The following is a 230686-nucleotide window of genomic DNA, read 5'->3' on the forward strand; positions in this document are numbered from 1 at the left end:
TCGCCCATCAGGCTTTCGATGCGCGCGGCCAAGAGTTGCTCCGGGTGACCGTCGCCATAGGCACCGCGCGCGATATTCGACCGGACGATCTCGTCGAGCCCGACGCCGACCCGCATGAGATAGGGGGGCAGGTTATAGATGTCGCAGAACGCCCGGTTCCACCCCATCAGGCGCAGGTCCTTGTCGAAGATCGTGATGCCCTGGCTCGCGTGATCGAGCCCATGCTGCAGCAGGTCGCGATTGTACTGGATGGCCGCCGAGGCGTCGTCCAGAAGCTTGAGCGCGGCCGAGGCCGACACATTGCGGCGCAGCAGCAGCGAGAGCACGAGGCGCGACGATGCCGCACCGATGGCCGATGCGAGCAGATGCTCTGTCTGGCGCAGGAGGTGCAGGTCGGCTTCACTGTCGTCGGAAAGCGGTGCGCCACGCGCTGTCGTGAAACTGGCAAAGGCGCGCTCGGCCCGCTCCGTCCCGAGATAGCGCGCCACGGTTGCGCGCAACTCCGCGACGCTGACGGCCGAACGGCGCAAGCGCAGGTTCTGCGTGAGCGCTGGCGTGCTGAGATGGTTCTTGCTGGTGAACACCTGCGCCTGCAATGTCTCCATCACAGAGGCGGGGCGCATGAAGGAAAAGCCGATATAGGCGGCGATATTGATGGCGAGGCTCCACAGCACGCCATGGGTAAGCTGGGGCAGGTCGGTGCCGAAGAGGGCCGTGGGTTTGAGGGCCGCTATGCCGAAGGGCCCCTCGGCGATCAGCGCCGCGGCAAGGCCCCCCGTTGGCGCCAGGCTTGGCAGAAGCAGCGTGTAAAGCCAGACGCCGAAACCCGCGACGAGGCCGGCACCGGCGCCGCGCGCCGTGCCGCGTCGCCAGAACAGGCCGCCGAAGAAGGCCGGGGCGATCTGCGCCACGGCCGCGAAGGACAGGAAGCCGATGGCTGCGAGCTGAGCCTCGCCCGCCATCCGGAAATAGGCGTAGCCGAAGAAGATGATGGTCACGATGGCGATACGCCGTGTCGTCAGCACGAATGTGCCGAGATCGCCCATCGTCCCTGCCGAATCCCGCATGGCGTTTTGCAGAAGGGAGCCGCGGTCCGCCCCGCGCTGGCGCAGCCAGCCGCGGCGGCGCAGCACGAAGGGCATGACGAGGTCGTTCGAGATCATGATGGCGAGCGCCACGGAATCGACGATCACCATGGCCGTTGCCGCCGACAGGCCGCCGATGAAGGCGATGAGGGCGATGCCGCCCGCGTTGACCGACAGGGGCAAGGCCAGCACGGTCATGTCGTGGTCGATGGTGCCGGGCTGGAACAGGAGCTGGCCGGCGGCGGCAAGCGGCACCACGAACAGGTTGATGAGAACGAGATAGAGCGGAAACAGCCAGGAGGCCGTGCGCACATCGCGCAGGTTGCGGTTTTCCACGATGGTCATGTGGAATTGGCGGGGCAGAAGCAGGGCGGCTATGCTCGACAGCAGAACCATGGTCAGGAATGGCAGGGGCGGCGAGGTGCCTTCCGTCACGCTGTGGGCGTGCTGCAGGCTGCCGATCCGGTTGAAGATGTCGGCCACCCCATCGAACATCCAATAGGAGACGAACAGCCCGACGGTGAGGAATGCGATGAGCTTGACCACCGATTCCGCAGCGATCGCCAGGACGAGACCGTTCTGCGGCCGGGTTGCGTCGATATGACGTGTGCCGAAGGCGACCGAGAAGGTCGCGAGCACGCAGGCGACGACGAAGGCGAGATCGCCGAAGATCATCGTTGAGGTCGACAGGCCGGTGATCCGGCTCGCTTCCAGAAAGGCCGTCAGCGAATTCGAGACGGCTTTCAGCTGCAGAGCGATATAGGGCACGGTGCCGACGACAGCGATCAGCGTCACGAAGGCCGCGATCCGATCATCCTTGCCGTAACGCGCCGCCACGAAATCGGCGATCGTGGTGATGTTCTGCGCCTTTGCCAGCCGCACGATATGCATGACCAGGCGGCTGCCGAGGCCGATGACGAGAATCGGACCGATGTAGATGGTGAGAAAGTCGAGCCCCGAACGCTCCGCCAGCCCAACCCCGCCGAAGAAGGTCCAGGAGGTGCAGTAGACCGCGAGCGCCAAGGCGTAGATGAGGGCGCCGGGGCGGCCGACCATAAGGCCTTTGCCGAACAGCGTGCCGGCACGCGCCACCGCGAAGAGGCCGCTGAGATAGACCAGCGCGGAGAGGACGACGGCCCAATCGGCAATCATGGGGCACCTTGCCGCCGACAGCCATCTGGCCGCCGACAGCCATCTGGCTGGCGAGAGCCATCTGGCTGGAAAGACGTCACGCCCGCAACGAGGGCGAGCGCTTGCCCGCCGACCGGGCGGCCGTCGTCATCTCCGCGCGTGACGCGGGCAGCATGAAGCTCAATCGGCATAGGATGCCTGCCGTCCTCCCCCAGACATCAAGGCACTCCACCATCCAGTTCCTGAAGTCCATGGACCGCGGCGGGGGCGAGGGCGTTTCGCGACCAAACGCCATCGCACACGGCTCTTTTCTGAAAGGAGAGTAGCGTCCGCTGTGAAAAACGGCAAATATCGGGCGATTCGTACGGTCCGTGAGCCGGAAACGCTCGCGAGGGCTATCCGGACAGGGGCAACCTGCCGCTGTTAAGGGGTGCGAAGAGATCGTGATGGCTCGCCATAACGGTGGCGCGTGTTCCGATCGAAACCATCGCCTCCGTCGTGAGGTTTCACCCGCAGGCAAGCATCGCCGGAACAGCTTTAAATCGACCAAACCAGGAAGGGTCTCGTTATGTCCATGATCAAGGAGTTTCGGGAATTTGCCCTCAAGGGCAACGTCATGGATCTCGCCATCGGTGTTATCATCGGCGCTGCGTTCAGCCGCATCGTCGAATCCCTCGTGAATGACCTCTTCAACCCTATCCTCGGTGCCATCACCGGTGGCGGCATCGATTTCGCAAACTACTTCATTCCGCTCAGCAGCAACGTCACAGCCACCTCCCTTGCTCAGGCGCGCGAACAGGGCGCGGTCCTGGCATGGGGCAATTTCGTGACCGTCGCCATCAACTTCCTGATCGTGGCCTGGATTCTCTTCCTCGTCGTCAAGGGCATCAACAGGCTGCGCCGCGAGGAGAAGGTGGAGCAGAAGGCGCCGGAAGCCCCGGCCGATGTGAAGCTCTTGACGGAAATCCGCGATCTTCTTGCCGCACAACGCCGATAGTCCGCCGCCCGACCCTTCCTTTCACGCCCTATCAATTGCGGCGCAGGGCCTCCAGCAGGTCCTGGGAGGGGTAGGAGTCTGCAGGCAGGCCAAACCGGCCCTGGGCCTCGCGAACCGCCGTGCGGGTCGCGGTGCCCAGTTTGCCGTCGATGGGGCCGGGATCCCAGCCTTTGGCCGAGAGCAACCTCTGAAGGTCATATGTGTCCTGGGCGTTGAGAGGCGTGACGCGTCCGCGGCCCCTGCTGATCGGCGGTGCGCCCGCGAGACGGTCGGCGAGATAGGCCGCTGTCGTCGCATAGACCAGCGACTGGTTCCATTTCAGGAACACCTGGAAATTGTCGTAGGCGAGGAAGGCCGGGCCGAGGCGTCCCATCGGCAGGTGGAGCGATGCCTCGCGCTCCTCTGCCGGGAGGGCGCTGCCGTTGGGCAGGGTCACGCCCCAGTTGGCCCACACGGATACAGGATGCTTGATGGCGAGGTCCGCCTGTTTCCAGTCCAGGGTGTCGGGGACGCGGACCTCGCGCAGCCAGGCCTCGCCGCGTCGCCAGCCCAGCGACGCCAGGAAATTGCCGGCCGAGGCGAGTGCATCCGCGCGGCTGCGCAAGAGGTCGCGCCGGCCATCCCCGTCCTCGTCCACCGCATATTTCAGATAATATGACGGCATGAACTGGAACTGGCCGAGTTCGCCTGCCCAGGCCCCGCGCATGTCGGCGGCCTTGAGATCACCGCGATCGATGATTTTCAGCGCGTCGATCAGCTCCGCACGGAACATCGCGGGGCGCCGGCAATCATAGGCGAGGGTCGCCAGCGAACGCAGCGTCGACATATTGCCCATTACCGCACCAAAGTCGGTCTCGAGGCCCCAGAACGCGACGATCACCGGCCCGGGCACGCCATAGGTTCTCGCGATATGATCGAAGGTGGCGGCTTCGCTTTTCAGGAAGCGCCCTCCGCGCAGGAGGCGGTCGGCCGATACCATGCGATCCGAGAACTGCAGGAAGCTTTGCTGGAACACGCCCTGCCCGCGGTCGCGGGCCACGATCTGGGGGTCGTAGGTGAGACCGTCGAGAGCTGCCAGTCCGCGCGGCGTGACGCCGGCCGCATGAGCCTCCGACTTCACGTCCGCAAGCCAGGCCTCGAAGGGCTGGCGCGTGGAGCACGGCGCCGCCCATGCGGAAGACAGGGTGGCTGCGGCCAGAAGCAGTGCTGTTGCAGTTGCCCGAAACATGGTCTTCATCCGTCCTCGACGCCTGGCGCGCATGGTGATGCACCGCGACAAAGGGATCCGCCGAGAGTGAGCACCCGCCGGCCCCGGGTCAAGCCGAGCCTCCGGTCACGGTGAACAGCAGTTGAGCGGGACGTTTCGGAAGCCTGCTTTGCTTTTAGGTGTCAAATACGACCGTCTTGCGGCCGTTGAGGATGACGCGGTCCTCCAGATGATAGCTCAGCGCGCGCGCCAGCACGCGGCGTTCGATATCGCGTCCCTTGCGAATGAGATCCTCGGGGAAATCCGCGTGAGTCACCCGCTCCACGTCTTGCGCGATGATCGGCCCTTCGTCGAGGTCGCCCGTGACGTAATGCGCCGTCGCGCCAATGACTTTGACGCCCCGTGCGTGGGCCTGGTGATAGGGCTTGGCGCCCTTGAAGCCCGGAAGGAAGGAATGGTGGATGTTGATGCAACGTCCGGCGAGCTTGGCCGCGAGGCCTTCCGACAGCACTTGCATGTAGCGGGCCAGCACGACAACGTCGCTCTCAGTCGACTGCACGAGCTCCCACAGGGCGTGCTCCTGCTCCAGCTTGGTGTCCCGCGTCACGGGAAGATAGTGAAAGGGGATCCCGTCGAAATCGTGGTGCGCGTAAGTGTCCCGCGGATGGTTGGCGACGATCGCCGCGATATCCATTGGCAACTCCTCGATGCGCCAGCGATAGAGGAGATCGGCGAGGCAATGGTCGAATTTCGAGACGAGGATCATGACGCGCCGCCTGGCCGCGGGGTCGCTCATGCGCCAATCCATGCCGAAGCGGTTGGCGATGGTCTGGAAGCCGTCTTCCAGCGCGGTGTGGCTTGGCTCGGAGGCTACGCGATCGAAAACCACACGCATGAAGAAGCGGCCGGTCTCGGTGTCATCGAACTGGTGGGCCTGGTTGATGTTGCATCCTGTTTCGAACAGGTAGGTCGAAACGGCCGAGACAATGCCGGGGCGGTTGATGCACGACAGGGTCAGCACATGATTGGCACGAGACATCGGGAGCTCCGGCGGCCTTGACGACTATGGTTCCGTGGCAGGGCGGCCCTGTGACAGGCCCCGCCGGCTTCATGCCGCCGGTCGCCCGAGAACGCAAGGGCCGGGAGCGAACGCAAGGGCAGGGAGCGCAGGAGCCGGGAGCCTTGGAGCCGGGAGCCTTGGAGCCGGGAGCCCTGCCGCGTCGCGACAGGGGGCGCCTGTGTCGTAATTGTGGCGATTGCTTGTCGCAGGCTGCCATCAAGTGCTACACCCAGCGCAGCTTTTCGACCCGAAAGGGCCGGGCCGGCGGAAGCTGGCCTTGCGGCTTGCCTGGTCGGATATTACCTGAAGTCCATGCCAAGGTGCTGAATGGCCATTCGTCTCAATCGCGGAGATCTTCCGCCAGGTCTTGATTTCGGCGCGTCCGTCGCGGTGGATACAGAGACGCTTGGGCTCAATCCGCATCGCGATCGGCTGTGTGTGGTCCAGCTCTCGCGTGGCGACGGGTCCGCCGAGGTGGTGCAGATTCTGCGCGACGGGCCGCCGCCGGAGAACCTGATCAAGCTTCTCGCGGATCCCCAGGTGCTGAAGATCTTTCATTTCGCCCGTTTCGATCTGGCGGTGCTGTTCCATCGGCTCGGCGTGATGCCGACGCCGGTCTATTGCACAAAGATCGCCTCGAAGCTCACGCGCACCTACACGGACCGCCACGGCCTCAAGGATCTTCTCAAGGAGCTCCTTTCCGTCGACATCTCGAAGCACCAGCAATCCTCGGATTGGGGTGCCGATACATTGACCGAGGCGCAGATCGCCTATGCCGCATCGGATGTCCTGCATCTCCACGCCGTCAAGGAGAAGCTGGATGCGTCGCTCGCCCGCGAGGGGCGGACCGATATTGCGGCTGCCTGTTTCGATTTTCTGCCGGCCCGCGCCCGGCTCGATCTTCTCGGCTGGGCGGAGGCTGATATTTTCGCGCATAGTTGAGCGGTCGGCTGGTTCTTGAACGCTGGCCGAGCCACAACTTTGCCACGGGTTTCCCTGATTGACTGGTTTCCCTGATCGAGGAGCACGATCCGGGGTAGGGGCCGTACGGGTTCAGGACACGATGGATCAACCGACTTTGAGGATGAAACCTGCTGCAGGCGCATCGCCCGGCGCCACCCTGAGGGGATCCAGCCGTGGTGGCTATGCCGCTGCGCTGCGCCATTCCGCGCGGGTGCGCTTCTTCAAGAAAGCCATTCCTCTCGGCGCGGCCGTGGCCGTGATCCTCGTACTCATCATTGGTATCTTTGATCCGTTCGGTCGTCTGCGTGGCCTGACGCTCGGCCCGATCAGCCTGTCCGGCACGAAGATCACGATGGATGCGCCGAAGCTCCGGGGGTATCGGGCGGGGTCGCGGCCCTACGAGATGACGGCAGCCTCCGCATCCCAGGATGCGCGCAAGCCCAATCTCGTGGAACTCAACGAAATCGTCGGGAAGGTGACGCTGGAGAACAACGGCCAGGCCCATATCGAGGCGACGACCGGCGTCTATGATTCCCAGACGGAGCTGCTGGAGCTCGCCGGACGGGTCAATGTGCGCACGGACACCGGCTACAGTGCCCATCTCACGACGGCCTCCGTCGATTTCAAAGGCGGTAAGGTTTCATCGGCCGAGCCGGTGAGGGTTGATATCGATGGAGGCTCGATTAAAGCGGACAAGCTTGATATCGATGACAATGGCAAGCATATCGTCTTCCAGGGGCGGGTGCAGGCCATCATGGAATCTGATAAGGCCCGATCGACCCCTCCTGCCCCAACGAACGATTGAGAGACGAGCCATGAAGTGTCGCTTCCTTTCGCATGTCGGCTTCGCCTTGGCTTTGCCGATCGCGATTGCGGCAGTTCAGCCCGCGGCCCTCGCCCAGAAAGCCACGCAGCAGCAGGGCCCGAAGAATTCGCCGCTCGGGGGTATCGGCTCCAACAACAAGGAGCCGATCAAGATCGATGCCGATCGTCTTGACATCTTCGATCGCGAGCAGCGCGCGACCTTCTCCGGCAATGTGGTGGCCGTTCAGGGCGACACGACGATGCGATGCTCGCTCCTCAACGTCTATTACGAGCAGAGCGCGATGGGTGGGGCAACCGGTGCGCAACGGCCTGCGCAACCCGCCGCGCAACCCGGTGGGGAGAACAGTAATATCCGCCGGCTCGACTGCAAGGGACCGGTGACGGTCGTCTCCAAGGAGCAGACGGCGACCGGTGAGAATGCCACCTATGACCGGGGGGATAACAAGGTCATCCTGACCGGGCGTGTGGCCTTGAGCCAGGGCCCGAACGTGCAGCAGTGCGATCGCGTCGTCTACAACCTGGACACCAGCATCGCCAATTGTGAATCCCGGCCGGGTGGCCGTGTACAGGGCGTCTTCGTGCCCGGGAGCGCTCAGCCTGGACAGCAACAGCCAGGTCAGCCGCGCTCCGGCCGCTGAATGGCGGCTGCGCCGCCCGGCGCCATAATGGATCAGGTCATGGATCAGCCAGTCGGCTCTCGCTACGCCGCTTCTTCACAGGCCTCATTCGGCGCCCCGCCATCCGTGGAGAGCGGCGAAGCCGTGCCGCGCCGCATCATGGGCAGCGGCATTCTCTCCGTGCATGGACTCGAGAAGAGCTATCGTGGCCGCACCGTCGTGCAGGATGCGACGCTCCATCTCAGCAATGGCGAGGCGGTTGGGTTGCTCGGGCCGAACGGCGCAGGCAAGACAACGATCTTCTACATGATTACCGGGCTGGTGGGCGCCGATCGGGGTATGATCAGCCTCGACGGTCACGATATCACGCACCTGCCGATGTACCGGCGGGCCCGTCTCGGCATCGGCTATCTCCCGCAGGAGGCTTCGATTTTCCGCGGCCTGAGCGTCGAGGACAACATCCGGGCCGTTCTCGAAGTGGTGGAGCCGGACCGCAAGGCGCGTGAATACAAGCTCGACGAACTGCTCGAGGAGTTCGATATCGCGCGGCTGCGCAAGTCGCCCTCGATCGCACTGTCGGGCGGCGAGCGGCGGCGCTGCGAGATCGCGCGCGCTCTCGCCGGCAATCCGTCGTTCATGCTTCTCGATGAGCCCTTTGCGGGCATCGATCCCATCGCAGTCGGCGACATTCAGAATCTCGTGCGTCACCTGACCCGGCGTGGCATCGGGGTGCTCATCACCGACCATAACGTGCGCGAGACACTCGGGCTGATCGACCGAGCCTATATCATCCATTCCGGCCGCGTGCTCACCGAGGGTACGCCAAACGAGATCATCGCGGATCAGGACGTCCGCCGGTTGTATCTCGGGGAAGATTTTCACCTGTAATTATTTCGGGCTACGCATCGCGTTCGCGAGCAGGCGGGCCAAGCTGCTCAATCCATGAGCATTTTGCTGTTTTACCATCACGCCGGATTGCCGCGTGACCGCATTCAGCACGCGCATTGCGCCTTTGACGCCACGCCCACAACCAGATAGAGATTGAACGCAAGAATTGTGCCGAATGCCGCCTTATGCTGTCTCTCCGTGCGCGCGAAGCCATCCGGGATGCAGGAAAAGACGGCATGGATGGCAAGCCGGAGGCATGTGCGCGACGCCGAGGTGGGGGCACTTTAGCGTGGCGTGTTCCGGCCATCGGCTGAGGGTGGGCGTCGGCAATGGCTCTATCTCACAGACTGGAACTGCGCCAGGGTCAGTCCTTGGTCATGACACCGCAGCTGCTGCAAGCGATCAAGCTGCTGCAGCTGTCGCATTTCGAGCTCATGGCCCATGTGGAGGCGGAACTCGAGACCAATCCTCTTCTGGAGCGGGGTGGTGACGGGGCCGAGGACGGTTTCGAAGGGGCGGATGAGAGGCCCGACGACCTGCGCGAACCGGCGCCCCTCTCAGCCGACACTCCGGTCGATCCCGCCGACTGGGGCCAGCCTGACAGCGGGCTGCAGCGCGAGACGATCGAGGCGGATTTCGGCACGACCCTCGACAATGTCTTTCAGGATGAACCGCCGTCGCGCGTCGTAGAAGCGCAAGGCGGGGACGAGTTGCCGGTGTCGTCGTCGCTCTGGAGCGGCGTCGGGGGCGGCGGCTTCGACGATGACACGGATTTCATGGCGACGCTTGTCGCCGACGAAACCCTCCATGGCCACCTCGAAGCCCAACTCGATCTTGCAACGACGGATCCCGTCACGCAGTTGATCGGCCGCTTCCTGATCGATGCCATCGACGAGGCAGGCTATCTGTCCGAGGATCTGGGCGCGATCGCCGAGCGCCTTGACGTCAGTGTCGCACGGGTCGAACTTGTCCTGAAGCTCGTCCAGGGGTTCGAGCCGTCCGGCGTGGGCGCGCGCAACCTTGCGGAATGCCTCGCGATCCAGCTCCGGGAGCTCGACCGCTTCGATCCGGCGATGGAGGCGCTCGTCGCCCATCTGCCGCTCGTCGCGCGCCGCGATTTCCCAGCCCTCAAGCGCATCTGCGGGGTGGATGACGAGGATCTCGCCGACATGCTGGCGGAAATCCGTCAGCTCGACCCGAAACCCGGGCGCGCCTTCGGGTCTACGCCGGTTCAGTCGCTGGTGCCGGATGTCTTCGTGCGGACTGCGCCTGACGGCAGTTGGCTCATCGACCTCAACCCGGAGACACTGCCGCGGGTGCTCGTCAACCAGAGCTACCATGCCAAGGTGGCCCGCCACGCGCGGAATGAAACGGAAAAGGCCTATATCGCCGATTGTCTGCAGAATGCGACATGGCTGCAGCGCAGCCTCGAGCAGCGCGCCAAGACCATTCTGAAGGTCGCCTCAGAGATCGTGCGCCAGCAGGACGGCTTTTTCGCCTACGGCGCCGAGCACCTCAGGCCGCTGAATCTGAAGACGGTGGCGGATGCCATCGGCCTGCACGAATCCACGGTATCCCGCGTGACATCGAACAAGGCGATCGGCACGAGCCGGGGCGTCTTCGCGATGAAATATTTCTTCTCGGCGGCCATCGCGGGGGTGACAGGTGCCGAGAGCCACTCGGCGGAAGCCGTTCGCCATCGGATCAAGCAGATGATCGATCAGGAAACGCTGCGCGACATTCTGTCCGATGATGCTATCGTACAGAAGTTGCGTGACAGTGGCATCGATATTGCTCGGAGGACGGTCGCCAAATATCGCGAATCGCTGCGCATCCCATCCTCCGTCGAACGCCGCAGAATGAATCAGCGAGCCTGACCACGGGAACCGGCGCATCTATACCTTTGGGCGCCTTGACAGATCCGAGGGAGTTTTCAAGGTGTCGTCCGCACGCCCGTTGCAATGGATAACAAAGGCCCACGACGCGATCGCCCCCGGCCAGGCAGGGAGGAACAGATGGATTTGCGGCTTTTCCACGATCAGCATTCCGCCTTCTTGTGCTGCATTTCCAACGTTCTTGCTGATCGGGTAGGCAGCGCTGGCCCCTATCCAGCGATCGACTGCTCCCATCCCCCCTAGCGGCGGACCTCGCAACATCGTATATCGTCGTGACGAGGAGCTCCGGGGATACCCGCCCGGGCCATGTTTCGAGGGGCAAGCCTGACGTCGTATCGGCCTTGACGGCCGCTTCATAACGATCTCGCGGGGGCGGCCTTTGCCGCACGTACTCAAGACGATGGCTCTGATCGATATCATCTCTCCTAACGCTGTTTTGCCCTCTCTCAAGGTCAACGGCAAAAAGCAGGCGCTCCAGGAGGTGGCCAGCCAGGCTGCCCGCCTTCTCAAACTCGATGATCGCGAGATCTTCGAGGCGCTGCTGCAGCGCGAGCGGCTGGGGTCCACCGGCATCGGCGACGGCATCGCCATCCCGCACGGAAAGCTCGCCCATGTCGACCGGCTGTTCGGGCTGATGGCGAGGCTGGAGCGGCCGATCGATTTCGAGGCGCTCGACGGCCAGCCCGTCGATATCATCTTCCTGCTGCTGGCGCCCGAGACCGCGGGTGCGGATCACCTGAAGGCGCTGGCCCGTATTGCCCGCCTGTTGCGCGAGCCGGGCCTCGTTGACAGCATACGCGCCACGCGGGACGCGTCGGCGCTCTACGCCCTGATCACCCAGAGCGCGGTGTCCCATCCGGCCTAAAGCAAGTCCGTCTGCTGCGGACTTGGCAACGCTTAAAAATTGACGAGCAAATTCACCGGCGTAGATGGTGCCAGACGATTCCATCCAAACCTGAAATGCTCCAGGTCTTTGTTTCTACGCATTGTCTTCGCGCGAACCGGTGTCCACTTCGCGCGAAAATGCTCTAGCGTCAAGGCGAAGAGGATTGCATGTATTTCTACCAGCCATCCAAGGGGCACGGTCTGCCGCATGATCCCTTCAACGCCATCATCGGCCCCCGTCCCATTGGCTGGATTTCATCCCGCGCACCGGACGGCGTGCTGAACCTCGCTCCCTACAGCTTCTTCAACGCCTTCAACTACCGGCCGCCGATCATCGGCTTCGCCAGCACGGGCTGGAAGGACAGCGTGCGCAATATCGCCGAGACGGGCGAATTCGTCTGGAACCTCGCCACGCGCCCCTTGGCGGAGGCCATGAATATCACGTCGACGACTTTGCCGCCGTCGGTGGATGAATTCGCGCTGGCCGGGCTGACCCCGGAGCCAAGCACGGTGGTCGGCGTGCCGCGGGTCGCGGAAAGCCCTGTCGCCATGGAATGCATCAAGATCGACATCATCCGCTTGAAATCCGCCGCCGGCGACCCCGTCGACAGCTGGCTGACCCTCGGGGAAGTCGTTGGTGTCCATATCGACGAGGCGCTCCTCAAGGACGGCGTCTATGATACGGCCGCCGCCTTCCCCATCCTGCGGGCCGGCGGGGTGGGTGGCTATGCGCAGATCTCCCCCGAAGTCATGTTCGAGATGGTGCGGCCTGACGCGCGCCGATAAATCTCCCTGATGTTTCCGGCGATCGCATTGAGCCCGATTTATATTCAGGTCATCTGCTGTTACAGATTTCAGGGCTCCCAGCGCATCTGAGGCGGCGGGCCATTGTCCAAGCTGCCACGGGGCCGCGCATGCTCACTGATCAGGTGCTGTTCATCACCCAGCTCGTCACGCTGTGGGCTGTGCTCGACCCCATCAGCCATTTGCCGCTGTTCATGGGCGCAACGACAAGCCTGACCGAGGGGGAAAGGCGCCGCGCGGCGGTGATCGCCGTGCTGCTGGCCTTTGTCATTCTCGCAATCTTCGGCTTCTGCGGACAGTTTCTGCTCCATGCCATGGGCATCTCGCTGCTCTCCTTCCAGATTGCCGGCGGCATTGTCCTTTTCCTGTTCGCTGTTTCCATGGTGCTCGGCGAGACAAAGCATATGCCACCCTCCGTGCCGACCGGGGAGAGGGTCATGGAGGTTGCCGTCTATCCCCTGGCCACGCCGATCATCGCCGGCCCGGGCGCGATGCTCACCATCGTTCTCCTCATGGACAACAACCGTTACTCGCGGGCCGAACAGCTCGTCACGTTCTCGGCCTTGGCGACCGTTCTCGTGGGGCTTCTCGCCATCTTCCTGCTGGGGGGCATCCTGATGCGCGTGCTCGGCACCGGCTTGACCCATCTGCTCAGGCGGACGATGGGGCTTGTTCTGGCGGCGCTTGCCGTCAATCTCGTTCTGAGTGCCGCGGCAACCTGGCTGAAACTGCCGGAGATATAGGGTATAGGGGCCGTTGTTCCGCCCGCTTGCCGCCCGATAGATCGCCGCCCATGTTGCCCTGGATCACCCTTGATACCGCCAAAATTCCCGACGCCGGCGTTGCCGGTGGCGAAGGAGAACTGCGCCTCAAGCAGCGTGGCCAGGAATTCTCCATCATGCTCGGCACGAACGAGCTGATGAACAGCCGGCTCAGCGGCTCCGAGGAGGCCCTCGCAAACCTCGGTTGCGTGCGCATCGCCGGTCGCGCGCGGCCGGATGTCCTCATCGGCGGGCTCGGCATGGGCTTCACCTTGCGGGCTGCCCTCGCGGCGCTGGGCGCGGACGCACGGGTCACCGTCGCGGAGCTCGTTCCGGCCGTCGTTGCCTGGGCGCGGGGACCCATGGCCGGTCTCTTCGCCGGCTCGCTGGAAGACCCGCGTGTGACCATACGCGAGGCGGATGTCGGGCGTGTCATGGGAGAGCGAGCAGCATCCTTCGACGCCATCCTGCTCGATGTGGACAATGGCCCGGAGGGATTGACCGCGGAGGCCAACGACAGCCTCTATTCGACGGCCGGCCTTGGGATGGCCCGGGCGGCGCTGCGCCCGGGTGGCGTCTTCGCGGTGTGGTCCGCGGCGCCCGATGCCGCTTTTGCCAAGCGGCTGAAGGGGGTGGGCTTTTCTGTCGAGGAGGTCCGGGTGCGCGCCAATCGCGGGCGCTCCGGGACGCGGCACGTCATCTGGCTCGCCGTCAAGGGCGGCGGCGGTGATGCGCCGCTACCCCGATCGCGCTGAGGCGGTCCGTTGGAGACTGCACTCTACCTGCCGGTCAAACGGTTCCTCGAGGGGCTGGGCTTCGCTGTCAAAGGTGAAATCGGCGGCTGTGACATCGTCGCGCTCAAGGAGGGCGAGCCGCCGCTCGTCGTCATCGGCGAAATGAAGCTGAGCTTCAATCTCGAGCTCGTCCTGCAGGCCGTCGATCGCGCCGCGGCCTGCGACGAGGTGTGGCTCGCAGCCCCGCTCTCGGTGCGCGGCAGGGGGCGCGAAAGCGATGCCCGCTTCCGCCAGCTCTGCCGCCGGTTGGGCTTCGGCATGCTGGGCGTGTCTGCCGGTGGGGACGTTTCTGTGCTCGTGAGCCCTGAGGCACCGATGCCGCGCAGGGACCCGCGCCGGCGTTCGCGCCTCGTGGCCGAACATCGCAAGCGTCTTGGCGACCCGGCATCAGGAGGTGGCTCGCGCGCGCCGATCATGACGGCCTACCGGCAGCAGGCCCTCCTCTGCGCGGGTGCGCTCGCCGCGGGCCCGCGCAGGCCGCGTGATCTGCGGCCGCTTGCCCCCGACGCGGCCAAAATCCTGCGGCGCAATGTCTATGGCTGGTTCGTCCGCGCCGAACGTGGCATCTATGCGCTCACCGAGGCTGGCCATGCAGCGCTTGCGCGCTGGCCGCAGGCGGACGACGCCGGTTCACGCCACGGGTTGGATGTGATTGCCACCGCTGCCGATCATTCCACGACCACCTTGTAGCTTTCACCCGTGGCCAAAGGGGTCGATGGATCTAGCCCGTTCAGGATGCGGAAGCGTTCCACGCGGGCATTGGCGATCGCCATGCGGGCTGCCAGCATATCGGGCGTGTCACCGGGGCCCGCCTTGACAAGAGCAAGCCGCAGCGGCCGCACCGCGTGGATCTCGCTGTCGGAGAGACGACGCAGGCTGTTCAGGGTTTCGGTGAAGGCCGGGCCACTGGCGTTGTCCCGGTCACGCGAGGCCAGCACCAGGCGGTAGATCGAGTTGCCGACCCGCACCACGGCCAGATGAAAGCGCCAATCATTGCTGGCTGCCGTCGCCGTGGCCGCGGGAAGGCCATTCACCGTCAAAGGCTGGATGCTGGCGGGATCGACCTTCTCGATCCAGCCCGAGCGCAGGAAATCCTCGAGTGAATCGATGCCGCCGGCTTCGACGGCATCGAGCCGAAAGGCGGATTCGCCGTTGCGGGAGACACCGAGCACGGCCTGGGCCGTATTGTCGATGGAGTAGCCCTCGGGCGCGACAAAGGTGATGCCGAGCCGGGGATGAATAAAGGCGCGGCCGCGCACCACCCCGTCGGCCGGGTCATCGCCATAGGCAATGCCGTCGATGGCTGCGAGATATTCAGCACGGTTACGTTCGCCCAGACCGGGTGCCGCGATGCTGCGGGCGGTGGCGAGCGCCTGGGATATACGTTCCGGCGTGCTGGGATGCGTTGCCAGGAAGTTGGACGCCTGCGGCTGACGGCCTGCTGAATTGCGGCCGAGCGATGCGAGGAACCGCGAAGAGCCGTAGGGATCATAGCCGGCGCGCGCCATGGTCCGGATACCGATGCGGTCGGCCTCCAGTTCCTGCCCGCGCGAAAAGCCGGCGATCGTGCGCTGCGACTGGTTGGTGACGGTCTCGCTGTCGGCGGGATTGTTGAGCACTTCGGAAACGACGCGGCTGACCAGGGCCGATTTCTCGGCTAGCTCTGCGCGGGCGCTGGCGTGTTTGGCCGTGACATGGGCGATCTCATGCGCCAGAACGCCGGCGAGCTCCGAATCGTCGTTGGCGAGCGCGAGGAGACCGCGCGTGACATAGATATTGCCTGTCGGCAGCGCGAAGGCATTGACCGTCGGCGAGTTCAAGAGGGTGACCCGGTATCCCTCGGTCGGGGTGTCCGTCGCTGCCACGAGCTTCGCGACGATGGTTTTCAGCCGCGCCTCGGCGGCAGGCCAGCGGTAGCTGCCGCCAAGCGATGCGACAAGGCGCTGATGTTCGCGATCGGCCGCGCGCTCGACCCCCGTGACCCTCGGGGCTGCCGGCGGCAGGGGCGCGGATGCCGGCAGCTTGCTGGTCTCGGTGGCGCAGCTTGCGAGCAAAAAGGCGCTCGCCAAGACGCCGATAGAGCGCACCGCCACGCGGCGCGGGGTATCCCGCTCCGCCTGGGCATGCGGCGATCGCCCGTCAGCCACTTCAGCCCGCATCTTTCGTTTCGTCACGCCACACGCGCTCATTCAGTCCCGATGACCTCGATTTGTTCCGGCGTCAACACGTCGATCAAAGGCCCTCGGCCTGCCTCCACCATACCGCGCACCCGCACATGCCGCCCCTCGAGTTCGACGGCCCGCAATCCGGCAGCGGCCAATTTTGCCCGATTCTTCTTCCAAATGGTGACAGTGAAATCACGCGTCCACTGCGATCCGAAATTCAAATAGGTAACCCGCTCCCTTTCCCTTACGCTGACAATTATGCCCTCAACCACGGCAAAATCACCAGCCTTTGCGAGAATCGCATCCGGTTCGTCGGCCGCGAGCACGGCCTGATCCCGCCATTGCCCGCGGCGGCCCGCCCGCGCCTTCTCCTCACGTGCGAGCAATGCCGTCATGCAAGTTCGCGACAGGGACATGGCGGAAGCGTCGGGCGCCGCGCGGGCCATACCATGATCGACCAGCCATTGCGCGAGGGTGTAAGCGGGTTCGGCGCCTGAGTCCACGCCCATCTCGACGTCCTTCCGCGCCACCGGCGCCGGCAGCAGGATGTCGGCGGACAGGCGCCCCCAGCGGTCCGGGGCGGGCTGGAGGACATGAAACCGCAGCTCCATGCCGAGAAGCGTGCCAAGCTGCGCGTGCGGAGCGGAAAGCGGGGCATGTGGCGTTGCAAGCAGGATGCCGGCCTGGGTGATAAGGCGCCCGTCGGCGAGGTGCAGGTCGCCCGTTTCTCCGATGGACACCACAACGCCGGCATCCGTCGCCTCAGGCTGCAGGCAGGCCGCGTTTGCGCGCGCAGATTTCCTCTCGCGTCCCACCGTTTCAGGCACGGCCAGCGTGATCGTGGCGAAGAGGGCGAGAGCTGCGGGGGCGAAGAGCGGCGCAAGGGTTCGGGCAGCGACCATCGGCGGAGCGAGATTGAAGAGCGACCCCGAAGTTTACGCAGGGCCAAGACATAAACCAAGCGACAAACCAAGACGTAGCAGGAGGCTGTTTTCGTGGGCTCCCCTCTTGAACATGAAGGGCGGCTTGGGTCATATGGACCACGTGGACGCTTCCGCTCGGGGGTGATCGCGCAGGCATCTCGACCGTCGAGACTGTCCCGGTAGCTCAGCAGGATAGAGCAACGGTTTCCTAAACCGTAGGTCAGGGGTTCGAATCCCTTCCGGGACGCCATGCCTTCATCCGCCGCCGTCCGGCGTCGTTCAGAACCCTGTTGCGAGGCAATGGATTTTTGCAGGCCGCGCGTCCGGATGCGTCCGCCTATGTGTGTTGGTATCCAGCAAAATCGTTGGTGTTTTCAGTGGTCGTTCCAAAGCCACGTCCTAGTGGAGTGAATTTGACATTTGAGTCCCGCCTGACATGAAGCTCCCGATCAAATGTCAAATTCAAAAGCTCCACTAGAACCAATAACTTGCTAGTGGTTCTCGTGGCTCCGACATTTGCTCCGAGGCTCGTATCAGGCGGATGCAAATGTCGAAGCCGAACCACTAGCGATACCAACAGCCATGCCACTTACAGACGTTGCCATCTGCCGAATCAAGCCATCCCAACAGCCGAAAAAGATCTCAGACGGTGAGGGGCTGCACCTATTTGTTGCAGCATCAGGCGCTAAGTTGTGGCGAATGTCCTATCGCTATATGGGCAAACAGAACCTGCTGAGTTTCGGAGCATATCCGACTGTGAGCTTGGCCGATGCGCGGCGGGCACGCGACGCGGCAAAGCAGGTTCTGGCAAAAGGCGATGATCCAGGTGGGCCGCCTTGACCGAGCCAAAAGCCTTGCGCGGCGCTCTTGCGGGCAATCGATGGCTTCGAGGGGCAGGCCACGACGACAGCCGCGTTGAAGCTCTTGGCGCTGCTCTTTCCTCGGCCCGGTGAGTTGAGAGCGGCCCATTGGTCCGCGTTCAATCTGGACGAGGGGCTGTGGACCGTTCTGGAAGCGCGGATGAAGATGCGCCGTCCCCATCGGGTACCGCTGCCCAAGCAGGCGGTCGCTATTCTCAAAGACGTGCAGCAACTCACGGGTCATGGCACTCTTGTCTTTCCCTCGATCCGCTCGGTCCTCTCTCCCATGTCGGAAAACACATTGAATGCGGCGCTACGCCGTTTGGGCTTCACCAAGGATGAGATGACCTCGCACGGGTTCCGCGCGAGTGCCAGTTCCATGCTCAACGAGAGCGGCTTCTGGCATCCGGACGCCATTGAGCGGCAGCCGGCCCATGTGGAGGAAAACAGCGTCCGGCGCGCCTATGCGCGCGGTGAGCATTGGGACGAGCGCGTTCGGATGATGGCTTGGTGGGCCGACCGTCTGGATGAGCTGCGCGCGGGTAACCTGAAGTGATCGTGCTCTGCTCCAGGTGCAACTGAACGTGACTCTGAAAGCCGCTTCTAAATGGCAGAGATGGGGCCGACAGCAGTCTGGCAGCTTTCGGCTGCAGCCGTGTTCATAGCTGCCATTCCGCAGCCGACCCCTTCCCGGTCGTTCAGGTCGGGTTTGTCCGCGGCCTGAAACCCGCCATTCGAGAGGCATCCGGATTTCTGCTCAAACGGGGCCGATTCCTGACAGTCCGCTTCATGGTAGTATCCGGCGATAGCTGCCATCCAGCAGCTAACGCAAAAGGACATTACCTGCCTAGTTGCCGCGGCCTGATTGTCTCTAGTATCTTAGTTGGCATACTCGGTAGATTTAGTTTTTCTCCGCGGTCTCGAAAAGCTAGTGGAGCGAATTTGACATTTGAGTCCCGTCTCACATCAAGCTCCAGATCAAATGTCAAATTCAAAAGCTCCACTAGAACCAATAACTTGCTAGTGGTTCTCTTGACTCCGACATTTGCTCCGAGGCCCGTATCAGGCGGATGCAAATGTCGGAGTCGAACCACTAGCGACCAACAAAGACCGGCGCGCGTTTTTCGAGGAAGGCATTTTCCCCCTCCTTCTTGTCCGCGCTTTGCCAGATGGCTGCGATTTCGATCTGCGCAGCCAACATCAGCTCCGAAGGGCTTTTCGGAAGCGTGCGTGACACGAAGCGCTTGATGGTGCGCAGAACCATCGGCGCCATCTGGGAAAGCTCCTGACCCATTTCCAGGGCGGTGTCGATATGCTTGCCCTTTTCGACGACCTGGTTGATCAGGCCCGCTTCCAGGGCGCGGTCGGCCGATATCGGCTTGCCCATCATCAGCAGTTCCATCGCGATCTTGTGTGGAATTCGTGCCGCCAACGCCGCTGCGACGCCGCCGGTGACACCGATCCGCGCTTCCGGATAGGAGAAGCGCGCGGTGCTGTCGGCCACGCAGAGGTCGCTCATGACCATCGTCATCAGGGCACCGCCGATGCACCAGCCGTGAACCGCGCAGATGATCGGCTTCTCGGATTCGAAGCCGACCGTCGGCATGATCCGCCATATCTCCGGCGGATCTGAGATGTCGGCGCCGGCGGAGAACGCCTTCTCCCCTGCCCCGGCCAGCACGGCGACCCGCATGTCGGACGCCTCGAAATCCTTGAACGCCGCCTGGAGATCAAGCGCCGCTTGCCGATCGACGGCATTGGACCGCTCGGGACGATTGATGGTGATGAGCCTGACCTTGCCGTGGTCGGTGATTTCGATCTTGGACATGTTCTCGATCCTTGGGATTTGCGATGCTGCGCCGCAAGTCGTGCTTAAGTCAGCCGATCTGCAGGATGCGGCGGGCCTCGTCGGGCGTGGCGGGCAACAGGTCGAGGCTCTCCAGGATCGCCACGGCGCGACGCACCAGCGGCGCATTGCCAACGGAAAGCTCGCCCTTGCGAAGGTAGAGATTGTCCTCGAGGCCCACGCGGACATGCCCGCCCAGCAGCGCCGTCTGCGCAACCATCGGAAACTGGTTGCGGCCGATTGCGAAGGCCGACCAGGTGCTGCCCACCGGCAGCATCGACTTCATCTGCAAAAGGGCCTCGACGGTCGCCGGCGCGCCCCACGGAATGCCCATGCAGAGCTGGAACAGCGGATTGGCCGGCAGTTCGCCGCGGCTCACCATGTCCGCGGCCTGCCAGACATGGCCGAGGTCGAACGCCTCGATCTCCGGCTTTACGCCGGCCTGGCGGATCGCGGCAGCCATCGGACGCAGATGCGAGCCCAGATTGACGATGGCCGCCTCGCCGAAATTCATCGTCGCGACGTCGAGGCTGCAGATGTCGGGCTTCAGCTCGACGATATGCTGGGTGCGGAACTCCGGCGTGCGGGGGATCGATCCGTCCTGGCTCTTGGTCGGGTCGTCCACGCGCGGGAAGCTTCGCGCGCCCGGGCCGGTGGTCAGATTGATCAGCATATCGACCTTGCTGGCACGGATGCGTTCGACGACCTCGCGGTAGAGGCCAAGCTCCATTGCCGGCTCGCCGGTCTTGGGATCGCGGACGTGGATGTGCACCACCGCCGCGCCGGCCTCGGCCGCCTGGATCGCATCCGCCGCGATCTGCTCCGGCGTGATCGGCACGTGCTTGTGTCCGCTCTCGTTCAGGCGCGCGCCACCAGTCAGCGCGCAGGTAATGATTACGCTGCGTGTCATCTCGTATCCATTGATTGTGGAGGGTGCTGATGCCTCAGTTGCGGTTTTGACTCGTGGGCATTCGGGTCATGTTACCGTAGTTCTCCGCGATTTCCGCCTCGATGGCGCGCGCGGTGACCTGCAACGGCTCGGCCAGCCGCTGCGCAACTTCGCTTTCCGGCACGGCGCTGCGAAAATATCCGAGCGCCAGGCAGCCGAGGACGAGACCGTCATTGCGGATCGCGACGGAGATCGTCTCCGTGCTGGAGTGTTCGCGCGATCTCACCTTTCGCGCATATCCCTGGTTGCGTATGTCATCGATCACACGCCCGATCTGCCGCTTGCTTTCGGCGCGCTTCGACGGGGTGATGCGCGCGAGCTGGGCGTCGATCAGCGCCTCACGCTCGTAGTCGGGGCAGAATGCGAGATAGGCACGGCCCATCGCGCTGGTGAACAGATCCAGCCGCATGCGCAGATGGGTCATCGGCATCGCCCACGGGCTGTAGCGTGCCGTGGTGAACTGCAAGCGCATGAACTGGCCCTCGAGCATGCCGACCCCGACGCCCCACTTGATCCGCTGGGTCAGTTCCAATGCGTAGGGATGGGCAGCCTCGATGACCATGGGCGCGCCGAAGTATCCGTCGCTCAAATTCTGTACGTTCGCCGTAATGCGGTAGCCGCCGAACGCTTTGTCGCGGGTCACGTAGCCGGCCGTGATAAGGGTCTCGAGCATGCGCACCACCGTCGGCTTCGCGATACCCGTGATCTTGTGCAACTCGGTGACCGTGGCGACACGCAGCATGTTGAGATGCTTAAGCACCTCCAGCGCCCGCAGAACGGATTCGACCGGCGCGTAGGAATGTGCCCCGTCGGCGACGAGGGTGGCACCGCTCGACGGCGTCGGACAATCCTTTACGGGAAATATAGCGTTCATTGCCGTCTTCTCCCTCCGTCGCGCCGCAGCTTCTTCTTACCGGGTCCGCATTGTGGAAACGCGGCACGGACGTCAGCGACCGCCTGCTCCAGCTTCGCCCGGTGTCCTCTGTCGGACGGAGCGTCTTCTGTCGGGCGGCACACCTCCATCCCGGAGCTGCGGCGACCCTATATCTCCGCATCTCAGCGATAAACCTTTAAGCCCGCTGATTTCAACTGTTGAAATGCCCCCTCTCAAAGCCTGAGCTGCCCGTCTCAACAAGCAGCTCGGGAAATCCTTCCCTTCCCCAGTCCGCCCAGGATCCATCATAGACCGCCACCTCGGCAATGCCGGCCAGTTCGGCCGCAAGCGCGACGATGCACGCCGTCACACCCGATCCGCAGGTGGCGATAACCGGTCGGGCGAGATCGACGCCCGCGGCACCAAATTCAGCGCGTAGGTCTTCGACCGGCCGGTAGCGTCCGTCGGCGAGAAGCCGTCCGAAAGGCAGGTTCCTCGCGCCCGGCATGTGGCCGGGGCGCAGGCCGGGGCGCGGTTCGGGATCGCGCCCTTCAAAACGGCCGGCCGAACGGGCATCCACGATCTGCGGGTTGGCGGCCCTCACCGCTGCAAGGACATCGTCGGCGCCGGCGATCCGGGAACGGTCCGGCTGTGCGGTGAAGTTGCCGCGAAACAGGGGCAGATCGGCTCCCGATTCCAAGGGGTACCCGGCGCCGACCCATGCATCAAGCCCTCCGTCGAGCACGGCTACGTCGGCGTGCCCCATCGCCTTGAACATCCACCACGCCCGCGGCGCGGCGAATATGCCGGCCGTGTCGTAGATCACGACGCGACTGTCGTCATTGATGCCGCAGCGGCGAACATGCGACTGAAACTCCGCGCGCGGCGGCATCATGTGCGGCAGATCGCTGCTGCGATCGGTAACGACCTCGTCGAAATCGAAACGGCGCGCCCCGGGAATGCGCGAGGCATGGAAGTCATCCTGTGTCGAGCGCTTCTCCGAGGGCAAGTACCAGCTAGCGTCGAGGATGACGTCCCGGGCCGAGCGGCTCGCATGCAGCGCGGCCGCGTCGATGAGAGGCCAGGTCTTGTCGGTCGATGACATGCCGGAATCCATGATGTCAGAGGCCCGTGAAGGCGGGCGAGCGCTTCTCGAGGAAATGCCGGACGCCTTCCTGGAAATCCTCGCTTCGTAGGCTCGCGATCATTTCGCGGTTCGCCTGCGTCACGACATCCTGAAGGTTCTGGAAGCGTGCATCCCAGAGCTGGCGCTTCATGACCCTGACCGAGCGGGGCGACGCCAGCGAAGCCAGTTCGCGCGCATAGTCGAGGGTTCGGGCCATCAACTCGTCCGGCGGATAGAGCCTGTCGACCAGACCCGCCGCCTTCGCCTCGCCAGCATCGAACCGCCGCGCCGAAAACAGAAGGTCGGCCGTCACGCCCGGCCCTGCGGTTTGCAGCATGAGCCACGCGATGCCGTGTTCGGCAATCAGCCCGCGTCGCGAGAAGGCGGTGGAGAACACTGCCTTTTCCGAAGCGAACCGCATGTCCGATGCCAGCGCGAACACGATACCGAGCCCAGCGGCAGCTCCGTTGATGGCGGAAATCACCGGATTCGCCAAAGCCGGGAAATAGATGTAGCGGCTTTGGAAATCCGCCCGGATCGCCGTATCGAAGGGGCGCATCTTGGCCGGTTCGTAGATGTCCTCCGGCGCGAGGCCCTCGAGCTCGGCCATGTCCATGCCGGCGCAGAACGCCCGTCCCTCGCCAGTCAGGACGATCACGCGCACCTGCGGCTGTGCGTCGGCCTGCCTCATGGCTGCGTAGAGCTCGCGCTCCATGACGGCGGTAACGCCGTTCATCCTGTCCGGGCGATCCAGTGAGATCGTTGCAACGCCAGCCTCGACCTGCAGCTTTACCTGTGTGAATTCCATCGCGCTCATCCCTTGCGCTGCGGCTGCTGCAGCGACCGATATTCGAGAAAATCATCAAGGCCGAAACGGCCGTTCTCGCGGCCCACTCCGGACATTCCGAAGCCACCAAAAGGCGCGTCGAGGTTGAAAGGACCGCCATTGATGTCGACCTGGCCGGCGCGTATCCGCCGCGCCACGGAGAGCGATAACGCGTCGTCGGGGCCCCATACTGCGCCGGCAAGGCCGTAGGGCGTCCCGTTGGCGATCGCGACGGCTTCGTCGATGTCCCGATAGGGGATGACGCAGAGCACGGGCCCGAAGATTTCTTCCTGCGCGATGGCCGAAGCGGGGTCAACGTCGGCGAAAACGGTCGGCGAGACGAAATAGCCGGCCTCGTTTCCGCCTGGCTGCTCGGCGCCACCGCAGACGAGCCGCGCACCCGATTCGATCCCCTTGCTGATGTAGCGGCGCACCCGCTCCTGCTGATCCTTCGATACCAGGGGACCCATGCGGCTGTTCGGGTCCAGAGGATCGCCGACCGTTATTCGCTGCACGGCCTCCGAGATCAGCGCCAAGACCTCTTCCTGCTGCGCGGCGGGAACGACGAACCGGGTCAGCGCGGAACAGGTCTGGCCGGAATTCAGGAAACAGCTCCCCACCGTGGACCTCACGGCGGCGGCCATATCAGCTCCGGGCAACAGAACGGAGGCCGACTTTCCACCGAGTTCGAGCGTGACCCTCTTCACGGCCGACAGCGCCTGCGCACCGATCTGGCGCCCGACCGCGGTGGAGCCGGTGAACGAGATCACATCCGCTTCGGGCGATGCGACAAGGGCTGCGCCGACATCGGCACCGGCGCCGATCACCATGTTGAACACACCGGCCGGCAACTGCGCCGCCTCGATCGCCTCGGCCAGGAGGATTGCGGCGGATGGAGCCATTTCCGAAGGCTTCAGGACGACCGTGCATCCGGCGAGCAACGCGGGCGCGACCTTGCCGGTGATCTGATGCAGCGGGTAGTTCCACGGTGTGATGCAAATCGCGACGCCTGCCGCGACCCGTTCGACGAGCGAGTTGCCGATCGTCTCGGTCCACTGATAGTCCGCCGCCGCCTTTGCGAGCCGCCGCCATGCCAGTATCGGCGCGGCGACCTGGATCCGCTCGGACAGTTTCAGCGGCATGCCGACCTCACGGCTGACGGCGGCCGCGATTTCCGCTTGCCGCGCCTCGAGCTCATCGGCGATCCGGCCGAGGTAGCCGGCGCGGACCGCAGGATCGAGGTCCGACCAGCCGGCGAAGGCGGCGCGCCCTGCCATGCACGCACGATCGGCTTCGGGAACGCCGGCAAGTGGCACTTCCAGCCACGGCACGCCGGTCGCGGAGTTGGTCACGGTAAACGAGGTCGGCTTATCGGGCGCCACCCATTGTCCGTTGATGAAGCAGGAACGTGCGATCTGCATGGCAAGCCTTCGGCATTGAGTGTCACGGGCTAGAGGACCGCGACCTTCGTGTCCTGGAAGGCGAAGCCGGCCGTCTGAGCGTCCAAACTATCGTGAGGCAGCATCGAGCGGCCATGCTCTATGTGCCGGGGTTTCACGACCTGAAACCCGCAGCAGGCCAGCCGGCTCGTGCCTCCGTGTTACGAAGCCCGGGCCTGAATCTCGGGAAGATCGAAGGCCGTTACGGCGGAGCCGCCCTCGAAACGCTCCACCTCGACCAGACAGGTCTGGGCCGAAGATCCCTGCGCAAGGCTGGATGTTCCGCGATCGAGCGTCAGTACGTTGGGGTTCCCATGCTTTTCCAGCGGCACTTCCAGGGAGCGATCCGGATCGTACCACGCGCCCGTCGGGAGAACGACGACACCCGGCATGACGCCGTCATCGATGGCTGCTGCGGCAAGGCAGCTCCCGCGATCGTTCCAGAGCCGGATGACGTCTCCGCCAGAAATGCCACGACGCGCCGCATCGGCCGGGTTGATGCGGGCAACCTCCCTGCCCGCCACCTTGCCGTCGACGCTGTAGGCGGCATGATCGAGCTGGCTGTGCAGGCGACGCGACGGCTGGTTTGAGATCAGGTGAAGCGGGAAACGTGCCGCCTGCGCGGCGCCCAGCCACTCGTCCGGTTCGAGCCAGACGGCGTGCCCCGGGCAGTCCTGATATCCGAACCCCGCCACGGTGGCCGAGAAGAGTTCGATTTTGCCCGACGGTGTGGGCAGCGCGTGGGCCTTGGGATCGGCCCTGAATTCGCCGAGCATCACCGGAGGTTCCGGCATGTCGCCCAGATCGATGAGGCCGGCATCCCAGAACTCCTCGAAAGATGGCAACGCCATGCCGAGCTTGCGAGCCTGCGCGACGGCCTCGGCATAGAGCCATTGCAGCCAGCCGGTCTCGTCCCGCCCCTCTGTGAAGGCGGGGCCGACATTCATGCGCGCGGCAAGTTGAGCAAAGATGTCGTAGTCGTCCCGCGCCTGGGCATGCGGCTCCGCCACCTTCTTCATGGCAACCAGATGCCCCTCGCGCCCGGCATAGCCCAGGTCGTTGCGCTCCAGCGTGGTCGTCGCCGGCAGCACGATGTCGGCCATCCGCGCGACCGGATTCCAGTACTGCTCATGCACGATCACCGCTTCCGGCATGGCCCATGCGGCGGCCAGCGTGTTCAGATCCTGATGATGATGGAAGGGATTGCCACCTGCCCAGTAGACCAGCTTGATGTCGGGATAGCGGTAGACGTTGCCGTTATAGCTGAACGACTGGCCGGGCTTCGAGAGAAGGTCGGCGATGCGCGCCACCGGAATGAAATCGCTGACCGCGTTCGCGAGCTGGGGGAAGGTTGGCCCCGTCATGCGCAGCTTCGAGGTGCCGACCGAGTTCACAGCGCCGTAGCCGACGCCAAAGCCGCCGCCCGGTGTGCCGATCTGGCCAATCATCGCGGCAAGGGTGATCAGCGCCCAATATGGCTGTTCGCCGTGTCTTGCGCGCTGCAGCGACCAGGCGACGTTCATCATCGTCCGGGACGAGACGATCTCCGTCGCGAGCGTCTCGATCCTGTCGGCTGCAACCCCGGTGATCCCCGCGGCCCACTCCGCATCCTTGACGACACCGTCGGCGCGGCCGGTCAGATAGGTGCTCACCGTGTCGAAGCCGACGCAATAGCGGTCGAGAAACCCGGAGTCGTGACGTCCGGACTTGAGCATACAGTGCATCAGGCCGAGCATGAGCGCGGTGTCGGTGTTCGGTCGGATCTGAATCCATTCGAACGGTCCGCCGACATCGAGATCGGCACGCAGTGGTCCGATCAGGATGAAGCGCGTTCCCGCTCGCCGCATGGCCTCCAACCCCTCGCGCACATGATGGCGCATGGCGCCGCCTGCGGTGACCTGCGCGTTTTTCAGGGGCACGCCGCCGAACCCGACGAATAGCTCGCAATGTTCAGCCAGCTGGTCCCAACTCGTATGCTGGGCCATCAGCGTGTCGAGCGGCGCTACGATGTGCGGCAGCACGACATTGGCCGCCGCGTGGCTGTAGGAGTCCCGGTGGCGGACATACCCGCCGATACAGTTCAAGAACCGATGGATCTGCCCCTGCGCATGGTGGAAACGTCCCGCGCTCGACCATCCGTATGATCCGCCGAAGATGGCACTGTTGCCGTGGCGGCCGATGACGCGCTCCAGCTCCGAAGCGACGAGCGCGATGGCTTCGTCCCACTCAACCTCCACGAACGGCTCCTTGCCGCGCAGGTGGCCTTCGGTCCGCCGGCCTTCCAGGAAGCTGCGCCGCACCGCGGGGCGCTTCACGCGCAGCCGGGTGACCGTCGGCGACAGTTGGTCGAGGCCGATCGGCGACGGGTCGGGATCCTTCGCCGATGCGACAAGCCGGGGGCCGTCCACGTCCTGCACGACTTCATAGAGGCCCCAGTGGCTCAGCGTATGATGCATTGATCCGCCCTCTGTTGGATCCGTCGCGTCGAAGATGCCGCCCAGCGCACCGGCGCGCTCCGGGTGTCAACGCGAAATCGATGTGACGCGGCGCTTTGTGCCCTATTCGTCCTCGACGAAGACTTCCTTGCGGCGCTTACGGATGAACGGAAGAAGGATCACCACGAGCAAGGCCGCCGCCACGGCGAGCAGCGTCGCACTGAGCGGTCGCTGGATCAGCACGGTCGCATCACCATCGGCGAGGATCATCGCCCGGCGCAGATACTCCTCCAGAAGCGGCCCGAGCACGAAACCCAGCAGCATCGGAGCGGGTTCGCAGTCCAGCTTGCCAAGCACGTACCCAGCCGCGCCGAAGATCGCCATCAGATACAGGTCGAACGCCGAGTTGCCGACGCTGTAGACGCCGATCATGGAGAACCCGAGGATGGTCGGGAAAAGGAAGTGTGGCCGAATCTTGAGGAGCTTCAGCCAGAGGCCGATGAGCGGCAGGTTCAGGATGACCAGTATCAGGTTTCCGACCCACATCGAGGCGATGACGCCCCAGAACAGTTTCGGCTGCTCGGTGATCAGATTTGGGCCCGGGATGATGCCCTGGAGAATGAGCGCGCCCACCATCAACGCCATAATCGGGTTGGACGGAATGCCCAGCGTCAGCATGGGAATGAACGACGTCTGCGCCCCCGCATTGTTGGCCGATTCCGGTCCGGCGACGCCGGCCATCGCGCCATGGCCGAAGCGCTCGGGAGTGCGCGACAGCTTCTTTTCCATGGCATACGACGTGAACGCGGACAGGAGAGCCCCACCACCTGGAAGCACGCCGAGCACCGAGCCAAGCAGCGTGCCGCGAACGACCGGCGCGGTCGCCTCCTTCAGGTCGGCGAGGCTGGGCAGGCGATTGTTGACCGGGATCACCGACACCGGCGCATCGCTTTCGTTCTCGATCCCGCGCAGAATCTCGCCCAAGGCGTAAATGCCCGCGCCGAACGCGACGATGGGGATGCCGTCCGCCAGGTCCAGCGTGCCGAGCGTGAAGCGCATGGCACCCGTATAGGAATCGGTACCCACGCAGCCCAGAAGGAGACCCAGCAGGATCATGGCCAGCCCCTTGAGCACCGAGCCGTGCGCCAGTGCGATAGAGGCGACGAGGCCGAGAACCATCAGCGCGAAATAGTCGGCCGGGCTGAAGCTGAGCGCCAGCGAGGTGAGCGGCTTGGCAAAGATGGCGATCGCTAAGGTCGCCACAGTCCCCGCAAAAAATGATCCGAGCGCGGCGACGGCGAGCGCTGTGCCTGCACGTCCCTGACGCGCCATCTGGTAGCCATCGATTGCGGTGACGGCGGAGGTCGCCTCACCTGGAAGATTGATCAGGATCGCGGTGGTGGAGCCGCCGTACTGCGCTCCGTAATAGATGCCGGCCAGCATGATCAGCGCCGCTTCCGGCGATACGCCGAAGGTTACGGGCAGTAGGATGGCGATGGTGCCGAGCGGCCCGATCCCCGGAAGCACGCCGATGGCGGTGCCAAGGAAGCAGCCGATGAAGCAGAACAGAAGATTGTAGGGCAGCAGGGCGACGGAAAAGCCGAGCCCCAGGTTCTGGATGAAGTCCATGATACAGCCCTAACCGGCTATGAGCCAGCCCCACAGAGGAAGCGGCAGATTGAGGAGATAGATGAAAACCAGCACGCAGAAGGCGCTGAAGCCTGCGCTGAGCAGAATGGATTCACCGATCTTGGACCGGATGCTGGCCTGCGTCGAAAACAGGACCGACAGAAAGACGGCGAAGAACAACCCCAGTGGATCGATGCTGAGGGAAAAGACGATGGGTGCGCCGAGGACCAGCGCCACCGCCCTGAAGGGCGCCACTTTGAGGGGCTCCTCTTGCGCGCTCGACTGGCCAAAAACGACAGCCAGAATGCTGATCGCGCCCAGGCTGATCGACAGCAAGAGCGGAAAGAAGCCTGGACCCATATTGGCAGGCGTACCAATCGGCAGCTTCCTCAACGTCTCGAAGGCCATCAACGCGCTGAAGCTGACAAACACTATTCCGAAGACCATGTTTCTGCGGCTTGGCCAGTAGGTAGCGAACATATTCTCTTCCTCGCCTTTCGATCGCCACGTGAGTTGATCCCGCGACGCTTGGCAACGCCGTCGCGTATTGGGATGGAAGGGGCGGCCCAGGAGCCCGCGGTCGTTTGCCGGACTTCGGCGAATGACCCTCCCGAGAGGACCGTCACCGCGTGACGCCTACTCCGACAACGCGCCGGGCAGGCGCCGCATGATGCTTGGGATCACTGGTTCTTGATCTCGTATTTGGCGATCAGGTCGCGCCACTTGACCTCTTCGGAGACCACGACGTCGCGGAACTCCTTGGGGGTGGTCGGATTGACCTGCTGACCGATCTTGGCAAAGGCCTGCTTGGCTTCGTCGGTATTCAGGTAGTTCACGACGGCCTTGTTCATGCGCTCGATCACCGACGGCGGCGTGCCCTTGGGCGCCATCAGGCCGGCCCAGGGCTGGGCGACGAGATCGATGCCGCTTTCCTTGAAGGTCGGCACGTTCGGCAGGTCCGCGGCCCGTTCGGCCGAGACGATAGCGAGCGGACGTATGGTTCCCGCTTCGATCTGCTTCATGTAGTTGTTGTTCAGGAAGTCCATCGACATGTCGAGGCTGCCCGACAGCATGTCGGTCACCACTTCGGAATTGCCCTTGTATGGCACCATCTTCATTTTGATGCCGGCCAGGTCGGAGAATGCAAGCTCCACCATGTGGCCGTAGGTTCCGATGCCGCTGTTGGACACGCTGAGCTTGCCAGGGTTGGCCTTGGCGTACTCGATCATGCCCTTGAAATCCGTGAAAGGCAGGCCGGTACGAGCAACGATGACCATCGTGGCCTTGGAGATGCCGGAGACGTACTCGAAATCCTCGAGCGGCTTGTACGGAAGGCCGGCAAAGGTATTCGTGAAGTTCGCCGCCGGGCCAGGATAGGCGAACACGAAGGTGTAGCCGTCCGCAGGCTGCCGCGCGGCGTAACCGGTGCCGATCGCGCCGCCGGCGCCAGGGCGGTTGTCGATCAGGATCCTCTGACCGATCTCCTTCTCCACAGCGCCCATCACAATTCGCGCGATATAGTCGGAACCGGCTGCAAACGGGAAGACCGCAGTGATCGTCTTGCGGTTCGGCCAGTCTTCGGCGGAGGCCTTACCAGCCAGGCCAATCGTGCCGGCAAGCAGCAAGGCGCCTAGAGAGAGCGTTGAAACAAGTTTGCGCATGAATTTCCTCCCAATCGAGGCGGCGGGCAACGTTGCCGCATTTTTTAATGCCACCGCCGCAAGCGAGCTTACAGGCGGAAGGGGTGCATCAATACGGCAACGTCAGTCCCGTTCCAGCCCGTGAAATCGATCGCCCGGCCGGAACGGCATACGGCAGGTTGGTTTCAATCTGAGAAACCCGCCCGCAAATCCTGTTCACCCCGCCGCGCATTCGCGAATATCTTGTGCTGCCGCATGGAGGAGAAGAGAACTTGGCGAAATCTGATAGATCGGAAGGGTTTCGGTCGCGATTGCTGGGCGGCGACCGGCTGATCGGCGCGTTCATCAAGACCCCGACCAGCCACGCGACGGAAATTCTTGGCCTCGTCGGCTTCGACTTCGTCGTCATCGACGCCGAACACGCCCCGTTCGACCGCTTGACCACGGATCAGGTTCTGCTTGCGTGCAGGGCCTTCGACATCGCGGGCGTGGTGCGGGTCTCCGAGGCGACGCCAGCGCAGATCCTGTCGGCGCTCGACTGTGGTGCGGAAGCGGTGCTGGTGCCGCATGTCGACAGCGCGGCGAAGGCCGCTGCGGTCGTTTCTGCCGGGCGCTATCGGCAGGGCGCCCGCGGCTTCTCCAACAGCCCGCGCGCCGGCGCGTATGGCGGGCGCACCATGGCCGATCACATCCAGCGGTCGGACGCCGACGTCGCACTTATCGCGATGATCGAGGACATGGCCGCGATCGACGTCTTGGACGAGATCATGGCGGTCGACGGCATCGACGGCATCTTCATCGGGCGTGGCGATCTTGCCGTCGCCATGCGCGCCGCCTCCCCGAACACGGACGAGGTCAGCGCCGCGGTGGAGAAGATCACCGCCGCCGCTCGCCGCGCCGGAAAGCCGATCATGGTGATGGTTGGCGCGGCCGCCGACGCCACGCGTTTCGCAGCCCAGGGCGCAACCGCCTTCATCGTCTCTTCCGACCAGGGGCTGATGCGCCAGGCTGCAGCGAAGGTCCTCAAGGACTTCGCCGAACTCTAGTGGTTCTGCTCCGACATTTGCATCCGCCTGACACCGGCCTCGGAGCAAATGTCGGAGTCAAGAAAACCACTAGCAAGTTATTGGTTCTATTGGAGCTTTCGAATTTGGCATTTGATCTGGAGCTTGATGTCAGGCGGGACTCAAATGTCAAATTCGCTCCTCTAGAGATTCCGACGCCGCGCAGGCAGGAGACAGACATGTACGCAAAAGACGATCCCCGATCGGCGCTGGCCACCGCCGCGCCCGCACCAACTGCGAAGGCTGTCACCGCCTATGCGCGCGCCGAATACGCAAAATTCTACGAGACCGCCCCGCAGGAAATCCGTGACGGCGCGCGCACATGGTATGCGCGCGGCCAGAACTTCCTCGTCGCCTACACGGACGTCGATGGCGAGGTCACCTGGGAGCGGGCTGACCAGCCTGATGAATACGTTGTCCTGCTGCCGGAGGACGGACTGACGGTGGAGCTGTCAGATCCCGGCACTTCGGTCATCACCGACAAGGCGTCCGTGATCGTCATGCCTCCGGGGAAAAGCTCGGTCACCGCTCGGGGCAAGGGCAGGCTCGTGCGCCTGTTCACGACACAGTCTTGCGATCTGGCGGCACTGTGCTCCAACGCGGGCGCATACGCTCAGCCGCACCCAAACCTGCCGCCTTTCCAGCCTTGGCCGGAACCGCCGGCCGGGTGGGCCATCCGTTGCTATCCGCTTGACGTGCCGCCTGTGCCGGGTCGCTTCGGCACGATCTACAGATGTACGACGTTCATGGTGAACGCGTTCGAGATCAAGCCGCCGCGCGACGCCAAGAACCTGTCGCCGCATTTCCACGATGACTTCGAACAGTGTTCGCTGGCGCTTGACGGCTCGTACATCCACCACATCCGCTTTCCCTGGATCACCGACTCAACACAATGGTTGCCTGACGATCACGAGATTTGCGCAGCACCCTCGGTGGCTATCATCCCGCCGCCCAGCCTGCACACCTCCCAGGGTATCGACCCCGCCGGAAACCGTCTCGTCGACATCTTCTCGCCGCCGCGCGTGGATTTCTCGCAGAAGCCGGGATGGGTGATCAACGAAGACGAATACCCGATGGGCTGAGCCGGGGCTCAACCTGCCAGCATGGGATACAGGATATGACGACCGATCAGAGCGACATCGACATCAAGAAGAGCTTCGGCGCCGAGCGCGACGCCAAGATCGCTGGCTTGCTGAAGGGCGCGGTGGATCTGCACTGCCACAGCGGCCCCGCGGCGATGCCACGCATCCTCGACCATCACGAGGCGACCATGGACGCCGAGGAGGCCGGCTTCCGTGCACTGGTGTTCAAGGACCATTACTATGTCGGCATGTCGCATAGCGCCATGATCGAGAAGCTGATGCCAGGCTTGCAGGTGAAGCTCTATTCCGGCGTCGCGTTGAACAATCCGAGCGGTGGCATCAACCCGCACGCGGTCGACCATGCCATCAAGACCGGCGGCCAGATCGTCTGGATGCCGACGCTGGCGGCGAAGAACCACATCGAGCAGAGCGCCAAGGCGACCAAGAACTTCCCCGCCTCCAAGAAGCCGATGCTGAAGGCAGAGCCCCTCACCGTTCTGGACGAAGCGGGCAAGCTCACCGATGCGACCCTGAAGATTCTCGACCTCATCGCCGAGGCCGACATCATCCTCGCCGGCGGGCATCTCCACGTCAGCGAGCAGGGCATCCTGTTCGATGAGGCCATCCGGCGGGGCGTCAAGAAAATGCTCGTCAACCACCCCACCTATGTCGTGGAATATTCCGACGAAGACATCCGCAGCTTCGCGGCGTTGGGCGTGCACATGGAACACTCCATCTGCATGTTCGTCGAGGGGCGCGGCTACAAGCATGACGGCGCGCGGCTCAAGCAGCTGATCGAGCTGGCCGGCATCGAGAAGACGCTGCTTTGCTCCGATCTTGGCCTGACCGGATCGCCCCGTCCTGTCGAGGGTTATCGCCGCATCGTGAACACCCTGATCGAGCAGGGATTTGATGACGGCCAGATACGCGCGCTGACCGGCGGTAACGCCATCAAGCTGCTGCCCGTCGATGGCTGACACCTCTGCCCAAGTGACGCCCTTCGAGGCCAGCGGCGGAACCCGTCTGATCGAACGGCTGGCCGCGATCGTCGGGGCCCGTCATGTGGTGACGGGCGAGACGGATCTGTCAGCGCAGACGGCCAATGTTCTGCACGGCGTCAAGGGACTTCCGCTCTGTCTCGTCTACCCTGCCGATGTGGGTGAAGTTTCTGCGGTTGTCAGGGCCTGCGCGGACGCCGGCATGCCCATGGTGCCGATGGGCGGCAACACCGGCCTGGCCGGCGGTACCCGGCCCTGGCCGGCTGGGCAGTGCGTCATGATCGGGCTCAAGCGCATGAACCGCATCCTCGACGTCTCGTCCGAGGGCGGGACAATGACGGTCCAGGCGGGCTGCATTCTCGCCGATGTGCAGGCCGAGGCGCTCCGCCACGACAGGCTGTTCCCGCTGAGCCTCGGAGCCGAGGGCAGTTGCCAGATCGGCGGCAATATCGCGACCAATGCGGGCGGGGTGAACGCATTGCGCTACGGCGTGATGCGCGACCTCGTCTTCGGCTTGCAGATCGTGCTGCCCGACGGCAGCGTGCTCGACCTCAACCGCAGCCTCCGCAAGGACAATGCCGGCTACGATCTGAAGCACCTCTTCATCGGGTCCGGCGGCACGCTCGGCATCATCACTGCCGCTGTCCTCCGGCTCTTTCCCAAGCCGCGCGCGCATATGACTGCCATGACCGCGCTTCGCGACGCCGATGCCGCGATCGAGATGCTCGGGCGGCTGTCGTCGCGTTTTGGCGAGTCGCTGACCAGCCTCGAACTCATCGATGCCCTGACCATCCAACTGGTGGGGCGGCATTTGCCAAGCATTGCCATGCCGTATGCGACGGAGGGCGACTGGCACCTGTTGATCGAGCTCTCCGGCAGGGATGAAACTGAGCTGGCCGCAGGGCTGGAGGAGCTCCTCGGCGGAGCGTTCGAGGACGGCGTCATCGCCGACGCGTCGATCGCGACCAGTATCGCACAGTCAAGAAACATTTGGGCCCTGCGACACGCCACGGCCGAGGTCGCCAAGCATTTGGGCCCCCGGTTCGCAAACGACGCATCGGTTCCCGTAGGAGCGCAGCCCGCCTTCCTTGCAGAAGTGCGCCGACGCGTCGCGGCATGGCCCGAAGCAATGCTGACTGTCTACGGCCACGTGGGTGACGGCAACCTGCATTTGCTGGTCGGATTCCCGGGCCGGTCCGCTGACGATCCGGCGATTCCGGAACTGCGCCGCGCGGTTGAGGCGGCCGTAACCGCCACGATCGTCGCCTTTAACGGCAGCGTGACCGCGGAGCACGGTATTGGCTTCAACTATTTGCAGAAGCTGATCGACAGCCGTAACGCAGCAGAGATCGCGGTAATGCAACAACTTCGCCGCAGCATTGATCCGCGAAACCTGATGAACCCTGGCAAAGTCGTTCCGACATAGCGGGTCCGAAGCAGGTTTCCGAGAGCGACGATGAGGGAAAGCGGGATAACTGCTGCAGCGATGAGCGCCGTCCGGACCCCGTCGAAGCCCGGCAAAGTCTGGCGCCGACCGGACCTTTGCCCGTGAGCAAGTCCACCTTCTGGGCGAAGGTGAAGACGGGTGAGTTCCCTCAGCCCGTGCGTCTGGGAGGAACAACAGCCTGGCGTGCGGAAGAGATCTGGGAACTCGTCAACAAGCGGAACCCGCCCGCGAAGACAAAACGCTGACACCAGCTTGGCAAAACCGGCTTCAAAGCCCGTGCATGACACCGGGCCGCTATTGAATATGGCCTGCGCAATGGGCGAAGATATCTCGCTTCGGTGTATTTCACGTAAAATGCACTATCGCGCGGCTCGATTTCGGCCGCCCACGCAAGAACCATGTGCCCGACGCGAAGTCGGTCTCGGCGGAGAAGACGCTGGCGGCGGCCTGGCGCAGGCTGAGCTGGCGGCGCGGCACCAAGGGGCCGCTGAAAGCCCGCTTCGCCGCCAGGGGATTTCTACCGTCGGCATCGACCTTGCTAAGTCGCTGTATCAGATTCATGCGATTGACGACGCCGACAATGTTACCGTTCGGCGACAGTTGGGACACCGGCAGACGTTGAATTTCTTTGAGCAGCAGGCGCCTTGTTTCGCTTTATCCCGGCTGTGCGATTTCCGCATGAGGCCTCGATCCCAAGACGACCACCTTCCGCCTGCAATTGCCCTCGGCTATGATCGTCTCATGATCGGAAACGGAAAAGAGCAGCCTTCGCTGGACCTCACGCTGGATGGCATCGGCCCGAGGCATCAGCAGATCGAACGGGCCATTAGGGGTAAGATTCAGACCGGCGCGTGGCCACCCGGCTATCGGATTCCACCAGAGGAGGAACTGGCGGTTTTTCTGGGTGTGTCCCGCGCACCTTTGAACAAGGTCCTGAACAACCTCGCGAACGCGAAAGTCATCATACGCCGCCGACGCCACGGAACCTTTGTCAGTGAGCGGACGGACAACCACGCCGTTATTGGCATCATCGACATCCGCGACAAGATCGAAAGTACGGGCAAGGCATATAGCTTCCAGCTTCTAAAACGCGACCTCATTAATGGCGACAATGCCTATGTCTGGTCGGATGCACCCCGGAGCGAGCGCTTGCTCCGACTGGAGCTGGTTCACAAGGCCAATGGCGCCAGCGAAGTCTATGAAGAGCGGTTGATTCGAATCTCTGCGATTCCGGAGGTCGAGTTCGAGCCGTTCGACAATGTTCTGCCGAACGAATGGCTGTTGGCTCGGCTGCCCTGCACGCGGCTTGTCAACACGATTCGCGCTGCTATGGCCGAGCGCCGGATCGCACAGGCGCTTGGTCTGGCTGCCAATGAGCCGGTTTTGATCTCCGAGCGCAAAACCTGGGCGCACACAGAAGCGGTGACATGGGTGAAGTTGTCCTTCCCCGGTCATCGCAACGAGTTTGTCGGCGAATTCAACCCGCTCGAACCTCTTTCGAAATTGGGCTGACGCATGTGGGGGAAAGCTTTCTCACCAGACCGTAGAGGCGGCGCGGACGTATTGCAGCCTGGCTATTCTGCGAAAGCGAATGGGTCAGGTGAGCTTGTCGCCGCCATCGCGAGGCCCCACCACCAAATCGCGCCAATATCCTCAGCCCCGTCGCATCTATACGTATACACCCCAAGGTCAGGACCGGCATGATGAGCTGGAAAGGCGAGCGCCCGACCATGCGGCAATTGGCGGGTGAGCTTCAGGAGAAGTTCTTTCGTGAAGTGTCCGACGATATAGCCCTGGTCGTTTCCTCGGATACAGCTAACAAGGCCTATCTCTCCGGCTATGTGAGCATGGCCCATGACTTGGCGCCGTCTTATCGCTCCGCGGCGCTGGTGTCCCGCGATCGGACTTCGCTTGTCGTGAGCGCCGCAGATGCCGGCCCCGCCTCCGAATTCCTGAGGAAAGCAGGCCAGATCCACCGCTATGGCGAGTTTTATTTCGAGACGGTCGAGGATTGGTCAAAAGATTTTCTCAAGCCTGCAAGAAGCGATTTTACGGCGGCCTTCAAGGAGGCGATTAACGCTGTTCGGCCAACTGACGGTCTGATCGGGGTGGATCGCACGAATGACGATCTCCTTTGGGATCTGTGCCGCGAGATTCTGGGCGAGCACCGCATTGCGGACGTCACTCGTTGCCTCGGCGCAGCGCGTGCAACCAAGAGCCCTGGCGAAATAGCGCGCCTGCGTGAGGCGACCAGGTTGGTCGAGGATGGCTTTCGTAGGATCATCAAGCAGGCCCATCCCGGTATGACCGAGATCGATCTCGCTGCCATGATTACGGAAGGGATGGTCGCTGGCGGCGGCATCCCCCGGTTCGTTTCAGTGACATCCGGACCTCGATCGGCGCTGGCCGATACCTATTCAACGCGGCGGGTGATCGCGAAAGGCGAGACGATCAGGATCGATGCTGGCTGCACGGTGGATGGCTACTGGTCCGACATGGCGCGGACCTTCCTTTTTGGGGAACCCGATACACGACAAAAGACGACTTATGCTGCCTTGCTGGCGGGGCTGGAGGAGCAGCTCGCGACAGTCCGCGCAGGTGTGCCCGCAAATGTCCTATTCGATGTCGCGATGAAAGCTGTCCGATCGAACGGTCTGCCGCATTACAAGCGCCAGCATTGTGGACATGGAATCGGCTTGCGATCCTATGATTCCCCAACTGTCAATGCCACCGACACCACGGTGTTACTCGAAGGGATGTGCCTCTGTCTTGAGACACCTTACTATAAGCTCGGCCTCGATGGGATGATGGTCGAGGACACAATCCGCGTTACGGCCGATGGCTTCGAACCGATCACGACCTTGTCACGCGAGCTCTTCGTGCTGTCCTAACTGCATGGACCCAGTCAACGTTCGCTTTCGGCGGCCAGCCCGTAGAGTGCATCCCCGAGCGTTGTCAGAGTCGGATAGCGTCGATAGATCACAATCCCATCCGCCTTGAACCGCAATTCGATCGGGTCGGCCAGCGGCTGGCTCAGCAGGTGAAGATAGCCGGCGGCCTGGCCTGCTCGCGCGGGCGCTCCGACCTCGACGAGAGGTTCAAAAAGGCCATCGGCGGGCGCGTAGATCGCGGTTTCCGGTGGCAGGATCTTGAGTTTGCGCGTTGGCCCGGACGCGGGAGCGACGAGATCAGGAACGATGCCAAAGTGATGCAGGACGCGTCGAACGCCGTCCTCCGCAAGTCTGACGCCAGCTTGCGATAAGCCTTGTCCGCCGCCCAGTTCGGTCGTCAGTGCTGCCACCCCATGCGCCACCGCTGCGGCATAAAGCGTGGTTGCGCCGCCTCCGCCGCGGCCATCGGTTAAGATGCTATTCGGGGCGGCGAAGCAATCGAGCAGATCGCCGATGCGGTGGTCCTGTTCGGGCGTATGGCCGCGATGCGCGTAGGCAACCTGCATGTAGTCCAGCGAACTGCCCCCCGAATGCAGGTCGAGGACGTAGTCGGCGAGCGGAAAGAGCACCTCCGTCACATACTCCGCGATCATAGCTGTAGGCCCGCTAACCGCACTGCCCGGGAACAGGCGGTTCAGGTTGCCGCCGTCGAGCGGAGAGTTCCGACGCCCAGCGATAACGGCCGGGCGGTTCAGCTCCGGCAGGATGATGATGCGGCCTTTGACTTCAGTCTGGCAGAGAGCGCGGGCGATCCTGCGCAAGGCGATTTGCCCCTCGTATTCGTCGCCATGCGTACCGGCCGTCAGAAGGGCCGTTGGGCCGTCGCCGCCATTGAAGCAAATCATCGGCACCGGAATCCAGCCATAGGCGGAAGTGTCTGAAGAGTAGGGAACGCGTGCATAGTCACTCTGCACGCCGCATTTATGGAAATCGATGGTGGTCCAGACGGGGCTAACCAAAGTGTGCTCCTCTCACAGCAAGAGCTCGAATAGAATCCAGATTTCGCGCGCCGGTCGTGCGTCCGATCGGCCTTTCTTCTGTCACGGGCTGCCCGTTCTGAATTCCGAGGTCGTCGGGATAGCTGTTGCGGCCAATGCAGCTCCGAAGCAGACGACGGCGGTAGCGATAAGCACGGTCGTGATACCGAGAACACCGGTGACAGGTGCTATGGCTAAAAGGCCCAGGGGAGCGAGACCATAGGAAACGATAAAGTCGAGCGCCGAGACGCGGGCCAATTTGGTCCGCGCGACCTCGTCCTGGATGGCCGTGAACCAGACGATGTTGAACAGCTCCATCCCGAGGCCCGCCAGAAAATAGGCCGCGATCGGGATCCAAAAGTGTTCAGGCACTAAGAGACTGAGAGGCACGAGACCATAAGCGCCGAGGCCCAGAAGCGCCCACCAGCCGCGTTTTACCGGCCGCCATCGCGATGCGGCGATCGCGCCCAGAAGAGCGCCCGTCATATAGGCGGTGACACTGCCCGTGAGCAGGCTGGCGTTGCCATGGATGGTGCGACTGATCAGCGGCACGAGTACGGCGGTCACCGAATATCCGGTCGCAATTACCGTCGACAGGGCCACCAGCGCGGCAAAGAACCAGGGATGCCGCCGCGCCTCGCGGTATCCGTCGACTAGGTCGTGAACGAAACGACCAAGGCGTGGAACACGGCGAGCGCCTGATCCAACATCTGCTACAGCCTCGCGAGGCCAGGAAGGGACCAGCGCACTGGCAATCCAGAAACACGCGATGACGAGGATTGCGGTCCCCGGGCCCCAACTGGAGGCGATCAAGGTCGCAGTCGCCGGGCCGACGAGAACTGTCGCGCGAACGGAGAGGCTGAGTGCCGCGTTCGCAGGCTGGAGCGCGTCGCGGGGCACGACGGATGGCACGATCGATTGGTAGGCTGGCCTGCAGGCACCTTGCCCCATCCCGGACAGGATGGCGCCCAGAGTGGCGAGGCTCAAACCAAAGGGCAGCTTCGTGAAGATGCCGAGAAAGAGTAGCAGCGTCCCGCATGCCGCGGCCAGGCTAGCGATCATGATTATACGCCTGCTGCCCGTTCGGTCCGCCATCACCCCGCCGATCGGAACAGCCGCCAGGAAGCCGGCGGAGCGAAGCGCCAGGAAAATGCCCAGTTCAAGCGCGCTGAGTTTGCCGCTTGAAACCATGAACCCCAAAACGAAAGGTAGCGCCCAGGTCGCGATGCCGGAGCCAGCGTTTCCTGCCCATAGCCGGCAAAAGGGAACTGAACGGATACTGGAGGGCGGAGTGGGCATGGTTTCCGAGGTGCTTGTCCGCCTTGACGGCGGATGCTGTTAGCGCAGGGAAGCCCCTGCCACTGGGCTCACGGTGCAATTCGAGCAAAAGATCACCGCTTCATGTGCTGGACCTCGTCCAAGATCCGCACCCAGCTTCGTATGCCCTTGTGGAGACGCTCGGTGTCGTAGCGCTCGTCGGGGCCATGGATCGCGTCGTCCGGGAGAATGAAGCCGATCGCGATGCAGTCGAGCCCGACCGTATCCTTGAGCTGCTGGGCCAGCGGGATAGAGCCGCCGCTACCCTTGAGAACGGTCGGGACGCCCCATTCCTTCTCCAGTCCGCGGGCCGCCGCCTTCACGAAGGGATTGTCGCGAGGCATGGTCACAGCCGAGCTGCCGTTCGCTCCCTCGAACTCCGCCGAGCAGCCCTCCGGCAAGCGGGAGCGCACGAATCGCCGGAAGCATTCGCGGATCTTTTCGGGATCCTGTCCTTCCACGAGACGGAACGAGAGGCGTGCCGTCGCGTAGCCGGGAATGACCGAGCGTTCGCCAGGCCCCTGATTGCCGCTTGTGATGCCGTTCATGTCGACAGTCGGACGGCCCCAGATCGCTTCGAGCGGCGAATGGCCCGCTTCGATGACGCCGCCCCTCAGATCGATTTTTTCGAGGGGATCGGCCTGCCGCGACAATGCGGCCCATTGCTCGCGCGCATGGCTCGGTATCGGATCGACGCCGTCGTAGAACCCCTCGATAGCGATGCGTCCGTCTTCATCGTGGATGGCGGCGAGGATCCCGCTCAAGATCCGGATGGGATTGGCGGCGACCGCACCGAAGGCGCCGGAATGGAGGTCTCCATTTGACGCGAAGACTGTCAGCTTCTCATGGACGAGGCCTTTGAGCTGAATGGTGAGCGCCGGCTGGTGTGGCAGCCACATGTCGCTGTCGCAGATGAAGGCGATGTCACAGGCGAGCTCCTCGCGGCAGGCCTCGATGAACGCGGGCAGATTCTGGGATCCGGATTCCTCCTCGCCTTCGAGCAGCACGATAATCCTGGCTGGAAAGCCGCCGTGAACAGCCTTCCAGGCCCGAAGGCCCTCGATGAATGTCCAGAGCTGACTTTTGCTGTCGGAGGCTCCCCGGCCATAGAAGCGATGACGCCCATCTTCCTCGAGGATCTGCGGACCGAACGGATCATGCGTCCAATCCTCGGCCACGCCGACGGGCTGCACGTCGTAATGGCCGTAGAAGAGCAAGCCCGCTGTATCGGCCATGGTCGTGCCGCCGGCATGTGCCAGTATCAGCGGATGGCCTGGGGTTGTGACAATCCGCGCCTCGAAGCCTATCGCCGAGAGTTCGTCCTGCAGCCATCGGGCGGCCTGCTCGATACCCGGTTTTCCGATCGGGTCGCTGGAGATCGAAGGGATCGAAATCAGATCGAGCAGCTTCTCGATTGTTGTCGGCATATTGCGGTCGACTTCCTTGAGCACGTCTTCGACGTCAGGCATTTTCCTGTTCCTCTTTCCGTTTTATCCGGGATGGCTCATGCCCGCCGGCCGATACCGGCCCGAGCGCTGCCGACGCCCGCGCCCCGGCTAGATGTCGAAGCCGAATTCCGTTTTCAGATAGTGGCGCAGGGAGGCGAGATCGGGCTTCGTAGCCGCCGCCGGCCTCGGTTCGGCGGGTTCCTTCAGCCCCGTCGAACAGCCGATCACGACGACGGGGCCATCTGCATCGAAAGCCATGATGTCATCCAGCGCCGCGAATGCCGCGCTTGACGAATATTCCTGCCAAAGTCCCTGCCGGGCGAGGACGGCGTGCGCGGCCCGCGCCGCATCGTCCGTTACCAGCAGGGGGATGCCATTGCTGTCTCGGATCGCAATCACCGCGCGATAGCCGTTGACGGTGACGGCGGTTCCCGACTGGATCGTCGGACCGGCCTCGACTGTCGTGGCCGGCGTGTTGGCCCTCAGGGCATGATGGAGCGGGCCGCGCGCGGCGGGCTCGACCGAGACGAGCTGGGGGATCCGGTCGATGCGCCCAAGCAGCCTAGCCTCGTTGAAGCCTTTGTAGATTCCATAGAGCATCTCGCCATAGCCTGTCGGCACGACGACTGCGGCGGGTGTCGCGCCGTCGAGATCGGCGAGGATTTCGTACGCCATGGTCTTGTAGCCCTCCGGCCCCCATGGGTGGCCGGTATGGACCGGCGTGAGATTGCTGACCGGATAGGTTCCGGGGAGTTCTTTCAACGCGCGCATCGCGGGCCAGCGCGCATCGGCCGGTAGAAAGACCGGATAGGCTCCATAGCCGAGGATCATGTCGCGAACGACCGGGCTGACCTCGGGCATGGTCAGGACGATGCAGTCCAGCCCGGCGCGGCTCGCCATCGCTGCCGCGGAGATTCCATGATTTCCAGAGGAGGCGACGATGATCGTGGTTGCGCCCTCATACAGGGCCGCGCTGATCGTGAAGGTATTCAGCCGGTCCTTGTGGCTCCAGGTCGGATTACGGCTCTCGTCCTTGATGAAGACCTTTTGCTCACGGAAGCGCGGAGGCGCCACGCTGGAGACGTCGACCAGCGGCGTGCCGCCGACAGGCATGGTGGCACGAGGGTGGCGCGGAGGAAGAATTGCCTGCCAATCCTGCCAATGCGTTCCCCGCGCGAAAGAAACGTCGGTGGCGGACGCGTAGTCATAGGCGACCTCAAGCGGAAACTGCATGGTCTCGCTTGAGGTCTTCGGGCAACCTGAGAGCTGTGCCGGCAGAAGCGGATAGGTGGGGTTTCCAGGGCCAAGTGAACGCTGGGCCGTCGCCAGCGATGGCGTTTGGATATCGAAAGTCATAATTGCGTTGTCTTCCAACTCGCCGGGCTCGCTCCAGGTTGACCTGGGCGCTCCCTGGCATTTCGAAGTTCGGACACATCCGCAGCGCGGATGGGGTGACGCCGATCGGATGATCGGAGCGGCTGGTCGCTAATGCAGGACCTGCTCCAGGAACCGCCTGGTCCGCGCTTCCCGCGGGTTTTCGAAGAAGATGGACGGCGGCGCTTCTTCGATGATCCGCCCCTGGTCCATGAAGATGACGCGGTCGGCAATCCGGCGCGCAAAGCCCATCTCGTGCGTCACGCAGATGATGGTCATGCCGTCCTGCGCCAGGTCGGCCATCGTATCGAGCACCTCCTTGACCATCTCAGGATCCAGCGAGGAGGTCGGCTCGTCGAACAGCATGACGCTCGGGCGCAGACAGAGAGAGCGAGCAATGGCGACGCGCTGCTGCTGGCCGCCGGAGAGCTGGCCCGGGTATTTGCCCGCCTGTTCCGGAATCCTGACTTTTTCCAGATAGCGGCGGGCGATCCGTTCGGCCTCTGCGCGCGGCGTCTTGTGAACCCATGTCAGCGCCAGGGTGCAGTTCTGCAGAACCGTGAGATGCGGGAACAGGTTGAACTGCTGGAACACCATGCCGACGTTCTTACGGACTGCCTCAAGGACCCGTGACTTCTGTGCGAGTTCGACGCCATTCACAGTGATCTTGCCGTTCTGAAATGCTTCCAGGCCATTGATGCAGCGGATCATCGTCGACTTGCCCGAGCCGGAAGGGCCGCACACGACGATGCGTTCGCCCTGTTTCACGCTTAGATCGATGTCGCTCAGGACCTGGAAATCCCCGAACCACTTGCTCATCTTTTCAATCTCGACAGATCTCGCGACCGGGCTGTCGGGCATGGGTGTGTCCTTTTTCAATGAACCATTATCTGGCGCCGTCACTACAGCGCCTCCGCACGGGCGCTTCCCGCGACCGAGATCAATGAGAAGATCCAGCTGAGGGCGAGGCGCGTGGTGATCGTGATGCAGAGATAGATGAAGCCGGCGATGAGAAGTGGCTCGTAGATGTCGAGCGTTCGTGACCTGATCTCGTTGGCAAAACCCATCACGTCCATGACGGTGACCGTGAAGGCAAGAGCCGTGCTCTTGCAAAGCAGGATCACTTCGGTCGTGTAGGCAGCGAAACCGTTCCGGATCATCGCCGGGAAGATCGCTGCCCTGAAGGTCTGGAAACCATTCAATCCGAGCGATCGCGCGGCTTCGATCTGTTCCTTGGGTGTCTGGAAATAGGCGCCGCGCATGATCTCGGACGTGAAAGCCATCTCGACGATGGCCAGGCAGATGATCGTGCACCAGAACGGGCTGGAGAACACAGCCCACAGGAAGGTCTCGCGGACAATCGGCAGCAGCGGCAAGCCGTAGTAGATGATGTAAAGCACCAGCAGCATCGGCACGCCGCGGATGCAGAACATCAAATTCCACACGCTCTTCGAGATGTGTCCAGGAAAGCGGATCTGGATGAACGCCATCGCTGCAGCGAGGATGAAGCCAATCACGAGGGAAACCAGAAACAGGCTCAGGGTCGTGGACAGGCCGCCGAGGATCTCCCGAGTATAGGCGATCATAAGTTCCATCAGATCGCCCCCATCGATCGGCGGGAGCGACCTTCGAGATAGGAGAAGACTCTTGAAGACGCGAAGGCGAAGGCGATGAAGATCGCGATCGCGATGCCATAGAAGGTGAACGGGGCGCCAGTCGAACGCGCGCCGAGAGAGGCGATGCGTACGATATCGGGAATGCCGATAATGCTGAGCAACGCGGTTTCCTTCATGCTGATCAGCCAAAGCGACCCGAGATGCGGCAGCACCTTTCTGTAGATCTGCGGCAGGATGATCAGCGCGAGCGACTGAAAGCGGGTGAATCCGAGAGCGCGGCCCGCCTCATGTTGCCCGGCCGAGATATCGGCCCAGCCGGCCTTGAACAATTCGGTGGCATAGGCACCGAGCACGATCGATGTCGAAAGCACTGCCGGAACGACCGGGCTCACACTCGCGTCGGACGTTCCCGTCAGAAATTTCACCAAGGACTGGATCAGGCTGTCGGCGGTATAGAAGATCAACAGAAGCAGAAGAATGCCGGGCAGGCTCCTGAACAGATATGTGTAGAATTTGACGATAGCAGCGGCGAACCTGATGCGCGACGACGCTAGGAGCGTGGCGCCGATCCCAATGATGATACTTAAGACGAAGCTGATGATTGCGATGGAAAAGCTCATTCCAAACGCTTTGACGAACTGATGTCCCCATCCTTGCTCGAGGTAATTCAGCATTCCCGACACCTGTTTATTAATCTATGAAGAAGCCGATTACCGCTCCAGAGGCGGAGGCGAGCGATATCGGCGCGCTCGCCTTGCTCGGCATCATTCCGTCGAGACACCGCGCGAGGTAGGCGGCAGCGCCGCGAAGCGTTGCCGTCGCCCGCGCGACAGCAGCGCCGGCGCTTGTTGTTTTTCATCGGCGGTTCGACGGATGTCTCGATCTTCCCGAAATCAGCGATCAGCGTTTACGCCGAGTCTCATTTGATTTTCGGGCCCCATTTCTTCTGAAGCTCGGCCCAGGTGCCATTGGCTCGCAATGTCTTCAGGGCCGCGTTGAATTCGTCTCGCAGAGCGGTGTCCTGAGGGCGGAAGGCGATGCCGATCCCTTCGGAGACCTGAACGCCCTCTCCGATGGTGACGAGTTTGGGGCCGTCGCCTTCTTTTGCGAATTTTTCTTCCAGCCCCAGGACAATATCGACACGGCCGGCCTTGAGATCGGAAATCAGCGCGTCGATCGACGGATAGCGCCTGATCTGGGCGCCCGGATACGTCTTCTCGATATAGGCGGCGTTGGTTGTGCCCTGCTGAATGCCGATGATCTTGGTCGCCATCGTTTGCGGGGTTATTGGGAACTCCTTGCCTGCGACGACCCCGTATTCCGAATAGGTGATGCCGTAGGGGTCGCTGAAAATGACCCGCTTCTTGCGCTCTTCGGTGATTCCCATGGCGCCGAGGATGACGTCGAACTTCTTCGCGAGAAGGGCGGGGATGATGCCGCTCCATTCATTCGTGACGAAGCTGCATTGGGCTTTGATCAGCTTGCAGATCGCATTGCCGATATCGACGTCGAAGCCCTGAACCGTGCCGTCGGCGGCGGTCATGTTGTATGGCGGGAAGCCGCCCTCGTTCGCGATGACGAGCTTGCGCGGCGCTTGGGCTTGCGCGGTTGACAATGACGCGATGAAGGCCACCGCCATAAGGGCCTTTACGAATTGAAGTGCCATGAGGGTGTCCCCATCTCCATTTGTAATTACAAATGAAGCTAGCGAGGATGCAGCATTTGTCAACTGCCCGATGCTCGTCCATGACGGGATGGGTATCTCGGACCACCAAACCTGGGACGAGAAGTGGGGGCCTTGGTGCAGGCACGATATCCATGGAAGGCAGCTGCACGCCTTCGACGTGTAGATCGACTATGTGGCCTGCTGGCGAGTCTGCCGTCGTACAGGTCGCGACCCGATTAGCACATGCAGGCGGCCAATGCTCGCTTTGCATTTTTTGTAAATAGAATTTACTATTCACGGCCACGTAGACGCAAAGCTAAGACGATCGCTCTGTCCACAGAGATTGTATTAGGACAGGCCTTTAGCAAGAGATAGCCAATAAGCTGATCCTGCCCCTGCTTTGCCCGCAAGCCAGCCCGTTTCCTCGCAATCACCCTAGCCCGGCTGACAACAGCCTTCTCAGCCCCTGAGGCGGTCATCAGGTCGTACTTGCGCAACTCCCCCAACAGCCGAAGCAGAACGATACGGTGTCGACGTGACTGCCGATCCCGGAAAATTTCGCGAATAGCTCGCGAGTGTCTATCTCAACCCCTCGTTGCAAAATTCATCCATGCCCTTGACGACCCAAGGGTGGGGCACTCGCGTCAGTGTGTTTGTCGCAAAATGCACTATTGCAACAGGCAAGGAGCCGCGCTCTTGAGATGATTTGATTAGTCCCAAACGGTGCCCGAATCAATATTTAAGGATTGCCCTGTAATGTTACAGGCCTCATCTGATGCAAGGAATGCGACCGCAAGCGCTATATCGGACGGAGCGGTCGCTCGGGCAAGCGCACTGGTTCCAACCAGCTTGCGCAACGTTTGAGATTTCGAAGTTCCTGCGTCGCGTGACTGCCGCTCAAGCCATTCTCGCATCATCGGCGTCTCTGTGATTCCAGGGCACACACAATTCACCGTGATACCGAACTGTCCGAGCTCGGAGGCGGCAATTCTTGTCATGGCAATAATGGCGCCCTTCGTGCCAGCATAGGCAATGTTCGAGGTCTGTCGAAATCCTTTGCCTGCGATCGAGGAAATGTTCACGATCCGCCCGCTTCGCGCTGTCCGCATGAGCCGCCCGGCATGCTGCATCATCAGTAGCGTGCCGCGGAAGTTGACCATCGTGATCTCGTCAATCGCGTCCGGCGTAAGATTTGCGAAGGAAACCTGGCGGGAAACTGCGGCGTTGTTCACAAGAACCTGAACGCCTCCATAATCCGCCTCGACCCGGTTGAAGAATTCCACGATCGCGGCCGGATCGCGCAGATCAAGATCAAGGCTTCGGCTCTCGGGGGCGAGCGCGCGAAGATCGGCATCGGCGGCGCGAAACTCGCCAGACGGCAGATCCACAGCCAGGATGACGGCGCCTTCCGACGCAAATTGCAGCGCGATGGCCTTGCCGATCCCGCGAGCGGCCCCGGTCACGACGACCGTCTTGTGCTTGAAGCGCATGGATGTTGTCTTCGTTGATGGCGGGGGAACATGGCAGGACGCTGCGGGCCGCCCCCGGGGATGTGGCCTCGCTCATGCGCAATGACCTATTTGGTCGGGTCAAAAACCAGGTGAAAGCGGACGTTGCAATGGCCGCGCCATTGATGTGAGAGCTCTCGACGTTCGTTTCCTCATGCGGCTACGGATCGGTCGGGCGGCCTGCGCGAAACGGACGCTAAGCGGGACTTCGCAGCCATGACTTGACCGAGACCCGACACGGGCCGCGAGTATTCTGCCTCTTGCGTGGAGCGGTCAGAGTAGAAGCAGCGAAAACAGCGAAGAAGATCGGTCGATCTCATCGTTCCAATTATTAATATAAAGCGACCAATTGTCCCTGCTTGCTATCCTCCAGCGTGAAAATCATCTTAGAACTCACATCAAAACATTGAAGCTAAGCCATTACGATGTATATTCAGTGCAGCGGAACTCCGAAGTCGGGCCATCTTGTTGAATTGAAAAGCAGGGCATTCACTTATCGGGAATGATAACATCGTAGCCGAGAGGGCGTCAATATTTATGGGCAAAATGTTATGACAAAGCTGCATGTCAGGCAGGTCGAGGCTTTCCGCGCGGTTGTGACGCTCCGGAGCATGACGAGAGCGGCTGAGTTCTTGGGAATTTCGCAGCCGGCCGTCAGCCGCCTGATCTCGGATTTCCAGGACCAGGTTGGTTTCCGGCTTTTTCGCCGGTCTCGCACCAGCGCGGAACCTACGCCGGACGCGCTGCTGCTCTTTGAACAGGTTGACAAGCTGTTTAACGGGCTTGAAGAGCTCGGCCATTACATCGGTGCCATCAACAACACCCAGGTCGGCCGCTTGACTGTAGCGGCGACGAATTCGCATGCGTCCGGCTTCCTGCCGCAGATGCTATCGGACTTCAAGCGGGAGCACCCCGGCGTCTCGATCAGCTATCACATCCAAGCCCATGAGCAGGTCATTGATTGGGTTGCGTCGGGCCGCGCCGACGCAGGATTCGTCATACAGCCTGTGGCGAAATCGGACCTCACATCGGTCGTCCTGGGGTCGGCGGATGCCCACTGTGTCATGCCGGCAGATCATCCGCTCGCGCGCAAATCGATCCTTGAGCTCAAGGATTTCGTCGGGGTTCCATTTGTGAGCTTCCCTCGCGGCACGGCGCTCCGCTTCCTGATCGACGGGCTGTTCGACCGCGCCGGAATCGACCGCAACTTGCATATCGAGGCGACGTCCCACCACGCTGTCTGTTCATTTGTCGCCTATGGGATGGGTGTCGGTCTGGTCAATCCGTTTGCCCCTCTGGATGTCTCAGGGAATCCGCTCGTGAGCCGGCCGGTCAAGCCGAGCGTGACCCTTGATGTGCAAATGATTGCGAACGAAAGCGCTCTGTCGATCACAGCCGACATGTTCCGCGCATACGTGCTTCGGGAAGCGCCCCAGCGACTCGGGGAGCGTCTGAGCGCCCGATCGCATTCGGCGATCTCTCCCAGGACAAAGAGGCAGTCTGTCTGAAGCGCGTGTCGCCGCGATCGGGCTGACTGAGGGACGCGAAAGGTGTCAATGCGCCGCCTTCAGGCGGCGGCTATCCACCGTCCCGGGGCAGATGGGCCCGGTGACCGAACGCGGGCTGGCGCGGATCAAGAAATAATATCTATGAAAAATTATCTTGAAAAATTCGGCAATCTGTTATTTCTAAAACGATAATAATTCGGACTCCGGCGAGGCTCCCGGAGATCTGACGATGTGGATTTTTGGGGGCCGGAGTGCGCCCGGGGATCCGAGCGAGACGTGTGTTGGGAGGATCGTTGCCTGGATGATCGCACAGCAAATCCTTAATGGCCTGATCACGGGTTCGGTATACGCGCTGTTTGCGCTCGGCTTCACGCTCGTGTTCAGCGTCAATCGCGTGCTTAATCTCGCCCATGGCGCAGTCTTCATGTCGGCAGCGCTTCTCTCCTATTATCTCGTTATGATTGGCACGCCGTTCGTCATTGCGGCGGCAGTGGCCACCGTTGTCGCGGGCGGCATCTCGATGGTCGTGGAGTTCGTGGCCTTGCGACGACTGCGACGGTTTTCTCCGCATGTCATGGAGTTCGCGGCGCTCGTGACGACCCTCGGTGCAGACATCGTGCTCGTCAGTCTGGCTCACAAGCTGACGGCTGCACAGACTGTCCGCTTCCCCTTCGGGACTTTCCCAAATCAGTTCTTCCTCCTGTTCGGGCTGCGGATATCGCTCCTGCAGATCATCATCGTCTTGAGTGTGGCCTGCATGCTGTCGTTTCTCGTGTTCTACCTCTATCGGACATCGGCGGGTCTGCGGCTGCGCGCGGTCGCCTCGAGCGACAGGGCGTCCCTGCTGCTGGGGATCAATCCGAATGCGGTCTATGCGCAAACTTTTTTCATTTCCGGCATCATGGCCGGCATCGCCGGTGTGCTGATCGCGCTTTCGTTCAATTCGATCAATGCGCATATGGGTGAGAGCTATATGCTCAAGACCTTCGTCATCATCGTTCTCGGGGGATTGGGAAGCGTGCCGGGGTGCGTTCTGGCAGCGCTGTTCTTCGGTGTCGCACAGACTCTCTGCGTCGCGTACCTCCCGCCGGGATCGGCCGACATCATCCTCTATGCCTTACTCTTTGGAATGCTGTTGGTTCGGCCGGCAGGGCTCATGGGAAATGCGGCCAATATCAGCGTCGTGGGACGAAACGCATGAGCTTCCTCGGTCAATATATTCCCCTGCTTGATACTGTTCTGCTCGCCGTAGGCTTTGCGTTCAGCCAGCAGGTGGTGCTGCGGGCCGGCGTTTTCTCCGTCGCGACAGCCGGATTTGCCGCTATCGGATCTTATTGTGCGGCGATCTTGGTCACCAGGCTGGAGTGGCATCCGCTGTTCGCGATGGCGGCGGCGTGCCTCTTCGGCGCCCTGACGGGTTTTCTCCTGGCCCAGCCCCTGGCGCGTCTTCGCGGCATCTACCAAGCGATCGCCACGCTAGCCTTCGTGCAGATCGTCATCGCGGTAACCCTCTTCGCGGAGCCGATTACCGGCGGAGGGCTCGGGATCAACAATATACCGAAATCCGTCGGCACGGGGACACTCGCTGTCGCTGTTCTTGTCACGGCATACATTCTTCATTCCGTGAAGCAGTCCGGCGTTGGCCGCGCTTTTGATGCGATCCACCAGGATGAGACCGTGGCCGCGGTCCTCGGTATTTCAATCCGCAAGTATCAGACGCTCGCCTTCCTGATCTCTGGCTGCATCGCGGGCGCGTTCGGGGGCTTGCAGGCCCTCAACACTTACTCGATCGCGCCGACGACCTTTTCCTTCGCCTTCGTCATCATGGTCCTGGGCTATATCGTGGTCGGTGGCCGACGGTCGGTCCTGGGCCCCGTTGTGGGCGTGGCGGTGCTGACCCTGCTGCCGGAGCTGTCGCGTTTCATGGCCGAATGGCGCCCGATCCTGACCGGGGCCACGATGATTCTTATCTCCACATACTTGCCGCTGGGCCTCGCCGACACCCTGATCGCGCGGCTTCGCATGAGGCGCTTGAGCCATGCCCAACCGGAAGGAGGTCACAGTGTCCGAACTCCGTCTTGACGCGGTTTCGAAGTCGTTCGGCGGCCTTCATGCGGTCTCGAACATCGACCTTGTCGCACCGCAGGGATCGATCACCGGATTGATCGGCCCGAACGGTGCCGGCAAGACTACCATCATCAACCTGATCACCGGCACCCTCCGGATCAGCTCGGGCCGTGTCTTTCTGGATGACGTCGAGCTCACCACGGCAGAGCCGGATGTGATCGCCCGTCGCGGAGTGTCGCGCACCTTCCAGAACATCCGTCTTCTGCCCGAGGCGAGCGTGCTCGATAACGTCATCATCGGCTTTCATCGCCACGAGCGTTCCTCTGTTGTGGCGGGTCTTCTCGGTTTGCCGTCCTCGCTCCGCGAGACACGCGCGCTTCGGCAACGCGGCATGGAGATTCTCAAGCGTTTTCGCATTGAGCGGTTTGCCGACGCGGCGGCGGGTAGTTTGGCTTATGGCCATCAACGGCGTGTCGAAATGGCGAGAGCCGTGGCGGCGCAGCCCCGTATCCTGCTCCTGGACGAACCTGTCGCGGGAATGAATGATGTGGAGGCCGACGAATTGGGCGACCTCTATGAGGAACTGGCTGCGTCCGGGATCGGCCTTCTGATGATCGAGCACAATGTTCGCTTCGTGACGCGGATGTGCACGCGCATCTATGCGATGGCATCCGGCAAGATGATCGCAGCTGGTCCGCCCGGCGAAGTATTGAAGGATCCCAACGTCATCGCCGCCTACCTCGGAGACCGCTATGCTAAGGGTTGAAAATCTCGTCGCTGCCTATGACGGGATCAAGGCGCTTCGCGGCGTTAGCATAGAGCTGGGCCCCGGCGAGTTCGCCGCGGTGATCGGGGCCAACGGTGCGGGAAAGTCGACGCTCCTCAATACTGTGTCCGGTCTTGTACGCCCGGTCTCTGGCAAAGTGCTGCTCGATGGCAAGATGGTGGCCGGGTTGCCCGCGTACCAGATTGCCCGGAGGGGGCTGCTGCAGGTGCCGGAAGGGCGCATGATCATGGGCAACCTTACCGTGCGTGAGAACATCCTGCTCGGATCGCTCACGCGCAACGGACGAACGCCCGCACATGATCTGGATGGCATTCTTGATTTGTTTCCGCGCTTGAGGGAGCGGATGCAGCAGGTTGCCGGCACGATGTCAGGTGGTGAGCAGCAGATGCTGGCGATTGCGCGCGCCCTGATGGGCGCCCCCAAGGTGCTGCTGCTGGACGAGCCAAGCCTTGGGCTCTCTCCATTGATGGCCGACCTGGTCTTCACTGCCCTCAGCAAGCTTCACGCCTCGGGTCTCGCGATCCTGCTGATCGAGCAGAACGTCCATCGCGCACTGGAGGTGGCGCAACGCGCCTATGTCATGGAGCAGGGCCGCATCGTTCAGGAGGGCAGCAGCCGTGAACTGATCAATGATGCACGCCTTATCGAACACTATCTGGGCGGTGCTGTTGCGGCGGCATGACCGAAGTGGAAGCGATATCTTGTTCGCAATCGATGATCTCAAGGATCGCGTTTAAAAAAATCGGGAGGACGACCAATGAAACTCGGAGCTGGTATTCTCGCATTTGCGGCGTTCGCAGCGCTCGCGGGCACCGCGCAGGCCCGTGAATTTCTTATAACATCCATCACTGAAAAAACGGGTAATCTCGCCTCGCAGGGTATTCCGCTGGCGCGCGGGATGGAGATCGCCGTCGATGAGATCAATGCGTCGCGTTATCTGGGCGACAATACGATCAAACTGGTGCAGGAGGACAACGCCAGCGACAGGGGGCAAGCCGCGCTCTTGATGAGCAAGGCCAATGCAGCCGGCAGCATTGCCGTTATCGGCACGGCAACCGGCTACGTTTCGCATTCAATCGCACCTATTGCGAATGAATTGAAACTGCCCCTAATGGGCATGGTCTATTCGCCCGACCTTCTGACCCCGGGACCCTATTCGGTAAAGATCACATCATCCGATGACAGCCACACCCTGTCCTTGGCGCGCTATGTCGTCGATGTTGCGAAGCCTAAGACCTGCCTCATCATCTATGCGAACGACAACCCCGGTTTTATCGCCCAATATAAGACGTTCCGCGCCTATGCAGAGGAGCGCGGCGTCAAGTTCATCGGCCAGGAGGCTGTTTCGCTGCAGGACACCGACTTCTCGGCGCTCGCGACGAAGATCGTGTCGCTTCAGCCGGACTGCTTGAACATCTCGACCACCGCTCCCATTGGCGCCAATATCATCATTCAGGCCTTGCAGGCGGGGATGGACCCCGCTACGCAGATCTTCGCCGGCGCCGGTTTCGCCAACGAGCAGCTCATGAAGGTTGGCGGAAAGGCCGTTGAGAATGTCGTCGTCGTCGCTGATTTCGTTCCGCCGGGTGTCAATGACGCGGGCAAGGCCTTCAGCGCAGCTTACACCAAAAAATTCGGTGTCCCACCCGAGAACTGGTCGGCGGTCGGTTACACCCAGGTCATGCTCCTGGCTTACGGCCTGAAGCAGGCGGGAAGCTCGGCAACCCGGGAGACGTTGCTTGACGCGATCCGGAACGTCGACAACTTTCCAAATATTCTTGGTGGAACAGGTGTTATGAGCATCAAGGACCGGCTGCCTGAATACGAGGCCGCCATCATGAAGGTGAAAGACGGAAAATTTGTAAATGCCAAGTAAAGAAAGCCGTTCAGAGCAGAACGCATTCTTTGTTATTCACATGAGCCCGTGATGCGCAATTTTTCGGAATACTCCGGACACTATCCGGAATTCGAACTGAGCCGCGACAATGGCGTGGCTCACCTTCGGTTCAATACGAACGGCGGACCGTGGATATGGTCCGCCCGCGCGCATCGCGAACTCGTTGCGGTCATGCGCGACCTGGATGACGACAGGGAAAATCGGGTTCTGGTTCTCAGTTCCGCCGGGCCGAACTGGGTCGAAGGGATTGACCTTGCCAGTTTCCGGGGGATCGCCTGGGACGAGATGACGTGGGAGGCGAAGCGCTACTTCCGCGCAATGCTCGATTTGGAGATTCCGGTCATTGCCGCCGTTCGCGGGCGCTGCACCATCCATGCCGAAATCCCCTTGATGAGCGATATTGTCCTGGCGACGCCGGACGCCATCTTCGGCGACTCCGCGCATCTGCCGCGAAACGTTGTGCCTGGAGACGGTACGCATATCATCTGGTCTGCCCTGCTTGGGCCCAATCGCAGCCGCTCGCTGCTGTTCGGAGAGAGCTTTATCGGTGCTGAAGAAGCACGCTCTGTGGGGATGATTGCGGAAATCGTCCCCGCCGAGAGTATCCTGGAGCGTGCCTTCGAACACGCGCATCGCATCGCGAGCAAGCCCTCGGTTGTGGCGCGCAACACGCGCACCGCCCTGATCCGGCCACTGCGCCAGGCGATCGAGGACGGCCTGGCGATGGGACTGGCGCTGCAGGGCGCTGCCTATAGTAATCAGCCTCATCGTGGTGAGGTACCCGTTGATCCTGATCGCAAATAGTCCTGTTCAGCCTTGAATATCTTGGCGCGGCGAGAAGTTTACGATGAAGCAAACAATTACGGTAACTTGGCTTTGCGCGGATGGCGCCTCCGTCACGGCAGAGGTTCCCCTAGGGCACAGCCTTATGGAAGCGGCCGTTGCGCACAATGTTCCAGGCGTTATCGGCGATTGTGGCGGCGCTCTAGCCTGCGCGACATGTCACGTTGTCGTCGAGAGCGCGCCCATACCGTTGCCGATGCCGAGCGCGACCGAAGGGGAGATGCTGGAATTCACGGAGGCGCCGGCTGAGCCGAGCTCGCGCTTGTCGTGCCAGATCAAGGCAGTTCCGGAGCTCAACGGTCTCATTCTGCGCGTTCCGGGCCCGTGACTTTTGCGACGAGATCACAGCTGTTGGGAGGTCAAAAAGCCATGGCTGAAGCAACGACACAAGGTGATGGGCGAGCCATGCAGGCCGGCTCTTCCTCTATTCCGGTCCTCAATCTTGATCCCTATGCGCCGGAGACGATCGATAATCCCTATGGGTTTGACGAGGCGCTGCGCGAAGCGGGGCCGGTCGTGTGGTTGTCTCGCTATCAGTGTTATGCGACGGGCCGTTTCGACGAGGCGCAGACCGCGTTCTCCGATGACAGCCGGTTTCTCTGCACCGCTGGCGTGGGGTTGACCGATATTCGCAAGCCAGAGTCGCTTCGCGACAAGAACCCGTTGATGGAGGTGGAGCCGGCAGTGCACCGGCGCGTCCGGGGCAACATGATGAAAATCCTGTCGCCTACGCTGATGCGCAGCTATCGCGCGCGGTTTGAGGAAAAAGCGGATGCCATCGTGGCCCAAATGGTCAAGAAAGGCCGGTTCGATGGTCTCCATGATCTGGTCGAGCCGTTTATCCTGGATGTATTCCCTGAGACCGTTGGAATTCGGATCAATCCAGAGACAGTGCTGTTGTTCGGGGATCTGAATTTCAATGCAAATGGCCCCATGAACCAGTTCTACAAAGAAGCGCTGGAACGGGTGTCACCGCATTTGCCGGACTTCGAACGTTCCTTCCGAAAGGAGAACATGCAGCCTGGCGGGATGGGTGCGCGACTCTACGAGGAAGAGGAAGCCGGCGTCTTTGAACCGGGGACCGCCTTTGGTTTCGTTCGGGTCCTGTTCCGCGGTGGGTTTGATACCACGATTGCCGGGATCAGCGGTGCGCTGCTCGCGCTATCCCGCGACCCGGCGGCGTGGGCCTATATGAAGGATAATCCCGACAAAGTGCTCAACGCCTTCGACGAGGCGCTGCGTCATGTCTCACCTTTCCGGGTTTCGCACCGTGTCACGGTCCCTGAAGGCTGTGAGTTTGCAGGGGCTCGGCTTGAGGGTGACCGGAAGATCGCCATCTTCATGGAAGCAGCTAACCGCGATCCGCGGAAATGGCCACAGGCTGATCGTTACGATCCATCGCGCGCAGCGGTCACGGAGCATCTCGCGTTCGGTCATGGCGCTCACAAGTGCATCGGTTTGCTGGTGGCTCGCTATGAGGCCGAGGCGCTGCTGCGTGCCGTGATCCGTCAAGTCGATCAACTGACCTTTGCTGGTGAGAGTGAGCCGGCCTATCGACGGATCAATACGCTGCGAAGCCTTGTAGACCTCCCGTTGGAGGCTCACTGACTCCGGCTACCGGCCGATATGGCATGGATTTTGGGTGGCGAGGTTGCACCATGAACGAAGTGCGTTTGGAAGTTCCCGAGATCAGCCGCGATGGACGGCTGAGGGGCAAGGTCGCTGTCGTTACAGGGGCCGGCTCTGCAGGGACGATGGGCGGAACCGGGGCGAATATCGCCGTCCTCTTCGCCGCCAAAGGTGCCAAGCTCGTGCTGGTCGACATTGATCAGGCGCGTGCCGAGCATACGCTGAGTGCCGTAAGAGCTCTCGGCGGTGAGGCGGTCGTCGCCATTGGCGACATAACCAGAGCAGATCATTGTCGTCGTATGATCGAGACGGCTCAATCCGCGTTCGGGGCGATCGATATTCTTGTAAACAACGCCGCGATCGCACCAGGGGAACAAGCGAATACCGAGGAACTGTGGGACCGCATTATCGACATCAACTTGAAGGGCGCCAAGCTGATGTCAGACGCGGTACTCGACCCTATGAAAGCACAGGGGCGTGGCTCCATTGTCCATATATCCTCGATCGCCGCGCTCGCCGCAGGCGGCGGCATCGCCTATTCCGCGTCAAAGGGCGGCATGGTCGCGATGACCAAGGCGCAGGCATACGAATACGGCCCCCACGGTATCCGGGTGAACAACGTAGCACCCGGGCATGTGGCCATTCCAATGGGCCTGAATTTCAAAGGCTGGAACGGGGCGGGAACCGACGCAATCCGTAGAAAGCGTGCCAGGGCAAGTCTTCTCGGCACCGAGGGAACCGGGTGGGACGTGGCCTATGCCGTCCTTTTCCTCGTGAGCGATGAAGCCGCTTATATCACGGGACACACGCTACCGGTGGATGGCGGCACCACTGCGGTGATGCCGATCGTGATGGCTGAACGCATTCTGACGGATTGATCGCCGTGTCAAAAGCCGATGGGCGGGCGTAGGCCCGCCCTTTCCGCTGTTGGGATCTCAACCGTCGATATCTTTTCCCTCGAGGGCGAAAACCCGATTGCGGACAGCGCGAAATTCGTCCGTCATCGCATGCATGGGGTCCTCGCCGTTCTCAGCCATGATCTCATCGATATGGGCGCTGACGTCATCGGGGCTGATTCCGCCGACGTCGGAGGCGAGCCATCCCTGATTGAGGCTGCGGCGGACCCGTGCAAAGCGGCCTCCAACCGCGGAGATAAGCTCGCCCGTAATCGCGCACGCTTCGCTCGCCAGGTACAAGGTTGCGGCGGAGACCGTTTCGGGTGGCGAGCGGTGATGGATATCCCGCTGATATCGGACATTTGCCGCTGCATCTCTAGCCGGGATCGCGAGTGCGGGATTCTCAAGCGCCATCGGTGAGACGGCGAAGGGTAAGATGCCGTTGACCTTGATGCCGAGGGGCTCGCCTTCCATCGCCAGGCACGGGACCAGACCCAGCATCGCGGCCTTCGCTGCGCTGTAGGCACTGTTGCCTTCCATGCCGAAATTCGCGGCGGATGAGGTCAAGACGATGCGTCCGTAGCCGGCTTTTGCCATCTCGCGCCAGATAGGTTGAGTCACGCCGAACACGGCGGTCAGGTGGACATCGATCGTCCATCGGGCCAGATCCAGGTCAAGCTCACCGAACATGCCGCGGCGGAGCACACCTGCATTGTTGATCAGCACGTCAATCCGTCCGAAATGCCCCAGGGCTAGGGCACATATGTCCGAGCCTGCAGACTTGTGCGTGAGATCATGGTGCGAGGCAATCGCTTCACCCCCCCGAGCGACAATTTCGGCGACAACCTCGTCGGCCCGAAAACTGCCGCTCGTCTCGCCGGCACCGACGTCATTCACCACCACCCGCGCGCCACGGGCGGCCAAGCCCAGCGCATAGTCGCGCCCGATACCGCGGCCAGCCCCGGTCACGATCGCTACCCGGTCCTTGAAGGATACGGTCATCTTTGAAGGTCCTCTCAGTATCCCGCCGCGGCATAGGGCCCTTGTCCGCGGCGATAAAGCAGCAGATTGCGCCTGTAGCTGCAAACAAGCCGGTCACCGCTATAGGCCTGCGTATCGACCGTTGCGATACCTTGGTCCGGTCGCGACCGGGACGCACGGAGGCCGACAACCGTCGATTCAGCCCTTATCGTTTCATCCGGTGCAACAGGCGCTGGCAGCTCGATGTCTGTCCACCCGAGATTGGCGACAACCCGGCCGAATGTACGCGTGGTCAAGGCGGTCACGGCACCAAGTACGAAAGGCTCCCAGATCTCGTCGGCTATTCCGGTTCGCTCCCGATAGTCGGCGTCCTGCCAGCGCGGATTGATCTCCAGGGACCGCAGGGCAGCCTGCCTGCTTTCGTAGGCCATGAGGCTGCGTGGAGGCCAATGCTCGTAGGTTTCGTCGAGAGCCAGATCCTCGTACCAGAGCCCCGTCTGTTCGGTTCGCACGCCGTCGACGTCCTTGTGGTAAAGGCAGAAGCGCTCATCGGTGCAAACGGGCAGACCGTGCTGATCCTCAGGATGTCGGCCGGCGCGATAGAGCTCGATATGACAGTCGATCCGGGCAACGATGGCACCGGAGCGGTTGATCCCGTTGATGCGCAGTTGCACCTGGCCGACATCTCGATCGCCCAGATCGGTCACGCCGATGACTTCCGATTCCGAGCGCAAGGTGTCATCCCCGCGGACCGGAGCGGTCAACGCCAGGTTATCGATCCGGAGAATGCGACGCCTGCGATACCAACTGCGAGAGATCATGCCCATGAAGCGCTGGACAGTCATGGTGCTGACGGTCAGGGGCGTTCCCCATTCGGTCCGGGCGGCGTATTGGCTGTCATAATGCAGATGCGCATTGTTGATGAGGTCAACGGAATCCAGTTGGTTGTCTCGCTGCGTCACGTCGATGGCCGGGCGGTGACGAATGCGCATGCCCGGCGACAGATCTTCGTAGCTCAGCCCAAAACGTTCACGATAGCGATGAGGCCCGACACGCAGATATCCGTAGCAGCTCATGCCATCGCTCCGAATTCATGCCCGGTTGCCCGTGCGAGGGTCCGTCTCGCCGCCAAAGCGATGGGCCGATCGATGAGACGGCCGTCGAGGCTGCACGCCCCGTTACCTGCCGCAGCGAACGCGGTGAGGATCCGCTTGGCCGTGCTGATTGCTTCGGCCGACGGCGTCAGGGTCTGATTGATCACGCCGACTTGTTTGGGATGGATGGCAAGTTTGCCTGACATCCCGAGCCGGGACGCGGCTGCCGTTTCCGCCGCCAGTGCTGCGTCGTCGCTGAGCGAAAGGCACGGTACGTCCCACGCCGGACAGCAGCCGATTGCCGCGGCTTGAACGAGACGCGAACGCGCCATGACGAGCGGTTCCCAGGCCAATTCGACACCAAGGTTCGCCGCGAGATCAGCGCCGCCCAGGGCAAGACATTCAACGGCCGCGTGGGCCGCCGTCTGCACCGCCCTTTCCAGCCCGAGCGCGGTTTCAACCAGGGCAATGATCGGTGGGATCGCGCTCGCGGTCGCTGACAGATGGGCCGCGGCAATGGTAACTTCGTCCGGCCCCTCGACTTTCGGGAGCATCAAGGCGGCCCAGGGCGTTGAACAGCTTCGCAGCATCAGGAAGTCGCGAAGACCATCCTCAGTCGCGATGTGGTTCACGCGCAGGGCGATGCGCTCGCGGTCGCCTTCCGGCAGGCGGGCAACGGCGCTCCGCGCGCTTTCGCGGGCCTCCGGTGCAACACCGTCTTCCAGATCGACGACGACAAGATCGGCGTCCGAGGCGAGAACCTTGGCCAAGCTGGCGAGTTTCGTGGCGGGCATGAACAGCGCACTTCGGATGGGAAAGAGGCGATCCGACATGGCTCAGACTGCCCATTCGCCGGTTGGGCTCAGCTCGAGGCACCGTGTCACATCCCGCACTTTGCGGCCGTCGGCGAGTGAGAGGATGGCATCGCGGATTTCGACGGCGGCAGGCTCGCCCAGAACCCTTGAAGTCCGCGCATCGAAGCGCGCAATGACCTCGTCAAGGGACGGGTGCAGCAGGTCGGCGTTCGTGCCGTCCAGGACGAGTTCTGAACCGTCACGCAGTGTGATCTCGATGCGTACACCGGAATCCGTGGTCGGGACCAGCTCGATGCGCTTTGTCAGGGCCGTGATCTCGGGATCGTCGAAGTGACTTGCGAAAAAATCCGGGTTGTCGACTTCATGGCCCAGAATGGCAGCGGCTGCGGTGAAGCGCGCCGCCATCTGCGCCGCGAGCATATTCGGGAAGGGATCCCGCCGCGAAACGCCGGGGCTGTTCAGCCCATTTGTTCCGGTGGCCGAGCGCTTGATGATCACTTTCGTCACATCAGAAAGCGCCAGGGGCGATGCAAGTCCTTGCACAAGCAGGGAGATCGTCTGCTGGTTCTGCAAGCACGCCGCGAAGCGCTTTACACCGACATGCTCGATGCCGTAGCTGTCCTGACGGGCCGTAATGGCCTCGAGATTGCCTTGGACCCCGCCATAGGTCTGGAAGAAGCCGAACTCCCCCTCAAGCGCCTCCACGGGCGTGCTGGCTCCCGCAAGACCAAGCCTCGCAGCGGCGATGCCATTGCGCGCAGCGAAAGCCGCCTCGAAATAGGCATCCATCGTGCCTTCGAAGATGCCTTGGGTGGTTCCACCGGCCAAAGTTGCGGCGATGGCCAAAGCGGCTGCCATTTGCTCCGGTGTGGCGTTGAGAAGCCGGACACTGGCTGCTGCCGCGCCAAGCGTACCCATGATGCCAAGTGGACGGAAGCGACGCTGCACGATCTCCGCAGGTGCCGCTGCTCCCAATCGATGCATGGTCTCGTAGCCCGCGACGATCGCCTCCAAAAGCGCGGGGCCGTCTGCGTCGATTTCTTCAGCAAGGGCGAGCGCCGCCGGTATGATGAAAGTTCCGGGGTGGCTGCCTCCGCGCAGCCCGCCCGGTCCGCAATCCTCGAGCAGGCTACCGTGACCGATGGTCCCGTTGATGAACGCGGCATCCTCCGTGGCGACCCGCCGCCGTTGCCCAAAGCCGATACTCTCCCCTCGGCTCGCGCCGAAGGCGGTCCAGGCGGTCCGTGACGCGGGCAGATCACCGTGCGCAAGGCTTACCCCCATAGCATGGACAAGCTTCTGCAGCGCCGCCTGCCTGGGCTGCTGAGGTAAGTTCGACCAGGTCACCTGGCAGAGCTCGCGTGCCAGTGCCAGCGCCCAGCCCTCATTCCCTTGTTCCCGCACGTTCACCCTCCCGATGGCTCGCTGATGTCAGACTTTGCCGGCTCGGGCCAGCAGAAGGCTGGCCACGCGGTAGTCCGGATTTGTGATGACCTTGCCGTTCAATACAGCCGCGGGCGCGCCTGCCGCGACAGCCTGCTCGTAGGCGGCACAGAGTTCCGATGCGGCGGCCACCTCCGCGTCGTTCGGACTCATGACGCGGTTGATGATATCGAGATGCGCGGGCGAGAGGCCGATGCAAGCTGTATAGCCGACGTCCGCCCAGCCCTTGATGAAGGATTCGACCTTCGCCAGATCACGATAGTCCGGAATCATCGATCCGCCGGTGCAGAACAAGCCATAGGCCGCCGCTGCGACGGCGATTTTGGTGCGCGCATAGCCCGCGGACGCGGGGTGCAGGTCGTCGCCCGCATCGTTGAAAGGACGGGATCCGACATCAGCCGCGTAATCGACGTAACCGAAATGCAGGCCGACGACACCCTCAAAATTGGCGATCTGATCCAGCTCGATAACGGCGCGCGCCGTCTCGATCATCGGGTAAAGACCACGGTTCGGGCGCCCGGCCAACAGAATGCGGGCGACCTCGCGGATCTCGTCGCCACTGCTCACCTTTGGATAGCAGATGACGATGTCATCGTCGGCGTCAGCCAGGGCTGCAAGATCGTCGCGCCCCCAAGGGGTGGCGAGATTATTCACGCGCACCACGATACCGCGGCCGCCAAAATAGCTGCGGTCCTTCAAGACGTCGATGATCTTGGCGCGCACGGCTTCCTTGTTGTCAGGTGTGGCGGAGTCCTCAAGATCGAGCATGATCGTGCTTGCATTCGCAGTTGGCACTTTCGACCAGAATTTTTCATTGAGGACCGGAACTTCGAGCAAGCTCCTCATTCCGGCAAAACGGGTCCGCGCCGTATTCATGCTGCTTCGTGCTCCGATAGAAAAGCGCTCAGACACGAGAGAAACTCATCTGGCCTCTCGCGGAGGAAGTAGTGCCCGCTGTCGAACCATGTGGCCTTGGCGTTGGGCATCGTGGCGAGCATCTTGTCGACGACCTCGGCGTCAATGACGTTGCTGGTGCGGCCGGCCATCACGAGCGTCGGCATGCTCAAGCGCTTCGCCATGCTCCAGAGATATGTCACATCCGGCAGGCTGATAGAGCCGGTGATCCATTGCAGATCCGGATCCTGCTTGGGGACCAGCTTGCCAGCCCAATTTTTGCGGAGCTGATACTTTACATGAAGATTGATGAACTCCGGCTGCCACTCGGGATGATGTCCCAGGTAGAATGCACGCGCGTCCGCCTCATCACGAAACCCGCGCAGATTGGTGGTGGCGGTCAGGAAGTCGCGCATTGCGACCGCACCCGACGGTGAATTTTGCGGGCCGGCGTCGGAGAGCGCGAGCGTTCTGACCATCTCAGGCCGCTCGCCGGCAACCGCAATCCCGACGCGCACACCGTTCGAATGACCGACGAGATGCACCGGACCCGTGCCGAGCGCGTCGATGAACCGATGGATATCGTTGGCGAACTGACGCACCCGATAGCCTTCACGGGCCCAATCACTGTCGCCATGCCCGCGCAGGTCCGGGCAAATGACGTGATAGTTTTTTTGCAGCTCTCGCGCGAAGGGATCCCACGTGTGGCAGGTGACATTTAAGCCATGCAACATAAGCAGGGTCGGCTTTGCAGGAGAGCCCCATTCCGTATAATGCAGGCGCAGGCCGTTTATCTCGACCCAGCCGTCCTGATACGCGTCGTGCATAAAGCTTTCCTCCTTTTATTTTCAATTGGACTTCGGATTTGCCCAGGCTCACCCACTCGCCGCACATATGTGCTGAGACCGGAGCGCATCGCGGTGGTCTGGATGGGCGATCGCAATGAGTTTCTCGCGACGTTCCGCCGCTGTACAACCGCGCAGGTCGGCTGAGCCGTTTTCCGTGACGACAAAATCGACGTCTTGCGGAGCAGTCGTCTCGCGCTGCCCCGCGGCCAGCGACGGGACGATGCGGCTTTGTCCCTTTGCTGTGGCCGACGGCAACATGATGACCGATGCGCCGCCCCTGCTGAGGTGAGCAGCCCTCGCGAAATCACTCTGCCCGCCACCGCTGCTCACGCGACGTCCGCTGATATATTCAGCGTTGATCCGGCAAGACAGATCGATTTCAAGACAGGAGTTCAGCGCCCAAAGGCGATCCTGGCGCGCGAGCGACCGCGCGTCATGGGTTTCGCTGACCGGGCGAAGCGCCACACGCTCAGCCAAATCCTCAGCCTCGTCCGACTGGAGGCCGATAACCCCCGTCGCAACGATGAGGCCTTGATCCGCGGATTTGCGGCGTCCGCTCAGGGTCCCGGAGCGGACTAGCCTCGCCAATGCCCCCGAAATGATGCCGGAGTGCACTCCGAGATCCGACTTTCCGTCAAGAGAACCGGCGAGGGCTTGTGCCATAGCGCCGATCCCGAGCTGAAGCGTCGCTCCATCAGGAACAAGCTCCGCGACATGGGCGGCGATACGCATTTGTATCGCCGAAGGAGGGGCGACGACCGTCGCGGTGGGATGCTGTGGCGGCGCCGTTATCAGCGCGTCAAATCGGTCTCGCGGGACCCGTGGGGCGTTTGCAAATCGGGCTGTCTCCGGGCGCAGGATTGCTGCGGCCGATGCTCCCGATGCCAAGGCGGAGGCTGTGTATCCAACCATCGCGCCGAACCCGAAACTCCCGTCGTTCGGGTCCCCCGTCATTTCTGCGATGACAAGGTCGATCGGGATGTTGCCGGTCGCAAGACCCTGGTCGATGTCCCAGAACCCGATGGGAAAATGATCGATGTGCGCGTGCCAGACGGCTGGAATGCCCCCGGCGAGCGCGACCAGTCTGAGCTGGCCTCTCTCGACGGCCCCGCGATGGCCGGGGTCGAGGAAGCCGTAAAGCCCGTCCAGGTCCGCGACGAACAGCGTGATACGAACGTCGCGCTCCAGCGCAACGTCGATGAGCGCGCCGATGAGCTCTGTGGGCTGCTGCGGCGACATCGCCGACAGAACACGGACCTCTCGCCTGCCGGCAAGCAACCTTCCAGCGACGGTGATCAGTTCTGACTCTGTGGCGGCCTGGAAAATCATTGGCAGTCCGGGATCTGAAGGGTGCCTAGAAATAACCTTTGTGAAAATTGTTGTAAAGATAATATGCATGATGTTATGTCTGAGACAAGAACGACGCGGCTCGGTTCCGCGCTTTGGAGGAAAAAGCCGATGCATGAGACAGGTGGGACGGAGACGCGAAAGATCGTGGACTGCGATGTCCACCCGCTCATCAAGAGCGTCGACGCGCTTTCCCCTTATCTCTCGAGCCGGTGGCGCGAGCGCTTTGTTCCCCGGAGCATTGGGCAGAGTAGTTCTAACGGTTTCGTCTTCGCCCGCGCCCGGGATCGCTACCCTCATCCCAACACGACTTACCGGCTTGATGCGCTGCCACCCAATGGAGGGCCGGCCGGCTCGGATCCCGAATTCGTTCTGAGCGATCTGATCGAACCGCACGGAATCACGACCGCGCTTCTGTTGCCCCAAGAGCACTACGGGGTCGTTCGGTTTTCAAGCGCTGAGGCGGCCGCGGTCTTCGAGCGCGCGAACAACGAATATCTGATCGACCAGTGGCTGGCCGTAGACAACCGCTTTGCTTTGGCGCTGACCGTCTCTGAGCATGATCCGGTTGCGGCTGCGCAGTCGATCCGAGATCTCGGTCGGCGGGAGGGAGTGGTCGGCGTACAGTTGCTCATCAACAAGACGATGCTCGGCTCGCGATTGTTCGATCCCATCTATGCAGCCGCCCAGGACATGGGTCTGGCTATCGTCAGTCATCAGAACGGTTCCGAGGGCTGCTATTCCTTCGCACAGGGGCCGGCCGGAGGGGCGCCCAGGTTCTACGGCGAGCGGCATTCCGTCCTTCCTCAGGTCGGTGCCGCCAACGTGGTCGACATGATCATGTCCGGCGTATTCGAGCGCTTTCCGGAGCTCCGCGTCGTCATGGTGGAATGGGGCTTCTCCTGGCTAGGCGCGCTGATGTCCCGCGCGGATCACCTCTGGATGAAGAATCGATCGGCGGCGCCCCATCTCAAGCATGCGCCGTCTGAGTATGTGGTCAAGCACTTCAAATTCGCCACCCAGCCGCTTGATGAAGCTTCGGGCAGCAAGGAATTCGAGGCGATGTTCGGTATTCCTGAGCTGAACAAGATGTTGGTCTTCAGCTCCGACTATCCGCATTACGATACAGACGCGCCGGACGTCATACTTGGGAAGATACCGGAGCCCATGAAAGACGCCGTATACTGGCAAAACGCTTTGGATGCTTTCGGCTCCAAGATATTCCGCAACTGAGGCAAATCTTATGCTCCGTGATTTTTGCCGCTTCGCCGGCGTGACACGATTTGAGACGCTTTTTCCCCGGATGCCGGAGGGGTGGGCGCGGCATTTCGATCGCTATGAGTGGACCGGAGCCGTCGACCTTGCGTCCAACCATATCCGCGTGTCCGACCGCTTCAGCCATCCGCCTCTCGAGGCGTTCGAACCGGAAAGGCTCACGGTGCCGTCGATCGTCATTCCCTATCAGGGATTGATCGTGAACGGGTGGGCCGATCCGGTGGCCGCCGCGGTCTTCGTCGATGCCTTGAATGCCCATGCCCTGGATCAGTGGGCCGGAGACAACGCGCGTATCGCGCTCGTCATCAACCCGCATGACCCCAACGGTTCGGCTGAGACATTAAAGGCGCATCGCGGTGATTCACGGGTTGGTGCCATAACGATCCCCCTCACGACCGCGATGCTGGGCCAGGGAATTTGGGATCCGGTGTACCGCGTCGTCGAGGAAGCGAATTGGCCGGTCATCATTCATTTCTCAGGTGTCGAGGGAGCCTATCTCGGCGCCCCGCCGCTCGCCGGAGCCCCCCATACCAATGCCCTGTCGCGGCATATCCTGATGCCCCATCTGGCGGAATCAAATCTCGCGAGCCTCGTTTTTGAAGGCACCTTCTATCGCTTCCCGCGTCTCCAGGTGGTGCTGGCTGGATTTGGCTTCAAATGGCTGCCCTCGCTGTTGCGACGCATGGATCAGGAATGGCGCAATTTCCGTTCGGATATGCCGTGGGTCAAAGACAAGCCGTCAGCGATGGTGATGCGGAATGTCTGGGTGACGACTTACCCGGCAGGCGAAGCAACGCGTCCCGATACATGGGAAGGGGAATTTTCGGATGAACTGTCGCGGCGGCTCGTCTTTTCATCGAACGCGCCCTTCGATTCCGACGACGAGCAAGCTGTCGAAGCGGCGCTCGGAGGAAAATGGCTGGACCGGATTGCCAGCAACTCCTTGGAACTGAGCGGCATCGTCGCTGCGGGGAGATAGTCGCATGACAACCGAAGCCTCTTCGATGCAGGTCCGTCAGGCGCAGGAATTCAATCTCGGCCGGGTCGATACGTTCCCCGAACGCAAGGTCGTCGCGCGGGATGTCGGCGGCAGGACCATCGGTGTGCTGCGGCGAGGCGATACGGTCCACGCCTTTGCCAACCATTGTCCCCATCATGGGGCACCCATGTGCCGGGCCCAGGTGGCAGGCACCATGCGACCGTCGGCGCCAAACCAATACGACTACGCGCTGGATGGCCTCGTCGTGAAATGCCCGTGGCATGCCTATGAGTTCGATGTGCGCAGCGGCGAGGCCATGGGCGGCATCATCCGCGGGCGCCTTTTCATCTACCACAGTGAGGTGCGGGACGGAGAGGCATTCGTGCAATTCCGGCGCGCCGCGCTTCCGGCGCGCTGACGCGGCCAAAGCTTATCGGAGGACGTATGGAACTTACCGAAGATCAGGCCGCGATCCTGCGCGCGGTGCGAGAATTCGTCGATCGCGACGTGTTACCTGCCGTGGCCAAATATGACAAAGCGGACGAGTTTCCTCAGCCGCTGTACGAGCAGATGGTCGAGATGGGACTGTTCGGCCTGACGATTCCGGAAGAGTACGGCGGGCTTGGCCTCGACCTGACCACATATGCCCATGTCGTGGCTGAACTCTCGCGTGGGTGGATATCGCTGACCGGCATTCTGAATACGCACTTCATGGCTGCCTGGATGATCCAATCATTCGGCACAGCGTCGCAGAAGAGTGAGTTGCTGCCGCGCATGGCCACTGCCGAGATGAGGGCGGCCTACTCTATGACGGAACCCGGCGCGGGATCGGATGTTCAGGCGATCCGCACGCGGGCGATCCGTGACGAGAACGGCTGGAGAATGTCCGGCCAGAAGATGTGGAGCACGAACGGTCTGCGATCCAGTATCGTGATGCTCCTGGCCGTGACAGATCCGGATGCAGAGCCGCGCCACAAAGGTATGACCGCATTCATCGCGCGGAAGCAACCATCTGTGAACGAGCAACCCGGCCTCACGATCCCCCCCAATCTCAAGAAGCTTGGGTACAAGGGCGTTGAGACGACGGAGCTGATATTCGATAACTTTCGGCTCAGCGATGATGACGTGCTCGGCGGCTCGGCGGGAATCGGCCAAGGGTTCAAGTACTTCATGGCTGCGGTCGAACTTGGCCGCGTCAATGTCGCGGCGCGCGGCGTCGGTGTCGCGCGCTGCGCCCTCGAACAGGCTGTCCGCTACGCGCAGGAGCGGTCGGCCTTCGGGAAGAAAATCGCTCAGCACCAAGCGATCCAGATCAAGATCGCCGAAATGGGAACGCGCTTGCGAGCGGCCGAACTGCTGACTTTCGATGCTGCACGGCGCAAGGCCTCGGGGGAGCGAGCCGATCTCGAAGCCGGCATGGCGAAGCTGTACGCGACGGAAGCCGCCGCGTTCTGCGCGCTCGAGGCGATGCGGATACACGGCGGATACGGGTATTCGCAGGAATTCATGGTGGAGCGCCTGTACCGCGATGCGCCCTTACTCATCCTGGGTGAGGGTACCAATGAAATCCAGCAATTGCTGATTGCGCGTCGGCTCATCGAGCTTCATCCGGCCTGAGCCACGTAACGCTCGCCGCTATCACCCAAAGGATCAGAAGATGTTGAAGCAGGATGGGGCTCTAAAGGGCCTGAAGATCGTAGAATTCGCGCACGTGATCGCCGGACCGCTTGCAGGAACCCTCATGGCGGACCTTGGCGCAACAGTCGTTCATGTCGAGGATCCCGGCGCGGGCGATCCGCAGCGCACCGCGGGACCGGACAAGGACGGCGTCCATCTGTGGTGGCAGATGGCGGGGCGTAACAAGCACTCCGTGACGTTGAACCTGCGCAGCGACGCGGGGCGCAAAGTCGCCGAGGAATTAGCGGCCTGGGCCGACGTGGTGATCACCAATTTCCGCGTGGAAACCCTTGAGAAATGGGGGTTGGATTTCGCTTCGCTCAACAGGATCAACCCAAAGATCATCATGCTGCAGGTGACGGGCTTCGGTGCGACGTCGTCGCGCCGCAACGAACCGGGCTTTGGCAAGGTGGGCGAGGCGATGAGCGGTGTCGTCAACCTGACCGGCTTTCCCGACGGTCCGCCTGTCCACACCGGGTTTTCGCACGGCGATTCAGTCACGGGTCTGATGGGCGCCTATGCTGTCCAGGCCGCCCTTTATCGCAAGCATACCGATCCCGATTTCCGCGGCGAATGGATTGACCTGGCACTCTACGACGGCTTGTTCCGGCTGATCGAATGGCAGGTCGTATTTCACGATCAATTGGGCGAGCCGCCGCAGCGGATGGGAAACAAGCTGGCAGCTGCCCCTGCCGCCGTTATCAACATGTACAAGACCGCCGATGACCGCTGGCTGACTGTTACCTCCGGCACCCCGCGTGCCGTCCTGAACACCGCGAAGCTGGTGGGCGAGCCCGAAGATATGTATTCGAACCGCGCCGACCAGGCCCGCAATGCGGACAGGCTCGACAAGCTCCTGGCGGAGTGGATCGCATCCCGAGGCATGGATGAATGTATGGCGGCCATGAAGGCCATCGGCGTGGTCGCGTCTCCGATCTATACCGTCGCCGATATTCTTGAGGACGAGACATTCAAGGAGCGTGAGAGTGTCATTGAATTGGACGTTCCCCGTCTTGGAAAAGTAAAAATGCAGAACGTCTTTCCGCGCATGATGAATTATACCGGGGCGGTCTGGCGGGCGGCGCCGCCGCTGGGAGCCGACAACGAGCTCGTCTACAAGTCATTTCTCGGGAAATCGGACGAGCAACTGGCCGCCTTGCGGGATGGCGCGGACATCTGATCCTCGCGGTCAGATGGTGCATTCGTTGAAGTCAAGGGTTGCAGAAGTCGGGATGACCACGATGGAAAAGCAGCGACATATTGTCATCGTGGGCGCGGGACAGGCCGGATACTCGGTCGCAACTTCACTTCGGCGTAAAGGCTTCGGCGGGCGGATTAGTCTATTTGGAAACGAAGATCTTCCGCCCTATCAGCGACCGGCGCTCTCAAAAGCCTTTCTTCTTGGCAAGATCGACCGAGAACGCCTGTTGCTCAAGCCGGCGACCTCCTACGCGGAGGAGCAGGTCGCGCTTGTCCTGGGCGAAACGGTGGAGGCGCTCCACCCGGCACGTCGCGAGATCATCGTCAGCGGGGAGGTCGTCACGTATGACGATCTCGTCTTGGCGACGGGCGCAGAACCTCGACGTTTGCCGGATGTGGACGCCAATGCGCTCCATGTGCTGCGTGGTTTCGCGGATGCCGAACGGCTGGGTGCGGCCTTGCATCCGGGCCGGAGGCTCCTGATCATTGGCGGGGGTTACATCGGCCTGGAAACCGCAGCAGTTGCGCGCGCCAAGGGGCTTGACGTCACCGTGCTCGAGGCGGCGCCGCGTATCTTGCAACGCGTCGCGGCACCCGAAACGTCAGACTATTTTCGCGCCCTGCATGTCGAACGCGGCGTGACGATTATCGAGGGCGTATCGATGAAGTCGTTGACCGTTGCCGACGAAGTGAGAACCGTCACCCTGTCCGATGGCCGCCGGCTTGATGCCGACATCGTCGTTCTCGGGATCGGGGTCAGCCCGCGAACCGAGTTGGCGGAACGCGCGGGTATAACCGTCGACAACGGTATTGTTGTCGACGCGCAGGGCCGCACGTCGGAGCCGAATGTCTGGGCAGTGGGTGATTGTTGTTCGTTCCCCTATCAGGGGCGCAGGATCCGGTTGGAAAGTATACCGAATGCGATTGATCAGGCCGGAGTGGTGGCAGGAGCCTTGCTCGGCGCCGACGAGCGCTACGAAGCTCAGCCCTGGTTCTGGTCGGATCAGTATGAGGTCAAATTGCAGACGGCTGGCCTGAATATTGGATACGACAGGACGATCGTCGCGACGCGCGGTGGCGACAGTCGGTCGTGCGCCGTCTGGTACTTCCGCGGGGCAACGGCAATCGCGGTGGATGCGATCAACGACGCGAGAACCTACATGGCCGCGCGACGGGCGTTTCAACTGGATAAGGCGCCAACCTACGACGAGATCGCGCGCGCAACTGCCGAACCCAATTTAAGGCCCGCAGGCTGATGCGTTCACCGGCTGCCTCGGAATGGCAGAAACCCATAGCGTGTCCGTAGCTTGAATAGGCCGGACATTTCAATAACAACCGAGGGAGGGGTCTATGTCTGTCAAATTTAGTGCTACGCGTCGCGGCGTGATATGCGGAGGAGCGTCCGCTGGGCTCCTCTCACTGGCGTTGCCTGCGCTCGGTCAGACTGCGTGGCCAGAGCGCGAGGTGAAGGTCATCGTGCCGTTTGCGGCCGGTGGCGGAACAGATCTTGTCAGCCGTCTCTTCGCCCAGAAGCTTAGCGACAGGCTCGGAAAGCCCTTTTTTGTAGAGAATATGGCCGGCGGGACGGGTGGATCGATCGGAAGCCGGGAGCTCGCACGCTCGACTCCTAATGGATATACGATTGGAAGCGGGACCTCATCCGGGATCGTCGCGGCCGCGATAGACCCGGGCCCCTACAATCCTTTGCGGGATCTCGAGCCTATTTCCCGTTACGGCGCGACGACGATTGTTCTCGTCGTCAGTCCGTCGATGCCTGTCCGCACGTTCGCCGAGTTCGTGGCATATGCGAAAACGAAGCCGGGCCTCACATATGCGTCGTCGGGCATCGGCAGTGCCAATCATCTGACTGGCGTCATGCTGGCAAAGCAGGCCGGACTTGAGTTGACGCATGTGCCCTATAAGGGCGAAGGAGCGGCAATTACCGACGTGTTGTCGGGAACTGTCGACATGATCTTCGTCAGCCTCCCTCTTGGGAGGGTGCATATGGAATCGGCCGCCTTGCGCCCGCTGGCGATAACTTCGGCGCAGCGGTTCCCGATGTTCCCCGATCTGCCGACCTTCGTCGAACTGGGTTTCGCCGATTTGATCGTTGAGGCTTGGTATGGGCTATATGTGCCGAAGGGAACGCCCGACGCCATCCGTGACAAGCTGGTCGCTGAAATTTCGGCGATACGCCGCGATGAGGCTGTTCTGAAGCAACTGATCGAACAGTTCACCTTCGACGCGCGCGGGCAGGACGATCCTGAGAAATTCCGCGCTTATATGGAGGCGGAACTTGCACGCTTCCGCGCTGCAGCCCTGGCTGCCGGGCTGGCCAAAAGCTAAGCTCGCCAGGAGATACCGCATGCACCGACACGATATTGGCGATCTTGCCGGCGGCGTGGCTCTTGTGCTGTTTGGGCTCGCTGGCACAGCTTATACTTTGCTTCACTACGAAGTCGGCACCATCCGGATGATGGGTCCTGGGATGGTGCCCAGTTGCGTTGGGATATTAATCGCGATCCTCGGTGCATGCGTGGCGTTGCCGGCGTGGTCGCGATCGCAAAGCGCGCCGAAGATTGCTTGGCGCGCCGTCATCTACGTGTCGGCCGGTGTGGCCGCTTTCACGGCCACGGTGAGGTCATTCGGCATCGGCCCTGCAATCTTCCTGCTGACGGTGATCTCGGCGAGGGCCGACAGGGAGGCGAGCCTGACGGCCGTGCTGATGCTGGGGGTCGGTTTGGCGCTGGGTGGGTTCGCGCTGTTTCGCTATGCTCTGAACATCCCGCTGCCATTCCTGTTGGTGCCAGAATGAGCGGCGACCTCACTTCAAATATCCTCCTCGGACTGCAAACGGCTCTTCAGCCTGACAATTTGTGGTTCTGTTTCCTCGGCGTCCTGCTCGGCACGATCATCGGCGTCGTTCCCGGGATTGGGGCGCTGACCGCAATCGCCATGCTGTTTCCGATCACTCTGCACCTTCAGCCGACGTCCGCAATCATCATGCTGGCGGGCATCTTCTACGGGTCGAGCTATGGTGGTTCCACCGCCTCGATCCTGCTCAACGTGCCGGGCGACCCGAACGCGGCAGCGACCTGTCTGGACGGTTACCCCATGGCCCGGCAGGGACGCGCGGGTGTCGCGCTCACACTTGTTGCGGGCGGCTCCTTCATTGGGGGATCCGTTGGCATCCTGCTGATGATGGCCTTCTCCCCGCTGCTCGCCAGCCTCGCGCTGAAATTCGGGCCACCGGAGTATTTTGCGCTGATGACCTTGGGTCTTCTTGCGGCCGCCATCATCAGCGAGGGGTCGATGGTGAAAGGGCTTGCCATGGTGCTCCTGGGCATCTTCCTGGGGACCATCGGGACGGATGTCTATACCGGAATCGAGCGCTTCACCTTCGGTAGCCCCAGTTTGACCGACGGCATTTCGATGGTCGCCGTGACGATGGGTCTGTTCGGCATCTCGGAAGTTTATGCCACTGCGACGGATCGAGCCGAGAATGTGGCGAGGCAATCGAAGATTACGTTCCGTTCGATGCTCCCGACTTGGGATGACATCCGTCGGGCGGCTCCTGCCGCACTGCGTGGAACTGGAGTTGGCGCGATCCTGGGCATTTTGCCTGGCGCAGGCAGTACAATCGCTGCCTTCATGTCGTATTCATTGGAAAAGCGGCTTAGCAAAGATCCCTCGCGATTTGGCCGTGGCGCAGTCGAGGGTGTGACGGCGCCGGAAGCGGCGAACAATGCCGCAGACCAAACGGCGTTCATTCCGACCCTCACTCTCGGTATCCCGGGCAAACCCACGATGGCGATTATCATGGGGGCCTTGATGATCCACGGGATCCAGCCTGGACCGCTCATGTTGACGCAGAAGCCCGATCTGTTCTGGGGCCTGGTGATGAGCTTCTGGGTTGGAAACTTGTTGCTCCTCGTCCTGAATCTTCCCCTCATCGGAATATGGATCAGGCTCCTCACGATTCCATACAAGCTTCTATTTCCCGCCATTCTCGTTTTCATTTGCCTCGGTGTTTACAGCGTAAACCGAAATCCGTTCGAGGTTTGGACAGTTCTGGCGTTCGGCGGACTTGGCTATGTCATGCGGTTGTACGGCTTTCCGATCGCCGCGCTCCTGTTGGGGTTCGTTCTCGGTCCGATGGTGGAAGAGAACTTCCGTCGCACGATGATTATCGCTCGCGGAAGCCCTGCGATATTCATTGAACGTCCGTTGAGCGCGGCGATTCTCGTTCTCGCGGTGCTGGCGGTGGGTATTGCGGTGTTTTCAGGGCTGAAGCGAAGGCGAGCGGCTTTTCCTGTCGCGGAATGAATCCCTGATTGTTCGCAGAAGCCTAATGGTTTGGAATGTTCCCTCATATGGAGAAGCGGAAAACGCAACGCCTTGAGTTTGTGCCAAGGGCCAATATGCGGGTGCTCTTCGTGAGTTATGGGGGATTAGAGTCTGCGAGGGTGACGCGGGCGATCGGGCCGTCGGCGAAGACGCTGGCGACCGTCTGGGCGGAGGCGGGGCCGAGTTCGGCGCCATTGTGGACGAAGCCGATGGCAGCGAAGAGCGTCCGGATGACGAGGACGAGCCGCTCACTCGAGAGATCGCTCACATTCGTGCGATGCGTTAACGCTTCGGGCGCGTTCTGCATAGGCTCACCATCTCGCTTCCGACGGCCGCTCCCGGGAGGGGTTCCGTCGCGAAACTTCCAACTGCGGCGCGTAAGGCCGGCGGACATCGGGCCGGAGGAGGAAGTTCAGTTATATTCGCACCAGTGATAGAGTTTATATCCCCTTTGAATTCGCGGATATCCGTAAGTGTGCCATTGTGATGCAGTTGGCTTCACTGCGTGGGCCGACAAAAAGGGGGAAATGTTTGAGGAGGTTCGGCGCGCTCCCAACTCGCAAGCCGAGGGAATTGATACCGGCGCAGGCCACATGGAATTTGCCTATCCCGGAACGCATTGCCGCGTTGAACTCCCCCAGAAAACAACTCCAGCAGAATGCGGATCAAACAACCGCCAGAGGGCTAAATGTCTGATAGTACTCCGCCTATGACCACGCCAAATTCCGCTGACTTGCAGGCGTTGCGAAGCCGGGCGCACTACGCGGTGCTCAAGGCGAACAAAGTGCTGGTGTTAAGGGGGTGGGACGATCCCGTCTATGTTGCCTGCCGGCAGGCGCTGGATTCAGTCATGATATTACTGAACTAGGCGAAGTGGGAGTTGGGCCGCACGGACGGGACTTACGCCGATTTCCAGTCGGAAGGCGACAAGGCCTGGAATGCGCTCGATATCGCGGGGCAATTCGAGAGTGTTCGCGCCCATGCGGAAAGAATCGCTGCCGATTGTCTAGAAGGTCGCGCACCGAACGTTCTGCCAGTTTGCGAGCTTGAAGCACGCGGGACCGAGATTCAGTTCGCAGCTGACGTCCCTCTTGTTCCTTCCATCTGCCCGGTCGTGATACTTGCCGGTTCCAACTACGACATGGGACGCCAGTACGCCCGACAGGTCATCGAGATCTATGGCGGATGGATTTTTCGCCGTCAGGCACAGCGGAGCTTCTCTGAGGACGAGAGGCGCGAAATGGCTCGGTGGGAAGAGCAACTCGCGACCTATATGCCCGAGATTCTGGACTTCGTCCGCGGTTGGGCAGAAGGCGCAGGCGATGCGGGCGTTCCGATGAGCTACGAACAGGTTCTCGCGATCTGGACCGGCACGCTTCCCCCGTCACGCAGTGTGCGCCCGATGGCTCTTGCGCTGACCGACACCCATAATAAGATCACCACTGCCGCCTATCTTGGGGTCAGCACCGCCACCCTTGACCATGATGATATGTGCAGCGGCGCCTGTGCATGGGGAGAAGCGACGCCAGACGGCAAACTGGTGGCCGGCGCGACCACCGATCACGATTGCACCTTTCAGGCGACCATCGTCGCCTATCCAGAACGCGGCAACAGCTTCATTTACACCCCGTTCTCGGTGAACGGTTCCATTCCGGTGCTTGGGCGCTTCTTCATGGCCGGCCATCCGGGAATGAACAGCAAGGGTTTGGCCTATGTGCACCATGGCGGCGCCAATACCGGCGAGCCCCGTGAGCAATGGGGATACGGGGTGCGTCGCGGCCCGGCGACGTTTCACCTGATGCAGTTCGCAGCGAGCGCGGTCGAAGCGCGGGATATCCAGATCGGCTGGCCAGTCGGCGATACTGCAATCTCGCTTGGTACCGCTGGAGGGCTTTTCGCGGATGCACGATATGGTTGCTCGATCGAGGCTCGGGCCGGCAGCCCTGATAATCCCGACCCGATCATTCGTGAAGGGACCTATGACGCGTTGGGCCGGAGCTATTCCTTTCTCTACGCGACTAACAACGCTCTTGATCCCCGCTCACGATGGCTGAACGCCGCTCCCGCGCAGGGATGCCGATATAGTCTCGCTGGAGGGTGGCATACCTTTGACCCCAGCGCGATCTTCTCAGGCGATGCTGGCGAAGCTTTTCGCCGGCTCAGTTCGAAGAACAGCGAGGGCCGCAATCGCCAATTCTATGCATCGCTGATGCTTGGCTATGGCCGGATCGACGCCAGCTACATGACGACGGTCTATCGTCAGACCGGCTCTATTCCCGCCGGAGATTATGACGAGGTCTGCGCCGCCTGGCACAAGGGTGCGCAATGGGATTGTTCCGCTGCTCATCGCGCCAATGCCTTTACCGTGGTGATGGAACCCGCCGCTGATGGTACCGGACGGTACCACGCCTGTGTGGGACCGGCGGATCGCGCGCTGGCCTGTCGCGACCCAGGACATGGGTACTATTACTACGACGAGACAAATGCCTTCTGGACTTTGACCCTGGCGGACACGCCAGAACAACTGGTTGCCGATGCGGGGAATACCGCCCGGAGAGAGATCCTGCGGGCTGGCCGCATGCTGGACCATCTTGCGGTCGGCTTCGCAGGCAAGGCGCTGCTGAGCCGGTATCTTGATCTCGCGCATATCTCGCTACAAAAGGCTGACGATTTATGCACTGGCGCTGATCTGCCTGACCGTGACTCGAAGCTGGCGCATCTCGCGAAGATTACGCGATATTTCACGCGCGCACAGGTCCGCGCCAGACAAGTCATCGAGGCGATTGAGCCGCCGCCCACGGACCCGAAAACATTGATCACGCCTCCTGTTGCCGGGGCCGCGATATACAATCGGGAGGCAGTGTGATGCGCGTAGCCAAGTTTTCCTTACATACAATTCGAGCTATATTCCTGTTGTTGATCCTCGGCTGCCCCATACAGGGATTTTCGCAGGAGCTTCGCGTCGGGGTGCAGGTCGGGCCAACCACGCTTGATCCTCACTTCTTTAACTACTTTGCCAATATTGGAAATCTCGGCAATATATACGAGGCGCTCGTCACTGAAGACAGAGAGGGCAAGATCCAGCCGCAACTCGCGACCTCGTGGGAGACCGTCACGCCGACCGAATGGCTGTTCCATCTGCGCGAGGGCGTAAAATTCCACAATGGCGCGGCTTTTGGCGCGCAGGATGTCGCGTTCTCGATCGCTCGGACAAAGACCGTCCAGGGATCTCCCGGCTCGTTCGTGACTTTTACGGCGCAAATCAAGGCTGTGGAAGTCATCGGCCCGCTAACCCTCAAGATTACTACTTTTTCCCCAGCGCCATATTTTCTGTTCGACCTGGCACGGGTATTTATCGTCAGTGCCGGATCGTCTGCCGCCAGTACTGCGGAATACAACCAGGGCACTGCGGCGATCGGCACCGGCCCCTTCCGCTCCGCAAGCTGGTCACAGAATGCGGAATGGATGCTTCAGCGCAATGATGCCTGGTGGGGGGCAGCGCCGCCTTGGGCGTCTGTTCGCGTTCGCATCATACCCAATGATGCCGCGCGTGTGGCCGCCCTGCTGGCCAAGGACGTCGACTTGATCGATCGTGTGCCATCATCGGACATGGCACGGCTGGAAGCCAGCAAGCAGTTCGCGGTTTCATCTCGCCCCGGGCTGGAAGTATTTGTGCTCAACATCGATACCCAGCGAGAAACGTCGCCCTTCGCTCGGGCCCCGACATCGGGGCAGACAAAAAACCCGCTGCGCGAGCCCGCGATACGCCGTGCACTCTCGTTGGCGATCAACCGGAAACTTCTCGTCGATCGCGTTTTCGAGCAGAGTGCGGTGCCCGCGTTCGAACTGTCCGATGTCGGTGATCAGGAGAGGACGGGACTTGCACCGCAGGATTATGATCCGGTTCAGGCAAAGGCTTTGCTCGCCGAAGGCGGATTTCCCGATGGCTTCGAGCTGACCCTTCATGGCTTTTCGGGTGTGATTGCCGGTGATGTGCAGCTTATTCAGGGCGTGGCGCAGTTCTTTTCGCGCGTCGGCGTGAAGACACGCGTTGAGACCATGCCCCCAACCGTTCTTTTTCCTGGCGCCAGCCGTGGTGAATGGAGCATTTATCTGACCGGTTCAACCACGCCATATGCTATTGCGCCCTATAAGTTCTTCGTGATGACCCCTAATCCAGACAAAGGATATGGTTCAGGCAATCGGCTTCGCTTTTCCAATGATCGTCTGGATGACGTGTTGAGCAAGGCTCTCGTGACGATGGATGCCACCGAACGTCTAGGGCTGATCAAGCAGGCCGCGACATTGGTTCGGGAACTCGCTCCGGTCATACCCTTGTTCCATCCTGTCTATAGCTGGGCATCGAACCGCGAGGTTGCCGACTACGAGGCCTGGGCCCTTCCCTTTACGCGGGTCATGTACGCGCGCCCGACTGCGAGATAGTTGCTACCCGCGCTTGTTGAAGCCGCGGCCACCGCTTTGGGACAGTCCGAGGTCCCAACAACACAGTTGCGGATTGAGATAATCAATTAAATATCCGCGTGTTCAGGCAGGCGTGTACATGATGACTTGGCTTCTGCGGCGCCTCGTCCAGGCGCTGTTTATTGTCCTGGCGATGACGATTATCGTCTTCGTCGGTGTGAACGTGATCGGCGATCCCGTCGATGTCCTGATCCCCCCGGATGCCGACCAAGCGGAACGGGCTCGCGCAATGGTCGCTCTCGGCCTCGACAAGCCGCTATGGGAGCAATATCTGCGCTTCCTGCTCGGCGTGTTGCAAGGCGATCTCGGCCGCAGCTTCGTCTATAATGAGCCGGCGCTCCAGTTGATCGGAAGTCGTCTGCCGGCGACCATGGAATTGGCAGTTACGGCCGTTCTGCTCTCCATCGTTGTCGGTATTCCGCTCGGAATGTTTGCCGGGCTGAAGCCGGATTCTTGGCTCGCGCGCGCTATCATGGCGGGTTCCATTCTCGGCTTTTCGCTACCGACATTCTGGGTCGGGCTGATGCTGATCATGGTTTTTGCTGTGCAATTGGGCTGGCTGCCGAGCACCGGACGAGGAGAGACCGCGGCGCTATTTGGGGTGCAATGGTCCTTCCTCACCCGCGACGGACTGGCCCATATGATCCTGCCGGCACTCAATCTCGCGCTTGGCAATATAGCGCTGGTGCTGCGGCTGACGCGCGCCGGTGTACGCGAGCATCTGCAGCTGGAATATGTGAAGTTCGCGCGTGCAAAAGGGCTGTCTCCGGCGCGGGTGCTGTTCGTTCATGTCATGAAGAACATCATGATCCCGATCGTAACGGTGATCGGACTGGAGTTCGGCAGTGTCATCGCTTTTGCGGTTGTCACGGAGACCGTGTTTGCCTGGCCCGGCATGGGTAAACTCATCATCGACAGCATCAACGTGCTCGATAGACCGGTCATTGTCGCCTACCTGATGGTGATTGTGTTCCTTTTCGTGGCCATCAACCTGCTGGTTGACCTGCTTTACACAGTATTGGATCCCCGCGTGCGGCTGGAGACGAGGGAATGAGCGCGACAGTTCCTTTGAAGGAAGAGACGCCCTTCCGGCGATTCGTGTGGGAGTTTTCCTCCAGCAGCCTGGCGGTGGCCGGGTTCCTGACGGCTGTCGTGATCACTCTGATGGCGCTTCTGGCTCCCATCCTTGCACCACAGAACCCTTATGACCTCGTTCACCTCGACATCATGGATGGACGGCTGCCGCCCGGTTCGGAGTCGATGAGCGGCATGACGTTCTGGCTGGGCACCGACGATCAGGGGCGAGACATGCTGTCCGGCATCATGTACGGTCTCCGCATCTCGCTGGGCGTCGGCGTGGGCTCGGCGGTTATTGCTGGCCTCATCGGCTCCGCATTGGGGCTGATCGCTGCTTACCTGGGTGGCAAGACCGAGACGGCGATCATGCGGCTGGTCGACCTGCAGCTTTCCTTTCCGTCGATACTTGTGGCGCTGATGATCCTCGCCTTTCTGGGCAAGGGCGTGATGAATGTGATGCTGGCGCTCGTGATCGTAGAATGGGCGCGCTATGCGCGTACCGCGCGCAGTGCTGCCCTGGTGGAACGCCGGCGGGAATATATGGAGGCCGCCGCCTGTCTCGCGCTGCCGCGCTGGCGGCTGCTGTTTCGCCATCTGCTGCCGAATTGTCTGCCTCCGCTGATCGTTATCGGCACCATCCAGATCGCCCGCGCGATTACGCTGGAGGCCACCTTGTCCTTTCTTGGATTGGGTGTGCCTATCACCGAGCCTTCACTCGGTCTGCTCATTGCGAACGGCTATCAATACATGCTCTCGGGAAAATATTGGATCAGTTTCTATCCGGGCATTGCTCTGCTGGTTACTATCGTGGCGATAAACCTGATGGGCGACCAGTTGCGCGATGTACTCAATCCCCGGCTGCAAAAGTGAAAGCACGGCGATGAGCGAGATTACGCTGGAGGTTCAGGGCCTCTCGACGCATTTCGAGACACGCGCGGGTACCATCCGTGCTGTTGACGATGTCAGCTTCTCCGTGCGGCGCGGGCGCGTGTTGGGGCTCGTGGGCGAGTCCGGCTCGGGCAAGTCGGTGACAGGCTTCTCCGTCCTTGGCTTGGTCGATCCGCCCGGGCGGATCGCCGCCGGGCGCATCCTGTTCAAGGGACGGGACCTCACGAAGCTCGGCGAGGCCGAGCTTCGTGGGCTGCGCGGCAACCGCATCGCGATGATCTTCCAGGATCCGATGATGACGTTGAATCCGGTGTTGCGCATCGATACGCAGATGATGGAGACGGTATTCGCCCATGCGGAGGTGTCCCGTCGGGAGGCGTGGGTTCGCTCGCGCGATGCTTTGGGAATGGTGGGCATTCCGAGCCCTGAAGAGCGTCTGTCTGCCTATCCGCATCAGTTCTCCGGGGGTATGCGCCAGCGCGTTGCCATCGCCATTGCCCTGTTGCATCAGCCCGATCTCATCCTGGCCGACGAACCCACAACGGCCTTGGATGTCACTATCCAGGCCCAGATTCTCGCTGAGGTGCAAAGGCTTGCGCGTGATCATGGAACAGCGCTGATCTGGATCACCCACGACCTTTCGGTGGTCGCCGGCCTCGCCGACGAGGTGGCGGTGATGTATGCCGGCCGCATCGTCGAGAATGGGCAGGTGAGCCAAGTGCTGAAGCGGCCGATGCATCCCTACACTCATGGGCTCATCGGCAGCGTACCGAGCCGCAACAAGCGAGGCAGCAAGCTCCGGCAAATTCCGGGTATGACGCCTTCTCTCCTGAACTTGCCGACCGGCTGCGCCTTCCGCACCCGCTGTCAGCAGGCGGATGAGAAGTGCGAACTGGACCCACCTATCACCGCGCCGGCCGAGGGACGCATGCTGCGCTGCTTCAATCCGCAGTTGGAGGCGATCGTATGAGCATCGTAAGAAATCCATCGGGCGCAGGCACGCCTGTCATCGAGCTCAAAGGCGTCTCCAAGCGCTTCGGCCGGACGCATCACGATGTGGCGGCGCGTGCCGGCAGATCGCTGAAACGTGCGTTCGGGGGCGAGGTGAAGGAGGCGGTTGTACGTGCCGTGAACGATGTCGACCTCACAATCAACAGAGGTGAGGTCGTTGGCCTTGTCGGCGAATCCGGCTGCGGCAAGTCGACCGTTGGGCGGATGGTCGCCGGAATAATGCCGCCGTCGGACGGCCGTGTGCTGTTCCATGGACGCGATGTCGCCACTCTGGCAGCTGCCGAGGCAAAGCAGGCCGCGTTGCAGATACAGATGATTTTTCAGGACCCCTACGCTAGTCTGAATCCACGCTTGCGGGTGGCTGAGATCGTCGGCGAGGCACCGTGGGTCCATGGGCTGGTGCAGCGCGATGCTTGGGAAGGCTATGTGGATGATCAGCTACGTCGCGCAGGTCTCGATCCAGCCTACAAGCGTCGCTATCCCCATCAGTTCTCCGGCGGTCAGCGTCAACGGATAGGTATTGCCCGGGCACTCGCCGTGCAGCCCGAATTTCTGGTCTGCGATGAGGCGGTGGCGGCGCTGGATGTATCGATCCAGGCGCAGATCCTGAATCTGTTCATGGATCTGCGCGCTGAGCTAGACCTGACCTATCTGTTCATCAGCCATGACCTCGGCGTGGTCGAGCATCTTTCCGATCGCGTGGTGGTCATGTATCTCGGGCGGATTGTGGAGGAGGCTCCGACAGACGCGATCTTCCGCAACGCCAATCACCCCTACACCAAGGCCTTGCTGGAAGAAGTGCCGCGCATCGATACGCGCAAGCGGCAGTTCGCCGCGATCAAGGGCGAGATTCCGAGCCCGCTGAATCCGCCGCCAGGTTGCCATTTCCACCCGCGCTGTCCGCATGTCATGCCGGTTTGCCGGGAAGTCGTCCCGGCGCTGCGCGAGGTCGCGTCTGCGCATCGCAGTGCTTGCCATCTGAATGGGCGGCAGCCTGCTCGCATGTCCGGAGGCGAATACTCTGCGTGTCAGCGATGAGTCGGCAGCCGCGCGATAGGTGCTGCAAAGCCATCGCCATCCTACCCTGCAAGCGTGATCCCGGTTCGAGCCAGCCTCTGAGCCGGGCGCGCTTGGCTCCACCTAATGAAAAGGTGATGGGGAAAAGCGGCATTCACTTTTCCCCGTCACGTTCAGGCTCACGGCGTTTCATATCGGGATATGATTATGGTGTCTTCAAGCGAAATTGACTCGGATTTTCGTATCCAGTGCCATGACGCATTGTTGGACAAACGCGCGCGCCTCTTCAGCGTCGACCGCGTCGATGAGCTCAGCCATGACGAGGGCATCGGCTACTGGCTTTCCATTGACGACTACGGTCCGCTGGAGGCTCGGCACTCGCGTGCGGATGTGGGCGGAAAAACCGTGAAAATCGAAGTTCTCCGAGGAGGTGTCGATAAAATGCGCTTTGGCCGCGGCGTGATTGCCGAGGCCCGCGATTTCCACCTCTCGGTGAGCATGCAGCGTGCAGAGAGGGATCAGCCCTGCCTTGAGGCATCCCAGAACCGCGACGACGAGATTGGGGCTGTTGCCGACCTGGAAGATGATCCGGTCGAGCGGCTGCAGGCCCAGCTTTGCGAAGGCCAATGCCGCGCGGTCAGACAGAATGTCCAACGCGTCGTAGGTCAGGCTCCAGCCGTCTCCGATCAGCGCGATGCGGCCCTTGTTCCGGTCAAAGGATTCGCGAAAGGCGGCGGCAAGCGAGCGTGCTTCCAGCGCGCCAGAGGCGAGATAGCGTTCCAGATCAGCGATGGGAGGATAAGTCACGCCCGGCATGGGCCGGCGAACGCCGATCGGCAGGCAACGGATGTCCATCAGCGCGCTACCGTCGTGAAGTTGTTCGACAGGAGCCATTGACGAACGATCTCTCCGGCACGCTGCTGCCCGCCTAGCTCTCCTTTGGCAACCGGCTTGCCGTGGTGGTTGCCCGGAAGATCGTGGCGCGCGACCTCGGCATTGCCCAGCAGACTCTCCAGCTTGTCGGCCTCGCTATCGAACACGCTGTTGTCACCGCTGTAGCGAACCATGCAGACCGGCTGGCGGATGTGCGGAGCGCAGTTTTCCATCGTGGCGTTCGACGAAATAGCTGACCAGTTCGAGAGCCAACTCTCAGGCGTGCAGATCCGGCCAAAGCCAACGCTACCCCAGTTCGAGCTGATTGGGTTTCCTCCCCAGAGACTGCCGTAGGCCCGCGCCGACGGTTCAATCGACAAGTCCCAGCAGCGCAGGTCCGCGTCGGTCCGCCAGATCGTCATGATCGGCGACCAGGTGGCAGAAAGGCGTTCCGTCATCGTCGCCGTTCCGTCCTTGACTGCACGCCGGGCGGCTGCTTTCCGCGCCAATAGCGAACGGGCCCGTTCGTCCAGCCGCATGACCCGCCTAGCTTGTGCGGCTCGATATCGTTCGATGAAATCGGCATCATATCGGCTCGATGAGGGGGGCGCCTGAAAGCCGTTGGCGGGATCGAACGGGTTGAGCGCCGCATCCGTTGCGAACGGATCATCCTCATCGATGACCGAGGGGTCGAGGCAAGCCTGCATGAGGAGGCCTTGGCCCAGATGCGAAGAAATGAGGACGAGCCCGTCCGCTTCCGGCATTTCGGCTCCAGTCAGATCGACCGGCCGGCCCGCTGGGGTTTGCGCGATACGCTCTTGCGGTGGCCGGGCTGCCTGCTGGCAATAGAAGGCCGCCAAGGGTCCGCCACCTGATGTTCCCTGGAGAACAGTGCTTCGAAAACCTTGCAATCGTAGAAAGACCTGACCTGCGGCCAGATCGGGCAGCGCCGTCTCATGTTCAAGCCGAAGGTTGTTGTTGGGCGACCGTGAGCCTTGGACCCAGAAAGCGCATCCGCCCTGGAGTATTTCCGGTGCCATATATTGGGGAACGGTCATCTCGCGTGGATGCATGGCGCAAACAACGGTACGTTCTCCACCGCGTTGCATCAGAAAGCCGACGACCGAGGCGCCGTCGTGAGCGCGAATTGAATGGGCGGTTATCCTTACATCCGCGGGCAGTTTGGAGGCATCCCAGTGTGCTCCTCTCAGCCCCGCCGTCGTCGTAGCGACCGGCGTTGCGCATCTGTCGGCCGCAAGCGTACCCATTTTTCCTCCCCACGCAGATCCGAGGTCCAGCGCTCGCGAGGAGTTAACAAGGGAGCCGAGAGGCACGGAACTTCATAATATGGATAGTCGAGATCACCACGGTGAATAGAACGATCAGACCCCTTTTCGTTCCTTCGAGCCGCATGTGGAGACGGCGACGATGACATTGGAGCGATGTAATGAAAAAAGGACGTGACAAGGTATGCCGGGTTACACTGGAGCCGATCAGTTTTTGATGTCGGACTGGCCGACGTCGAGTCCAGGTTGAGCGTGGGTCCTCATGGGGGACCGAGCTTCTCGGCGATGATGTTACGGCAGGTCGATTAACGAGCGGGACCTCTTTATAGCCTCGGAGTTCAACAGACGAAAATGGACGTCCTCGGCCGCGCGGACGTTATCGTGCTCGCAATTTACCCTCATCCAAAATCCTGCGGCGTTTGGACATGAGTTCAATAATCTGTTGCCGGAGCCACCGGCTCCCCTGGTCCTTCTGCTGACGGATATGCCACCCTAAGCGAATCGTTATTGCTGGGCAGTCAAATGGAATCTTAAGTATGACGAGATCGGATCTCTGAGCCAACTCATCGGCCACCAGACTGGGCACGATCGCAATCATGTCAGTCTGGTCCAGAATGCCGGCCAGGACCATGAAATGCGGCACCTCCAGCGCAACCCGTATTTTCCAGTGGTGAGTTTGAACCAGGGTGTCGAGCGCCGCACTGACCGAATTGGGAGGTCGCACAACAACATGATCGCTCGCGACGACTTGCTCAATCCTGGCAATGCGATCAGGACCGGCGCCAAGCTCAAGCGAATGTCCTCTTTTGCATACGATGACATTGTGCTCGTCGAACAGCCTGCGTAGAACGAAGGTGCCGGCCGTCGGTTGTAGATTGCCGATCGCAAGATCGGCCTCGTCGGTCTCGAGCAGTTCCAGATATCGGGCGATGGGACACTGCAGAACCCGTATGTCCAGCATCGGGGCCTTGGTCCGAAGCAGTGGCATCAAGCGCGGCAGGAACACCATTTCCCCGGCGTCGGTCATGAGCACGCGGAACCGACGTCTGGTGCCTGTGGGATCGAACGGCGCTGCCCGCTCAAGGCCCTGTCGAATGAGCCGCAAGCCTTCAGATAGTGAGGGGCCTGCGGCGAGTGCGAATGGTGTGGGCTCCATCCCGCGTCGCGTGCGAACAAAGAGGTCATCATCGGTCAATGCACGCAGGCGTCGCAAGGCATTCGACACCGCAGGCTGCGTCATATGCAGCGCATCGGCGGCATCTGATACGCTTTGGTGAACCATTAAGGCATCGAAGATGCGGACGAGATTGAGATCGAAAGCTGTCATATCTACACACCGGACATGGAATTTATAGATAGATAGTGTACGTTCGCCAATTTGACCATAACCTCCGTGGGAAACAAGACCAGCGAGATTGCAGGGAGACGATAGGAAGCGCTGCATTCAACCAAGCAACTAACCAATCTCCTAGTTCAACAGAGGCTGCAGTTTGGGTTGGGAGAGTAAAGAGCATCCGCTACAGCCGGAGCTATTGGGCAGCGGCAACGATGAACGCTTCAAGGAAGCGCTAGTCGTGCGATATACTGCGCGTCTTCATTGTTCGCACCACAGGAGTAGCGCGTCTCCGCGCGCTCGACCTCTACGGGGCAGCATCTCAGGCTTTGCAACAGAGCCTCGTATCGACGTGGCATCATTGCCAGGTCCCGCGATCAGCTGTGCTTTATCATGAGAGCGATATCGGCCTGCCCTGCACCGGGACCGCTGCAGTATAATAGGTATGCTCCACCGCTGCTGATGTGCGTACAACGCTGTCGCGGCGTCGTCATGAGGGCAGCAAGGGTTACTTGGGAGATGTGAGATATCGAGGCGTTGCGACCTATCGGCACGATACTGAATCCTGGGGTTGCCAGGGCATGGCGATGTCTAGCCAAATGTAACCGCCGGCTTTATCGCTTCTGTCTCATGCGAATCCAGTGCCCGGCACAGTCCTCGTAGATAGCCGGTAGAAAAAGCTCGGCCACGATGCCCCCATGGCGTGTCATGTGTCATCTGAGGGACATGATCGTCGATCACGAAGCCTCCGAAGCTGTTGCGCTGGAGTATTTTCAGGATGCGAACGATATCGATATCACCCTCATCGACAAAGCACTCCGCAAAATTGGGAACCGCGCCCTTAATGTTGCGGACATGAAGGTACTTGACCCGATCCTGACCGACGAATTCCACTGGATGCACGGGAGGGCTCATCTGGCGCTCTATGTGCCCGTGCCATGCAGCGCTTTGCGGAGGCGCCGCCTCGTCATGGTTCGTTCAGGTCGAACGGCCCATGACGTTTGCCGGCTATCGTGTCTTACGACACGATGACGATGGAAGATTTCAGGCCGGTGCGTGGGCTTGCTTTGGCGTGCTGACTTTGTCGCCGTCACGCGCAAAAACCTGCTCACCACCGATCCATGTCTGGTTCGGCATCATGTCGCGCAGCTTTTCGGAGCTGACCGTGAGCGGGTTGTCGTCGAACACGACGAAATCCGCGAACTTGCCGGGTTCGAGCGAGCCGATCTCGTGCTCACGCCCGATCGAGCGCGCGGCAAAGCGGGTGTACATCCGCAGCGAGGTCATGACGTCAAGGTTCTCACCATCGGTCAGCGTCTCGCCATTGTTCATCTCACGCGCGACCATCGCCCAGATGCCGAACATCGGGACATGCTGCTTCGGGTGAATGCCGATCGCGTCCGAATTGCCGGGGACGGCGAACTTCTGCTCCAGCACCATCCGGCGCATCGGGAAGATGTCGGCGCCGCGCACAGGGCCGAGGTTCTTACGATAGCCCGCTGCCGTGGTGTAAATGAACGGGGGCTGTGGTACCGGCAGAACGCCGAGATCGGCGAATCGCTTCGCGCGCTCGTCAGTCCAGAGGCAGTTGCCGGCGTGCTCGATCCGGTGAGCCGCACCGTTGAATGCCTTGCGCTCCGGCAGAGCGGCAAAGGCATCCAGGACAACATCCTGCGCCAGATCGCCGATCGCGTGGACGCAGATCTGATAGCCCGCACCATGCAGCTTGCCGACGATCTCCGAGAATTCCTCGGGCTTGAACGAGAGGTGGCCCTTCAGGTCACTATCCCAATAGGGCTCGTACATCGCCGCGGCGCGGGAGGTCAGGCCCCCATCGATGAACATCTTCATTCCACCAAGCTTCAACCGGCTCGGATCCGCATCGGCGAAGCGCGCACTCATCTTTCCGGACAGGGCATCGTCCAGCGGGCAGACAGACGGCACCTTGGGATAGAGAGCGACGCGGATCTTCAGATCCTTGCGCCGCTCCATTTCCAGATAGGCGTCGACGCCGCCACGGAACAAGGTGAACTCGGTAATCGCCGTGACGCCGTTCTCGAGAAAGCTGGCCTGAGCATTGGCGAGGGCCGGGCCGACTTCCTCATAAGGCCAGTCCGGCGCGTTCAGAGCATGCCACATGTCGTTGGATACGCCGTTCGGAACGCCGTCAGCATCACGTTCCAGATAGCCGCCGTCGGAGTCGGGCGTGTTCTTGTCGACGCCTAAAACCTCGAGGGCCTTTGAATTGAAGACATTAATGTGGAAGCTGAACCGGACCACCACGGGATGCTCGGTGCTGACGCGGTCGAGATCCCAGCGATTGGGATAACGGCCCTCAGCGATGTGCTGGTTCTGATAATGCATGCCCTGGCCGAGGATCCATTGTCCGGCCGGCAGGGTCGCCGCCTTTTCGGAGAGGCGCTCGACCATGTCGTCGATGGACCGCACCAGCGGCGGCTTCACGTTGACGGCGATGTTCCAGCCATAGGCGATCATCTCCATATGGGTGTGGGCATCGATCAGGCCGGGAACGACAGTCTTACCGCCCATATCAACGATCGCGGCGCCCTCCGCCTGTTCCGGGGACGGATCGATTGCGACCACCCTGCCGCGGTCGATCAGCAGTGAACGGGCTGTAGTCCCGGCATCGTCCATGGTCAGGATGGTGGCGTTGGTGACGAGAAGCTTCCCGGTCGGCATGCCACGCGCCTTCGTAGCGTTCTGATTGGCGACATCTCGGTTGCTCATAGGTCAGTTCTCCCTGGACCAAAAACTGCCGGAGTTGATCCGAAGCAGTGGCCTGATTTGGATTGGTGATGCGCGGGCACTGATGCGCCCGTAGGTGATCGTGTCAGCCTTTGCTGAGGACGGTCCGGATGCCGATGAACCGCTCAACCAGCAGGACGAGGGTGAGAGCGACAAGCGAGCCGAGGCTTGCCACGGCATAGAGGCCGGGGGTGTTTGAGACTTCGGCACTGCCGAACAGATAAACGGGGAAGGTCGTCATCTTCGAACCGGCGAGGAACATCGTCACCGCCACATCCTCGAAGGACATGATGAAGCTCATGAACATTCCGGCGACGATGCCGGGTCGCATTAGCGGAATGATCACCCGGACCAGCGTCGTCAGCGAGCCTGCCCCAAGTCCGGCCGCCGCCTCGTCATACTGATCGCTCAGAGCCGAAAGGCGGGCGATGGTCGGCACCAGCACGAAGGGGAAGGTGTAGACCGTGTGCGCGATCAACAATCCCATGAAGGTGCCGACCAGCGGAACGGCAAGTGCGCCCTGCCAGAAGTAGAAATACTGAAGGATGGCGACGCCGAGAATGATCGCTGGAAACTGCAGCGGGCTGCGCAGAGCTGCCTCGATGAACGCCTTGCCGCGAAGATTGCTCTTCACCATAGCAATGGCGGCCGGGATACAGAACAACGCCGACAGTGTCGCACAGCAGAGGCCGAGCAAAAGGCTTCGCAGAAACGTGTCGACGGCGACCTGCGGGATCTGCAGGTAGGAGGCCAGCGACCAGTCCCGCGGCGGAAAGATCACTGTCGTCGAATTGAACGAGACGATCACGACCACGAAAAGCGGCATCACCAGAAAAGCCACGGCCAGCACGGTCAGCGCATGCATCGCACCGCAAAGCACCGTGTCCACACCACGTGAGATGATGGTCTTCATGACGAGCCCCTCGCTCGCACGCTACGGCGCCAATGGGTGAGGAGAAGGATGAAGATCGCGACGGCGCTGATCATCACCACCAACATCACCGACAGCGCCGCGGCGTAGCCGAATTCGAAGAGAACCTGCGACGCCTGCTGGATCTGGATCGCGATGACATTCACGCGCCCACCGCCGAGCAGGACCGGCGTCGTGAAATAGGCCGCCGTCGCCATGATCGCGATAAGGCCGACAGGGACGGCGTTCATCCAGGTCATGGGCAGGTGAATGGTCAGAAAGGTGTTCCAGCGGGAGGCGCCAAGCCCGATGGCCGCGCGTTCATAATCACGCGGCAAGGCTTCGATCACGGGGATGAGCCCGACCATCACCACCGGAACCTGGATATGGATCATACCGATCGCGACCGCGGTGAAATTATTGATGAGTTGCAGCGGCTCCGAGACAAGGCCCAAGCCGATGAGCATCTTGTTTATCGGCCCTTCGAAGCCCAGTAGAACGCGCCAGCCGAGAGCTCGGGCGATGGTGCTGGTAAACAGCGAGGCAATGGCCGCCACGAAGATGATCTTGCCGATGATGGGGGGTCTACGCACAACCTGGAAGGCCAGCAGATAGCCGAGCAGCAGTGAGACGACGCCGGTCAGAATGCTCAGCAGAAGCGTCGTCGACAGCGAGCGGAGCACCGAGGCCGACCGCAAGGCGTCGGTAAAGTTGCGAAGCGAAAGGAATGAAGCCCCGCCAGCATCGACCACCACGCTGCCCCAGAGAAAATGCAGCACCGGGTAAGCGAAGAAAACAATGAAGAACAGCGCAAGCGGGATGATGCCAAATCTATACAAAGAGGATGACGAGGAACTCATCGTCCTTCCCCCGGTAAATCAGCCGGCAGCAGTCGCGCGTCCTGCGGCTGGAAGACAACAAAGACGTCGGCGCCTTCCTCGAACACGCCATGTCGATGCTGAACCGCAAGAAGGGAGCCCAGGCCGGGAGTTTCCAGCCGCAGATGGGTGTTCACGCCGTAGAACATGCGCTTCATCACCTTCGCCGGCAGCGCGCCCGGCTCGGCGCGGGACGTGCAGGTGATATCTTCGGGCCGCAGCGACACATAGCCGGCACTCGCGTCGGCCAGACTGCCCTCCGCCTCGAACTCATGGCCGGTTTTCGTCATCCGCACCCGCGCCCGGTTGCCGTCACGCGTCAGAACCTCGACCGGCAGCAGGTTGGTGGCGCCGAGGAACTCGGCGGTGAAGGCGGTCTTCGGCGCGTGGTAGAGCCGCCAGGGATCGCCGGCATCGACAATCTTCCCGCCACGCATGACGATGATCCGGTCGGACATCGCCATGGCCTCTCGCTGATCATGGGTCACGAGGATCATCGTGAGCTGCAACTCCTGCTGCAGAGAACGGATCTCTTCCTGCGCCCGCTCGCGCAGCTTGGTGTCGAGCGCGCCCATCGGTTCGTCGAGCAGCAGCAGGGTCGGGCGAATAACGATGGCGCGCGCCAGAGCCACGCGCTGCTGCTGACCGCCGCTGAGCTCGAACGGATATCGATCGAGATAGGTGTCCATCTGCACCATCGCGAGGGCCTCGATGGCGCGCCTGCGGCGCTCGGCCTTGGCGACACCCCGGGTCCGCAGTCCGAACTCGACGTTCTCGACGGTGCTGAGATGGGGAAAGAGCACGAAGTTCTGGAACACCATGCCGATGTCCCGGAACTGGGGAGGGACCGACGTGATATCCTTGCCATCGATCCGCATCGACCCGCCTGCCGGCTTCAGATAGCCGCCAATGGCGCGGAGCAGAGACGTCTTGCCGGATCCCGAAGGGCCGAGCAGGGATACCAGTTCGCCCTTCTCAATCGTCAGATTAAGGTCATCGATCGCAGTCCAACCGCCATAGACGATCTTCAGCGAGTCGATCTCAAGTCTGCTCATTGCCACGCCCTTGTCAGATGCGCTTGTTGGGAGGTTCGCCAAAAGGTTCGGGTGGCGTGCGTCTAAAAGTCTTCAGGCTCGGATACGGCAACGGACAGCGACCTGAGCCGCCCGTTGCCGCGCAGTGGGTCGTCAGCGAAGGATGCCCGCCCACTGTGTGGTCCACTCGCGCAGGTTCGCGAGGAAGGCCGGATAGTCGGGCAGGAACAACTTCGAGGGCTCCTTGATGATCCACTCGGCGGCCGACGCATCGGCGGCCATCACGGCATCGATCGCGGCTGCGGTCGGCGGCGTGCCGGCGATGAATATGAACAGCGGAACCGACGCCTTGGCCGCTTCATCCGACAGGAACTCGTTCATCATGAGCTCGACCAACTCCTTCTTGGGCGAGTTGGCAACGAGGACGAGGTTGTCCGGGTTGATCAGGTCGGAATATGTCTTGCCATTGGCGTCAATATTCCAGGTGGCATAGGCAACCGGGACGCCCTGCTTCTTCAGCGCGAGGCAGCGACCTTGATTATTGCCGACCGTCAGCCACACGTCGCCAGCGGACATCGCTGCGTCCATGTCGCCCGACGAGTTGAAGAAGCCATAGGCCTTCACCTTCGACGACAGGTTCTTGATGCTGCCGGACACGTCGCTGTAGCTGCCGCCCGCCGATAGGGCGATCGCCGGCGCGTTGATCAGCCACTGGGCGGCCGTGGTCGAGGGGAACATGACACGTCCCGCCAGACCCGGAGCCGACCAGACGGCGATGTCGTTGGGCACGCCTAACTTCAACTGCTCGAACTTGTCGGTCCGGTAGCAGTTGCCGTAGCGGTACGCCATGCTGGGGATGCCCGCCTTGATCTGCAGGCTCTCCGGCACCTTCTTCATGTTGGGGATCTTGGCCGGATCGACTGTCCCAACGACACCCTCCTGAATACCGCGCGCAAGGTTCGCGGAATCCATCAGCATCACGTCGATGTCCGGATTGCCGCCGGAGGCGCGGATGCTGGTGATGTTCTTGGACGGGCTGGACGGAATCCAGTTGATGGTGATGCCGGTACGCTCGGTGAAATACTTCCCGAAACTTGCGGCCCACTTGTCATTGAACGCACTTGAGTATCCCGCAAAGGAGATGCTCTGACCCGCGAAGCGACGGATATTACCCGCATCCTGCGCCAGCGCGCCATGGGTTGCGCCGATCACCAGCGCCACCGACAGCCCGCAAAGACGAATACTCATCTTCCAAAGATGAGAAGAAGGTTTCTTGTTGTACATCGATTCCGTTCCCCTGCTGATGTTTTTGCACGTTTTTACTTAGTGACGTATTCCTCGTCGGTCACGGCGCTCTGCCAGTCGACATTGCCAAAATGCAGGGCGATCTGGGTGACGAGGCCGGTCTCGCTGGCGCCATGCCAATGTTCGACACCCGGCTCGGTCCAGACGACATCGCCGGGATTGAGGATGACGCGCTCGCCGCCGCGTTCCTGGATCCAGCCCTCGCCGGAAACCGTGTAGATGAACTGCCCGCCTTCATGGGTGTGCCAGTGGGTGCGCGCTCCCGGGGGGAACATGATGTTGATCACCCGCGCATTGCCGGCATTGAGCAGGATGTCGGACCAGACATCGCCGGTATTCGTCGCCGAGCGCAGACCGGACGGCTCACCGTTCCGAATGGCTTTTCCGTGATACATTTTGATTCCTCTATATGTCCCGTCCCGGGCCCTCTGGTGCCGCAGACGGTTCAGCTAGTGCGCTGGGTGGAACTTGCCGAGCATCGTCCGGCTGGCGTTGTAGCCAGTCAGTCCGCTCATGAAGTTGCCGGGCCAATTGCCGACGCCGCACATGAAAAGACCCTCGATCGGGGTCGTGTAGTTCGAGCATCCCGGCATCGGCCGTGCGTCGAAGATCTTCCCAGGCACGATGTCACCATGGGCGCCGTTGCCCTCGGTCATGCCGTAATTCCGCTCAAGGTCGACGGGCGTGTAGACGCTGATGCCCTCGATGATGTCCTTGATGTTGCCGATGTTCCGGCTGAGCGTCTCGACGACGGCATTGCCAAGCGCCTCGCGCTGGTCGTCCCAACTGCCGTGGGACAGGTGGTATGGCGTGCCGCGAACACTGAGGCTCATGAAGTGGCAACCGGGCGGCGTCATCTCCGGATCGGCGGCAGACGACACCACGCCCGAGATCGTCACATGCGGCGACCAGCGGCCCATGGTTGCTTCGTTGTAGCTCTCCTGAAGCACGTCGATGCTTGGCACGACGCGGAAGTTCGTGCCGAGGAACTGGGTGTTTTCCTCGTCTGTCTCCGCGCGATTGAAGCGCGGCGTGCCTTTGAGAGCGAGGTGCACCTTGGAGGACGAACCGTGCATGGTCAGCTTCTTGGCCCGTTCCTCAATCTCGCGCGGCAGCTGGTTCGATGGCACCAGCCTGGTCAGCAAGGTCTTGGGGTTGACGTTCGCCAGCACCCGCGCGGCTTCGATCTCCTCGCCGCTTTCGAGCACGACGCCCCTTACCTTGCCGTTGTCGCAGAGCAGCTCGCGAACCGGGGCTTCAAGGCGGATTTCGACACCTAGGCTTTCGTTCGCCCGGGCCATCGCCTGCGTGACGGCGCCCACGCCACCGATCGGCGACGCGTTCTTCATCATCAACTCGTTGCTCTCGAAGACCACGCCGCTGCGGCGCATGGACTCTTCCTGCAGAGGGCGCTGCAGCAATATGTAGCCGCTGCCTGGTGTGCGAGGACCAACGAGATTCGTGGCCATCGCGGTGCCAGCGAGAAAGGACTTGAGCCAGGGCGACTTCAGATGGCGGTCCAGCACATCGGCCACGCTGCCGAACATGACGAGGTTGAACGCTTCCTTGTCGGCGGGCGTCGTGAAGCGCGCTGCAACCTCTTCGAGCGAGGGCGCGGGGTCGTAGAACGACACACCCATCTTCCGCGCCACGTCCTGGTAAAACTGCATGACGTCGGCGAAGCCCTGCATGTCGCCGGGTTCGGCAAGACGCTCCATCTCGGCGCGGCGACGCTCGCGCTCGGGCCACATGACCAGCGCGTCGCCGTTGGAAAACAGGGTCAGCGAATTGAGGGCGGGATGAGTGAGCCTCAGCCCGTGCTTTTCCAGCTCCATGTCGCCGGCAATGCGCGGATCGAGGCTATGGCAGGAATTGGCGATGCTGCTGCCGCGGTAGCCCGGGAATACCTCCTCGGTAATGCAGGTGCCGCCGACCTGGTAGCTCCGCTCCAGCATCAGCACCTTCAACCCCGCGCGTGCGAGATAGAAACCTGCGACCAGCCCGCTGTGGCCGGCGCCAACGATGATCACGTCATATTTCGACATTTCTGTTCGTCTCAATCTCGGGAATGCCGGAGCTGCCGCCTTGTCGCACGCGCGAAAAAGTGGAAGGCTTACAAAGGCTTGATGGTGCGGGAGGCGATCCGCCAGCCGTTAGAGGTCTTCTTCAGAATGTCGGTGTACTCGGCTGCGACGATCGACTTGTCCGCGCGCTGGGACAGCGCCTTGCATAGCGCCTGGACGGTACCGTCCTCACTGCCGGACAGAATAAGGTTGGTGATGTGATGGCTGAGCGACGGGGCCGGAAAATTCCTGAACGCCGTCTTCAGCTCATCCAGCCCGTTCGCGGTCAGGCGCCCCGGATTGCTGAACTGTATATCCTCGGCAAACACATCGCCCATCCGGTCGTATTCTTTCGAATCGAGAATGTAGGCGACCTTGTTGAGAATGTCGGTGATATCGATCCGGTCGATCTCGGCAATTCGGGCCATGTCGTTACTTCCGTGATTTTTAGGATGATTCGGAAAATTCGGCAGCGACGCGCTTGGTCGCTTCAATGACGACGGCCAGGCGCTCCTGATCGAACCGGTGATCGGGGATGACGGAGGCGAGGGCTCCGACCAGCTTGCCCCGGATGAAGACGGGAGCCGCCACGGACCAGGAACCGCCGGTGGATTCGTGGTGGCTGAAGCCATAGCCCTGCGTTCGGGTCAGCGCCAATTCCGCCTTCAGCTGCTCGACCGTCCGGTCCTGTTGGCCGGGGATCTCGAAGCTCACCATGTCTCCGAGAATGTCGTCGACGGCTTCGTTCGGACTGAACGCCAGCAGCGCCTTTCCCGCGGCGCCGCGATAGATCTTGCCCTTTTCACCGGTCAGCCGGACGCGCCGGACCAACTGGCTGGACTCGGCTGAATCGATGCAGAGTCGCTCATCGCCAAGCTGCACAAAAAAGGCAGAGGTCTCATCCAGCTCGGCACACAGGGCCGCGGTCGAGTCCGCCGCCAACATCCGCAGCGGCGCCCAGCGATCCGTTTCGTGAAGCAGAGTCGTCAGGGCCAGCCCCGCGACATAGCGGTTGTTGCTCCCCTGAGCGGCAAAGCCATGAGCCACCAGAGTGCCGAGCAGCCGTGATGCCGTGCTCACGCTGATGTTGGCCGCAGCCGCCATCTCGGACAGATTTTTTCCTTTGCGGTCCAGGGCCGAGAGCAGAGCGAGCGCCCGAGCTACGGAGCGCACGCCCGACTTGTCGTCAGTGGCCGACCGATCTTCGTTTTCCATTCAGTGAAAACCCGTTTTCATTTTTCTAGGCTAAGTGGTGCGTCGCTGTCTTGTCAATCCATTTCCTCTCTGCGAAAAGTGGATTTCACAGAGTGGCAAAACTCGACCGGAACCTGCCTGTCAGCGGAGCAGAACCAGCCATGCTCGACTATCCAGACACGAAACTCCTGATTGACGGGTCCTGGTCGGACGCCTCCACAGGGAAAACCATCGCGGTCGTAAACCCCGCGACCGAAAACGTCATCGGCCAGGTCGCCCATGCGAGTCGGGACGATCTCGATCGGGCGCTGGCTGCCGCCGCACGTGGCTTCGCCCTTTGGTCAGCGGTCTCGGCCTTCGAGCGGTCGAAGCTGATGCGCAAGGCGGCTGAGCTGTTGCGGGCGCGCGCGGACAAGATCGCCGCGCTCATGACGCTGGAGCAGGGCAAACCTCTCACCCAATCCAAGGCCGAAACCCTGGGCGCCGCCGATACGATCGACTGGTTCGCCGAAGAGGCGCGGCGCGCCTATGGCCGGGTCATTCCAGCAAGAGGCGCCGGCATCACTCAGCTCGCGCTCAAGACGCCAGTTGGCCCAGTCGCAGCCTTCACGCCCTGGAATTTCCCGATCAACCAGGTCGTACGCAAGCTCTCCGCTGCGCTGTCAGCGGGATGCTCGATCATCGTCAAGGCGCCGGAAGAGACGCCGGCTTCGCCCGCCGAACTCATCCGCGCCTTCCTTGACGCGGGCCTGCCGGCCGAAGTGATCGGGCTTGTCTATGGCAATCCCGCCGAAATCTCCGAACATCTGATCGCCCACCCGACGATACGCAAGATTTCCTTCACGGGCTCGACGCCGGTCGGGAAGCATCTGGCGGCATTGGCAGGCGCCCATATGAAGCGCGCAACCATGGAGCTCGGAGGCCACGCGCCCGCCATTGTCATGGAGGACGCAAATCTTGGCCTCGCCATCCCGCAACTCGTCATGCAGAAGTTTCGCAACGCCGGTCAGGTCTGCGTTTCGCCGACGCGTTTCCTCGTCGCGAAGAGCGTCGCCGACACCTTCATCGATGGCTTCGTCGCCGCGGCTGGGAAGATCGTGGTTGGGGACGGATCCGCGCCAGGCGTCGAGATGGGCCCGCTCGCCAATGATCGTCGCATCCTTGCCCTGGAGGCCATGATCGCCGACGCCGTCGATCGCGGTGCCAAAATCGCACGCGGTGGGCGGCGAATCGGTAACAAGGGCTATTTTTTCGAGCCCACGGTGCTGACCGACGTCCCGACGGACGCCGTGATCATGAATGACGAGCCCTTCGGTCCGGTTGCCGTCATCAATCGCTATAACTCACGCGATGAGATCATCAGCGAAGCGAACCGTCTGCCCTTCGGCCTTGCCTCCTATGCCTACACGCGCTCTGCCGCACATCAGGAGGCGCTGAAATCGGTGCGCGCGGGGATGATGTCCGTGAACCATCTCGGTCTCGGTATCCCCGAACTACCCTTCGGCGGGATCATGGACTCCGGATATGGCTCAGAGGGTGGATGCGAGGCGCTTGAGGCCTATCTCGACACCCGCCTGTTCACGACGGCCAACAGCCAGTGAGCTGAATATGCGTTCGCGACCAATTCGTCGTCCCGAACGACGCCCCTGCGGCGATCTGCGACGACCGATGCCGCGGGGCAAGCTATGCGCCAACCGTTTGAAGAAAAGGCGTTGTTCGCGGTCGTTAGGCGCTATGCGGGCGCCTCATCGAGCGGCAGAAGGACGTCGTTATAGGCGTTGCCAAGTTCCTCCAGACCACGGGCGGTCACATCAAGCGTCGGCGCCTGGGTGCGCTTGGCCGATCCGGCGACCGATGCGGCGGCAAGAAGGGCCAGAGTCGCAGGGTTCCCGCAGCGTTGATCGCGGAATGAATGAAGGCGCAGCAGGGATGATGCTTGATCGCGATGCCCGGCGTGGAGCGCCGATTGATGCGAATGCAAGTCGTCACCCCGATTCAAACCACAGCGTGATACCACATGTCGGCGGACATGCTCACACAGCCTCAACCGCAGGTGTCACCGAGCCGTCCGATCAGTCTGCTCGCGGCCAAAACCAGTTGCAGCAGTTCCGTGTCCATCGCGGCGATCTCGCCGTCGTGCGTCTCGACGGCGATGCGCAAGAGCGCCCACTTGGCCGCTACGCCATGGATGGGCTCGATCGGCAGCGTACCGGCCTCCAAATCGGCATAGATCGCGGGCGAAATGCCCATGGCGGCCGCCATCTGCACAGGGGTGACGCCGGCCTTGTCGCGCCACTGGGCGAGTTGCGCCGCTGTTGTCATTATGCTGCTGCCTCCTGGGTGACGTCGCCCGGCGTGAGCAGATGGCACGCCGCCTGGTGGCCATTCGCGAGGGTGGTGAGACGAGGCACTTCCGAGCGGCACCGCGGCCCGGCGAATTCGCAGCGCGGATGGAAATGGCATCCGCTCGGCGGGGACAAGGGTGAGGGGAGTTCTCCCTTGATCGGCTGAAAGGAGTTCACGTCGCGCTTGATGCTGGGGATCTCCTTCACCAGCGCCTGGGTATAGGGATGGGCGGGGCGCGCAAATACATCGCTGGCCTCGCCGATTTCGACGACCTTGCCGAGATACATCACCGCGATCCGGTCCGACACGTGCCGGATCACCCCGAGATCGTGGCTGATGAACAGGTAGCTCAAACCGAACTTGCGGCGCAATTCCAGAAAGAGGTTCAGGATCTGCGCCTGCACGGACACATCGAGCGCCGATACGGCTTCGTCGCAGATGATCAGGTCCGGCTTTACCGCCAGCGCGCGCGCAATGTTGATGCGCTGCCGCTGCCCGCCCGAGAACTGGTGCGGGAAGCGCGACTTCCATTGCGGATCCAGCCCGCTGCTTTCCATGATCGCGCTGACATGGCGATCGACGTCGCGCGGTGGCACCACCCGGTGGGCGCGCACCGCTTCGCCGATAATGTCCCCGACGCGTTTGCGCGGGTTCAGCGATGCATGCGGGTTCTGGAACACCATCTGCATTTTCAGCCGGAGCTTGTTGTTGGCTCCCTTCCCATGGATGTCCTGCCCCTGGTAGAGAACCTCCCCGCGCGAAGGCTTGATCAGGCCCGCGAGGGTTCGCCCAAGCGTTGACTTCCCGCATCCCGACTCGCCGACGACCCCAAGCACCTCGCCCTTGTGGATCGTGACGTCGACGTCGTCCAACGCGCGAACGACACTTGGCGGACCGGCCAGGCCGATGCGGCGGGCGATCCGCGCGATCAGGTCGTCCTCCGCCCGAAACGTCTTGCTCAACCCGCGGGCTGACAGCAGGATCTGGGGCTTGATGCTTGCTGCGGCGTTCATGACACGCTTTCCTGAGCCAGGGCCGCCGACGCATGGGCCGGGTGATGGCATTTCGCAGAATGGCTGTCCGACACCCGGACGTCGGGCGGCCGGGTGTCGCATAGGTCGGTCTTTGCAGGGCAGCGGTCGCGGAATCGGCATCCCTGGTCGGCGGCTGGATAGCGGGTGATCATGCCCTTGATCTGAGGCAGTTGCTCGCCCGGTTGTGACCCGGACGGAATCGAGGCGATGAGACCTCTCGTGTAATGGTGGGCGGGCTGGCCGAGCACTTTCTCGGTATCGCCCTCCTCCACAATCTCGCCGGCGTACATGACGCAGATCCTGTCAGCGAGGCTGGCGACGACGGACAGGTCGTGGGTGATCCAGATCATCGCGGTGCCCTTTTCACGGCAGAGCTTGCGCATTTCGTAGATGATCTGGCTCTGGATGGTGACGTCCAGTGCCGTGGTGGGCTCGTCGGCGATGATCAGCGCGGGGCTGTTGACGAGCGCGATGGCAATGACCACGCGCTGGCGCATGCCCCCGGAGAGTTCATGCGGATAGGCGCTCGCCCGTTTCTCCGGCGAGGGGATCCCCACCAGCCGCAGCACGTCAACGGCCCGCCGCCTCGCCTCGACTTTGGAAACCCGGTGATGCGACCATATCGCTTCCATGATCTGCGTATCGATGCGCAGCACGGGATTGAGCGTCATCATCGGATCCTGGAACACCGCTGCCATGGCGTCGCCACGCAACTGGCGCAGTTCTTCATCCGAGAGGGCCAGGAGGTCGCGGCCCCGGAAGCGTATGCTGCCGCCCACGACCCGGCCGGGTGGCTCGACGAGGCCGAGGATCGAGTGTCCGGTGATCGTCTTGCCCGACCCGGATTCGCCGACGATGCCGAGGACCTCGCCGCTGTGCAGCTTGAAGGAAACACCGTCGACGGCGCGCATGGGCTCGCCGCGCGTCAGGAAATAGGTTTGCAGCCCCTCGACCTCGACGAGCACGTCCGGTTTCTCCGGGCTCCGCGTGGATGTGGCTACCATCTGCTAGCCCCTGCCTTTCGGGTTCAGGACCGTCCGAACCTGATCGCCGACCAGATTGATCGCCATGATGATGATCAGCAGCGCGATGCCGGGGAACAGGCTCATCCAGTAGCGTCCCGACATCATGGATTCGAACCCGTTGGAGATCAGCAGTCCGAGCGACGGCTCCGTCGGCGGGAGGCCTACGCCGAGAAACGACAGCGTCGCTTCAAGCGAGATCGCCGAGGCCGTCTGGAGTGTGCCGATGACGATCAGCGACGGCATGCAGTTGGGCAGGATGTGGCTGAAGAGAATACGCGCGTGCGAGAGCCTGAGCACCCTGGCCGCTTCCACATATTCCTTGCGCTGCTCGGCGAGCGCGGCGGCGCGCACAGCGCGCGCGAAATACGCCCATTGCGCGATCACCAGCGCCAGAATGATCTTGTCAACGCCCTTGCCGACCACGGACAAAAGGATCAGCGCGATCAGGATCGTGGGGAAGCTCAGTTGCAGATCGACGATCCGCATGATCACCGTCTCGACCCGGCCCCCCTTATAGGCGGCGACGAGGCCGATCGTGACGCCCATGCCCATGCCCAGCAATCCGCTGCTGATGCCGACGAGAAGGCTCGTGCGCATCCCGTAGAGGATGGCGCTGAATATGTCGCGCCCGGCGCCATCGGAACCGAGCAGGAAGACCATTCCGGTGGAGGACTCACTCCCGGGCGGCTGTCGCGAATCCATGATGTCCAGGACCGAGAGGTCATAAGGGTTCTGCGGTGCGATCAGCGGCGCGAAAACCGCCGCGAGCACGATCACAATCAGAACGACAAGGCTGAGCGTGGCGACGGGACTTGCAAAGAAATCCATCCAGAACAGGCGGCCCGGGGATGGCTCTGCAGACTTGCCAGAAAGCAACTTGCCCGGCAGCAGGCTGAACGGGCGGCGATGGCTTTCTGACATCACGCCGACTCCGACTTGAGCGAGATGCGCGGATCGAGGATCGAATAGACGATGTCGACGATCAGGTTGAGGATCATGAAGATCAGCACGCAGACGATGAGGTAGGCGACCACGACCGGCCGATCGACCATTCTGATCGCATCGATCAGCAGCTTGCCCATTCCCGGCCAGGAATAGACCGTCTCGGTGACGACTGAAAAAGCGATGATGTTGCCGAATTCCATGGCGGACACGGTCATGACCGGCAGGATGACGTTCTTCAGGATATGCACGTAGGTGATCCGCCCGCGGCGGACGCCCTTGGCCCGCGCGAACTTGACATAATCCTGACCGGATACTTCCACCGTTCCCGCCGCGGTGAGCCGGATGATCAGCGCGATCTTGAACAGCGACAAGGTGAGCGCCGGCAGCAGGATGTGCTTGAGACCATCGAGCGTGAGCACGCTGAGTTCAAGGCCGAACACGGAGCGTGTCAATCCACGGCCGCCCGACGGCAGCCATCCCAGTTGCACGGCGAAGAGCATGATGAAGACGATGCCGATCCAGAAGGTCGGCAGGCTGAAGGCCACGATCGAGCTGGACATGATCGCCTTGGCCGGGAGGGAGTTGGGCCGCAATCCGGCGAGAAAGCCCAGCGGTATCCCGATCACGAGCGCCAGGATCATCGCGACGACGGCGAGCTCCAGCGTCGCCGGAAGCCGCTCCACCACGGTCGCGAGGGCGCTTTGGCCGTTCACGAAGGAAATGCCCAAATTGCCGGTGAGGGCATTCTTCAGGAAGACGAAATACTGCTCGTGAAGGGGTCGGTCGAGGCCGAGCCGCGCGATGGCATCGGCGATATCCTGCTGCGAGGCATCCGCCGGCATGAGGATGTCGACGGGATTGCCGACTACATTGAGCCCCACGAAGACGATCATCGACATCGCGAGAGCCACGAACGCGCTCTGCAATATGCGCCGGAGGATGTAGAGCGTCATGGACGGTCGTCCCCATTCCCGACCGGCGCGGGCGCGCCGATGCCGACGCGATATCGTGTCGCCGGTTGCATCACACCTTGCCCGCCGTGGGTTTCATCATCGATTTGTTGTAGTTGACCTCATTGCCCGCCGCATCAAATCCGCTGCGATTGCTCAATGTCTCCAGGGCTTGCCCGTAGAAGTGAATCTGGACGCCGGGTGACACATCCTCGTAGTGCACGCTGTGGATGTCCTCAGGCCCGAACACAACGGCATCGCCAGGACCGACGATCTTTTCTTCGACGAGTTCGATACCCGCGGGCTGACCGTTGGCATCGACCTTGCGCTTGTAGATCCGGTTGCGCTCCTCGCCCAACACAGAAGCAACGATAGCCCAGGTCTTGTGATTGTGCGGAAACGTGCTTTTGCCGGGCAAAACCGTGTTCAGATAGAGCACGAAGCGGTCGTCCGCGCCGGAGCCCAGCTTGTAGCGCTGCGACTTCCCTTCCTTGGGCAGGGCGAAATCCTGCAGCGGGAAGAGGTCCGCCCGCTCTGCCAGGGAAGCGACCATCTGGCGGATATGCGCGAGCGTGTCGGGGCCGGGGCCGTCCTTTTCCATCTTCGCGCTGGCTTCCTCGATCAGGCGCCGGACAGCCAAATCTCTTTCGTCTGCGACATTCATGGCGAACTCCTTCTATGCGACGGCGGGGTCGGGACAGGGACGTGCCTGCAAGCCGCTGGTCTCGGGATCGATCTGATGAATCGCGACCGCCTCGATTGAGCCGCATATCGGCAATCCCGGGGCCGGGATCGCGCTGCGCGCCGGAACGGCGGCGGGCTGCAGGGTGACGGCTGCGTGCTATCCTCAAAAATAATGAGCAAATCCATAGGCTTGGACTGCCGTGGCGAAGTCAATCCACGTTGCATGTGCTCCAGACAATGCGCGGCCAATCGGGATTGGCCGACGCACACAGATCGGCCCGCGGACGATTTTAGCCCTGCCCGCCCAGCGTATCCATGGCGAGCGTGCGCTCGTCGGTGCGTGCGCGATAGGTCATGCCCTTCTTTGTGCTCCAATAGTTCACCGGGAAGTAGATTGGAGCCACAGCGACATCGGCCATGGATATCCGCGTTGCCTCCGCCATGAGGGCCGCACGCTTCGTATCATCCAGCTCTTGCGAGGCCTGGCTGATGAGCTTGTCGACCTCCGGGTTGGAGTAGCGCCCACGGTTGGACGAGCCCAGCCCCTTGGCCTTGTCATAGGTCGCGACCACGGATCTCAGCGCAACCGACGCCTCGCCGGTCTGGCCGCCGAAGCCGTAGAGGAAGAGGCTGAACTGCGACAGGCCCTCCGGGCCGCCGCCCGTGGCGCGCGGCACGAAAACCGAATAGGGCATGGTCTCCACCGCGGTCCGGATGCCGATCCGGGTCAGCATCTGTGCGATCGCCTCGGCCACCGCCGCGTCGTTGACATAGCGGTCGTTGGACGAGTGCAGCGTAATCGCGAAGCCGTTGGGGTAACCCGCTTTCGTCAGAAGGGCTTTGGCGTCAGCCACGCTGAACTTGTCCGGTCCAAGCTCGGGAGCGGACCCGAATATCTCCGGCGGCACCAGCTGGCCCGCCGGCACGCCCATGCCCTCCAGTGCGCGGCTCCCAATCGCCTCGCGATTGATCGCCTTCGAGATGGCCTGGCGAACCTCGAGCTTCCGCAAGGGGTTATCGATCTCCGAGCCGTCGATGCCCTTCACAAACGGCGAGCGCACCCGGCTGTGGTCGAAGGCAAGGTAGATCATCCGGTTGGAGACTTTGCTGCTCAGCGACAGAGCCTTGTTGGATTGAAGGCGTTCAAGCGAGGACGGCGGCACGAAGTCGATCAGCTCGACATCGCCCGACAGAAGCGCGGCGACGCGTGCCGGGTTGGAGGATATCGGGCGCAGCGTGACCTGCATCCATTCCGGCTTCTTGCCCCAGTAGCCCTCGTTCCGCTCGAGCCTGATATGTTGCCCGGATCGCCACTCCACGAACCGATAGGGACCGGTTCCCACCATCGCGGTCCCGCGATTGTAGTCGTCTGTCGTGGCCTTCTCGCCCACCCTCTTCGAGATGATCGAGACCGTCATGATCTCGTTGATGAGAATGGGATTTGGCGACGGAGTCGTGATGCGTATCAGGTGGTCGTCAACCTTCTCGAGCTTCTTGTTGCCGAGATAGGACTTGAAGGAGAAGGGGGAATTCGGAACGTTCTGCGAGCGTTCGAAGGTGAAAAGTACGTCGTCCGCCGTGAACGGCGTGCCGTCGTGGAATTTGACGTCCTTGCGCAACGCGATTTCCCACGTCAGGGGATCGATGACCTTCCAACCTTCCGCCAGAGCCGGAACGGGCTTCTGGTTCTCGTCGGCGTGGAACAGCCTGTCGAAGATATGCTGGGACAGCGAGTTGCTGGCCGCAGTGTTCTGCCAGTGCGGATCGAGTGACGGCGGCTCCGTGAAGCAGCCGATGCGAAGCTCCTCGATCTCGGCAGCTTGAACGACCGCCCCCCCTGCCAGCAGAGCGGCCGCGCTCGCGGCGCCAGACAGCGCGAGGAGATGACGACGGCTCAAGCCAGCGCGCTCATCCGGGGGGGCTATTGAATTCCCGACTATGCTCATTGCTGCGACTCCCATTCTTTCCCCTCGCGATAGTCGCGAGCTATAAGCCACGCCCGTGCCTTTCCGGCATTGTCTTGCGATCGAAATCCAAATCGAGCCAATTCTTCGTCAGGCGCCACCGACAGCGATTGCTGGTCCCGGTCTCTCCTGGTCACGCCACCGCCGTTGTAGCGCCGACACCCTGTCCCGTGCCGCCCGGCATGGCCTGGATGGCGGCCTCGCCGGCCGAGTTGCCGGCGATCCGGCCAAAGACGGACCCCGCCATGAGACCCGTGCCGCCGGGATAATTGAAGTAGAAGAGGCCACCGACGAGTTCGCCCGCGGCGTAAAGGCCTTGAATCGGCTCTAGATCCTCGTCCAGGACCTGAGCGTCTCCATTGATCCTCAGGCCGCCGAAGGTAAACGTCACCCCGCATCCGACCTGGAATGCGCAGTAGGGGCCCTCGTCGATCGTATTCGCCCAGTTCGTCTTGTTGACGGCAAGCGATGTCGTGCCACGCCCATCCTTGATATTCGGGTTGAACGGAACATCCTTTTGTACCGCCGCGTTGTAGCTGGCGATTTCCTGCAGGAACGCCTTGGCGTCCACGCCTTCCAGCTTGGAGGCGAGCTCCTCCAGCGTATCGGCGGTGACCTTCGTCACCTGCTTGATGCGATATTCGTCGCGAAGCAGGTGGGTTACTTTGCTGTCGAAGATCTGCCAGGCGAAGTTGCCCGGCTGCTCAAGAATGACGCGGCCGTATTTCGCATAGGTGTAATTGCGGAAATCGGCACCCTCGTCGACAAAACGGCGCCCAAGGGCGTTGACCATGATGCCGAACGGATAGGAATGTTTCTGGAAGCCGTCTCCGACATCGAGATCGCCGAACTCGGGGGCATTGAAGTCCCAGCCGACCGCGTGGCAACCAGACCAGTTTCCATAGGAAGCCGCGCCGATCGCCTTCGCCATGCGAATGCCGTCGCCGGTGCTGAACCGCGATCCGCGCACGCGCGCCAGTTCCCATTCCCGGCCGAGATACTGAGCCCGCATGGAAGGGTCAGCCTGGAAACCGCCAGCGGCGAGGACGACGCACTGTGCGGAAATGTCCTTGATTTGTCCGCGCTCCTTGATCTTGACGCCGGAGACCTTTGACCCGTCGTAAAGCAACTCAATCGCGCGTGCATTGTAGCGAACCTCGACGCCGCGCTTGCGCGCGATCTGGGTCTCGCTTTCGACCAGTCCGGGGCCGCCGCCCCAGGCCTCGACCGTCAGCCCGCCCCAGAACTTGAACTTGCCGTCGATCTTGAACGCCTGGCGGCCATAAATCGGCTGGAAGCGAACGCCCTTGCCGCTCAGCCATTTCATGGTGCTGAAGCTTCGGCGGACGAGAAGCTCGCACAGGACAGGATCCGAGCGATAGCGCGTCACGCGGAACATGTCGTCGAAGAACTGATCTTCGGTGTAGCTCTGGAAATCGGTCTGGGCAATCTCGCCCTCGGTGAGGTCGGGCATGATCTCGCGAAGATCGTCGACGCCCTTATAGGCAAAGCGGATCGCTCCTGCGGTGAAGCGGCTGTTACCGCCGCTTTCGCTCTCGGGCGCCCGCTCCAGCACAAGCACGCGAGCACCCCGTTCCTCGGCCGCAATCGCAGCGCACAAGGCGGCATTTCCCGCGCCCACAACAACGACGTCGAATTGATCCACCGGTCATTCCTCAGATGCACTCTATTGCATTCAATTGAATACATACGAAGGCGGCGAAGTCAACTCGTGCAATCCGGTGCCTGACTTCGGCTGTCGATCGCTGGGCTGAGGCGTCTTGGAGGGAAGGCGTGAACCGGGCCAAAAGCGCGCATGCCCTTGCAAAAAGTCGGGCCTGACGCAGCCTCCTGCCGCGCAGGCAAGGCAAGGCAAGGCAAGGCAAGGGAGAGGAACGCGTCATCACGCCGGAGGCGCGGCCCTCCAGCGGTCACAAACCCGCAAAATCGATGGCAAACGGGATGCGTGAGGACGAGCAGCCGAACTGCTGTCAGGGCTCGTCGAGCCGCCCGGCCGAGGCAGCCGCCGCGCGGTCCTGCGCCTCCGCGTAAATCAGTTTCAATCGCGCCTGATGGGACGCAGCGCTGTGCCGGCTTGCCGCTGCGGCTGCCGCGTCGCCGTCACCTTTGGCGATCGCCTCCACGACCTCGGCATGTTCCGCGATCGCCTCCTGAGCGCGCATGGGCAAACTTAGCGTCGTCGGACCCAGCAGGGCGAGTGATTCAGCCAAGGTCTCCTGCATGCGCTTCAAAAAGCGGTTGTGGGCGCAATCGCCGATGGCCGAGTGGAACAGCCGGTTGGTCGATGCCAGGTAGGGTATGTCGTGGCAGTTCTGGGAATCGCGCTCGACCATGTAGCGCAGGGAGGCTATTTCGGCTTCGTTGGCGTGCTTGGCTGCGAGGCGGGCGGCGGTCGCATCCAGGACTTCGCGCATGACGTAGAGCTCGGTCACGCTCTGCGCATCGAGCCGCGGCACGACAAGGCCGCGCTGATCGCCGTAGACAAGCAGGCCTTGGGCCTCCAGGCGCCCGAGCGCCTCACGCACCGGCGTGCGGCTGACATTGTAACGGGAGGCGATTTCATTCTCGCGGATCCGGTCTCCCGGTTTAAGCTCCCCGCTCAGCAACGCCTTGTAAAGCAACTGATAGAGCTGGACGGAGCTGGTCTTGCCGGTCCCCTGCTCACCGTTCGGTGCTTTCGCTTTTCTGATCATGTCGCTCCACCCACACTGCAACCCTTAGACGCGTGGCTATATGACAGCAAGGGGTATCGGGTGCGTGAAAGACGGGCCGCCGGGCGGTGGCCCGCCGTGCTATCCGTGGCGCGGTGGCCGCGCAGGCCTGCGGGCGTGGCCTCACCGCTCGGGATATCAGAGACCGTAGATATCCTTGGCCGCTTCGGCGGATATCATTCCGTCGCGAAGGTCGGCCAGAACGAGCGCCCTGTCGCGGGTTTTCGGGTCACCCAATCCGCCGCCGCCGGGCGACAGAACCACCACGCGCTCCCCTGGCGGGATGATATGGGCCCCTTTCGCCGCGAGCTTTGCGCCCGAGCCGAGCAGCAAACGTCCGGCAGCGCCGTTCTGTCCGCCGTCATAGCCGCGCGGCGGGTTGTCGACCCGCTCGTAGACGGCATTGTAGAGGAAGCTCTCGTCGAGCAGGCTCTGCAACTCGATATGTTGCCCCAGGCCGCCCCGCGTCTTGCCGGCGCCGCCACTGTCGATCCGATACTCTTTTTGCCAGACGATGATGGTCGAAAGCGACTCGAAGACTTCGACTGGTCCTCCGCGAACCCCGCTCGGAAAACCCGTCGCGGACATGCCGTCGCGGGATGGCAGCGCGCCCATGCCGCCGGTCGTGACGAGCTGCACCAGATAGTGATCGTCCAGCCGGGGCGGTGAGGACCGCGGCCCCTTTGCGCGCAGGCTCCACAGGACGCCCGTATTCTCCGCCGGGACCCGGTGCGGCACCGCTTGCCGGAGACAATTGAAGATGAGATCCGGCAGCATCAGGCCGATCTGGGCGCGGGCGAGCACGGCGGCCGGCTTGAGCGCGTTCACGATCGATCCTTCGGGCGCCGAAATCGTCCTTGGCTCCAGCGAACCGTGATTGTTGGGGATGTCTTTCGCCACCACGCAGCCGATGGCGTAGGACGTATAGGCCAGCGTATAGCACAAGGGAACATTGTAGTTCCGCTTGGTCATCGGCGGCGATCCCGTGTAGTCGACATGGATGCCCGTGTCGCTGATGGTCAGCGCGGCCTTCAGATGGATCGGCTCGTTGTTGCCGTCCAGGGTCAGCTCGCCATGCCAGGTTCCCTTGGGAAGCTTCGCGATCTCGCGCAGGACCGCCTCGCGCGAGGTCTCGATGATGTAATCGGATATGGCATCTAGGCGGTCGAGAGCGAACTCGCGCATCGTCTCGGCGAGACGTTTGCCGCCGATCGCGTTGCAATTGATGAGCGAATAAACGTCCCCGACCGTCTCGACGGGCTGTCTTGTATTGGCGCGGATGACCGCCATGAGCGCTTCGTTCATCACGCCTGCGTCGACGATCTTCACGATGGGCAGATAGAGGCCTTCCATGAAGACGTCGGTGGAGCTCACCCGGTCGATCGGGCCACCGATGTCCATGATATGGCTGTTGCACGCGAAGATGGCGACGAGCTTCCCGTCGAGGAAGCATGGGGTCGTCACCGAAATATCGTTGGTATGGCCGGTACCCATCCAGGGGTCGTTGTGGATGAACACATCGCCCGGCCGCATCTCGTGCAAGGGATAATGCGCGATGACGTGGCCGACCGCCAGCGCCATGGAATTCACGTGACCCGGCGTGCCTGTCACGGCCTGCGCCAGCATCCGGCCGCGCGCGTCGAAGACACCGGCGGCAAGATCACCGGATTCCCGAACGATCGTGCTGAAAGCCGTGCTCTGCAGCACCTGCGCCTGTTCCTCGACGATGGCTGTCAGGCGGTTCCAGACGATCTGCTTCGTCACAAGGTCAACGCTGTCCGCCGCAGTCATATCTTTTGCTCCCTGGCTTCCAGGACAATCGAGCCGATGGCATCGATGTGCGCATCGAAGTTCGCGGTCACGACGGTGGTTGTTTCCGCTTCGGCGACGATGGCGGGGCCTGCGATACGCATGCCGGACGTCAGGGTCTCGCGATCGTATATCGGCACGGTGCGCATGTGGTTTGCCTGACCGTCGTAGATTTCCACCGTGCCGCGCGCCCTCGCTCCGTCGATCCGCCCGACGGGTGGAACGATGGCAAGCTCCTGGGTTGCCGTCGATACCAGCACGCATACGGAAAGGATCTCGATTTCGGCGTAAGGGATGACGCGGTCGAACTGCGCCTGGTAGGCCTCCTCGAACACCGCCCTGAAGGCTTCCGCATCTGAGGCCTTGTACGGGCCCTGTGGGATGGTGACGGGGATTTCATGCCCCTGTCCGAGATAGCGCATGTAGGCCTGCCGATGTTCGACGAGCGGAGCATCGCCCGCCGCCGAAGAGACCCACGCGCGCACCTCGTTGGACATCGCGCTCACGAATGTGTCCAGCCGTTCGGGCTCGAACTGATCGAGCCGCATGGTGAAGGAGCGCACGCTTTCGAAGCTGACCGGCGCATCGAGAAACCCGATGGCCGAGCCAACGCCGGCGCTGCGGGGAATGATGACGCGGCCGATCCTGAGCTTTTCCGCGAGGCGGGCGGCGTGGACCGGCGCGGCCCCGCCGAAGGCGATCATCGTGTAATGCTCGGCGGCAGCGCCCTGTTCGACAGCATGCGCGCGCGCTGCCGAAGCCATGTTCTCGCAGACCATCTCGTAAATGCCATGCGCGGCCGCATGTGGGCTCAGGCCGAGCCCTTCGCCGACGGCGCGATGGACCGCATCGCGGGCCAGATCTGGCTTCAGCGCGATCTTATTTCCGGAAAAGCGATCGGGATCGAGGAAGCCCAGCACCAGGTCGGCGTCCGAGACCGTTGGCTTCTCCCCGCCAAGCCCGTAACAGGCGGGTCCGGGATCGGACGAGGCGCTTTCCGGCCCGACATTGATCCGGTTCATCAGATCAAGACGCGCGATAGAGCCGCCGCCGGCGCCGATCTCCACCATCTCAACCACCGGGATCCGGATCGGCAGGCCGCTGCCTTTCAGGAACCGGGCTGTGCGATCAACCTCGAAAAACCTGTTCTTGGTGGGGCTGAAATCATCGAGAAGGGTGAGTTTTGCGGTCGTGCCGCCCATGTCGAAGGCCAATACCTGCGTCTCGTCGAACTTCTTCGCCAGCTGGCAGGCGAAGATCGCGCCACCTGCCGGGCCGGACTCGACCATGCGGATCGGGAACCGCCTTGCGAGGGAGAGCGAGGTCAGCCCCCCGCCCGAGGTCATCAGCGCGATCGCACCTCGGAACCCGGCTTCGATCAGGCGCTGTTCCATCTGGTCGAGATATCGGTCCATCAGCGGCTGGACATAAGCATTCAAGACTGTCGTCGAGGTCCGCTCGTATTCCCTGATTTCAGGGCAGACTTCATGGGACAAGGAGACCGCGACATGGGGCAGGCGGCTGGCCAGCAGTTTCCCGACCGCCTTCTCATGTGCTGGATTGATGTAGGAATGGAGGAAGGAGACCGCGACGGCTTCGACCGACTCGCGCTCCAGCTGCGCGGCGATCTCCAGGACGGCCTGTTCGTCCAGCGGAACGCGCACCAGGCCTCGTGCATCCATGCGTTCTGGAACGCCGAAGCGGAACGGGCGGGGAACCACGGGCGCGGGGCGCACCAATTCCAGGTCGTACTGATCGAAGCGGCTCTCCGTACCCATCTCGAGAACGTCGCGAAACCCCTGGGTCGTCAGCAGCGCCGTGCGCGCGCCGCGGCGCTCGATAATCGCATTTGTGGCGAGCGTCGTGCCGTGAACGAATATGTCGACGTCGTCGAAGCGGCGCCCGGCGGTGGCAAGTATCTCCGAAATGCCCGCGAGGACGCCTTCTTCCGGTACGCGCGGCGTGGTGAGCACCTTGGTCGTCCAGCTCTTGTCGCCTTGTCGCAGAACCACATCGGTGAACGTGCCGCCCACGTCCACTGACAGTTTCAATTCCGCCATATCGAGCCCCTTCCTGTGCAGATATCCTCCGGGCTCACGACCCGGCGCCGGCATCCATCTGGGAATTCAGATGTATTCATTTGCATCCGCTTGTCAACATTCGTGATGTGGGCTAAGCAATCCAGGTTGCCGGCGTGGCCTTGGGCCATGACATTGACGAAGCCGTCCGGGGGTGCTGCTCTCACGCGCGTCCTGCGCGTTACCGCCAAGAAAAGATACTATTCCCCAGGATAAAACGGGTGCAGAAACGCGCAGCGCTTTGCGGGAAGGTGTCGGCCAGACACGGCCCTCCCTGTCCGCAAATTGCATAAGATGGTCCGCATGGGGCGCGATCTGTCGGGATACGCGCCATCCGCACTATGTCCGAGTGCTCTCACCAAAAAGGTAAGTCGATGAAGTTCTTCTACGCCAACGGGACATGCGCGCTTGGTATTCATATCCTCCTCGAGGAAACAGGCGCGGCCTACGAGCCTCACAGGCTCGATTTCGCCAAACAGGAGCAAAAGAGCCCCGGCTATCTGGCGATCAATCCAAAGGGCAAGGTTCCCCTCTTCCAGTTCGATGACGGCAGCACGCTCTCCGAGTTCCAGGCGTTAGCAACTTGGCTGCACCTCACCCATCCCGACAAGCGGCTGTTGCCGGCCGACCCCTTGGCTGCCGCACGCGCCTATGAATTGATGGACTACACCGTCGGGACCGTCCACAGTCTCGGCTTCTCGCGCATCTCCCGCCCGCAGAACTTTTCCCCGGCGCCCGAGAGCCACGAGGCAGTCAAGGCGGCTGGTCTCGCGACCTTCGAGCAGGGCATGGCTTGGCTCGGGAGCAAAGCAAGCGCCGAGGGCTTTGCGGTCGGCGACTTCTCGCTAGCGGACGCCGCGCTCTTCTACGTCGAGTTCTGGATGGCCGAACGCCTGAAGAAGCCGCTGCCGGGTCATCTGGCGAACCACTATGCCAGGATGAAGGACCGGCCCTCGGTCCAGAAAGTTCTGAAAATTCATGGCTTTGCCTGATCGGAAGGCGGGCTGCGGCTGACGGTTCCACAGGACAGGGGAGCCGTCGGCCCACCGGGAGAGTTGACGAGCCTCGGGGGAGGGTGCTTCCTCGCCCGGAGGGCTGCCCGAGGCTATTGGACCATCGTCCTGTTTCAGACGCCGCTGTCCGCCATGGACAGGCGTTCAAGGGCACGGTCCAGGTCGCCGATCAGGTCCTCCGGATGCTCCAACCCCACATGGATACGCATCAGCTGGCCTTGCCATGCTGGACGCGTGGCCTCTCGTTTGCCGTCGAGACTTACGGGGATGAGCAGACTTTCGAAACCGCCCCAGCTCGACCCCATCCCGAAATAGCTCAGCCCGTCCATCATCGGCCCGAGCGCAGCCTTGTCGCGGCATCGGATGACAAAGCCGAACAGTCCCGAGGCACCGGTGAACTGCTCGCGCCACAAGGCATGCTGCGGGTGGCTGGCCAGAGCCGGATGGATGACCCGCTCCACGAGGGGATGCGCCTCGAGCCATCGAGCGACCTCGAGGCCATTTTCATTGTGTTGCTTCAGACGCGTGACGAGGGTCCTGAACCCCCGCAGCACGAGATAGGCGTCATCAGGCCCGGCGCAGAGACCAAAGTCCGAGATCGCCTTTCTCATCTTTCCGAGGTTGTCTTCGTTGCAGGCGATCGCGCCCAGCATCGCGTCCGCATGACCGCCAATGTACTTCGTGGCGGCATGGACGACGATGTCGACCCCAAGCCGGAACGGCTTGAGGAAATGCCCACCGCTCCAGGAATTGTCGATGACCGTCGTCACGCCATGCGCGCGTGCCACCTGCGTGATGGCGGCGATATCCTGGATCTCGAATGTGTGCGAGCCCGGGGATTCCATCCAGATCAGGCGCGTGCGGTCCGTCACCAGGGCAGCGATGTCCGGCCCAATGCACGGGTCGTAAAACACCGTCTTCACGCCGAACTGTTCGTTCAGTCGCCGGCAAAACGCGCGAACCGGGGGATAGACCGCGTCGGAAATCAGGAATTCAACGCCCGGCCCGGCATGAGCGATCAATGTGGTGGTCACAGCGCTCATGCCGGACGGCGTCAACACCGTTCCCGCGGCTCCCTCCAGCGTGCTGATCGCGTCTTCCAGCGCCATGGTCGTCGGCGTGCCGCGCCGGCCATAGCGAACAGGGGCGGTTGCCTTCTGCTCATAGGCGGCGAGCGTCGGAAACAGGATGGTCGACGCGTGATAGACGGGTGTGTTGACCGCTCCGAAATGGCCGCTCGACCGGCCGGCATGCGTGACGATCGTCTCGTCGTTCGTGCTCGGATGCGTGTCGGCCTGTCCGGCCTTCTTGTCCTGATGAGCGCTCACTTCAAGATCCTAAATTCCGACGTGCCGTCGCGGTTGATCTGGTTCGGCAGACCGTGCTCCCAGTTGAAATACTGCAGGGTCGCGGCATCGTTGCCTTTCTGCCGATCATGCGCCCAGAACAGGTAGTCGATGCATGCCTCGTCCGGCGGGGCGTGGGGCGTCGTTTCCACCTCACCGCCCGCGGCGACCCAGGCGCTCAACCCCCCGTCGAGAACGCAAACGTCACGGTCCGGAAACAGGCGCTTCAAGTCGGCGGCGAAGAGAAGCGCCCGTGCGGCGACGGCGCTGTAGACGATGATCGAATCGGCCTGCTGTACGCGCTCGCGCAGGGCTTCCAGACGTGGGCGTATGGCCCAGACCGCCCCGGCGATATGGCTGTGTCGGTAGTCCATGGAGGCGCCGACATCGATCGTCAGAGCCTTGCCGGCACGGAGATGCCTGGCGCGGTCCGCATCGACCAGCGCGACAGACGCGAGAGACGGAATGGCTGGGGGCGGATCGTCTTTCACGACTTGCGCCGTTGCGCCCGCGACGCCGCCCTCGAGGACGCGCGCATCGTAGCCCATTTGCCGAAGCCAGTGGGCAGCTGAAACGGCACGCACGAAGGGCGCGCTGTCGATCAGGACGAGCAACCCCTTGCGCACCGCGCACCAGCGGATGACCCCCTGGACGAGTTGCCCGCCGGGGGCGTGGACCGAGCCGGCGATATGCCCGTCGTCGAATTCCTCCCGGGTGCGGACATCGAGCCTATAGAGGTTTCTTTGTCCTTCGGCCGCGACCCGCTCGACGTCGGCCTGCGCGATATCCGGGATATCCGTCTTGCGGCGGAGATCGTTCGCGAACGCCTCCGCGCGGGCCGCACCCTCCGGTGTCACCTCCGCGAACCGGTTTGTACTGCCGTTGTGCAGGGATAGTCCGGCCATCCGCCAGGCCTGCGTACCGCCGCGCAATGCGTAAACCGGATTCTCCACGCCGGCATTGATCAGGGTTTGCGCGCCGATGATCGAGCGCGTGCGGCCTGCGCAGGTCACGACGACCGTGGTCTGGGGATCTTTGACCAGATCCGGCAGTCGCAACAACAGCTCCCCGTTCGGTACGCTGATGCTGCCGGGAATGCTGACGCCGTGATGTTCGGGCCATGTGCGGCCATCGAGAATGACGACGTCCTCGCCTTTTCCGATCAGCGCCTCGACGTCCTGCGGGTTGAGCGCAGGAGTGTGCAGTTCTTCTTCGACGATCTCGCCGAAGGCCTTGGGCGTCACGTCTTCGCCGATGAAGACTTCGCCCCCGGCCTCCCGCCAAGCGTCGACGCCGCCCGTCAGGCGGTCGATGGTCACATAACCGAGCTCGCGCAATCGTTCCTCGGCGCGGGGCGCGACGCTGTCGATGCCGTCGATCAGCACGATCCGCGTCGTGCGGCGGGGAACCTGCAGCAGGATCCCGGTTTCGAGCTCGCTAAAGGGGATATTGGCGGCGTGCAGCAGATGCTCCAAGCCGAAGTGGCCTTTCTCGCGAATGTCCACAATGGCAATCTCTTCGTCGGAAGAGATTGTTTTCATAAGCTCCGTTGCGGAAATCTCGTTCACATCGGCATCCATGTCAGCGGTGGTGGTTGCTGTCCGTCACTGCAATCAGCGGACCGCGAAGCTTCGTCACATCGCCCCAAGCGAGGAGCGGACGGCGATCCGCATCTCCTTGCATGCCCTTCGTGGGCCCTCGTTTCACGCCCCGCATCCGTCGGGGTTCAGAGCTTGACCGGCTTTGCCACATGCTCGGCGAAAGCCGGCCTCTGAAGCAGCCTGTCGCGGTAGGCGACGACTTTCGGGAAGGCGGGTTTGGCGATATCGAGCTCGACCCAGCGGTGCACTTGCGCGCCAAGCGCGATGTCGCCCACCGTCAGCGCGTTTCCGGCGATGAAATCCGTTTCGGCGAGCGCGGTCTCCAAAGTCGAGACCATCGCGCAGACATCCTCCAGCAGGGCCTTCGTGTCGCCGCCGGCGCGATGCAGATCGCGGAGGGTCTTGAGGCTCGGCACAAGCGTGATCGAGCACCAGTCCATCCACCGGTCGGACCCCGCCCGTTCCGCGAGATCCGCAGGCAGGAGACCGCTCCCGTAGCGCCCGGCGAGATAGCGCACGATCGCATTCGATTCCCACAGGACCGCGTCTCCATCCTCGATGGTCGGAATGCGACCATGGGGGTTCTTGCTGCGGTAGGTTGGGTCGTCATTGCCGCCAAACTTACCCCCAAGGTCGATCCGCTCATGGGGAAGTCCAAGTTCGCCAATCGTCCACATGACCTTGGCCACGTTCGACGAATCGGGCCTTCCCCACACTTTCAGCATCGCATTCGACCTCAATCAGGATACATTAGTATACATATGAATTCACGCCGGGGAACAAGTCAAGGCCGCTCTGCGCGGTGATCCGGCCGCAGATCGGTGATCCGCCACCGCGGGTTCCCTGGAGCCAGTGTTCATGCGGGGCGGGATATCTTGATGCACGCGCCTTGCCTTGCGCCGGATTACCCGGGCCGTTGCCGCCCATGCGCGCGAGGTGTGTGGCGGCTCTTGAACGGACAAAAGCGAGTGACGATCAACGACCTCTGAAGCAAGATCGCCCTCCACCGATATCAATAGCCTTACGTTACGGACATCGCTATCCGGCAAATCAAATGCGATGAGGTGGATTGCGCAAGGTGAGTCTTCTTACAGCGCCTTGGGCGATCGGCAGGGGCGCACAGGGGTGACGACGAGGCGACCGTCGGGTGTAGTCGAAAACGCAGCCTCCACGCCGAAGACCTGAGCAAGCCTTAGCGCATCGATGATGTCCGCCGGTGCCCCCAGACCGACGACTTTCCCCCCGTGAAACAGGACCGCCTGGTCCGCAAACCGCGCAGCGATATTGAGATCGTGGAGGATAACCAGCGTGGTGAGAACGCGTTCATGGGTCAGTCGCCGCACCACCTCCATCACCTCAAGCTGGTGTCGGATATCGAGCGCGCTGATGGGTTCATCAAGAAGAAGGATCTTCGGCTCGGCCGCCAGTGCCTGGGCGAGAAAGACGAGTTGGCGTTGACCGCCGCTGAGCTCTCCGAGATAGCGGCCCGCCAAAGCGGCGATATCGAGCTCGGTGAGCACCTGCCGGGCCAATTCGACATCAGCGGGCTTCACGCGTAGGCCCAGCTGGCCGAGGCGGCCGAGCAAGACGGCTTCCAGGACTGTCAGTGCAGCGCGCGTCGCGGTGTCCTGCGGCATGTAGCCAATGGAGTCTCGCGTTGCGGACCCCGCCAGAACGATCTGCCCGGTATAGCGCACGAGGCCTGCGATGGCCTTGACAAGCGAGGATTTTCCCGAGCCGTTCGGGCCGAGGACCGCGAGGACCTCACCAGGCTTGGCAGTGAGCGTCACCCCGTCCAACGCGCGCGTGGCGCCGTAACGGACCGAGAGTGTCTGAATGTCCACGCTCACCAGAATGCCCTCCGGCTCCGCGTGACGAGCCACACGAAAAACGGCACGCCGATGAGCGAGGTGACGATGCCGATCGGCACAATTGCGCCGGGAAGCACCGACTTGCTCGCGATGGATGCCAAGGAAAGGAGCAATGCACCGCAGACTGCCGATGCGGGCAGCAATCCCCGCTGGTCTTCGCCGACGAGCATGCGGGCGATATGGGGCGCGACCAGGCCGACGAAGCCGATGGTGCCGACGAAGGCGACCGCGACACCGGTGAGCGCAGAGATGATCGCAAAAGCGCGCAGGCGCAACCGGGCAACATCGACGCCAAGCCCGCGCGCCCTGTCATCGCCGAGCTTGAGGGCCGTGAGCCGCCACGCATCGACCAGAAGCAGGGGAAACGCGCCCCCCAGCACGATACTGATGATCCAGAGCTTTGCCCAGGTTGCCTTCTGCAATGATCCAAACAGCCAGAAGACGATCTGCTGGAGCGCTTCCGGCGAAGCGGCGAACTGCAGGAGAGCAAGCAGAGCCTGGAACAGGAAGAGCAGCGCGATTCCGCCCAGCACCAGCATCTCCGGAGATGCGCCGCGCAGGCTGCCGATGCCGTAGACACCCGCGCAAGCCAGGCCGGCAAACAGAAAGGACATGACAGGGATGGCCCAGGCCTCGGGCAGCGGCACGACGACGCCGAGCACGATGACAAGTGCGGCACCGAAGCCGGCTCCAGCGGACACGCCCAATGTGTAGCTGGATGCCAGCGGGTTGTTGAGGATGGTTTGCATGATGCCGCCGGACAAGCCGAGTGCCGCGCCCACCGCGATCGCCACGAAGGCCGTCGGCAATCGGATCGTCCAAACGATCGCATCGACCGTCGGGTCCTTGGCGAGACGCAGCACCGAGCCCACAACAGCCGTTATCGGCAGGAGGGCGGGACCGGTTGCAACATCCACAAGAAGGCTCATGAAGAGCGCGCAGACGCCAAAGAGCAGGACGGCACGCCGCCGATCTGCCAGGCTGGTATAGAGGGCGCTGATCGCGCCCTCATCTGAGCCGACGTGATGCATCACGGCTTGAGCGTCAACATCCACGTGCCGCTGTAGGGCACCGGAAGATAATGTTCGTGGTAATTCTTGAAGTTGAGTACCGGGTCCACATCTGCGAATTGTTCCGGGTAAAGACGTTTCGCGATGAATTGAATGGCTGTGAAATCATACAGCGTGCGCGCGAGCCCATGCTCGATCGCGTTCAGTTCTCCAGCCTTCACAGCCTTCAAATTGCCCCATCCGGGCCGTTGCGTATAGGTCGTCAGGCTCGCCCGGGTTTCCTCAGGCTGAATATCGTAGCCGGTTCTGACCGCCTTCGTCTTGCCGACCCATGACGACGACGCCATGATGATCATGTCCGGGTCCTCGGCGATCACCGCCTCAGCGTTAAGAGGCCCCCATGGGCCCGGGATCTTGCCTGTGGCAATATTATCTGCACCGAGTGCCGTTATGATCGCTCCCCACATCGTGTTGTTATATGTATTGCCGATCGTATCGGCGCCGTCGCGTGCCAGCTCTACATAAACCTTCTTCACCGGAGCGCCGGCGGCTTTGGCCCGGTCAACGCGCGCGAGAATGTCTTTGTATTGGGCATCATAGAGTGTCGCGAGCTCTTCAGCGCGTTCCTCATTTCCGAGCACCTTGCCCACCGCGCGGACAGAGGCGAGGTGCCTGTCGAGCTTCTGGGCATTGTAATCGATAACAACGATAGGTATCCCGGCGCCTTCAATCTGGGCCATCTGCGTTTTTGCCGCGTTGTACCCCCATTCGGACATGAAGAGTACGTCGGGCTTGAGGCCGATTACTTTTTCCGCGCTGAAGCTGCTGTCATCCGTGTGCCCGATATCAGGCATCGCGGCAAGATTGGGTATCGCCGCTTTGTAACGGTCGAAGATTAGCGGCCGCCAACCTTCCCAAGGTGCGCGCGAAATACCCACCACCTTCTTCCACCCGTCAACGCCAGCGACGGCGGTGAATTCCTCGAAATTGAAATTCAGCGCCACACGATTAACGGGTAGGTCAACGGTGACTTTGCGTCCGAGGGCGTCCGATATCTCGGTCGGGGTCGCCAGTGCTGATGTAGTGGATAATATAATTGCCAAAGCACTAAGTTTAAAGCTGAGCGGAATACGCATTCTATTGCCTCCATGTCATTCGGCACGCAAGCATGCTTGCGCGGATTCGTTTCTTATTGTCTGTCGTGCTCGCGGTGGGCGGTGTCGGTTTGGGGCTTGGCGATGTGCTGGTCCATCATCACGAGACCCTCAAAGCTTGATAATTGTTGCGCAATCGCCGGGGGCAGTTGCGCCTCGGATGTCTTTACAGAAAGGGCGAGCTTTCGGGCGGTCTCAGCGTCCAGCCCGAGCTGCTGCAACGCGGCCGCATCCGTGAGCGCATCGCCGCCGCAGAGGATGATTTGCCACGTCCCGTTTGCCTCACGGAGAAGGGCCCTTCCGCCCAGGTCGCCCTGGATCCAGCCGGCCACGGCCACGCCGGACTCGATGCTGATGGGAGCGACCGAAAGGCGCGCTTCGGGGCGGTCGAACATGTGCAAGAGGAGATCACGGATCGCGCCCCGATCGTCGCCGGCATGGACAGCGCCGGTCATGACATTGAACAGAGCAAATACGGACGCGCCGATCGAAGTATATTTCATGTCAATTCCAACGTCTTTTCACGCTCACGGCCGGATGTCGATGGGGCTTTCGAGTTTGGCCAACTCGAAATCCGAGACGAGAATGTCGATGCGGGCTGCCCATCGCCCTGGAAGCGGCAGGTTCAGGGCGTCGACCTGCCACGTGCCGTCGCTCAGCCTTGTCGCGGGACGGCGGATCGGTTCGATGCCCGCCGATGGGTTGGCGAGGATGAGCGTGACGGCCTTGGCATCGAGCGGACCGAAGTCGCCGGTCATAACGACGATCGACGCCGACGCCGGTCCGACGCGCCCTGGCGTGATCGTCAGGTCCGCCATGGCCTTGGCGCTATGAATATGAACGGAGGCCGGCGCTGCCGCGGCCGCGGCGAGCGCACGCGGTGGAGGTGTGAACCGCCAGAAGGCGGCAACGGCAAAAATGGCGAGAACGATCGCGAGTTCCAGGCGGATCGAACGCACAAGCTGCGCCGTGGCCGGGCGCTCGCCTCGCTCGGCCGGCGCGGTCAGCCAGAAGCGGTTGAAGGCGGCGAGACCAAACAGAGCCACGAGCAGCACGAGCTTGGCGATCAGCACCTGCCCATAGGCGGTGCTCCATAGCGCGCTCGGACTGCCCAACTGGATGATCGCCAGGAGAATGCCCGCCGCGACCAGCGGCAGAACTGCGACTGGAATGACCTTCGAAAAGCGGCGGAGGGCCAGAATGGCGTCGGGTGACTGCATCCTGAGTGCCGCCGCGAGCGGTATCAACGAGCCGGCCCAGAAGGTGATCCCGATCGCATGCAGGAAGACGGCGGGACGCGTCACCCACTGGGGTTGAGCCGCGCCGGCATGGCCGCTCGCGGCCAGCGCAACGCCTACCCCCACCAAGGCGAGGAGCGAGAGAACCTTGCCAATCCAGCCCCCTGCCAGGAGCGCGACGAGGGCGACAGCGGCAGATATCGCTGCGACAATGGCGGTGTTGCCGTAACTCGTGGAGAAGCCGGTTGTCCAGGCGACGGCATTGCCGAGGGCCGACAAGGGCGTGCCGAGCGCATCGAGCCCCTGCAGCCCCACCGTCAGCGGCGTCACCAGCAAAGCCGCTCCGGCTGCCCCCACTGCCACGCGCAGCGCAGCAGGAGAGGGACCCCCGATCCACTGTGTGAAAAAGATGCCGCCGATGCCAATGAAAAGGCCGGCATAGAGCACCACCTTGCATGCCCAGATGGCGATGCGTACGGGCCAGTCGATCGCGTCGCTCACGTTGGGAGGCGAACCGCTGCTCGGGGCACCGATCGAGAAGACAGCGGAGCCACCGACGGGGTGGCCGTCCTCGGAAACGATCCGCCAGCTCAGGACATGTGTCCCGTTGCCGAGCCCGGTCGGCGCCGCGATGTCCAGGGTGGTGTCGCGGAGCACGAAGCGGTCGAGGGTGGTGATGGTGCCGTCCGGCTTGATAAGCTTCAAGACAAGGGGCGATGTCGGCTCGCTGAACGTCAGCGAAAAGGAATTCGGTGCCGTCCCGACGACAGCACCGTCAGCAGGTTCCACACGCACCAGCGCGGCATGCGCAGCCGCATCGCCTGTCAGCGCCAGCAGGCATGTCGCCGCGCCCATGAGCATGGCGAGCCATAGGAAAAACAGCGCTCTGGTGCGTTGGATCATGGTTGTCTTATCTGCGGGCTTACCGGACATATCCAAGGCGCGGGCGCACAGGCCCGCGCCTCGTATGGCGATTACTTCTTGGGAAGGAGCTTCAGCCCGGGCGCCGGCTTCTCGTAGTCATCCGCCTTCTTTCCCGCTTCCGGAATCTCGATCCAGCGCGCGGCTGCGCCGTCCGGGCATTCCTGGACGACGGGGAAGTAGAGCATCGTGTCCGCCTTCAGATCGCCTGTCAGATAGCCACGCAGGACGAACTCGTCATATTCGTCGTCGCCCAGATTGCCGCCGCTCCATATGACCTCCGTCACGCCTTCGCCCGTCGGCGTGCCGTAGTAGTCGTAGGACTTGGCGTATTTGCCCTTGACCTTCTCGAGTTTCCAGCCGGGCTTGGGCTGGGGTTTCACCGCAATCACGCCCTCGGGAATCCGGACACGGACGGTGTTCGTGGCTTTGCCCTCGCAACCATGAGGGACTCGGAAAGTGGCCTTGTAGGTGGAGGACACCGGAGCCTGCTGGCTTTCCAGCGTGACATGGGCCAAGGCGGCGCTCGCCCCGACAGCCGAGAGCAGGACCGCCGGAATAAGAGACTTCAACGATATCATGGACGGGATTTCCTCTGTTATGACCGGGCCTGACGGCCGGTTGGGGGCCTGCGGCGGCGCTCTGCCGTTCGCGGTGGGGTGTCCGGCGCAAAGCGGCGCGCCGGGGAGGGGTGTGGTGGATCTGATGCGTGAAGGGGCAGATGCGCGGCGAGACGCGCCTGCCACTTCAGGGGGCTTTTCCGGCGACAAGGCGCTGCAGCTTGGCAAGCGCGGTATCGGCGTTTTCACGGTAGGCCAAGGTCCCGGCAAACGCGCCGCTTCGGTCCATCAGATAGACGATGGCGGTGTGGTCGAGCGTGTAGTCGCCGCCTTCGGTCGGGACCTTGCGCCAGAAGACTTTGTAGGCCTTGGCGACGGCCGCGATCTTGTCCTCAGGTCCCGTCAGGCCGATGATCCGGGGATCAAAGGATTGCAGATAGGTCGCCAGCATATCCGGCGTGTCGCGCGCAGGATCGAGCGAAACGAAGATCGCCTTGAGCTTGTCGGCATCCGGGCCCATGCGCTGGAGCGTTTCGGACAGTTCCCACAACGTCGTCGGACAGATCTCGGGGCAGCGGGTGAAGCCGAAAAAGATCGCGAAAGGCGTTCCCTTCAGATCCCGATCCGACAGTTCGTCACCGGCCTGTGTGGTCAACCGAAAGGGCCCGCCGGGCCCTGCCGCGGTCTCCGCCTGCGGTCGAGGCCTGGAGGCGGAGAGCAGCGCTATGGCGGTCGTCAGGATGACGGCCAGCACGACCCCTGCCAGGATCAGGCCGATCCATCGCCAGGATCGTTTCATGTCAGTGCCCCGCGGACTTGCCGTGACCCATGTGATCGCCAGCATCACTGGCGCCGATTGCGCGCACGTCGAAGGTCAGGTCGATCGGGCCCGCCTTCTCGAAGGTCAGCCGTGCCTTGAATGGCTCGCCTTCCTTGAGCCCGTTTTTCAGGTCCACGAACATCAGGTGGTAGGAGCCGGGCTTCAGGACGACCTCGCCCTTGGCGGGAACGGTCAGGCCGTCCGCGAGCGGGCGCATGGTCATGATGCCATCCTTGACCGCCATTTCATGGATCTCTGTCCGGCCCGAGATGCCGGAGGTGGCGGCAATGAGCCGATCCGGCTGGTCACCCGTGTTGCGGATGACGAGATAGCCGCCGGCCACTTTGGCGCCGCCAGGCGTTGCGCGCGACCAGGGTTGACTGACAGTGATCGGGCCGACCGCCATGTCGTGCGCAAAGACTGTCTGGGCCGATGCGAAGATCATACCGATGGCGAGAGCGACGAGGCCAAGCTTTTCCTCGAGACTGCGAAATAGACAGAGCGGCGCGCTCGCGCTCCAGGCGCGGCGGGACAAAAACGATGACATGGGATATCTCCACGCTGAGACGCGTTCCGCCGCGCGAGCGACAGATCATTGAAGGTGCGTCAGAAGACCCCGCGCATGGCGTCGGGGTCAGGCAGCGATGGAGTGTGGTGGTGCGCGTGGGCGTCCGGGGCTGCCATCGCGGCGCAACGGCGGCCGGACGCCGAGGTCCGGCAACGGATGTGCAAGGACGGCGGAATGCTCGAACGGTGTTTCCGCGGCGGCAGGCAGCGATAGAAGGACCGGCGCGAACATGCTGCATCCATAAAGGCAGCAGTCCGGCAGATGTTTGCGCACCGGGGCGTCGTCGGATGCACCGGACAGGTCGCCCGATGGTGCACACAGAAACGTTCCGAAGACGTCGTTGCGTTCCGGCGAGGCGCTGGCGCCTATTGCAAAGGCACCGAGGACAGACTGCAGGACGAGCATATAGGCCACGACAAGCGCGACCCAAGCCCATCCCTTTCGCTGCCTCAGCGCCTCCACCCGGCTCTCCAACCCCTGATTAATCCGTTCGTTCGCAATCATAGTCGAATGGGAGCCAGCATACCACACCCGACGATCGCCAGTTGGCGTAGCGCGACAGGAGTCTGTATGACAAATTGTCATAGGGGCTTGACCTGCCCCTGCGATTCGCCGCCAGTCGGAGGTTGGGTCCATCCTCGTTTGAAGGGCGGACGGATGAAGCGGAAGCGGTTCACGGAAGAACAGATCTTCGCAGTGCTACGCCAGCGAGGCCGGTGCGAAGAAGGGAGATCTGGCCCGCAAGCACGGAGCTCGGAGGCCATTCTGTCTATTTGAAAGGCGAAGTATGGCCGGATGGGCGTGTCCGACGCCAGGCCTGAAGGCTCTGGAAGAGGAGAACGCGAAGCTGAAGAAGCCGCTCTTCGACCAGATGCAGGAGGCTTCGGCGCCGACGGAGCTTCTGTCAAAGATGGTCGGGGTCGCCGGTAAGCGCGATGCCGTCGCGCATTTGCAAGCCGTCATGGGCCTGTCGATACGTCTCTGCCGAGCAAGGCCGAACCTGCCGACCGACCGAGATCATCACCGCGAAATGTGCCATGCACCTGCCGCTCCTCCGGCAGGGCGAGCTGAACGTCAGCGGCTCTGTCTGGGTGAACGTATGACCGCACCGGTCCCGCGTGATAAAATGAGTGTCCATGCAAAACGGATCATCGCAGGCAATAGGGCGCGGAACAGTCCGCCGACGCACTCAAATCATCCGAACATGCGCCGCACGGCGCTGGACAAAATGCCGTCCGATGCCTTGAGCGCGCGCATCGCCTCGCTTGGCGTTGCGCCGCGGGCCACCAGAACGGCATGTTTGACGTCGAATCCGGTTTTTTCCAGCGCCTGTCTCGCCAGATCTTCACCGCATCCGACGATATCTGCGACCATCGCGATGGCGCGATTCTGCAGCTTGCGGTTTGTCACCCGCATGTCGACCATTCGTCCGCGATACACCTTGCCGAGCCGCACCATCAGCGCGGTGGAAAAGATGTTGAGAGCGATCTTCTGACTGGTGCCGGCCGCAAGCCGCGTCGACCCCGCAAGCGCCTCCGCCCCGGTGTCCAGCAGCACCGGAAAATCGACAGCGGTGACGAGGGGCATATGCGCATTATTGGAGAAGCCGATGGTTGTCGCGCCGGCAGCCTTCGCCATGTCGATCACCGCGAGCACGAAGGGCGTCGTACCGCTGGCGGCAAGCCCGACGATAACGTCGTCAACGCCGGGTTCGAGCGCACTGAGCGCCTTTCGCGCGGCCTCGGCGTCGTCTTCCGCGCCTTCCTGTGCTTCAAAAAAGCTTTCTTCGCCTCCGGCAAGCAAGACCTTTATCCGTTCGCCGGGCCAGTTGAATGTGGGGTTGAGTTCGACGGCATCGAGCAGCGCCACCCGGCCCGAGGTTCCTGCGCCGCAATAGATAAGCCGGGAGTTTGGTCGCAAGAGAACGGTGAACGCGCCTGAAATGGCGGCCTGGACCTGCGTCGACGCCTTCTCGAGGGCGGTCACCGCCTTAGCCTGGCTTGCAAGCAGGGTGTCGAAGAGTTCTGCCTCCGGCAACTCGTCCAGAAACCGGTCTCCACCCGCCAGGGTTTCCGTCTGGAGCAGAGGCGGGTTTACGATTTCAGTCATGAAAAGGGCTCCGATTAATACCAAAGCACTACCAGTCTCGTTGAGGCTGGTTTGGCTGTTGTACAAAAAGCGCGGCAAAATTCAACCGGAAATAGCGGGCATAGGGCCGCCGGTCACGCCAGTTCCGCCCGGTCTCTTTTAAAGTGGACAATAACTGGAATTATACGTATCTCTCGCATATCGCGCGAAGCAGGCGAGGTGGATTTGGACAAGCTTGTCATTCAAGGAGGGTATCCTTTTTCGGGGTCGGTGCAGGTTGCCGGCGCCAAGAATGCGGCATTGCCGGTGCTTGCCGCGTCCGTTCTGGGCGGCCGGCGCGTCAATCTCTCCAACGTGCCCGATGTTGCCGACGTGCATTCGATGCTTGAACTTTTGCACTTTCACGGCGCGGAAAAGGCGGTCCTGCACAATGGACGCCTGAGCTTCTCGACCGAGGCGCTGTCCGGCTCGGAAACGCCTTACGACATCATGCGCCGGATGCGGGCCTCGTTCCTCGTCCTGGCGCCACTGGTCGGGCGTTTTGGCAGGGCGCGGATATCGCGACCGGGCGGTTGTGCGATTGGCACGCGGCCGGTCGATTTCCATCTCCAGGCGCTGGAGACGCTCGGCGCAAAGGTCTGGCTCGACGGCGGCATCATCGAAGTCCAGGCTCCGAAGGGGCTTCGCGGCAATCGGATCACATTTCCGTCGCCATCGGTTGGCGCCACCCACACGGCGATGATGGCGGCGGCAGCGGCCAGTGGCGAAACCGAGATCGTCAATTGCGCGCGCGAGCCGGAGATCGCCGATGTGGCCGCCTTTCTGACCGCCTTGGGTGCGCACATCGAAGGTGCGGGCACGCATCGCATTCGTGTTCAGGGGGCTACGTCCTGGCGGGACGTTGATCACACGATCCTACCGGACAGGATCGAGGCTGCCAGCTATCTCATCGCCGCGGCCATGACGGGTGGACAGCTGGAAATCATCGGCGGCAGGCTTGAGCATCTAGGGGCGGCGCTTCGCATTCTCGAGGCCGCCGGCATTTCGGTTTTTCCTAGCGATCGCGGCCTGATGGCCGAACGCAAGGGCATACTCAAAAGCGTCGATGTCACCACCGAGACGTTTCCCGGATTTCCCACTGACCTTCAGGCCCAGTTCATGGCGCTGATGTGCCTGGCCGACGGTGTCTCGACCATCCAGGAGCGGATATTCGACGCGCGTTTCATGCATGTGCCGGAACTCCAGCGCATGGGGGCCGATATCCGGCAGAACGGTTCCACCGCCATCGTGCGCGGGGTCGGGCAGTTCCACGGCGCGGAAGTCATGGCCACCGATCTCAGGGCCTCCATGTCGCTTGTGCTTGCCGGCCTTGTCGCCAAGGGCGAGACGACGATCCACCGCGTCTATCACCTCGACCGGGGTTTCGAGGATATTGACGGCAAGCTGCGGCGCTGCGGCGCGCGTATTGAAAGGATTTCCATATGAGCGCGGGCGGCCGGAGCGGGCATCCGGATACCCCGCTCTATATGGCTGTCGATGGCGGCGGCACCGGGTGCCGGGCACGACTTGAAACCGGCGAAGGCGTCATCCTCGGTCGCGGCCTTGCCGGTCCTGCAGCGACCCGCTTCGGCATAGAGAAGACCTGGGCGGCGATCAGCACGGCGTTTCTTAATGCGCTGGCCGAAGCCGGCATCGAGCCTGACAAGGCGGGTCATGTGCACGCGGGCATCGGCGTGGCAGGTCTTTCGCGGCAAGGCGCGATCGAGGCGCTGCGCGACCAGCCGCACCCCTTCGCCAGCATCACCTTTGCCGCAGACGGCGAAATTGCCTGCCTGGGCGCTCACAATGGCGGCGATGGCGGGATTGTCATTGTCGGCACCGGGAGCTGCGGGCTGGCACGGGTCAAGGGTTGCAATATCAAGGTCGGGGGATACGGGTTTCCCGTCTCCGATGAGGGAAGCGGCGCCTATCTCGGCCTGCGGGCGATCCGAATGGCAATGCTTGCGCATGACGGGCGCATGGAAAAGACGGCGCTGCTCAGTGAGGTTCTGGCGCGGTTCGAGGACGATCCGCGCTGCGTGGTTTCGTGGATGGATCGGGCAACGGCGACCGATTACGCCACGCTCGCGCCGATCGTCGTCCGCCATGTCGATGATGGAGATCCCTCCGCGCGCCGGATCATGCAGGATGCCGCGTCCAAGATCGACGCCATCTGCCGGGCGCTGTTTGAACGCGGCACGCCGCGATTGTCGCTGATCGGAGGACTGGGCAGCGTCATGGAGACATGGCTCGCGCCGGATCTGAGACGGCGGTTGAGCCCGCAGCTTGGCGATGCGCTCGATGGCGCCGCCATCCTCGCCGGCCGTCCCCCGCGGGAGACGACGGCATGAGTGAATATGACAAGCATCTGGACGGGGGAGCGGAGGGAGCCGGGGAGAGAGGCGAAAAAGCGATTCAATCGAGGAAAGACGAGATGACGGACAATATGGCCGGCGAGTCTGCGCTGCTTTTTGGTAGCGAGGCGATCGACGAGACCAATCCCACGCCGCGCTATATTCAGCTCGCCAACCGCATCCGAAGTCTCATCCTGGATGGGAGCTGGAAGGCTGGTGACGCGCTCCCATCGGAACGTACGATGGTATCGGCCACGAACCTGTCACGCGTGACGATTCGCAAGGCGCTCGAACTCCTGGTTCAGGAAGAATTGCTGCAGCAGCGCCACGGATCGGGCACCTATGTCAATGACAATGTCGAGCGCATCGAGCAATCCTTGGGCGTCCTGACTGGTTTCAGCGAGGACATGGTCTCGCTCGGGCACGTTCCCTCGGTTCGCTGGATCGAGCGGGTTATCGCGGTGCCGTCATCGACGGAGACGATGATGCTTGGCCTCTCGCCGGGCGAAAAGGTGTTGCGGCTCCACCGTCTCAGGCTGGCCGACGGCGTGCCGCTCGCCGTCGAGATGGCGGTGGTGCCGGCGAGCCTGTTTCCGAGCGTCGAGCATATGGGGGATTCGCTCTACGAAGCGCTGGCCAAAGCCGATATGCTGCCGGAAAAGGCGCTGCAGCGGATGCATGCCTGCAGCCTACCGCCTTTCGAAGCTGAATTGCTTTGCACCGATGCGGGCGTCCCGGCCCTGTATATCGAGCGCGTGTCACGCATTAAAAGCGGACGGACCATTGAATTCACGCGCTCCTATTATCGTGGCGACCGCTACGATTTCGTCGCCGAGCTGACCTTGCCTGCAAGGGGACGGGAGCCGTGATGGCCGGCACGCCAGGCTATACGCCGACCCTCATGCGCCGGGAAACCCGGAATATCCCCCAATTGGTGCGCAATCAGCTTGTCAGGCAGGGCGAAACCTACCGCAAGGCTGGTGCGGAGCTCCGCCAGCGCGCGCCGGACTATCTGGTGACACTTGCGCGCGGTTCATCCGACAATGCCGCGACCTATCTCAAATATCTCGTTGAAATGGCGACGGGTACGGCTGTCGCCTCTGCCGGTCCGTCGCTCGCCTCGGTCTACCAGCGCCGGCTCAAACTCGGCGGAGCGGCTTGTTTTGCCATCTCGCAATCCGGCCAGAGTCCGGATCTCGTTACCTATCAGACCATGGCCGGCCGGGCAGGAGCGCTCAATCTGGCCTTGGTCAACACCATACCGTCACCGCTCGCGGGCGGCGCCGATATTGTGCTGCCTGTTGGTTCGGGCGAAGAAAAGGCCGTCGCGGCCACGAAATCCTTCGCCTGCTCGCTCACCGCGATTGCGGCCATCGTGGCGGAATGGGCCGACGATCGGGCTCTTCTTTCCGGGCTCGCCGATCTGCCTGATTGCCTCGAACGCGCGCTCGACTGTGACTGGAGCGCGCTTGACGACACGCTCGACGATACACTTGGGGAAGGGCGTTCGGTCTTTGCAATCGGGCGCGGCCCCGCCTTCGCCATTGCCCAGGAGACGGCGCTCAAATTCAAGGAGACCTGTCAGCTTCATGCTGAAAGCTACAGTTCGGCGGAAGTCCTGCATGGGCCGATCCAACTCGCTGCATCCGGCCTGACGGCGCTGGTTTATCTCGGGCGTGATGAAACCCGCGCCGGAACCTGTGACGCCATTGTCCGCATGGCTGAGGCGGGAATCGATGTGCATGTCGCCGATCCGGCGAATGCGACGCCGGTCGTCGTGCCGCGTGTCAGCTATCTGCCTTGCGTGCCAGCGCCCGCACCATGGCTCGACCCGATCTGCCAGATCGTTTCCTTTTACGTCTTTGCAGAGAAACGAGCGGCCACTCTCGGACTTGATCCGGATGCGCCGCCGCTTTTGAGAAAAGTGACGGAGACCGTATGACGGCGTCCCGCGCGATTTTGGCGAAGAGGATCTTCGATGGAGATCATTTTCATCGCAATGCCGCTATCATCATGCGGCAGGGGCGTATCGAGGGCCTGGTGGCGGCGGCGGATCTGCCGGCGGGCATCGCGCGCCATGAGGCGGAAGGCGATCTGATCTGCCCCGGATTCGTCGATTGGCAGGTCAATGGCGGTGGCGGGGTGCTTTTCAACGAAACGCCGACGCGCGAGGGCGTTGCAGCCATTGCGCGCGCGCATCTCGCATACGGTACGACCGCATGTCTGCCAACGGTGATTACCGACGCCCCGGAGGTGACCAATGCCGCCGCCGACGCGGTCGCTCAGGCCATCGCGGCCGGCGTGCCCGGCGTTTCCGGCATCCATTTTGAGGGGCCGCATCTCTCGGTCGAGAAGCGCGGCGTGCACGATCCGTCATTCATTCGCCCTTTGGAGAGGCGCGATTTCGAGCGAATGACCCGTCGCGGGCTCGGCCGCGTTGTCGCAACCGTCGCGCCGGAAAGTGCATCACTGGATGATATATCTGCCCTTGCTGAGGCTGGCGTTCTGGTCAGCATCGGCCATACCCGCGCTGATTACGCCACGGCGCAAAAATGCTTTCGCGCCGGCGCCAGCGCCGTCACCCATTTGTTCAATGCCATGGCGCCCCTGCATCACCGCGATCCGGGTCTTGTCGGCGCGGCAATGGAGAATCCCGACGTCTGGTGTGGCCTGATCGCGGACGGACATCATCTGCATGCTTCCATGCTGCGGATGATTTTCGCAGCCGTTCCGACCGAGCGGCTGACGCTCGTGACCGACGCCATGCCCTCGGTCGGATTTGCCGGCGATGCGTTCACGCTCAATGGGCGCACTGTCCGGCGTGTCAACGGACGCCTGACCATTACCGACGGCACATTGGCCGGCTCTGATCTCGATATGATCGCGGCGGTTCGATTTGCGGTGTCCAAGTGTGGCGCCGATCTGGCCGCCGCCCTGCAAATGGCGTCGCGAAATCCTGCAAAGATGCTCGGCCTTGCCGATTGCGGCCATTTGCGTACGGGCGCCCGCGCCGATCTCCTGGTTCTGTCGGAAGCGCTCGACCTGAAATCGGTCTGGCTCGGCGGCAATAGGCAGGAATTCCCGGAGAAGGCCCGTCTCTAAGGGAGCGGGCGATTCATCCAAAAGCGCGAAGATGCTGACGCATCCGCGCGTTGGCGACGCTCAAGCGCCGCGCGGGCTTGACCACCGTGCGACGAGTGGCGCTCATCGCACGGTCGTATCAGGCGGGCTCCGCATAATGGCAGGCGCAAAGACGCGCGGTGGTGGCGTCGCCGTCAATCAACCGTAATTCCGGGCTGTCGGTTCTGCAGCGTTCGCGCATTTCAAAGCATCGCGGGTGGAACAGGCATCCGCCGGGACGTCTGGCGATGTTGGGCACGTCGCCTGTTAGAACGATCCGCTCGCGCTTGCCATTCGCGCCGTTGGTTTTTCCGGGAATTCCCGGAACGGCCGAGAGGAGGGCACGGGTATAGGGATGTTTCGGATTTTCGAAGACCCTTCCCGCAGGGCCCTGTTCGACGATGCGCCCGAAATACATGACGGCGATGCGATCGCTGATATGGCGGACCACGGAGAGGTCATGGCTGATGAAGATGATCGATAGGCCGAATTCGCGCCTCAATTCGGCGAGCAGATTGATGATCTGCGACTGGATCGAAACGTCGAGCGCGGAGACCGCCTCGTCGGCCACGATGATTCTGGGATTGATGGCCAGTGCCCGGGCGATCGCGATGCGCTGCCTTTGTCCCCCAGAGAACTGATGCGGCAGGCGCTTCGCCGCGGACTGCGGGAGACCGACGAGATCGAGGAGTTGGCGGACTCGTTCCGCACGATCCGGTCGTCCGTGGACGGCCAGCGGCTCGCCGATGATGGTGGCCACGCTGTGGCGCGGATTGAGCGAACCGAACGGATCCTGAAAAATCATCTGGATTTCGGCGCGCGACTGCTTGAGGTCGCGCCCCGAGATTTTAGCGAGATCCTTGCCACCATACCAGATCTCGCCGCCTGTCGGGGTATCGAGCCGCATGATCGAGCGCCCGAGCGTGCTCTTGCCGCATCCGGATTCTCCGACGATGCCGAGGATTTCGCCTTCCGCGAGATCGAAGGATATGCCGTCGAGCGCCAACAGCCTGCCGCCGTCTGCCGTCGGATAATGCTTGACCAGATCCCGAACCGAGAGAAGCGGCGTCATGTGGCCGGATTCCAGCAATAGCCGACATGTTCGCCACGGCGGACGGCGGGCGGCGGATTGTCGGCGCATCGTTCGAGCGCATGCGCACATCGTCCGGCGAATGCGCAGCCGGCGGGCCGCTCGCCGGGTGGCGGCACTGTCCCGGTTATCGCCGGAAGCTCGGTGCCGGGCTCGTTTGCCGCGGGAATGGTTCCGATGAGGGCCTCGGTATAGCGATGGATAGGCTCGGAAAACAGCGTGTCCACCGACCCCTGCTCAGCGATCCTCCCGGCATACATGACGACCGCGCGGTCACATGTCTCCGCTACCACGCCGAGGTCGTGGGTCACGAGAATGCACGCCATGCCGAAGCGTTTGCGCATGGCGCCGATCAGTTCGAGAATCTGCGCCTGGATGGTCACATCGAGGGCCGTGGTCGGTTCATCCGCCATCAGCAATGCCGGTTCACAAGCGAGCGCCATGGCGATCATCACCCGCTGCCGCTGGCCGCCGGAAAGCTCGAACGGATATTTGCGCAGTTGCTCCGGCGAAGATGGCAGGCCGACGAGATCGAGAACACGGGCAATCTCCCTCATGCGTTCGGAGCGGGACAGATTGCGATGCACTTCCAGCGCTTCGCCGATCTGGGAACCGATCGTCATGATCGGATTGAGCGATGTCATCGGCTCCTGGAAAATCATCGAGATGCGATTTCCGCGCACCAGATTGAGCGCCTTCTCATCGAGGCCGGAAATATCCTGGCCCTCGAACAGGATCCGCCCGTTCGTCCGCCTGACGGCGTGTGCGGGCAAGAGCCCCAGCACGGACAGCGCGGTGATCGTCTTGCCGCAACCGGATTCCCCGAGAAGACCGACCATTTCGCCGCGCGCAACTTCGAGGCTGATGTCCTCAACCAAAGCGGCGGATGCCGATTCGAGCCGCAGGTTTTCGATGCGCAGCAGCGGTTGATTTTCAAGTTCCGGGTTTGCGGCTAGGTTCAACGGGAACTTCTCTGGTTGCAGGCGCCGGGGCCGTTTGAAGGACGGTGTGCGCAGGCAATTTGTCCTGTATTGGTAACATTGACAATACCCTTTTCTTCATAAATGGTATTCAGGTGGACTAGTTCGGGGGAGGCGGGCAAAAATCGCCGCCGAACTGACAAAATCTGCGTTTCGATAAAACGTATGAGAGGGCGGGAAGTGATGAACATCTTAAGCAAATACGCCTTGGCATGCAGCGTCGCCCTTGGCGGCTTCATTGCCGCGATGCCTGTTGTGGTGGCCGCGCCTCTCGAAGTCGCCGTGGAGCAGTCGCCATCCGGGCTTGATCCGCATATTGTTACCGCCTTCACGTCGTTCCAGATTATCGATGGTACCATCTATGAAGGGCTCGCGGCTCTTGATGGCGATCTCAACATCGTTCCTGGCCTGGCGTCGAAATGGGACATTTCCGACGACAAGAAGACCTATACGTTCACGCTGCAGGACGGCGTGAAATTCCACGGCGGCGCGATGATGACGTCCAAGGACGTGGCCTCGAGCCTCAATCGTGTGTTGGCCAAGAAAACGGGTTCGCCGCTCGCCAGCCGCCTGGCCGCAGTTGAAAGAATCGACACGCCGGATGACAAGACCGTCGTCATCCATCTGTCGGCGCCGTCCGCGCCGCTTCTGTCCTCGCTGACCACGATCGCGATCGTGCCTGCGAAATATGAGAATGACACCGAGACCTTGCAGCGCAAGCCCGATGGCACCGGACCGTTCAAGATGATTGAGTGGCAGCCGGATGTCGCCATCAAGCTGGCGCCAAACACGGATTACTGGCAGAAGGGCCTGCCCAAGCTCGATGGTGTGAATTTCAACATCGTGCCGGAGGCCACCACCCGCCATGTCGGGTTGACCAGCGGCCAGTACCAGATGCTGCCGAATATCGATGGCGTCACCGCGCAGCAATTGCAGGGCCAGCCCGGCGTTAAGATGGAAGAAGCCCTTGAGCTGGCCTATTCGCTGATCGGCATGAACGTCACGCGCCCGCCCTTCGACAATCCCAAGGTGCGTGAAGCCATCAACTACGCCGTCAACCGCGGTGATATCGTCGCCGCTGCCCTCTTCGGTGCAGGCGTCCCCGGCGGGCCGCTGTCGCCGGCACTGACCAATTTCGCGACGCCCGTCGGCGATTTCGCGTGTTTCAAGCCTGATGTGGCGAAGGCCAAGGCGTTGATGGCCGAGTCGGGGATCGCCACGCCGGTCAATGCACGTCTTCTGGTGCTGCCTCGTGATTCCACCAAGGCCATCGCCCAAATCCTACAACAGGAACTCGCTGCGATTGGGATCAATCTGACGCTCGACATTCCGGAAATCGGCCAGTTCGTCCAGAACTGGAAGAATTCCGATTTCGATCTCTTCGTCTCGTTGAATGCGGGCACGATTGAGCCGGATGACTATTTCTACCGCACTTTTCGGACCGGCGGATCAACTAACGTTTTCAAATACTCCAATAAGAAGCTTGATGCCTTGCTGGATAAAGGACGAGAAGAAACCGACGTCGAAAGCCGAAAGAAAATCTACACCGACGTGCAGTCGATCCTGGCTTGCGACGGCCCCGCATCATTTCTGACCTACGGAAAGATTTACACCGCCATGAACGAGAAGGTGAAAGGCTACAAGATCAATCCCAATCGCTCGCTGCGCACGCTCCGTTCCACATCGCAGTGAATAACCAATTCAGATGCGCAACAGTCCGATGACCGGCGGCGGGACCAGGGACTTGCCGGATCCGCCGCCAGTATTGACAGGGGACGGTTGGCAGAACGCCGACACGCGTATCGCCCGGACTGAATCGACATAGGACATCAGCAGTGTCGCCCATGCAAATTCTCAAACGGCTACGCGGTCGACTGATCGATCTGTGCGTCATTATTGTCGGCGTGTCCGTTTTGGTGTTTGGCTTTATTCGCATGATTCCCGGCGATGCCGTCGCCATCATGCTTGGAGCGAATGCAGAAGTGACGCCTGATCGCCTTGCTGCGCTCCGAAGCCGGCTTGGTCTCGATCTGCCGGTCCATGAGCAGTACTTCGCCTGGCTGTGGAAAGTACTTCACGGCGATTTCGGCGTCTCGATCTGGACCGGCCGTCCCGTGATCGACGAGATCGGCGCCCATGTCTGGCCCACATTGCAACTGATGTTAATGGCGATGTTCTCGGCGATCGTGCTCGCCATTCCGCTCGGCATCCTGATGGCGCGCATGCGCGGGGCGCGCGGCGAGCCGTATGTGCAGGCGGGCTCCGTGGTCGGGCTTACTGTGCCGCCATTCTGGCTCGGCATCGTGATGATTCTCGTTTTCTCCGCCATCATGCCGAAACTGCAGATGCTGGGCTATGTCCCGTTCTCGAAAGACCCGCTCGGAAACATCCAGCGGATGATCCTGCCGGCCTTCGCCCTGAGCCTGCCGATCACCGCCAACCTTGCGCGGCTGTTGCGCTCGACCCTGTTGGAGGCGCTGCAGCAGGACTACATTCGCACGGCCCGCGCCAAGGGCGTATCGGCGAGGCGGATTCTCTATCGCCATGCACTCCGGAACGCCATTATTTCCTTTGTCACCAGCGTTGGCATCCAGGCGGGTTATCTTCTGGGCGGGGCCATCGTCATTGAACAGGTTTTCGCCATTCCGGGGTTGGGCCGGCTGATTCTCGGGGCGATCGCTGAGCGCAATTACCCACTCTTGCAGGCAACCATTCTGCTGGCCACGGCAGCATTCGTGCTGGTCAATTTCGTGGTCGACGTGATCTATACACTGATCGATCCGAGGATTTCGGAATGAGCGCGGCAGACATCCGCACCGATGCCGTCCGCAAAGGTGGGTTCGACCCTTCGGCCGGCGCCCGGTCCCGCTGGCTCCGGCCCTCGCTCTACAACATATCGCTGGCCATGATCGTCGTCATCGGCTTCGTCGCGATCGCCGCACCGTTCGTGGCCCCCTACGATCCGCTGCAGCAGGATATTCTTCAGCGCCTGAAGGGGCCGTCAACGGCTCATTGGCTCGGCACCGACTGGCTCGGCCGCGATATCCTGTCTCGCATCATCTACGGGCTGCGTTCTTCGCTGTCCATTTCAGCCGGTGCGGTTTTCGTGGCCCTGCTTGCGGGCGGCATTCTCGGTCTTGCCGCAGCCTACTACAAGGGTTGGACGGATCGCATCATCATGCGGCTGATGGATATTCTCTTCGCATTCCCCGTCATGCTGCTCGCCATCGGCGTTATCGCGCTGCTGGGGCCGGGCCGTTTCCCCACGGGAGCGGCCATCGCCATCGTCTATACGCCTATCTTCGCCCGGCTTCTGCGGGCGCCCGCGCTGGTGGTCGCTGCAAGTGACTATGTGCTGAGCGCGCGCGCCATCGGGGCTTCGGACCTGCGCATCATCGCCTTTCACATCCTGCCCAATCTGGCGAGCGTGATCCTGGTCCAGGTCAGTCTGCTGCTGTCGACGGCGATTCTCGTCGAGGCGTCGCTGTCGTTTCTCGGCCTCGGCACCCAGCCGCCATTGCCGTCGCTTGGGATGATGCTCTCAGAAGGGCGCAATTTCCTCTTCTTGGCCCCGTGGGCTGCGGTTTTTGCGGGCCTTGCCATTCTGATCGTGGCTTTCGCGCTCAATCTGTTTGGCGATGCGCTGCGTGACGACCTCGATCCGCGGCTCAAGTGAGGGAGGGCCGAATGCAGAACAAGATTGAAATCACCGTCAACCGCAGGCGTTTCGACGGGTCGTGCGGTGTTACTTCGCAGATGACCGCCGCTGAGATCGCCGGACTTGTCGGGATACCGGCGCAAAATGCCATCGTCGAGCGGGAAACGGCGCGTAACGCCTATGAAGCGGTTTCCTCCGACGCGCAGATCGCCATCGAGGCGGGCATGCATTTTCTCGTGACCCGGCACTTCGTCATGGGCGGCTAATGGCGCGATCCCGGCGGATGAGACCCATCGGTCAGGACAGATCGCCCGCCAGACCGGCAGAGCAGAGCGCGCGGGGCAGCGAATGTTAAGCTGATCGACCGGAGAAGGATTTGCCATGGCATCCGACATGCCTCCCGAATGGATCTCGATTCGTCTGGCGCGACCGGAAGTCGCCAGGATCCGAACCTTGATGGATCAGACTGAAGGCGCTGCTTTCACGGATCTAGCACTTGCTTTCGGAGTGGGGAGAGCACGCGGCCGCACGGTCTTTGTTTGTCGTGGCAGCGTCATGGATGCCGGTGCCGACAATCGCATTGTCGGGACTGTAACGGTTCTTTCCGGCGAGGCTGGCAGCTTTGCCGCGGCCATGGCTGAATGGCGCAGCGGCGAAACGGAGCCACGGCCACGAGATCCGGTGCTGCGGTTGGGCGTCGGGCCGGCTATCGGCGGACATTTTGAAATCGCTGCACGGGCATGGGTCGAGGGAGTTTGGCGTGACGTCGATCACGTCTTCCTCGAGGGCATGCCGGGCGTGCTCAGCTGGTCGGGCGGCAGGCCACCCGTTGCCTATGATCTGCCGCCTGAAAGGGTGGCACGTTTCACGAGTTCCTTCGGCATTGAGGCATGGCAACGGCTTCGGCGGTCAACGGCCGTGGTGATCGGCGCTGGCGGCACGGGTTCCATAACGATCCCGATGCTGGCGCGCGCCGGCGTCGGGCGCATCGTTATCGTCGACTCCGATCACATCACGCCCTCCAACCTTGAACGCACCCATGCGAGTTTCCCCTGGCACGTCGAAGCCAGGACGTTGAAAGCAGAACTGGCGCGCGATCACGTGCGCGCGATCGATCCGGATATCGAGGTCATCGCCTATGAGGGCCGCCTGCCGCAGGCGGACATCGTGGCCGAAGTCCTGCGCGCCGATGTCCTTGTTGGCTGCACCGACCAGCATACGAGCCGCCTGGCCGTGGCCGACATGGCGCGCCGCTATCTCGTGCCCGCGATCGATTGCGGTGGCTTGATCGAGGGCGCGGACGGGCGCGTGACCGGACAGATCATCCAATTGGTCGTTTTCCGGCCCGACGATCCGTGCCCGGTCTGCCGCGGCATGATCGATCCGGTCCGCGTCGCGCAGGAATTGATGTCGGACGAGGAGCGGAGGGCGATCCGCGGGCGCGCGGATGAAGGTGCCGTGCCGCGCGAGGCCCATGAAATTCCGCAGATCGACACGGTCGGCTACATCACGACTGTCAGCGGCACATTGGCCGCAGGCTATGCCATCGGCTGGCTCACCGGCCGTTTCGATCCGCCGTTCGAGCGCATGCAGATGAACCTGATCGCCGATTGCCTGGACGTTACCAACCGACCGCAGAAACACGATCCGGACTGCAAGTGCCGCCAAAGCCGCGGGCTCGGCGACCTCGGCGGCGAACTGGCGCCCTTTGCTGTCCCGAACCACTGGAAGCCCGCGCGGCGCATCGTGTGATCACCGGGAAAACATCGTGCGCAACCGGTCCAGGGAGCGTTGTTGTGCGCCGTTCCCGACGTAGGTTTCTCCGGAAGCGGGCTCCACCTCCACGCAGAGGACCGTGTTCACCTGGCCGCCGGAAATCCGTTCAGGCAGTTTGGAAAAGGGCAGGGTGCCCGTTCCGATTTCCAGCCCTTCGGTTGTCAGCGCATCACGTGGGAGATCGCCTCGCGAGGCCGGTTCATCGAAAAAGATGCTGTCGCTGAGATGGAGCCAGGGCATCGCGGCATCTACAAAATCGAACGGATGCAACTGTTCCGCCTGTTCCAGATCATCCGCAGTGATGCCACTGAAACGCGGATCATCCCGCACTGCATTCACGTTGCTCCGGGCATAATTAAACAGATTCGATGACAGGGTCGCGTGCGCCACATCGATGAAAGGAAAGACATTGGCGATGTTTTGCGATGCCAGAAATTTCCGGAAATCGGAAACTTCCCAGGGAAAGAAGTGATCGATCGGCCCGGCGAGATAATCGCCGGAGCGCCGCGATGCCAGGAAGTAATGGCCCATATTCTCGACCAGCAGCAAGATGTCCGGCGCTTCGCGCGCAAGCTCGGCGACGGTCGCATTGAAACCGGCCGCGGCCTCGGCGCGGTTCGAGCGCGCCGGTGCGGGACCATAAACCATGCCCCAATAGCGATGCATGACGATGCGCGAGGCGCCGCATTCCTTTGCAAACGCAAGGGTAAGCGAAACCTGTCCGGCATCGAAATCGGATGATGTCACGATCTCGACATCCTGGAACGGGATGTGGACGGTCAGATCGGCAGGACCGAAAGCATCCTCGAGCCGCCGGAGATTTTCGAGACAGGTGGCCCGGCCACCCGCGCTGTAGAGATCCTGCTTGCCGAATGTATGCAATTCGAGGCGAACCGGCAGTCCGGCGTCGGAGAGCACCTGCGCACGGTGCTCAAGCTGCGGATAGGCGACGGCGGCACCCTTGAGTGCGAATTGAACCATGGCAGGGCACCCTTGGTGCGGATCAGACATACCCGGCGCGAAGCGTCTCGTCGATGCTGGCTTTTTCCATGCCGAGCCACTCGGCCAACACTTCGCCGGTATGGGCGCCAAGGCTGGGCGGCCCTCGGTGCACGCAGGGTGGCGTTGCAGACATTTTCATTGCGGGCGCGGGAACCGGAACGGTACCCTCACGCGGATGCGGAATATCAACCACCTGGCGGCGATGGACGACTTGCGGATTGGCGATCACGTCGGCGATGGTGGAGACGGGCTCGCAGGGAATTTCAGCCTCGTGCAGAAGATCGAGAATTTCCGCGCCGTCGTGCTTCAAGCCCCATTCGTTGATGATAGCTTCGAGTTCGGCGACATTACGGTTGCGCACGATCGGATTTGAGAAGCGAGGATCGCTCGCCAGTTGGGCCATGCCCATGACGGCGACAAATTTGTCGAAGTGCTGGTTGTTGCCGGCCACAACATAGATCCAGCGGCCATCGCGGCTCTCGAAACAGTGCGACGGCGCGAGATAGCGGTCGCGATTGCCGAGCCGGGTCTGCTCGACGCCGAGCAGTATCGATTCGCCGATGGCCGTCGTCAGCATCGACATGGCGCTGTCCATCAAGGTTGCCTCGACCACCTGGCCCCTGCCGGTCGCTTGGCGTGATTGCAGGGCAGCCAGCGCGGCTATGGTGCCGTAAAGCGCCGTGGAGTAATCCGCCACGAAGACGCCGGCCATGGTCGGCGGGCCGTCCGGTTGGCCCGTCAACGTCATCAATCCGCTGTGCGCCTGCGCGGCGCCATCGAAACAGGGATGCGACGCCATCGGCCCTTCCTGCCCGAAACCCGTGATCCGAACGACGATCAGGCCCGGATTGACCGCGCTGATCTCGTCATAGCCGAGGCCCATTTTCTCAAGTGTCCCGGGGCGGAAATTCTCGATCAGGATATCGGCCTTTGCCGCCAGCCGCTTGAGCAGCACCTGCCCCTCGGGGTGGCGGAAGTCCACGGTCAGGCTGCGCTTGTTGCGGTTTGCGCCGAGGAAGAAGAGCGTTTCCCCATTGATCATCTCACCGACCCTGCGGCCCTCTTCACCGCCGTCGACGCGCTCGACCTTGACCACATCGGCGCCCAAGTCTCCCAGGATCTGGCCGCAAAAAGGACCGGAAATATAGCGGGAAAGATCGAGAACCCTGATCCCGGAAAGCGCCGCAGGTTTCGCATTCTTGTTGAGTTTTTCGCTCATTTATTTATAATCCTGCCAACGAGAGAAGGTGTTATCATGAAGATTACATTTCATTCATGGCTTAAGACGGCAATCGGAAGTGATCATGAGGATATAGTCCTTCCAGAAGACGTGATAACCATAAGTGATCTGTCCTCATTTCTTGGGAAGAGGCATCTGTCCGCGGCTTCGATCTTCGCGCTTCCCGAAGCGTTGCGTTATGTCGTCGATCACCGCTACGTCACTCCTGAGCATGTGATTTCGTCCGCGGACGCGATCGAAATCTACCCGCCGGTCACGGGCGGCTGAACGCGGGTTCCGCCTGCGGTGCTTCGTTCTCCATTGCGTTGCAGACACATCCGGAGCGCTTGTCGAGCGCGAATTCACTGATCTTTGCCGAGAGCGCGTCATAGACCAGAATGCGCCCGGACAGGCTGTCGCCAAGCGACAGGATTTCCTTGATCGCCTCCATCGCCTGCAGTCCGCCGATCACGGCGAGCACAGGGCCGACCACGCCGATCTCGGCGCAGGTGGGCGTGACCGAGGCGTCGAGCGGCTTGGGATAAAGACAGCGGAAGCAAGGATGATCCGCGCCACGATACGGCATGAAGGTGGTGACGGTTCCGTCCGTGATCTGAGCCGCACCGCTGACAAGCGGCACACGGGCCCTCCGGCAGGCGTCCGCCACCGCATCGCGCGTGGGGAAATTGTCGGTGCAGTCTGCGACAAGATCGTACTGGCCGATCAGCTCCGCCGCATTGTCGCGGTTGACCGGAAACATGTGCTCGACGATTTCGATATGGGGATTGGACTGCCGCAATCGCGTGGCCGCACTCGCCACTTTCGGTCTGTTGAGACTGTCGGCACCGTGAATGACCTGCCGGTGCAGGTTGGAGATTTCGACGAAATCGCCATCGGCTACGCCGATCGTACCAACGCCTGCTGCGGCCAGGTACATCAGCACCGGCGCCCCGAGACCGCCGGCGCCGATCACCAGCACCCGCGCCGCCTTCAGGCGCTCCTGCCCGCTCTCCCCCCAACCGGGCACGATCATCTGCCGGATATAATGCTGCCGTTCACCGGGAGTGAGGGAGGTGCTCATGCCACTTGATCCTTGGCCCGCGCGGCCATTTCACTGCCCAGCCCATGAATATGCAGCAGTAGTCGGTAAAAGCCATTTGCCCGGCTTGGGGCGAGCGCATCGAGCAGGCCGGCATCGCGAAGCAGAATCGGCGGGTGGGCGGCAATCTCTTCCGGCATCCGGTCATGATAATAGCCATGCGCTATTGCCAGCAGCCCGCGCATGATTCGGGCGTCGGAATCCACTTTCATCACAAAGCGCCCGGTCTCAGGGTCGCGTCCGACGACCAGCCAGATCTGCGATTGGCAACCGTGAAAGCGTGTGTCTGGGGTTTTTTCTTCCATGGGCATCATCGGCAGCTCGGCTTCCATCGCCAGGACGGCCGCGAGTTTCTCGCCCCAGTCGCCACCGGAGGGAAATCGTGCTTTCAGCGCATCCAGATATTCAGGAATCGTGCTCATGGCCTCTGTTCGATCATGGTCTCCGTTCGGCCCCGGCATCGCGTCTCGGCAATTTGGCGCGTCATGCGGCCATCGCCGCCTTCGCCAGCCGGCCGCCTGTCTGCGGCGTGGCAACCCCCGTGGTCAACGGGTAGCTGAACGGCAGTCCGCAGATTGAGCGCATGGCAAGATAAGCGAAGCATTCCGCCTCGACCGCATCGCCGCGAAGCCCGACGCTTTCGGCCGGCAGGATTTCCGCACCGGTGCGCTTGCCCAATTCCTTCATCATGTTGGGATTCTTGCGCCCGCCCCCACAGACGATGATGCGCTTGGGCCGCCGCGGCAGGATATCGAGCGCTTTTCCGACCGAACCTGCGGTAAAGGCCGTGAGCGTTGCTGCGCCATCGGCAAGGTTCAATCCCTCTGCCATAGAGGCGAGGAAGTCGAACCGGTCGAGCGATTTCGGATAGGCCATGCTCAGGAACGGGTGCTTGAGGAGCTCGCGGAGCCTCGCTTCGTCGACAGTGCCGCTTGCGCCGATCGCGCCATCCATATCCATGTCGGCGCCGGTATGCATCTTGATCCAGTCATTGACCGGAGCATTGGCCGGACCGGTATCGAATGCCACCATTTCATCGCCATCGCACCAGGTGATATTGGCAACGCCGCCGAGATTGAGGATGGCGGTATCGCCATCGGCATGGATCTTCCTCAGCATGGCTTTGTGGTAGATCGCCGAAAGCGGCGCGCCGTGACCGCCTGCGTCCATGTCGGCGGAGCGGAAATCGTAGACCACATCCGTGCCGATGATCCGCGACATCATTTCGCCGTCGCCGAGCTGGCGCGTATAGCCGCGCTTGCCGCCCGCCGGTGCGATGTGCAGCACCGTCTGGCCATGGAAGCCGATGGTTGCAATGTCGGATGCCTTGTAGCCGTGCTTGTCCAGGAAGATGTTGACTGCGTTGGATTGCGCTTCTGTCAGCGCCACCTCCGCCTCCCGGAAAATCGCCGGCTCCGGTCCGCTAAAGCGCCATTCAAGCGCTGCTTCGAAGGTTTTCTCGAGCAGCGCGCGTATATCGGTCGGGTAGGGAGCAAGCTCCGATGGGCCGAAAGCGTCGATGCCTTCGCCATCGGTGCGTATCATCGCTATGTCGATAAAGCCGTCGAGAACAGTTCCGGTCATCAATCCGATTGCCCAGCCTGGCTTCATTGCGAATGCTCCTTCTGCGTCACGCGGCAACCCGTGCCGGCTTCAAATGCTGCGGAAAAATGCGGCCGGCCGGCTTGCGGCAGGTGGCACAATGGCTGATGGCGCTGCGGCCGTGATCGGCAAGACGACATCGGAAGGCAAGTGCGCCGGCCAGGACCCGGTCGACGCCATCGTGAAGCAGATTGCCGACCACGCCGGAGGCGCCGTGGCTGATCACGCAAATGGAGACATCCCCCGTCGGCGCAACGCAGAAGACGTGCCCGGCCCAGAAACAGGGGAGTTGCGGGACAGGCAGGTACGGCAAAACCTCTTCGGAAAGCATTTTGTCGAGCGTACCCTGGCTTTGCAGATCGTCCACGTCGGCAATGGCCTGTTCCGCGCCGCCAGGCAGGAGCGGCTTGACCTTTTCGTAATGGCCCACACGCTGAAGCAACTTGAGGAAGCGTGGGTCGTACTCCTCGAGCGGCTCGCCGAGGTCGATCTGGTAGACGCCGATCGTGAGGTCCGGCCGCTCCTGCGCCTGATCGAGCAGCCTCTCCAGCCCCAGCAGCGCTTTCTCGAAATTACCCTCGCCACGGTTGAGGTCGTGGGAGAACCGGTTGCCGCCGTCGAGCGAAACAAAAATCTTGTGCGGAAATTTTACGGCGAGAATTTCACGGATTCGCTTATCCGTCAGCATGGTGCCGTTCGTGTGCCATTGCAGCTTGGCCTGCGGCATGACATCGGCCGTAACCTGCAGCAATTCGTTGAAACGGGGATTCATCAAGGGTTCGCCGCGCCAGTTGAGATGGATGCTCTGCACAGACACTGATGTGCTGCGATCGAGGTCCGTCAACATGGTGCGAAGATCTTCGGGCTGCATGTCGTCCTTGCCGTGGCTCGCCTTGGTATAGCAAAGCCTGCATGCAAGATTGCAGCGCGTCGTCGGGTCAAGCCACAGCCAGACCGGTGAGCCTTTGACAGAGGCGTTTCCTGTGCGAAGCATTTGAACAGTCATGTGACCTCCACGTATCGCGTTACGTCCGGATCTGTGAATGCATGCTGTCTGCGCAGCAAGGATCACATCACAAAATGCTGTCCACTGCAATACCTGAATAAAACCAGATAAAGTCCACCTAGTGGAGCGAATTTGACATTTGAGTCCCGCCTGACATCAAGCTCCAGATCAAATGTCAAATTCAAAAGCTCCACTAGAACCAATAACTTGCTAGTGGTTCTCTTGACTCCGACATTTGCTCCGAGGCCTGTATAAGGCGGATGCAAATGTCGGAGCAGAACCACTAGCAGCCCTCGCGCGGATAATAGAGGGGAACGCACCAGTGGTTTTTCGCGATCCATTCCGTGTTGGGCAGGATGTCACCGGATTTCATGATCTCGTGGCAGGGATCTTCGTAAACCTTTCCTGTGGACCGTTCGAGCGGTTCGAAGACGATATATTTGTAGTACCCGCTGACCATGCCGTCCGGCAGGTGGACACGATTTGCGTAACGCGGGTCGAGGACGCGGTGCGCATATGCGCTTTTCCAGGCGACGATCTCGTCGAGCCGTTTCGTTTGAACCACGCCGAGGGCTGCCGTGAACTCATGGATCCGGTGGTTGAGGCCCTTGATCCGGTAGTGAGAGCCACGGCCGTAATCGCGGTAGGACCGGGCGTGGCGTGCGAGATCGGGATTGGCTGTCACCAGCATTCCACCTTCGCCTGTGGAGATTGTCTTGGTCGGATAGAAGGAATAGATCCCGGCATCGCCGAAGCTGCCCGCTCGCCGGCCGTTCCAGTGCGCGCCATGGGCATGGGCGCAATCTTCAATCAACCAGATGCCTTTCTCGCGGCAGTAGGCAGCAATGTGCTCGATATCGAAAGCGATGTGACCGCCGACATGGACGATCCACGCGGCCTTGGGCCGGTGCTGTTCGGCCTTGGCGATGAAATCGCCAGCCGCGCCGCAAAGGTCTTCGCGATTGCAGTCGTAGAAGATCACATGGGCGCCGGATTTTTGGGCGCTGCGCGGCGTGGCCAGAAATGTATTGGACGGTGAGAGCACCGTCGCGCCCTCCACGCCGATGAAATCGAACGCGGCCAGCGCACCGCCCGCCCAATTGTCGAACGCCACCGCTTCGCGCCCGCACATGTGTGCCCAGAGGCTTTCGAACTCCCGGGTCTGCTCACCGTCGCTCCAGCGTTGGGAGCGCAACACGCCTTGCCATCGCGCCAGCACCTCCGCCTCGTCCCGGGGATCGAAAGTAACGGTGAAGGGCAGGGGCGCTGGATGCGCGGATGCTGCATCGGGCTGGCCGTCGTTGGAATTCGTCAAAGCAGCATGTCCTCCCGTTGCTCGCCGAAAAGCATGGCGCCGTCATTGCGCGCGTGGACTTCGAACTGGTTGGCCGCATGCTGCCGCGCGGCAAGTAGATCGTTGAAGAAGTGCAGGATCGGGTTTTCGCGGTAGAGTGGACTTGCGCCGGCCGCGCGATAGAGATTTGCCGCATGCATGAAACATGCATCCGGAATCCGCGTGGCGTTGAGCCGTGACCTGCGGCGCCCCGCCAGGTCGTCCGCATCGCCCGGACAGCCGCGGCGGTACATGGCGTCAAGATCCTGTTCCATGACCTGCCGGAAGGCTTGGAGATCGGCGTCGATCGTTGCGCAAACTGCCTGAACATGCGGATCTGCGGCAATTTTCTGCGCCATCATCGATGTCCGCTCCCGATTGGCGTCGAGAAATGCCGCCATCATGCCGGCAAGCCCCCCGATCGATGCCGATGAGATCGAGCGGAACAGAAGTTGCGGCAGCGGGAGGCGATAGAGCGGGCCGGTATTGACGCGAAGGCCTGGGCCGCGGCGATAAAAGCGGTCGGCGTGAGGCAGGAAACGATCATGCGGGATCCGCACCGCGCTGGCCCGGATCCCGTGGCTGCCTGTCCCGCGCAGTCCGACAACGTCCCAATCCGGTACGATCTCGATGTCTTCCCGCGCAAGCAGGCATGCGCCCGCGACCGGCGGGCCATCTCCGTGGACCAGCGCGCCGAGCAGAACCCAGTCCGCATGATCCACGCCGCTCGAGAACCGCCATTGCCCCGAAAGTTCGTAGGTTTCGCTCCCGGCGTCGATCAGCTTGCCGCCGGGCATGTTGGCAAAGGCGAGAACCGCGTCAGGATCAGATCCCCAGATTTCCTGTTGGACACGCGGATCAAACAGCGCCGCATGAAATGCCGCCAGGCCCATATTCGTCACCACCCAGGCCGCCGACATGTCGACTTCCGCAAGCGCGATTTCCAGATTGAAGAGTGTTGACGGCAGAAGTTCCAGGCCGCCGAACGAGGACGGCTGAAGGATCTTGAAAAATCCCGCGGCACGGAACTCTGCGATCGTGTCCGAACTCAGCCGGCAGTCCCGGCTGTCATCTGCCTGCCGTTGCCGAAGCCTGTCCCGCATTTCCGCGGCCGCAGCCAGCAAGGTCCCCGGATCGGCCTTTGAACAATCGCGGAGCACCTGCGCTTTGGCGGACAAGGGTACACCCCCAGCAAAAAACTGTAAAAAATAATGGTACTAATGTGGTATTATAACGCTTGGTGCGGCGAATGCAACCGTTGTGGCATTCATCATGTTGCGGGCCCGTACGGCCGAGCGGAATAGAATACCGTCATCGGGCGGGATTTTCGCCGCGGCATCCGCATAGGGTTGCGGGAGACCTTGAAGGTTATGGCGACGCCACGGATGGATTTTCCGCCACAGGCGATCCCGAAGCCCTGGCGACGGCATGTTCTGGATCAGGATGGCAAGATGGAAGATGCCAGGATTTATGTATTTGTCATCATCGATTCCGGATAGATGCCGTATCCGTTAAATCTGACGAACTATACGTGCTAAAAAAAGAGCAAATGATCGGCATGCGAAAGAAGTCTTGTCGGCATTCTTCGCATCCAGTTCGCTGCTTTTGACGGGCCGCCTTCTGGCTTATTTCGGCAGCCCGATGTTCCGCAGCGCGGTCGCGAAATCGATTGTGGCTACGCGGCCCTATGGTGCAACGGTGCGATAACGGTCGCTGGATGCAAACCGAGTCTAGCATTCGTGTTTGACATCCCGGACCTCGGCGACTTGGCCTGCCCGGCATGCACCTCACAGTCTGCACCGGTTGCACGCGCGGGTACGGAATCGCCGACCGCGTCGCGCGCGGCGCAAAGGCCATTCCGCCGTGCCGGCCTGGCAATGTCAGGGAGCCGGCTGGACGCCTAGCCATTGCCCTCGTCTGGGCGTTCCCTTGTTGCCATGGCTGGGCGATCCCGATCTGGCCGATCAGTCCGTCCTATGTCGCGTATCACCGCCGGGGCGCCACCCCGGCAAGCCAGCGCGGCTCGCCGCTTCAAGCGCGTATGGTCGGTCCGTCCGGCCCGATTCCGGCGCTTACGTCACGCCGGCGCGCGCCTTGGCCGCATCGCGGTATTTGACGGTCTGCAGGTGCTCGGCATAGAGCACCAGCTCGCCCTCGTTCTTGAAGATCTCGTAGGAGCAGACGACGAGCCCCATGTCGGGATATTTCGGCTCCTTCCTGATCCAGGTGCGGATACCGTAGATGGTGTCGCCGATGAAGACCGGCTTCACGAACCTGAGCTTGTCGTAGCCGTAGCTGAAGCTCTGGGTGTTGTTGTGGGCGAAGAGCCCCAACCCGTAGGAGAACACCTGCGCGCCCGAGACGAGCCGCCGGCCGAAGACACCCTCGTTCCTGGCGAAGATCTCGTCGCCGACATAGGGATGCATGTCGAGCACGAGGCTGTTGAACAGCATGGCCTCGCCCTCGGAGATGGTGCGGCGGATGGAGCGCTTGCGCTCGCCGACCTGGAGATCCTCCCAGAGCCATGTCTCCATGTTCCAGACGGGGATGTCGGCATGGGTGGCGGGATCGGGATTGGGGTTCTTGCTCATGGGCCAACTCCCTCCTTGAGGATCAGGCCGAATTCGCGCTCGATCTCGTGGGTGTGCTCGCCGATCTTCGGCGCGCCGCGCCCCGAGCGCATCCGGTCGCCGTCGATGGTGATGGGGCAGCGCGTGGTGGTGAGCCTGGCGCCGCTCGAGCGCGTGACCTCCTGGAGGAAGTCGAGCCGCTTGAAGGCGTCCGTCTCCAGGAGTTCGCCCCAGGTCATCACCGGCGCGCACCAGTAATCGGCAGGTACCAGCTGGTCGAGCCAGTATTGCGTCGTATTGGTCTTGAGATGCTCGGCGAGGATCGCCTTGATCGTGTCGCGGCTGTCGAACCAGGACTTCGGATCGGCGAAGGCCTGCAACGGCACGCAGCCGAGGAGTTCGCCGAGCCTGACCACGGACCCCATGGCGATGGCGATATGGCCGTCGCGCGTCTCGTAGAGGCCGTAGGGCGCGCCGAGATAGGCGTGGGCGTTGTTGACGGCGCTGCGCTCGGGCTGCTTGCCGCCGTCGTTCAGATAGGTGCTCAACACCTCGAACTGGAAATCGAGCATCGATTCCAGCAGGCTCACCTCCACATGGCCGCCCTGTCCCGTCACGCCGCGCCGGACGAGGCAGGCGAGCAGTCCCTGGACGAGATGCGCGCCGCAGAGGATATCGGCGATGGCGAGCCCGCAGGGCACCGGCCCGTCGCCGGCATCGCCGTTGAGCCAGACGAAGCCGGACCGGCTCTGGGCGAGGAGATCCTGGCCGGGCAGGTCCGCCCAGGGGCCGTCCGGACCGTAGCCGGTCACGCTGCCATAGACGATGCGCGGGTTGACCTTGGCGACGGCGTCATAGCCGAGGCCGAGCCGGTCGATCACGCCGGGCCTGAAGTTCTGGATCAGGACGTCGGCGCGTTCGATGAGTTTCCACAATTTGGCGAGATCGGCCGGGTTCTTGAGATCGGCGGCGTAGCTGCGCTTGTTGCGGTTGATGGTGTGGAACAGCGTGCTGTCGCCATCGAGCTCGAGGTTGGAAATATAGAGCTGGCGGCAGAGGTCGCCGGCACCGGGGCGCTCCACCTTGATCACGGTGGCGCCCATGTCGGCGAGCCTGAGTGCGGCACTCGGGCCGGACAGAAACTGGCTCAGGTCGAGAACGATGAGGCCTTCGAGCGGACGCGTGATGGCATTCGTCATGTCATTGTCCCCGGCCGATGCCAGCCTTGCGCTGGGCGGCGGCGAACTGGGTGTTGAGCTCATCGATCAGGATGCTATCGGCGATCTCGCCTCTGAGGCAGGCGGTGATGCGCTCGCCGAAATGCTCAAAAACCGGAATCCAGCCGTCGAAGCGCGGCCGCACATGGGCGCTCTCCAGCGTCGCGAGCGTATCGGAGAAGAACCCGCCGCAGAGCGCGTCGTTGTCCGCATCCGTCCAGGCAGCGAGGCTTGCCGGCTGGCCGCCGAAGGCCACGTAGTCGCCGGTCTGGTGCTCCTTGCCTGCGAGCCACTTGGCATAAGCGATCGCGGTGTCACGGTTCTTCGACAGGGCGCTGACGGCGATGCCGGTGCCGCCGAGTTGCGTGCCGGCTGGACCGCGTTCGCTGTGGGCCGGTGCATTGGCAAATTTCAGCCGCGGCCGGTCGTTCTTCCGCGCGTAGTTGGTATAGCCGTAGGCATAGGCGCAATAGACGATGTCGTCGCCCGACACCATCGCCTCATAGGCGTGGATCGGGTTCATCGCGGTCGCCCTCGGGTGCGAGACGTCGACGAGGGCGTGGAAGCGGCCCATGACCTCGCGGCCGAGAGAGGGCGGCAGGAAGGTTTCCGTCTCGTCGACGATGGGATGCCCCAGATTGGCGGCGATCGAGATCACCGTGCTGATGGCGTCCGTCGGGAAGGCGGTGGTGGTGATCCACTGGCCTTTGGTGCGCGCCCGCCGGCCGAGCGTGATGACGTCCTCGAAGGTCGTCGGGATCTCCCCGCCGAGCCGTTCGAGAAGATCCGGCCGGCAGGAGGAGACCTGCGTCGCCGCATCGAGCGGCAGCGCCCAGATGCCGCCTTTGTATTCATAGGACTGCCAGGACTGGCCGACGCTGTCGGCGGCGAAATCGGCCTTCTCCGACGCGCTCAGCGCCGTCGCCCAATCGACGAGATAGGGGTGGGCCGCAGCGAAGCCGACGAAGGGATGATCGATGACGATGAGGTCATAAATCCCGGCATAGTCTTCGAGCGGCGCCTCGCCGAATTCGCGCAGGCTGCGCTTGTCCCATTCGATCGTCAGGCCCGGATAGCGTGCCGCGAAACCGGCGGCTCCGTGGGCGAGCGGGTCATAGCCGCGCGGATGGTCCCACGTCATGCCGCGGAGAATGGTCTGAACCACGGTATCAACCCCGTCAGTTGTAGAAGAAATTGGGAAGCCAGAGCGAAAGGCCAGGGAAGGCGCTGAGGACGACGAGCAGCACCATCATCATGAGAAGGAACGGGCCGACCTCGATGGCGTAGTCCTTCATCGGCACGCGGAGGACACGTGAGGCGATGTACATCATCCCCCCGACCGGCGGCGTGATGCCGGCGATCGTCAGGTTGGCGACCATGACGATGCCGAATTGCACCGGGTCGATATGGGCCTTCTGAATGAGCGGCAGCAGCATCGGTGTCAGGATGATCAGCGCTGACGAACCTTCGATCGCCGTGCCGATGATGATGAGCATCACGTTGATGGTGAGGAGCAGGCCGAGCGGGCTCCACTCGTAGCTCGCGAGACCGGACGCCATCTTCTGCGGCACCTGCTCCCAGGCGAGATAGAAGCCGAGCGCGGAAGCCGCGCAGATCATGATCATCACCGCACTCGTGTCGAGCACCGCTTCCTGGATGATCGCCGGCAGCTTGCGCCAGGAGAAGGCGCGATAGACGACGAGGCCGATGAACAGGACATAGATGACGACGACGGCACCCGACTCGGTGGTCGTGAAGATGCCGTAACGCGTGCCGAACAGGATGACGAAGGGGACGGAGAGCGCCCAGAGCCCGTCGAGCAGCGCCTGTTGCACTTCCGGCAGGGTCGCGCGGCTGGTGCGCTGAGGCGCGTAGCCACGGCGCTTCGCCACGAAATAGGTGGTGATCATCATGCCGGCGCACATCATGAGGCCGGGCACGATGCCGGCAGCGAAGAGCCGGCCGATCGAAGTCTCCGTGAGATAACCGTAGATGATGAGGCCGATCGAGGGCGGCAGCAGCGAAGCGATGATCGAGGAACTCGAGGTGATCACTGCGGCAAAGGCGCGCGAATAGTTGCGCTCTGCCATCTGCAGGCCGATCGTCTTCGACAGGATGGCCGCATCGGCGTTCGAGGAGGCAGTGAGCCCGCCGAGAAGGGTCGCGAGCACGATGCACATCTGCGCCAGCGCGCCGGTCATATGGCCGACGAGGATCTCGGCGACGTTGAGCAGCCGCCGGGTGATGCCGGCGGCGTTCATGATCGCCCCCGCCAGCACAAAGAACGGCAGCGCCAGCAGCGAGATGGATTGGGTGCCCTCGGCCATCTCCTGGGCGAAGGTCGACAGCGGCACGTCGTTGCGGTTGATGATGAAGAACACGAGCGCCGGGATCGCCATAGCCCAGGTAATGGGCGTGCGCACCGCGAACAGCACGAACATGAGGATGGAGGGAAGCCAGGGCGAAAGCGCACTCATGAGATATTGGCCTCGTGGATATGGCCGGGAAAGCGCTCGGGATCGACCCAGAGCTGGACGTGCCGCAGCAGCATCATCGCGGAGGCGAGCGCGAGCGGCGCATAGATGACGGAGCGCGGCAGATTGAGGGCGATCGTCAATGATTTCTGCGCGTCAATAGCGTGAATGCCGAAGAAGATCGTGAGTGCCGTAAAGAAAGTCGCGAGCAGCCAGAAGTTGAAGATCGACACGGCGCGCTGCAAACGCTCCGGAAACATCACGACGAGAACGTCGATATCGGAATGAAGACGGTAGCGCACACCGGCTGCCGCACCGAAGAAGACCACATAGGCGAAGGCGATGGTCGCGACCTCGTAACTCCACGCGGCCGGCTGGGGAAAGATGTAGCGGGTGATCACGCCCCAGACGACAGAGCCCACGACGACGACCAGGGACACGCCGGCTATGATCTCCTCGAGGGGCCACATCAGAACACGCTGCAAGCCCACGGCCTGCGCGTCCGCTGCGGATTGAGAGGTCATGAAGGGAACTCCGGGCGAGTTGGGGCCAATCGGTATTCAGGGATAAGCAGGGCAAGCCCGGCCATAACATTGCAGGCAAAGTCAGCGCGGGACACCCCGTGTCATCCCCGGCGACCGGCGCCGCTGGTCGGGAAGGGAATGACACAAGCCAAGAAGGGACCTCTGCAGCCTCTTGTTGATGGGGCCGTCCACGCCCGGAGGGGTGGCGCACCCCCTCCGTCGCCACTTCGTGGCGCCACCTCCCCCTCAGGGGAGGATCGCGTATTCTCGACGAATGGGGCTACTTGACCTAGCTGACTTGCCTTCGGGCAAAAACCAGTCCGATCAATTGGCACCCATGGCGGCACGAGCCTTGGCGACGAAGCCCGGCGTCAGGTTCGGCAATTTCTCGTAGACGCCGGCGCTGGCCTTCTGGAAGGCGGCCACGTCGATGTCGGTGACAAGGGTGACGCCTGCCTTCTCCAGCATCTTGGCGAACTGGTCGTCCTGCTCGAGGGTGGCTTTGGTCAGGTTCTTCGCCGAGACCTTGCCTTCCTCGATCAGGATCGCCTGCAGGTCCGCCGGCAGCTTGTCGAAGAAGCCCGTGCTCGTCACCCAGGCGGTAAACATGAGCTGGTGGTTGGTCTTCGACACGACCTTGCGCACCTCCTGGAGCTTGGAGCCCCAGATCGCGCCGAAGGGCGCCTCGGCCGCGTTGACGACATTCGACTGCAGCGCGTTGTACACCTCGCCCCACGGAATTTCCGTCGGCCGGGCGCCGAAGTCCTTGAAGGTCTCGACCATGATCGGGGACGGCGGGACACGCACCGTCAGGCCCTTGAGGTCGTCGGGCTTGCGGATGGGCTTGTCGGAGAGCATATGGCGCGCGCCGAACAGGCCGTTGGCCATGATGATCTTGATGCCCTTCTGCTCGAGCTTGTCCGAGACGTCCTTGAAGACCGGGGATGCAAACAGCTTGTCAGCCTCCGCGAGGCTGCCGAAGATATAGGGGCCGGCGAGTACGCCGGCGTCCGGGACGAACTGGCCGAGCTGGCCGTAGTCCGTCATGTTCATCATATTGGCGCCGGAAGAGATCATCTCATTGACCTTCTTCTGGGCGCCGAGCTGCTCCGCCGGGAACAGCTGCATTTCGAGGCGACCCTTCGAGCGCTCTTTGACGCGCGCGGCGAGGGCCTGCATTTCCTTGTAGGACGCTTCCTCGGTATTCGCGACCGACGTCGCGAAGCGGAGCTTGAAGTCCTGCGCCGCGGCGGCCCCGACGAGTGCGACGGAGATACCGATAGCTGACAACAATACCTTGATGGACATATGGACCCTCCCTGTGACGCAGGCATCCCGGCTGGGGATCGACCTTACGTTTTTATTGGTGAAAATGAATTTTATGTGCCAAACTTAGGATGTCATGATGAAGTCTGTCAAGAGCATACGAAGAGGCCCGCCCGAGGCCGATGAGGAGGCCACGGGAGGCGGCGGTCGCACCTACACCGTGCCGGCGCTCGAGAAGAGCCTCGATGTCATCGAATTCCTCGCAGTGCAGGACCAGCCCGTCAGCCAAAGCGGGATCGCTCAAAGTCTCGGCCGTTCGGCGAGCGAGCTTTTCCGCATTCTCACCGTGCTCACCCGTCGCGGCTGGATCACTCGGCTCAAGGATGACAACTACCAGCTGTCGTCGCGGCTGTTCGAGCTCGCCCACGGCTACCCGCCCAACAAGCGGCTCATCGACGTGGCCTTGCCCTTGATGCGGGGGCTGGCCGGCGACCTGCTGCAGTCCTGCCATCTTTCGGTCGCCGACCAGGGCGAGGTGCTCGTCATCATCGGCGTCGAGTCACCCGGCCGGGCCGGCCTCTTCGTGCGTTCCGGCACGCGCTACGAATTTGCGTCGACCGCCTCGGGCCGCGTGATGCTGGCGCTCGGCTATGCCGAGATGCTCAATGGGAATGCGACCGGCAAGGCCGAGCGGCGGCCGGTGCCGGACGATCTCGCCGCACGGCTCGAGCGAATCCGGACGAGGGGCTATGAGGAGGTGGTCGGCGAATGGCTCGACGCCGTCGTCGACATCTGCTGGCCGGTCTTCAACGTGCGCGGCGAGGTCGCCGCCGTTCTTGCCATGCCTTTTCTCGCCGTTCCGGCTCTGCGCCAGGATGTCGCGAGCGCCCGCGAGCAGGTGCGGGCGGTGGCGGAGGAGATTTCCAGGGCGATCGGCGCCGGTGACTACCAGCGCTGGCTGGACGAGGCGCGGCAGAAGGGCCTTTCACGCCAGAATCCGACCGCCTCTCGATGACCATTCCATGAGAAACGGGCCTGCGCGGTCATCCTCAAGATGAGGGTGGGCTTTCAACCCGAGCACGAGCAACCAACAGGGAGGACAAAAGTGACGACCCAGTATTTCGAGGACTATGTGATCGGTGCCGAGCGCAAGACCCACGGGCGCACCATCACGGAGACGGACTTCGTGGTCCATGCGGGCCATTCCGGCGACTTCTTCCCCCATCACATGGACGAGGAATTCGCCAGGACGACGCCCTTCGGCCGGCGCATCGCCCACGGCACGATGATCTTCACCATCGGCGTAGGGCTCACGGCTTCCGTCATCAACCCGGTCGCCTTCACTTACGGCTACGACCGCATGCGCTTCGTCAAGCCGGTCTTCATCGGCGACACCATCCATACGCGGCTCACCATCGTCGAGAAGACCGAAGACCCGAAGCGGCCGAACGCGGGGCGCGTGGTGGAGCGCGGCCAGGTCGTAAACCAGAATGGCGAGACCGTGCTCGCCTTCGACCACATCCTGATGGTCGAGCGCAGGACCCCGGCGGCCGGCTGAGTCATGGGCCGCGAGGCGCTGCGGCGATCCCGATGACCGCCATCGGCTCCCGATGCATTACCCGCCTGGATCGACGCGCGTGAAAAGGCGTCGCCGCATCTGAGATGGCGCGGCGGCACCCTGTCATGGCGTTCCAATGTGCACGACCACGGCCGTCAGTGGCTGATCATCCACGGGCGCGCCGAGGGGAAAGATTTGGCAGCTTGTGTTGCTGCCGCTCTTGCAGCTCCTCTTGCAGCCCCATCCCCGCTGCCGCTTCCTTGTCCTCTCGCGCCCTTCAGGGTGAGCGATTTTCCGGAGCAGCAACTGCAGCCGGCACCATGCCCGGACGAGCGTCGCGGCTCGTGCGCGCTGCGTTCGTTGGTGGCATGGGCCAGGAAGGACGACCGGTTCATCGCACCGATCGCCGGAGCAGTGATGAGGACGCGTGGCGCCTCCGCACCGCAGTCCGGGCAATCGCAGGGCGCCTCGAAGTCCGCCATCGGCCGCATCGCGGTAAACGGTCCGCAGGCCGCGCAGTCATATTCATAGACAGGCATGGGGCCTCACAGATCCGGTGCGAGCGGCATGTCGATGGAGCCGTCGATGAACTTCTGCGGCCCGGCCGAACTCGGGTTGATGTCGAAGTCGAAAATCTGCGTCGGCAGCCACAGGGTGGCGCAGGCATTGGGGATGTCGACCACGCCGGAGATGTGGCCCTGGACGGGCGCCGTCCCGAGGATCGAATAGGCCTGCGCGCCGGAATAGCCGAACTTCTTCAGATATTCGATGGCGTTGAGACAGGCTTGGCGATAGGCGACATGGACGTCGAGATAGTGCTGGCCGCCCTGCTCGTCGACGGAGATACCCTCGAAGATGAGGTAGTCGTTGTAATTCGGCGTGATCGGCGACGGCTTGAAGATCGGGTTCTTGATCCCGTATTTCGCCATGCCGCCCTTGATGAGATCCACCTTCACATGCACCCATCCCGCCATCTCGATGGCGCCGCAGAAGGTGATCTCGCCGTCGCCCTGGCTGAAGTGCAGATCGCCCATCGAGAGGCCGGCGCCCGGCACATAGACCGGGAAGAAGATCTTCGAGCCGCGCGACAGATCCTTGATGTCGCAGTTGCCGCCGTGCTCGCGCGGCGGCACGGTGCGCGCGCCCTCGGCGGCTGCCTTGTCCTTGGCCTCGCCCTTGAGCCGGCCCATGTGGGCCGTCGGCCCGAAGGGCGGATTGGCCAAGGGCGGCACACGCTCGGGGTTTGTCTTGATGAAGCCGACCTCACGCTCGTTCCAGGTGGCGAGGAGCTTCGGATCGGGGAGGCAGCCGATGAGCCCGGGGTGGATCAGGCCGGCATAGCGCACGCCCGGCACGTGCCGCGACTTGGTGAAGAGGCCCTCGAAATCCCAGATTGATTTTTGCGCCTGAGGGAAATGATCGGTGAGGAAGCCGCCGCCGTTCTTCTTGGAGAAGAAGCCGTTGAAGCCCCACTGGCTTTCCGGAACGGCCCCGATATCGAGAAGATCGACGACGAGGAGATCCCCGGGTTCCGCGCCCTCGACGCCGATCGGTCCCGACAGGAAATGCACGATCGACAGGTCGATGTCACGGACATCGGACGCGTCGTCGTCGTTCTTGATGAACCCGCCCGTCCAGTCGTAGGTCTCGACGATGAAGTCATCGCCGGGCTTCACCATCGCCACCATCGGAATGTCGGGATGCCAACGGTTATGAACCTTGTCATTCTCATAGGCCGACTGGTTGAGATCGATCTTGATGATTGTATCGGGCATGGACGGGCTCCCTGGAAGCAGTCTGAACGTTGATCACACCGAGAGAAAACTTGAGATCTTGGCTTCGTCGACGGCGTCGCGATCCTCCTCGTGGACAATTTCACCATTCTCGATGACGAGGATGCGGTCCGCGATATCGAGGGCAAAGGACAGCACCTGCTCGGATACGACAATGGACAAGCCGCGCTCGTCACGGATGCGCTTCAGGGTGCGGGCCATGTCGCGGATGATCGACGGCTGGATGCCCTCCGTCGGCTCGTCGAGCAGGAGAACCTTGGGCTTGCTGGCGAGCGCGCGGGCAATCGCGAGCTGCTGCTGCTGGCCGCCGGAGAGGTTGCCGCCGCGCCGGCCCTTCATCTCGAGCAGCACGGGAAAAAGTTCGTAGATGCTGTCCGGCACCTCGGACTCGCCCGTCGTCGTCAGGCCGGTCTCGATGTTCTCCTTGACGGTCATGGTCGAGAAGATCATCCGGCCCTGGGGCACATAGGCGACGCCCTTGGCGACGCGCTCATAGCTCTTGAGCCCGGTGATCTCGTCGGTGCCGACGGTGACATGGCCGCTTTTCGTGGGAACCACGCCCATCAGCGCCTTCATGAGCGTCGTCTTGCCCATGCCGTTGCGCCCCATGATGGCGACGATCTCGCCGGGCGCGATCCGGAAATCGAGCCCGTGGAGAACCTCGCTCTGGCCATAGGCGACATGCAGGTCCTGGACTGTCAGCATGGCAAGTCCTCAATGTCCGAGATAGACTTCGATGACGCGCGGATCGTGTTTCACGCGGTCCATCGAGCCTTCCGAGAGAACCTTGCCCTGGTGTAGCACCGTGACGCGATGGGCGATGTCCTCGACGAATTTCATGTCGTGCTCGATGACGATCACCGAGCGGTTCTTGATGATCTTGTGCAGGAGTTCCGCGGTCTTCTTACGCTCGCTCACGCTCATGCCGGCGACCGGCTCGTCGAGCATCATGAGATCCGGATCCTGGATGAGCAGCATGCCGATCTCCAGCCACTGCTTCTGGCCGTGGCTGAGGAATTCGGCACGCTCGTCGAGGTGATCGGCGAGAAAGATGGTCTCGGCGATCTCCTCGACCCGCCTGCGCACCTCCGCGTCGCGCCGGAAGGTGAGCGCGCCAAAGACGGAGCGCCCGCGCGGAAAGGAGATCTCCAGGTTCTCGAAGACCGTCAGGTCATCGTAGATCGAGGGGTTCTGGAACTTCCGGCCGACGCCGGCCAGCACGATATTGCTTTCCGACATCTTCGTCAGGTCCATGTCGCGGAACTTGATGGAGCCAGATGTCGCCCTGGTACGCCCACAGATGAGATCAAGAACGGTTGTCTTACCGGCCCCGTTTGGACCGATGATAACGCGGATCTCGTTTTCGTCGACATAGAACGAGACGTCGTTGACCGCCTTGAACCCGTCGAAAGACACGGTAAGCGCCTCGACGGCGAGGACGAACTGCTTTTGCGGATCGTTCGGGGGAATGATCATCTCTCACCTCACTCCGCGGGAGCGCCGTGCAGCGGCTGCTCGGTTTCTGCCGGGCGGCGGCGTGTGAGACGCGCGACCAGCGGGTCGACATAGCTGTGGTAGATGCCGGCAAGCCCGTTCGGGAACACCATGACGACGGCGATGAACAGCGCGCCGAGCCCGAACAGCCAGAGCTCCGGAAAGCTCTCCGAGAAGGCCGTCTTGGCCACATTGACCAGAAGCGTGCCGTAGACAGCCCCGAAGAGCGACAGCCGGCCGCCGACGGCGGTGTAGATCACCATCTCGATCGACGGCACGATGCCGACGAAGGACGGCGACATGAACCCGACCTGCAGGGTGAACATCGCGCCGCCAATCGCCGCGAAGGCGGCCGCCAGGCAGAAGGCGAAGATCTTGAAATTGGCGACGGAATAGCCGGAGAAACGGACCCGGTCCTCCTTGTCGCGCATGGCGACCAGCACACGGCCGAGCTTGGAGCGTTTGACGTATTGGGCGAGCAGGATGCAGGCGATCAACAGGCCGCTATTGACGAAATAGAGGATCTGCTTGGCGCTGTCGGTGCGGATGTCCCAGCCCTGCAGGGTCCTGAGATCCGTGATGCCGTTGATGCCGCCGGTGTAGCCCTGCCGGCCGACGATCAGGATGGTGAGGATGGCGGCGATCGCCTGGGTGATGATCGCGAAATACACGCCACCCACGCGACGCTTGAACATGGCGGCGCCGATGAAGAAGGCAAACAGGGTGGGCACGGCGATGATGAGGATCACCGTCAAGGTGAGGCTCTTGAACGGCAGCCAGAAGAAGGGAAGCTCGGTCAGCTGGTTCCAGTCCATGAAGTCGGGAATGCCGGGCGTGGACTGGATCTTGGTGTTCGCGACGCTCGATGCCTCGAGCTTGAGATACATGGCCATGCAGTAGCCGCCGAGGCCGAAGAAGATGCCCTGGCCAAGGCTGAGGATGCCCCCGAAGCCCCAGCACAGCACGAGGCCGAGCGCGACGAAGGCATAGGTGAGATATTTGCCGACGAGATTCAGGCGGAACGCATCGAGCGTCGCGGGGAGAACCACCAGGATCAGGGCGGCGATGATGAGGATCGAGACGATCTCCAGCGGCTTCATGAAGGCCGTATCGTCGGCGGATTTGGAGCGAATGACCATGTCTCAGCGCCTGACCTTGAGGACGAACAGGCCCTGCGGCCGCAGCATGAGGATGCCGACCACCGCGAGCAATGTGAGCACCTTGGCGATGGAGCCGGAGAGGAAGAACTCCATGATCGACTGCGCCTGCGAGATGGTGAAGGCGGAGGCGATGGTGCCGGCGAGGCTCGCAGCGCCGCCGAAGACGACGACGAGGAAGGTGTCGACGATATAGAGCTGGCCTGCCGTCGGGCCGGTCGAGCCGATCATCGTGAAGGCCGAGCCGGCGATGCCGGCGATGCCGCAGCCGATGCCGAAGGTGTAGCGATCGACCTTCTCGGTGTTGATGCCCACGGCGCCCGCCATGACGCGGTTCTGCACAACGGCGCGCACCTGCATGCCCCAGCGCGAGCGATACATCATGACGGCGACCGCGATGGTGATGATGGTCGTCAGGGCCATCACGAAGAGGCCGTTGATCTGGATCTCGATGACATCCGTCACCGGAAGCGAACCGAGCATCCACTGCGGCAGTTCCACGCCGACCTCGCGCGGGCCGAAGACCGACCGGTAGAACTGCTGCAGGATGAGCGAGAGCCCCCAGGTCGCGAGAAGCGTGTCCAGCGGACGCTTGTAGAGCCGCCGGATCATCAGCCACTCCACGGCGACGCCCAGGGCCCCGGAGACGAGGAAGGCCAGGATCATCGCGATGAAAAAGTAGATCGGTACGAGGGCAGGCAGGTAACCGTGGAAGAATGTCGAGCACATCCAGGTCACGTAGGCGCCCAGGATCATGAATTCGCCATGGGCCATGTTGATGACGCCCATCTGGCCAAAGATGATGGCAAGCCCAAGCGCCATCAGCAGAAAGACCGAAAATAAAATGAGGCCTGCGAAGCCTTGCATCACGAAGATCGATGTAAGCTCGCCGAGTGAATATTCGCCGAACATGTCAGCCTCCCGGCCAATGGACTGATGGGGACGGTCGTCAATAGAGTGAAAGCGCAGCTTGAGATTGAAGACAGAACTTGAGATTGCAGACGCGACTTGCCGTCACCCAGGCATCACTGCCTGGGTGACTTTCCCTGCGGCGTTTCCTCGGTCTCGATTACATCAGTCTTGCCAGCGGCTTATTGGTAGCCTTTGGGGAAGGGATCCGGCTCCATCAGCTCGGCCGTCTCGTAGATCACGTCGTATTGTCCGTCGGGCCGCGCGCGCCCGACGCGCGTCTTGGACCACAGGTGGTGGTTGGGATGGATCTTTACGTAACCCTCCGGGGCTTGTTTGAATTCAACGCCGGCGGAGGCTTCGGCCACCTTGTCGATGTCGAAGGACCCCGCCTTTTCCACCGTCAGCTTCCACAGCCAGGGGCCGAGATAGGCCGCCTGCGTCACGTCGCCGATCACCGTCTTGTCGCCCCACATCTTCTTGAAGGCGGAGACGAACTGCTTGTTGTTCGCATTGTCGAGCGACTGGAAATACTTCATGCAGGCATAAGCGCCCGCGATGTTCTCGCCGCCGATGCCGTCGATCTCATCCTCGGTGACCGAGATCGTCATCAGGGTCTGTTTGTTGAGATCAATGCCGGCGGCCTTGAGCTGCTTGTAGAAGGCGACGTTCGAGCCACCCACGATGATGGCATAGATCACATCCGGCTTCGTCAGTTTGATCTTGTTGATGACGGAATTGAACTGGGTATGCCCCAGCGGGAAATATTCCTCGCCCACGACTTTCGTCTTGAGGACGTTCTCGATGTGCTTGCGTGCGATCTTGTTGGACGTGCGCGGCCAGATATAGTCAGAGCCGAGCAGGTAGAACGTCTTGGCGCCCTTCTCCTTGGCGACCCAGTCCAGGCCCGCGAGGATCTGCTGGGTCGCTTCCTGGCCCGTGTAGATAACGTTCTTTGACTGCTCCAGTCCTTCGTAGAAGGTTGGATAATACAGCATTCCGTTATATTGCTCGAAGACGGGCAACACCGCCTTGCGCGACGCCGAGGTCCAGCAACCCATGACGGCAGCACATTTGTCGTTGACGAGAAGCTTCTTCGCCTTTTCGGCAAAGGTCGGCCAATCGCTGCCGCCATCCTCCTGGATGAACTTGATCTTGCGCCCGAGAACGCCGCCTTCGGCATTGATCTGCTCGATGGCGAGCTTCTCGGCCTGGACAGAACCGGTTTCGGAAATCGCCATCGTACCGGTGACCGAATGCAGGATGCCGACGGTCACGTCGGTATCGGTGACGGCGAGGCCCGTGGTATTGACGGCGGATGTGGCCGGTGCCTGCGCGAAGGCGGTCCGTGGCATGGCAAGACCGGCAAACGGCATGGCAGCCATGCCGAGAAGCATCCTGCGTCGAAGATCTGATTGCGGACGATCTTGATCGTGCGCCATGGCGCCTTACCCCTCTCGTTGTTTTGGGAGCAGGGTCTTCTGCCCCGCGACGTCCTCATCGTTGGATAATTGCCGCAGTGCAGCAATACGTAGGATCACGTATATTGCACCGCGAAACACCTGACATACTGGGTGACGAGGCAGAGGGGGCAGAGAAGGCATGAGTGGCCGGCAACGGATCGACCGTGTCCGTCGCGAGTACAATCAATGGGTCACAAACCAGACCCTTGAGGATTTCGCATTGCGCTTCACGGCCAAGCGGGCCCGTCGGTGGTCGCCGCTGCGTGTCGCCAACACGGCACTCGGCGCGATTTCGTTTCTGGCCCTGGAGGCGATCGGCGCAGCGACGACGCTGAGCTATGGCTTCACCAACGTCAGCCTCGCGATCCTCGCGGTCGGCACGCTCATCTTCCTGACCGGCGTGCCGATTTCCTATTACGCGTCGCGCTATGGCGTGGATATCGATCTGCTGACGCGCGGCGCGGGCTTCGGCTACATCGGCTCGACGATCACGTCGCTGATCTATGCGTCTTTCACCTTCATCTTCTTCGCCATCGAGGCCGTCATCCTCGCCATTGCCATCGAAATGATGACGGGCCTGCCGCGTGCGCTCGGCTATCTCGTGAGCGCGCTCGTCGTCATTCCGCTTGTGACCCACGGCATCACCTGGATCAGCCGCTTCCAGCTCTGGACGCAGCCGCTCTGGATCGTCCTGCAGATCGCTCCGTTCATCGCCATCCTGCACTACGAGCCCGATGCGCTGTCGGACTGGATGGGCTTCACCGGGCGCCATGGCGATCTCGGTGGCGGCTTCTCGCTGATCCTGTTCGGCGCGGCCTCCAGCGTCATGTTTTCGCTCGTCGCGCAGATCGGCGAACAGGTCGACTTCCTGCGCTTCCTGCCGCGGGAGCGCAGCGGCAAGCGCTGGGCCTGGTGGCTCGCCCTTATCTCAGCCGGACCGGGCTGGATCATCATCGGCGCCTTGAAGATGCTGGCCGGCTCTTTTCTCGCCGTCTATGCGCTGAAGCAGGGCGTGACGGAGGAGCAGGCCGTCGAGCCGGCGGAGATGTATGTGATGGCCTTCGAGACCATCTTCGGCGATCCGCGCGTGGCGCTCTATATCGCCTGCGCCTTCGTCATCCTCTGCCAGCTGAAGATCAATGTGACGAATGCCTATGCCGGATCGATCGCCTGGTCGAACTTCTTTTCCCGGCTCACCCACAGCCATCCCGGCCGCGTCGTGTGGCTGGTGTTCAACCTCGGCGTGGCCGTGCTTCTCATGGAGCTCGGCGTCTATCGCGCGCTCGAGAACACGCTCGCGCTCTATTCGAACGTCGCCATCGGCTGGGTCGGTGCCATCGTCGCCGATCTCGTCATCAACAAGCCGCTGAAGCTTTCGCCGGCGCATATCGAGTTCAAGCGCGCCCATCTTTATGACATCAACCCCGTCGGGGTCGGCGCCATGCTGGTGGCGACGACCGTCGGCATATCGACCTTCTTCGGTCTCGCCGGCGAGTTGGCAAAGGCGCTGTCGCCTTTTCTGGCGCTGGGCGCCGCGCTCGTTACCGCTCCGCTCATCGCCTGGGGGACGGGCGGGAAATACTATCTCGCACGAACCCCGAAGAAGAGCTGGCAGAAGCGCGATTCCATCAAGTGCTGCATCTGCGAGCACGCCTTCGAGCCCGAGGATATGGCCTCCTGCCCCGCCTATGCGGGACCGATCTGCTCGCTCTGCTGCTCTCTGGACGCACGCTGTGACGATCTCTGCAAGCCGCATGCGCGTTATCCCGTGCAGATGCGCGCCGCGCTCACGCGGATCATGCCGGCGAGGCTCCATGGCTGGCTGACGGCCGACGTGACCTATTTTCTCGGGGTGTTCTTCCTGGCGGGCGGCGTCATCGCGCTCACGCTCACGCTGATCTATCTGCAAAGTACCAGCGATCCCTCCGTCGATCCGGCCATTGCCGCCGGACTTCTGTGGAAGGCCTTCTTCGTTCTGGCCATCATCATCGGGGTCGCGGCCTGGCTGTTCGTCCTCGTGCAGGCGAGCCGCACCGCGGCCCAGGAGGAATCCCGCCGGCAGACGGCGCTCTTGATGAACGAGATCGAGGCGCATAACCGCACCGATGCCGCTCTCCAGCGCGCCAAGGATGCGGCCGAAGCCGCCAACCACGCCAAGAGCCGCTATGTGGTGGGGCTGAGCCACGAGCTCAGGACCCCGCTCAACGCCATCGTCGGCTATGCCCAGATCCTCGAGAACGACCCCGCGATCGCCGCGAAGCAACGGGGCCAGATCCATGTCGTCCGCCGTAGCGCCGATCACCTGTCGGGCCTGATCGACGGCATCCTCGACATATCCAAGATCGAGGCCGGCCGGCTCGACCTGTCGCGCGACGAAATCCCGCTCGTCGAGTTCCTCGACCAGATCGTCGGCATGTTCAAGCTGCAGGCCGCCGCCAAAGGCCTCGAATTCCGTTTTGACAGGCCCGCAAATCTGCCCTCGGTCGTCTATGCCGATGGCAACCGGCTGCGCCAGGTGCTGATCAACCTTCTCTCCAACGCCATCAAGTTCACCACGAAAGGCAAGGTCACCTTCGCGCTGGCCTACCGGAGCCCGGTCGCCGAATTCACCATCGCCGATACCGGGCCGGGCATTCCGGCGGAGGATCTGGAGCGCATCTTCGAGCCCTTCGAGCGAGGAGCCGGACGCCCCGGGCAGATGCCGCCCGGCACGGGGCTCGGACTGACCATCTCGAAGCTTCTCGCCGGCGTGATGGGCGGCAGCATCACCGTGACGAGCAAGCTTGGCATAGGCACCGCCTTCAAGGTCAAGCTGCTCCTGTCGGAGGTGACCGATCCCCGCCCCATCATCGGCAGCGAGGATCACATCACGGGCTATGTGGGCCGGAGGCGGACGATCTTCGTGGTGGACGACGATCCCGTGCACCACGATCTCATGCGCGAGATCCTGGGGCCTCTCGGCTTCATCATTCTCCATGCGACCCATGGCGAGGCCTGCACCGACATGGCGCGCCATGTGCGCCCGGACCTCTTCCTGATCGACGTCTCGATGGCCGGCATGGATGGCTGGGCCCTGGCGCAGGCCCTGCGCGAGCAGGGGCAGGATCAGGCGCGCATCGTCATGTTTTCGGCGAGTGCGGTCGAGGCCTATCGCGCGGCCATGGCGCGCCCGTTCCATGACGGCTATCTTCTCAAACCGGTCGAGATCCGGCAGCTTCTGCGCGAGATCCAGATTCAGCTCGGGCTCGAATGGGACCACGGGGACGATCCCCTGGCCGCGCTCGCGGCGGTTCCGGCGGGTCGGTCGCGCCTCCAGTCCGCCGATGTCGCCGACCTCCGGCGCCTCGGTGAACTTGGCCATATCAGGGGTTTGCAGGCGCGACTGGACGTCATCGGAGCCGCCAACCCCACGCAGCGGGGGACCGTCGCCGAGCTCACGCAGCTCGTCGACACGATCGATCTTCCCGGCTTCATGGCCGCCCTCGATGCGATGGACCAGCATGACGCATAGCCACGACAGCCGCCGCATTGCCCTCGTCGTCGACGATTCGCCGGAAACCCTGCGGCTCCTGACGGATGCCCTCGACGCGGCCGGCTTCACCGTGATGGTGGCGCTTGACGGCGAATCCGCCCTGAAGATCGCGGTCCATATCACTCCGGATGTCGTCCTGCTCGACGCCGTCATGCCGGGAATGAGCGGTTTCGAAGCCTGCCGGCGCCTCAAGCAGGAACCGCAGCTCGCGCATGTCCCGGTCATCTTCATGACGGGCTTGACCGAAACCGCCCATATTCTCGAAGGGCTGGCTGCCGGCGGGGTCGATTATGTCACCAAGCCGATCGTCATCGATGAGATGCTGGCGCGCATCCGCGTCCATTCCACCAATGCCCGCCTCACGGAAAGCGCGCAGGCCGCACTCGACACGTCCGGCCGGACTTTGCTCGCCGTCAACCTCGCCGGCGACATCCTCTGGCTCACCCCGCTGGCCCGCAAGCGGCTCGGCCCGGCCCTCGTGGAGGGCAAGGCGCGGCCGTCGGCCCTGCCCGCAAGCCTGACCCGCTGGCTCAGGGACGCGGCCGCGATCGCGGAGATCGAGCGCCAGCGGGAACTCGTCAGCCCGCTGCCCGGTGACCCCAGCTCGACGCTGACATTCGTCGGCCGCATGGGAGACGACGAGTATCTCCTGCGGCTCGGATCCGGACAGACCGACGATGCCCCCCGGCGGTTGCGGCAGGCCTTCGACCTGACGCAGCGCGAGGGCGAGGTCTTGTGGTGGATCGCTGCCGGCAAGTCCAACCGCGACATCGCGGCGATCCTCTCGCTCAGCCCGCGCACCGTCGACAAGCATCTCGAGCAGGTCTACCTGAAGCTGCGCGTCGAAAACCGGACGGCAGCCGCGACGCTTGCTCTGCGATCCCTTGGTCAGCTGTAGCGCTGCGCGGCCTTTCCAAGAACCGGCCGGCGGGATCGCCTGCACGAGGCCTTGAGGCTCGCGGGCCTGGGATTCCGGGGCTTGGATTCCAGGACCTTAGAGCATGCGATTTTATACGGAACCACCGTGCCATTCCGGGGCGGGCCGAAAGGCCCGAGCCCGGAAAGTATGAACACCACGGAAGACACATAGAGTGCCGCGTCCGACGCGTCTTCTTCTCAGACCGCGTGTTCATGGATTCCGGGCTCCTCGCTGATGCGAGGCCCCGGAATGACGGCGGGTTTCCGTCCGAACGCGGCATGCTCTGGATTCCCATGGGCCTTGTCTCCCGAGGCGGGCCTCCTAATGCCTCCTTCCAAAGCCTTCCCAAGCGGGCTGGCTCTCGCAACTCGTCATTTTGATATTTTATCAAATCCGTTGACGTTCGATATTTTATCAAATATTGAGATCCCAGAGCCGCAGAACGGCCTTGGCAAATCCGACTTGCCTGGAATCGTCTGATTTCATTCAAGTATATGAATTTGCACATTATTGTCGAAATGAGCCATTCCGCGAGAGATGGATTGGCTTCAGGGAGGATTTCAGATGTTCAGCAAGCCGGCCATCGGGGGAGCCCTTGTGATCGCGGCCTTGTTTGGCGCGACCTTGCCGCAGGCAGTCCAAGCCCAGGCAGTCCAAGCTCAGGCAGTCTCGGCCCAGGCAGTCCCGGCCAAGGATGCCGCGAAGGACCTGATACTGGCGCAAGGCGCCGACCCTCTGGGCTTCAACCCCACCCGCTTCTCGGCCCCCAACACGTCCTATCTGCATCAGCTTTATGACACGCTGGTCGAGATCGGGCCCGACGGCCAGCCGCAGCCGGCGCTGGCGGAGAGCTGGGAGCGTTCGCCCGACGGATTGTCCGTCACCTTCAAGCTGCGTCCGGCAAAGTTCCATTCCGGTCGTCCGCTGACCGCGCAGGACGTGGTCTACAGCGTCCGCTATCACCTCGATCCGGCCAATGCCGCGAACCTCCTGGCACGCCTCAGCGCGGTGAAGGGCGTCGAGGCGCTCGATGATCGCACCGTCAAGCTGACCCTGTCGTCGCTCGCGCCGGGGCTTTACGACCTTCTCAGCGCGCTGTTCATCCTCGACGAGAAGGCGGTCGCCAACATCGCCCAGCAGGACGCCGGCAGCGGCCCCTTCGTCCTGAAGAGCTGGACGCCTGGCGTGTCCTACACCATGGAGCGCTTCGCCGATCACTGGAGCAACGACAAGACGAAGCCGGATCGCATCACCGTGCGCATCGTGCCGGACGACGCGGCCGGCGCGGCCCTTCTGCAGACGCGCGCCGTCGACGTGCTGTACACGGCCGGTCCGCTTGCGCTCGCCCAGCTGAAGGACGCAGCCGGCACCAAGATCGAGCGCATCAAGCGCGCCCCGCGGACGCATTATCTCGCCCTCAACACGTCGCGGCCGCCACTCGACAACAAGCTGGTGCGTCAGGCGATTTCCCATGCCCTGAACCGCGATATGATCACCTCGGTCGTCTATAACGATTTCGCGTCGCCGAGCTGCCAGCCCTGGGCGGAGAGCCACTGGGCCTACGCGCCCGCGGTCGACACCCTGTGCGGTTATGATCTGGAGAAAGCCAAGAGGCTGATGAAGGAATCGGGCGTCGGCCCCTTCACCATGACGGTGAATACCTCGACCGACTCCTACGCGCCGGGCAGTGTCGATACGGCGCAGATCCTGAAGGAGGACCTCGCGGCGCTCGGCATCACGCTCAATATCGCCACCTATGAACCGGCGAAGGCGCGCGAGCTCATCCTCAACGCCAATTTCGACATGCTGCTGCACAACTACATCGAAGGCGGCAACGATCCGCAGTTCATCATTCCGAGCGCGATCTATGGGCCGACCAAGGGGCGCACCAAATTCACGAGCCCGGCCTTCGAGGCGATCGTCGACAAGGCTGGCAAGACGCTCGATCTCAACGAGCGCAAGGCGATCTATGCCGACATCTCGAAACTCATCGCCGATGAAGCCTTCATGCTGCCCTTCGCCCATGAGTTCCGCCCGATCCCGATGGCCGACGGCGTGAAGAACTTCGCGATGGACGGCTCCGGCTTCTCGCTGCTGCAGCAGGTCGAAGTGGCGCGCTGACATCCTCGGCACGCGTCGACGACCGTTTATTCCGGCATCGCGGATCATCATGCTCGGTTTCGTTCTCAAACGGCTCCTCCAGGCCATTCCCGTCCTGCTCATCACGTCATTGCTCATCTTCGTCGGCATGCGGCTCTCGCCCGGAGATCCCGCTGCCATGCTGGCGGGTAATGATGCGAGCGCCGAGACCATCGCGGCCGTCAGAAGCCGCCTTGGCCTCGATCAGAGCTACGCGACGCAGTATTTGAAGTGGCTTGGCGCGCTGCTCACGGGTGATCTCGGCCGATCGATGGTGAGCGGGCTTCCGGTGTCCCGCATCGTCGGCGAGCGGATCGCGCCCACGCTCGAGCTGGCCACCGGCGGGCTCGTCGCGAGCCTCCTCCTCGGCGGCGTGCTCGGCACCTTGGCGGGGTTGCAGCCGAATTCGCTGCTGGACCGGATGGTCTCGGCGGTGGCGGCATTGGGCCTGGCGGCGCCGATGTTCTGGACGGGGATGCTGCTCGTTGCCGTTTTCGGTGTCGCGCTCAAATGGCTTCCGCCGGCGGGGCGCGTGCCCTTCTCGCAAGGGTTGGGGGCCGCGCTCGCCAGCCTCGCCATGCCGGTGGCGACGCTTGCCATCGCTAACGCGCCGGTGATCATGCGCTTCCTGCGCGACAGCATCCAGGAGACGCGGCGCGCGGACTATGTCCGTGCGGCCCATGCCAAGGGGCTGTCGAAGACGGTGGTGGCGCGCGACTATATCGTCCGCAATTCGCTCATCCCGACCGTGACGGCCGCCGGCATTCTTCTGGGGAATCTCATCGGCGGCGCGGCGCTTGTCGAGATCGTCTTCTCCTGGCCGGGCATGGGGTCGCTTCTCGTCTCGGCCATGGGCAACCGCGACTATTCCGTCATCCAGGCGGTCCTGTTGATCGCGGTCTTCGGCTTTGTCTTCGCCAATCTCATCGTCGACCTTCTCTATGGCCTGCTCAATCCGAGAATTCGTCATGCCGACCAGCACTGAACGGACAAGCCGGGGCAGGCGCGGCTTCGTGATCGCCGTGGTGTTTCTGCTGATCGCCTGCGGGTTGGCGTTGCTCGCGCCTGTGCTGCCCTTCGCGCCCTACACGAAGATGACGACGGCGCGCCTCATGCCACCGTCGTTCAATGCCTGGTTCGGCACGGATCAGTTCGGTCGCGACATCTTCGTGCGGACCCTGTGGGGCTTGCAGGTGTCGCTGGTCATCGCCGGCGCGGCCGTCCTGACCTCTCTGGCCATCGGCGTACCGCTCGGTCTCGTCGCCGCCTATTTCGGCCGCTGGAGCGATTCCCTCATCATGCGCGGCCTCGATGCGCTGCTGGCTTTTCCCTCGCTCCTGCTCGCGATCGGCGTCGCGGCCATCATCGGCCCGGGCGCCGTCAGCGCGACGATCGCGCTCGGCATCGTCGGTGTGCCGCAAATGGCGCGCATCGCCCGTGGCGCGGCGCTTGCGGAGCAGCAGGGCCTTTACGTCGATGCCGCACGGGTCGTCGGCGTCGGCCCGCTGGGGATCATGGCGAGCCATCTTATGCCCAATATCCTGGCGCCGGTGGTGGTGCAGGCGACGCTCTATTTCGCCATCGCCATCCTCACCGAGGCGGGTCTCAGCTTCATCGGCCTCGGCGTGCAGGTGCCGCGCCCGTCGCTTGGTGCGATGCTCAGTGATTCCCGTGCCTATACGGTGTCCGCCCCCTGGTACGCGCTGGCGCCGGGGCTCACGATCACCGCCGTGGTGCTCGCCCTGAACAGCGCCGCCGACGGTCTGCGCGCGCGACTGGATCCGCAGCGATGACGACCATGATTGCAGCAGAGACCCGGGCCACGGCCGGCGCGTCCTTTGAGGTGGACGGGCTCACGGTGCGCTTTTCCGGCAAGACCGCGGTCGACAACGTGTCCTTCCGCGTCGCGCCCGGGGAGGCGCTCGGCATCGTCGGCGAATCCGGCAGCGGCAAGAGCACGACGGCCATGGGCGCCGTTGGCCTCCTCGACCCGGAGATCGCCGCGGTCGAGGCGCGCCATGTGCGTCTCGACATGACCGACCTGCGCGGGCCGGGGGCTCCGCGGGCCGGCATTCTCGGCCGGCGCATCGGCGTCGTGTTCCAGAACCCGATGGTGGCGCTCAATCCGGTTTTGACCATCGAACGCCAGCTCACGGACCATATGCGCCAGCATCTCCACCTCGACGCACGGGCGGCGCGGGCGCGCGCCATCCGCCTTCTGGGGGAGGTCGGGATCACCGACGCCGCGCGGCGGCTGTCCTTCTATCCCTTCCAGTTCTCCGGCGGGATGCTGCAGCGCATCACCATCGCCATGGCGCTCGCCTGCGATCCGGAACTGCTGATCGCCGACGAGCCGACGACGGCGCTCGACGCCACCGTCCAGGCGGAGGTGGTCGACCTCATCCTGTCGATCCGGCGCTCGCGCGGTCTCAGCCTGATCTGGATCACCCATGATCTCGCGCTGCTCAACCGGGTCGCCGACCGCGTGGCGGTGATGTATGCGGGGCGGCTGGTGGAGATCGGCCCGGCCGATGTGCTCCTGGACCATCCCGCCCATCCCTATGCCGCCGGGCTGCTCGCCAGCGTCCAGAGCCTGTGGACCGGCGAGGGGGCGGAGTTTCTCACCATCGAGGGCGCGCCGCCGCCCAACGGCCCGGAGATGCCGGGCTGTGCCTTCGCGCCCCGCTGTCCGCGGGTCTTCGACCGCTGCGCGACACGCCCGCCCATGGCGTCCACTCCCGCTGATGCCGCGCATGGCGTCGCATGCTGGCTGTTCGATCCCAAGGTGCAGGCATGAGCGCACTTCTCGAACTCGACGACGTGTCGGTGACGCTGCGGGGGCCGCGGGCACATCTCTTCGCAGCCCCCACGCCGATCCGCGCGCTGCGCCAGGTCTCGCTCACCATCGCGGCGGGGGAGACCTTGGCCCTGGTCGGTGAATCCGGTTCCGGCAAGAGCACGCTAGCGCGCGCCATCACGCGGCTCGTGCCGGCAGCGGGGCAGGCGCGTTTCGACGGCATCGATATTCTCAAGGCCGACCGCGCCGGCATGCGGCGCGTGCGGCGCGGCCTGCAGATGGTTTTCCAGGATCCCTATTCCTCGCTCAACCGTCGCAAGCGGATCGCCGATATCCTGATGGAGCCGCTGAAGGTGCATGGCGTTGGCGACGGCGCCGAGCGCCGGCGTCGGGTCGAGGCCCTGATCGCCCAGGTGGGACTGAACACCGACATGCTGCAACGCTTTCCCGCCGCGCTGTCCGGCGGGCAGCGTCAGCGCATTTCGATCGCGCGGGCTCTCGCCTTGCAGCCGCAGCTCGTCATCTGCGACGAGGCCGTGTCGGCGCTCGATGTCTCGGTGCAGGCGCAGATCCTGAACCTCTTGGGCAGCCTGAAGCGCAGCTACAAGCTCGCCTATCTCTTCATCACCCATGATCTCGGGGTGGTCAGGCGTTTCGCCGATCGCATCGCGGTGATGCATGCCGGACGGATCATCGAAGTGGCGCCGGCGAACCTCCTGTTTGCCGGGCCCCTGCACCCCTATACGCGGGCTCTGCTCTCGGCGGCGCCGCATCCGAGCCGCGACCGGCCCGCGCCCGCGCGCATCCTCTTGCCCGGCGAACCGGTCAGTGCGCTTGCAGAGCCGCCCGGATGCCTGTTTGCGAAACGCTGCCTCCATTTCCGTCCAGGCTTGTGCGAGAAGAGCGACCCGCCGCTCGTCACACAGGGCGCAAACCATCAGGTTGCGTGTCACCGGGCGCGAGAGGGCGTACCGGCCTGGATGGACGACGCGGCAACGGGAGGGCTCACGCCATGACGATGGTGCGCATCGATGCCGTATCCAGCGGCCAGGAGGACAACCGCGCGGTCAGCGAGACAATCGTGGCGCGCCTCGCGCAGCGCCTGCGCGAGGAGATCCTGAGCGGACAGCTGTCGTCCGGGACGCGGCTGAAGCTGCGGGAGCTCTCCGATCGCTTCGGCGTGAGCCAGATGCCGATCCGCGATGCACTGGTGAAGCTGAGCTCGGAAGGGCTCGTCGAGCTGCAGCCCAACCGTGGCGCCGCGGTGCGCCAGATCGATCATCAGTTCATCGAGAACATGTTCGATATCCGCATGATGCTGGAAGAGCTTCTGGTGCGGCGGGCGATCGAGCGATCGAGCGACGCGGAGCTCGCGAGCCTGCGTCCTCTCGCCAACAGGCATGCCGAGGCGGCGCAGCGCGGCACCTTTCCGGAGCTCATGGCGGCGAATCTGGCGTTCCACGGGCGCATCACCGATCTCGCGCGCAATGCGGAAGCGGCGCGCATTCTCGACCAGGGCTGGGAGCTGATCTATGCCCTGCGCGGGCAGACCGGCTATGCCGAGGGACGCCTGCAAGACATCATCGACGAACATAACGCACTCGTCGCCGCCATCGAGGCGCGCGATGTCGAAACCGCCGGCCGGCTGGCCCGCCAGCACGTGGAGCGCTCGCGCGATGACGCGCTGGCGCGGTTTACGCTCCGATGACCGGCCCTCGTCCCTCCCAGCAGAGAGTACGATCGTGAAGATCAAGGCAATCCGCAGCTTTCCCGTCCGCATTGGCGATCGCAACCAGCTCCTCGTCAAGGTGGAGACGGATGCCGGTCTCCACGGCTGGGGCGAATCCGGCCTCGCCACGCGCGAGCGCGCCGTCATGGGCGTGATCGAGCATTATGAGAAATTCCTCATCGGGCAGGACGTTTTCGCCATCGGCGCCTTGTGGCAGGAGATGTACCGCAGCCAGTATTTCGAGGGCGGGCGTGTCCTGACCGCGGCCATCTCGGCCATCGACATCGCGCTTTACGACATCAAGGGCAAGGCGCTCGGCGTGCCCGTCTATGAGCTGCTCGGCGGCCGGCATCGCCACCATGTGCCCACCTTCGCCTCGCTGAAGGGCAGCACCCTCGACATGGTGCTGGAGCGCGGCCGCGCGGTGCGCGATGCGGGCTGGACCTGTATTCGCCTGCTCGTCGATGTCGGCGCGCCGGGTGCCCGCTTCGAGCCGTGGGAGGCGGTCGCACGCTATGCCGAATGGCTGCCGCGCCTGCGCCAGGAGCTCGGTATCGGCGTGTGCCTGGGGATCGACCTGCATCATCGGCTGACGGTGGCGGAGACGGCCGCGCTGTGCCAGCGCATGCCGGCCGGCACGCTTGATTTCGTGGAGGAGCCGATCCGCGACGAGGACCCGGCCTCCTATGCGGCGCTGCGCCGGCTGACATCCGTGCCCTTCGCCGTCGGCGAGGAATTCTCCTCGAAATGGCAGTTCATTCCCTATATCGAGCAGCGGTTGACCGAATACGCCCGGGTCGACGTCTGCAATGTCGGCGGCTTTACCGAGGCGATGAAGGTGGCCGGCTGGTGCGAGGCCCATTACATCGATCTGATGCCGCATAATCCGCTCGGGCCGATCTGCATCGCCGCGAGCGTGCATCTTGCCGCGGCCGTACCGAATTTCGCATGGCTCGAATGCCGCGAAACGCCCGGCGAGGAGTATCGCCGGTATGACAGCGGCATCTTCCGCAGCCGCCCGCAGTTGGAGGGCACGCTATATCCCGTCCCGAACACGCCGGGCCTCGGCATCGATATCGACGAGGAAGCCCTGGCGCAGGCCGGCGAGTTCCAGTTCGTCGAGATGCCCCATCTCAAGCGCGACGACGGCTCGCACACCAACTGGTAGGCGAGGCTCGGACCGTATAGGTTCAATCGACATTTAGCGCTTTCAGCTGTCATGGCCGGGCTTGTCCCGGCCATCCCGATGTGTCGAGGCGCCTTTCCGATCGGGATCACTGGAACCCAGCTGTTGCCGCGTTCTTGATCAATAGCCGAAATCGGGTGAACCCGATTTCGGGGACAAGCCCGGTGATGACGATGGGATCTCTTGGGCATCCCTTGAATGTCGATTGGTCCTGGGGGCGTCCACTGCCCCCGATGCGCCACCCGAGAGCTGCCCATCCGGGGAGCCGGTTTCGAGAGGCGCGCAGGGGGCTCAGGTCTCGGCGAAGAAGTTTTTGGTAAAACACCGGAACACATCCGACGTGACGGGTATCCTCTGGTACCATTGAGCGGCCTCCGTTGTTCCGGTGTTCTGTGCATGGCCCTCGATATGACGCCTCTGTCGCCCGATCCCGATGCCGCGCTCGCGGAATCGGATGTACGCGCCATCGTCGCATTGCTTGGCGAGGTTATTACCTCACGCCGGGATTTTTCCGGTGTGAAGCGTCTCCTCGTCGAGGGTATCTGCCGCCTTGTCGAAGCGGACGCCTGGACCTGGAGCCTCGGCTGCGCAGCGCAGCCCGGCGAGCAGCCCATCTATCTCGGCCTCGCGCACGGCGGGTTCGACAAGGAGCGCTACGCGCGGCTACTTCTGGCGGCGGGACATCCCGACATGACGTGGACGTCCGAGAAGCTGCTCGGCGAACTCCGACAGAAGGCGTCCCATCTCACGCGCGTCCGACAACAAATCGTCGACGAGGTCAGTTTCGCGGCATCGGGAGTGAATGCTTATCTGTGCGATGCCGATATCGGCCCTTTCATTTTTTCGCTGCGGCCCATCGACAACGCTGCCGTCAGCACCATTTCCATTTACCGGCGCAGGGACGCGCGCGCCTTCTCCGAACGCGAAGCCCGGATCGCCCATATTCTGCTCAGCGAATTGCCCTGGCTGCACGAGCAGGGATGGCCGGCGGATCGTGGCGCGACCGTGCCGCGCCTCTCCCCGCGGCTTCGGCTCGTACTCAATCTGTTGCTCGATGGTCGCACGCGCAAGGAGATGGCCGTCAGTCTTGCGCTGTCCGAATATACCGTCGCCCAGTATCAGAAAGCCGTTTACAGCCATTTCGGCGTCAACTCCCACACCGCGCTGTTGAGGCGGTTTCAGATGGGGGACGGCGGACACCGATAGGCCAGCTGCGGAGCTCGATTTCACGCTCGGGAGCGTCGCGGACCTGCGTCAATTGTATTGAAGACCACGAAAGCGGGGCGGCGCTCACGCCGGGCCGGCCGTTTCTTCATTAAGATTAACATAAATCCCCCAAATGGGGGAATAGGCACTACCACTTTTGATTTGCTAGAGCTATTCCAGACAGGGTTCGGATTCGTCGCATCGGACGCCACGGGAAAGCAAAAACAGGCCCCCTGTATCGGCGATTTGCAGGTCCTCCAAGGCAGCGTTTCGGCGATCAATATAAAACTGTATAACTATAAGCACAGTTCGGATTCGATGCGGGGGGCAGTGAATAGAATATGGTACATATAAACTCACTGATAAGCTGATTCCATCCTACTGTAAGTCCGCCTTTCGCGGACTTGCGCCGCCTTGAAATAGGCCAGCAAATTCACAGACTTGGATGGCATCGGCGGATTTCATTCAAGTCGGATTTGCTCTAGAGCATAATCCGACCGGAGTGAAACGAGGATCGATAAGATTATGCTTGAAATAAAAGAGGTTAGGGCGCCGATCTGATGCAATCAGATCGAAACGCGCTCGAGCGACGACCGCGAGATGGGCGCGGAGTTGAAGTCCCATGGCGGCTTGCCGAAGCGGAATAATGCTTGGTCGACCGTTCCAAATGTTTTTCTTCGCTCAATTTGGTCGAGCCGAAGAATAGACATTCGGCGTTTCATTGCGTGGAACGCTGACCGTTTTACCACGTTGATGCACTCCACCAGGATTTCGAAACCATGCAGCCGTCGCGGCGCGAGTTTCTCAAATGGGGCACGGTCAGCGGCATTGTGCTCAGCATGAGCCGGTATGCGGGTGCGCAAACGCCGGGTTTCGCCGATGGGCAAGGCCTGTCGGGCGGGGTGCCGCGGTCCCCGGCGAAGGGCCGGGTCGACGGTGTCGCCAAGGTCACGGGCGCCAAGCTCTATCCCTCCGATTTCCGTGCGGCGGACATGCCCGGCTGGCCGGCGGAGACGGCGCATGCGCTGCTCGTCCGCACGCCCGATGCCACACATATCTACGATGGGATCGACCTGTCCGCGCTCGATGCCGCCTCCCGACCGGCGGTGGTGGTCACCGCGGAAGACCTCGCCAAGGCGGGCGTGAAGGTTCCGCCCTTCTATGCGGGCGATCTGTTCTGCCCGAGAGGCCAGACACCGCTTTATCTCGGGCAGCCTGTGGCGCTTCTCCTGTTCACCAGCTTCGATGCCTATGACAGGGCGCGGACCGCTTTCCGCAACGGTAATCTCTTGAGGTTCGGCGTCGAGACCGGGCCGATCAAACAGCCGAACTATGCCGCGCTCCGCTTCACCCGGGTCGCCGGCGCGACACCGGATGCGCCCGATCTCTACTCTCCGGTGCAGGAAGGCTGGGTGAGCCCCGGCTTCATGGAGAGTTCCGGCCGGCCGCTCTGGAAGCCGCTTCCCGTGGCCCAGGGCGGAGACTATGCCAAAGGCGCGACCTTCGGCGAGGAGATCCGCCAATCCCTTGCGACGCCAGCGCCGGACATGGTCGTGCTCGACCGAACCTTTGAGACGCAATCGATCGACCCGATGTTTCTCGAGCCGGAAAGCGGGCTCGCCTGGTTTGAGCCGGGTTCGCAGACGCTGGACATCCTGCTCGGCGTGCAGTCGCCGTTCGAGATCGCCAGTGCCATCGCCTTTCTCCTGGGGGAGGCGCAGCCGGGCTTCAAACCCGCCAGGATCCATGCGCGTTTCACGTCGATCGGCGGCGGGTTCGGCGGGCGCGACCACACGCCCTTTCCGCTCTATGTCGCGCTTGCTGCGCTGTTCCTGCCCAACCATCCCGTTCGCCTGGCCCATGACCGCTTTCAGCAGTTCCAGGGCGGTGTCAAACGGCACGCGTTCCAGATGCGCTCGCAGATCGCCATCGACCGCACGACCGGCAAGATGATGGCTTTTGCGGCCGACCATGTTCTCGACGGTGGCGGCCTCGCCAATTATTCCGCGAGCGTCGCTGTCGTCGGCGCGACGGCGGCGATCGGCATCTACGACATCCCGAAAGTGGACGTCACGACGGTCGCGGAACACACGCGCGGGGTGGCCGCCGGCTCGATGCGCGGCTATGGCACGCTGCAGACCATGACCGCGCTTGAGGTGCTGATCGATGAGGCGGCGCGCGAACTGAAGATTGACCCGATCGAGCTTCGGCGGCGGAATCTCCTCAAGACCGGTGGCCGGGCCATGACGGGCAATCCGTGGACCGTTTCGGTGCGCACGCCGGAGATCCTGGACAAGCTGGCCGCCCATCCCATCTGGCGCGATCGCGGCGCACGGAAGGCCGCGGCCAGGGGCGTGCTCGTGGGCACAGGCGTTGCCTGCTGCACCAAGGATTACGGCACCGGCGCGGATTGCTCGCTCGGGCGGGTGGAGATCGCTCCGGATGGCGCCATCACGATCCATGCCGACGCCGTCGAGATGGGCAATGGCATCGGCACCTCCATCGCCCGGCGCGTCGCCGCAATCCTCGGGCGAACAGCCGACAGCGTGAATGTGGCGCGGATCAACACGTTCGATGAGCTCGGCCTCGTCACGTCGGGCGATCCCTATACGATGACCCAGGCCGAGCAGGATGCGGCGGCCAAAAATCCACGCTGGGTGCCGGAGATTTCTTCGGCGACCAGCGCCTCCATCGGCGCGCATGTCGGGACCCAGGCGGCGGCGCAGGCCGCGCGTATCGTCTTCCGTTTTGGGATGTGGCCGGCGGCGCTGGAGCTGTGGGGCATCAAGCCCGGGGATCCGCGCGAGTTCCTGTTCGAGGAGGCTTTCTGGCAGGCCAATGAGCTCATTCTCTCAGGCCTCCCGCCACTCGCCCAGGCCGCTGTAGCCGCCAGGGCGCACCAGCGCGGTGACGTCACGGGCGCGATGGCGCATGCCTTCTCGCGCTGGGCCTGGGCGCAGGCGGCTTTCCCGCTCGGCGGCATGAATTGGGCGGCGGATATCGACGCGCTGGCGGTGCGTCGCGGCGCCGGCGCCTTCACGGTGCTCGACCGCAGCTTCGTCTTCTTCCCGCCAACGGATTACAACCGCATCGGCACCGCCTTCACATCCTCCTGTGGTACGGCAGTCCGAATCGAGATCACCCCGGCGAGCGGCCTGGTGCGCATCACCGACGCCTACAGCGTGTTCGAATGCGGCGAGGTCCTCGTGCCCGAGCTGGTCGAGGGGCAGGCGCAGGGCGGATTTGCCATGGGCGTAGGCTATACGCTGCTCGAAACCCTGCCGCCCTTCGAGGACGGTCCCGGCAACGGCCGCTGGAACCTCGGCGACTATGTCGTCGCCCGCGCCTCGGATCTGCCGCTCCATAAGCTGGAGATCGAGGTGCTGCCCCCTGTGTCACCCAAGGAGCCGCCGAAAGGCATGGCTGAGGTGGTCATGATCCCCATCGTGCCAGCCTTGCTGAACGCGATCCATGACGCGACCGGCCACCGCTTCCAGTCGCTGCCTGTCACGCCGGATATGCTGAAGAGGGTACTGACGTGACGGCCTTGTCCCTGACCATCAACGGCCGTGCGCACGGCCCCGTCGAGGTGCGCGACGACCTGTCGATGAACGACTTCCTGCGCGAGGTGCTCGGCATGACGGGCACCAAGTTCGGCTGCGGCGCCGCCCAGTGCCTGAGCTGTGTCGTCATCATCGATGAGCCGGGCGGCACGAGCTATACCAACCCGACCTGCGTCGTGCCGGCGATCAATTTCAACGGCAAGCACATCCGCACGGTGGAGGGCCATGCGCAGGGCGGCGTGCTCACCCCACTGCAGACCGCCTTCATTGAGCATTTCTCGTTCCAATGCGGCTATTGCACGGCCGGCTTTCTGAATGAAGGGCAGGTGCTGCTGGAGCGGCTTGCGGCCGAGCCCATCCCGCGCGCCGACCTGGAGCAGACCATCCTCGAGGCGCTCGACGGGCATCTGTGCCGTTGCACCGGCTATGTGCGCTATCATCAGGCCGTCCGCGACGTGATCCTTGCTGATGCCGCGCGCTATCTCCAGGCCGAGGCCGGCATGACGGGCGGGGCAGCGCCTGCCGCCAAGGGGGATCGGCGATGATCTCCCTCTCACGCATGTCGATCCATCTTTTCGCCACTGCGGCGATAAGCCTGGCCGCCGGCTTCGTCGCGGCCCATTCCGTCAGCGGCGCGCCGGCGAACACGCTCGCCTCGCCGGACAGCTTTGCGACCATCGCTGACGAGCGCGCGCGCTCCGCGGCGCTGTTCGGCGAGATCGGCAAGGTGCTGATGAGCCCGCGTTGCATGAACTGCCATTCCGCCGGCGATCGGCCGCGGCAGGGTGACAGCCAGCGTCCGCACCAGCCGCCGGTGTTCCGCGGTGCCGACGGCATGGGCCTGCCGGCCATGCGCTGCGCGACCTGTCACCAGAAAGGCAATTTCGATCCCGCCCGCATGCCGGGCCACGACCCCTGGGCCATGGCCCCGCGCGAGATGGTGTGGGAGGGCAAGACGCTGGGCGAAATCTGCGTGCAGATGAAGGACCCCGCGCGTAACGGCGGCATGTCGGTCGCCGACATCGTGCATCACATCGGCGACGACGGCCTTGTCGGCTGGGCGTGGTCGCCGGGCGTCGGGCGCACCCCGGCTCCCGGCACCCAGAAGGAGGCGAAGGCCCTCGTCGAGGCCTGGGTAAAGAGCGGCGCTGCCTGTCCGTAAACCCTGGGGCGACTGGCCCGCGATGGGGCGCGTCGCGGAGAATATTTTTAAATATCCTAATAGCTTATCAGAATGACCTGCTGAGGGAACGCCGATGACATGCGCGAAGATACTCTACGGGGCGGTGCTGTCGGCACTGCTCTGCGGTGCCGGGGGTGGATCTGCGATGGCGCAGAGCCAGCCGGGCCTGCCCGGCTATATGGACGTGATCGTGGGCGCCAAGATCCCCGACGCCGCCGAGACCGCCAAGCAGAACGTCATCGCCCTCAACAACGGCATGTTCCAGCTCTATGGCGATGCCAGCAAGCTGGTGCAGGCCAGCATCCTCTCGCAACACCCGGTCATCCTCGGGTTGTTTTCCGGCACCGGGGGCCGGTTCGTCCTCTATCGGCCGGGTAAGCCTCCGCTTGAAGCGCCGCAGGTACCCGATGTCTATCAGCTTCTGAAGTCGGTCGGCCACAGCGTGATGGCTCTCGGTGTCGTGGTGGGCCCGCATATCGGCAAGCAGGACGATGGCTCCTTCCAGCCCTCCATTCTCGCCTATCGGGTGCGGCTGAAGGCGGCGCTGGACAGTCTCGACAAGACCAGCATGCCCGAGGAATGGCGGGCCAATAATCGCGAGCTGATCGCGGAGAATATCGCCTTCATCGACAAGGTCGCCGACGGCAAGGTCGTCAGCTTCGCCGACGTTCAGGCGTTTGCGGCGAACCAGAAGAACCGCCTCAAGCTCAACATCCGCTGGGCCGCCGACACGCAGGTGAAGCACTGGATGGGCGTGCTGACGGATTGGAAGAAAGAGCTGGGCGATGACTGGAACAAGGTCTATGCCGCCAGCAACACGATCTATGTCGCGCGCCAGAACAACGTCCTTTACAGCGTTCTGGCCCAGTTCTTCGCGCCCGAAGACATCAATTCACGGTTGATCCTGATCGAGACCGTCTCCTTTACATCGACCCCGCAGGACATGCTTGAATCGCTTACGCGTATCATCGCCGACCGGACGGTGGGCGAGACGTTCTTCGGCAGCCGCTACTTGATGGATTACGAGCTGATGGGCGGCGACGCGCGTGACAGCATCGTGGCCGAGACAAAGGCGCGCGGCCTCGCGACCCATCTGCCGCCGAAGGTGCCGTTCGGTTCACATCAGTGGCCGACGCTGATCACCCCCGGTCCCGGACCGGCCTCGCTGGCTGATCTGCCCTGAACAGCCGCCGTGCGGCTCGCCTTCGGGCGGGTCGGGCGGCGCATCCATTCTGTCGGCAGGACGGGTTGAGAGCCTCTTGCGCCGGTAAACGGCTCGCCCGTATCGAGGGAATGGTCTCCGATGTCTGGAAAGGTCGGTGACCGCGCGCAACTGTTGCCTCAACGCGGGGCGCGGTAGCTCTCGAAATTGCCGCAGACGCCGATGGATTGCCCGGAGATGTGCGGCGCCAAATCCGATGCGAGAAATGCCGCCATGTCGGCGATCTCCTGCATCTGCACCATGCTGTGTAGCGAGATATTGTGCAGGATGACGGGTTCATAGTCCGCGACGTCCAGTCCACGCGCGGCCGCCTGCTCGGCGATGACACGTCGTCCGCGGGGACCGTCGACCAGCCCCGGCAGAATGGCATTCACCCGAACGCCGATCTCCCCGAGCTCCACGGCGAGCACGTCGGTCAGCCCCCGCACCGCATATTTCGAGACCGAATAGGGGACGCGCAGCGGCATTCCGATCCGGCCGGCCACGGAGGACATGTTGATGATAGAGCCGCCGCCGGCCGCGCGGAACATGGGGACCGCCGCCCGCGACGTGTAAAACATGCCCGAGACATTCACGTTGATCGTCTCGAGCCATTCATCGTCGGTAATATGTTCGACGGCCCGGGTCGGCCCGGATATCCCCGCATTGTTGACAAGTATATCCAGCCTTTCGTGACGGTCTTGGAACGCGGCAAAGACCGCGGCGACATCGGATGAGTTCGCGACGTCCGCCCGCAGGATGAGCGCATCCGGCAGGGCCGTTCTGGCCTCGGCAATCGCCTCCTCGGAAATGTCGCAAAGGCAGAGACTGGCGCCGAGTTCTGAAAAACGCTTGGCGATGGCGAGCCCAATACCGCCCGCGCCGGCCGTTATTATTGCCGTTTTACCTGACAGATTCATGATGCCCTCCCTCTTCTGAAGTCACGGCGGTGCTCGTGCGGGGCTCCCTCTCCGGCGGATAGGGTGCATTGATCTTCCCCACGTTCCTGCGGAAGAAGCGTGCTGAATGCCAGATGTCGCCGGCGATGGCCCTGGCCGCTCTCTTCGGGGAACGGGCGGCGCAGGCCGCCATGATCCTCTCGTGGAAGAGAACGCCCGACCGGAAGAAGATCGTGGGATCGTCAAGGCTTCGGTGAGCATTCATCAGATAAGGGCCCGCGCGTAGCCACAGGCCATTGATGATGTCGAGCAACTGCGGCATGTCCGCGGCCTGATAGAGTTCGAAATGAAAGCGCCGGTTGGCCCTCATCACCGCGTCGGCTTGACCTCTTTCAATCGCGCGGATCATAGCCGCGTTATGCTGTGCGAGCCGGCGCTCCACGCGCGACGAGAAGCGCCGCGCCGCTTCAGCCGCGGCCATCCCCTCAACCGTCATGCGGACGCGCATGAGCTCGATGAACATCTCGGTCGTGAACGGCGTGACCCGGAACGTGCGGTTCGGCAACTGGATCAGGGCTTTTTCGGCGACAAGCCGTTGCAGGGCTTCACGAACGGGCATCGGGCTCGTCCCGAGCCGCGTCGCCAGCGCGCGGATCGTCACGCTGTCTCCGGGCAGCAAGGCTCCGTTGAACAGCGCTTCGCGCAGCCGCTGGTAGACCTGCGTCTGGATCGTTGCGCTGTCGATGGGACCGAGGTCCGCGATCACCCCGTCTCTCCCTGGAATGAGGCTTTTTACCCGGCCACCATAGCGCGGATGCGAGCGGCGACGCATCTCGAAAATTGTGATCACAGATCACGATTGCCCTTGACCGCGAGCCGGATGTCAGGCGAACTTTGCGCAAAAGCTGACGAGGCAAGCTGGGGAGGAACTGGCTTTGGGCTCAGTGGGGATCATCGGGACGGGGTTCATCGGTCGCGCATGGTCGGTCTGTTTCGCGCGCGCAGGCCATCGGGTGTCCCTGTGGGATCCGGTGCCTGGATCTGCACAAGCCGCGCGCGACTTCATTGCGCACATGCTCCCGGATCTCGACCGGTTCGGCCTGTTGAACGGCAGCGCGCCTGAAGATGTCCTTGACCGGATCGATCTGTCGGCCAGCCTGGCCGATGCGGTGTCGGACGCGGAGCATGTGCAGGAGAACGCGCCTGAGCGGCTCGATCTGAAGATCGATCTGTTTGCGCAACTCGACGCCTTGGCGCCCAAGACGGCGGTGATCGCGAGTTCGACCTCCGCCTTGCTCCCGTCAGCCTTCACGGCTGATCTGCCCGGCCGCCAGCGCTGCATCGTCGCCCATCCGGTCAACCCGCCGCATCTCATTCCCCTCGTTGAAATCGTGCCGGCGCCGTGGACCGATGGCGACACCATCGCCCGGACCGAGGCCTTGATGCGCCACATCGGCCAGAGCCCGGTGCATGTCCGGCGGGAGATTGACGGTTTCGTGCTGAACCGCCTGCAGGCGGCCGTGCTGGACGAGGCATTTCGCCTCGTCGCCGACGGCTATGCCAGCGCGGCCGATGTGGATGCCTGCATGCGTGACGGGCTCGCCTTGCGCTGGTCCTTCATGGGGCCCTTCGAGACCATCGATCTCAACGCGCCGGACGGCATTCGCGACTATGTCGCGCGCTATCAGGCCATGTATCGCGGCATGACGGAGACCATGCGTGACAGTGCCGACTGGTCCGGGCCGGTGCTCGACACGATCGAGGCCGAGCGCCGCCGGCACTTGCCACAGGAGGATCTCAGGAAACGCCAGATCTGGCGTGATCGGCAGCTCATGGCGCTCGCCGCGCACAGGCGCCGCGCGTCTGGTCTATAAGCCTGAGGAGCGGACCCTTGTCTGACAAAGAGCCAGTTATCATTACCTGCGCGGTCACCGGCGGCATTCATACGCCGACCATGTCGCCCTATCTGCCCGTGACGCCCGATGAGATCATCGCCGATTCGCTCGGCGCGGTCGAAGCGGGAGCCGCGATCTTGCATCTGCATGCGCGCAACCCCGAAGACGGGCGCCCGGATCAATCTGTCGAAGCCTTCATGCGCTTCCTGCCGCGGATCCGGCAGGCCACCAATGCCGTGATCAACCTCACCTCGGGCGGCAGCCCGCATATGAAGCTGGAGGAGCGCGTCAAGCCGGCTGCCGAACTCCGGCCGGAAGTTGCCTCGCTGAATATGGGGTCCATGAACTTCGGGCTGTTCCCGCTCGTCGAGAAGTACCCCGAATTCAAGTTTGAGTGGGAGCGGCGGCATCTCGAATCGACGCGTGACGTCGTCTTCAGGAACACGTTCCAGGATATCGAATATATCTTGTCAGCCTGCTATGCGAACGAAACGCGCTTCGAGTTCGAATGCTACGATATCTCTCATCTGTACAACCTCGCGCATTTCGCCGGTCGCGGCCTCGTCAAGCCGCCGTTCTTCGTGCAGTCGGTCTTCGGCATCCTGGGTGGCATCGGCACCCACCCGGAGGATGTCATCCATATGAAAAGGACGGCCGATCGATTGTTCGGCAAGGACTATCGCTGGTCGGTTCTGGGGGCGGGCGCCAGCCAGTTGCGCATCGCGGCGCAGGCGGCCGCCATGGGCGCCAATGTCCGTGTGGGTCTGGAGGATTCGCTGTGGGCGGGGCCGGGCCGGCCGGCCAAGTCGAGCGCGGAGCAGGTCACGCTGGTGCGCCAGATCATCGAGGGGCTGGGACTGCGCGTAGCCACTCCCGACGAGGCGCGGAACATCCTATCCTTGAAGGGGGCATCGGCGGTTGGCTTCTAGAGCGGTAGGCGGCTGCTATTCGCCGCATCCCGGCTTGAGCATGCTGTGTTTGGAGGAAATCCCGCCGTCATTCCGGGGCCTCGCGTCAGCGAGGAGCCCGGAATCCATGAACACGCGGTCCGAGATGAAGGCGCATCGGACTGTGCCTCCCCGGTTGAGCGTGGTGTTCATGGGTTCCGGGCTCGGGCCTTTCGGCCCGCCCCGGAATGACACGGTGGTTCCGTATAAAATCGGCATGCTCCAGCGTCCCGGCTTTGGTCACCGAATGAGCTAGGCCGCCCCGTCACGCACCAAAGCGGCATCCAGAGCTGGACACCACTTCGCGTTACAAGTGCGCTGTGTCAGGCCGGTTTGCCAAAGCTCCGTCAGGCCGGTGCGGTTTCACCGGCGAAGCGGCGTACGGTGCTGGCTTGCGGCCCCATGGGACCTTCACCCGCGGCGCGGGTGACATGCACCATCATGCCAACTTCAAGATCTTCGAAAGCGCCTGATGCGACGGCGCTACGGCTGAAATAGAGCTGGGGGCTGCCGACCACTTCGACGAAGCCGTAATCGCGATCCGGGAAGAGCCGGCTGATCTTGCCGGTTTCGGCACCGCTGTCATGGGCTTTGACTTGCTTGCGACGGACCTGCGCATCTTCCTCGAGCTGGCGGCGGATGGCGTCGAAGGCGCGGGTGACGATCGCCGTGCGATCTTCCTTCATCTCCTTCATCTCGTCGCTGCGCTTGGCGACCAGCGTGCGGCCGGGGACGTCGACTTCAAGATTGATGGCAAGCGGGGTCTTGCCACTGCCCGAACCGCGGTGGGGCACTTCGATCACGACGCGGCAGGCGATGATATGGGGGTGAAAACGCTCCAGACGATCAACGCGTTCGCGGATGAACCGATCGAGTGATTCGGATGTCTCGGTATCCTTGAAAGTGATCTGCAGCGGTGTTTGCATGGTCTGCATCCCCTGTTCTGTCTACATGTCAAAGCTTGCACAACCGGCACATACGTCAAGAGCTGAAACCGTCTCCTTGTCGCTGTGAAGCACGGACACCCTGGAATCGGCGTGCGGTGAAACTGTGGTCGTTGGCTGGGCTGGCCTGATCCTCCTTCAAACTGTCCGCCCTATTATCCATTTGGGGTCTGCCGGGCCGTTCGCAACGTGCTGGGCGCCCGGCGCGGGAAAAAACCTGACCTAATCCCTGGCACCCCCGGAAGCCACGCCAGAGAGTATGGTCACGAGGGCCCGGCGACGATGAGCGCCCAGTAGACCTTGTATTTCGAGCCGGGCGCATAGGCCGTCGCGATGCCGAGGCGGGTCGCCTGCGGCGACAGCATGACCCGGTTATGCGCGGGTGAATCGCGCCAACCCGAGAAGGCCTCCGCGAGGGTGTGGTAGCCAGCCGACAGGTTGACGCCGGGTGAATTCAGCCCCTTCATGGCCAATTGCTTGCTGAGTGCCTCGCCGGATGCCGGGCGGTCGGCCCGGGCCATGGAATCGGCGGCCGCTTGAGCCCGTGCGACGAGGCCGGGATCGACGGTGAGCGGCAGCAACCCTTTGTTGCCCCGATAGGCTGAGATCATCTCGGCGGCCATGGCCGCGTCCACGCTGGCGGAAGGCGAGGCCAGCGACTGATAGAAGACCGGCCGGGCGGGGGATGAGGGGCGAGGCGCATCCGTGCTGCAGGCAGCGAGGACGGCAATGGCGCAGAGCGCGGCACCGGCGGGCAGGAGGGATCGCATCATGGCTTCCACCCTCACGTCCATTCGTTAAAGCATTCTTGCCGGAAGGCATTCTTGCGATTCAGCGCGGCGGCAACGCGTCGCGCGCTTTGAGTTCGCGGAGGATCTTGAAGCTGATCTCGCTCTTGATGCGACCCCCAGTCCCCACGTCGGCGACGAAGCCGTGCAGGTCGAAATTGACCGCTTTTTCGCCGAAGTCCGTGAGAAACACCCGCGGCGGCGGATCACGCAGCACTTCGGCATGGCCTGCAGCCAGCGACAGGAGGAGATCGCGGATCTCGTCGGCGTCCGCGGTGTAGCTCACCCCGACCTTGATGGTGAAGCGGCCTGAACGGCCGTTATGCACCCAGTTCTTCACGACGCCCGAAACAAGATTGGAATTCGGCACGATGACGGCCGCCCGGTCGAAGGTCTCGATTTCGGTGGCGCGCACACTGATACGCCGGACATGGCCCTGGTCCGCGCCGATGACCACCCAGTCGCCGACCCGGATGCTGCGCTCCCAGAGCAGGATGAGGCCGGATACGAAATTGTTGACGATCGACTGGAGCCCGAGGCCGATACCGACGCTGAGCGCGCCGGCGACTATGGCGACATTCGAGAGGCTGAGGCCCAGTTGCGACAAGGCGACCATCGCGGCGATGAAGAAGCCGAGATAGCCGAGCGCGGTGGTGATCGAGTTGCGAATGCCGGACTCGAGTTCCGTCGTGGGCAGAAAGGTGCTGGACAGCCAGCGCTGTATGGCCCGAACGGCTCCGAGGATCAGGACGAAGGTCAGTACGGCGATCATGATCGCCGACAGGGAGATGGTCACCTCGCCGATGGTGAAGCCGACAAGTGCTTGGCGCGCGGCGGGTATGATGTCGTTTGATTCGACGCCGAAGGGCGCGAGCACCATCAGGAAGCCGAGCAGCACCAAGGTGACGTTGATGAGCCCCGCCACCAGCACGCTGAATTGCTCCAGCGAGCGGCGGCTGACGCCGATATTCGCGTGAATGGCGGAGGCCATGTGTTTGTCACGCGGGATTGCGCCGATGGTGACCGCAACGAGCTGTATCGCCAGATAGATGATGGCGGCGACCAGGGCAGCCCATATGAGCTGCCGCACGATGAAGCTTGCGAGCGCGACATAGCCGATCGCCACGGCGAACACGACGACCGTGATCGCGGTCCAGCCGGCAATCTTGAGCACGCCCGCAGATCGGTTGGGCGCGACATAGGGGCCGAGCGCGCATTCCTCCTCCTCGTCCGGGCTGCGGAGGCTGTGCAAAGCCGCCAGCGTCGCGATGGCGATCGCGATGAGGAACAGGCATTTGACGAGGATCGCGCTGGGCAGGCTGGCGCTCGTGGCCACAAGCAGCGCCTCGACCGCGACTTCCGCGAGCATGAGGCCCGCGATCGTGGCGATGAAAATCACGAGCTGGCGCGCGGTTGTTTCCTGCATGCCGAACAGGCGCCAGGACGGCAGGTTCGGCGCGAAACACGCATCGGCAAGCGCCCGCGCGCTGGCAACGAATATGAACGCCAGCAACAGGGCCTGCGCGAGATCCTTGATCCGCCCCGGGAGGAGCCCGATGCTGTCCATCGCCACAAACATCAGGCCGAGCGTGATCGCGACGGTCAGGGTTCGGCCCACCGCGATGCCGATCGCGACCAGAACACGCTTGCGCTGCGAGACATCGGTCGCTTCCGGATCACGGCGCGTCAGATGCGGGATAAGCCATTGCCGCAGAACGAACATGCCGATACCGACAAGGAGCGGCAGGACCAGCGCCGCGATACGACCGTCCTGCACGCGCGCGCGGACGATGCTTCCCCAGTCTTGCGCCAGCATACGCAAGGCGCGCAAGTCGGTGGGCATGGCGGCCAGCGCTTCGCTCCATAGCGTCGGGCTGAAGATCCCCGGGGTTCTGGCAAGGACGCGACCACTGAGCTGCTTGCGCCGCGCGTCGGCGATGCTGGCGCGCAACTGCGTGGCCTGCACCTGTAAGGCATTGGCCGCCGCAACGAGGCCCTCCACGCGGGCAAGCCCGGCAATCTGGGCCTCGCGCTCCTCGCGATTCTCGTCGACCGGAGGGGCTGTGGCGCCGGCTACGGCCGCAGGCGGCGGGCCGAGCTGTGCCAGGCGGGCCTTCAGAGCCTCTACGCGCGGGCGCAGCTCCACCTGAAGCGCGGTGATCAGGGTTGATATCGGCTCCAGCGTGTTGCGCAGGTCGACCAATGTGCCGTCGGAGAGATCCTGACGGGTGAGCGCGGCCTCGATATGGTCCAGCTGCAGCTTGGCCTGTTCAAGCCGCGATTGGGCGCTTTCAGCCTGCTGGGCGGGCGCTGCCGGAGATGGCGCCTGTGCCTGCACAGAGCCCGCCACGACGACACTGCCGAGGCCCGCTAGAAGGAGGCCAATGCAGAAGACCATGATCAGGCGCGGCGCCAACGACAACGAACTGGACAGACGCATGCGTGAAGAGCTCCGCGGCGGCTCGCAGGATCAGCTAATGGGCGTCAGGGTTGCCTGCCCGGCGTGGCGAACGCAAGGCCTCTTTGTGACCAATTCGTCGGTGATCGCGTCTTTAGGTTGCATGCCGTGGCTTGACAGTCGCGCTCGGCCCGTTGTCACTCGATAACCTCGGAACGCCCTTCAGCCTATGGGTCGCCATGCATCTCGTCCGTCTCTACCTGCGTGTCCTGTCTGCGTTGGGTGGCGAGGCCAGGCTTGGCGGCCTGCTGATTGTCGCCAATATTGCGCTGGCTCTTGCCCAGTTCGCGGAGCCGCTTCTGTTCGGCCGCATCATTGATCTGCTCTCGCATGCGCAGGGGAGCGGCCAGGCGCCGGATCTGGGTCTCCTCGGCCGCTATACAGCCGCCTGGGTCGGCTTCGGCCTCTTCACGATCGGTGCGGGTGTGTTCGTCGCCCTGCATGCGGATCGCCTCTCGCATCGGCGGCGGCTGGCCGTGATGGCGCAGTTCTTCGAGCATGTGCTGACGCTGCCGCTCGCCTTCCACGGGGCGACGCATTCCGGACGCATGCTGAAGGTGATGCTGGAGGGCGCCAACGGCATGGCGGCCGTCTGGCTCTCGTTCTTCCGTGAGCAGTGCTCCGGTTTCGTGGTGCTTGTCGCGCTCCTGCCGATCTCCATGGTGCTGAACTGGCGGCTCGGCGTCTTGCTGCTCGGCCTCGTGTTCTTCTTCGCCATCGTCACGACCTTCGTGCTGCGGCGCACGGAAACGCTGCAAGGCTCGGTCGAGCGCCACCATTCTGCCTTGGCGGAGCACGCATCGGACGCGCTCGGCAACGTGCCGGTCATCCAGAGCTTCACGCGGGTCGAGGCGGAAGCCCGCGCCCTGCGCGGGACTATCGACGCGCTCCTGGCGGCACAGACACCGGTGTTGTCCTGGTGGGCGCTGGCGACGGTCGCGTCGCGGGCGTCGGCCACGCTGACGGTCCTGGCTATCTTCCTGATGGGCACCTGGCTCAATCTCAACGGCCTGGCGACGCTGGGTGAAGTCGTCGCCTTCATGAGCCTCGCCACCATGCTGATCGGGCGGCTCGAGCAGATCGTCTCCTACATCAACTTCCTGTTTCTGCAGGCGCCGAAGATCAGCGAGTTCTTCACGGTCGCCGATACCGTGCCGACCGTCGCCGACCGCCCGACGGCGCGCGATGCCGGCGTCCTGGCCGGCCATGTCGTCTTCGACAACGTGTCGTTCTCCTACGATGGCAAGCGCGCGGCGCTGGCGGACGTCTCTTTCGAGGTGAAGCCCGGGGAGACGATCGCGCTTGTCGGTTCGACCGGCTCGGGAAAATCGACGACACTCGGGCTCCTCCACCGGGCCTTCGACCCCCAATCCGGGCGCATCCTGATCGACGGCACGGACATCCGCGACTTCACCCTGCTCTCGCTGCGGCGGAACATCGGTGTGGTGTTTCAGGAGCCGATGCTGTTCGCACGCTCCATCGCGGACAATCTCCGGGTCGGAAAACCCAATGCCACGGATGATGAGCTGAACGTGGCGCTGGAGCGCGCCCAGGCGACGGATTTCATCGCGCGGCAGCCTGACGGCATCTATACGCTTGTTGGCGAGCGCGGCCGGACGCTGTCGGGCGGTGAGCGCCAGCGTCTCTCGATTGCCCGCGCGCTTCTGAAGGATCCCCCGATCCTCATCCTCGACGAAGCCACCAGTGCGCTCGATGCGGCCACCGAAGGCAAGCTGCAGGCGGCTCTGGATGAAGTGATGCGGGGACGGACCACCTTTGTCATCGCGCACCGGCTCGCGACTGTTCGCAATGCCGATCGCATCTTCGTGCTCGACGCCGGTCGCATCGTCGAAGGGGGGACCTTTGAGGAGCTCGTCGCGAAGGGCGGCGTCTTCGCAGCCCTCGCCCGCGCGCAGTTTCTGGCGGTGCCCGGGGAGGAGGCGGCGTCTGCGAAAGGCCGTCGGCCGACCGTCCTGCCAGAGGGAGCAGGGCTTGCAGAGACGTAAATCCGCGCGCATTCCGGGCCGGCCGCTCGCCTCATGCTCATCAGCCATGCGCTCCAGGCGGTTGGTTGCACCGGCGACCATCGCTATGAAGAGCATTCAGAAACGGGTGCTCAAATCATGGCTGTCGAAGCCGACACTAGTCAGAATGCCGCGGGAGGGATGAAGCGTAGCGGGGCCGTCATCGGCATCCTGTCGGCGATCAGCCTATCCCATCTTCTGAACGACACGATCCAGTCCCTCGTCCCCGCCATCTATCCCGTGCTCAAGAACGAGTTCCATCTTGATTTCGGGCAGATCGGCCTGATCACACTCGCCTTCAATCTCACCGCCTCGCTGCTGCAGCCGGCGGTCGGGCTCTATACGGACAGGCATCCGCAGCCCTTTTCGCTCGCCGTCGGCATGAGTGTAACGCTGAGCGGCGTGGTCCTGCTGTCGCAGGCCCACAGCTTCTGGATGATCGTGCTTGCGGTGGCGCTCATCGGCACCGGCTCGGCGATCTTCCATCCGGAATCGTCGCGGGTGGCGCGCATGGCCTCCGGCGGCCGCCACGGCTTCGCCCAGTCCTTCTTCCAGGTCGGCGGCAATGTCGGATCGTCGCTTGGGCCGCTGCTCGCCGCCTTCATCGTCCTGCCCTATGGACAGCCCAGCCTCGCCTGGTTCTCGCTGATCGCCGTCACCGGCATCATCGTGCTGATGCGCGTCGGCGTCTGGTATCGCAAGGAGCGCCGCCGCCCGAAGCCCGCGGTTTCGGTGGCCGCAGGCATGGAGGCCGTGTTCAGCCGCGGGACGGTCGCGCGTGCCATTGGCATCCTGATCGTGCTGATCTTCTCGAAGTATTTCTATATGGCGTCGATGGGGAGCTACTACACATTCTTCATCATCGAGAAATTCGGCGTGTCGGTGCGTGATGCGCAGCTCTATCTCTTCGTCTTTCTCGGCGCGGTGGCGCTCGGCACCTTCGTCGGTGGGCCGATGGGCGACCGCTTCGGCCGCAAATACGTGATCTGGTTCTCGATCCTTGGGGTGGTGCCCTTCACGCTCATCCTGCCCCACGTCAATCTGTTCTGGACGGTGGCGTCGAGCGTGGCGATCGGCATCATCCTGGCGTCAGCGTTCTCCAGCATCCTCGTCTATGCGCAGGAGCTGATGCCGGGCAAGGTCGGCACGATTTCGGGCCTCTTCTTCGGCTTTGCCTTCGGCATGGGCGGCCTCGGCGCGGCGGTGCTGGGGCAACTGGCGGACTTGACCAGCATCCGCTTCGTCTTCAACCTCTGTGCCTTCCTGCCGCTACTCGGCATTCTCGCGGCCTTCCTGCCCGATACGCGCAAGAAGACCGCCAAGGTGGTGAAGGATCAATAGAGGGGCTGGACGGTCGCGAAGGCGAAAGGCCCCACGGCGACGCGCCCGTTGGCGATCGTCACGGTGGGCAGGGGCGTCAGGCCATCCGCGGGCTTTGCCGCGCCATCACCCGCCTGGGGGGGCTGGGCCTGACGCGCGCCGAGCCGTGCCAGCCCGCCGGCGATGAGCGAGCCGAGATTGCTGCCCTGGCCACCGATGCCGAAGCGGGCGAGAAGCTGCTCCAGGCCTGCGACGGAGGCGTCGATGGTGCCGGCGGGACGGTGGGCCTCGTCGAGTCCGAGTTCGCCGCGCGCGTCGAGCCGTTGCGCGCCCTTGTCCATGGACAGCCTGAGGATGTGGAGCCGGCCGCCGGCCTGCCGCCAGGTCTCGAGCTCTTGGGCACGGCTTTGCGCGGTGAACGGCCGCGCGTGGCTGACCTTCGCGTCGAGCGCGAGCTTGACGGGCGTCTGGGTCGCGAGAAGGGCGTCGAGGGGCGGAACGACGGCGCCATCGAAGGCCAGCGTGAAATCGTAGGTGTTCTCTTCCGCCGGCCGCGCCGGATCACGCCGCAAATGGGATTCGAAGCTGTTCGCCCGCAGATCGAGAGGCATCACAGCCGACCCCGCGACGGTCAGGGTGGGTTGGTCGATGACCACCGAAACGCGGTCCACGGCGCGACCGACGGCGATGACGCTGGCGTCGAGCAGCTTCCAGTCAAAGGTCAGGTCCGCCGTGCCGTCAGTCTTGGCGATCTTCAGCGGCCCCGTGGCCTCGACGATCACATGCTGCGGCTTGTAGATCTGGGCGACGGCGGCAAGGCGGGGCAGCGATCCGGTGACCGGCCCTTCCGGCGTCGTGCCGGCAAAGGTGAGGTTGCTGCAGGTCATCTCAAAGCGGAAGGGGAAGCCCCCTAAGGCGCGGTCAGGGCAATTCCAGTTGCGGCCTTCCGCCGCCTCGCGGGCCAGCCAGGTGTTGACCGCGGTGTTGACGGCGTTGCGCGCGACGAACCAGAAGACCGACCAGCCGGCCGCAATCGCGAAGAGGAGGGCGACCGGCAAATAGAGTCCGATGCGGCTCCTGCGTTTGATGGTCCCGGACGTATCTGCGGACATGCCGGCCTGATCTCCTGTGCGATGGTATTTTCCGAAGCGTCGAGACTTCTTATCATCATTCATTCGGGCGGGACTGTGTTACATCACCGACCCGCCGGTTCCAATGTGCGCCCGCGAACGGGCGTCCGCAGGCCCGCCGGGCGGGAACGGCAGGCATGGCTGATCGCGGGTTGTGAGACATTCGAAGCTGTGAAAGACGTGGAGCATGGGTGAGGTGGCTGTTCCCGCGAGCCCGGATGTTACGCTGGACGCTGTCGAGGAGACCTCCGGCGATCTCTGGGTGTTCGGCTACGGTTCGCTGATGTGGCGCCCGGGCTTTCCCTTTGTCGAGCAACGTAAAGCCGCCATTCGCGGCTTTCATCGATCGCTGTGCATCTATTCCCACGTCCACCGGGGAACCCACTCGCGGCCGGGTCTCGTGCTTGGGCTCGACCGGGGCGGCTCCTGTCTCGGCATCGCCTTCCGGGTCGCGCAGGCCGATGCCGCGGAAACCATCGCCTATCTGCGCGAACGCGAACAGGCGACCTCGGTCTATATCGAGCGTTATGTCCAGACGATGCTCGGCGCGCGGGAAGCGGTGCGTTCCCTCGTCTATGTCGCGGATCGCAATCACCCGCAATATGCCGGGCGGCTTGAGGAGGCGGAGGTGCTGCGGCTGGTTCGGCAGGGGGTGGGGCAGTCGGGCGCCAACCCGGATTATGTCCGCAACACCCACGCCCATCTCAAGGAGCTCGGCGTGCATGACCCCGTGCTCGCCCGCCTCGTGGCGGGGCTCGACGCTGCGACCTGAGACCAAAGCGCGAAGATTGCTGACGCATCCGCGCTTTGGCGACGCTCAGGCGCCGCGCGGGCTTGGCCAAGGTGCGATGGGTGGAACTCATCGCATTTTGGTCTGAACGATCCTTCCGTCAGGCTACCCCGGCATGGGCGGGGGCGGGCGTGCCGCCGGTTTGCCGGGCCTCGGCAATCAGCCGGTTGGAGGCCTCTTCGATCTCCGCCGCCACCCTGTCGCGGAAGGCCAGGCGCGACAGGCCCGGCGGGATGGGCGGCAGGCACTGGACGATGATGGTGCCGGGACGCTTGATGAACTGCCGGCGGGGCCAGTAGAGACCGGAGTTCAGCGCCACCGGCAGGCAGGGGACGTCGAGCGTATTGTAGAGGTGAACAACGCCATACTTATAGGCTGGCTTTGCTCCTGGCGGCCGGCGCGTCCCCTCCGGGAAAATAATGATCTGGCGGCCCTTGGCGATCTCCTCGCCGACGCGCTTCGCCATGGCGGCCAGCGCAGGCGCCCCTTTGCCGCGATCCACCGGGATCATCCGCGCTTTCAGGGCATACCAGCCGAAGAACGGCAGCCAGGACAGCTCGCGCTTCAGCACGAAGACCGGATCCTTGGCGATGGTAAGGAGCGCGAAGGTCTCCCAGAGCGACTGGTGTTTCGACGCGATGATGCAGCCGCCCGCCGGCATCAGGTCGAGGCCGCGGAATTCGGCCTTCGTGCCCGCGATAACGCGCAACAGCCAGAGGGACGAGCGCGCCCAGTCCCGCACGGCGGCCATCAGCCATGGGCGCGGCAGCGCCAGCAGCGGCAGATAGAGCACGAGGCGTGCGATCAGGTTGGCGTAGAACGCAATGTTGAACAGCAGCGAGCGCAGCACGAGCATGAGAGAGGCCTGACAGTCGGTCCGCAACATGGAGAGGCCATGTTGCGCCGGACGACGCGTGGATCGCCTTCTCATATAGCGGGCTGCGGCTCACCGCCAGATGGGGGCTCCGGCCGGATGGGTATCGCCGTCAGTCGTGCCGGGTTACGAGCGGTCCGCTGATGGCCGGTTCGCGGCCGCCGACGAGGACGGCCATGCGGGAACGCTCGGGATCCCTCTCCACCAGCGTACGCACCGAGGCGGCGAGGTATTTGACATATTCCATGACGAGCAGCCGGGTCGTCGCGGTGTCGCTCCACCAGTGCTCCGTCAGCGAATTCTCGGCAACCACCGCGTAAGGCAGGAGCTTCACGCCGGGCAGCGTATTGCCGAGCTCCACAAGCGTGCGCGGCATGTGGTAATTCGACGTGACGACGATCACCGAGCCGAAATTGTTCTGCTGGGCCCATCGGCGTGCCCCGATGGCATTGCCGATGGTGTTGCGGGCACGATAGTCGAGGTCCACACAGCAATCCACAAGATGGGCGAGCTCGCCGTTGACCGCCACGATCTGTTCGCGGGTCGTCTTGAGATTGACACCGGTGATCAGCATCCGCTTGGCGCGGCCCTGCGAGAGGAGGTCTGTTGCCTCTGCGATGCGCTGCGCGCCGCCGGTGAGCACGACAATGCCATCCGCTCTCGCATTGTCAGGGGTGCGGTAGGCGTCGAGCTGGTGCACGAACGCAAAGAAGCCGCCAACCACCACGGCCAGCACGAGGAGAAATACGCCTATTCCGATCAGCTTCAGCCGCCGTCTGATCGTGAGCGGTTGCCTCTTCGTCGCGATCGCCAATCCATCCGTCATATACGCTCATCCCACGCGCGTTCGGGTGAGGTCATGGCTCCGCGCGCGAATCCCAGAGGTTTCAGGATAATGGCGAATGAGGCAACGCGGGGGCAAGCAGGATCAGCCTTCGGCGCGGCGTTCTTGTACATGACGCTCTTATGATGGTGTTCCTGCACGTCGAAAGCCCTTCACTGCAACCCGGTGAGGTGCCGCCGCACCGTCACGCGCGACACTGCTGCCGTCACCAGGGCGATGATGAGCGCGATAGCGGCGACCGACGCATAGCCCCAGATGCCGATATCGAACATGCCGAACAGGGCCTCCAGCTGGTCTCCACCGGGGCTCGCGCGCCAATAGCGCGCCATCATGCCGCCGAGGATGAGGCACAGGAGGGCTGCGCCGCCGCCGATCAGGCCACCTTTGAGGCCGAGATGCAGGAAACGCCGCTGGTACTCGCGCGCGATGAACCGATCATCGGCGCCGACGAAATGCAGGACCTCCAGGATTTCGCGATTGCTCGCCACCGCGCCACGGGTGGCAGACGCGATGGCAAGAGCCGCCGCGATGAGCACCAGGCCGACGATCGCCAGGGCGCCGAACACAACGGTACCCGCCATGGCCGAGAGCCGGGCGATCCAGGCGCGATGGTCGTCCAGGGTCGTGCCGGGCACGGCAGCGGCAAGCCTGCTGCGGAGCGTGGCGAAGTCTGGCTGGATGCCGGGCTTGACCGTGAGCACGATGAGGCGGGGAATAGGCAGTTCCACGAAATCCAGCGTCGTGCCGAGCCAGGGCGACAAAAGCCGCTCGGCTTCGGCGCGCGAATAGACCGAGACACTGGCGACGGCGACGTCCGCCCTTGCGATATCGGCGGCGGCAGCCACATCCGCCTCGATGTCGCGCTGCGGGTTGGGGCGCACCTGGATGGTGGCCTCGCGCGCGATCGAGGCATTCCATTCCGACGACGCGCTGGCAACGAGCTGGGCCGCGCCGGCGGCCAGCGCCGCGAGAAAGGTGAGGATGGCGATGACCGTGACGAGCGCCCGGCCGGCCGAGGAATCGCTGGGAACGAGCGACTGATTGCGCTTCAACGCTTCGGGCAGCGGGCCAAGCTCTGTATCCGGCGATCCGGCAGGGTGGGAGCTGTCGTCCGCTTGACCGCTTTCGGCAAAGAAGGTCATCGATCCTCAGTCGTAAATGTGAAGCCGGCCTTCGGCGAGGACCAGGCGGCGTGCATCGACCTGGTCCATAAGCCCGAAGTCGTGTGTGGCGATGATGACCGAAGTGCCAAGGCGGTTCAATTCGATGAAAAGGCGCAGCAGGCGCCGGCCGAGATTGGGATCGACATTGCCGGTGGGCTCATCGGCGAGCAGCAACTCCGGCCGGACAATCAAGGCGCGCGCGATCGCCGCACGCTGCTTTTCACCGCCGGAGAGCACGGGCGGCAGCACATGCATGCGTTCGCCGAGCCCGACCCAGCGCAGAAGCTCCACGACTTCCGCGCGGTAGCTCGCCTCCTCCTTGCCCTGCACGCGGAGCGGCAGCGCCACGTTCTCATAGGTCGTCAGATGGTCGAGCAGGCGGAAATCCTGGAAGACCACGCCCATCCGGCGACGCGCGGTGGTCAAAGAGTCCCCGGCGATCTGTGAGACATCCGTTCCGAAGATGCTGATGAGGCCGCGGGTCGGTTTGAGCGACAGGAGGATGAGGCGCAACAGGGTTGTCTTCCCGGCGCCCGACGGGCCGGTGAGAAACTGGAAGGACCGCGGGGCGATCGAGAAGGTGAGGTCCTTCAGGACTTCGGGCCCCATGCCGTAGCGCAGTCCGACGTTATCGAAGCGGACCACTCTTCATCCTCTCCTCCAAAGCCACTCGTTTACACGGGGACGCTGCCGTGGACGTGCGCCCCTGATTCGCCATGCTGGCGCGCTTCCGCGCCGATGCAAGCAATGATTCCACGCCCCTTCCGGCCCGCCCCTGCCTGGCCGCATCTGCCGGGTCGCATCTGCCAAGCCGCATCTGCCGACGCCAGTCCGGTTGGACACTCTCACTTTCGGGGCGCAGGCGCGAGGATCTCTCGCATCATGTTGGCTTACACAAGGATCGCTTGCACCGCGTCATCGGCGCCATTAATCCGAAAATAGGGCTGGTGGCTATCACATGTGCGTGCCGGTGACTATGCTGGCGCACCATTAGGGTTGCTGTCACCATGATCGGGCAGTGACCCTGTCTGAGAAAGAGGGCTATGGTTAACAAAGGATTAGGTGCGGACGACGGCGGCGGCCGCGCGGGCCGGGAACCGCTGGTCGGTCATGATGACACGCCGGCACGGCCAGTCCGCGTGCTCTATGACGCCGATGAGATCGCGCGCCGCAACGCGGAGATCGCCGCGGCGATTGCCGCGTCCGCGCCGCGCGACCTGCTCGTTGTCGCCATCCTCAAGGGCAGCTTCATGTTCGCCGCGGATCTGATCCGCTGCCTGCACCGCGTCGGCCTCGCACCGCAGGTCGAGTTCGTGCATCTGTCGAGCTATCGCAAATCCCTGGTTTCCTCCGGGCAGGTCGACATCCTGAAAGATGTGGATAGCGACGTCCGCAATCGCGATGTCCTTCTCGTGGACGATATCCTGGAGTCCGGACGGACGCTGGCTTTCGCCAAGGATCTCATGGCCGCGCGCGGGGCAAGGCGCGTCATGTGCGCCGTTCTCCTGGAGAAGCCGCACAAGCGGGCTGTCAGCATCGCGGCCGATTTTGTTGGCTTTGCCTGTCCGGACGCCTTCGTGGTGGGTTACGGGATGGACGCAGCCCATTTCTATCGCGAGCTGCCCTTTGTTGGCGTCGTCGAGTCTGCCGAGACCGAGGTTGATTGACCATGGCGCGCATTCTTCTCGTCGATGATGAAGCCGGTGTTCGCGGCCTCCTGAAGCGCGGGCTCGAGCTCGACGGCCATACCGTCGAGACCGGCGAGGATGGACTGGACGGCCTGGAGCGGCTGCAGGCCGCCGGGGGCGCTTTCACTTTGCTGGTGAGCGACATCAGGATGCCGTTGATGGACGGCATCGAACTCGCGGTGGCGGCGAAAGAGGACTATCCGTCCCTGACGATCATGCTGATGACCGGTTTCACCGAGGAGCAGGAGCGTATCAAGGGGCTCGACGATACTGTTGCTGACCTTCTGATCAAGCCGTTCTCGTTGGGTGATTTCCGGGCCGCCGTGCGGCGGGTGCTGGCCGTACCCTAACCGCGCCGATTTGAGGAGCGGCGCTTCAGGCGTTCAGCCACCAGACGCTCGCGTTGAGGACGGTCGCGAAGGAGACCCAGGCGAGGTATGGCACGAGGCACCAGGCGGCAACCGCATCCAGCCGACGGAAGGTCGCGATCGTCGCGACGATCATCGCCAGGAGCGGAATGATCACGACGAGGCCGAGCAGGGGGCTGTGGGCGCCGAAAAAGGCGAATGACCAGAGGGCATTCAGACCAAGCTGTCCATAGAACAGGGCGAGGGCCATGCGCCGGTGACGCATGAACGGCGCCAGCCGCAGGATACGCCAGGCGGCAAAGGCCATCAGAATATAGAGAACGGTCCACACCGGCCCAAACACCGCATTGGGCGGGTTGAAGGATGGCTTCGCGAGGCTTGCATACCAAGGCGTCAGGTTGGGGAATGTGACGTATTGCCCTGCAAGCGAGGCAGCCACGACCGGCAGGATGGCCGCGAGCGCGAGGGACAGTGAACGGCCGAAACCCGATCGAATTGCTGTCGTCATTGCGCTATCCCGCAAGCGAGGAACTGGCGATGGCTGCAGTTGCCGCTGTGCGGCGGATTTTTCCGCCCAGCCACCCGGCCATCAATCCGGGAGTGCGGCCAAAGGTTCCCGCCGCCGGATATGGTGCGCATTGTCCGCCCGGTAGCCGCGGCGCGCCTGCTGGCGGGCTGACCCGCCGTCAGCCCGCAGCGCGCTGCGACGACGCGGTGTCGGCTTGTGGCGCTGCCCTGCCGATCACATCGTCCATGACGCGGAAAGCGGCCTCGATCATGGCTTGGAAGGCCGCGGGCACGGCTTCGGTCGCTATGCTCGGCGAGTCCGTCAGCAACTGTGTGAACCCGCGTGGGGAAATCAGCATATAGCGGGTATAAGGACGGAAGGTGTTGGGGCTCGTCTCGAGGCGGGCCAGATGCTTGTCATCAGCCTTCACAGGCGCCAGCGCCAGCGTCACATTGAGTTCCCCGCGGCGATTGACGAACAGGCCGAGCGCACGGCATATGTCGGCGGCCACGAACCATGGTTCGCCTTGATGGCGTACGATCCGGATCTCCCGGTCGCTTTCCGGCCAGGTGACACGGTGGATAACAGCCTCGGCAAAGCTGTCCATTGTTAGCCTCCGCTCGAATTTGCGTTGGGGGGAACGCTAGAGGACGCTACGCTTGGCGGCGTGGCGCGGCGCGCACGCCACCAAGATTGGCGCGCAACGTAAGTAACGATTATCAATATTCTCGTCTCATCGGTGAGGTTTTTGCGGCAGGGTAACTTTGGGTTGTCGGCAGTTTGGGAAATTTATCCGCATAAGCTCGAATTTCATCGCTTTTTATACTCGTTTTCTGATGATTGTCGTTTGCTTTTGCATATCGGATAACGCTGGCAGACGGAGGCTGCGAGGATGCGGCAGGACGCGATCACGGTTCTCTGCATCGGCGTATCTCTCATGCGCGGCTCGCGATGGCCACGCCGCCAATGGCGACGGCGGCGCCGATGATTTGCATGGCCGTCAGCGTTTCGCCGAATAAAGCGAAGGCCATGAGCGCTGCAACCGGCGGGACAAGAAAGAACAGGGAGGCGACCTGCGCGACAGCGCCGCGGCGGATCAGGACAAGCAGAATCAGGATGGCGCCCACCGACATGCCGAAGACGGCCCAGATGAGGCCCGCCCACAACTGCCAGCTGTTGTCGATGAAACCGGTCTCGAGCATGACCGCTGCCGGCAGTGTCACGATCAGGGCTGCGATGAACTGGATGACGGCGCCTGTCACGAGATGTGCCGGCGACCCGGTGCGTTTCTGCCAGATTGTCCCGAGCGTGATGCAGAGCATGGACGCCAGGGCGACGGTGATCGTGAGGCCCCCGCCTGCGACGTTGAGATTGGGGATGATCACGAAGACGACGCCGAGAAGGCCCAGTCCGATGCCGACCCAGCGGCGCCTGGTGACTGTCTCGCCGAGAAGGGGCCCGGCAAGCGCCGCCGTGACAACCGGTTGCAAACTCATGATCAGGGCGACGACCCCGGCCCCCAACCCGTGGCGGACGCTCCAGAACACTCCGCCGAGATAAAGCCCCTGCAGCAGAACGCCCGCAACGAGCGCGTCGAACCACCCGCGCAGGGTTCGCGGCCAGGCCTCGCGCAGCACCGTGGCGATAGCCGTCAGCGCCGCGATGCTCAGTGCATAGCGGGCAACCAGGAAAGTGAAGGGTTCGGCGTGGGGTGCGACGAGCCTTGCCACAATGAAACCGGTGGCCCAGATCACCACAAAGATGGCAGGGGCGGCCCGCGAAAAAAGGGTGGAATTGGCCTGATCCAACGAACGCGCGCCCGAGATTTCAATGGGACCCCCCATGCAAGCAGGCCCAAGCTAGACAGCGAACCAAACACGGACGGAACCGGCGAGCAATGCGCAAAATGCATGGGCATCATGCGCATATTGCATGGCAACTGCTCAGGGCAACTGCGTGGCTCCGCGCCGCGTCGGGATCAGCGCGTCGCAGTCAGCATGTAGTTGACGCCGAGATCGCCCGACAGGCGCCAGGAGGCGCTCAGGGGATTGTAGACGACACCCTTGCGGTCGTTGACGGTGAAGCCCGCGGCTGCCACCGCCTCCGTGAGTTCGTCGGGCGTCACGAATTTCTCCCAGTCGTGGGTGCCGCGCGGGAGCCAGCGCAGGAGATACTCGGCGCCGACGATGGCCAGCGCGAAGGAGCGCAAGGTACGGTTGAGAGTGGACAAGATGACGATGCCGTCCTGTCCGGCGACGGCGCAGGCCGCCTTCACGAATACCGCCACATCGGCGACGTGCTCCACCACTTCCATGGCGGTGACAACATCGAAGCGTTCTCCGCGCGCCGCAACAGCCTCGATGGTCTCGGTGCGGTAGTCGATGGAAAGGCCGCTCTCCTCGGCATGCCGTCGCGCGGCGGCGGCCATCCCGGCCGCCGGTTCGAGGCCCGTCACATCTGCGCCGAGGCGGGCGAGAGGCTCCGCAAGGAGGCCCCCGCCCGCGCCGATATCAAGAAGAGCGAGGCCGGACAAGGGTTTCGGCGCCCGGATCGACCGGCCGAAATGGGCTGCCACCGCGTCGCGGATATAGGCGAGGCGCAATGGATTGATCTGGTGCAGCGGGCGCATCGGCCCGTTCGGGTCCCACCAACTGTCGGCGAGCTTGTCGAAGCGTGCGACTTCCGCGGGGTCGACCGTCTGGCCTGCCTGCGCGGCCGCATCTTTCGGCGCTTCATCCCTCGGCGCTATCATGAACTCTCCATAAGGCCTTTTGCCTGCTTTCCTTCAGCCAAAGCTACCACGCCATGGTTGCAAATTGCCGCCCGCGTTGACAGCGGCGGGTGAGGTCGTCATGTATACGCGCCTTTTGCCGGGCGGCCATAGCGGGCCGGCGGCGCGGGGCATCGCCAAGGTTCCTATCGACATCGAAGTTGCAGATCCCGTCATGGCTCGCCTTGTAATGAAATTCGGCGGCACGTCCGTCGCGAACGTCGATCGCATCCGCAATGTCGCCCGCCATGTCAAACGCGAGGCCGACGCCGGACATGATGTCGCTGTCGTCGTATCGGCCATGTCGGGGAAAACCAATGAACTCGTTGGCTGGTGCCGCGAGGCGGCGCCACTCCACGACGCCCGGGAATACGACGCCGTCGTCGCGTCCGGCGAGCAGGTCACGGCCGGACTTCTTGCCATCGTCCTGCAGGAGATGGGCATTCAGGCCCGCTCCTGGATGGGCTGGCAGGTGCCCATTCTGACGGATGGCGCCCACGGCGTCGCGCGCATCACCGGCATCGACGGCTCCGGTATCATCCGCCATTTCGAGGAGCGGAAGGAAGTGGCGGTCGTCGCCGGGTTCCAGGGCATGCATGAGCCCACCCGCCGCATCTCGACACTCGGGCGCGGCGGCTCGGATACGAGCGCGGTGGCCCTGACCGCCGCCATCGGGGCGGATCGCTGCGACATCTACACGGACGTGGATGGGGTCTACACGACCGATCCGCGAATCGTACCGCATGCGCGCCGGCTCGACCGGGTGTCATTCGAGGAAATGCTGGAACTCGCGTCCCTGGGCGCGAAGGTCCTGCAGGTCCGTTCGGTGGAACTTGCCATGACCCAGAAGGTCAGGACATTCGTTCGTTCGAGCTTCGATGATCCCTTGGATCCGAAGCCCGGCACGCTCATCTGCGATGAGGAGGATATCTTGGAGAACAATGTGATCACGGGCATCGCCTATTCCAAGGACGAGGCCCAGATCACCTTGCGGCGCGTGGCCGACAAGCCCGGCGTCGCGGCGGCGATCTTTGTGCCAATGGCCGAGGCCAACATCAATGTGGACATGATCATCCAGGTGGTTTCAGACGATACCACGACGACGGACATCACGTTCACCGTGGGCTCGGCGGACTTCGAGCGCGCCAAGGCTATCCTGGAGTCCTCACGCGACAAGATCGGCTTCGCGACGCTCGAAGGCGCGACCGACGTCGTCAAGGTCTCCGCCATCGGTATCGGCATGCGCAGCCACGCGGGCGTCGCGGCTCGCGCGTTCCAGGCGCTGGCCGAGAAGGGCATCAACATCCGCGCGATCACCACATCCGAGATCAAATTCTCGGTGCTGATCGATTCGGCCTATACGGAGCTCGCGGTTCGCACGCTCCATTCGCTCTACGGCCTCGATAAGCCGCAGTAGCGGTTCATCTGCGCCGGCGCGTGCCCGCGGTTCCTGCGCGTACCAGGGCCTGCCTGTCCCAAGGGTCTTGTTGCAAGTCGTCCCTGGGCCAGGCCGCCGGGATAAGGGCGGTCCCCAGCACCGGACATCGGGCTGCAGGTGCTGAGCGAAAGGAAAGGCAGGCCGGTCGACACCTGCCACATCCTGTCCATGTTTAAGCAATACGCCGCGCGTGGCCCGGGAGAATCGATACGCCTGAAACCGTCGATTCGCGCTTGGGCCATCGCTTCGATTGGCTTATCAAGCCTGAAAGAGTATGCGATTCTCGGATAAGTGCGGCGTTCCTACAGAGAGAGAGTCGGGCGTCTCATTGCGTCGGAGCATTTGTCGCTCTAGCTTTTCCGGCAGATGGGACGAGGTCGTTTCGGCAGGGAGATGTCGGGCTTTGCTCGCCCGGAGCCGGGTCTCAGGTGGCAGTGATGCGCTAATATGCGCACCATGGGTTGCGGGGGCGCAAACTCGTTGGCTATACCAACGGTCTATTGGCGCGCCACGTACCGGCGGAGCGGTTTCGCCGGCGCGGTTGGCCGTTAGCTGGCCCGCTTCGTGCGGGACGTTCAACGGGAACAGGTTGATGCGAGGCGCTCCTGGTGGCCCGCGCGTCCTGTTGCGTCGTCTCCGCGAGGTCATGGCGGAGCCGGTCAGCGCGCAGGACAGGCTCGACCGCATCGTCGTTTTGATCGCGGCCAACATGGTCGCGGAAGTCTGTTCCGTCTACGTCATGCGTACGGACGGAACGCTCGAGCTCTATGCGACCGAGGGCCTGAAACGCGAAGCCGTCCATCTCACGACGATGAGTTCGGGTGAAGGCCTCGTCGGCCTGATCGCGCGGGAGGCGGAGCCGCTCGCCCTGTCGGATGCGCAGGTGCATCCCTCCTATTCCTACAAGCCTGAGACGGGCGAAGAGATCTACCACGCCTTTCTTGGCGTGCCGATTCTGCGTGCCGGCAATACGCTCGGCGTGCTCGTGGTGCAGAACAAGACGCATCGCGTCTACCACGAGGAGGAGATCGAGGCGCTGCAGATCACGGCGATGATCATCGCCGAGATGATCGCCTCCGGTGAGTTGCAGGCGCTCGCGCGCCCAGGCGCCGACATCGCCATCCGCCGCTCCTTCCACCAGCGCGGGGTGGCGCTGGCCGACGGTGTTGGGCTTGGCCATGTCGTGCTGCACGAGCCGCGCGTCGTCGTGAAGGATCTCATTGCCGAGAACGTCGAAGGCGAGGTGAAGCGCCTCGACGACGCGATCGCCGAGATGCGCGCCGATATCGACCGCCTCCTCGAGCGTGGGGATGTGGCCCACCACGGCGAGCACCGCGATGTGCTCGAGACCGTGCGCATGTTCGCCAATGACAAGGGCTGGATTCGCCGGATCCGCGAGGCGGTGACGACCGGCCTTACGGCGGAGGCGGCGGTCGAGCGCATCCAGTCGGACACGCGCGCCAAGATCCTGCGCCAGACGGATCCCTATCTGCGCGAGCGCCTGCACGATCTCGAGGATCTGGCCGACCGTCTGCTCCATGTGCTGGCGGGCGCCAAACGCGGCGCAGCGCGCGAGGATCTGCCGGACAATGCCATTCTCGTGGCGCGTTCGATGGGGCCGGCCGCGCTGCTCGACTATGACCGCGGCCGGCTGCGCGGCCTGGTGCTGGAGGAAGGCGGGCCATCGAGCCACATCGCCATCGTCGCGCGGGCGCTCGGCATCCCTGCGGTCAGCCGCGTCGAAGGTATTGCCGGCCTTGTCGAGGCCGGCGATGCCATCATCGTCGATGGCGGCGTCGGCGATGTTCAGATCAGGCCCGCGCCGGATATCGAGGCGGCCTATGCCGAAAAGGCAAGGCTGCGCGCAAGGCGGCAGGAGCAGTATCGCAGCCTGCGCGGCATCCCGGCGATAACCCGGGATGGCACGGCCATTACCTTGCAGCTCAATGCGGGCCTGCTCGTCGATATGCCCAATATCGTCGATACGGGCGCGAGCGGGATCGGGCTGTTTCGCACCGAGCTCCAGTTCATGGTGTCGGAGCGCATGCCCTCCACAAGCGAGCAGCAGACGCTCTATCAGCAGGTTCTGATCGAGGCGGGCGGCGCGCCGGTCACCTTCCGTACGCTCGACATCGGCGGCGACAAGATCCTGCCCTATATGCAGGCCGCGGAAGAGGAAAACCCGGCGCTCGGCTGGCGGGCCATCCGTATCGGGCTCGACCGGCCGGGTCTGCTGCGTTCGCAGTTGCGCGCGCTCTTGAAGGCGAGCTCCGGCTACCACCTGCGAATCATGTTCCCGATGGTCGCGACCGTGGAGGAGTTCCTGCGCGCCAAATCCATGGTCGGCCGCGAGCAGGCCTATCTCAGGAAATACGGGCATCCGGAGCCCGAATCGGTTTCGCTGGGGGTGATGGTGGAAGTGCCGTCGCTGTTGTTCCAGCTCGATGAAATCGCCAGCCATGCGGATTTTCTGTCGGTCGGATCGAACGACCTGCTGCAGTTCCTCTTCGCGGCGGACCGCGACAACAAGCAGGTCTCGGATCGTTTTGATCCGCTCAGCGCCCCTGCCTTGCGGGCCCTGCGGGCTATTGCCGATGCGGCGGCGCGCCATGGTTGCCCGGTGACGCTCTGCGGCGAGATCGGTGGTCGCCCGCTTGAGGCGATGGCGCTGATCGGCATTGGCTACCGGGCCTTTTCCATGACGCCTGCGTCCATCGGTCCGGTGAAGGCGATGCTGCTCGAGCTCAATGTGACGGAGCTCGCGAACACCATGAGCACGCTGCTCGGATCGAGCGAGAAGGGCAGCCTTCGCCCGGCTCTTGCGGCCTTCGCGGCGGCGCATGGCCTGCCGGTGCAGTGAAGCGCTTCGGGCAGGGCGCGAAAAACCACTGGCATAAAGGCCGCGTCGCGCTTATGTGCCCTTCCTCATGATCCAGTCCAGCATGATGGTTCCCCAGGACAAGCTCGCGGCTATCCTGCAGCGGCACGATATTCTCACGGCCACGCTCGCCGAGGGCGGGGACGCGGAGGATTTCGTGGCCTTGTCGCGCGAGTTGTCGGAGCTTGACCCGGTGGTTGCGGCGATCCGAGCCTTCCAGGCGGCCGCCCGTAATGCCGAGGATATCGAGACCCTCTTGAACGATCCGGCCACGGATGCGGAGATGCGCAGCCTCGCCGAGGAGGAGAGGGCGAATGCGGCGGCGGCGGCGGAAGCGGCGGCGCTGGCCTTGCGCCTTCTGCTGATCCCGAAGGACGAGGCGGACGAGAAAAGCGCCATCCTCGAGGTGCGCGCGGGAACAGGCGGCGATGAGGCCGCTCTCTTTGCCGGCGATCTCTTCCGGATGTATTCCCGCTATGCCGACCTGAAGGGCTGGAAGGTCGAGGTTCTCTCCGAAAGCGAGGGAACTGTCGGCGGTTACAAGGAAGTGATTGCGGAAATCCGGGGGCGCGGCGTCTTCGCCCGGCTGAAGTTCGAGTCCGGGGTCCATCGTGTCCAGCGCGTGCCGGACACCGAGACCTCGGGGCGGATCCATACCTCGGCGGCGACGGTTGCCGTGCTGCCGGAGGCCGAGGACGTCGATATCGCCATCGATGAAAGCGATCTCAAGATCGATACCATGCGGGCCCAGGGCGCCGGCGGCCAGCACGTCAACAAGACGGAATCGGCCGTGCGCATCACGCATATCCCGACCGGTATCGCGGTGCTGGTGCAGGACGAGCGCTCGCAGCATCGCAACCGCGCGAAGGCGATGAGCGTGTTGCGCTCGCGGCTCTATGACATCCAGCGCCAGCAGAAGGATGCGGCCCGTGCAGCCGACCGGCGGGCGCAGGTTGGCTCAGGCGATCGTTCGGAGCGCATCCGGACCTATAATTTCCCGCAGGGGCGGGTGACCGATCATCGCATCGGCCTCACCCTCTACAAGCTCGACGAGATGATGATGGGGACGGCCATGGATGAGGTCGTCGATGCCCTGACCACCGCACATCAGGCGGCCTTGCTGGCCGAAGGGGAATGACTGCGGCGTCCTTGCCAGTGGACCAGTGGATAACCCCTGCGACAACGCGCGGGGAGGCACGGCGTCTTGTGGCGGATGCCTTTGCGGCGGCGCGGCTCGATACGCCGGCCCTCGACGCGCGGGTGCTGCTGTGCAAGGCGCTTGATATTGCTGCCATCGATCTGGCGACAGAGCCGGACGTGGCGATAGGGCCGGCCGCGGCGGCGCTTGCCGACATGGTGGCGCGGCGCCTCCGGAGGGAACCGGTGGCGCGCATCTGCGGCCGCCAGGAATTCTGGGGGTTGCCCTTCACCCTGTCCGCGGCCACGCTCGTGCCGCGCCCTGACACCGAAACGCTGGTGGAGGCCGCGCTCAAGGCCATGCGCGACGAGGGAAGGGCCGGCAGCCGGCTGCGCATCCTCGATCTCGGCACCGGCAGTGGCTGTATCCTGATCGCCCTTCTGAGCGAACTGCCGGCGGCCACGGGTGTCGGCATAGACCTTTCGCCCGAAGCCGCACGCATGGCGCGCGACAACGCCGCGATGAACGGGGTTGGAGAGCGCGCTTCGTTCCTGGTGGGCGACTGGGCCGCGGCCGTCAAGGCCCCGTTCGACCTGATCGTATCCAATCCACCCTATATCGGGACGGGTGACATCGAGGCCCTTGCGCCCGACGTGAAGCTCTACGATCCGCGGCTCGCCCTCGATGGTGGGCCTGACGGGCTTGCGGCTTATTGGCGCGTCGGCGCCGAAGCATGGCGCCTGCTGCGGCCGGGCGGGCACTTATTCGTGGAGGTCGGGGCCGGACAGGCCGGGGATGTTGGCCGCCTGTTTGCGCAGCACGGGCTTGAGGACTGGGTCGCGATACGGGATCTTGCCGGAATCGAGCGTGTCATTCACGCAACACACCGTCACGATGCAGGCGATATGCACCAATCGCCGTGAGGGTGGCCTTGCAAAAATGGCTTGGCTGAATAGGGTAAAGACGTTAGTGTGGCTTTTAGGAATTGCGCTTAGCGGCAAAAGATAAAGGGTCATGCGATCCTATCGGATCCGCAAGGAGTAGACCTCCGCGAGAAGTGCGAATCAAATCTCCGGTGCGGTGAATGGCGGGCAGTCTTAATGCTGCGCGCAGACCTTGGGTCGAACAATTCGTCGCCGGTGAGGCCTTGTCGTATCACCTTGGGATCGGCATCCGCAATATGAACACAAGGGTGGCTGACTGCCCTTCAGAGGGCTCGGCTACGGCGCTGACTGAATAAGCGCGCATTCTCCGCCATTGGCGGCTCGCGCGTTTAAACGCGTGCGATTGGCGCGCGTGGTTTTTTTATCCATATCCAGAGACAGTCGATGAGACCAGGTCAAAACAGGCGCATGCGGGGCCGGAACCGGAAAGGCCCCAATCCTTTGACACGGACGTATGAGTCCAACGGACCGGATGTGAAGATCAGGGGCACCGCCCAGCACATCGCCGAGAAATATGCCCAATTGTCGCGTGATGCACAGGCATCGGGTGATCCCGTGTCGGCCGAGAACTACCTGCAGCACGCAGAACATTATTACCGGATCATCGCCGCGGCGCAGGTCCAGTTCCAGCAGACGTATGGCACTTTCCCACGCGCCTATGACGATGAGCGCGAGGAGGGCGAGGGCGCAGACGACAACGGTTTCGGCTACGGCACGCAGCAACCGTCGGACTATGGGGCGCCGCAGCCGGACGCGCGCGGTGCCTATGACGAGCAGCCCTATGCGCCAGCGCAGCCCTATCAGGGGCGCCAAGACCGTGGTGAACGCCAAGACCGTGGTGAACGCCCGGACCGTGGTGAGCGCCAGGACCGTGGCGAGCGCCCGGACCGTAGTGAACGTCAGGATCGCGGTGAACGTTATGAGCGATCCGAGCGACCGGATCGCGCCGGTGAACGCCAGGCGCGCGGCGGTGAACGCCACGAGCGCGGCGGTGAACGCCAGGAGCGCGGTGGTGAACGCCCGGAGCGTGGTGGTGAACGTCAGGAGCGCGGAGGCGAGCGCCAGGACCGTCGTGAACGGTTTCGTGGATCGCGCCGTCAGGACGATGCCCAGGCAGGCGATGCCGGTGCGAATGGACAGGGTGTCCTGCCGGCATTTCTGACGGCTCCGCTCCGGCAGCCGGCGGAACCGCCCGAGGCGGAGGCCACAGTGGCTCCGGCACCGGCTGAGCGTCCCCGCGGTCGTGCTGCCGCAAAGACCGTTACACCCAGGGAAACCGTCGCCCCCGACAGCGCGGCGGCCAAGGCTGAGACTGCGTCCTCCGCTGCGGAGGCCGATGCGCCGGCACCGCGTGCGCGGCGTACCCGCAAGGTGGCCGTCGCCGAGGCCGAAGCGCCGGCGGCTCCGGCGCCTCGGGCGACCCGTGGGCGCCCACGGCGCCGTGCGGCCACCGAGGAAGGCGTGGACAGCGATGAGAGCGTGTTGCCGCTCGGCGATTGATCGCTGCTCGGACCATGCTGGCGTGATCACGGGAGGGCCTCAGGCCCTCCCTTTTTTATTGCTGCGGGCACTTCAAAGGAAAGTGCGGGACGGCTTTCCGTCCGGACTTGCGCAAAATCAAAGAGAAAAAGCGTTTCCGCACTTAAGCAGACCAAGAGAAGCGCTCTCGCTTCGCGCGCGGATCTGAGATGTCGATTGGCCCTGGATCTTTCGATTGCCAAGGCGGTGCCGTGGTGGTTCGCTGTTCCGTAATCCTCCCGGCCGGAACCCGGCCCCCGGCAGATGCGGACATCTCGTCGGAAATAGCGGGTCGTCGCGCAGGAAGGGCACTTGTGTTACTGATCTGCAACACTACATCAGCTTCGCCGGCCCCGCCGATGGGGGCGGTGCCTGGCGCGGCTAAACCCCGCGGGGCAATCCTTCGCGGGTTTCGGCGTGCCTCTCGGGGGCGCTGCTACCGGTCTGGAGCAGGACATGAACATCGACAAATATACGGATCGGGCCAAGGGCTTTCTTCAGTCGGCGCAGGGGCTTGCCCTGCGCGAGGGACACCAGCAGTTCACGCCTGAGCATCTCCTGAAGGTTCTGCTGGACGATTCCGAGGGCCTCGCCGCGGGCCTTATCGACAGGGCGGGCGGCCAGTCGCGGCTGGCCTTGAGCGCCGTCGAACAAGCGCTTGCCAAGCTGCCGAAGGTGCAGGGCGGTTCCGGGCAGATCTATCTCTCGCCGGCCCTGGCGCGGGTCTTCGATCAGGCCGAGAAGGCGGCGGACAAGGCGGGCGACAGCTTCGTCACGGTCGAGCGGCTGCTGCTTGCGCTCGCCGTGGAAAAGGACAGCGAGGCCGGCAAGGTCTTGGCGCAGGCTGGCGTCACGGCGCAGAGCCTGAATGCGGCCATCAACGCACTGCGCAAGGGCCGGACGGCCGACAACGCTTCGGCCGAAAACGCCTATGACGCCCTCAAGAAATATGCGCGGGACCTGACCCAGGCGGCACGCGACGGCAAGATCGATCCGGTCATCGGCCGTGACGAGGAAATCCGTCGCACCATCCAGGTGCTGTCGCGCCGCACCAAGAACAACCCGGTGCTCATCGGCGAGCCGGGCGTGGGCAAGACCGCCATCGTGGAAGGGCTCGCGAAGCGTATCGTCGACGGCGACGTGCCGGAAAGCCTGAAAGACAAGCAGTTGCTGGCGCTCGACATGGGCGCGCTGATCGCCGGCGCGAAATATCGCGGCGAGTTCGAGGAGCGGCTGAAGGGCGTCTTGTCCGAGGTCCAGGCGGCCGAAGGCGGAATCATCCTCTTCATCGACGAGATGCATACGCTCGTCGGAGCCGGCAAGGCGGATGGCGCCATGGACGCCTCGAACCTTCTGAAGCCGGCGCTCGCCCGCGGCGAACTGCATTGTGTCGGCGCGACCACGCTCGACGAATATCGCAAGCATGTGGAGAAGGACGCGGCGCTCGCGCGGCGGTTCCAGCCCGTCTTCGTGTCCGAGCCGACGGTGGAGGACACGGTCTCGATCCTGCGCGGGATCAAGGAAAAATACGAGCAGCACCACGGCGTGCGCATCCAGGATGCGGCCCTCGTCGCCGCCGCGACCTTGTCGAACCGCTACATCACCGACCGTTTCCTGCCGGACAAGGCGATCGACCTCGTGGACGAGGCGGCCGCCCGGCTCAGGATGCAGGTCGATTCGAAACCGGAGGAGCTCGACTCGATCGATCGCGAGATCGTTCGCCTGAAGATCGAATCGGAGGCGCTGAAGAAGGAAAACGATGCGGCCTCCAAGGACCGGCTGGTGCGGCTGGAAAAGGAACTCGCCGATCTCGAGGAGAAATCCTCGGCCCTGACGGCCAAGTGGCAGTCCGAGAAGGACAAGCTCGGCAAGGCGGCTGATCTCAAGAAGAAGCTCGACGAGGCCCGCAACGAACTCGCCATCGCCCAGCGCCAGGGTCAGTATCAGCGCGCGGGCGAGCTTGCCTACGGGATTATTCCCGGTCTGGAGAAGGAACTGGCCGAGACCGAGGAGAAGGAAGCCGGCGGCCAGGGCGGCGTGGTGCAGGAGGCGGTGACGCCTGACAACATCGCGCAGGTCGTGTCGCGCTGGACCGGTGTGCCGGTCGACAAGATGCTGGAAGGCGAGAAGGACAAGCTCCTGAAGATGGAGGACCAGCTTGCCAAGCGCGTCGTCGGCCAGGAGGAGGCGGTCGAGGCCGTGTCCACCGCCGTCCGCCGGGCGCGCGCCGGGCTCCAGGATCCGAACCGGCCGATCGGCTCGTTCATGTTCCTCGGCCCGACCGGCGTCGGCAAGACCGAGCTGACGAAGGCGCTCGCCGCCTTCCTGTTCGACGACGAGACGGCGCTCGTGCGCCTCGACATGTCGGAATATATGGAGAAGCACTCGGTGGCCCGCCTCATCGGCGCCCCTCCCGGCTATGTCGGCTACGAGGAGGGCGGTGCCTTGACGGAAGCGGTGCGGCGCCGGCCCTATCAGGTCGTGCTGTTCGACGAGGTCGAAAAGGCGCATCCCGATGTCTTCAACGTGCTCCTGCAGGTGCTCGACGACGGGCGGCTGACGGACGGCCAGGGGCGGACGGTCGACTTCCGCAACACGCTTATCATCATGACCTCGAACCTCGGCGCGGAATATCTCGTCAACCAGAAGGCCGGCGAAGATTCCGATGCCGTGCGCGAGGAGGTGATGGGGGTGGTGCGTGCCCACTTCCGGCCGGAGTTCCTGAACCGCGTGGACGAGATCATCCTGTTCCACAGGCTCAAGAAAGAGCAGATGGGTGCGATCGTCGAGATCCAGCTCAAGCGGCTCGCCAAGCTCCTCGAGGATCGCAAGATCACGCTGGAACTCGATGCCAGTGCCCGCGAATGGCTGGCCGACAAGGGCTATGATCCGGCCTATGGCGCGCGCCCGCTGAAGCGGACGATCCAGAAGAACGTGCAGGATCCGCTCGCCGAGCTGATCCTCGCGGGTTCGATCAAGGATGGCGAGACCGTGCCGATCGTCGCAGGACCCAACGGGCTCATCATCGGTGATTTCCCGGCGGCGGAGACGCGTCGACCCGTCGGTGTTGCGCTGAACTGAGGCAAAGTCGGCGGGACGGTGCCCTCTCCCACTTTGCGGGGAGGGGATAACGCCCGCTAACTTGGCGCCATACCCTGACAATTGCTCTCCCGACGCTTATCTCTGATATATTCGTCGGGAGAGTTCTTGATGCAGGACAGCGAAAGCCCCAAGGTCGACCGGGAAGCGAACCGCCTCTCGGCGCGCGCGGCGCGCTATGCCCGCGTCGGACGGGATGTCGGCGGGATTGCGGCGAAGCTTGCCGGTGCCCGCGCCTTGGGATTGACCACTGACCGCGAGCAGAACGCCGGGGACCTGATGCGGGCACTGGGCGGCCTCAAGGGGCCGCTGATGAAGGTGGCGCAGCTTCTCTCCACCATTCCCGATGCCCTGCCGCCGGAATATGCGACCGAACTGCAAAAGCTGCAGGCCGAGGCCCCGCCCATGGGGGCCGCCTTCGTGAAGCGGCGGATGATGAGCGAACTCGGTCCGGATTGGGCCGGGCGCTTCGCCTCGTTCGATCTGAAGCCGGCGGCCGCGGCCTCGCTCGGCCAGGTCCATCGCGCCACGGCGCATGACGGTACGGCGCTTGCCTGCAAGCTGCAGTATCCGGACATGCAGTCCGCGGTGGAGGCGGACCTCGTGCAGCTTGGCCTCGTCATGAAGCTGCAGCGCCGCTTCAATCCCTCCATCGATACACGCGAGATCGCGACCGAGATCGGCGCGCGTCTGCGTGAGGAATTGGATTATCGCCGGGAGGCGAAACACGCCGCGCTCTATCGGCTCATGCTGGCCGATGTGCCTGATGTGCGCGTGCCGCGCGTCCATGCGGACCTCTCGACCGGGCGGCTTCTGACGCTGGACTGGCTGCAGGGCGAGCGGCTGCTCGATTTCCGACACGCCTCTCTTGAGACGCGCAATCGGCTCGCCCGCGTCATGTTCGGCGCGTGGTGGCATCCCTTCAGCCACTATGGCGTCATCCATGGCGATCCGCATCTCGGCAATTACACTGTCTTCCGGGGTGGGGCCGACAACGATGCGCAAGGCATCAATCTCCTGGACTACGGCTGTATCCGCATTTTTCCGCCGGCCTTTGTCGGCGGGGTCGTGGATCTCTATCGCGGGCTTCTGGAGGGCGATGAGGCGCGTGTGGTGCAGGCCTATGAAACATGGGGGTTCCGGGGGCTCACCCGCGAGCTCATCAGTGTCCTGAACATGTGGGCGCGTTTCATCTATGGCCCGCTGCTGGACGACCGCGTGCGGACGATCGCCGACGGGGTGGCGCCGGGGGAATACGGCCGGCGCGAGGCCTGGCGCGTCAAACAGGCGCTGAAGGAGAAGGGCCCGGTCCGCATCCCGCGTGAATTCGTCTTCATGGATCGCGCGGCGATCGGACTCGGGGCTGTCTTCCTACATCTCAAGGCTGAATTGAACTTCCATCGCCTCTTCGAAGCTGAGATCGAAGGCTTTGATCTCGGCGTGGTGCAGGATCGGCAGGCGAAGGTGCTCGCGGAGAGCGGATTGGCCTGAGCTGTGCGAAGCGGAACCCGTTTTCCGTTGGCCCTATAGAGTTTTCGAATGACGCTCAGGCGTTGCAAGGCGCATTGGCATGGGGTAAAGCCCCTTCCAGGAAACGTGACAGCAGCCTGAGGGAACACTATGGCCCAAGCCGCCGAAGCCAAAGCCCACCATGCGCCGCCGGCGATGGATTATGGTGAGCACGAGCGCACCTACCAGGGCTTCATCGTTGGGGCGAAATGGGGCGGCATTGCGGTCTGTGCCATTCTCGTCCTGATGGCAATCTTCCTGCTCTGATTTTGCAATTTCGCTGATCGATAGACGGCTGGGTCTCCGCCGTGCGTGATGAGATGCGCAAGGCGAATGGATCGTTTGGCGTAACCTTTGACGACGCGCCGCAAGGCGCCCGTCCCCCTAACCCGGGAGAGACTGTCGGCCCGCCATGGCCGCCGTGCCGTCTCTCGCCGCTGCCCACGCTGTTATCGCCGTTCTGGAGTGGTTCACGATGCTGATCGCCGTCCCCGCCGAGACCGAGCAGAATGAAGGGCGCGTCGCTGCGACGCCCGAGACGGTGAAGAAATTCCTGGGCCTTGGGGCCGAGGTGGTCGTGCAGAGCGGGGCGGGTTTGCGCTCCGGTGTGACCGATGCGGACTATACCGAGGCTGGCGCGCGCATCGCGGCCACTCCCGGCGAGACGCTCAGCGGCGCCGACGTGGTGCTGAAGGTGCGGCGCCCGAGTGCCTCGGAGCTGCCGTTGATCAAGCGCGGCGCGCTTGTCATCGCCGTCCTCGACCCCTACGGGGACGAGGCTGCCGTGAAGAGCTGGGCGGACGCCGGCATCTCGGCCTTTTCCATGGAATTCATGCCGCGCATCACCCGCGCGCAGGTGATGGATGTGCTGTCGTCGCAGGCAAACCTCGCCGGCTATCGCGCGGTGATCGACGCCGCCGCCGAATATGGCCGCGCCTTGCCGATGATGATGACGGCGGCGGGCACCGTTCCCGCTGCGCGCGCCTTCATCATGGGGGCGGGTGTCGCCGGGCTTCAGGCCATCGCGACGGCGCGGCGTCTCGGGGCGGTGGTGTCTGCGACCGACGTGCGCCCTGCCGCCAAGGAGCAGGTGGCCTCGCTCGGCGCCAAGTTCATCGCCGTCGAGGACGAGGAGTTCAAGGCGGCCGAGACGGCGGGCGGCTACGCCAAGCAGATGTCGGCGGAATATCAGGCCAAACAGGCCGAACTGACCGCGAGCCATATTTCCAAGCAGGATATCGTCATCACGACGGCGTTGATCCCCGGTCGCCCCGCGCCGAAGCTGATCACCGCCGCCATGGTAGCCTCGATGCGGCCGGGATCGGTGATCGTCGATCTGGCGGTGGAGCGCGGCGGCAATGTCGAGGGCGCGGTTCCGGGCGAAGTGGTGGTGACGGCGAATGGCGTGAAGATCGTCGGCCATCTCAACGTGCCCGGCCGTCTCGCTGCCACGGCCTCGAGCCTTTACGCCAAGAACCTTTATGCCTTTGCCGAGACGCTGATCGACAAGGCGTCGAAGGCGCTGGCCGTGAACTGGGACGACGAACTCGTCAAGGCGACGGCCCTGACGCGGGACGGCGCCATCGTGCACCCGGCTTTCCTGCCGAAAGCCTGATGACGACAGACGAGACCCTTCTTCCCCGATTTCCCTGATTACAGAACCACACCGGTATCAACGAGGGAGTGCGAGCGATGGCCAATCTTACGCCGGAGGAAGCGCTCGAACGCGCCCGTGCGGCAGCCGAAGCGGCCCGGCAGGCCGCGGAGGCGGCGCAGACCTATGCGGACTATGCCGCCGATATGGTGGGCAGTGTTGCCCATGCCGCGACGGGCGGAGCGGTTGACCCCACCGTTTTCCGTTTAGCGATCTTCGTGCTCGCGGTCTTCGTGGGCTACTACGTGGTGTGGTCGGTCACGCCGGCCTTGCACACGCCGCTGATGTCCGTCACCAACGCCATCTCGTCGGTGATCGTCGTGGGCGCACTGCTCGCCGTCGGCGTCTCGGCGATGCCCGATCTCGGCGCCGGCCCCTGGTGGGCCAAGGCCTTCGGCTTCATCGCGCTGATCCTCGCCTCCATCAATATCTTCGGTGGCTTCCTGGTGACCCAGCGCATGCTCGCCATGTACAAGAAGAAGGGCTGAGGGACATGGCTGCCAATCTGTCTGCGCTGCTCTATCTCGTCGCCGGCGTCCTCTTCATCCTGGCGCTACGGGGCCTCTCGTCTCCGGCCACCTCCCGCAAGGGCAATCTCTACGGCATGGTCGGCATGGGGATCGCGATCCTCACGACCGTCGTGTTCCATCCGCCGGCGGATGTCGGGAGCTGGCTCATCATCATTTTGGGCATGGCGATCGGCGGCGGTATCGGCGCGGTCGTCGCCAAGCGCGTGCCCATGACGGCGATGCCGCAACTCGTGGCGGCCTTCCATTCCGGCGTCGGCCTCGCCGCGGTGTTCGTTGCAGCGGGCGCCCTTTATGCCCCGGAAGCCTTCGGCCTCGGCTCTGTCGGCACCATCCACGGTGGAAGCCTCGTCGAGATGTCGCTCGGCGTGGCGATCGGCGCGGTAACCTTCACCGGTTCGATCATCGCCTTCCTGAAGCTTGACGGCCGCATGTCCGGCAAGCCGATCATGCTGCCGCAGCGCCATCTCCTCAATATCGTGCTCGGCGCCCTCCTCGTCGTGCTGATCGCCGTCTTCGTCGCCACCGAGAGCCATGTCGTCTTCTGGTTCATCGCGCTGGTCTCGTTCGTCCTCGGTGTCACGCTGATCATCCCGATCGGCGGCGCGGACATGCCGGTCGTCGTGTCCATGCTCAACTCCTATTCGGGGTGGGCGGCCGCCGGCATCGGCTTCACGCTCGGCAATCTGGCGCTGATCATCACGGGTGCCCTCGTCGGCTCCTCGGGCGCGATCCTGTCCTACATCATGTGCAAGGGCATGAACCGCTCGTTCATCTCGGTCATTCTCGGCGGCTTCGGTGGTGACAGTGCGGCGGCTGCCGGCGGCGGCGCCGTCGAGACGCGCCCGGTCAAGCAGGGCTCAGCCGACGACGCGGCCTTCCTGATGAAGAACGCCGCGAAGGTCATCATCGTGCCCGGCTACGGCATGGCGGTGGCGCAGGCGCAGCACGCGCTGCGCGAAATGGCCGACAAGCTCAAGGAAGAGGGCGTCGAGGTCAAATATGCGATCCATCCGGTCGCCGGCCGCATGCCCGGCCACATGAACGTTCTGCTCGCCGAGGCAAACGTGCCCTACGACGAGGTGTTCGAGCTGGAGGACATCAACTCGGAATTCGCGCAGGCCGACGTCGCCTTCGTCATCGGCGCGAATGACGTGACCAATCCGGCCGCCAAGACCGACCCCGCCTCGCCGATCTTCGGCATGCCCATCCTCGACGTGGAGAAGGCCAAGACCGTTCTCTTCATCAAGCGCGGCATGGGTTCCGGTTACGCGGGCGTCGAGAACGAGCTGTTCTTCAAGGACAACACCATGATGCTGTTTGGCGATGCCAAGAAGATGGTGGAAAGTATCCTCAAGTCGCTGTGAGCTGGCTCGCCTGTGAGTTGGCCCCGGCGGGTCTCCAGCCATCGCCGCAGAAATGGGCTTCGGGTCCTGAAGAAAGGAGGGCGGCTTGTCGGACGCCAAGCATCCCCCCGTGATGCCGCCTTCGCCGCCTCCCAATCTCCCCCCGGCCCCGCCGGAGGGAGCCTTTCCCGGCTTGCCGCCGCGCCCGCCGGAGGCGCCGCCGCGCATTCGCCGCAACTGGCGGCGCCTTGTCGCGCTCGTGATCGGCGTGGCCGCGCTCGCCTATCTCGTCGCGCTCGGGGCGCTCTACAGCCAGCAGCGGCACTATCTCTTTCCGCTTGATCCGACGCGGGCCGATCCCGCCGTGGCCGGGATTCCAGGGCTCACGGAGACGACCATCCGCACCGAAGACGGCGAAACGCTGGTCGCCTGGGTGCTGCCCCCGCAGGAGGGCAAGCCGGTCCTTGTCTATTTCCACGGACAAAGCGGTAATCTCGCCCGCCCAGGCCGGCTCGACCGCTACAAGGCGCTCGCCGCGGATGGCGAGGGCCTGTTCGTCGTCAGCTACCGCGGCTATGGCGGCTCCACGGGCGCCCCCTCCGAGGAAGGGCTGCGGGCGGACGCGCGGGCCGCCTACAAGGCAGCCGCCGAGCGGTTCGGTTCAGACCGCCTTGTCGCCTATGGCGAATCGCTGGGAACCGGCGTTGCCGTCGGGCTCGCGGCGGAGGTGCCGGTCAAGGGTCTCATTCTGGAGGCGCCCTATGTGTCAACGGCCGAGGTCGGCGCCGAGCGCTATCCCTGGGCGCCGGTGAAGCTCCTGATGCGCGACCAGTTCCGGTCGGATGAACTCATCGGCAAGGTGCGCGCGCCAATCCTGATCCTGCACGGGGTCAAGGACCATATCATCCCCTACGTGCAGGGCGTCACGCTGTTCAATCTGGCCCCGGGTCCCAAGCGGCTGGTGTCGTTTCCGGATGGTGACCATGTGGACCTGCCCGACCATGGGTCGATCCCGCAGGTCGCCATGTTCCTGCGCGATATCGAGGGCACGACGCCGATGCCGCAGGCGCAGACGCGCGTGGTGCGCGAAATTGCTTCGGAGCCGGAAAAAGTGCCCGCGCCCGCCGGAGAGTCGCGATAGGCGGGACCGGGGTGCGCCTTGGCGGGGATGCTTCCACGGGACGCCGTCCTTGCCGTACTCGCTGTCCCCAGCTTCCTTGGCGATACGGCGACTTGATGCGGCGATTTCGCGATGCGGCCAATCCCTTTCGTGCCGGATCCGGGACGCGCAGCGGCGCAGGTGTCTTGGAAGGGCGCGCCTGCGGAGGGTAAAGGAGCACCGGTCGCGATGTCCGGTGCCCGCATGATGAGAGGAGCGGGAGGGCTCCTCCGCGAAGCCGGTCCGTCAAACCTGATGCCGATTGACGGGGCAGGTCCGGAGCGGCTCCGGAAGCGAAATTGCGCATATTCCGACGAAACCAGCGCTCATCTGGGTCGAAGGCGGATCCCTTACGGTCGGAACATGTATGCTACGTTAAACTGGAGCGCCGCGTTATGGCGCGGGCGTCTCGCCCGGCCGAGGGCCGCCCTAGTGGATGGATTTAGAGGCCATGCCATGTTGCAATTGCTCGAGCTCATCCTTGAGCTGCAGCTTCTTGCGTTTGAGCTCTGCTACTTTGAGCGTGCTGGCCGACGGACTTGAGAGTGTCGATTGAATCTCCTCCTCGAGGGCCTGATGCCGCCTCTTGAGCTCCATGATATGGGCCTGCAAAGACATCGGACTGTCTCCTCTTTCTGTGAGCATTCGCGACGGTAGTGTGACACAAGAGCGAGCGGCTGTGGAGCCTCGCTGTTTCCACATTGCGAAATCTTTGTGACGCTTCTTGGCCCTCCGCCTCTTGAATAGTGTGCTGATGCTCTATATAGGGTCGGGCACTGAACGCTCCCTTCGTCTAGCGGTCTAGGACGTCGCCCTCTCACGGCGAAAACAGGGGTTCGATTCCCCTAGGGAGCGCCAAGCATTTTCCAAGCACTTAGATGCAGGAAATGGCGGCAGTCGCGGCAAAATTTGATGCGAGCGCTGGCCTTATCGAAATTTCGTGAAATTTTTTCACCGTCGGCCGGATGGGACGTTCGCTGGCCTCGGGTGACTTTTCCCTTTTCGCCGAGGCCTCCGCGCTATCTGCAAGGCGGTTGCGTTTGTCTGCTTTCTGGACATAGGTCCGCCGACCATGGCGCTGACGTGCCTTTCACGGGTCGATCCGCAGCGGCACGTTCTCCGGTGGTTTCCTGAGGAAACCCATGTCTGATTGTGAGGTAGCTGACTTCCCGGTCGCGCCAGAGAATGCAGCTTAGGTAAGCCTGATCAGTGGGATTGGCGCTTCGGCTATCGCGCCCGAGCGCCCGGACTTTTTGGAGTCCTCTGAAGTCGGCGTCCAGGGCGACGCCTGCGATGGAAACCATCGCGCATTGGGCATTTTTTCCAGTGTCAGTTTGGATATGCCGCATGCGAGACGTGTACGAAGTATCCAGATATGATGATCGCAAAAAGAACGGCACTGTATTTCGTAAGTATCTGTACTTTTCTTTTTTCCCACAGAGCTTCCGGCATGAAGGCGTGAATAGCAAGATATGAAACAAGAAAACCTATGCCGAAAACGATCAGGTCTATAACGAAAAGCGGAAGTCGTAAGCCTTCAACAAGGAAGCGAAGCATGGGAATTGCGCCAGGACCGATATTCTGTTTCTCCCCTAACAGGTCCCTGCGTGAAAGGCAACGTGAGCAAATAGCGTAAAGGAATCGAGGTGCGCCGGGACGCTCTTCGGGCTGCGGACTTGGCCTCATGACTTGTAGAAGATCTACATCAATCCAGTTTTATCGATCCATTCCTTTGAAAAGGATGAGCCGGCTATCCGCCGCCGGACGAATGAGAAGCGGCAGCACTGGCGCCTCGAGGAGGCGCCTTGTGTCCCGGTCGATGGCCGTTTCGCGCGCGAGTGGCGCCTATCGCGGGGGCGACGTCGGCCCTGGCCGACCCCGGCGGTCAGAGCGCTTCGAGCGCGAGCGCGATGCCCTGCCCACCGCCGATGCAGAGCGTGACCATGCCCCTGCGGATTCCGTCACGCTTCATCGCATGGAGAAGGCGCGTCACCAGGATCGCTCCGGTCGCTCCGATCGGATGGCCATGGGCGATGGCGCCGCCTTCGACATTGACGAGGTCCTCCGGCAGGCCGAGCTCGCGCGCGACCGCGATGGGAACGGCGGCGAAAGCCTCGTTGATCTCGATGCGCTCGACGTCGCCGAGCGTCCAGCCCGCGCGTTCGAGCGCCTTGCGCACGGCCGGCACCGGCCCGAGACCGAACATGCCCGGCTCCACCGCCGCAACGCCATGGGCGGCCAGCCGACCGACTGGCTCAATGCCGCTCGCCTCCGCATAACCCCGGTCAGCGACGATCATCGCGGCAGCCCCGCTGTTGAGGCCGGGTGCATTACCCGCCGTAATCGTGCCCTGCTCCCGGAAGGCCGGTTTCAGTTTCGCCAAGATCTCGATCGTCGTATCCGGGCGTGGCGCTTCGTCGGTAGCAAAGAGCTCCGGCCCCTTCCGGCCCTGGAGTTCGACTGGGATGATTTCATCCATGAAGCTGCCCGCCTTCTGCGCCTCTGCGAAGCGCTGTTGCGAACGCACGGCGAATGCGTCCTGATCTCGACGCGTGATATTGAGTTTCGCGACAAGATCCTCGGTGTGCCAGCCGGAATGCTCGCCGGAGAAGGCGTCGTTGAGCCCATCGGTCAGCATGCTGTCGAGCATGGTCGCGGGACCCATCCGATAGCCCCAACGCCCGCCCTCGACCAGGTAGGGCGCTCGATCCATGTTCTCCATGCCACCGGCGACCGCGACGGAGGCATCACCAGCGCGAATGTCCTGCGCGGCAGAAACGATTGCCTGCGCGCCGGACCCGCAGACGCGGTTGACCGTGAGCGCCGGCACGGCGACCGGCACGCCGCCGCCGATCGAGGCCTGGCGGGCCGGGTTCATCCGATTACCGGCCTGAACGACATTGCCCATGACGACGGCGTCGAGTGCAGCCGGGTCGAGGCCGGCACGTTTCAACGTCTCGCGGACGACGATGGCGCCGAGCACCGTGGCCGGGGTTCCCTTCAATGCGCCGTTATAGCCGGCGATCGGGGTCCGCACGGGATGCGCAAGGACGATTTCGGTCTTCGACATGATGAACTCCTCTGCTTCAGGCGACGACGCGCGTGGCCATGACGGCATCGCGTCGTGGACGCGCGGCCTCGGTCTCTCCGCCTCCGGCGGGCATGCTGACCACATCCAGTCGGGCGATCTCCTCGGCGCTCAGCGACAGCGCCGCGGCGCCGAGATTGCTCATGAGTTGTTCCAGGGAGCGCGGTCCGATCAACGGTACGGCGTTACGGGCGCCCGCCCAGGCGATGGCGACCTGGTCCGGGCCGACGGCGCGCTCGCCGGCAATAGCCAGCACCGTGTCGAGGATGGCGGTGCGCTGGGCTGAATCCTCGGCCTGGAAGACCTTGCCACCCAGCGCCTCGGCCCTGCCTGTCTCGCCGCGGCGATACTTACCGGTCAACACGCCGCCGCCGAGCGGAGACCATGTCAGGACGCCCAGGCCCAACGCCTCGCATGCCGGGAACAGATCAGCCTCGGGCTCACGGTGAACGAGGCTGTGCTCGAACTGCGCGGCGGCGATCGGCACGGCACGGGTCACCTCAGCGAGCGTGACGGCGCGCGCCAGCCGCCATGCCGGGAAGTTGGAGAGGCCTGCATAAAGGATCTTGCCTGCGCGAGCGAGATCGTCGAGACCGCGCACGATTTCTTCCGAAGGCGTCAAGCCATCTGGATGGTGCACCCAGTAGAGGTCGATCCGGTCGGTCTTCAACCGCTTCAGACTGGCTTCGAGCGAAGCGACCATCGCTTTGCGACTGTTGCCGGTAACGAGGAGGCTGGCGTCCGGGGCCGCGCCATTCGTATACTTCGTGGCCAATACGAACTCCTCGCGCCGGCCCTGAAGCAGTTCGCCAAGTATCGTTTCAGACTGGCCGAACTGGTAGATGTCTGCGGTGTCGATGAAGTTGCCGCCGCCTTCAGCGAACGCGTCGAGGATGGCGCGGCTCGTTTCGGCGCTGGCGCCATGCCCCCAAGCATTGCCGAAATTGGCGGTGCCGAGGGCGATTTGGGATACGCGCAGGCCGGAACGGCCGAAAAGCTTATATTCCATGGGATGAATGTCCTGGAGGGTGGAGAGAGGCATCAGGCTCGCGCCGGAACAAGCACCTGCCGCCGTGGCTCGCGGATGGTGACGACGGTGATAGCCGCGATCAGGCACAATCCCCCCGCGATGAAGAAGGCGGGCAGATAGCTCTGGTAGGCGGTACGGCTGAATCCGGCGCCCCAGGCCGCAAAGGCGGCCCCCATCTGGTGACCGGCGAAGATCCAGCCGAAGACGAGATTGGCGCGGTCACCGAAACGCTCGGCGGCAAGCTTCACCGTCGGCGGCACGGTCGCGACCCAATCGAGTCCGTAGAATACCGCGAAGATCGAAAGCTCGTAAAAGCTGAAGGAGGTGAAGGGCAGATAGATCAGCGAAAGTCCGCGCAACCCGTAATACCAGAACAGCAAGGTGCGGCTGGCAATGCGGTCGGAGAGCCACCCCGAGCCGACTGTGCCGGCGAAGTCAAAGATGCCGATGAGCGCGAGCATACTGGCGGCTGCGACTGGAACGATGCCGAAGTCGCCGCAAAGCGAGACAAAATGCGTCTGGACGAGCCCGTTGGTGCTCGCGCCGCAGATGAAGAACGTGCCGAACAGAACCCAGAACGTGCGCGAACGCGATGCGTCCCGCAGAGCCACGATGGGAGAGGCAAGCATGTCACGGAATGAAAGCTGTGCCGGAGCAGGTACCGGGGTGGGGTCGGCGGCGCCATAGGGAGCGAGGCCGAGATCGGAGGGCCGGTCGCGCATCAGCAAAAGCACGGCGAGGGCCGCAAGCGCGAGCATGACCAACACGAGGCCGAGCGCGTTGCGCCAGCCGAGGGCCTGCGTCAGGCTGGCGAGCAATGGCAGAAAGACGAGCTGCCCCGTCGCGGTACTCGCCGTAAGGAGGCCGACGACGAGACCACGCCGTGCGGAAAACCACCGCGTCGCGACGGTGGCTCCAAGGACCATCGCGGTTAGCCCCGTGCCGAAGCCAACGACGACGCCCCAGAGCAGGAAGAGCTGCCAGAGCTTCGTCATCGCAAAGGAGCCGAGAACGCCGGCGCCGATCAGCGCCAGCGCCACGGATGCGACAATCCGGAGCCCGAAGCGGTTCATAAAGGCGGCCGCGAACGGTCCCAGGAAGCCGAACAGGACAAGCCGGATCGCGAAGGCTGAGGAGATCTCCGATGTCGACCAGCCGAACTCCTGCTGCAGCGGGCCGATCAACACGCCAGGTGCGCCAACTGCCCCGGCCGTCACGAGCATCGTGAGGAAGGTCACGCCGGCGACAACCCAACCGTAATGGATGCCCCGTCGTGCGAAAAAGCTCGGCAGCGCGTCACGCGACGCGGAAGATGGAGCCGCCACCATCATCACACTCCTCTTTGCGGGTAGATACCCGTTTTTGGTTCAAAAATCAGAGCAACTGGCTGAGCTCGGCGATAAGCTCGACGCGCGTCGGCCCGAGCCGCTCGCCAATCTCGTCCTGGCAACGATCCCAGAGCGGCTCGGCCTTGCGGAGCACGGTGCTGCCATGCTCGCTCAGTGTCACAGTCGCTTCCCGCTGGTCCTCGCCGCGTCCGAGCTCGACGAGGCCGAGCTTCTGGATGACACGGACATTGCGCCCCATCGTCGAGCGGTCGAGTTCAAGATGCTTTGCGAGTTCGGTCAGGCTGATGGGCTGGCGCCGTGCGATTGTCCTGAGAAGGGCATACTGCGCGATGTTGATGCCAACCGGCGACAGCGCGGCATCGTAGAGCGCGGCAACCTTGCGAGTTGCGATCCGCAAATTGGTGCAGTGGCAGGGTGTCGACATAGATGCGTGTATATACCCCTATTCTGACGGGCGCAAGTGAAGGAGCGTCCTCCGGGGATTTCAGCACACGGGGGGGGGGGGCGACGTCGCGCTCGCAGCGCAGGCTGCTCAAGGGCGCAACCTTAGGCAACCTGCGGAACTGCTGCTTCGGCCCGAGGTTCTGGCGCTCACGCCGCAGCGCGGCCGACTGCCGAGGCAGCCGGCGTCAGCACCTTGATGGGTTACCCATGCCTGTGTTGTCCGCGCCGTCGTGATCCCAGCGATGCCGTTCTTGACCTAGATCAAATTTTGCGCTGATATAGTTCTATGTAAAGCATATGTCTTCTATTAGAAGACAAAATGAAGCGCAATCAATAGCTCCATGGCGGTTCGTTCTCTCTCCACGGTTCTGAAGACGCTTGCCGTTCTCGATGCGGCGGGGCGGTCCGATCGTCCGCTGCGGCTTGTCGATTTCTGTCGCGCGACCGGTGAGGCGCGCGGCGCCGTCTACCAGCGTCTCGTCACATTGATCGAGGCCGGGTGGCTGGAGGCGACCGATGACGGCACCTACAGGCTGTCGCTGCGGATCGTTCCCTATGCCAACCGTGCGCTCGACCAGGCGAGCCTCGGCACGCGGCTGGCGGATGTGCTGCAGCAGATCGTCGTCGAAACGGGTGAGACTGCTTCGCTCGCCGTGCTGGAGGATGGCGAGGCTGTCATCGTCCAGCGCGTGGAATCCAGGGGCATCCTCCGCTCCGACCTTCGCGTGGGCAAGCGACTCGAACTGGCGCGCACGGCGCTGGGCCGCGCATTGGTTGCCTTTGCGCAGCCGGAGGCGCTGGCGCATCTCATCGAACTCGGGGTGGATCTGCCGTCGGAGGAGGTGATCCGCGAGGTCCGCGCGCAAGGCTTCTCTGTCTCGGTCCTGTCCGGACCGCGCACGGTCTCGGCCGTTGCCAGCCCGATTTTCGACAACCGCGGCCATTGCATCGGTGCCATCTCCGTATCCGGGCCGACGGCCGGCTTCGACAAGGACAAATGCGCGCGGGCCGCCGTCGCGGCCGCTGAGCGCGCCAATTCACGCTTGATGGGAATGGATGCCGAATGATGGCTCTAGACACACGCCCGGCTGATCCGGCGTTTGATATCGCCAGCCTGATGCGCGCGCCGGCACGGATCATGCGGCCGGAGACGCTGGCGGCATTCCAGCCGTCCCGACTCAGTGCCTCCCGCGCGCTGATGAGCCAGGCGGTGCGCCAGAAATGGTCGATCCAGCGGCGGCGCTTCGACATCGATGCGACCGGCCGCGGCGTCGCCGACTATCGTATCGACATCGGCGGCTGGCGCTTTTCCTTCCCCGTCTATTCCTTTGCACCCGCGAAGGAAGGGCGGACAGGCCGCATCATCGGCCGGGCCTGGGACATGATGGGCGCCCTCGTCGAGGGCGACATGTCCGCGGAGGACTTCGAGACGACAGGGCGCGAATTGCCCAAGCTTTACGAGGGGCGCGCAACGCCCGGCACGCTGATCTGGTGTCGGTCCAACCGCAGCGGCCGGTTCTTCAACACGGCGCAGCAGGCGCTGGCGCAAGGTCGCCAGCCGGATGTCGCGGCGCTCGCGCAGAGCTGCTACCTCATGCGCAACACCGGCCTCGACGGCAACGGCACCTTCGGCACCAAGACCTTCCTGACCTATGAGAAGGACCATCCGCTCAGATGGTCGCTCTCCGCGCAGATGCTGTGCGCCTATATGATGCGGGTCTTCGCGCAGGATCTCGTGCATCACCTCGCGCGTCTCGCCAATCCGGCGGCACCGGAGCTTGCGCCGGACCTGCGCCGCTTTCTCGGCGTCGGCAACGGCTCGGCGCTGGGGCTGATGCTGTTCGTCAATAATCACCCCCGGCTCATCGATCGCTGGATCGGGATTCGCGAGACGGCGCTCGCCCATGCCAAGAGCCTCGCCCTGTCGCCGGATGGGCGGGAGATCGGGGTGCTGCGGGGGCTCGTCGAGAAGGCGATCCTGTTCCGTCGCCAGGATCGCGCGGAATATGAGGCGCTGACGGCGAGCGCCGTCATCGCCGAGGATCTTGTCGTGGTGAGCGACGCGCTGGGGCATCTCAAAGCGCGCTTCAAGGCCGGCGATATCCTGCCGCAAAGGCCGTTCGCCGATCTCTGCGACAGGCTCGAAGGCCGCGTCGCCCCCGAGGCGCTGGAAACGCTCCATTCCCTCCTCATCGAGCTCGTGCCCGCCCATGCCGACAGCCTTGTCGAGACGCTCGTGCTCGACGAGGAGCTGACAGGGCGGCCCGAGATGCCGGTTTGCCGGCTTCTCGAGATCCTGCGCGATGAATATGCCTGGGCCTTCGGCCTCGATCTCGCGTCGGAAGCCTCGTCCCGCTATGTCTGGTACAAGTCCGCGACGGCGGAGGAGCCGCGTCGCGGGCCGCGCAGCGAGGTCGAGGACGCGGTGAACCTCGGGCTCGATCTCGCGCGGTTCATCGTGCGGCTGGAGGCGGATCTCGTCCGGCAGGACCCCCACCTGAGCACGGCGCGTTTCCTCATGGCCCATCCCCAACACCGGGCGATCGTCACGCGTGTCCAGGCGCTCGCCGGCTCGTTCTACCATTCGCCTTACGCCGATATCATGAGCGAGGATTTCGTCCCCGCCCATATCACGCGGCTGCTCAATGTCGGCCTCCACGGCATCGACAAGACCCGCGACTTCCTCAACCGCAACCTGCGCGGCGTCCTCTTCCATGGCGCGCCGCTGCCCGAGGATCTTCGTGCCGGCACGGCCGACGATCACTGGTTCTATCCTTCGGAGCCCATATTGTGACTTTAGCGAACGCTTCGTCATCCACGATGCGCGCCAGCCTGCGCGAAAGCCGCATGGTCCTCGAGCGCCTGATGCAGGTCGTGCGCATCGACGAGGGCCTGGTTCCCTCGCTGCGCGACTGCGCCCTCTATTCAGCCGCCCTCGGCCTTGGTGGCTTCCCGGCCGTCTCGGCCCATCTGGAGCTGTTGCGCGGGGCTGCGCCCGAGCGCGTCAAGCTGGTCGCGGATTCGCCGCTGACGGTCGACGGCGGCGGCCAGCACGCCTGGGTGGTGGCCGAACTCGTCGTTGATCTCTTGGTGGCTGAGGCGCGGACGTCGGCAGCCGGCGGCCGGGAAATGGCGGAGGCACGCGTCCTCAACGTGGTGGAGCCGGAGGAGCTCGGCGTGGCGGCGGCGATCGCGCGGCGGCACGGCTTCGCGGTCGAGCTCAGCCGTGGCGAGCGGGATGCGGGCGCCCGTCTCGTCCTGCGTCCCGCATCCGCTGACGCGCCGGACCCCCTGCAGCGCATCCGGCTGGAGGGGCTCCCCGTGGCGCAGGATCTGTGGTGGCAGCTCTTTCACCGCGCCAATGAGGCGCTGGCCGTGGACACCATCCAGTCGCGCCGCCATGCCGGGCCCATCCGGGTCGAGGAGGACGGACGCGTCGTCGGCCGCCAGGACGACGACGAAACGGATTTCAGCCTGCTCATTGGCCAGACAGCGGCTGCGCCGCCGCCATCCGCCAATGGCAT

Annotated in this window: 210 protein-coding genes, 2 tRNA genes and 2 pseudogenes (2 of these 214 running past the window's edge); 101 read left to right on the plus strand and 113 right to left on the minus strand. The window is 63.0% G+C overall.

The features are described 5' to 3' along the window. Window positions 1-2237 carry the 5' portion of a PAS domain-containing hybrid sensor histidine kinase/response regulator gene (locus C7450_RS10500; protein ID WP_110374404.1) on the minus strand. The gene continues 1345 nt to the left of window position 1, outside the view, so only the first 2237 of its 3582 coding nucleotides appear in the window; its start codon is at window positions 2235-2237; its stop codon lies beyond the left edge, outside the window. A 553-nt stretch (window positions 2238-2790) separates the two neighbouring features. Here C7450_RS10500 and mscL point away from each other — a divergent pair. Then, the gene (gene mscL / locus C7450_RS10510) at window positions 2791-3213 is read left to right on the plus strand and encodes a large conductance mechanosensitive channel protein MscL (protein WP_110374710.1); all 423 of its coding nucleotides are present in this window, start codon (window positions 2791-2793) and stop codon (window positions 3211-3213) included. 31 nt (window positions 3214-3244) lie between these two features. On the opposite strand, the gene C7450_RS10515 is transcribed toward mscL, so the two are convergent. Next, window positions 3245-4441: a lytic murein transglycosylase gene (locus C7450_RS10515; protein WP_245449602.1), complete on the minus strand. Its 1197-nt coding sequence runs from the start codon at window positions 4439-4441 to the stop codon at window positions 3245-3247. A 154-nt stretch (window positions 4442-4595) separates the two neighbouring features. Next, a complete protein-coding gene (purU, locus tag C7450_RS10520) occupies window positions 4596-5459 on the minus strand; it encodes a formyltetrahydrofolate deformylase (RefSeq protein WP_110374407.1) in 864 nt (287 codons plus the stop codon). A 348-nt stretch (window positions 5460-5807) separates the two neighbouring features. On the opposite strand from purU, the gene C7450_RS10525 reads away from it, so the two are divergent. The 10 genes from C7450_RS10525 to C7450_RS10570 all read left to right on the plus strand — a co-directional run bounded on the left by C7450_RS10525 (window position 5808) and on the right by C7450_RS10570 (window position 14602). Next, complete coding sequence (locus C7450_RS10525; protein ID WP_110374408.1) at window positions 5808-6422, plus strand: ribonuclease D; 615 nt, start codon at window positions 5808-5810, stop codon at window positions 6420-6422. A gap of 142 nt (window positions 6423-6564) precedes the next feature. Beyond that, complete coding sequence (gene lptC, locus C7450_RS10530; RefSeq protein WP_170147185.1) at window positions 6565-7248, plus strand: LPS export ABC transporter periplasmic protein LptC; 684 nt, start codon at window positions 6565-6567, stop codon at window positions 7246-7248. A 10-nt stretch (window positions 7249-7258) separates the two neighbouring features. Then, window positions 7259-7906, plus strand: coding sequence for an LptA/OstA family protein (locus C7450_RS10535; RefSeq protein ID WP_170147186.1), 648 nt, complete (start codon window positions 7259-7261; stop codon window positions 7904-7906). Window positions 7907-7933: 27 nt separating this feature from the next. Further along, the gene (lptB, locus tag C7450_RS10540) at window positions 7934-8773 is read left to right on the plus strand and encodes an LPS export ABC transporter ATP-binding protein (RefSeq protein ID WP_210206420.1); all 840 of its coding nucleotides are present in this window, start codon (window positions 7934-7936) and stop codon (window positions 8771-8773) included. A gap of 329 nt (window positions 8774-9102) precedes the next feature. Continuing rightward, window positions 9103-10650 (plus strand): RNA polymerase factor sigma-54, encoded by a 1548-nt coding sequence (gene rpoN / locus C7450_RS10545; protein ID WP_110374412.1) that lies wholly within the window; start codon window positions 9103-9105, stop codon window positions 10648-10650. 418 nt (window positions 10651-11068) lie between these two features. Beyond that, window positions 11069-11533 (plus strand): PTS IIA-like nitrogen regulatory protein PtsN, encoded by a 465-nt coding sequence (ptsN, locus tag C7450_RS10550; protein WP_110374413.1) that lies wholly within the window; start codon window positions 11069-11071, stop codon window positions 11531-11533. Window positions 11534-11721: 188 nt separating this feature from the next. Continuing rightward, window positions 11722-12339, plus strand: coding sequence for a flavin reductase family protein (locus tag C7450_RS10555; RefSeq protein ID WP_110374414.1), 618 nt, complete (start codon window positions 11722-11724; stop codon window positions 12337-12339). A 128-nt stretch (window positions 12340-12467) separates the two neighbouring features. Continuing rightward, window positions 12468-13100, plus strand: a complete 633-nt coding sequence (locus tag C7450_RS10560) for a MarC family protein (protein ID WP_110374415.1) — start codon at window positions 12468-12470, stop codon at window positions 13098-13100. Window positions 13101-13150: 50 nt separating this feature from the next. Continuing rightward, window positions 13151-13873: a spermidine synthase gene (locus C7450_RS10565; RefSeq protein ID WP_110374416.1), complete on the plus strand. Its 723-nt coding sequence runs from the start codon at window positions 13151-13153 to the stop codon at window positions 13871-13873. 9 nt (window positions 13874-13882) lie between these two features. Beyond that, the gene (locus tag C7450_RS10570; RefSeq protein ID WP_110374417.1) at window positions 13883-14602 is read left to right on the plus strand and encodes a DUF2161 domain-containing phosphodiesterase; all 720 of its coding nucleotides are present in this window, start codon (window positions 13883-13885) and stop codon (window positions 14600-14602) included. On the opposite strand, the gene C7450_RS10575 is transcribed toward C7450_RS10570, so the two are convergent. After that, window positions 14581-16086, minus strand: a complete 1506-nt coding sequence (locus C7450_RS10575; protein ID WP_245449604.1) for a M48 family metalloprotease — start codon at window positions 16084-16086, stop codon at window positions 14581-14583. The two genes, C7450_RS10570 and C7450_RS10575, sit on opposite strands and share 22 nt — an antisense overlap. Before the next feature lie 11 nt (window positions 16087-16097). Beyond that, entirely contained in the window at window positions 16098-16979 is an 882-nt protein-coding gene (locus tag C7450_RS10580) for a hypothetical protein (protein WP_110374419.1), read from the minus strand. 194 nt (window positions 16980-17173) lie between these two features. Here C7450_RS10580 and C7450_RS10585 point away from each other — a divergent pair. From C7450_RS10585 to C7450_RS10590, 3 genes are all read left to right on the plus strand, one after another. Then, window positions 17174-17250 (plus strand) — tRNA-Arg (locus C7450_RS10585). A 332-nt stretch (window positions 17251-17582) separates the two neighbouring features. Further along, window positions 17583-17840, plus strand: coding sequence for an Arm DNA-binding domain-containing protein (locus tag C7450_RS35010; RefSeq protein ID WP_342588499.1), 258 nt, complete (start codon window positions 17583-17585; stop codon window positions 17838-17840). A gap of 75 nt (window positions 17841-17915) precedes the next feature. Continuing rightward, window positions 17916-18416: a tyrosine-type recombinase/integrase gene (locus C7450_RS10590; protein ID WP_425351174.1), complete on the plus strand. Its 501-nt coding sequence runs from the start codon at window positions 17916-17918 to the stop codon at window positions 18414-18416. A gap of 537 nt (window positions 18417-18953) precedes the next feature. On the opposite strand, the gene C7450_RS10600 is transcribed toward C7450_RS10590, so the two are convergent. The 10 genes from C7450_RS10600 to C7450_RS10645 all read right to left on the minus strand — a co-directional run bounded on the left by C7450_RS10600 (window position 18954) and on the right by C7450_RS10645 (window position 30675). Continuing rightward, complete coding sequence (locus tag C7450_RS10600) at window positions 18954-19835, minus strand: enoyl-CoA hydratase/isomerase family protein (RefSeq protein ID WP_342588508.1); 882 nt, start codon at window positions 19833-19835, stop codon at window positions 18954-18956. Then, the gene (locus C7450_RS10605) at window positions 19738-20616 is read right to left on the minus strand and encodes a beta-keto acid cleavage family enzyme (protein WP_110374422.1); all 879 of its coding nucleotides are present in this window, start codon (window positions 20614-20616) and stop codon (window positions 19738-19740) included. The genes C7450_RS10600 and C7450_RS10605 overlap by 98 nt, the downstream gene beginning before the upstream one ends. A 34-nt stretch (window positions 20617-20650) precedes the next feature. Beyond that, window positions 20651-21529: an IclR family transcriptional regulator domain-containing protein gene (locus C7450_RS10610; protein WP_110374423.1), complete on the minus strand. Its 879-nt coding sequence runs from the start codon at window positions 21527-21529 to the stop codon at window positions 20651-20653. Window positions 21530-21740: 211 nt separating this feature from the next. After that, window positions 21741-22634 carry a 3-mercaptopyruvate sulfurtransferase gene (gene sseA, locus C7450_RS10615; protein ID WP_110374711.1) on the minus strand — a complete coding sequence of 298 codons (894 nt, stop codon included), beginning with the start codon at window positions 22632-22634 and terminating at the stop codon, window positions 21741-21743. Between the two features lie 16 nt (window positions 22635-22650). Further along, the gene (locus tag C7450_RS10620; protein ID WP_110374424.1) at window positions 22651-23463 is read right to left on the minus strand and encodes an enoyl-CoA hydratase; all 813 of its coding nucleotides are present in this window, start codon (window positions 23461-23463) and stop codon (window positions 22651-22653) included. A 5-nt stretch (window positions 23464-23468) separates the two neighbouring features. Further along, the gene (locus C7450_RS10625; protein WP_110374425.1) at window positions 23469-24902 is read right to left on the minus strand and encodes an aldehyde dehydrogenase family protein; all 1434 of its coding nucleotides are present in this window, start codon (window positions 24900-24902) and stop codon (window positions 23469-23471) included. 179 nt (window positions 24903-25081) lie between these two features. After that, window positions 25082-27376, minus strand: a complete 2295-nt coding sequence (locus C7450_RS10630) for a molybdopterin-dependent oxidoreductase (protein ID WP_110374426.1) — start codon at window positions 27374-27376, stop codon at window positions 25082-25084. Between the two features lie 102 nt (window positions 27377-27478). Beyond that, window positions 27479-28984, minus strand: a complete 1506-nt coding sequence (locus C7450_RS10635; RefSeq protein WP_110374427.1) for a tripartite tricarboxylate transporter permease — start codon at window positions 28982-28984, stop codon at window positions 27479-27481. A 9-nt stretch (window positions 28985-28993) separates the two neighbouring features. Beyond that, window positions 28994-29464, minus strand: coding sequence for a tripartite tricarboxylate transporter TctB family protein (locus C7450_RS10640; protein ID WP_110374428.1), 471 nt, complete (start codon window positions 29462-29464; stop codon window positions 28994-28996). Between the two features lie 200 nt (window positions 29465-29664). Continuing rightward, entirely contained in the window at window positions 29665-30675 is a 1011-nt protein-coding gene (locus C7450_RS10645; RefSeq protein WP_245449606.1) for a Bug family tripartite tricarboxylate transporter substrate binding protein, read from the minus strand. Window positions 30676-30896: 221 nt separating this feature from the next. Between C7450_RS10645 and C7450_RS10650 the strand changes: the two genes are divergently transcribed. The 8 genes and pseudogenes from C7450_RS10650 (at window position 30897) to C7450_RS10685 (ending at window position 38106) form a co-directional block, all read left to right on the plus strand. Next, window positions 30897-31670 (plus strand): HpcH/HpaI aldolase family protein, encoded by a 774-nt coding sequence (locus C7450_RS10650; protein WP_110374430.1) that lies wholly within the window; start codon window positions 30897-30899, stop codon window positions 31668-31670. 197 nt (window positions 31671-31867) lie between these two features. Beyond that, window positions 31868-32770: a cupin domain-containing protein gene (locus C7450_RS10655; RefSeq protein WP_110374431.1), complete on the plus strand. Its 903-nt coding sequence runs from the start codon at window positions 31868-31870 to the stop codon at window positions 32768-32770. Between the two features lie 35 nt (window positions 32771-32805). Continuing rightward, window positions 32806-33747 carry a DUF6282 family protein gene (locus C7450_RS10660; RefSeq protein WP_110374432.1) on the plus strand — a complete coding sequence of 314 codons (942 nt, stop codon included), beginning with the start codon at window positions 32806-32808 and terminating at the stop codon, window positions 33745-33747. Then, window positions 33740-35194, plus strand: coding sequence for an FAD-binding oxidoreductase (locus tag C7450_RS10665; protein ID WP_110374433.1), 1455 nt, complete (start codon window positions 33740-33742; stop codon window positions 35192-35194). Before C7450_RS10660 ends, C7450_RS10665 begins: the two co-directional genes overlap by 8 nt. Window positions 35195-35316: 122 nt before the next feature. Further along, window positions 35317-35460: a helix-turn-helix transcriptional regulator gene (locus C7450_RS10670; RefSeq protein ID WP_245449608.1), complete on the plus strand. Its 144-nt coding sequence runs from the start codon at window positions 35317-35319 to the stop codon at window positions 35458-35460. A gap of 134 nt (window positions 35461-35594) precedes the next feature. Further along, a pseudogene (locus C7450_RS34485) lies at window positions 35595-35723 on the plus strand (IS701 family transposase); the annotation flags it as partial. Between the two features lie 233 nt (window positions 35724-35956). Next, complete coding sequence (locus tag C7450_RS34490; RefSeq protein WP_245449641.1) at window positions 35957-36727, plus strand: GntR family transcriptional regulator; 771 nt, start codon at window positions 35957-35959, stop codon at window positions 36725-36727. 188 nt (window positions 36728-36915) lie between these two features. Further along, complete coding sequence (locus C7450_RS10685) at window positions 36916-38106, plus strand: M24 family metallopeptidase (RefSeq protein ID WP_110374436.1); 1191 nt, start codon at window positions 36916-36918, stop codon at window positions 38104-38106. A 14-nt stretch (window positions 38107-38120) separates the two neighbouring features. Here the strand turns inward: C7450_RS10685 and C7450_RS10690 are convergent, their stop codons facing one another. The 9 genes from C7450_RS10690 to C7450_RS10730 form a co-directional block, all read right to left on the minus strand. Beyond that, window positions 38121-39125 (minus strand): succinylglutamate desuccinylase/aspartoacylase family protein, encoded by a 1005-nt coding sequence (locus C7450_RS10690; protein ID WP_110374437.1) that lies wholly within the window; start codon window positions 39123-39125, stop codon window positions 38121-38123. Between the two features lie 81 nt (window positions 39126-39206). Continuing rightward, window positions 39207-40442, minus strand: a complete 1236-nt coding sequence (locus C7450_RS10695) for an MFS transporter (protein WP_110374438.1) — start codon at window positions 40440-40442, stop codon at window positions 39207-39209. A gap of 92 nt (window positions 40443-40534) precedes the next feature. Continuing rightward, complete coding sequence (locus tag C7450_RS10700) at window positions 40535-41929, minus strand: M20/M25/M40 family metallo-hydrolase (protein ID WP_110374439.1); 1395 nt, start codon at window positions 41927-41929, stop codon at window positions 40535-40537. Window positions 41930-42016: 87 nt separating this feature from the next. Further along, complete coding sequence (locus tag C7450_RS10705) at window positions 42017-43264, minus strand: threonine synthase (RefSeq protein ID WP_110374440.1); 1248 nt, start codon at window positions 43262-43264, stop codon at window positions 42017-42019. A gap of 129 nt (window positions 43265-43393) precedes the next feature. After that, entirely contained in the window at window positions 43394-44143 is a 750-nt protein-coding gene (locus C7450_RS10710; protein WP_110374441.1) for an amino acid ABC transporter ATP-binding protein, read from the minus strand. A 41-nt stretch (window positions 44144-44184) separates the two neighbouring features. Further along, entirely contained in the window at window positions 44185-44877 is a 693-nt protein-coding gene (locus tag C7450_RS10715) for an ABC transporter permease subunit (RefSeq protein WP_110374442.1), read from the minus strand. Beyond that, on the minus strand, window positions 44877-45518 hold the full coding sequence (locus C7450_RS10720) for an ABC transporter permease subunit (RefSeq protein WP_170147188.1): 642 nt from the start codon (window positions 45516-45518) through the stop codon (window positions 44877-44879). The genes C7450_RS10715 and C7450_RS10720 overlap by 1 nt, the downstream gene beginning before the upstream one ends. 299 nt (window positions 45519-45817) lie before the next feature. Further along, window positions 45818-46564, minus strand: a complete 747-nt coding sequence (locus tag C7450_RS10725; protein WP_110374444.1) for a transporter substrate-binding domain-containing protein — start codon at window positions 46562-46564, stop codon at window positions 45818-45820. Window positions 46565-47274: 710 nt separating this feature from the next. Beyond that, entirely contained in the window at window positions 47275-48054 is a 780-nt protein-coding gene (locus tag C7450_RS10730) for an SDR family NAD(P)-dependent oxidoreductase (protein WP_110374445.1), read from the minus strand. Window positions 48055-48623: 569 nt separating this feature from the next. Here C7450_RS10730 and C7450_RS10735 point away from each other — a divergent pair. From C7450_RS10735 to C7450_RS10780, 10 genes are all read left to right on the plus strand, one after another. Then, on the plus strand, window positions 48624-49580 hold the full coding sequence (locus C7450_RS10735; protein ID WP_110374446.1) for a LysR substrate-binding domain-containing protein: 957 nt from the start codon (window positions 48624-48626) through the stop codon (window positions 49578-49580). Between the two features lie 301 nt (window positions 49581-49881). Then, the gene (locus C7450_RS10740) at window positions 49882-50781 is read left to right on the plus strand and encodes a branched-chain amino acid ABC transporter permease (RefSeq protein ID WP_110374447.1); all 900 of its coding nucleotides are present in this window, start codon (window positions 49882-49884) and stop codon (window positions 50779-50781) included. Beyond that, window positions 50778-51662 carry a branched-chain amino acid ABC transporter permease gene (locus C7450_RS10745; protein ID WP_110374448.1) on the plus strand — a complete coding sequence of 295 codons (885 nt, stop codon included), beginning with the start codon at window positions 50778-50780 and terminating at the stop codon, window positions 51660-51662. Before C7450_RS10740 ends, C7450_RS10745 begins: the two co-directional genes overlap by 4 nt. Continuing rightward, window positions 51643-52413 carry an ABC transporter ATP-binding protein gene (locus C7450_RS10750; RefSeq protein ID WP_210206421.1) on the plus strand — a complete coding sequence of 257 codons (771 nt, stop codon included), beginning with the start codon at window positions 51643-51645 and terminating at the stop codon, window positions 52411-52413. The genes C7450_RS10745 and C7450_RS10750 overlap by 20 nt, the downstream gene beginning before the upstream one ends. Next, on the plus strand, window positions 52400-53116 hold the full coding sequence (locus tag C7450_RS10755) for an ABC transporter ATP-binding protein (RefSeq protein ID WP_110374712.1): 717 nt from the start codon (window positions 52400-52402) through the stop codon (window positions 53114-53116). Before C7450_RS10750 ends, C7450_RS10755 begins: the two co-directional genes overlap by 14 nt. Window positions 53117-53191: 75 nt before the next feature. Next, window positions 53192-54310: an ABC transporter substrate-binding protein gene (locus C7450_RS10760; RefSeq protein ID WP_110374450.1), complete on the plus strand. Its 1119-nt coding sequence runs from the start codon at window positions 53192-53194 to the stop codon at window positions 54308-54310. Window positions 54311-54361: 51 nt separating this feature from the next. Further along, entirely contained in the window at window positions 54362-55135 is a 774-nt protein-coding gene (locus C7450_RS10765) for an enoyl-CoA hydratase/isomerase family protein (RefSeq protein ID WP_110374451.1), read from the plus strand. A gap of 124 nt (window positions 55136-55259) precedes the next feature. Then, window positions 55260-55502, plus strand: coding sequence for a 2Fe-2S iron-sulfur cluster-binding protein (locus C7450_RS10770; protein WP_245449643.1), 243 nt, complete (start codon window positions 55260-55262; stop codon window positions 55500-55502). Between the two features lie 41 nt (window positions 55503-55543). Continuing rightward, a complete protein-coding gene (locus tag C7450_RS10775) occupies window positions 55544-56782 on the plus strand; it encodes a cytochrome P450 (RefSeq protein WP_110374453.1) in 1239 nt (412 codons plus the stop codon). Between the two features lie 50 nt (window positions 56783-56832). Next, window positions 56833-57681, plus strand: coding sequence for an SDR family NAD(P)-dependent oxidoreductase (locus C7450_RS10780; RefSeq protein ID WP_110374454.1), 849 nt, complete (start codon window positions 56833-56835; stop codon window positions 57679-57681). Window positions 57682-57738: 57 nt separating this feature from the next. Here the strand turns inward: C7450_RS10780 and C7450_RS10785 are convergent, their stop codons facing one another. The 7 genes from C7450_RS10785 to C7450_RS10815 are packed head-to-tail and all read right to left on the minus strand — an operon-like array spanning window position 57739 to window position 65172. After that, on the minus strand, window positions 57739-58701 hold the full coding sequence (locus C7450_RS10785) for an SDR family NAD(P)-dependent oxidoreductase (RefSeq protein WP_110374455.1): 963 nt from the start codon (window positions 58699-58701) through the stop codon (window positions 57739-57741). A gap of 14 nt (window positions 58702-58715) precedes the next feature. Continuing rightward, window positions 58716-59756, minus strand: a complete 1041-nt coding sequence (locus C7450_RS10790; protein ID WP_110374456.1) for a hypothetical protein — start codon at window positions 59754-59756, stop codon at window positions 58716-58718. Next, entirely contained in the window at window positions 59753-60607 is an 855-nt protein-coding gene (locus tag C7450_RS10795) for an HpcH/HpaI aldolase/citrate lyase family protein (RefSeq protein WP_110374457.1), read from the minus strand. Before C7450_RS10795 ends, C7450_RS10790 begins: the two co-directional genes overlap by 4 nt. 3 nt (window positions 60608-60610) lie before the next feature. Beyond that, entirely contained in the window at window positions 60611-61993 is a 1383-nt protein-coding gene (locus tag C7450_RS10800) for an MmgE/PrpD family protein (RefSeq protein WP_170147190.1), read from the minus strand. A gap of 27 nt (window positions 61994-62020) precedes the next feature. Then, entirely contained in the window at window positions 62021-62869 is an 849-nt protein-coding gene (locus C7450_RS10805; RefSeq protein WP_170147191.1) for an HpcH/HpaI aldolase/citrate lyase family protein, read from the minus strand. A gap of 35 nt (window positions 62870-62904) precedes the next feature. Beyond that, window positions 62905-63753 (minus strand): alpha/beta fold hydrolase, encoded by an 849-nt coding sequence (locus tag C7450_RS10810; protein ID WP_110374460.1) that lies wholly within the window; start codon window positions 63751-63753, stop codon window positions 62905-62907. Window positions 63754-63801: 48 nt separating this feature from the next. Beyond that, window positions 63802-65172 (minus strand): acetyl-CoA hydrolase/transferase C-terminal domain-containing protein, encoded by a 1371-nt coding sequence (locus C7450_RS10815; protein WP_170147192.1) that lies wholly within the window; start codon window positions 65170-65172, stop codon window positions 63802-63804. On the opposite strand from C7450_RS10815, the gene C7450_RS10820 reads away from it, so the two are divergent. The 9 genes from C7450_RS10820 to C7450_RS10860 all read left to right on the plus strand — a co-directional run bounded on the left by C7450_RS10820 (window position 65125) and on the right by C7450_RS10860 (window position 74578). Then, window positions 65125-66354, plus strand: coding sequence for an amidohydrolase family protein (locus tag C7450_RS10820; protein ID WP_146227324.1), 1230 nt, complete (start codon window positions 65125-65127; stop codon window positions 66352-66354). The two genes, C7450_RS10815 and C7450_RS10820, sit on opposite strands and share 48 nt — an antisense overlap. 10 nt (window positions 66355-66364) lie before the next feature. Beyond that, window positions 66365-67375, plus strand: a complete 1011-nt coding sequence (locus tag C7450_RS10825) for an amidohydrolase family protein (protein WP_170147193.1) — start codon at window positions 66365-66367, stop codon at window positions 67373-67375. A 4-nt stretch (window positions 67376-67379) separates the two neighbouring features. Beyond that, the gene (locus tag C7450_RS10830) at window positions 67380-67793 is read left to right on the plus strand and encodes a Rieske (2Fe-2S) protein (RefSeq protein ID WP_110374464.1); all 414 of its coding nucleotides are present in this window, start codon (window positions 67380-67382) and stop codon (window positions 67791-67793) included. Between the two features lie 26 nt (window positions 67794-67819). After that, window positions 67820-68992: an acyl-CoA dehydrogenase family protein gene (locus C7450_RS10835; RefSeq protein ID WP_110374465.1), complete on the plus strand. Its 1173-nt coding sequence runs from the start codon at window positions 67820-67822 to the stop codon at window positions 68990-68992. Between the two features lie 40 nt (window positions 68993-69032). After that, window positions 69033-70232 (plus strand): CaiB/BaiF CoA transferase family protein, encoded by a 1200-nt coding sequence (locus C7450_RS10840; RefSeq protein WP_110374466.1) that lies wholly within the window; start codon window positions 69033-69035, stop codon window positions 70230-70232. A gap of 52 nt (window positions 70233-70284) precedes the next feature. Further along, a complete protein-coding gene (locus C7450_RS10845; RefSeq protein ID WP_245449610.1) occupies window positions 70285-71508 on the plus strand; it encodes an NAD(P)/FAD-dependent oxidoreductase in 1224 nt (407 codons plus the stop codon). A gap of 208 nt (window positions 71509-71716) precedes the next feature. Next, window positions 71717-72598 (plus strand): tripartite tricarboxylate transporter substrate binding protein, encoded by an 882-nt coding sequence (locus C7450_RS10850; protein ID WP_170147194.1) that lies wholly within the window; start codon window positions 71717-71719, stop codon window positions 72596-72598. Window positions 72599-72617: 19 nt separating this feature from the next. Further along, window positions 72618-73067 carry a tripartite tricarboxylate transporter TctB family protein gene (locus C7450_RS10855; protein WP_110374468.1) on the plus strand — a complete coding sequence of 150 codons (450 nt, stop codon included), beginning with the start codon at window positions 72618-72620 and terminating at the stop codon, window positions 73065-73067. Then, entirely contained in the window at window positions 73064-74578 is a 1515-nt protein-coding gene (locus C7450_RS10860) for a tripartite tricarboxylate transporter permease (protein WP_110374469.1), read from the plus strand. The genes C7450_RS10855 and C7450_RS10860 overlap by 4 nt, the downstream gene beginning before the upstream one ends. 115 nt (window positions 74579-74693) lie before the next feature. On the opposite strand, the gene C7450_RS10865 is transcribed toward C7450_RS10860, so the two are convergent. Next, complete coding sequence (locus C7450_RS10865) at window positions 74694-74906, minus strand: hypothetical protein (RefSeq protein ID WP_110374470.1); 213 nt, start codon at window positions 74904-74906, stop codon at window positions 74694-74696. A gap of 573 nt (window positions 74907-75479) precedes the next feature. Between C7450_RS10865 and C7450_RS10870 the strand changes: the two genes are divergently transcribed. Next, on the plus strand, window positions 75480-77465 hold the full coding sequence (locus C7450_RS10870) for a C45 family peptidase (RefSeq protein ID WP_110374471.1): 1986 nt from the start codon (window positions 75480-75482) through the stop codon (window positions 77463-77465). Beyond that, window positions 77465-79042, plus strand: a complete 1578-nt coding sequence (locus tag C7450_RS10875; RefSeq protein ID WP_110374472.1) for an ABC transporter substrate-binding protein — start codon at window positions 77465-77467, stop codon at window positions 79040-79042. The genes C7450_RS10870 and C7450_RS10875 overlap by 1 nt, the downstream gene beginning before the upstream one ends. A gap of 82 nt (window positions 79043-79124) precedes the next feature. Here the strand turns inward: C7450_RS10875 and C7450_RS34495 are convergent, their stop codons facing one another. Continuing rightward, the gene (locus tag C7450_RS34495) at window positions 79125-79292 is read right to left on the minus strand and encodes a hypothetical protein (RefSeq protein ID WP_245449662.1); all 168 of its coding nucleotides are present in this window, start codon (window positions 79290-79292) and stop codon (window positions 79125-79127) included. Here C7450_RS34495 and C7450_RS10880 point away from each other — a divergent pair. The 4 genes from C7450_RS10880 to C7450_RS10895 are packed head-to-tail and all read left to right on the plus strand — an operon-like array spanning window position 79215 to window position 83095. Then, the gene (locus tag C7450_RS10880) at window positions 79215-80135 is read left to right on the plus strand and encodes an ABC transporter permease (protein ID WP_245449645.1); all 921 of its coding nucleotides are present in this window, start codon (window positions 79215-79217) and stop codon (window positions 80133-80135) included. The two genes, C7450_RS34495 and C7450_RS10880, sit on opposite strands and share 78 nt — an antisense overlap. Then, window positions 80132-81028 (plus strand): ABC transporter permease, encoded by an 897-nt coding sequence (locus C7450_RS10885; RefSeq protein ID WP_110374473.1) that lies wholly within the window; start codon window positions 80132-80134, stop codon window positions 81026-81028. Before C7450_RS10880 ends, C7450_RS10885 begins: the two co-directional genes overlap by 4 nt. Window positions 81029-81038: 10 nt before the next feature. Next, window positions 81039-82016 carry an ABC transporter ATP-binding protein gene (locus C7450_RS10890; protein ID WP_110374474.1) on the plus strand — a complete coding sequence of 326 codons (978 nt, stop codon included), beginning with the start codon at window positions 81039-81041 and terminating at the stop codon, window positions 82014-82016. After that, window positions 82013-83095 (plus strand): ABC transporter ATP-binding protein, encoded by a 1083-nt coding sequence (locus C7450_RS10895; protein ID WP_110374475.1) that lies wholly within the window; start codon window positions 82013-82015, stop codon window positions 83093-83095. Before C7450_RS10890 ends, C7450_RS10895 begins: the two co-directional genes overlap by 4 nt. A 195-nt stretch (window positions 83096-83290) precedes the next feature. Here C7450_RS10895 and C7450_RS10900 read toward each other — a convergent pair whose 3' ends face one another. The 13 genes from C7450_RS10900 to C7450_RS10960 form a co-directional block, all read right to left on the minus strand. After that, complete coding sequence (locus tag C7450_RS10900; RefSeq protein ID WP_170147195.1) at window positions 83291-83890, minus strand: AMP-binding protein; 600 nt, start codon at window positions 83888-83890, stop codon at window positions 83291-83293. A 38-nt stretch (window positions 83891-83928) separates the two neighbouring features. Next, complete coding sequence (locus tag C7450_RS10905; RefSeq protein WP_210206422.1) at window positions 83929-85215, minus strand: hypothetical protein; 1287 nt, start codon at window positions 85213-85215, stop codon at window positions 83929-83931. A gap of 394 nt (window positions 85216-85609) precedes the next feature. Beyond that, on the minus strand, window positions 85610-86560 hold the full coding sequence (locus tag C7450_RS10910) for a LysR family transcriptional regulator (protein ID WP_170147196.1): 951 nt from the start codon (window positions 86558-86560) through the stop codon (window positions 85610-85612). Between the two features lie 597 nt (window positions 86561-87157). Continuing rightward, the gene (locus C7450_RS10915) at window positions 87158-87481 is read right to left on the minus strand and encodes a mannonate dehydratase (RefSeq protein WP_110374478.1); all 324 of its coding nucleotides are present in this window, start codon (window positions 87479-87481) and stop codon (window positions 87158-87160) included. A gap of 129 nt (window positions 87482-87610) precedes the next feature. After that, on the minus strand, window positions 87611-89314 hold the full coding sequence (locus C7450_RS10920) for an amidohydrolase (protein ID WP_110374479.1): 1704 nt from the start codon (window positions 89312-89314) through the stop codon (window positions 87611-87613). Between the two features lie 103 nt (window positions 89315-89417). Further along, complete coding sequence (locus C7450_RS10925) at window positions 89418-90245, minus strand: ABC transporter permease (protein WP_110374480.1); 828 nt, start codon at window positions 90243-90245, stop codon at window positions 89418-89420. Then, window positions 90242-91102: an ABC transporter permease gene (locus C7450_RS10930; protein WP_110374481.1), complete on the minus strand. Its 861-nt coding sequence runs from the start codon at window positions 91100-91102 to the stop codon at window positions 90242-90244. Before C7450_RS10930 ends, C7450_RS10925 begins: the two co-directional genes overlap by 4 nt. Beyond that, on the minus strand, window positions 91099-92175 hold the full coding sequence (locus tag C7450_RS10935; protein WP_110374482.1) for an ABC transporter ATP-binding protein: 1077 nt from the start codon (window positions 92173-92175) through the stop codon (window positions 91099-91101). The genes C7450_RS10930 and C7450_RS10935 overlap by 4 nt, the downstream gene beginning before the upstream one ends. 132 nt (window positions 92176-92307) lie before the next feature. Further along, window positions 92308-93438 (minus strand): extracellular solute-binding protein, encoded by a 1131-nt coding sequence (locus C7450_RS10940; RefSeq protein ID WP_110374483.1) that lies wholly within the window; start codon window positions 93436-93438, stop codon window positions 92308-92310. Window positions 93439-93473: 35 nt separating this feature from the next. Beyond that, window positions 93474-93854 (minus strand): cupin domain-containing protein, encoded by a 381-nt coding sequence (locus tag C7450_RS10945; RefSeq protein ID WP_110374484.1) that lies wholly within the window; start codon window positions 93852-93854, stop codon window positions 93474-93476. Between the two features lie 54 nt (window positions 93855-93908). Beyond that, the gene (locus C7450_RS10950) at window positions 93909-95504 is read right to left on the minus strand and encodes a phytoene desaturase family protein (RefSeq protein WP_110374485.1); all 1596 of its coding nucleotides are present in this window, start codon (window positions 95502-95504) and stop codon (window positions 93909-93911) included. Window positions 95505-95572: 68 nt separating this feature from the next. Further along, a complete protein-coding gene (locus tag C7450_RS10955) occupies window positions 95573-95950 on the minus strand; it encodes a nuclear transport factor 2 family protein (RefSeq protein WP_110374486.1) in 378 nt (125 codons plus the stop codon). Between the two features lie 19 nt (window positions 95951-95969). Next, window positions 95970-96737 (minus strand): IclR family transcriptional regulator, encoded by a 768-nt coding sequence (locus tag C7450_RS10960; RefSeq protein WP_110374487.1) that lies wholly within the window; start codon window positions 96735-96737, stop codon window positions 95970-95972. 140 nt (window positions 96738-96877) lie between these two features. On the opposite strand from C7450_RS10960, the gene C7450_RS10965 reads away from it, so the two are divergent. Next, entirely contained in the window at window positions 96878-98317 is a 1440-nt protein-coding gene (locus tag C7450_RS10965; RefSeq protein ID WP_110374488.1) for an NAD-dependent succinate-semialdehyde dehydrogenase, read from the plus strand. A gap of 131 nt (window positions 98318-98448) precedes the next feature. Here the strand turns inward: C7450_RS10965 and C7450_RS10970 are convergent, their stop codons facing one another. The 12 genes from C7450_RS10970 to C7450_RS11030 form a co-directional block, all read right to left on the minus strand. Further along, window positions 98449-98697, minus strand: a complete 249-nt coding sequence (locus tag C7450_RS10970; protein ID WP_170147197.1) for a DUF927 domain-containing protein — start codon at window positions 98695-98697, stop codon at window positions 98449-98451. A gap of 62 nt (window positions 98698-98759) precedes the next feature. Next, window positions 98760-99038: a helix-turn-helix domain-containing protein gene (locus C7450_RS10975; protein ID WP_110374490.1), complete on the minus strand. Its 279-nt coding sequence runs from the start codon at window positions 99036-99038 to the stop codon at window positions 98760-98762. Then, window positions 99038-100075, minus strand: coding sequence for an ABC transporter ATP-binding protein (locus C7450_RS10980; protein WP_110374491.1), 1038 nt, complete (start codon window positions 100073-100075; stop codon window positions 99038-99040). Before C7450_RS10980 ends, C7450_RS10975 begins: the two co-directional genes overlap by 1 nt. After that, the gene (locus C7450_RS10985) at window positions 100072-101100 is read right to left on the minus strand and encodes an ABC transporter ATP-binding protein (RefSeq protein WP_110374492.1); all 1029 of its coding nucleotides are present in this window, start codon (window positions 101098-101100) and stop codon (window positions 100072-100074) included. The genes C7450_RS10980 and C7450_RS10985 overlap by 4 nt, the downstream gene beginning before the upstream one ends. Before the next feature lie 3 nt (window positions 101101-101103). Continuing rightward, window positions 101104-102042: an ABC transporter permease gene (locus C7450_RS10990; protein WP_110374493.1), complete on the minus strand. Its 939-nt coding sequence runs from the start codon at window positions 102040-102042 to the stop codon at window positions 101104-101106. Beyond that, a complete protein-coding gene (locus C7450_RS10995; protein ID WP_110374494.1) occupies window positions 102042-103019 on the minus strand; it encodes an ABC transporter permease in 978 nt (325 codons plus the stop codon). The genes C7450_RS10990 and C7450_RS10995 overlap by 1 nt, the downstream gene beginning before the upstream one ends. A gap of 70 nt (window positions 103020-103089) precedes the next feature. Further along, window positions 103090-103680: a cysteine dioxygenase family protein gene (locus C7450_RS11000; RefSeq protein ID WP_170147198.1), complete on the minus strand. Its 591-nt coding sequence runs from the start codon at window positions 103678-103680 to the stop codon at window positions 103090-103092. Between the two features lie 310 nt (window positions 103681-103990). Next, a complete protein-coding gene (locus tag C7450_RS11010; protein ID WP_210206423.1) occupies window positions 103991-105598 on the minus strand; it encodes an ABC transporter substrate-binding protein in 1608 nt (535 codons plus the stop codon). A 199-nt stretch (window positions 105599-105797) separates the two neighbouring features. After that, window positions 105798-107330, minus strand: coding sequence for an FAD-dependent tricarballylate dehydrogenase TcuA (gene tcuA / locus C7450_RS11015; protein ID WP_110374498.1), 1533 nt, complete (start codon window positions 107328-107330; stop codon window positions 105798-105800). Between the two features lie 325 nt (window positions 107331-107655). Further along, window positions 107656-108378: a GntR family transcriptional regulator gene (locus C7450_RS11020; protein WP_110374499.1), complete on the minus strand. Its 723-nt coding sequence runs from the start codon at window positions 108376-108378 to the stop codon at window positions 107656-107658. Between the two features lie 156 nt (window positions 108379-108534). Beyond that, window positions 108535-110187 carry a hydantoinase B/oxoprolinase family protein gene (locus C7450_RS11025; RefSeq protein ID WP_110374500.1) on the minus strand — a complete coding sequence of 551 codons (1653 nt, stop codon included), beginning with the start codon at window positions 110185-110187 and terminating at the stop codon, window positions 108535-108537. Then, window positions 110184-112265, minus strand: coding sequence for a hydantoinase/oxoprolinase family protein (locus C7450_RS11030; RefSeq protein ID WP_110374501.1), 2082 nt, complete (start codon window positions 112263-112265; stop codon window positions 110184-110186). The genes C7450_RS11025 and C7450_RS11030 overlap by 4 nt, the downstream gene beginning before the upstream one ends. A 392-nt stretch (window positions 112266-112657) precedes the next feature. On the opposite strand from C7450_RS11030, the gene C7450_RS11035 reads away from it, so the two are divergent. After that, on the plus strand, window positions 112658-113275 hold the full coding sequence (locus C7450_RS11035) for a glutathione S-transferase family protein (protein ID WP_170147199.1): 618 nt from the start codon (window positions 112658-112660) through the stop codon (window positions 113273-113275). A gap of 134 nt (window positions 113276-113409) precedes the next feature. On the opposite strand, the gene metC is transcribed toward C7450_RS11035, so the two are convergent. The 12 genes from metC to C7450_RS11095 all read right to left on the minus strand — a co-directional run bounded on the left by metC (window position 113410) and on the right by C7450_RS11095 (window position 124847). Beyond that, on the minus strand, window positions 113410-114624 hold the full coding sequence (gene metC / locus C7450_RS11040; protein ID WP_110374503.1) for a cystathionine beta-lyase: 1215 nt from the start codon (window positions 114622-114624) through the stop codon (window positions 113410-113412). Beyond that, window positions 114621-116210 carry a rhodanese-like domain-containing protein gene (locus tag C7450_RS11045; protein WP_170147200.1) on the minus strand — a complete coding sequence of 530 codons (1590 nt, stop codon included), beginning with the start codon at window positions 116208-116210 and terminating at the stop codon, window positions 114621-114623. Before C7450_RS11045 ends, metC begins: the two co-directional genes overlap by 4 nt. Window positions 116211-116368: 158 nt before the next feature. Further along, window positions 116369-116968 (minus strand): glutathione S-transferase family protein, encoded by a 600-nt coding sequence (locus tag C7450_RS11050; protein WP_110374505.1) that lies wholly within the window; start codon window positions 116966-116968, stop codon window positions 116369-116371. Window positions 116969-117331: 363 nt separating this feature from the next. Then, window positions 117332-118093, minus strand: a complete 762-nt coding sequence (locus tag C7450_RS11055; RefSeq protein ID WP_110374506.1) for an ABC transporter ATP-binding protein — start codon at window positions 118091-118093, stop codon at window positions 117332-117334. Further along, window positions 118090-119145, minus strand: a complete 1056-nt coding sequence (locus C7450_RS11060) for a FecCD family ABC transporter permease (protein ID WP_110374507.1) — start codon at window positions 119143-119145, stop codon at window positions 118090-118092. Before C7450_RS11060 ends, C7450_RS11055 begins: the two co-directional genes overlap by 4 nt. Further along, window positions 119145-120260 carry an ABC transporter substrate-binding protein gene (locus tag C7450_RS11065; RefSeq protein ID WP_110374508.1) on the minus strand — a complete coding sequence of 372 codons (1116 nt, stop codon included), beginning with the start codon at window positions 120258-120260 and terminating at the stop codon, window positions 119145-119147. Before C7450_RS11065 ends, C7450_RS11060 begins: the two co-directional genes overlap by 1 nt. 53 nt (window positions 120261-120313) lie before the next feature. Then, window positions 120314-120781 (minus strand): copper uptake system-associated protein, encoded by a 468-nt coding sequence (locus tag C7450_RS11070; RefSeq protein WP_110374509.1) that lies wholly within the window; start codon window positions 120779-120781, stop codon window positions 120314-120316. A 24-nt stretch (window positions 120782-120805) separates the two neighbouring features. Further along, the gene (locus tag C7450_RS11075) at window positions 120806-122419 is read right to left on the minus strand and encodes a copper resistance CopC/CopD family protein (RefSeq protein WP_110374510.1); all 1614 of its coding nucleotides are present in this window, start codon (window positions 122417-122419) and stop codon (window positions 120806-120808) included. Window positions 122420-122490: 71 nt separating this feature from the next. Then, window positions 122491-123018, minus strand: a complete 528-nt coding sequence (locus C7450_RS11080) for a YcnI family copper-binding membrane protein (protein ID WP_110374511.1) — start codon at window positions 123016-123018, stop codon at window positions 122491-122493. Window positions 123019-123184: 166 nt separating this feature from the next. Further along, on the minus strand, window positions 123185-123796 hold the full coding sequence (locus tag C7450_RS11085; protein WP_110374512.1) for an SCO family protein: 612 nt from the start codon (window positions 123794-123796) through the stop codon (window positions 123185-123187). Between the two features lies 1 nt (window position 123797). Continuing rightward, complete coding sequence (locus tag C7450_RS11090) at window positions 123798-124364, minus strand: copper chaperone PCu(A)C (protein ID WP_110374513.1); 567 nt, start codon at window positions 124362-124364, stop codon at window positions 123798-123800. An 87-nt stretch (window positions 124365-124451) separates the two neighbouring features. Continuing rightward, complete coding sequence (locus tag C7450_RS11095) at window positions 124452-124847, minus strand: DUF2946 family protein (RefSeq protein ID WP_110374514.1); 396 nt, start codon at window positions 124845-124847, stop codon at window positions 124452-124454. Between the two features lie 195 nt (window positions 124848-125042). Between C7450_RS11095 and C7450_RS34500 the strand changes: the two are divergent. Beyond that, window positions 125043-125430: pseudogene (locus tag C7450_RS34500) on the plus strand (transposase); the annotation flags it as partial. Window positions 125431-125579: 149 nt separating this feature from the next. Here the strand turns inward: C7450_RS34500 and C7450_RS11105 are convergent. Continuing rightward, window positions 125580-126572 (minus strand): N-acetylmuramic acid 6-phosphate etherase, encoded by a 993-nt coding sequence (locus C7450_RS11105; RefSeq protein ID WP_245449612.1) that lies wholly within the window; start codon window positions 126570-126572, stop codon window positions 125580-125582. A gap of 126 nt (window positions 126573-126698) precedes the next feature. Between C7450_RS11105 and murA the strand changes: the two genes are divergently transcribed. The 5 genes from murA (at window position 126699) to nagA (ending at window position 131968) form a co-directional block, all read left to right on the plus strand. After that, window positions 126699-127958 carry a UDP-N-acetylglucosamine 1-carboxyvinyltransferase gene (gene murA, locus C7450_RS11110; protein WP_110374716.1) on the plus strand — a complete coding sequence of 420 codons (1260 nt, stop codon included), beginning with the start codon at window positions 126699-126701 and terminating at the stop codon, window positions 127956-127958. Then, entirely contained in the window at window positions 127955-128863 is a 909-nt protein-coding gene (locus tag C7450_RS11115; protein ID WP_110374517.1) for a glucosamine kinase nucleotide-binding domain-containing protein, read from the plus strand. Before murA ends, C7450_RS11115 begins: the two co-directional genes overlap by 4 nt. 83 nt (window positions 128864-128946) lie before the next feature. Continuing rightward, window positions 128947-129735, plus strand: coding sequence for a GntR family transcriptional regulator (locus C7450_RS11120; RefSeq protein ID WP_110374518.1), 789 nt, complete (start codon window positions 128947-128949; stop codon window positions 129733-129735). Then, window positions 129735-130808 (plus strand): SIS domain-containing protein, encoded by a 1074-nt coding sequence (locus C7450_RS11125; protein WP_245449614.1) that lies wholly within the window; start codon window positions 129735-129737, stop codon window positions 130806-130808. Before C7450_RS11120 ends, C7450_RS11125 begins: the two co-directional genes overlap by 1 nt. Further along, on the plus strand, window positions 130805-131968 hold the full coding sequence (gene nagA / locus C7450_RS11130) for an N-acetylglucosamine-6-phosphate deacetylase (protein WP_110374519.1): 1164 nt from the start codon (window positions 130805-130807) through the stop codon (window positions 131966-131968). The genes C7450_RS11125 and nagA overlap by 4 nt, the downstream gene beginning before the upstream one ends. Before the next feature lie 118 nt (window positions 131969-132086). On the opposite strand, the gene C7450_RS11135 is transcribed toward nagA, so the two are convergent. Next, the gene (locus C7450_RS11135) at window positions 132087-133058 is read right to left on the minus strand and encodes an ABC transporter ATP-binding protein (protein ID WP_110374520.1); all 972 of its coding nucleotides are present in this window, start codon (window positions 133056-133058) and stop codon (window positions 132087-132089) included. Then, window positions 133055-134038: an ABC transporter ATP-binding protein gene (locus tag C7450_RS11140; RefSeq protein ID WP_245449616.1), complete on the minus strand. Its 984-nt coding sequence runs from the start codon at window positions 134036-134038 to the stop codon at window positions 133055-133057. The genes C7450_RS11135 and C7450_RS11140 overlap by 4 nt, the downstream gene beginning before the upstream one ends. A 276-nt stretch (window positions 134039-134314) precedes the next feature. Here C7450_RS11140 and C7450_RS11145 point away from each other — a divergent pair, with 276 nt between their 5' ends. The 5 genes from C7450_RS11145 (at window position 134315) to C7450_RS11165 (ending at window position 139466) form a co-directional block, all read left to right on the plus strand. Further along, the gene (locus tag C7450_RS11145) at window positions 134315-135748 is read left to right on the plus strand and encodes an ABC transporter substrate-binding protein (protein ID WP_245449618.1); all 1434 of its coding nucleotides are present in this window, start codon (window positions 134315-134317) and stop codon (window positions 135746-135748) included. A 152-nt stretch (window positions 135749-135900) separates the two neighbouring features. Then, a complete protein-coding gene (locus C7450_RS11150; protein WP_170147201.1) occupies window positions 135901-136854 on the plus strand; it encodes an ABC transporter permease in 954 nt (317 codons plus the stop codon). Further along, complete coding sequence (locus C7450_RS11155) at window positions 136851-137732, plus strand: ABC transporter permease (protein ID WP_110374522.1); 882 nt, start codon at window positions 136851-136853, stop codon at window positions 137730-137732. The genes C7450_RS11150 and C7450_RS11155 overlap by 4 nt, the downstream gene beginning before the upstream one ends. 11 nt (window positions 137733-137743) lie before the next feature. After that, window positions 137744-137980 carry a hypothetical protein gene (locus tag C7450_RS11160; RefSeq protein WP_110374523.1) on the plus strand — a complete coding sequence of 79 codons (237 nt, stop codon included), beginning with the start codon at window positions 137744-137746 and terminating at the stop codon, window positions 137978-137980. Between the two features lie 289 nt (window positions 137981-138269). Then, a complete protein-coding gene (locus tag C7450_RS11165) occupies window positions 138270-139466 on the plus strand; it encodes a HesA/MoeB/ThiF family protein (RefSeq protein ID WP_170147202.1) in 1197 nt (398 codons plus the stop codon). Here C7450_RS11165 and C7450_RS11170 read toward each other — a convergent pair whose 3' ends face one another. Further along, window positions 139467-140582 carry an apurinic/apyrimidinic endonuclease family protein gene (locus tag C7450_RS11170; protein WP_146227326.1) on the minus strand — a complete coding sequence of 372 codons (1116 nt, stop codon included), beginning with the start codon at window positions 140580-140582 and terminating at the stop codon, window positions 139467-139469. Beyond that, window positions 140494-141711: a CaiB/BaiF CoA transferase family protein gene (locus C7450_RS11175; RefSeq protein ID WP_110374526.1), complete on the minus strand. Its 1218-nt coding sequence runs from the start codon at window positions 141709-141711 to the stop codon at window positions 140494-140496. Before C7450_RS11175 ends, C7450_RS11170 begins: the two co-directional genes overlap by 89 nt. A 36-nt stretch (window positions 141712-141747) precedes the next feature. On the opposite strand from C7450_RS11175, the gene C7450_RS11180 reads away from it, so the two are divergent. After that, complete coding sequence (locus C7450_RS11180; RefSeq protein WP_110374527.1) at window positions 141748-141999, plus strand: MoaD/ThiS family protein; 252 nt, start codon at window positions 141748-141750, stop codon at window positions 141997-141999. Here the strand turns inward: C7450_RS11180 and C7450_RS11185 are convergent. The 12 genes from C7450_RS11185 to C7450_RS11240 form a co-directional block, all read right to left on the minus strand. Further along, window positions 141986-142792 (minus strand): HesA/MoeB/ThiF family protein, encoded by an 807-nt coding sequence (locus tag C7450_RS11185; RefSeq protein ID WP_110374528.1) that lies wholly within the window; start codon window positions 142790-142792, stop codon window positions 141986-141988. The genes C7450_RS11180 and C7450_RS11185 overlap by 14 nt on opposite strands. After that, the gene (locus C7450_RS11190) at window positions 142789-143232 is read right to left on the minus strand and encodes a SufE family protein (protein ID WP_170147203.1); all 444 of its coding nucleotides are present in this window, start codon (window positions 143230-143232) and stop codon (window positions 142789-142791) included. Before C7450_RS11190 ends, C7450_RS11185 begins: the two co-directional genes overlap by 4 nt. Window positions 143233-143293: 61 nt before the next feature. Further along, entirely contained in the window at window positions 143294-144421 is a 1128-nt protein-coding gene (locus C7450_RS11195; protein WP_110374530.1) for an anhydro-N-acetylmuramic acid kinase, read from the minus strand. Between the two features lie 19 nt (window positions 144422-144440). Beyond that, entirely contained in the window at window positions 144441-145484 is a 1044-nt protein-coding gene (locus tag C7450_RS11200; RefSeq protein WP_146227327.1) for a radical SAM protein, read from the minus strand. Between the two features lie 217 nt (window positions 145485-145701). After that, the gene (locus C7450_RS11205; protein ID WP_210206424.1) at window positions 145702-146733 is read right to left on the minus strand and encodes a DegT/DnrJ/EryC1/StrS family aminotransferase; all 1032 of its coding nucleotides are present in this window, start codon (window positions 146731-146733) and stop codon (window positions 145702-145704) included. Next, window positions 146730-147929 carry an acyl-CoA dehydrogenase family protein gene (locus C7450_RS11210; RefSeq protein WP_146227328.1) on the minus strand — a complete coding sequence of 400 codons (1200 nt, stop codon included), beginning with the start codon at window positions 147927-147929 and terminating at the stop codon, window positions 146730-146732. Before C7450_RS11210 ends, C7450_RS11205 begins: the two co-directional genes overlap by 4 nt. A gap of 894 nt (window positions 147930-148823) precedes the next feature. Continuing rightward, window positions 148824-149342: a MaoC family dehydratase gene (locus C7450_RS11215; protein ID WP_110374533.1), complete on the minus strand. Its 519-nt coding sequence runs from the start codon at window positions 149340-149342 to the stop codon at window positions 148824-148826. Beyond that, the gene (locus tag C7450_RS11220; protein ID WP_110374534.1) at window positions 149339-150520 is read right to left on the minus strand and encodes a CaiB/BaiF CoA transferase family protein; all 1182 of its coding nucleotides are present in this window, start codon (window positions 150518-150520) and stop codon (window positions 149339-149341) included. The genes C7450_RS11215 and C7450_RS11220 overlap by 4 nt, the downstream gene beginning before the upstream one ends. 1 nt (window position 150521) lies before the next feature. Continuing rightward, window positions 150522-151703 (minus strand): extracellular solute-binding protein, encoded by a 1182-nt coding sequence (locus C7450_RS11225; protein WP_110374535.1) that lies wholly within the window; start codon window positions 151701-151703, stop codon window positions 150522-150524. 13 nt (window positions 151704-151716) lie between these two features. Beyond that, window positions 151717-153015 (minus strand): TRAP transporter large permease, encoded by a 1299-nt coding sequence (locus C7450_RS11230; RefSeq protein WP_110374536.1) that lies wholly within the window; start codon window positions 153013-153015, stop codon window positions 151717-151719. Further along, window positions 153012-153536 carry a TRAP transporter small permease gene (locus tag C7450_RS11235; protein WP_210206425.1) on the minus strand — a complete coding sequence of 175 codons (525 nt, stop codon included), beginning with the start codon at window positions 153534-153536 and terminating at the stop codon, window positions 153012-153014. The genes C7450_RS11230 and C7450_RS11235 overlap by 4 nt, the downstream gene beginning before the upstream one ends. Before the next feature lie 324 nt (window positions 153537-153860). Beyond that, window positions 153861-154844, minus strand: a complete 984-nt coding sequence (locus C7450_RS11240) for a C4-dicarboxylate TRAP transporter substrate-binding protein (protein WP_245449620.1) — start codon at window positions 154842-154844, stop codon at window positions 153861-153863. A 97-nt stretch (window positions 154845-154941) separates the two neighbouring features. Between C7450_RS11240 and C7450_RS11245 the strand changes: the two genes are divergently transcribed. Together C7450_RS11245 and C7450_RS11250 are read left to right on the plus strand one after the other, a co-directional pair. After that, window positions 154942-155817 carry an IclR family transcriptional regulator gene (locus tag C7450_RS11245; RefSeq protein WP_170147204.1) on the plus strand — a complete coding sequence of 292 codons (876 nt, stop codon included), beginning with the start codon at window positions 154942-154944 and terminating at the stop codon, window positions 155815-155817. Window positions 155818-155907: 90 nt separating this feature from the next. After that, on the plus strand, window positions 155908-156360 hold the full coding sequence (locus C7450_RS11250) for a MaoC family dehydratase (protein WP_410369388.1): 453 nt from the start codon (window positions 155908-155910) through the stop codon (window positions 156358-156360). 155 nt (window positions 156361-156515) lie between these two features. Here the strand turns inward: C7450_RS11250 and C7450_RS11255 are convergent, their stop codons facing one another. The 7 genes from C7450_RS11255 to urtA all read right to left on the minus strand — a co-directional run bounded on the left by C7450_RS11255 (window position 156516) and on the right by urtA (window position 163098). Next, on the minus strand, window positions 156516-156899 hold the full coding sequence (locus C7450_RS11255; RefSeq protein ID WP_110374539.1) for an FmdB family zinc ribbon protein: 384 nt from the start codon (window positions 156897-156899) through the stop codon (window positions 156516-156518). 6 nt (window positions 156900-156905) lie between these two features. After that, entirely contained in the window at window positions 156906-158135 is a 1230-nt protein-coding gene (gene fmdA / locus C7450_RS11260) for a formamidase (protein ID WP_110374540.1), read from the minus strand. A gap of 33 nt (window positions 158136-158168) precedes the next feature. Further along, window positions 158169-158858, minus strand: coding sequence for an urea ABC transporter ATP-binding subunit UrtE (gene urtE, locus C7450_RS11265; protein WP_110374541.1), 690 nt, complete (start codon window positions 158856-158858; stop codon window positions 158169-158171). Window positions 158859-158867: 9 nt separating this feature from the next. Continuing rightward, on the minus strand, window positions 158868-159629 hold the full coding sequence (gene urtD / locus C7450_RS11270) for an urea ABC transporter ATP-binding protein UrtD (protein ID WP_170147205.1): 762 nt from the start codon (window positions 159627-159629) through the stop codon (window positions 158868-158870). Window positions 159630-159637: 8 nt separating this feature from the next. Continuing rightward, window positions 159638-160786 carry an urea ABC transporter permease subunit UrtC gene (urtC, locus tag C7450_RS11275; RefSeq protein ID WP_110374542.1) on the minus strand — a complete coding sequence of 383 codons (1149 nt, stop codon included), beginning with the start codon at window positions 160784-160786 and terminating at the stop codon, window positions 159638-159640. Window positions 160787-160789: 3 nt separating this feature from the next. Further along, entirely contained in the window at window positions 160790-161716 is a 927-nt protein-coding gene (gene urtB, locus C7450_RS11280; protein ID WP_110374543.1) for an urea ABC transporter permease subunit UrtB, read from the minus strand. A 179-nt stretch (window positions 161717-161895) separates the two neighbouring features. Beyond that, window positions 161896-163098 carry an urea ABC transporter substrate-binding protein gene (urtA, locus tag C7450_RS11285; protein ID WP_425351177.1) on the minus strand — a complete coding sequence of 401 codons (1203 nt, stop codon included), beginning with the start codon at window positions 163096-163098 and terminating at the stop codon, window positions 161896-161898. 217 nt (window positions 163099-163315) lie between these two features. Between urtA and C7450_RS11290 the strand changes: the two genes are divergently transcribed. The 15 genes from C7450_RS11290 (at window position 163316) to C7450_RS11355 (ending at window position 182613) form a co-directional block, all read left to right on the plus strand. Then, window positions 163316-166687 carry a hybrid sensor histidine kinase/response regulator gene (locus tag C7450_RS11290; RefSeq protein WP_110374545.1) on the plus strand — a complete coding sequence of 1124 codons (3372 nt, stop codon included), beginning with the start codon at window positions 163316-163318 and terminating at the stop codon, window positions 166685-166687. Then, the gene (locus tag C7450_RS11295; RefSeq protein ID WP_110374546.1) at window positions 166677-167606 is read left to right on the plus strand and encodes a response regulator transcription factor; all 930 of its coding nucleotides are present in this window, start codon (window positions 166677-166679) and stop codon (window positions 167604-167606) included. The genes C7450_RS11290 and C7450_RS11295 overlap by 11 nt, the downstream gene beginning before the upstream one ends. A gap of 270 nt (window positions 167607-167876) precedes the next feature. Continuing rightward, a complete protein-coding gene (locus C7450_RS33530) occupies window positions 167877-168107 on the plus strand; it encodes a hypothetical protein (RefSeq protein WP_146227329.1) in 231 nt (76 codons plus the stop codon). A gap of 84 nt (window positions 168108-168191) precedes the next feature. Further along, a complete protein-coding gene (locus C7450_RS11300) occupies window positions 168192-169748 on the plus strand; it encodes an ABC transporter substrate-binding protein (RefSeq protein WP_170147206.1) in 1557 nt (518 codons plus the stop codon). Between the two features lie 49 nt (window positions 169749-169797). Beyond that, on the plus strand, window positions 169798-170751 hold the full coding sequence (locus C7450_RS11305; RefSeq protein ID WP_110374548.1) for an ABC transporter permease: 954 nt from the start codon (window positions 169798-169800) through the stop codon (window positions 170749-170751). After that, window positions 170735-171559, plus strand: a complete 825-nt coding sequence (locus C7450_RS11310) for an ABC transporter permease (RefSeq protein ID WP_170147207.1) — start codon at window positions 170735-170737, stop codon at window positions 171557-171559. Before C7450_RS11305 ends, C7450_RS11310 begins: the two co-directional genes overlap by 17 nt. Further along, window positions 171556-172563 (plus strand): ABC transporter ATP-binding protein, encoded by a 1008-nt coding sequence (locus C7450_RS11315; protein ID WP_110374550.1) that lies wholly within the window; start codon window positions 171556-171558, stop codon window positions 172561-172563. The genes C7450_RS11310 and C7450_RS11315 overlap by 4 nt, the downstream gene beginning before the upstream one ends. Continuing rightward, window positions 172560-173579 (plus strand): ABC transporter ATP-binding protein, encoded by a 1020-nt coding sequence (locus C7450_RS11320; protein ID WP_110374551.1) that lies wholly within the window; start codon window positions 172560-172562, stop codon window positions 173577-173579. The genes C7450_RS11315 and C7450_RS11320 overlap by 4 nt, the downstream gene beginning before the upstream one ends. Next, window positions 173576-174271 (plus strand): GntR family transcriptional regulator, encoded by a 696-nt coding sequence (locus C7450_RS11325; protein WP_110374552.1) that lies wholly within the window; start codon window positions 173576-173578, stop codon window positions 174269-174271. The genes C7450_RS11320 and C7450_RS11325 overlap by 4 nt, the downstream gene beginning before the upstream one ends. Continuing rightward, window positions 174240-175460 (plus strand): mandelate racemase/muconate lactonizing enzyme family protein, encoded by a 1221-nt coding sequence (locus C7450_RS11330; RefSeq protein WP_210206427.1) that lies wholly within the window; start codon window positions 174240-174242, stop codon window positions 175458-175460. Before C7450_RS11325 ends, C7450_RS11330 begins: the two co-directional genes overlap by 32 nt. Window positions 175461-175874: 414 nt before the next feature. Next, complete coding sequence (locus tag C7450_RS11335; protein WP_170147208.1) at window positions 175875-176684, plus strand: helix-turn-helix transcriptional regulator; 810 nt, start codon at window positions 175875-175877, stop codon at window positions 176682-176684. 779 nt (window positions 176685-177463) lie between these two features. Beyond that, the gene (locus tag C7450_RS11340) at window positions 177464-180226 is read left to right on the plus strand and encodes a xanthine dehydrogenase family protein molybdopterin-binding subunit (protein ID WP_110374555.1); all 2763 of its coding nucleotides are present in this window, start codon (window positions 177464-177466) and stop codon (window positions 180224-180226) included. Further along, complete coding sequence (locus C7450_RS11345; protein ID WP_110374556.1) at window positions 180223-180792, plus strand: (2Fe-2S)-binding protein; 570 nt, start codon at window positions 180223-180225, stop codon at window positions 180790-180792. The genes C7450_RS11340 and C7450_RS11345 overlap by 4 nt, the downstream gene beginning before the upstream one ends. Continuing rightward, the gene (locus tag C7450_RS11350; RefSeq protein ID WP_110374557.1) at window positions 180789-181409 is read left to right on the plus strand and encodes an Isoquinoline 1-oxidoreductase subunit; all 621 of its coding nucleotides are present in this window, start codon (window positions 180789-180791) and stop codon (window positions 181407-181409) included. The genes C7450_RS11345 and C7450_RS11350 overlap by 4 nt, the downstream gene beginning before the upstream one ends. Before the next feature lie 94 nt (window positions 181410-181503). Further along, entirely contained in the window at window positions 181504-182613 is a 1110-nt protein-coding gene (locus C7450_RS11355) for a hypothetical protein (RefSeq protein WP_110374558.1), read from the plus strand. Window positions 182614-182771: 158 nt separating this feature from the next. Here C7450_RS11355 and C7450_RS11360 read toward each other — a convergent pair whose 3' ends face one another. Beyond that, complete coding sequence (locus C7450_RS11360; RefSeq protein ID WP_110374559.1) at window positions 182772-183551, minus strand: SDR family oxidoreductase; 780 nt, start codon at window positions 183549-183551, stop codon at window positions 182772-182774. Further along, on the minus strand, window positions 183535-184296 hold the full coding sequence (locus C7450_RS11365) for a GntR family transcriptional regulator (protein ID WP_110374560.1): 762 nt from the start codon (window positions 184294-184296) through the stop codon (window positions 183535-183537). Before C7450_RS11365 ends, C7450_RS11360 begins: the two co-directional genes overlap by 17 nt. A 178-nt stretch (window positions 184297-184474) precedes the next feature. Between C7450_RS11365 and C7450_RS11370 the strand changes: the two genes are divergently transcribed. Beyond that, window positions 184475-185404 carry a 3-hydroxyacyl-CoA dehydrogenase gene (locus C7450_RS11370; RefSeq protein WP_342588509.1) on the plus strand — a complete coding sequence of 310 codons (930 nt, stop codon included), beginning with the start codon at window positions 184475-184477 and terminating at the stop codon, window positions 185402-185404. Between the two features lie 17 nt (window positions 185405-185421). Further along, a complete protein-coding gene (gene kce / locus C7450_RS11375) occupies window positions 185422-186354 on the plus strand; it encodes a 3,5-dioxohexanoate:acetyl-CoA acetone transferase (RefSeq protein WP_110374562.1) in 933 nt (310 codons plus the stop codon). Window positions 186355-186719: 365 nt separating this feature from the next. Here the strand turns inward: kce and C7450_RS11380 are convergent, their stop codons facing one another. The 3 genes from C7450_RS11380 to C7450_RS11390 form a co-directional block, all read right to left on the minus strand. Then, entirely contained in the window at window positions 186720-187298 is a 579-nt protein-coding gene (locus C7450_RS11380) for an HPF/RaiA family ribosome-associated protein (RefSeq protein ID WP_110374724.1), read from the minus strand. Window positions 187299-187579: 281 nt separating this feature from the next. Continuing rightward, entirely contained in the window at window positions 187580-188089 is a 510-nt protein-coding gene (locus tag C7450_RS11385) for a CAP domain-containing protein (protein WP_342588505.1), read from the minus strand. Window positions 188090-188147: 58 nt separating this feature from the next. Then, complete coding sequence (locus tag C7450_RS11390; RefSeq protein WP_110374563.1) at window positions 188148-190544, minus strand: DUF3772 domain-containing protein; 2397 nt, start codon at window positions 190542-190544, stop codon at window positions 188148-188150. Between the two features lie 197 nt (window positions 190545-190741). Between C7450_RS11390 and C7450_RS11395 the strand changes: the two genes are divergently transcribed. Further along, window positions 190742-192568 (plus strand): glucan ABC transporter ATP-binding protein/ permease, encoded by a 1827-nt coding sequence (locus C7450_RS11395; protein WP_110374564.1) that lies wholly within the window; start codon window positions 190742-190744, stop codon window positions 192566-192568. Between the two features lie 159 nt (window positions 192569-192727). Continuing rightward, entirely contained in the window at window positions 192728-193927 is a 1200-nt protein-coding gene (locus tag C7450_RS11400) for an MFS transporter (protein WP_110374726.1), read from the plus strand. Here the strand turns inward: C7450_RS11400 and C7450_RS11405 are convergent. Beyond that, a complete protein-coding gene (locus C7450_RS11405) occupies window positions 193921-195018 on the minus strand; it encodes a DUF2125 domain-containing protein (RefSeq protein WP_170147210.1) in 1098 nt (365 codons plus the stop codon). The genes C7450_RS11400 and C7450_RS11405 overlap by 7 nt on opposite strands. A gap of 205 nt (window positions 195019-195223) precedes the next feature. On the opposite strand from C7450_RS11405, the gene C7450_RS11410 reads away from it, so the two are divergent. Beyond that, complete coding sequence (locus tag C7450_RS11410; RefSeq protein ID WP_110374566.1) at window positions 195224-195808, plus strand: gamma-glutamylcyclotransferase; 585 nt, start codon at window positions 195224-195226, stop codon at window positions 195806-195808. A gap of 118 nt (window positions 195809-195926) precedes the next feature. Here the strand turns inward: C7450_RS11410 and C7450_RS11415 are convergent, their stop codons facing one another. The 4 genes from C7450_RS11415 to ftsE form a co-directional block, all read right to left on the minus strand. Then, window positions 195927-196682: a lysophospholipid acyltransferase family protein gene (locus C7450_RS11415; protein WP_110374567.1), complete on the minus strand. Its 756-nt coding sequence runs from the start codon at window positions 196680-196682 to the stop codon at window positions 195927-195929. 130 nt (window positions 196683-196812) lie between these two features. After that, window positions 196813-197526 carry a YdcF family protein gene (locus C7450_RS11420; protein ID WP_110374568.1) on the minus strand — a complete coding sequence of 238 codons (714 nt, stop codon included), beginning with the start codon at window positions 197524-197526 and terminating at the stop codon, window positions 196813-196815. Window positions 197527-197696: 170 nt separating this feature from the next. Beyond that, window positions 197697-198686, minus strand: coding sequence for a cell division protein FtsX (locus C7450_RS11425; RefSeq protein ID WP_110374569.1), 990 nt, complete (start codon window positions 198684-198686; stop codon window positions 197697-197699). A 6-nt stretch (window positions 198687-198692) separates the two neighbouring features. Next, the gene (gene ftsE, locus C7450_RS11430) at window positions 198693-199352 is read right to left on the minus strand and encodes a cell division ATP-binding protein FtsE (RefSeq protein ID WP_110374570.1); all 660 of its coding nucleotides are present in this window, start codon (window positions 199350-199352) and stop codon (window positions 198693-198695) included. Between the two features lie 398 nt (window positions 199353-199750). Here ftsE and hpt point away from each other — a divergent pair, with 398 nt between their 5' ends. Together hpt and C7450_RS11440 are read left to right on the plus strand one after the other, a co-directional pair. Then, window positions 199751-200374, plus strand: coding sequence for a hypoxanthine phosphoribosyltransferase (gene hpt, locus C7450_RS11435; RefSeq protein ID WP_110374571.1), 624 nt, complete (start codon window positions 199751-199753; stop codon window positions 200372-200374). 2 nt (window positions 200375-200376) lie between these two features. Continuing rightward, window positions 200377-200745 carry a response regulator gene (locus C7450_RS11440; RefSeq protein WP_110374572.1) on the plus strand — a complete coding sequence of 123 codons (369 nt, stop codon included), beginning with the start codon at window positions 200377-200379 and terminating at the stop codon, window positions 200743-200745. A 25-nt stretch (window positions 200746-200770) separates the two neighbouring features. Here C7450_RS11440 and C7450_RS11445 read toward each other — a convergent pair whose 3' ends face one another. The 4 genes from C7450_RS11445 to ubiG form a co-directional block, all read right to left on the minus strand. Then, on the minus strand, window positions 200771-201271 hold the full coding sequence (locus tag C7450_RS11445) for a TspO/MBR family protein (protein ID WP_110374573.1): 501 nt from the start codon (window positions 201269-201271) through the stop codon (window positions 200771-200773). Between the two features lie 178 nt (window positions 201272-201449). After that, window positions 201450-201878, minus strand: coding sequence for a BRO-N domain-containing protein (locus C7450_RS11450; protein ID WP_110374574.1), 429 nt, complete (start codon window positions 201876-201878; stop codon window positions 201450-201452). Between the two features lie 328 nt (window positions 201879-202206). Further along, window positions 202207-203115 carry a DMT family transporter gene (locus C7450_RS11455; RefSeq protein ID WP_110374575.1) on the minus strand — a complete coding sequence of 303 codons (909 nt, stop codon included), beginning with the start codon at window positions 203113-203115 and terminating at the stop codon, window positions 202207-202209. Between the two features lie 134 nt (window positions 203116-203249). Continuing rightward, window positions 203250-204023, minus strand: a complete 774-nt coding sequence (ubiG, locus tag C7450_RS11460) for a bifunctional 2-polyprenyl-6-hydroxyphenol methylase/3-demethylubiquinol 3-O-methyltransferase UbiG (protein ID WP_110374576.1) — start codon at window positions 204021-204023, stop codon at window positions 203250-203252. Window positions 204024-204216: 193 nt separating this feature from the next. Here ubiG and C7450_RS11465 point away from each other — a divergent pair, with 193 nt between their 5' ends. From C7450_RS11465 to C7450_RS11520, 12 genes are all read left to right on the plus strand, one after another. Continuing rightward, the gene (locus tag C7450_RS11465) at window positions 204217-205458 is read left to right on the plus strand and encodes an aspartate kinase (RefSeq protein ID WP_110374727.1); all 1242 of its coding nucleotides are present in this window, start codon (window positions 204217-204219) and stop codon (window positions 205456-205458) included. Between the two features lie 613 nt (window positions 205459-206071). After that, a complete protein-coding gene (gene ptsP / locus C7450_RS11470) occupies window positions 206072-208339 on the plus strand; it encodes a phosphoenolpyruvate--protein phosphotransferase (protein WP_110374577.1) in 2268 nt (755 codons plus the stop codon). A gap of 85 nt (window positions 208340-208424) precedes the next feature. Beyond that, window positions 208425-209495 (plus strand): peptide chain release factor 1, encoded by a 1071-nt coding sequence (gene prfA, locus C7450_RS11475; RefSeq protein ID WP_425351184.1) that lies wholly within the window; start codon window positions 208425-208427, stop codon window positions 209493-209495. Continuing rightward, on the plus strand, window positions 209492-210418 hold the full coding sequence (prmC, locus tag C7450_RS11480) for a peptide chain release factor N(5)-glutamine methyltransferase (RefSeq protein ID WP_110374578.1): 927 nt from the start codon (window positions 209492-209494) through the stop codon (window positions 210416-210418). The genes prfA and prmC overlap by 4 nt, the downstream gene beginning before the upstream one ends. A 429-nt stretch (window positions 210419-210847) precedes the next feature. Then, complete coding sequence (locus C7450_RS11485) at window positions 210848-211939, plus strand: DUF4167 domain-containing protein (RefSeq protein ID WP_245449653.1); 1092 nt, start codon at window positions 210848-210850, stop codon at window positions 211937-211939. A gap of 474 nt (window positions 211940-212413) precedes the next feature. Beyond that, window positions 212414-215038 (plus strand): ATP-dependent chaperone ClpB, encoded by a 2625-nt coding sequence (clpB, locus tag C7450_RS11490; protein ID WP_110374579.1) that lies wholly within the window; start codon window positions 212414-212416, stop codon window positions 215036-215038. Window positions 215039-215167: 129 nt separating this feature from the next. Further along, window positions 215168-216547: an ABC1 kinase family protein gene (locus tag C7450_RS11495; protein WP_110374580.1), complete on the plus strand. Its 1380-nt coding sequence runs from the start codon at window positions 215168-215170 to the stop codon at window positions 216545-216547. 129 nt (window positions 216548-216676) lie between these two features. After that, a complete protein-coding gene (locus tag C7450_RS11500; protein WP_110374581.1) occupies window positions 216677-216832 on the plus strand; it encodes an aa3-type cytochrome c oxidase subunit IV in 156 nt (51 codons plus the stop codon). A 208-nt stretch (window positions 216833-217040) separates the two neighbouring features. Beyond that, window positions 217041-218180 (plus strand): Re/Si-specific NAD(P)(+) transhydrogenase subunit alpha, encoded by a 1140-nt coding sequence (locus tag C7450_RS11505; protein ID WP_110374729.1) that lies wholly within the window; start codon window positions 217041-217043, stop codon window positions 218178-218180. A 77-nt stretch (window positions 218181-218257) separates the two neighbouring features. Beyond that, on the plus strand, window positions 218258-218707 hold the full coding sequence (locus C7450_RS11510) for a proton-translocating transhydrogenase family protein (RefSeq protein ID WP_110374582.1): 450 nt from the start codon (window positions 218258-218260) through the stop codon (window positions 218705-218707). A 5-nt stretch (window positions 218708-218712) separates the two neighbouring features. Beyond that, entirely contained in the window at window positions 218713-220113 is a 1401-nt protein-coding gene (locus C7450_RS11515) for an NAD(P)(+) transhydrogenase (Re/Si-specific) subunit beta (protein ID WP_110374583.1), read from the plus strand. A gap of 85 nt (window positions 220114-220198) precedes the next feature. After that, window positions 220199-221233, plus strand: a complete 1035-nt coding sequence (locus C7450_RS11520; protein WP_245449622.1) for an alpha/beta hydrolase — start codon at window positions 220199-220201, stop codon at window positions 221231-221233. A 447-nt stretch (window positions 221234-221680) separates the two neighbouring features. Here the strand turns inward: C7450_RS11520 and C7450_RS11525 are convergent, their stop codons facing one another. Next, entirely contained in the window at window positions 221681-221869 is a 189-nt protein-coding gene (locus C7450_RS11525; protein ID WP_110374584.1) for a YdcH family protein, read from the minus strand. Between the two features lie 164 nt (window positions 221870-222033). Between C7450_RS11525 and C7450_RS11530 the strand changes: the two genes are divergently transcribed. After that, window positions 222034-222109 (plus strand) — tRNA-Glu (locus C7450_RS11530). Between the two features lie 1027 nt (window positions 222110-223136). On the opposite strand, the gene C7450_RS11535 is transcribed toward C7450_RS11530, so the two are convergent. Genes C7450_RS11535 through C7450_RS11550 form a run of 4 tightly spaced genes read right to left on the minus strand, consistent with a single transcriptional unit; the run spans window position 223137 to window position 227142 of the window. Beyond that, on the minus strand, window positions 223137-224321 hold the full coding sequence (locus C7450_RS11535; RefSeq protein WP_110374731.1) for a thiolase family protein: 1185 nt from the start codon (window positions 224319-224321) through the stop codon (window positions 223137-223139). Window positions 224322-224337: 16 nt separating this feature from the next. Further along, a complete protein-coding gene (locus tag C7450_RS11540; protein ID WP_110374585.1) occupies window positions 224338-225348 on the minus strand; it encodes an aldo/keto reductase in 1011 nt (336 codons plus the stop codon). A 32-nt stretch (window positions 225349-225380) separates the two neighbouring features. Then, the gene (locus C7450_RS11545) at window positions 225381-226700 is read right to left on the minus strand and encodes an MFS transporter (RefSeq protein ID WP_425351180.1); all 1320 of its coding nucleotides are present in this window, start codon (window positions 226698-226700) and stop codon (window positions 225381-225383) included. A gap of 43 nt (window positions 226701-226743) precedes the next feature. After that, the gene (locus C7450_RS11550) at window positions 226744-227142 is read right to left on the minus strand and encodes a MarR family winged helix-turn-helix transcriptional regulator (protein ID WP_110374586.1); all 399 of its coding nucleotides are present in this window, start codon (window positions 227140-227142) and stop codon (window positions 226744-226746) included. Window positions 227143-227503: 361 nt separating this feature from the next. Here C7450_RS11550 and C7450_RS11555 point away from each other — a divergent pair, with 361 nt between their 5' ends. The 3 genes in view from C7450_RS11555 to C7450_RS11565 are tightly spaced (each overlapping or abutting the next) and all read left to right on the plus strand, a layout consistent with a single transcriptional unit that may run on beyond the window. Continuing rightward, window positions 227504-228229 (plus strand): IclR family transcriptional regulator, encoded by a 726-nt coding sequence (locus tag C7450_RS11555; RefSeq protein WP_110374587.1) that lies wholly within the window; start codon window positions 227504-227506, stop codon window positions 228227-228229. Continuing rightward, window positions 228229-229956, plus strand: a complete 1728-nt coding sequence (locus C7450_RS11560; protein WP_245449624.1) for a hypothetical protein — start codon at window positions 228229-228231, stop codon at window positions 229954-229956. The genes C7450_RS11555 and C7450_RS11560 overlap by 1 nt, the downstream gene beginning before the upstream one ends. After that, on the plus strand, window positions 229953-230686 hold the 5' portion of the coding sequence (locus C7450_RS11565; RefSeq protein ID WP_245449626.1) for a hypothetical protein. It continues 19 nt past the right edge of the window; the window shows 734 of its 753 coding nt (coding positions 1-734); its start codon is at window positions 229953-229955; its stop codon lies off the right edge, out of view. The genes C7450_RS11560 and C7450_RS11565 overlap by 4 nt, the downstream gene beginning before the upstream one ends.

The sequence above is a fragment of the Chelatococcus asaccharovorans genome, assembly GCF_003201475.1.
GTDB classification, from domain to species: Bacteria; Pseudomonadota; Alphaproteobacteria; order Rhizobiales; family Beijerinckiaceae; genus Chelatococcus; species Chelatococcus asaccharovorans.

Excerpts from the sequence above, each read along its gene's own strand:
- mscL (WP_110374710.1), top strand. The coding sequence starts at position 2,791 with ATGATCAAGGAGTTTCGGGAATTTGCCCTCAAGGGCAACGTCATGGAT.
- C7450_RS10515 (WP_245449602.1), bottom strand. The coding sequence starts at position 4,441 with ATGTTTCGGGCAACTGCAACAGCACTGCTTCTGGCCGCAGCCACCCTG.
- purU (WP_110374407.1), bottom strand. The coding sequence starts at position 5,459 with ATGTCTCGTGCCAATCATGTGCTGACCCTGTCGTGCATCAACCGCCCC.
- C7450_RS10525 (WP_110374408.1), top strand. The coding sequence starts at position 5,808 with ATGGCCATTCGTCTCAATCGCGGAGATCTTCCGCCAGGTCTTGATTTC.
- lptC (WP_170147185.1), top strand. The coding sequence starts at position 6,565 with ATGAAACCTGCTGCAGGCGCATCGCCCGGCGCCACCCTGAGGGGATCC.
- C7450_RS10535 (WP_170147186.1), top strand. The coding sequence starts at position 7,259 with ATGAAGTGTCGCTTCCTTTCGCATGTCGGCTTCGCCTTGGCTTTGCCG.
- lptB (WP_210206420.1), top strand. The coding sequence starts at position 7,934 with ATGGATCAGGTCATGGATCAGCCAGTCGGCTCTCGCTACGCCGCTTCT.
- rpoN (WP_110374412.1), top strand. The coding sequence starts at position 9,103 with ATGGCTCTATCTCACAGACTGGAACTGCGCCAGGGTCAGTCCTTGGTC.
- ptsN (WP_110374413.1), top strand. The coding sequence starts at position 11,069 with ATGGCTCTGATCGATATCATCTCTCCTAACGCTGTTTTGCCCTCTCTC.
- C7450_RS10555 (WP_110374414.1), top strand. The coding sequence starts at position 11,722 with ATGTATTTCTACCAGCCATCCAAGGGGCACGGTCTGCCGCATGATCCC.
- C7450_RS10560 (WP_110374415.1), top strand. The coding sequence starts at position 12,468 with ATGCTCACTGATCAGGTGCTGTTCATCACCCAGCTCGTCACGCTGTGG.
- C7450_RS10565 (WP_110374416.1), top strand. The coding sequence starts at position 13,151 with ATGTTGCCCTGGATCACCCTTGATACCGCCAAAATTCCCGACGCCGGC.
- C7450_RS10580 (WP_110374419.1), bottom strand. The coding sequence starts at position 16,979 with ATGGTCGCTGCCCGAACCCTTGCGCCGCTCTTCGCCCCCGCAGCTCTC.
- C7450_RS35010 (WP_342588499.1), top strand. The coding sequence starts at position 17,583 with ATGCCACTTACAGACGTTGCCATCTGCCGAATCAAGCCATCCCAACAG.
- C7450_RS10600 (WP_342588508.1), bottom strand. The coding sequence starts at position 19,835 with ATGCGCCGCTGGTGCGTCGCGCCGTGGCGATCCTGGAGAGCCTCGACC.
- C7450_RS10605 (WP_110374422.1), bottom strand. The coding sequence starts at position 20,616 with ATGACACGCAGCGTAATCATTACCTGCGCGCTGACTGGTGGCGCGCGC.
- C7450_RS10610 (WP_110374423.1), bottom strand. The coding sequence starts at position 21,529 with ATGAACGCTATATTTCCCGTAAAGGATTGTCCGACGCCGTCGAGCGGT.
- sseA (WP_110374711.1), bottom strand. The coding sequence starts at position 22,634 with ATGTCATCGACCGACAAGACCTGGCCTCTCATCGACGCGGCCGCGCTG.
- C7450_RS10620 (WP_110374424.1), bottom strand. The coding sequence starts at position 23,463 with ATGGAATTCACACAGGTAAAGCTGCAGGTCGAGGCTGGCGTTGCAACG.
- C7450_RS10625 (WP_110374425.1), bottom strand. The coding sequence starts at position 24,902 with ATGCAGATCGCACGTTCCTGCTTCATCAACGGACAATGGGTGGCGCCC.
- C7450_RS10630 (WP_110374426.1), bottom strand. The coding sequence starts at position 27,376 with ATGCATCATACGCTGAGCCACTGGGGCCTCTATGAAGTCGTGCAGGAC.
- C7450_RS10635 (WP_110374427.1), bottom strand. The coding sequence starts at position 28,984 with ATGGACTTCATCCAGAACCTGGGGCTCGGCTTTTCCGTCGCCCTGCTG.
- C7450_RS10640 (WP_110374428.1), bottom strand. The coding sequence starts at position 29,464 with ATGTTCGCTACCTACTGGCCAAGCCGCAGAAACATGGTCTTCGGAATA.
- C7450_RS10655 (WP_110374431.1), top strand. The coding sequence starts at position 31,868 with ATGTACGCAAAAGACGATCCCCGATCGGCGCTGGCCACCGCCGCGCCC.
- C7450_RS10660 (WP_110374432.1), top strand. The coding sequence starts at position 32,806 with ATGACGACCGATCAGAGCGACATCGACATCAAGAAGAGCTTCGGCGCC.
- C7450_RS10665 (WP_110374433.1), top strand. The coding sequence starts at position 33,740 with ATGGCTGACACCTCTGCCCAAGTGACGCCCTTCGAGGCCAGCGGCGGA.
- C7450_RS34490 (WP_245449641.1), top strand. The coding sequence starts at position 35,957 with ATGATCGGAAACGGAAAAGAGCAGCCTTCGCTGGACCTCACGCTGGAT.
- C7450_RS10685 (WP_110374436.1), top strand. The coding sequence starts at position 36,916 with ATGATGAGCTGGAAAGGCGAGCGCCCGACCATGCGGCAATTGGCGGGT.
- C7450_RS10695 (WP_110374438.1), bottom strand. The coding sequence starts at position 40,442 with ATGCCCACTCCGCCCTCCAGTATCCGTTCAGTTCCCTTTTGCCGGCTA.
- C7450_RS10700 (WP_110374439.1), bottom strand. The coding sequence starts at position 41,929 with ATGCCTGACGTCGAAGACGTGCTCAAGGAAGTCGACCGCAATATGCCG.
- C7450_RS10705 (WP_110374440.1), bottom strand. The coding sequence starts at position 43,264 with ATGACTTTCGATATCCAAACGCCATCGCTGGCGACGGCCCAGCGTTCA.
- C7450_RS10710 (WP_110374441.1), bottom strand. The coding sequence starts at position 44,143 with ATGCCCGACAGCCCGGTCGCGAGATCTGTCGAGATTGAAAAGATGAGC.
- C7450_RS10715 (WP_110374442.1), bottom strand. The coding sequence starts at position 44,877 with ATGGAACTTATGATCGCCTATACTCGGGAGATCCTCGGCGGCCTGTCC.
- C7450_RS10720 (WP_170147188.1), bottom strand. The coding sequence starts at position 45,518 with ATGAGCTTTTCCATCGCAATCATCAGCTTCGTCTTAAGTATCATCATT.
- C7450_RS10725 (WP_110374444.1), bottom strand. The coding sequence starts at position 46,564 with ATGGCACTTCAATTCGTAAAGGCCCTTATGGCGGTGGCCTTCATCGCG.
- C7450_RS10730 (WP_110374445.1), bottom strand. The coding sequence starts at position 48,054 with ATGCGCTTCAAGCACAAGACGGTCGTCGTGACCGGGGCCGCTCGCGGG.
- C7450_RS10735 (WP_110374446.1), top strand. The coding sequence starts at position 48,624 with ATGACAAAGCTGCATGTCAGGCAGGTCGAGGCTTTCCGCGCGGTTGTG.
- C7450_RS10740 (WP_110374447.1), top strand. The coding sequence starts at position 49,882 with ATGATCGCACAGCAAATCCTTAATGGCCTGATCACGGGTTCGGTATAC.
- C7450_RS10745 (WP_110374448.1), top strand. The coding sequence starts at position 50,778 with ATGAGCTTCCTCGGTCAATATATTCCCCTGCTTGATACTGTTCTGCTC.
- C7450_RS10755 (WP_110374712.1), top strand. The coding sequence starts at position 52,400 with ATGCTAAGGGTTGAAAATCTCGTCGCTGCCTATGACGGGATCAAGGCG.
- C7450_RS10760 (WP_110374450.1), top strand. The coding sequence starts at position 53,192 with ATGAAACTCGGAGCTGGTATTCTCGCATTTGCGGCGTTCGCAGCGCTC.
- C7450_RS10765 (WP_110374451.1), top strand. The coding sequence starts at position 54,362 with ATGCGCAATTTTTCGGAATACTCCGGACACTATCCGGAATTCGAACTG.
- C7450_RS10770 (WP_245449643.1), top strand. The coding sequence starts at position 55,260 with ATGGAAGCGGCCGTTGCGCACAATGTTCCAGGCGTTATCGGCGATTGT.
- C7450_RS10775 (WP_110374453.1), top strand. The coding sequence starts at position 55,544 with ATGGCTGAAGCAACGACACAAGGTGATGGGCGAGCCATGCAGGCCGGC.
- C7450_RS10780 (WP_110374454.1), top strand. The coding sequence starts at position 56,833 with ATGAACGAAGTGCGTTTGGAAGTTCCCGAGATCAGCCGCGATGGACGG.
- C7450_RS10785 (WP_110374455.1), bottom strand. The coding sequence starts at position 58,701 with ATGACCGTATCCTTCAAGGACCGGGTAGCGATCGTGACCGGGGCTGGC.
- C7450_RS10790 (WP_110374456.1), bottom strand. The coding sequence starts at position 59,756 with ATGAGCTGCTACGGATATCTGCGTGTCGGGCCTCATCGCTATCGTGAA.
- C7450_RS10795 (WP_110374457.1), bottom strand. The coding sequence starts at position 60,607 with ATGTCGGATCGCCTCTTTCCCATCCGAAGTGCGCTGTTCATGCCCGCC.
- C7450_RS10810 (WP_110374460.1), bottom strand. The coding sequence starts at position 63,753 with ATGCACGACGCGTATCAGGACGGCTGGGTCGAGATAAACGGCCTGCGC.
- C7450_RS10815 (WP_170147192.1), bottom strand. The coding sequence starts at position 65,172 with ATGCATATTATCTTTACAACAATTTTCACAAAGGTTATTTCTAGGCAC.
- C7450_RS10825 (WP_170147193.1), top strand. The coding sequence starts at position 66,365 with ATGCTCCGTGATTTTTGCCGCTTCGCCGGCGTGACACGATTTGAGACG.
- C7450_RS10830 (WP_110374464.1), top strand. The coding sequence starts at position 67,380 with ATGACAACCGAAGCCTCTTCGATGCAGGTCCGTCAGGCGCAGGAATTC.
- C7450_RS10835 (WP_110374465.1), top strand. The coding sequence starts at position 67,820 with ATGGAACTTACCGAAGATCAGGCCGCGATCCTGCGCGCGGTGCGAGAA.
- C7450_RS10840 (WP_110374466.1), top strand. The coding sequence starts at position 69,033 with ATGTTGAAGCAGGATGGGGCTCTAAAGGGCCTGAAGATCGTAGAATTC.
- C7450_RS10845 (WP_245449610.1), top strand. The coding sequence starts at position 70,285 with ATGACCACGATGGAAAAGCAGCGACATATTGTCATCGTGGGCGCGGGA.
- C7450_RS10855 (WP_110374468.1), top strand. The coding sequence starts at position 72,618 with ATGCACCGACACGATATTGGCGATCTTGCCGGCGGCGTGGCTCTTGTG.
- C7450_RS10860 (WP_110374469.1), top strand. The coding sequence starts at position 73,064 with ATGAGCGGCGACCTCACTTCAAATATCCTCCTCGGACTGCAAACGGCT.
- C7450_RS10865 (WP_110374470.1), bottom strand. The coding sequence starts at position 74,906 with ATGCAGAACGCGCCCGAAGCGTTAACGCATCGCACGAATGTGAGCGAT.
- C7450_RS10875 (WP_110374472.1), top strand. The coding sequence starts at position 77,465 with ATGCGCGTAGCCAAGTTTTCCTTACATACAATTCGAGCTATATTCCTG.
- C7450_RS10880 (WP_245449645.1), top strand. The coding sequence starts at position 79,215 with ATGACGATTATCGTCTTCGTCGGTGTGAACGTGATCGGCGATCCCGTC.
- C7450_RS10885 (WP_110374473.1), top strand. The coding sequence starts at position 80,132 with ATGAGCGCGACAGTTCCTTTGAAGGAAGAGACGCCCTTCCGGCGATTC.
- C7450_RS10890 (WP_110374474.1), top strand. The coding sequence starts at position 81,039 with ATGAGCGAGATTACGCTGGAGGTTCAGGGCCTCTCGACGCATTTCGAG.
- C7450_RS10895 (WP_110374475.1), top strand. The coding sequence starts at position 82,013 with ATGAGCATCGTAAGAAATCCATCGGGCGCAGGCACGCCTGTCATCGAG.
- C7450_RS10900 (WP_170147195.1), bottom strand. The coding sequence starts at position 83,890 with ATGCCGGGCGTGACTTATCCTCCCATCGCTGATCTGGAACGCTATCTC.
- C7450_RS10905 (WP_210206422.1), bottom strand. The coding sequence starts at position 85,215 with ATGGGTACGCTTGCGGCCGACAGATGCGCAACGCCGGTCGCTACGACG.
- C7450_RS10910 (WP_170147196.1), bottom strand. The coding sequence starts at position 86,560 with ATGACAGCTTTCGATCTCAATCTCGTCCGCATCTTCGATGCCTTAATG.
- C7450_RS10915 (WP_110374478.1), bottom strand. The coding sequence starts at position 87,481 with ATGAGCCCTCCCGTGCATCCAGTGGAATTCGTCGGTCAGGATCGGGTC.
- C7450_RS10920 (WP_110374479.1), bottom strand. The coding sequence starts at position 89,314 with ATGAGCAACCGAGATGTCGCCAATCAGAACGCTACGAAGGCGCGTGGC.
- C7450_RS10925 (WP_110374480.1), bottom strand. The coding sequence starts at position 90,245 with ATGAAGACCATCATCTCACGTGGTGTGGACACGGTGCTTTGCGGTGCG.
- C7450_RS10930 (WP_110374481.1), bottom strand. The coding sequence starts at position 91,102 with ATGAGTTCCTCGTCATCCTCTTTGTATAGATTTGGCATCATCCCGCTT.
- C7450_RS10935 (WP_110374482.1), bottom strand. The coding sequence starts at position 92,175 with ATGAGCAGACTTGAGATCGACTCGCTGAAGATCGTCTATGGCGGTTGG.
- C7450_RS10940 (WP_110374483.1), bottom strand. The coding sequence starts at position 93,438 with ATGTACAACAAGAAACCTTCTTCTCATCTTTGGAAGATGAGTATTCGT.
- C7450_RS10945 (WP_110374484.1), bottom strand. The coding sequence starts at position 93,854 with ATGTATCACGGAAAAGCCATTCGGAACGGTGAGCCGTCCGGTCTGCGC.
- C7450_RS10950 (WP_110374485.1), bottom strand. The coding sequence starts at position 95,504 with ATGTCGAAATATGACGTGATCATCGTTGGCGCCGGCCACAGCGGGCTG.
- C7450_RS10955 (WP_110374486.1), bottom strand. The coding sequence starts at position 95,950 with ATGGCCCGAATTGCCGAGATCGACCGGATCGATATCACCGACATTCTC.
- C7450_RS10960 (WP_110374487.1), bottom strand. The coding sequence starts at position 96,737 with ATGGAAAACGAAGATCGGTCGGCCACTGACGACAAGTCGGGCGTGCGC.
- C7450_RS10965 (WP_110374488.1), top strand. The coding sequence starts at position 96,878 with ATGCTCGACTATCCAGACACGAAACTCCTGATTGACGGGTCCTGGTCG.
- C7450_RS10975 (WP_110374490.1), bottom strand. The coding sequence starts at position 99,038 with ATGACAACAGCGGCGCAACTCGCCCAGTGGCGCGACAAGGCCGGCGTC.
- C7450_RS10980 (WP_110374491.1), bottom strand. The coding sequence starts at position 100,075 with ATGAACGCCGCAGCAAGCATCAAGCCCCAGATCCTGCTGTCAGCCCGC.
- C7450_RS10985 (WP_110374492.1), bottom strand. The coding sequence starts at position 101,100 with ATGGTAGCCACATCCACGCGGAGCCCGGAGAAACCGGACGTGCTCGTC.
- C7450_RS10990 (WP_110374493.1), bottom strand. The coding sequence starts at position 102,042 with ATGTCAGAAAGCCATCGCCGCCCGTTCAGCCTGCTGCCGGGCAAGTTG.
- C7450_RS10995 (WP_110374494.1), bottom strand. The coding sequence starts at position 103,019 with ATGACGCTCTACATCCTCCGGCGCATATTGCAGAGCGCGTTCGTGGCT.
- C7450_RS11000 (WP_170147198.1), bottom strand. The coding sequence starts at position 103,680 with ATGAATGTCGCAGACGAAAGAGATTTGGCTGTCCGGCGCCTGATCGAG.
- C7450_RS11020 (WP_110374499.1), bottom strand. The coding sequence starts at position 108,378 with ATGATCAGAAAAGCGAAAGCACCGAACGGTGAGCAGGGGACCGGCAAG.
- C7450_RS11025 (WP_110374500.1), bottom strand. The coding sequence starts at position 110,187 with ATGACTGCGGCGGACAGCGTTGACCTTGTGACGAAGCAGATCGTCTGG.
- C7450_RS11030 (WP_110374501.1), bottom strand. The coding sequence starts at position 112,265 with ATGGCGGAATTGAAACTGTCAGTGGACGTGGGCGGCACGTTCACCGAT.
- C7450_RS11035 (WP_170147199.1), top strand. The coding sequence starts at position 112,658 with ATGAAGTTCTTCTACGCCAACGGGACATGCGCGCTTGGTATTCATATC.
- C7450_RS11050 (WP_110374505.1), bottom strand. The coding sequence starts at position 116,968 with ATGCTGAAAGTGTGGGGAAGGCCCGATTCGTCGAACGTGGCCAAGGTC.
- C7450_RS11060 (WP_110374507.1), bottom strand. The coding sequence starts at position 119,145 with ATGCATCACGTCGGCTCAGATGAGGGCGCGATCAGCGCCCTCTATACC.
- C7450_RS11065 (WP_110374508.1), bottom strand. The coding sequence starts at position 120,260 with ATGCGTATTCCGCTCAGCTTTAAACTTAGTGCTTTGGCAATTATATTA.
- C7450_RS11070 (WP_110374509.1), bottom strand. The coding sequence starts at position 120,781 with ATGAAATATACTTCGATCGGCGCGTCCGTATTTGCTCTGTTCAATGTC.
- C7450_RS11075 (WP_110374510.1), bottom strand. The coding sequence starts at position 122,419 with ATGATCCAACGCACCAGAGCGCTGTTTTTCCTATGGCTCGCCATGCTC.
- C7450_RS11080 (WP_110374511.1), bottom strand. The coding sequence starts at position 123,018 with ATGATATCGTTGAAGTCTCTTATTCCGGCGGTCCTGCTCTCGGCTGTC.
- C7450_RS11085 (WP_110374512.1), bottom strand. The coding sequence starts at position 123,796 with ATGAAACGATCCTGGCGATGGATCGGCCTGATCCTGGCAGGGGTCGTG.
- C7450_RS11090 (WP_110374513.1), bottom strand. The coding sequence starts at position 124,364 with ATGTCATCGTTTTTGTCCCGCCGCGCCTGGAGCGCGAGCGCGCCGCTC.
- C7450_RS11115 (WP_110374517.1), top strand. The coding sequence starts at position 127,955 with ATGAGCGCGGGCGGCCGGAGCGGGCATCCGGATACCCCGCTCTATATG.
- C7450_RS11120 (WP_110374518.1), top strand. The coding sequence starts at position 128,947 with ATGACGGACAATATGGCCGGCGAGTCTGCGCTGCTTTTTGGTAGCGAG.
- C7450_RS11125 (WP_245449614.1), top strand. The coding sequence starts at position 129,735 with ATGGCCGGCACGCCAGGCTATACGCCGACCCTCATGCGCCGGGAAACC.
- nagA (WP_110374519.1), top strand. The coding sequence starts at position 130,805 with ATGACGGCGTCCCGCGCGATTTTGGCGAAGAGGATCTTCGATGGAGAT.
- C7450_RS11135 (WP_110374520.1), bottom strand. The coding sequence starts at position 133,058 with ATGACGCCGCTTCTCTCGGTTCGGGATCTGGTCAAGCATTATCCGACG.
- C7450_RS11150 (WP_170147201.1), top strand. The coding sequence starts at position 135,901 with ATGCAAATTCTCAAACGGCTACGCGGTCGACTGATCGATCTGTGCGTC.
- C7450_RS11155 (WP_110374522.1), top strand. The coding sequence starts at position 136,851 with ATGAGCGCGGCAGACATCCGCACCGATGCCGTCCGCAAAGGTGGGTTC.
- C7450_RS11160 (WP_110374523.1), top strand. The coding sequence starts at position 137,744 with ATGCAGAACAAGATTGAAATCACCGTCAACCGCAGGCGTTTCGACGGG.
- C7450_RS11165 (WP_170147202.1), top strand. The coding sequence starts at position 138,270 with ATGGATGCCGGTGCCGACAATCGCATTGTCGGGACTGTAACGGTTCTT.
- C7450_RS11175 (WP_110374526.1), bottom strand. The coding sequence starts at position 141,711 with ATGAGCGAAAAACTCAACAAGAATGCGAAACCTGCGGCGCTTTCCGGG.
- C7450_RS11180 (WP_110374527.1), top strand. The coding sequence starts at position 141,748 with ATGAAGATTACATTTCATTCATGGCTTAAGACGGCAATCGGAAGTGAT.
- C7450_RS11185 (WP_110374528.1), bottom strand. The coding sequence starts at position 142,792 with ATGAGCACCTCCCTCACTCCCGGTGAACGGCAGCATTATATCCGGCAG.
- C7450_RS11190 (WP_170147203.1), bottom strand. The coding sequence starts at position 143,232 with ATGAGCACGATTCCTGAATATCTGGATGCGCTGAAAGCACGATTTCCC.
- C7450_RS11195 (WP_110374530.1), bottom strand. The coding sequence starts at position 144,421 with ATGAAGCCAGGCTGGGCAATCGGATTGATGACCGGAACTGTTCTCGAC.
- C7450_RS11215 (WP_110374533.1), bottom strand. The coding sequence starts at position 149,342 with ATGAGCAAGAACCCCAATCCCGATCCCGCCACCCATGCCGACATCCCC.
- C7450_RS11220 (WP_110374534.1), bottom strand. The coding sequence starts at position 150,520 with ATGACGAATGCCATCACGCGTCCGCTCGAAGGCCTCATCGTTCTCGAC.
- C7450_RS11230 (WP_110374536.1), bottom strand. The coding sequence starts at position 153,015 with ATGAGTGCGCTTTCGCCCTGGCTTCCCTCCATCCTCATGTTCGTGCTG.
- C7450_RS11235 (WP_210206425.1), bottom strand. The coding sequence starts at position 153,536 with ATGACCTCTCAATCCGCAGCGGACGCGCAGGCCGTGGGCTTGCAGCGT.
- C7450_RS11240 (WP_245449620.1), bottom strand. The coding sequence starts at position 154,844 with ATGTCCATCAAGGTATTGTTGTCAGCTATCGGTATCTCCGTCGCACTC.
- C7450_RS11245 (WP_170147204.1), top strand. The coding sequence starts at position 154,942 with ATGAAGTCTGTCAAGAGCATACGAAGAGGCCCGCCCGAGGCCGATGAG.
- C7450_RS11255 (WP_110374539.1), bottom strand. The coding sequence starts at position 156,899 with ATGCCTGTCTATGAATATGACTGCGCGGCCTGCGGACCGTTTACCGCG.
- fmdA (WP_110374540.1), bottom strand. The coding sequence starts at position 158,135 with ATGCCCGATACAATCATCAAGATCGATCTCAACCAGTCGGCCTATGAG.
- urtE (WP_110374541.1), bottom strand. The coding sequence starts at position 158,858 with ATGCTGACAGTCCAGGACCTGCATGTCGCCTATGGCCAGAGCGAGGTT.
- urtD (WP_170147205.1), bottom strand. The coding sequence starts at position 159,629 with ATGATCATTCCCCCGAACGATCCGCAAAAGCAGTTCGTCCTCGCCGTC.
- urtC (WP_110374542.1), bottom strand. The coding sequence starts at position 160,786 with ATGGTCATTCGCTCCAAATCCGCCGACGATACGGCCTTCATGAAGCCG.
- urtB (WP_110374543.1), bottom strand. The coding sequence starts at position 161,716 with ATGTTCGGCGAATATTCACTCGGCGAGCTTACATCGATCTTCGTGATG.
- urtA (WP_425351177.1), bottom strand. The coding sequence starts at position 163,098 with ATGGCTGCCATGCCGTTTGCCGGTCTTGCCATGCCACGGACCGCCTTC.
- C7450_RS11290 (WP_110374545.1), top strand. The coding sequence starts at position 163,316 with ATGAGTGGCCGGCAACGGATCGACCGTGTCCGTCGCGAGTACAATCAA.
- C7450_RS11295 (WP_110374546.1), top strand. The coding sequence starts at position 166,677 with ATGACGCATAGCCACGACAGCCGCCGCATTGCCCTCGTCGTCGACGAT.
- C7450_RS33530 (WP_146227329.1), top strand. The coding sequence starts at position 167,877 with ATGACGGCGGGTTTCCGTCCGAACGCGGCATGCTCTGGATTCCCATGG.
- C7450_RS11300 (WP_170147206.1), top strand. The coding sequence starts at position 168,192 with ATGTTCAGCAAGCCGGCCATCGGGGGAGCCCTTGTGATCGCGGCCTTG.
- C7450_RS11305 (WP_110374548.1), top strand. The coding sequence starts at position 169,798 with ATGCTCGGTTTCGTTCTCAAACGGCTCCTCCAGGCCATTCCCGTCCTG.
- C7450_RS11310 (WP_170147207.1), top strand. The coding sequence starts at position 170,735 with ATGCCGACCAGCACTGAACGGACAAGCCGGGGCAGGCGCGGCTTCGTG.
- C7450_RS11315 (WP_110374550.1), top strand. The coding sequence starts at position 171,556 with ATGACGACCATGATTGCAGCAGAGACCCGGGCCACGGCCGGCGCGTCC.
- C7450_RS11320 (WP_110374551.1), top strand. The coding sequence starts at position 172,560 with ATGAGCGCACTTCTCGAACTCGACGACGTGTCGGTGACGCTGCGGGGG.
- C7450_RS11325 (WP_110374552.1), top strand. The coding sequence starts at position 173,576 with ATGACGATGGTGCGCATCGATGCCGTATCCAGCGGCCAGGAGGACAAC.
- C7450_RS11330 (WP_210206427.1), top strand. The coding sequence starts at position 174,240 with ATGACGCGCTGGCGCGGTTTACGCTCCGATGACCGGCCCTCGTCCCTC.
- C7450_RS11335 (WP_170147208.1), top strand. The coding sequence starts at position 175,875 with ATGGCCCTCGATATGACGCCTCTGTCGCCCGATCCCGATGCCGCGCTC.
- C7450_RS11340 (WP_110374555.1), top strand. The coding sequence starts at position 177,464 with ATGCAGCCGTCGCGGCGCGAGTTTCTCAAATGGGGCACGGTCAGCGGC.
- C7450_RS11350 (WP_110374557.1), top strand. The coding sequence starts at position 180,789 with ATGATCTCCCTCTCACGCATGTCGATCCATCTTTTCGCCACTGCGGCG.
- C7450_RS11355 (WP_110374558.1), top strand. The coding sequence starts at position 181,504 with ATGACATGCGCGAAGATACTCTACGGGGCGGTGCTGTCGGCACTGCTC.
- C7450_RS11360 (WP_110374559.1), bottom strand. The coding sequence starts at position 183,551 with ATGAATCTGTCAGGTAAAACGGCAATAATAACGGCCGGCGCGGGCGGT.
- C7450_RS11380 (WP_110374724.1), bottom strand. The coding sequence starts at position 187,298 with ATGCAAACACCGCTGCAGATCACTTTCAAGGATACCGAGACATCCGAA.
- C7450_RS11385 (WP_342588505.1), bottom strand. The coding sequence starts at position 188,089 with ATGATGCGATCCCTCCTGCCCGCCGGTGCCGCGCTCTGCGCCATTGCC.
- C7450_RS11390 (WP_110374563.1), bottom strand. The coding sequence starts at position 190,544 with ATGCGTCTGTCCAGTTCGTTGTCGTTGGCGCCGCGCCTGATCATGGTC.
- C7450_RS11395 (WP_110374564.1), top strand. The coding sequence starts at position 190,742 with ATGCATCTCGTCCGTCTCTACCTGCGTGTCCTGTCTGCGTTGGGTGGC.
- C7450_RS11400 (WP_110374726.1), top strand. The coding sequence starts at position 192,728 with ATGAAGCGTAGCGGGGCCGTCATCGGCATCCTGTCGGCGATCAGCCTA.
- C7450_RS11405 (WP_170147210.1), bottom strand. The coding sequence starts at position 195,018 with ATGTCCGCAGATACGTCCGGGACCATCAAACGCAGGAGCCGCATCGGA.
- C7450_RS11410 (WP_110374566.1), top strand. The coding sequence starts at position 195,224 with ATGGGTGAGGTGGCTGTTCCCGCGAGCCCGGATGTTACGCTGGACGCT.
- C7450_RS11415 (WP_110374567.1), bottom strand. The coding sequence starts at position 196,682 with ATGCTCGTGCTGCGCTCGCTGCTGTTCAACATTGCGTTCTACGCCAAC.
- C7450_RS11420 (WP_110374568.1), bottom strand. The coding sequence starts at position 197,526 with ATGACGGATGGATTGGCGATCGCGACGAAGAGGCAACCGCTCACGATC.
- C7450_RS11425 (WP_110374569.1), bottom strand. The coding sequence starts at position 198,686 with ATGACCTTCTTTGCCGAAAGCGGTCAAGCGGACGACAGCTCCCACCCT.
- hpt (WP_110374571.1), top strand. The coding sequence starts at position 199,751 with ATGGTTAACAAAGGATTAGGTGCGGACGACGGCGGCGGCCGCGCGGGC.
- C7450_RS11440 (WP_110374572.1), top strand. The coding sequence starts at position 200,377 with ATGGCGCGCATTCTTCTCGTCGATGATGAAGCCGGTGTTCGCGGCCTC.
- C7450_RS11445 (WP_110374573.1), bottom strand. The coding sequence starts at position 201,271 with ATGACGACAGCAATTCGATCGGGTTTCGGCCGTTCACTGTCCCTCGCG.
- C7450_RS11450 (WP_110374574.1), bottom strand. The coding sequence starts at position 201,878 with ATGGACAGCTTTGCCGAGGCTGTTATCCACCGTGTCACCTGGCCGGAA.
- C7450_RS11455 (WP_110374575.1), bottom strand. The coding sequence starts at position 203,115 with ATGGGGGGTCCCATTGAAATCTCGGGCGCGCGTTCGTTGGATCAGGCC.
- ubiG (WP_110374576.1), bottom strand. The coding sequence starts at position 204,023 with ATGATAGCGCCGAGGGATGAAGCGCCGAAAGATGCGGCCGCGCAGGCA.
- C7450_RS11465 (WP_110374727.1), top strand. The coding sequence starts at position 204,217 with ATGGCTCGCCTTGTAATGAAATTCGGCGGCACGTCCGTCGCGAACGTC.
- ptsP (WP_110374577.1), top strand. The coding sequence starts at position 206,072 with ATGCGAGGCGCTCCTGGTGGCCCGCGCGTCCTGTTGCGTCGTCTCCGC.
- prfA (WP_425351184.1), top strand. The coding sequence starts at position 208,425 with ATGGTTCCCCAGGACAAGCTCGCGGCTATCCTGCAGCGGCACGATATT.
- prmC (WP_110374578.1), top strand. The coding sequence starts at position 209,492 with ATGACTGCGGCGTCCTTGCCAGTGGACCAGTGGATAACCCCTGCGACA.
- C7450_RS11485 (WP_245449653.1), top strand. The coding sequence starts at position 210,848 with ATGCGGGGCCGGAACCGGAAAGGCCCCAATCCTTTGACACGGACGTAT.
- clpB (WP_110374579.1), top strand. The coding sequence starts at position 212,414 with ATGAACATCGACAAATATACGGATCGGGCCAAGGGCTTTCTTCAGTCG.
- C7450_RS11495 (WP_110374580.1), top strand. The coding sequence starts at position 215,168 with ATGCAGGACAGCGAAAGCCCCAAGGTCGACCGGGAAGCGAACCGCCTC.
- C7450_RS11500 (WP_110374581.1), top strand. The coding sequence starts at position 216,677 with ATGGCCCAAGCCGCCGAAGCCAAAGCCCACCATGCGCCGCCGGCGATG.
- C7450_RS11505 (WP_110374729.1), top strand. The coding sequence starts at position 217,041 with ATGCTGATCGCCGTCCCCGCCGAGACCGAGCAGAATGAAGGGCGCGTC.
- C7450_RS11510 (WP_110374582.1), top strand. The coding sequence starts at position 218,258 with ATGGCCAATCTTACGCCGGAGGAAGCGCTCGAACGCGCCCGTGCGGCA.
- C7450_RS11515 (WP_110374583.1), top strand. The coding sequence starts at position 218,713 with ATGGCTGCCAATCTGTCTGCGCTGCTCTATCTCGTCGCCGGCGTCCTC.
- C7450_RS11525 (WP_110374584.1), bottom strand. The coding sequence starts at position 221,869 with ATGTCTTTGCAGGCCCATATCATGGAGCTCAAGAGGCGGCATCAGGCC.
- C7450_RS11535 (WP_110374731.1), bottom strand. The coding sequence starts at position 224,321 with ATGTCGAAGACCGAAATCGTCCTTGCGCATCCCGTGCGGACCCCGATC.
- C7450_RS11540 (WP_110374585.1), bottom strand. The coding sequence starts at position 225,348 with ATGGAATATAAGCTTTTCGGCCGTTCCGGCCTGCGCGTATCCCAAATC.
- C7450_RS11545 (WP_425351180.1), bottom strand. The coding sequence starts at position 226,700 with ATGATGGTGGCGGCTCCATCTTCCGCGTCGCGTGACGCGCTGCCGAGC.
- C7450_RS11550 (WP_110374586.1), bottom strand. The coding sequence starts at position 227,142 with ATGTCGACACCCTGCCACTGCACCAATTTGCGGATCGCAACTCGCAAG.
- C7450_RS11555 (WP_110374587.1), top strand. The coding sequence starts at position 227,504 with ATGGCGGTTCGTTCTCTCTCCACGGTTCTGAAGACGCTTGCCGTTCTC.
- C7450_RS11560 (WP_245449624.1), top strand. The coding sequence starts at position 228,229 with ATGGCTCTAGACACACGCCCGGCTGATCCGGCGTTTGATATCGCCAGC.